Origin of the sequence: Bacteroides sp. MSSM.1001136sp1_RTP21357st2_D2_RTP21359_211015 (genome assembly GCF_040913205.1) — a bacterium.
Classification (GTDB): Bacteria; Bacteroidota; Bacteroidia; order Bacteroidales; family Bacteroidaceae; genus Bacteroides; species Bacteroides ovatus.
Genome location: NZ_JBDFVF010000007.1, coordinates 1 through 177,036 on the forward strand (window position 1 = coordinate 1; position 177,036 = coordinate 177,036).

The following is a 177,036-nucleotide window of genomic DNA, read 5'->3' on the forward strand; positions in this document are numbered from 1 at the left end:
GAATTAAACTACTGAGAGCGAAGATTATTTATTCACAATAGAAGAAGTACCACCAAATTTGACGAAGAACCCAAATCTCTTTCAGAGAGCAACAAGCGGTAGCATTACGAATATTATACATTGGCTGCTTTCTTCTGCCTATTCTTAGGAGCACGCGGCCAGTCTTTATCAGCTCCGGTATCATTTTGCTGTTTCATCCATTTTTGCAGTTCCATCGTCAGTTCTGCCTTCTTCTTACTATATTTCTTCACATCCGCCAAATTATTCATTTCAAACGGATCTTTCTTGATATCATATAATTCGAACTCGGGACGATTCTTATAGCGGTTCATGATTTTATGTGCCTGATCCGTGTCCTGTGCTTTCCACGAGAGATACCATTCTGCCTTTTCAATATGCTTTTCTACGTATGTTTCCTCCGGAGTCAAGTTCCAGATTAGACGATAGCGTCCGTCTGAAATAGAACGGATTGGATATGCCGGACCTTCCGGAACATTGTTGTGAACATGATAAGCATACTTATGGTGTGTCTTTGTTTTCCCTTGAAATACATCTACCAGACTCTTTCCATCTATTACGTCAGGCACCTTTCCGCCTGCAACATCGATAAATGTAGGAAGAAGGTCTTCATATTGCACAATAGCGGAAGTCTCCGTACCGGGTTTAATGACACCCGGCCAGGAAGCCACCATCGCCGACTTGACACCGGCGCTCCAATTGGTCCATTTGGCTCCGGCAAATTGCGTACCCTGCTCGGATATGAAAATGACAAGAGTGTTCTGCAACAGATTCTTTTCTTTCAGAATCTGCATAGCATCCCCCACCTGTTGATCGAGCAGGCCGACTTCCGCCAAATATCTGGCATAGTATTCACGCGTCACTTCCGTGTCGATAAACTGTGGCGGCAACTGAAGTTTCTTCCGGTCGAAGACGGAAGCGTCACCACCTGTCCAGGGAGCATGCGAATTAATAGAAGCCAAGACAAGACAGAAAGGTTGGGAAGCATCACGTTCCATAAACTTCTCGATACCTTTGGTATGATAATCAGTGTTTGGGCTTGTACATCCTTTGGGGAATCCCGGTACATCTTCGAACGGGAAGTTAGCCAAAGGTTTGATATGCCACTTCCCGGCCAATCCAACCCGATAACCCAGATTTCCCAGATAAGTGGGAAGAGATTTTACATCGGCATTGACCGAGCTATGGTTGGCGTAACCGCCATGATGCATCGGATACATACCTGTATAAACACAATGCCGGGTAGGCGTACTCATCGAAACAGAATTATACGCACTGTTGAACTTTATCCCCTGTCGAGCCAATGCATCTATATGGGGAGTCTTGTTGTTGACTGCTCCGAAACAGCCTATATCGTAATAGGAGCAGTCATCGGCTATGATTAATAATATATTAGGCTTCGAAGGAGTTTGGGCAAACCCGTTTCCTATCGCCAATCCGCCTAGGAGGCATAAACTAATCATTGATTTTTCCATCTTGTATTATTTTCAATTCATAGGGTTAACAGATTCAACGTACTACTTTCCATTCTTTAGGAGCTTTGAATCCGTCACGACCTTTACCGTAAGGTACTTCCGGTATACAAGGAGTGATCGTGTCATATTTCAGGGCAACCTCATACAAAGCTTTCACAATTTTCTCGTTTCCTGCGCTGGCATTTTTCTTTTCGTAAGGATCTGTTTTATAATCAACCAGAAAGTCCTGTTTCAAATCCAGTCCCGGTTTCATACCTTTTCTAATCAGTTTATAGTCTTTATTGACTACTGCTCCGTGTCCCAGATAAAAATCGCGGTCGATACAGGTCTTTTTACCGTTTAATACAGGGAGGATGCTGATGCCGTCATATTCACGTTTCGGACGGCTGTGATCTCCTACCAAATCTTTCAATGTGGGAACAAGATCAACAAAACCTGTCACCTGTGAACTCAAGTTCTTATATTGTTTCTCTGCCTTCTTCCAATAAAGAACAGCAGGTGCATGTACGCCTCCATCCCACTCGTCGAATTTATGTCCACGCAAAGGTCCTGATGAAGATCCCGGAACACCGGCAGTGCCGTTATCACTAAAGAAGATAAAGAAAGTGTTGTCCATAATTCCTTTCTTCTTCAAGGCATCTACAATAGCACCGATTCCCCTGTCCATACAAGAAACCATTGCACTGTAAGTCGCTTTTTTCTGTTCTTTCGGTGTCAGGCTGTCGAAATTGTTAGTATAGAGTTTTATATCTTTTTCCTGTGCCTGCAAAGGTGTATGAGGTGCATTATAGGCCACATACAACATAAACGGACCTTCTTTCTCGTATGCATCGATACAGCGGATGGCTTCTTTGGTTATCAATTCGGTAGAATATCCTTTGTCGTGGCAGGTTTCCCAGTCGTTGTGCCAGTCCAGTTCACCTTCACGCGTCAGGTCGAAATAATCTATCGCACCGTTCAGATGACCATAGAAATGCGAAAAGCCCCTATTCATCGGATAATGCACTTTCTTGGTATGCCCCAAATGCCATTTACCAATAATAGCTCTGTTCTTATATCCGTTACGTGCCAGCATATCGGCCATCGTTTCTTCATTCTCATCTAGTCCGTCCTCACGCCAGGGCGGAATAACAGCCGAACGGACACCAAACCGATTCGGGTAACGTCCCGTCATCAGTCCCGCACGGGTAGGCGTACTGATGGGAGAAGTGTAAAAGCGTTCGAGTTCCACTCCTTCGCCTACCAGAGCATCCAAACAGGGAGTCTTGATTTCACTACCATGAAATCCTACATCACCCCAACCCAAATCGTCGGCCAATACAATCACAATATTAGGACGCTCTGTCTGCGCATGAAGAAATGCCGGAAGCAGAGTACATCCACAAAGCAAACCAAAAAATTCTTTTTTCATGATATACGATTTATAAATTACATTCTGTGTTTTATTCGTTTTGACTGTGTGACGGCTTATTTTCTCTTTCCCGGCATGTGTTCGAAGGCACGCATCTCGGTAGGTTGTCCTTCGTCTCCACAATCCTTCATCCAGCGTTTCAACTCTTTATCCAAGCGGCTGATGGTAGAAGCTTGTTTCGCGTCCTCCGCCAGATTCTTCATACAATACGGGTCGTTCTTCACATCATACAATTCGATAGCCGGACGATGCTGATATTTAGTCGTCATCGCTTTTGCATGACTATCCGTTTCCGCCAGTCTTTTCCACTCTTTAAACAAAGGAGATTTTGTTTCAACATTCTGGAAAGTAGCTTCCGGGGTGAGATTGACAATATATCTGTATCGGCCGTCGTATACCGAACGGATGCCATAATAAGGCGATCCGGCATTGATGCCTCTCGTGGTCTGAAGGGAGAAAGAATATTTCTTGTGTGCTTTCTTCTTGCCTGTCAATACCGGTTTGAAACTTTCGCCATCCACTTTCGCCTGCGGCTTTCCTCCTATTATATCGACAAAAGTAGGGACAATATCTACGTATTCTACCAACGCGTCACTTACGCTTCCCGGCTTAACCACTCCCGGCCAACGAACGATACAGGCAGAGTGTACCCCCGCATCATAACAAGTCCATTTGGCAAAAGGCAGGCTGTTGCCTTGTTCGCTCAAATATACGACAACAGATTTATCCGTCATTTTTTCCTTATCTAAAATAGAAAGGACATTGCCGAATTCCTGATCCATATAATTGATCTCTGCCAGATAATGGGTAAACAACTCGCGAGTCTGGGGAATATCTACATACATAGGAGGCAGTGTCAGTTTGTCCGCATTAAATTGAGAGGCATCGCCTTTATTCCAAGGAGTATGCGGTTGATTGGAGGCTACAAACAGACAGAAAGGTTCGCCTTTCGCCTTGCAATCGGAAATAAATTTCTGAATTGCTTCAAAATTCAAGTCCCCACCTTTCAAAGGAGGTACATAAAGGTCGAAAGGAAATGCTGATTTCGGGGCAATATGCGATTTCCCGATCAACGCGACTTTATAACCCAACGGTTGCAGATGATGTACAACGCTCAATGTTCCTTCATTGGCACAAGTGTGATTAGGGTAAGCTCCGCTGCGTACAGGCCATACACCTGTATATAGATTATGGCGGGTAGGCGATGACATCGGAACAGCCTGATAGGCTTGTGTGAAACGTACTCCCTGTGTGGCAAAGTGGTCGATATTCGGAGTCTTCGAATCAACACTGCCATAACAGCCCAGATCATAATGAGAACAGTCGTCAGCTATGAACAACAGAAAGTTCGGTTTTTCCGTTTGCTGGGCAAAAGACAGGCTAGTAGCTCCCAAGGCTACGGATGCACTTACTAGTAATTTATTCATTTTGTGTTCCTCCTTTATTTATTTCTTTGGATGCTTAGGTAATACAAAGTTTGCATTCGCCCATTTCTCCCATTCGGCAACTAACTTGGTAAGCACTTCAGGGTGCTGTTCTGCCAGATTGTTACGTTCGGTACGGTCTTTAACCACATCGTACAATTCCCATTCTTTTCCTTTTTCGTCGCGGATTGCTTTCCAGTTTCCCCAGCGGATCGCTCTATTGTTCTGATGTTCCCAATACATATATTCGTGTATAGAGTCTGCTTTCTTTTGAATAGCAGGGAAAAGACTACTGCCTACCAATGGATATATTTTGTTTCCGCCGTGATAAGTTTCCGGATAGGCGGCTCCTGTTGCTTCCAGGATGGTCGGCATAATGTCCGGCAGATAACCGGGAACACGGCACCATTCACCTTTCTTATTCTTCAGATTGCTTTTCCACGACACGATGAGAGGGGTAGAAATACCTCCTTCATAAGAACGGCATTTGTATTTACGGAACGGAGTATTGGAAACCTGTGCCCATGCTCTTCCGTAAGAAGGGAACACGCTACAAGCCGGATTGTTGATTTCAGACACTTTCCCGCCTCCCAATTCAGCGTATGGCTCGGCACAAGCACCGTTGTCGGACAAGAACATGACAAGCGTGTTATCCAGTTTATGATTCTTCTTCAGGTAGTCCAGCAGTTTTCCTACATTATAATCTACACAATGCACCTGCGCTGCATAAACGGCCATCCGGTAGGCTACTTCATCTTTTTCCTTCTCTGTCAGCTCGTCCCATTTCCGATTTTCCCATTCGGCAAACTCTGTATTCGAGTCGATAATTCCCAACTTAGCCATCCGCTTCCGTCTTGCTTCACGAATTTCATCCCATCCTTTCTCACGATAGATCTTCGTGAATTTTTGAATGTCTTCTTCTTTTGCCTGCAACGGCCAGTGAGGAGCGTTAAATGCCAGATATAGGAAGAAAGGTTTATCATCTTTCTGCTCATCAACAAAGCGAATCGCGTAATCGGTAAATGCATCTGTTGTATAATAAGGTGCTTCCGGCTCCGGAAGTTTTGTATTGTCAAGGGTCAAGCCGCGTCCTCCCGATGGACGGAGATAGCTGCAAGCTCCTGCCAAAATTCCGTAGAAGCGTTCAAATCCCCGTTGTAAGGGCCACTTTTCTTCTCCATGCATTCCCAGATGCCATTTACCTGCCATATAGGTATGGTAGCCGCCTTCTTTCAGAACTTCGGCTATTGTGACACAATTGCGGTTGAGGAATCCTTTGTATCCCGGCACTCCCCAATCATTCGGACTCTTCTGGCCGGGATTTTTAAACGGGTCTTCGGACATCTTGACCGATACCTGCCTGATGTTGATATAGCCCTGTCATTAAACTGGCCCGGGCAGGGCAAGAACGTGAAGTGTTGTAGAATTGTGTGAAACGTACTCCTTTGGATGCCAACGCATCAATATTAGGGGTCAGTATTTCTCCACCGTAGCAGCCAATATCGGAATAACCCATATCATCTACCATAATCAGTACGACATTCGGCTTCTCTTGTGCCGAACAAAACGATGCCATCAGTAAGGGGGCAGTCATTAAGAAATTCTTCTTTACCATAGTATTATCAATTATCTGGAAAACAAAAATAGAGAAGTTTATGGAAAAGGAAGGAAAAATGCTAATCAATAAAGAACAAAATCAGGTATATATGATACCAAACAGGTATACAACGCTTTTGTGAACTTTTATTTTTACTATGAATAGTTTTTTTCCTTTATTGAACAATAAGTTTTCTATTTTCAGGCCAATATGTTCTAACTTTGTACGCTAGTTAAAAAACCTACTAAGATGAAAAACAAACGAATTACTTTTCTTCTTTCTTTTTGCTTACCATTAGCAATAGCATGGGGAGAAATACCTCCTGCTAAAACTGTATTTACACAATACATGAACCAGGCACAAACATTCGCCAACAACTATCCGCGAGAGAAAGCCTATTTGCATTTCGACAACACGAGTTATTATGTTGGAGATACGATCTGGTTCAAGGCTTATGTCACTCTCGCCGAAAAGCAGACTTTCAGTCCGATCAGCCGCCCCCTGTATGTGGAACTGGTGGATCAGACAGGACATATAGCAGATAAACAAATCATCAAACTGACGCAGGGAGAAGGGAACGGACAATTCATTCTTCCCCGTTCCATGTTATCCGGCTATTATGAGGTACGTGCCTATACCCGCTGGATGCTTGCTTTCAACGAACCGCAGTATTTCTCACGTACTTTCCCGATTTATCAACTTGCGAATAGTGATAAGCTGGAACGTAGTATCACAACTTACGAACTTAGTCCGTCGATGGAGAACCGTCCGTCGGAAACTAAGGAGAAGTTGAGTGTGCGCTTTTTTCCCGAAGGAGGGCAATTAGTGGAAGGAGTGACTTCGCAAGTGGCTTTCAAGGCGGAGAGTAAAAATGAGGGGAATATAGAATTGTCGGGAACGCTCTATACCAAAGAAGGAGCAGAAATCACTTCTTTCGAGACTTTGCACGATGGAATGGGGCATTTTGAATATACACCTTCTGCACAACCGGCTGTTGCCAAAGTCGATTTTCAAGGAAAGAAATATGAATTTACCCTTCCACAGGCGTTGCCTAACGGGTATGTGTTGAGTACTGTCAACAATGCCGGTGCCCTTTTGGTGAAAGTATCCTGCAATACCGCTACTCCTCAAGACACATTGGCTGTATTTATCAGTTATCAGGGGCGGCCGTATGTTCATCAATTGATTAGTTGCCGGGCGGACGCTCCACAAGAGTTCATTCTGCCTACCCGCAAACTACCGGCAGGTGTACTGCAAGTCAGCCTCATCAACCGAGCTGGTAATACGTTATGCGAGCGTTTTGTCTTTTCCAATCCACGTGCTCCTCTACAACTATCCGCAGAGGGACTGAAAGAGGTGTATACTCCCTACGCTCCTATTCGTTGTGAGTTACAGGTAAAGAATGCCAAAGGAGAACCGGTATCGGGAGATGTATCAGTCAGCATCCGGGATGCCGTCCGGTCAGATTATCTGGAGTATGACAATAACATCTTCACTGATTTGCTGTTAACATCTGATTTAAAAGGATATATCCATCAGCCCGGTTATTATTTTGTATCGCCGTCTCCCCGGAAGCAAACGGAACTGGATATATTATTAATGGTGCATGGATGGCGTAAATATGACATGAGCCAAGCCATTTCTACTGCTCCTTTCACTCCGTTGCAGTTACCGGAAGCTCAATTAGTGTTGAACGGGCAGGTTAAATCAACGATCCTCAAGAATAAGCTGAAAGATATAGCGCTTAGTGTGATAGTGAAGAAAGATGACCAATTTATCACTGGAGGAACCGTGACCGATGAAAACGGTCGTTTCACCATTCCTGTAGAAGACTTTGAAGGAACCACGGAAGCGGTGATCCAAACCCGGAAAGTCGGTAAAGAACGCAACAAGGATGCATCCATCCTGATCGACCGTAATTTCTCACCTGCTCCCCGAGCCTACGGCTACAAGGAGCTTCATCCTGAATGGAAGGACTTGACCCACTGGCTACAAAAAGCCGAGAATTTTGATTCTCTATACATGGATTCTATCCGGAAAGTAGAAGGACTTTATGTATTGGATGAAGTGGAAATCAAAAGCAAACGCCGGCAAGGAAGTAATATGGCTACTAAAATCAATGAGAAAAGCATTGACGCTTATTACGACGTACGCCGTTCTGTAGATTTATTACGTGACAATGGGAAGATTGTCACAACTATTCCGGAATTAATGGAAAAGTTAAGTCCGCAATTCGATTGGGATCGTAGCAATGACAAGCTTACTTATCGGCAGAAACCAATCTGCTATATCATGGATAACCACATTTTATCCGAGACAGAAACTCAAATGATGTTGACCGAAGTGGATGGACTGGCTTCTATCATCATCAGCAAAGGAACCGGAGGCATTGATGACGACATCATTCAAAACACCAAAATGTCCGAAGTTACGGATAGTACGGGAGTGGATATCAGCAAACTGGATAAATACAGTGTTTTCTACCTGATTCCCCTACCCAGACGCGATGTATTGAACAAAAGTCAGACTGCCGTACTTGGTACCCGGCAAACAGTCATTCAGGGATATACTCATGCACTGGAATATTATTCACCTGCCTACCCGACCAAGGAATTGTATATGGATAAAGTAGACAAAAGACGGACGCTCTACTGGAATCCGTCTGTACGGACAGATGAAAATGGAAAAGCTGTGATTGAATGTTATAATAACCAATATTCCACTCCGGTGATTATTCAGGCGGAAACGATGAGTAAGGATGGACAAATAGGAAGTATGAAGTATTCTACAATCGGGCAAGCGGAGCAATAGTTCTTGTTGTAGATAACCTCATAGCCGATATTATTAATGGGGATGAAGTTATTCCTGATCCGGAATCCTTCATCCCCATTATTCTTTCAATGTTTCTATTCATTCCGTTTTAAATGGAATGACAGTTATTTCTTTTTCTGTCCCGGGTAAGGTTCTACCATGCAACGCTTAGCCCATGCTTCGTATGCTTTTGACATTTCTGCCACCTTCTCCGGATATTTAGCAGCCAGATCATGTTGCTCGCTCCGGTCTTCATTCAAATTGTACAATTCCCATTGAGAGTTATTTTTCGGGCGAACCAGTTTCCAGCCATCATTGGAAAGAAAAGCACGTTCGTTGAAGTGTTCAAAGCCCAGATAGTCGTGTCCCTTGCGATGTCCGGTCTTGAAGATAGGAAGTAAGCTCTTTCCTTCCATTGGAAGAATATCATGTCCTTTATAGGTAGTTGGATATTCAGCATCCGCTAAATCGACACAAGTAGCCATGATGTCCATTACATGCCCTATTTCAGATGTCATGCCACCCACGTTCTTTTTAATTCCTTTCGGCCAATGAGCAATCATCGGAGTACAGATACCTCCTTCATAAGATTTAGCTTTCCAAAAGCGGAATGGAGTATTCGCTACATTAGACCAACGGGCTCCCAATGAAGCGTATGTAGTCTGTGGTCCAGGCAATACCTGTTTATTACGCGGGTAAATGATTTTCTTTCCATCACGAGTCATATCCGGACGGTCGTTCTCTCCACCAGACATGTTCTGGCAGTCTTCGTTACTGCAACCATTATCAGACAAGAAAAGAATCAATGTATTATCAAGCTGTCCGGTCTTTTTCAAAGCCTCGATAATTTGTCCGATACCCTGATCTACACGGTCGATCATTGCAGCGTGAACGGCCATCGCACGGGCATCCCATTCTGCATGTGGATTATCTTCCCATTTGTCATGAAACTGACGTTCGGACAAAAAGTTATCCATTCCCGGGAAAACACCCAACTGCTTTTGACGTTCATAACGGGCATTACGGATAGCTTCCCAACCTACTTTATAAGTATCCTTATATTTCTCAATATCTTCAGGAAGTGCATGCAGCGGCCAATGCGGTGCTGTATAAGCCAAGTACATAAAGAATGGTTTATCATCCTTTGCATATTCTTCTACCTCCTGTACGGCACGATCTGAAAGGGCTTGGGTTATATAATATCCTTTGGGTACTTCCTTTATAGGCACTTCACCTTCTACTAAACTGAACGGATCAAAGTAATCCACCACTCCATAAATCACTCCATAGTGAGAATCAAACCCACGATTGACGGGATAATGACATAAATCAGAGAATGTATCATGGAAGACACGGTGTGCCAACCATTCGCGTTGGTCTTTACGCAGAGGAGTTTCGGCAACATGCCATTTTCCAACCATACTGGTGGTATATCCTGCTTCTTTCAACACCTCGGCAATGGTAACGGCATTGCGTGAGAGTGTTCCGCGATAGCCCGGCAAGTGAGCATCAAAGGTCATTCGTCCGATTCCGGCTTGATGTTGGTAAAGTCCTGTCAATAGGGAAGCACGAGTCGGGCAACTACGGCTTGCATTATAGAAATGATTGAATCGTACTCCTTCTTGTGCCAGTTTGTCCAAATTAGGAGTATGAATCTCGCTACCATAGCATCCCAGATCGGAATAGCCAAGGTCATCTGCAAGAATTACCAAGATATTAGGCCGTTTGTCCGATTTCTTGCCTTTCGCCTCTGCTGCAGAATGGCCTGCAACCATCAAGGCGGTCGGTAATAGTAATAATTTAGAATTCATAAGTTTAATATTAGTTTATAATTTGTTTTTCACTGTATTACTCTTTTCCTTTGTCTTTGTTTTCCGCAAACCATTTACATACTTTTTTGCTCAACTTAGCTACGACTTGCGGATGCGACTGCGCCACATCGTTTTTCTCGAATTTGTCTTTTACAATATCGTACAGCTGCGCATCGCTTCCATCGCTATTTATCAATAGCTTCCAGTTGCCACTGCGTATAGCCAGATGAGGACTTCTGTCGTTTGCATTTCCCGGTTTCTTAAAGAATTGGTTTCTACCGAAATCCCACATCAAATCCGTTTTACGTTTAGCTTTCGATTTGCCCAAAAGAACTTTATCATAATTTTGTCCGTCTCCCTGATAACCTTTCTCTGTTTCAATTCCGGCTATCGCACATAAAGAGGGATATAAATCGACTGCACACAGTACGCTCTCATTATTCACTTGTCCAGCCTTTATTTTCTTGGGGTATTTTATAAGGAACGGCATACGAATTCCACCTTCATAAAGGCTGTTCTTCGTTCCTCTTAAATAAGCAGCACGAGCGGATTGGAAACTGGGCGCCGGTCCATTATCACTAGTGAAAATCACGATTGTATTTTCCGACAATCCCAACTCATCCAATGCTTTGATAAAACGTCCGATCTGTTTGTCCATTTCAGCAAGAACAGGGATGAAGGCTTCTTCCGTATTCCAGCTTTTGTTATCCTTTTGCTTAAATTCCGGTACCCAAGGAGTATGCATATCATCCGGCCAGAGATTCAAAAAGAAAGGCTGGTCTTTATGACGTTTGACAAAGTCGATGCTCTTATTTACAAAGTACTCGGTACGTCTCCAGCGTTTTACGCTGTCTTTGGCCGACCATATCCAGTTCGTAGCAGTGATTGCCGGTTCCGGGTCCGGACTTTCATACGTCGATATATATTCGTCAAAACCATAATTTTTAATAGAAGGTGCATTGTGCACGTCGCGCCCGCCTCCCATGTGCCATTTACCTATGTGTCCGGTGGCATAACCTGCACTTTGGAAAGCACGTGCCATGGAAGGATTCTTGTCACTCAAAAAGTTACGCTGTTCACACTTCTTGTTGCTGGCTTTATTATTTAAAAAGGTATTAATTCCTACTTCAATCGGGAATTTGCCTGTTGTCAATCCGCAACGTGAAGGTGAGCTGACCGGTGCGGATGAATAATACTGATTGAATAACAATCCGTCCTGCGCTATCTTATCAATATTCGGAGTAGGAACAAACTTACCTCCATAACAACCGATATCTCCGATTCCCATATCATCTACATAGATGACGACCACATTGGGTTTTGTCTCTGCCTGCATACTGGCCACGGGTAATAAAGCTCCCAACCAAGGCAAATGTTTTTTGATGTTCATAATTATTCTGATTTAATTAACTATGCTTTTTGTCGGTTTCGTGTGACTGACTTACAGAACAAAAGTAAGTAAGTTTTTTAAGAGAAAGGGAAAAATACAAATCAATAAAGGAAAAAAACAGGTAAACAGAGATGGAAGTAACTAATCAGGATCTATTACAAGTAAATAGGGAAGATATAATTTCCATATCTTCCCTATTTCATTATCTATATTATTACCATTCAATCTGCTGGTCTTCATCCGGAATCTGCGTATTGATATTCCGCAGAAGCGTCATACTTCCTGCTACTCTATACTTGATAGGAATTACTTCTGTACCACTACCTCCATAAGTAAAATCTTGGAAGTCGTATTCAAACATAATTTGAACATAACGACGTTCCAAATAAGGGCGTGTCGCGTCCATAACCGAAGTACTACTATAAGTAGGCGTCCCAATCAGTTCAAACTCCATTTCGTTACTTGGATCATCCTGCTTCATATCCAATGTTCCATCTTCTTTGAAGTGCACATTAATTTTGTATTTCTTACGCATATCCTTATCCATATCCTCATTAATCAAACCGGCATAAAAGAATATGGAATTGTTATCTACCACATATCCTGTACGCTTGTCCGTCGTTCTTGCATTCGTATCAGGCTTACCATTTATATAAGTGTACACTTTCATGGAAGAAGCCGTGTACGAACCGGAATAATTATTAAAAGGTACTACCTTCAACAAAGCTTTTGCATAGTTCTTGCGCGGATGACTTTGATAAGCATAGGATCCATCATCAACAATGGTCAACGGTAAAACCCATTTTTCCAACATATCAATGTCTTGCAAATTGAAATCTATATTTAATAGTTCTACGCACGAACCGGCAGGAATATGTACTGTTTCTGGAAATTCATATTTGTCTTCCTCCATTTCCGTATACCATAATTCCGGACGATAAAGACTAAAACGTTCGATATTCAGTGTTTTCAGCGTATCCTTATCTACTGCTATATGTATATCTCTGTCTTGGCTATTCACTGTAGAGCCACTGACAATGATAGGTAGCTGATAGGTCACTTTTCCATTGTCCTTATACCTAACGTAGATGGTAGTAACACCATCGCTTCCTGAAGCGATAGGCGCTTTGAAAGATACGTATTGTTCATACTGCTCATCTTCCCACTCATTATTACAAGCGGTTCCCAAGACGATGACAGCCAATAAACTTAAATAAATATATATATTCTTCATATCATATTCTTATTAGGAGATTAATCATTGTATGTCCATCCCGGGTTCTGCGTCAACCGTTTATTACGTTTTAACTCATCGTGGCTGATAGGCCAGAAATAGAGTTTACGTGAGAAGGCAGTAGGTAAGTCTGCAATTTCAATCGGAGTATAGAATTGTTCTCTCTGCTCTTCTACATCCGACATATAGAAATTACACCCGTAATTTTTCTTGGATTCTTCCACTTCTGCATCTTTCCATCTACGCAAATCAAAATAACGCTGCCCTTCGGCCATGAGTTCAATCTGACGTTCACGTTTCAGTTTCTTACGGAATACATCCCGGTCCTGGTACTCTGGCATTGTATAATCGGGTACACCCGCACGGCGACGTACTTGTCTGATGCCTTTTTTCATTTCATCAACATCACGTTTGACGGAATAACTGGTAGATCCATCCCACGATGGAATGTCGTACGAAGATCCATCTTCCAGTTCATTCAACGCTTCGGCATAAATCAACAGAATCTCGGCAAAGCGGATGGCAGGCTCTGCTTTCGCTTTGATTTCCTTACGATTCGTATCGTCTGGATGCACATATTTCATGATACCGATCCCGGATCGTAAATAGACACCGGTACCAGAGAAACCGTCAGTATTGATACCGTAATAATAGTTAACTTGTTTCTCAACGTCATTCTTATAATCTGTTGTCTCTGCATTTTTCAGCAAAGCCCATACGCAGCCATTGAACGAAACGGATGCATAAAAACGCGGTTCTCTATCCGCATATTCCTTATATACGCCTTCCTTTATTTGAGGATATGTGCCTGCCTCAACTTCCTTTTTGGTAACAAAACGTGTACCGGAAGGATATTCTTCTTTAAAATGTTCTCTACTGAATTCGTCTCCGTTTGCCATATAATAAGCATCACACATCTTTTGTGTCATACCATAAGCATTATTTCCTCCACCCAAAGTTTTCGGCATTTGAAGTTTCACCATTTCAGCAATACTATTGACCCCTTGATTACGCCCACGGCTGAAAATCAACTCCGGGTTCTGATACATCGCTAACGAACCATTGAAAACTGCCCGGTAGGATTCGTAAGGATCTATATCGCTATAGCCACCTTCGTTCCATGTCTTTGTCGAGAAGTCACCATCCTGATAAGGGGTAATGGTAGCAGGATATCCGGGTTCAGCAATGTTAGTTGCCTTTTTGTGGTAGAGTTCATAACGATGACCGTTGTTCTCACCGGGAAGTTCCATCACATCTCTTGCCGCAGCTGCTGCTCTTGCCCACTTATATTCATTGTATTCCTGGGACATCAGACAATTTCCTTCATAGTCTACCAAATCCGAGAACTTATCCGGATCTCCCGGACGGGGATTATTGATAGGACTCGCTGAATATATCAATGCTCTGGCACGAGCCGCCAATGCTGCTCCCCGTGTGGGACGCGCCACCTGATTAATGGCTCGGGTCAGAGGCAAATCCTTGGCTGCCAGACGCATCTCCGATTCAATATATTCCACACATTCATCATACGAACTACGTTGAATTGCCAAATCATCATAATCGGAAGTATAGTCAAGCCCCTCATCTGGTAATAAAGGTACAGGACCATATTTGCGAAGTAACAACCAATAATAGTAAGCACGAACAAAACGTGCCTGCGCTTTCATATCAGCTCTCTCTTCTTCCGTATACTTCGTATTCATATCAATATTTTGGATGAAGATAGATGCTTGACGAATACCTTTATAACTATCGCCCCACGAATGACGGTAACTCTCATCATAAGTACCGGTCTTGAACGTCTTATACGCATCGAGACTATTACCACCGAAGTAAATGTCATCGGCAAAGTTAGTGATTGTATTAAGCATGTTAGACACTTCCAAATTGTATCCGCCTAAAAAGGAATAGGCATGTGCTAACCATTCTTCCGTAGATTCCTTGTCGGTAAAAACATCCTCCAAAGACCGGCGGTCTTTAAAATATTTATCTGAGTCGAGGTTATCCGAACAAGCAACGGCAATTACACTCAATATAATACCAATATACAGTTTATATATCTTTCTCATTTTTCATGCATTTAATTAGATATTCACAGTTAATCCCAAAGTAAATGTCTTAGCAAGCGGATATTTTTCTCCGTTAGAACTTCCCATTTCCGGGTCCCATTCTTTAAATTTAGCAAACGTCAAGATGTTGGTACCAATGAAAAAGACACGTATCTTGTTAAACCGTATCTTGTTCACAATCGATTTCGGTAATGTATAACCCACTTCCAATGTTTTCAAGCGTAAATAAGAACCATCCCTGAGCCAGTAAGTAGAAGCTCTATAGTTATTATCGTTCCCTCCATAACTAAGCCGGGGATACGAAGCATTAGGATTTTCATTAGCCGGAATACCCAATGTGGCAGCTGTCTCCGCATCGACATAGCGGTCTTTCACCAAATTCGTCAGGACATTTCCCCACTGACTACCATTAAAGGCATATACGGTAGGGCCATTAATGAAGAACGAAGACTTGCCTGCTCCTTGGAAGTGTGCATTGAAGTCGAAGCCTTTCCACTGTGCAGAAATACCAAAACCATAAATCAAGTTAGGCTTCGTTGTTGCACCAATAGCTACCTCATCACTGCCATTAATAATTCCGTCTCCATTGACATCTTTATATTTAATGTCACCCGGTTGCACCTTCCCCCAGTTAGTTTGCTGCGGGCTATTGCGTATATCATCATAATCTTTAAACAATCCCAAAGCAATTAATCCCTTCGCCTGATTAACCCTGTAACCAGCCTCCTTTTGATAGGGATAAACTGCATTTTCTTCGTCTTTCTCCAGAATCTCATTCTTACTGTAAGTAAAGTTACCACGTACAGTCAGATTGACTTTACCTATTTTCTGCTTGTAAGCAAAATTACCGTCAAAACCTTTCGACCGCCCACTTCCCACATTCGCTTTTGGATAAGTATTTACACCCACAATGCCAGGTAGATAATTACGTTCCATATAGATACCATCACGCTGTTCATGGAAATAATCTACAGTAGCCGTAAACTTGTCATTGAATAAGGATAAATCCACACCTGCATCGTGCTTGGTCGCAATTTCCCAAGTGACATTGTTGGAGGCCAGCTGCGTATACTGCATTCCTGTATACACATTGTCCGGAGAACCGTAATCACTCCAAGTCCAGCCATTTCCATCATCCTTGATTGTGTACAAATAGGGAAAACGATATGTTGTATCACCTATTTTAAGCTTATCGCTACCCACTTTGCCATAGGAATAACGTAACTTGAACATATTCATCCATTTCAGATGTTTCTTTATAAACGTTTCTTCTGCTATATTCCAAGCGAGAGAAAACGCAGGGAAAAAGCCGAAACGATGTCCATCAGCAAAATTTTCCGAACCATTATAGCCAAAGTTAAAGTCAGCAAAATAGCGATAGTTCCAGTTGTAACTTACCCGACCGGCCAATCCCATGTGACGTTTGGCAATCCCATTCTTTACATCCGTTCCAATATCAACTGTTGTCCGATAAGCATCCTGACTATATTTCAATGTTCCACTCAAATGATGCGCGTGAAATGCACGGTTATATTGTAAAAATGCTTCCAGGAATTCACGGCGTTCACCAGTAGAGGCACTGGTTTGCTCCATCGGTTTTTCGGCACTTTGTTGGTTGAAGATCACCTTTCCCTCATCATTGCGATCTCTTTGGGCACGCCATGTTTCCGGCATTCTTATCCGGTTTATTTCACTCTGATTATTCGTGTCGAACCCGAAACGTCCTTCAAAACGCAGGCCTTTAGTGATAAAATCCAACTTTTGTTCCAAAGAAATATTGGTCTGAATTTTATTATTCCAGATTTCTTTATAACCACTCTGTGTAGCAAGTACCCAAGGATTATTGCGATTATCTTCTTTCCCGTGTGCAGGAATGTAACCATTAGAATACATCACAGGAATACTGATTGGACTCTGCCCCATCAATGAAGTCCATACGTTAGAGCCCTGCCCCGGTGCATTACGCTTCTTTAATGAACCGGATACGCCTACTTTTACAAGAGTAGTCTTCGTTACATCAATATCCGTATTCAAACGGTAATTCCAACGTTGACTACTAGGATTAGTATTATAATCCTTACGCATGGCATCATCCGTTTTGTACATACCTTCTTCATTCACATAACTAAGCGATACAAAATAACGCGCCGTGCTACCTCCGCCACTCATATTCAGATTAGCACGATAAGTCATAGCTCCATCTTTCAACAGGACATCCATCCAGTCTACATTCGGATATAAATCCGGGTCAAGTCCCAATCGCAGAATTTCCATTTCGTCATTCTGATAAATTCTCTCTTGATTACGAGTTATACATGCTTCATTCATCAGCATGGCATAACTGTAACCATCTGCAAATTCCGGTGTGATGGTACGCGCATTATAAGAAGTCTCCACTTTAGCATTAATCTTAATCTTACCTTCTTTACCATGCTTGGTAGTAATCAACACTACACCATTTGCGCCACGAGAACCATAAATCGCGGTTGTAGAAGCATCCTTCAATACAGTAAAAGACTCAATATCCTCAATATTGATTTCATCTAAATCGCGTTCAAAACCATCAACTAATACTAATGCGGAGCTATTAGCACCAAAAGTGGATATACCTCGAATCCAGAATTCAGAAGTATTCACACCCGGTTGTCCAGAAGTTTGCATGGCAAGGACACCTGATACATTTCCGGCCAATGCATTAGAAAGATTCGCCGTAGGATTTGATTTCAGCACCTCTACATCTACATTCGTCACTGCACCAGTCACAGTCAATTTCTTCTGCGCACCCGTTCCCGTAATTACTACTTCATCAATTTCTCTAGCCTCCGATTCTTTCATTGACACATTGACCAGATTTTGGTGCTTCACCAATATTTCTTGTGTATCAAAACCAATATACGAAAATACCAAACGAGAAAATTCCTCTATGTTTATCTTGTAACGTCCGTTGATATCTGTTATCGCTCCTAAACCAGGTTTGTCTTTCACTGTTACATTGACACCAACCAATGGTTCTTTATTCATATCTGTCACAACTCCCGTTACCTCAATAGTCTTCTCTTGAGCAAAAAGGGAAACAGAGACTAATAACAGACAAATCGTAATAAATTCTTTTATTCTCATGTGTTCTTCTTTTTATTGATTTTCTTGGTCCTGATTGTCATTAGATTCTTCTCCAACTAAATCGTCAGATGCCTGTTCTTTAGCAATCTTCCGGATCTTATAATTTCCCGAATCACCCACATAGAAAGTCTTTGTTACCTCATCGTAAGCCAAAGCTACCGGTTGATTAAAGCGAGCTCTCTCACGTACTTCTCCATTTTGCTTACCCCATTTATAGCTACTTGCAGAGGCAGAACCGCGTCCGGCAAACGTAGAAACCACCCCATCCGGAGTCAATATTCGAATACAATGATTCTCTTTATCTGCGAAATAGAAGTCATACCAATCATCCTTATTAGCAGCCTTATACTCCTCGTTAAATACGAAAACACCTTGACCTGGTTTATTGATGCGTGCATTGATACCTACAAGATCCTTATAATCAGCCTGACCGGATTGTCCGCACACAATATATGGAGTTACCAGTTTTTTAGTCTCCTCATCATAATTGGAACGAAGTATATAATGCGATTCATGCATGATGATATAAACATATTTACCTGTTGGATGAGGAACCATACTAAAGTCAACCGTCTGATTAGGTACACTAAATGCCAAAAAGTCATTCAACCCTGCTCCACCAGGAACTTCCGGATTGTTATTATAGCCGTTTTCTTCAAAATTATATCTGTACACATTGCCTGTTGCACGATGATTGAAGTAAAGTTCTCCCGTTTGTGGAAGCACCATAGACCCGTTACAAGCATTACCACGCGCCAAAGCGACCCAACTAGACTCTTTGAAATCTTGTCCGTCTGTACTGCTTCCACGCTTTAAAATAATATTGTTTCTATTCTTAGCACCACCATTCTGGGGAGCAGCCAATATCATATCACCATCATTAGTCCATGTAATAGTAGTTGCACGGTTGATATTATTTAGTTCCTTAGTATAGATCATTTCCTTTTCCAAATCTAACACTCTCAGATTTCCTTTATTTTGAGACAAATAAAGAATATTAGAATGTTGGGGATCAAAAGAAAACCAAAAAGGATAGTCTATCTTTCCACAATCGTCAAACGGACCAGTGTCTACAATATTTCCCTCTCCCAGTTCATCTACATCACCACATAAGTCTGTTACTACCATTTGTGGTTCGTACTGATATTTTTCAGATGCTATCACAGTTTGTTCACCTATCTTTATTTCTACAGTTCCTTCGAAACAGCTCTCCGGCGTGGAGCAGTAGATACTGGTACCTTTAGAACTAATGACAATGGCTTCTTTACCACCTACCTTAACAGAAATAATAGAACAATCTATTCCAAAGTTGCTACCATAGATTATCATTTTCTTCTTTCCACCTCCCGATTTAGGTGTGAAATCCGTCACTTCTACTGGCAGATTCGGATCATAAGGCGCTGATGTATCGTCTTTGCTATCTTTGCAGCTACTAAAACAGACTGCCAAAATGAATACCAACATCATGCATTGTAGCCCTATGTTCCCATGTTTCATAGTTTTACATTTCATAATACACTAGATTTAAATTATTGATTGTTTTGAACTTTATCCATTAATACCTTCATCCAGTATCCTCCGATCACCGAACGGGCTCTGAAGCCCACCCATTTTCCACTGTCTGTGTGGTGCCAGTCACTGATAGGTACACGAGATACTGTTTCATTGATATATTTATAGACAGGATCAGAGAATTTCTGGAAGGTTTCCTTATCTGATGACATAGCTGCCGTCCACATGATCCAGTCGGATTTTGTGTATTCTTTACGAGAATCCAAAGGGAGTCCATAAGGATTCTGTTTTGTTAGATAATAATTGAGCTCTTTTCCAATTACATTATTAGGAAATAAATTCAGGTTCCACAATTTGTCCCAAACCATATTATACTTCTGGCTCCAGGTATTCTTACGGTCGAAAGCCAAGCGATAGTGGTCGCCCTCATTCGCCATTTCTTCCCATTTCACTGCCATTTTCTTGGCTATATCCGCATATTTGTCTGCTACATCATTCAATCCGAGCATACGAGCCATCTCGCTGTATCCGGCCACTCCCATGATAGCTTTTACAGAAAGATTGGCATTGTGTGCCCAATGTCCGGCGAAGTCATCCGTGCAAAGTTGGTTTTCCGGGTCCTGTCCATACTCTACTAAATAATTGGTCCATGTCGTTAGAATGTCCCAATATTTCTTAGCATAATCTGCATTACCTTCAATTTTCGAAATAGCTGCAGTTAGAATCACCATATTACCACTTTCTTCAATCGGCATGTCACCACCATAAACTTGTCCATTAGCTATTGGATAAGTGCCAAGGTCATGTGCTGCGAAAGGTTTATCCCAGCGACCGCTAGCACTATATTCAAAGATACTAGTCATCATTGCCTTTTGTAAATCAGGATTATAGACCAAAAACAGGGGAGCAGACGGATAGGTCAGGTCGACTGTATTGATACAACCATTACTGTTATTCTCTTTAGAGAACCACATCAGATTGCCTTCTTTGTCTGTAAATAGTTTGTGAGCAGAAATAACTTGACGATAGGCTGCAGAACAGATTTCTGCATATTTTTTACCACCAGCTTTTTCTGCATCGCTATAAATAAGCTCATCAAGTGCACGACAACGCTCCATGATGGATTGATAGTTATCTCTTAGTTTTTCGAAAGCATCAAAAATCGTTACTTTACCATCATGCTTCCAATATCCCATACGTTTCTCATACATATATTCAATGGAATAAATGTCATCATAACCGATCATCAAGAAACCATCTTTACCATCTTTGGTAACAGTTCCAAAATTATGTACATAAGCCATTGCAGGAGTATTTTCTTCCCGACGAGTAATCCATTTGCTTTTACTTGAAGCTAAAGTTCCATTTTTAACAAAAGCTTCCTTCATTCCGCTATAGTCACCCAAACTTATAGATTTTCCTGCTCCATTTACACTACCAAGATATACATATCCCCAGTCAGCACAAATCAAATCACCTTTACGATCACATATCGGCTGGTTGATGGTGCCAGCTTCTACATAACTAATACCATTTTTCGATAATGTACGTGCAATAGTAGGTTGAGTAGTCTCATTCACTGCTAATACCGGAGTCGTTTCTATATAGAATTGTACATCATGCTCTTTTTTATCAAGAGGACGCACACGATAGGAGATGTAGTTAATCGGAGTTGACAACAAATCCAAGTCATCTATCAATTGAGGTGCTGTAAATACGACATCTAATTCGACTGGTCCGCAAGTGAATGTATAGTAACTGGAAGTGGCTAGTACATCTACCGATTTCTGTACAGCCTCATTTTCAAATGTTACTGCATTTTTCTTTTCACGATATAAACCAAAATCCACATAAGATCCTCCTGTCGTGTTATGACAATGTGCTGCAATCACATTTTTACCATTACGAAGCTTCTTCTTGGCTTCGTCTGAAAGTTTTAGATTTACATTATTCTTCCATACGAGATCTGTAGCAACCAGTTTTTCTCCATTTAAATATAATTCGAATACATCGTCATGAGAATAAATAAGAAAAATATTCTCTGTTAAATCCAAATCATTTATTTCAAATGTACGTCGGATATAAATATCTGTATTATCTCCTTTCCATTCTGTGCGAACACGTGGCATATCACGGCTACCGAAAGCTGCTTTACCTTTTTTCCAACTACTATCATCAAACTGGAATTCTTGCCATCCATTTGCTGGTTGACTATTAGTATATGCAGCCTCCCAACGTTCCACATTTGTCATGGGAGCAATAGGTATTAGAGCTACTTGATCTTTACCCAGGAAACGATACACTTTACCATCTACGCGTAAAGCCCCTACTAATGGCTTCTTAGCTGTAGTCCAGTGTTCTGTACTTCCTTCCATTAATTTATCATAAGGAGACCAGATAGAGAAGTGAGGATCTGAAACAACGATAGGTACCGATGGAGTACGTAGCGCTACCTCTTTTACTGGTTTAAATAAGTTGCCGGTTTGAGCATTTGCGAATAAACCGACCGAAAAGGCCATTACTGTTAGTAGTTTCTTCATAAATATTTTCTAATTAATCTACAATTTTAAGGTTACCCATCTACAATCTTGTTTACCTATAAAGAAAAACAAACCCTACGTTTTCTTTTATTTCTCTTTTTACCTTCTTACTATTACCTTTTAAATGCAATCTTACCTTTCTTATCGCTATACCTAAATAATATATTAAAATCAGTACTGTCGAATATTTATAAATGCTAGAGGAAAAGTTTATATAGAATTGTGTGTTTCAGGTAGGACCCAGGATTCATACAAATCCATTTGTTTTTCCATAGCATTTTATTTGTAACGCTACAAAATAATGGAATTAATGCTAAATATTAGGAAAATCTGTGTTCAAGAAAGGACAAAATCTATTCTTTTTTCATGTTTCGAATGTTTTTAAAGTGCAAAATAACTCTCCTACAGTGTGATTTGAGTAGTTTTTTTCCTTTTTGAGCAATATTTATCCACTTTTTTAGATAGTACTATGCTTTTGGAGGTTCTAGCTTTTAACGATGAGATATTGCTCATTTCGGATAGCTTTTGTAACTTTGCAATACGAAAGCAATACAGATTTTACTATCGCAAAATATACTCCATATATTAAACCTAGGTACGTCACTCGAGAAGGGACTACTGTCCTTTATGTTCGATATAACTACAATCGGACTAAGCGTACGCTCATCTCTACTGGATACAGTATTAAACCGGAACACTGGGATTCTAAAAAGAGATGGATTAAGCGCGCTTGTCCAAACTATGATGAAATTGATGCCTGCCTGATTAGAATAACGTCCAAGCTTGGAGAAATTCTTACATATGCTAAGATAAACGGAATAAGTCCAACCGTAGATTTTGTTTTACTTGAATTAAAAAAAAATAGAGAATATGAATTACGTCCTAATCGGGTAGATATATTTGACGCATTAGAAAGATATATTACAGAAAAAGCTCTTGTTGTTTCTGCAGACCAAATAAAAGACTACCGAACACTTCGTAAACATCTGATCGCTTTCAAAGAACATTCATCGCAGCCAATTACTTTTCATAACCTGAATCTTATATTTTACAATGAATTCATGGACTATTTATTTTATAAGGTTATAAAGCCCGATGGGAGTGTTGGCTTGCTCACTAATTCTGCAGGAAAAATTATACGTTTGTTAAAGGGATTTGTTAATTATCAAATAGATAAAGGAGTTATTCCTCCAATTGACTTGAAGCATTTTAAGGTCGTAGAAGAAGAAACTGATGCTATTTATTTAAGTGAAAAGGAACTTTCAACAATACACGAGTTAGACTTGTCAGATGATAAGCAATTGGAAGAGATTAGAGATGTTTTTATTACTGGGTGTTTTACAGGACTGCGATATAGTGATCTCTCAACATTAAGTCCCGAACATATTGACTTAGATAATGAGATTATAAATCTCAAACAGAGAAAAGTGCATAAAGCTGTCATAATCCCTATGATCGATTATGTTCCGGAAATACTCAAGAAGTACAACTATGATTTACCTAAAATTCCTAGATATATATTCAACGAAAGGGTTAAAGAATTAGGGCGAAGAGCAAAACTAAAACAGAAAATCGAAGTTGTTCGCAAAAAAGGGAAAGAACGGGAAAAGAGAGTCTATGAAAAATGGGAGATGATCTCTTCTCATACTTGCCGACGATCGTTTTGCACAAATATGTATTTATCCGGCTTTCCTGCCGGAGAACTTATGCGCATATCCGGGCATAAGAGTCCATCTGCATTCATGAGATATATAAAGGTGGATAATCTACAGGCTGCAAAAAGACTAAAAGAACTTCGAGCTAAACTTGCCAGGTAAAGATTGAAATATTTCATCTTAGTTATTTCAAATTATGTTCTATTTTTCATATATGCAGAAGAATTAAGATTCTATTGAGTTGCTAAATAGAAAAAAGAAAGTCACATTTACATCATATATATTCTTTTTATTGAATATATATAGCATAATTCTTTATGAATATGTACTTTTTCTTACTATCGAAAAGATGTTTTGATATAATGAAACAAGTCGTTGGTTTAAAAGGAACATCTCCTACCTTTAAAAGAAACTACTTATTGGTTTAAAATAAACCACACTATGGACTCCTGAATGGGGTTCTAACATCTACTTTCCTTATTACCTTAAGCTATCACACAATAACATTTCTCTGCAAAATAGTATAAAAAGATAGATAAATCATTCCAGAAAGCTTTATTTACGTCGAATTCATTCAACAAGAGTAATTATTCAATCTATTTGATTTTTAATATCTTAAAATGTTGCTAGTTTTTATGTCATAAAAGAAATTACATGGATAAATGAAAAGAGAGAGAGGAAAAATATTCATTTTTTTCAGATTAGTCCATTTCTCATCTTAGACTACCACTACATTTATCCATTAACTTTTTATTTATTAAAAGTCTGCTCATAAGTTAGAATTTTGTACTTCATTTAATAGCCATAACAACACAAAGACAATATAGACTAAAGATAATTACCTGTATTTCAAATGATTGATAAATGAAAGTTTAGTCTGGACAGGACCCGGAGAATCAACTTTGTACAGATGATTTTGCAGGCCATTGGGCCCACAATGCCAATCTTTCTGTAAAAGCTATCATGGGAGTAGCTGGGTACAGCGAGATGGCTCGTATGCTTGGAATGAGTGATGTAGCCGAAAAATATGCAGCAATAGCTAAGAAAATGGCGGTGAAATGGGAGGAAATGGCAAATGAGGGTGACCACTATCGCTTGGCTTTCGACCGTAAGAATACCTGGAGCCAGAAGTATAATATGGTTTGGGACAAATTGTGGAACCTGAATTTATTTCCTAATAATGTAATTGGAAAAGAGCTCAATTATTATCTAACAAAACAGAATCCTTATGGACTCCCTTTGGATTCTCGTAAAGAATACACAAAATCCGACTGGATCATGTGGACGGCAGCTATGTCATCAGATAAGGAAACCTTCCAGAAATTCTCTGATCCTGTCTATAAATATATCAATGAAACAGTATCACGTGTACCTATCAGTGACTGGCACCATACAGACAGCGGTAAATGGGTAGGATTCAGAGCACGTTCAGTAATCGGAGGATACTGGATGAAAGTATTAATGGATAAAGTTCAGAATAATCAATAATTTAAATCTAGTGTATTATGAAATGTAAAACTATGAGACATGAGATCATTGGATTTCAATGGATGACTCTATTATTACTCTTTACGATTTGCTTCAGTAGCTGTAAAGATGATAAAGATGCGTCTGCGGAACCTTATGATCCCAGCCAACCGGTGACTGTGACGGATTTTGCTCCCAAAGCAGGAGGAGCAAACACTCGAATGATTATTTACGGTAGTAATTTCGGTACTGATTCCTCTATTGTCTTTGTGAAAATAGGCGGGAAAGAAGCAAAAGTAATTAATGCGAAAGGTAATAGTTTGTACTGTATTACCCCGCAACAATGTTACGAAGGAACTATTGAAGTAAAAGTCGGTGAACAGGATGTTATAGTATCATCAAAATATAAATATGTTCCACAAAAGGTCGTATCAACTTTATGTGGATATGTAGATGAGAAGGGTAATGGAGAAATTATAAAGGAAGGTCCTTTTAGCGACTGTGGTAAAATAGATTTTCCTGCATGGTTCGAGTTTGACCCGAAAAATCACGATATCCTGTATTTAACTCAGGATGCAGAAAATAATGGTAATGGTAAGCCGATGCGTATATTGGATTTGAAAAATGAAAGAATATACACTGGAATAACCGGTAGTTCGGAAGGAGCCGACCGCTTGCGTAGCATGTCATGGACTTTAAGTAAAGATACTATGATTATAGCATGCTCAAAAGGAGCTGATAATGCTGCAAGTAATATTATGTTAATCCGTAACCAAGACAATGATATGGTTGATGTTACAGATTTCCAGAATCCTGTAGTAAAACGTCTGACCACAAGTAGAGGGTGTCAGAACTCAATGATACACCCAGAAAATGGTGAATTATACTATAATTTCTTTGGTTCAGGGGCTGTGCTCAGATATGATTTTTACCAATGGGGGGCAAATGATAATAAAGCTCATGCAGAAGAACTGTTTACGATTCAGGATGCCAACTGGGAATTTAACTTTATCGTTCATCCATCTGGTGATTATGTTTATATGATGGTACAGAATCAGCACTATATTCTCCGTTCAAATTATGACAGAGTTAACAAGCGGCTTACAACTCCGTATATCGTTTGTGGACAACCCGGACAAGCGGATTATAAAGATTTGGCAGGAACAAAAGCACGCTTGAATAAACCCGGACAGGGAGTCTTCGTATTTAACAAAGAGTATGAGGATGCGAATAAAGAGGATTGTTATGACTTCTATTTTACGGATCGTAATAATCACTGTATACGTAAATTGACTCCGGATGGAGTAGTCTCTACTTTTGCCGGAAGAGGAAGCACAGGAATGAATGTACATGCTAATGGATATGTGGATGGCCATTTACGTGATGAAGCACGTTTTAATTATCCTTATGCTTTAGCTTATGATGAAGATACAGAAACTTTTTATGTGGGTGATGTGAACAATCATCGTATCCGGAAGATAGCATTAGAAAAGATTCCTGAAGCGACAGAAGAACATCCGGAAGAGAGTCAACCGGAAGAGGGAGAACAATAACCGAATAAAAGAAAAAACACATGAAAATAAAGAATTTTATCACCATTTGTTTGTTACTGGTTTCTGTTGCCACTTTTGCGCAGAAAAAAATTGAAGTAACGGGAGTAGTGACGGATACGAATAAAGAGCCACTGGTCGGTGTCAATGTAACAGTAAAAGATCAGGCTGGCTTAGGAGCAATTACGGATATTAACGGACGTTATAAAATTAGTATTGAAGAGTTTTCAAGACTAGTATTCTCGTACATAGGTTTTGATAAACAGGAAGTATTAGTGAAAAGGCAGCAGGTAGTCAATGTAATTATGAAGGAATCTGAAGCAAGTGAGCTTGATGAAGTCGTTATTACAGGAACCGGTGCACAAAAGAAGTTAACAGTGACTGGAGCGGTGACTACCGTTAATGTAAATGATCTGAAAGCAAATCCGACAGCAAATCTTTCAAATGCTTTGGCTGGTAATGTGGCAGGTGTTCTAGCTATGCAGACATCCGGTCAGCCTGGAAAAAATACTTCGGAATTCTGGATTCGTGGTATTTCTACTTTCGGAGCTGATAACTCGGCTTTAGTGTTAGTAGATGGATTTGAGCGTAGTCTCGATGAAATTAATATTGAGGATGTTGAATCGTTTACTGTTTTAAAGGATGCTTCTACTACAGCAATTTACGGTCCTCGTGGTGCTAATGGTGTAGTATTGATTACAACAAAACATGGTAAAGCTGGTAAAATCAATATCAGTGCTAAAGTGGAAACATCTTATAACACACGGACTATCACACCGGAATTTGTAGATGGGTACACTCATGCTAGAATGATGAATGAAGCACGTATTACTCGTAATCAAGAACCGATCTATCAGAATGACGAATTGGAAATTCTACGTTTAGGACTTGATCCTGATCTTTATCCAAATGTAGATTGGAAAGATGTATTATTGAAAGATGGAGCAATGACTTATCGTGCTAATGTGAATATGAACGGTGGTGGTAGTACAGCACGTTATTTTGTTTCGCTTAGCTATATTAGTGAAGAAGGTATGTATAAGACAGATGAAGCAGTTCGTAAAGATTATAATACCAATCCCGGTAGTCAACGATGGAATTATCGTTTGAATACCGATATTGACATCACAAAAACAACTCTTGTGAAAGTCGGTGTTTCCGGTTCTTTAAAGAAACGTAATGCTCCTGGACAAGGTGGAAATGTATGGGCATCGTTAATAAATCAAAGTCCGATTAGTATTCCAGTAATGTATTCCAATGGTTATGTACCAGCATTTGGAAAAGAAGATGATCGTTCCAATCCATGGGTATTGGCTACACAAACTGGATATTTTGAAATCTGGGAAAATAAGGTTCAGACTAATATTTCTTTAGAACAGAAGCTGGATTTTATTACTAAAGGATTGCGTTTTGAAGGTCGTTTTGGTTTCGACACTAACAACACAAACGAAATTAGCCGTAAAAAAATGCCTCAAACATGGCGCGCAGAACGTTTTCGAAATACTGATGGGGAAATTACTTTTAAAGAACAGCGAACCGAAGAAAAAATGACTCAAAGCTCTATTTCAACAGGTAACCGAACTGAATTTTTAGAAGCAATTTTACACTACAATCGTGCATTCAAAGCGCATCACGTAGGTGGTACTTTAAAATATAGCCAAGATGCTTATCGGACTACAGTAGATATTGGTACAGATATAAAGAACGGCATTGCCAAACGTCATATGGGCTTGGCAGGACGTGCTAGTTATAACTGGAATTATCGTTACTTCATAGATTTTAACTTCGGTTATAACGGATCAGAAAACTTTGCCGATGGACATCGATTCGGATTCTTCCCCGCTTTTTCTCTGGCTTGGAACATTGCAGAAGAGAAATTCATTAAGAAACATCTGGAATGGATGAATATGTTCAAGCTGCGTTACTCTTATGGTAAAGTAGGTAATGATAAATTGGGTGAACGTTTTCCTTATCTATATACAATTGCTAAGTCATATAAAGAAAATGATAAGGACATAACCTTTCCTGGTTGGAATTGGGGTGATTATGGTTATGGCAATTCTTATGATGGTATGGCATATACTCAATTAGCTTCTGAAAACGTTACTTGGGAAATTGCAACAAAGCACGATATAGGTGTAGACCTTTCTTTGTTTAATGATAAGTTTACGGCCACTGTAGACTATTTCCATGAACAACGCGATGGTATTTATATGGAACGTAAATATCTACCTGGTATAGTAGGAATTGTGAGAAGTAATCCTAAAGCAAATGTGGGTAGTGTACGTTCGCAAGGTTTTGATGGCCATTTTGCCTATAAACAGAAAATAAACAGAGTGAACCTCACGGTTCGTGGTAATTTTACTTATAGTAAAAATGAGATATTGGAGAAGGATGAAGAAAATACTGTTTATCCTTACCAGACAGAAGCGGGTTACCGTGTAAACCAAGCTAAAGGTTTGATTGCATTAGGTCTTTTTAAAGATTATGATGATATTCGTAACAGTCCTCAACAGACAGCATGGGGAAAAGTACAACCGGGTGATATTAAATATAAAGATGTTAATGGAGATGGTGTAATCAATGATGGTGACAAAGTAGCTATCGGTGCGACTACCAAACCGAATCTGATTTACGGATTTGGTATCTCTGCACAATGGAAAGGATTTGATTTCAATGTCCATTTTCAAGGAGCAGGAAAGTCTTCATTCTTCATTAATGGTTCTACGGTATTTGCCTTCAAGGATAGTCAGTGGGGAAATGTTTTGGGAAATTTAGTAGCTAATCGTTGGGTTGATGCAGACACAGCAGCTAAACTTGGAATTCCTGCTAATGAAGATCCGAATGCTTCTTATCCACGCCTTAGCTATGGTGGAAATGATAATAATCAACAAAAGTCCACTTTCTGGCTAAAAAATGGTTCATATTTACGTTTGAAGACTTTAGAAGTAGGGTATACATTGCCTAAATCAATTGTAAATAAGATTAAGTTCAATAATATACGTGTATTCTTTATTGGTACCAATTTATTGACATTCGCTAAATTTAAAGAATGGGATCCGGAATTAGGAAGTTCCACAGGGGCGGAATACCCACTGTCTAGGGTAATGACTTTAGGATTGACTGTTAATATCTAATCAATATGTGTGAAATGAAAAAGATATATAAGTTTTGTATAGGTGCCCTGTTAGGGACAATCACCGTTTCGTGTGTAGACCAGCTGGATTCGGATAAAAATTTTAAAGACCGTATGACGCTGGAAGATGTATTTACTAATGAAAAATACTCGGAAGAATGGTTAGCTCATGCTTATTCCTATCTTAAAGGAGAGAATATGGATGTTGGAACCAAAGATAATATACTGTGGTGTTTTGCCGATGATATTTATTTTGGTGACCGTGATATTTATAACACCTTTAAAACAGGGACTTATAGTGAAGGAGACCGACAATCATGGGGAGCCAGTTATAAAGGCATTCGTCAGGCATCCATTTTCATTCAAAATATCGACATGAATATGGAGTTTACAGAAGCTGAAAGAGCTGACCTGAAAGCACAAGCCCGTTTTGTACGCGCTTACTATTATTGGTTATTACTCCGTAAATATGGCCCTGTTCCTTTATTGCCGGAGGAAGGACTCGATTATACAGCCAGCTATGATGATTTGGCTTGTCAACGTAATTCCTATGATGAATGCGTAGAATATATCGAATCAGAAATGCGCTTGGCGGCTAAGGACTTACCTTTGGACAGGGGAGCGAATCATACCTCTCGTCCTACTAGAGGAGCCGCATTAGCAGCACGCGCAAAAGTTCTATTATACGCGGCAAGTCCTATTAATAACCCTCGTCCTGAAGATACCGAAAGATTTACAGATTTGGTAGATCATGACGGAAGATGTTTGTTAGCACAGGAATATAATGAATACAAATGGGCCAAAGCCGCTGCAGCAGCAAGAGACGTTATGGAACTCCCGGGAAGCAATTATGGACACCGTTATGTGTTACACACTGTGAAGAAAAGAGATGAAGCCGCTGCAGGTTATCCGAAGACACTTCCTCCTTATTCTGATAATGATTTTGAAAATGCAGATTGGCCAAATGGATATCGGGATATTGACCCCTTTGAATCCTATCGACAAGTTTTTAATGGAGCCCTGTCTATGTTTGATAATCCTGAACTTATTTTTAGTCGTGGACAAAATCAGGGTGACCGCAATCTTGCAGATATGGTATTACATCAATTGCCTACCAGTGCCAATGGCTGGAATACACATGGTATGACACAAAAGATGTGTGATGCTTACTATATGTATAATGGCTCTGAGTTTAACAGACAGACATTTTTGGACACTTGCCAAGTTGAGAACCGTTTTGTGTCTGAAAAGGAAGGGAAGGCAGGAACATATCCTTATTTAAAGAAAGGAGTATGGAAAGAGTATGCATGGCGTGAACCACGCTTCTATGCTTCAGTTGCTTTTAATGGTTGCGTATGGCCTCTATTGAATAATTCAACGCTTAAAGATCCTAAACCCGTAGAGCAACAGGTATTTTATTATCGTGGTAATGGTAATGGATATACTAACTCCAATTTTTGGCTTCGCACTGGTATTGGAATCATGAAATTTGTTCATCCGGACGATACCTCTGCGGCAAAAGGTAATAAGGACTATGTCAAACTAAAAACGGAACCTGCTATTCGTTTTGCTGAAATCTTATTGATTTACGCTGAAGCTTTGAATGAGTTGGAAGATGGATCTTCATACGACATTCCATCTTGGGACGGCTCTGCCAGTTATTCTGTCAAACGTGACATAAATGAAATGAAAAAAGGTATTCGTCCTGTTCGTTGCCGTGCAGGGGTTCCCGATTATACATTGCCAGAGTATCAAGACCGGAATGTATTCCGTAAGAAATTGAAGCATGAGCGACAGATAGAGCTCATGGGAGAAGGACATCGTTATTTTGATCTCCGCAGATGGAAAGACGCTCCGATTGAAGAGTCAATGGAAATATATGGTTGTGATGCTCTTATGACTGAAGAAAATAGAGCAGCGTTTCATTCACCAATTGTAGTCAATGAACTTCCAACTGCTTTTTCTCGCAAATTATATTTCTGGCCTATCAGTCATGAGGAGTTGAAACGCAATAAGCTGTTGACACAAAATCCGGGTTGGACATACAATGATTAATTTTAAAATGATATAAGTATGAAAATTATATATAATTGTTGGTTTGCATTATGTATGTTGCTCTTGATCACTTCTTGTAATGATGAGTGGAAAGATGAGCAGTATCGGCAATATATTTCTTTTAAAGCACCTATAAAAGATAAAGATAATGGGGTAACTCCAATATATGTGAGATACAACCCTGATGGAAAAGTACGCTATCAGTTACCGGTTATAGTTAGTGGGTCAACTACGAACGAACAAGATATAGATGTCCATGTAGCACTATATGAGGATACCTTGGAAATATTAAATAGAGAACGTTTCAGCGGGCGTACAGATTTATGGTATACGCTATTGGAGGAAGATAAATATGAATTCCCGGAAATAGTTCATATTCCTGCAGGAACATGTGTGGAACAACTAAATATTGATTTTGATTTGAGAGGAATCAATATGACAGATAAATGGGTGTTGCCTCTAACTATCGTTGATGATGCTTCTTATAATTATCAAGGTCATCCACGTAAAAACTATGCAAAAGCATTATTGCGTGTAATTCCTTTTAACGATTATTCCGGTTCATATAGTACAAGTACAATGGAAGTGTATATTCGAAATGCAAATGGAAGTACTGATAATAAACCGATGGTAACCAATAATCGTACAGCATATGTGGTAGATAATAATACTATTTTCTTTTATGCCGGTTTAATGAGCGAAGATTTATCAAGAGATGAACGGGAACTTTATAAAATATATATACGCTTCAATGAAGACAAATCATTGAGTATGTGGGCAGATGACGAAGAAAAGATTGGATTTAAGCTATACGGTACTCCTGCTTACAGCGTAACGGAAACTATGGATGCTACACGACCTTATCTAAAACATCGCTATGTTTCATTTACTATTGAATATGATTTTAAAGATGTAACTTCTCGAAATCAAGAAGTTCTTTATAAAGTTAAAGGAACAATGCTACTGGAACGAAATCTCAATACTCAGATTCCAGACGAAGATCAGCAGATTGAATGGTAAATAATGAAAAATTAAGAACTAGTCTGATAATCTAATTATATTTTATGGATTAGCAGATAAATACCATAAAATAAGAGAATAAGTTAGGCGTGATTCAGTAAACGACTTACGTGATTGAACCACGACAATAATTTAATATTCAATATAAGATAAATAATTAAGTAGCCTGTCATTGTCTAAATCGAGTTCAATGACAGGCTGTTTAAATTGCTTACAGTATGCTGCGGATATGATAATAAAGAATTTGATATAAATAAAAGGCTTTAAGTTAAGAAGAATGAGTATCTCTTATTAATTCATTCTTTAAGATTAAATTTACAAATAACAAAAAAGTAGAAACAGTGACGATAGAACGAGTATTGGGATCCAAGCTAATTGAATTGCTGTAACTGGGGATTTTAGGGATAATCGCGTCATCTTATTTACATAAAGTTACATGTCTTCTAATCCTAAGACTCGTGTTTCAATATCGTATTTTGCCATCTCTTTGTGCCTTAAATGTTCCACTTTTTCCATGAACGTTGAATGAACATAATTATTCTCTGGCATCCGTTTAACTTCTGCTATAAAGGCTTTTTTTCCACTTGATTTAAGAGCTACAATATCAATTTCATAAGAGTTTAATCGTTCTTTGTTTGTAGAACTTTTAGTTTCCCACCAGGAACCAATTTCTTTAAACCCACCTTCTTCTGCTAATTTCTGTTTAAAATAGTTTTCTAACACTCTGCCTGAATAAGTCTGATAATCAGCCTTTGCTAGTTGACGCAGGTCTTCAAAATTCTGTAGTTCAATATATGAACGATTCCGTTCGATGTATTTAAACCAGAAATTTAGAAAATTATCTCCAATAATATATCGTACATTTTTCTTAGTACCTGGTTTCGCAAAAATAGGCCGTTCGCGAGTTATCAAATTATACACATTTTCTAATTTACTTAAATGACCTCCGATAGATATCCCCCCTAGTACTGACTCTATTTCCCCTTGTGTATAATGCCCATTTGCTATTTCTAATAAGATGGAAAAGTAAATGCCATAATTTTTTCCAAATTCAGTAATCAACAAATTACGTCCTTCATCTATAAACAAGGAATTTTCTGAAAAAACGAAGTCATATATCCGATCAACAGAAAGTGCTTGATTGTCACAGAATAACTCTACATATTTAGGGATTCCTCCAGTCAGTGTATACAAAGCTAATAGGTCATCATTACTATATCCGGGCGCAAAATCCTCCATAATTTGTTTTAGCACTTTTGTATTGAAGGACCGAAGACATAAAATATTGTCAGCACGTCCGAATAATGGTTCTCCATGATCCGTGAATATCTTTTGCATCAATGAATATACAGAGCCGCTAATTACAAGATTTATTTTAGTTTCTTGCCGATATTCATCCCAAAGATTTTGCATATCACTAAAAACATCGGGTCTGATATTATAAAACTCCTGAAATTCATCAATAACAATATTAAAAGAACGTGTTTTTCCTATTTCGAAAAGATATTGTATCAAAGTAGTAAAGTTAGATATGCCATCCGGAATAAAAATAGATAATGTCTCGCGTACTATTTTTATAAAATCTGCGACTAATATACTCTCTGCTTTTCTTCCAATGAAAAAATATACAGTAGGTGTTCCCTTCAGAGCTTGTTTTATAAGACTGGTTTTTCCAATACGCCTACGGCCTGTTACCACAATCATTCTGGAATTTTGACCAAATGCAAGCTCTTGTACACGCTTCAATTCTGCAATTTCTTTCTCTCTATTATAAAACTTCATAATCAATAAGTTTTTCTCAACGGCTGTTGAGTCAACCGTCGTTGCAAAAATATGAAATAAATTAAGAACAGCCAATTTTGCAATACTTAATTATTGATGTTTTCGCCATTTTTAGAGTTCATCCGAAAGAAAATAGAATAATGAAAATAAGTGACTTTATTGAGAGAAAAATCACTTTAATTTTACTTGAAAAAGATGTAAAGCACAACACAGTAACAATACGCTAATTTATAATATTCAGATTATCAAATAGATACAGTAATGTTTGTTAGTTTGGACAGGACCCGGAAAACCAACTTTGCACGGATGATTTTGCCGGACATTGGGCACACAATGCCAATCTTTCTGTAAAAGCGATCATGGGAGTGGCCGGATACAGCGAGATGGCTCGGATGCTCGGATTGAATGATGTAGCAGACAAATATGCGGCTATAGCCAAGAAAATGGCGGTGAAATGGGAAGAAATGGCGAATGAGGGAGATCATTACCGTTTGGCTTTTGACCGTAAAGATACCTGGAGTCAAAAATATAACATGGTTTGGGATAAGTTGTGGAACCTGAATTTATTCCCTAATAATGTTATCAGAAAAGAGATTAACTATTATTTGACAAAACAGAATCCTTATGGGCTCCCTCTGGACTCTCGTAAAGAATACACAAAATCCGACTGGATCATGTGGACGGCAGCTATGTCTTCAGATAAGGAAACCTTCCAGAAATTCTCTGATCCTGTCTATAAATATATCAATGAAACAGTATCACGTGTGCCTATCAGTGACTGGCACCACACCGACAGTGGACGATGGGTAGGCTTTAGAGCACGTTCGGTGATCGGAGGATACTGGATGAAGGTGTTAATGGATAAAGTTCAAAATAATCAATAAAATTACTATGACGTTAACTTAAAAATTGTACATATGAAGTTCTTAAAGAAAATGTTGTTGGTTGGGCTACTTCCTGGCTATTTGATATGCCAGGCACAAAATGTCCAAAACAAAGAAGATGTACCCTTGGATTTAGGATATCGTGTACTCCCTATGGGAGATTATAACGGTTCAGCCTACACAATCTCGGGTAAACAGTTACGCAATCTACCTGTTACAAATCTTTCGGCAGTATTAGCCGGACTGGTACCTGGTTATTTTGCCCGACAAGTGCAAGGTGGTGGATTAGTGAATGAACAGAATTCATTCTGGATAAGAGGACAAAGAAGTAATTCGCCCGATGTATTAGTACTGGTTGATGGACAGGAACGGGATTTTGCTGTTTTGTCATCACACGAAGTAGAATCAATTACCGTATTGAAAGATGCTGCAGCAACAGCCTTATATGGAATGCGTGCAGGCAGTGGAGCTATTCTGGTTACAACTCGTAAGGGAGCAAAGGGAAAACCGCAGGTTGAATTGACAGCTCAAATTATAGCTCAACAACCACTTAAAGAATTAAATTCATTAAACGCAGCCGATTATGCAAGACAGCACAACATAGCCCGTCATAATGACAATATGGATCCCCTGTATTCGAACTATGATATAATGAATTATGCTAAGAATGATCCTAATTCCATATTATATCCCAATGTAGATTGGGCTGATAAATATTTAAAGGATATCCGATGGAGCCAACGCTATAATCTTAATATCCAAGGAGGAACAGAAAAAAGTACATATTTCGTGAATGCAATGTATACTCGTAACAATGGCTACTTCAATACAGATGATTCACATGATTATAATACCAATCACTCTGCCGAACGGTTTAATATCCGTTCCAATATCGATTTTGCCGTAACTCGCACTACCCAACTGGATGTAAATCTGTATGGCTGGTATCAAAGTCAGAATGGCCCTGGCAGCGGAGCCGAAAATATCTATAAAAATCTAGTCACATTACCGCAAGGAATCTTCCCAGAATGGTACAATGACCAAGGATATACAGATCAATACGGCAATGTTATCAATGCAGAAGATGGGAAAATTGTAGCAGGAAATGCATTCCGTGAAAATCCATGGGCAATGCTAAATCGCTCCGGCTACTTCCAGGACAAACAATTGTATGGTTCTTTCCGCACAAAACTCTCACAGGATCTTTCCTTCATAACAGAGGGATTAAAAGCTTCTGTTGCTCTATCCATGGATTCACGTACAATTTCTTCTATCAGACGTACAATAACTTTCGCATATTACGAAAAGGATGCGACGAATGAGAATGTTCTCCGCCGGACCCGTGAAGATGACTCAATGATAAACAAGGTAGATAATACCAGTTCTTTCCGCCGGACCGGTATCGTGGCTCAATTAGATTATAACCGTACCTTTGGAAAACATGGAGTTTCGGCTTTAGCTTTCTATGAACAATATGAAAGCAATGATGAAATGGTATTGCCAACCCGATTCCAAAGCGTAAATGGTTGGTTCGGCTATAATTATGATAAAAGATATGGCATCGATGTTATCGGAGCTTATCAGGGATCTCACAAATTTGGTCCGGGACACAAATTCGGTTTCTTCCCTACAATATCTGCCGGATGGACTGTTTCTAACGAATCTTTCTGGAAAGATGCAAAAAAAATAGTGCCCTACCTGAAGCTAAAAGCATCTTATGGACAAGTCGGCAACTCATCCGGCGTAGATGCCTTTTATTACAGGGGACGTATGTGGCCGCAAAACGAAGTCTATATCACAGGGGTAAACATGGGAACAAAGCTTGGAGGATACATTCAGGATATACTTCCAAATCCCGGATTGACTTGGGAGAAAGCTAGAATTCTGAATATCGGAATAGATACCCGACTATTTTCAGACCGGTTATCTGTTACAGCAGAATTTTTTAAAGACAACCGTCATGATATGTATGTAGTAAATAACAAAATCAGTTCTCTTGTCGGCAATGTAAAGGAATTTAAGCAGAATATAGGCAAAATCAATAGCCATGGAGTAGACTTATCTGCCATGTGGAATTCAAATATTGCAGACTGGAGCTATTTCATAGGTGGTACATTCTCTTATTCTACGAATGAACTGATTGCAAACGGTGAAGTAGATCAGCCATACGAATGGTTGAAGAATCAGGGACGGCCTTTAGGAGAAAATCGAGGATACATTGCAAAAGGCTTTTTCAATTCTTGGGAAGAAATAGCAGCCTCTCCTGTACAAACATTCTCTGATGTCCAACCAGGTGATGTACGTTATGAAGATATAAACAAAGACGGACAGATTGATGTAAACGATATGGTACCTATCGGTTACGGAGACATTCCCAGAATCATGTATGGTATTAACTTAGGAGTCGGCTACAAAGGATTTTCGATCACCGCATTATTTCAGGGAGCCGCAAAAGTCTCTCATCAATATTCGGACATTGTGATGAATCCTTTCACAGATAACGGAACCATATTTGAGCATCAACTTGATTACTGGACACCCGAACACCAGAATGCAACATTCCCACGTTTAACAACACTGGACAATGCCAATCTTAATAACAGACAGATAAGTACATTAAATGTGAAAGATGCTGATTTCTTAAGATTAAAAACGCTGGAAGTTGCCTATGACTTTCCTACAAAAATGATACAGAAAATCCATCTTAAGGGATTGAGACTTTTCCTTAGCGGAACGAATCTGATTACCTGGACAAAATATAAATGGGTTGATCCTGAAGCTCCTTCACTGGCAGCTCCTTTGACGAGAAACATGAGTATAGGTTGTTCCTTAAAATTCTGATAGCATGAAAAAATCGATAATTTATTTGACAATAAGCGCAACACTAACATTTTTCGGTTGTGATTATCTGGATGACATGCCCTATGACTGGGCACAACCTGATGATATTTTTACGAATGAACAGAACTATCTGAAACCGATTAATCAGGTGTATGCATATATTCCCGAAGGCTTCAACCACGTAGGAAATGCCTTTTTAGATGCAGCCACCAATGATGGAATAAGTACAATCATAGATTCGGATATTCATAAGTTGTCTCGTGGGTATGTCACTTCTTCAAATCCGATTGAAGAATGTTGGAATAAGTCATACAATGGAATTCAACAGGCCATTTTTGCCCGCAAATATTTGCGTGAGGCTGACTTGGTGTTACAAAATAAGACAGAAGAAGACATCCAGGCATTTAAAGATACCTATTGTGCGGAAACTGAATGTTTACAAGCCTTATTTGAGTTTAACCTGTTAAGACACTACGGAGGCTTTCCTATTGTCGATCGTATTTACGAAGTCGACGATCCTGAACTGCAGACAAAGGCAAGAGACTCTTTCAAAGACTGCGTCAATCACATCGTACAGTTATGTGAGAGTGCTGCCGCTGTATTAAAAGTTGATCCGGAAGGTGGGAATGGTTCTTATGGCCGTATGACTAAAGGAATGGCACTTGCTATTAAAGCCAAAACATTACTCTATGCCGCAAGCCCACTCTACAACAGAACAGATAATAACGATCCACTACTAGGCTATACTGACGGCTCGGATGTGACGGAACGTTGGAAACTTGCAGCCAAAGCTTGTGCAGATGTAATCAATCTAAATGCAGACGGAACAATATCTCCGAATGGAAGTAAAAAATATAGTCTGATAGCTCTTACTGCTGCTAAAACGTACGACAAGATCTTTATCAATGCCAATCCTAATCCGGAATATATCCTATTCTATACGGCTGCTAAGGACAATGCTCTGGAAAACAGACATTATCCCCCTACAATCTCAAAAGATCAGGGAGGAGGTACAGTACCTTCACAGCAATTGATCGATGCATTTACCATGAAAGATGGAAGCGATTATACCCATTCTTCTGACGGTGCAAGCATGTATACTAACAGAGACCCGCGTTTGGCAGCAATTATCGGATATGACGGTTCGGTTTATGGAAAGAATACCATTTATACGCGAATTAGTGATAACACAACCATAGACGGACTCAACCAAGTGAAGAACCGTTCGACCAATACGGGATATTATTTAGCTAAATTTCTGGACAAAACACTGAACTTCGGACAGGCCAATGTGGGTACCGTTTTCCACTTATTCCCGATGATTCGCTTATCTGACATCCTACTTTCCTACGCAGAAGCCATGCATCACGCTTATGGCATGAGTGTGGATCCAGAAGGCTATGGTTTGACAGCAATAGAAGCCGTACAAAAAATACGTACCAGAGCCGGATTCGAAACAAATGATAAATTTCTTAATGGGGTGACAGATAACAACTTTATGGAAAAAGTGAAGCAAGAACGCCGTATCGAACTCTGTTTTGAAGAACATCGTTACTTCGATTTGCGACGTTGGATGGATGGCAATCAACTTAGAGAACCTATTATCGGAATGAAAGTAGAAGAAAATGCTTCCGGGCTTCATTATACACGCATTACAGTAGATGAAGCACGCAATTTTAAAGATTACATGTATTATCATCCTATTCCTCTGAAAGTAATCAAGGAAAGCCCTTCCATCCAACAGAATCCAGGTTGGTAACGGGCATCAAAACTATTTAATAGATAGAAAACATGAAAAAGATAATAATATTATTCATATGCTTAACCTGCTCCATCTGGCATGTCTGTGCCCAAACCAAAGTTAGCGGAATTGTTAAAGATGCCCAAGGAATGGAGATGATTGGCGCTACTATCCTTCAGAAAGGGACTAATAATGGAATAGTGACTGGTTTGGATGGCAAATTTACTCTTACATTGTCCAACAAAGCAGAGCAAACACTTCTTATCTCAATGATCGGCTTTATAGAACAATCTATTGCCATAAAAAAGAATCATCCTTTTATCAATGTCACCTTGGAAGAAGACATTGCACAATTAGATGAAGTTGTTGTGGTGGGATATGGGACACAGAAAAAAGTATCTCTGACCGGTTCAATTTCTAATGTCGGGACCGAAGATTTGAAAAGCATGCCTGTATCAAGTGTCACAAACGCTTTAGGTGGCCGCATCCCGGGACTAGTAACCCGACAAGAGAGCGGACGTCCCGGCGGTGATCAGGCTACGATGTTTGTTCGTGGTCGTGCTTCATTGAACGACTCTAGCCCCTTAGTACTGATTGACGGGGTAGAACGACCTATGGCGCAAATCGACCCTGATGATATTGAAACTATCTCCGTGTTAAAGGATGCTTCTGCAACAGCCGTATACGGTGTACGAGGAGCCAATGGTGTGATATTGGTAACTACCCGGAGAGGTCGTGAAGGAGAAACTCAAATTTCTTTCTCATCTGAATTTGGTGTTACTTCCTTCAATCGCATATCCCAAACCCTAAATGCAGAATCCGTTTCAAGATTCATGCGTGAGGGTGCTATCAATGATGGCTTTGACCCTTCCGATACAGGTAATACTCGCGGCCTTTTCCTGTCAGAATATGACAACTATCTATATCGTACCCAGAAAAGTCCGTTTACACACCCGGACAATGACTTTGTAGATATGTTTACGAAAAATGGTCTCCAACAGAAATACAATGTAAACCTATCGGGCGGAAATAAAACAGTACGTTACTTCGTCTCTGTGGGATACTTCACTCAAACCGGTATGTTTGAGACAGACGTAGACAAAATTAAAGAGCATGAGACAATACAAACTCTTTTAGCAGCCTCGCCCGATGTAGCAAAAGGCTTATACAAAGAAGGTTATAATTCGGAATATAAGTACAGTAGGCTCACCACTCGTTCGAATATCGATATCAACCTAACTGAAGATTTCAAGGTATCCGTGAATCTTGCTTATCGTTTCGGAAGTCAGAACCGCCCCTATGGCTATGATGCTGACGGACAGGAAGCACTGCGCCTGTTCGGCATGTTCTATCGCAATTCTCCTCAAGCATTCCCAATCTTAAACGCGAATGGAACTTATGCCGCCGCCGATGGTATATGGAGACAGAATCCACTCGTGACATTATGCTATTCAGGTTTTTTTCTTGATTTCAATAATAAACTTGAGACAGATTTTGCATTCAAGTATAACCTAAGAAAACTGTTAAAAGGATTAAGTATAGACGGAAAATTCTCTTACGATGCAGGCTGGAGCAATAACCGAAGCATACAGCAGCGTCCCAATATCTATCAATATAATCCTGTAAACGGGACTTATAAACAAGGACTTGAAATGGTGTTGCCAACAAAAGCCACCAATAAAACGGCAGCTACACATCGGAAGTATGCTGAAGCGGCAGTTCGTTATAAGCAATCCTTCTCCGGACATAATATATCTGGATTGGTACTTTATAATATGAGTTACACTTCCACTCCCGGTGGACGCTATTCTTATGTACCTCATATCTATCAGGCTTTAGTAGGACGTGTTAACTATGATTATGAGAATCGCTATCTATTCGAAGTTAACGCAGGCTATAACGGCTCAAACCGTTTCGCGGAAGGACACCGTTATCAGCTCTTTCCTGCAGCATCAGTGGGATGGGTACTGACTAACGAACCTTTCTTTAAAGAAAACCCTATCTTAAGTTTTACTAAACTACGCTTCTCTTATGGTGAAGTTGGTAATGACAAGCTGGGAGGTTTCTCTTACTATTATCGTTCAGGATACGATGAAGGACTAGGCTACACTTTTGGAGAGACACATAATCCTGCGATTAAAGGTCTGATTCAAGGAAAAAGCGCCAATGAAAATATCACATGGGAAGTTGCACGGAAATACAACTTAGGACTTGAGACCAAATGGTTGAAAGACAAAATATCTGCCAGTATCGACTTTTTTAAAGAACGTCGTAGTAATATCCTATGTGAACCGGAAAGATATTCTCAAGCAGCCGGTTCAAACGGATTGGCTCCCATAAACTATGGTGTCGTAACAAATCAGGGATATGATTTGGAAATAGGCTATCAAGATCAAAAAGGAGATTTCGGATATTCCATAAAAGGGATTTATGGATATGCACACAATGAAATTGTAGAGAAAAGTGAATCTGTAAAGCCCTATGCCTATATGTCACAAACGGGAAATCCTATCGGGCAGTTTATCGGCTATATTTCCGACGGTTTCTTTAGCTCTTATGAAGATGTAGCAAGTTCTCCCGTTCAATTCGGACAAGTAAGCCGACCTGGAGATATTAAATATAAAGACTTGAATCATGATGGAGTGATCGATTCTAACGACCAAGCTCCTATCGGCTATAATCCGGTACCCGAAATGACTTTCTCTCTTGCTGCCGGTTTGAACTGGAAAGGAATTGATTTTAGTATATTGCTTCAGGGAGCTGCCCGTTCATCCATCTATCTGCAACAGGATATTGCATGGGATAATTTCTGGGGTAATTATTACGAAGAGCATATCGGAAGATGGACACCGGAAACAGCAGCAACAGCAACGTACCCACGTTTCACTAAGGCAGCCACTGCCGCGCATCCTAATTATTATAAATCTGACTATTGGTTGAAAGATTCCAAATACTTGCGTCTGAAAAACATTCAGTTAGGTTACACTATACCTCGCAAACTATTGAAAAAATTCGGAGTACGTTCACTTAGAGTATATGCGAATGCCTACAATCTCTTTACATGGGATAACGTAAAGAAGGTAGACCCTGAATCATCGAACAATAGTAATGGACAATTCTATCCACAACAAAAAGTAATAAATTTTGGTATCAACCTGAATTTCTAATGTTTGAAATGAATAATTTATGAGAAAACTATTTATATCCTTTGTAACGGCTGTCCTGCTTGCCAGTTGTAGTGCAGATAGCCTGATGAAAGAAACCGAACTGGATCTTACGGATACAGAGAAAGTTTATTCGGACATTACATTGACCCGCAAAGTTGCATACGACTTGTATGCACGTATGCGCATGGGGAGAGACCGCCTTGGCAGTTTTGGTTTTTTGGCAAACATTGGTGGTTCGCCTTGTATGCTTGACAACGCAACAGACGATGGAGCCGGAAATACAACCCGTGCCGGAGGGGCAGTTATTCCCGAACTCGAGAAATTTATCAAAGGGGGAATTGATGCTTCCAAAGGTTTGATTGGCGGTGACCATCCATGGACATTTTACTATAAGGCCATCCGTTCTGCAAACACATTCCTGAACAACGTAGACCGTTCACCATTGGAGGATGCAGAGAAGATTTCCTTGAAAAACCAAGTACGCTTTCTGCGTGCATTGTATCACCACGAACTGTTTCGTTTCTACGGAGCATTAGTAATCGGAGACAAAGAACTCGATCCGTTGCTTTATGACGAAATCAAACGTGAATCGTTAGAAACCACAGTCCGTTGGATTGCTAATGAATTCAAAGAACTTGCAGAGCCGGGAGTATTGCCCGACAAATACGATGCAGCAGATTACGGAAGAGCTACCCGGGGAGCAGCCCTAGGCTATCTGGCACGCACATTACTTTATGCAGCAAGTCCCTTACACAATGCGTCCGGAGTAACTTGGAGAGAAGCGGCTGATGCTGCCTACGATATGATTGAATATGCTGACAATGGAGATTTCTATCGTTTATATGAAGATCCGACCACTCCCGAAAAGAGCTACACACGATTATTCAATACCCGTGCCAATGGTGAGGTAATCATGGGATTTCTCCGTGCACCGGCAAATGACCTTTACGGAATGATGCCTGCCTTTGATCCCTGGAATGTAAATAAAGAGCTACTGACTTGTCCGAACCAATGGCTGGTAGACTGTTATGATATGCTCGACGGTTCACAGGCCATTCTCGGTTACGAATCAAATACGAAAGCCATCATCAACCCAAACTCCGGTTACAATGTAAATTCTCCTTATGCTAACAGGGATCCCCGTTTGGCACAGAGCATTCTATGTGATGGTGCTACCTGGCCTTTGGTCAACGGTAAGCCAGCTACAATAGACCTGTCAAAATCATATAGATGGGGAAGCGGATACTTCCTGACAAAGTTCCTGGATGACCGCATCGATCATCGAAAAAACGGTACCACTTACATGGACTTTCCAATGATGAGATATGCAGAAATCCTGCTCGATTATGCAGAAGCCGAGAATGAGGCTGAAGATACGAATACAGCCAGAGAAAAAGCAATAGCCCAGCTTAACAGGATACGTCGCCGTGCCGGTATCACGACAGACTTACTGGCCGCAGATTATAATCAGGCAACCCTTCGGGAACGCATACGCAAAGAACGCCGTGTAGAACTTTGTTTTGAAGATCATCGATTCTTTGATATAAGAAGATGGCTGATAGCAAAAGATGTAATGAGATTACCGGCTGTCGGAATAAAGAAAATTAACGGTGAATATCAACGGGTAACTTTAGATACACGAAACTATAACGAGCGCATGAACTTGGCTCCAATACCACAGGATGAAGTTAATAACTGCCCGAATATCTACCAGAATCCAGGATACTAATCTAAATAGAATGTTTACTTAAAAAAATAAAGTCATGAAAACAAATAGTATAATTGCATTAATTCTGTCAATCAGTTTATTTGGATTATTCGGTTGTGCAGATAAATATGAAGTTGATTATGAAGCACCTGTCAAAATCGAATTTGCGGGTGTCGATCAGAATAATAGAGTATCATTAACGAAAGGGATTGCTGAATACACGGCAACCATCAAAGTACAGGGAGAAATCATGAGTTTTGAAATTTATCAGGCAGACTCCAAAACCGGAATGCAGGGAAGTCTGATAGAAGAAACTGCCCAGTCATTTGCAGACGGAACGACTAATTACGAAACAACTTACAAGTTTACTTCTTTAAAAGAGAATGCCTGTATTACAGTAGTCGTTCTAGGTACCGACGGCCATACGTACCAACGTAACTTATTGGTAGAGATTACTCCTTCTATTTTATTCTCCGATCCGGATTACGGAAAAGATGGAGAAATAGTAGAGACAGCTTCAGCTTATTATGGTTGTTATTATGCAACATGGCTTCTTGGACGCACCTATATGGCTGCTGATGCCATGAAATATACAAACGAAGTCGATTTCTCACTCGGAGATATTATCTTGCCTTCAGGAAGCGAAGCTGTACCAGCTCTTGTTTCACCTGCTAAAAGAAGTGATTATGGCTTGATGACAATTAATGGTTTACAACACACATTATTTGCTGAAACCTCTTTATCACAATCAGAATTTAATGCAATCTCCCAAGTAGATGCAACTCCGATAGAAAATCTGGCAGATCCAACCTCCGAAGTCTTAGCTATTCAGGCAGATAAAGTTTACCTGTTCAAAACTGCCAATGGAAAGAAAGGATTGATTTGCATACAAAAAATAACAGCAAAAACTGGTACTATCGAAGTCTCACCGGATAATTGGGTAGAAAACACTAAATACTCATGGGTACAATTACTGACTAAAACCGTGGCGAAGTAAAGCTCCCATTCAAGATACTTTCTCCAATGATCGTATCATAGAATAATTAGAAGAATAGAGAAGTTCTCGGTTTCTACGAGCTTCTCTATTCCTGTTTTCCCAATAGAAGAAAGAAGAAATCTATCATTCTACCATTTTTTTTCCTTTATTGATTAGTATTTTTCCTTCCTTCTCTGATATCTTCCCTACTTTTGCGAAAAGTCATCATGAAAAACTGAAGTTAATTAAATCACAATAATTATGAATCTGAAAAAACATTTACCCTGGCTGGGAGCCCTGCTCCCCATTGCTAACACACAAGCAGAAACAAAACCTAATGTAGTAATTATTTATATCGATGATATGGGTATCGGTGACATAGGTTGTTATGGAGGTAAATTCGTTCCTACTCCCAATATTGACAAGTTGGCACAGGACGGACTATTATTCAACCAATATTACTCTTCTGCGCCGGTTAGCTCTCCATCCCGCTGTGGATTAACCACAGGTCTCTTTCCTCTTGAAGTAGGAATCAACACTTTCCTGAACGACAAAGCTGCGAACAAGAGATGCGAACAACGTAATTTCCTGGATGATAAGTTGCCTTCAATGGCGCGTGCTTTCCAAAATGCAGGTTACTCAACAGGACACATCGGAAAATGGCACATGGGAGGCGGACGTGACGTACATAACGCTCCTTCTATTAAAAATTACGGTTTTGACGAATATATATCAACCTACGAAAGTCCGGATCCGGAACCAGCAATCACTGCTACCAAATGGATCTGGTCGGATAAAGACAGCGTGAAACGCTGGAGACGTACCGAATACTTTGTAGATAAAAGTATTGAGTTTGTAAAAAAGCACAAAGACGAACCCTTCTTCCTAAACCTATGGCCGGACGATATGCATACCCCTTGGGTACCGGAATTCAAACAAAAGGAAAGAAAAAGCTGGGAAACACAAGAAGCATTTGCTCCTGTACTAGCGGAGATGGACAAACAACTCGGACGTTTCATCAAAACCCTGGATGAGTTGGGAGTGGGAGAAAATACAATCATTATTTTCACTAGCGACAATGGTCCTGCACCCAGCTTTAAATCTGTACGTTCCGCTTATTTGAGAGGAACTAAAAATAGTCTTTATGAAGGGGGAATCCGCATGCCGTTCATCGTTAGATATCCAAAGAAAATTAAAGCCGGACAAGTAAATAACGAGTCTGTATTATGCGCAGTAGATTTATATCCGACTTTGTGTTCTATAGCCGGAATCAAAACAGAAAAAGGTTACAAAGGCGATGGACAGAACTATTCAAAAGTTCTTCTCGGTAAATCGGAAGCCAAACGCAAGACCGATTTAATGTGGGACTTCGGACGAAACAAACATTTTGGCTTTCCAAGGAACCCTTATGACAGAAGCCCCCATTTAGCTATACGCAGTGGAAAATGGAAATTATTAGTGAACGGTGACGGAAGCGATGCGCAATTATATGATATGGAAAAGGATAAGTTCGAAAAGAATAATATCGCAAATGAGCATCCTGATTTGGTTGCCAAGTTGAGCAAGAAAGTATGTAAATGGTATGAGGAAAACAAAGACAAAGGAAAAGAGTAATACAGTGAAAAACAAATTATAAACCAACATTAAACTTATGAATTCTAATTTTTTACTATTACCAACCGCCTTGATGGTTGCAGGACATTCTGCAGCAGAGGTCAAAGGAAAAAAGTCCGATCAAAGACCCAATATCCTGGTAATTCTTGCAGATGACCTAGGCTATTCCGACCTGGGATGCTACGGTAGTGAAATTCACACACCTAATCTGGACAAACTGGCAAAACAAGGAGTACGTTTCAATCATTTCTATAACACCAGCCGGAGTTGTCCGACGCGTGCTTCCCTGTTGACAGGACTTTATCAACATCAGGCAGGAATCGGACGTATGACCTTCGATGACCACCTGCCGGGTTACCGGGGAACACTCTCACGCAATGCCGTTACTATCGCAGAGGTATTGAAAGAATCAGGATATGCTACCAGCATGGTAGGTAAATGGCACATCGCAGAAACTCCACTACGCAAAGACCAACGCGAATGGCTCGCACATCACGTATACCACGAAACCTATTCTGATCTTTGTCATTATCCGGTGAATCGCGGATTTGATACCCACTATGGTACTATCTACGGAGTAGTAGACTATTTTGACCCATTCAGTCTGGTAGAAGGTGAAGTACCCGTGAAAGAAGTACCCGACGGATATTACATCACACAGGCGCTTTCAGACCGTGCAGTGAAAGAAGTGAAAGAGTATGCCAAAGACGATAAACCATTCTTTATGTACCTGGCTTACACTGCACCACACTGGCCGTTGCATGCACTGCCGGAAGATATTGAAAAATACAAGGATACCTATAAAGTAGGTTGGGAAGCCATTCGTAATGCACGTTACGAACGTCAGAAACAGCTTGGTATATTCCCTAACATGGATAATTTCCTGTCTGATAGACAGTTCAAAGATAAATGGGAAGATAACCCACATGCTGAATGGGATGCTCGTGCCATGGCTGTTCATGCTGCCATGATCGACCGTATGGACCAGGGAATAGGACAAGTTATCGACGCCCTGGAAAAGACAGGACAACTTGAAAATACGCTGATTCTATTTCTTTCCGATAACGGATGCAGTAATGAAGATTGCCAGAACTACTCTCCAGGAGAAAATGACCGTCCTGATATGACACGTAAAGGAGAGAAAATGGTTTACCCTCATAACAAAGAAGTACTGCCTGGACCGGAAACAACTTATGCTTCATTGGGAGCACGCTGGGCAAACGTAGCCAACACACCGTTCCGTTTTTGGAAAGCCAAATCTTATGAAGGAGGTATCTGTACTCCAATGATTGCCCACTGGCCAAAAGGTATCAAGAAGAATGTCGGCAAAACGACTCCCGAAATCGGACATGTGATGGACATCATGGCTACTTGTATCGATATGGCAGGCGCCACTTATCCTACCAAATATAAAGGAAATGACATCATCCCATTGGAGGGTAAAAGCCTGGTTCCTATCTTCAAGACCGGACATCGTGAAGGACATGACTACCTTGGATTTGAGCATTTCAATGAACGTGCATTCCTTTCTAAGGATGGTTGGAAGCTAGTTCGTCCGGGAGAAAACGCTAAATGGGAATTATACAACCTGAATGAGGACCGGAGCGAAATGCATAATCTGGCAGCACAATACCCTGAAAAAGTAGCTGAAATGACAAAGGCTTACGAAGCATGGGCTAAACGTTGCATGGTAGAACCTTACCCGGGACAGAAAAAGAAATAAAGCCTACTCAATTAATTAGAAAGAGTACTCGATTAATTATTTTTATATTTGACTCCTGTCGGAAAATATCCAATGATATTGTACGACAGGAGTTTTTTTATATGCTTTTGTCCCTTCTTTATCAAGCCTCACCTGAAATCGGAGGCTGACCTGTATATTCCTTAGGCAGTACACCATATTGCGCTTTAAAACATTTCGCAAAATAAGAAGAAGAAGTAAATCCTACCTGCGCTGCCACTTCAGAAATCCGGGTACCGCTCACAATCAGTTCAGCAGCTCTATTCATACGAAGTGTCTTCAAATAATCATTAGGAGACATTCCGGACAAAGCCTTTATCTTCCGATAGAAATTAGAACGGCTCATATTCATCTGTTCCGCCAAAGTATCTATCGAGAAGTTCTCATCCGCCAACTGTTCGGCTATTACTCCCTGTATCTTAGCTATAAACTCACAATCCTTTTGAGACATCGCAAAATCCGTTGTCGAAACAGCAACCGTATCTCCTGCCAAGCTCACCATCAATTTATGAAAAGACTGCCTCAACTTCAACAGATTCTCGATCTGCATATGGAGCTGTTTAACAGAGAATGGTTTCTCAACATATACATCCGCTCCACATTCAAGTCCTTCGACTTTAGACTCCAAAGTGGTTTTCGCCGTCAACAAAATAACCGGAATATGTGAATAAGAGATTTCAGACTTCACCTTACTGCAAAGTTCCAGCCCATCCATCTCCGGCATCATAACGTCACTCACTATTACATCCACGTTTTCCTGCGCAAGCACTTCAAGCGCTTCACGACCGTTGGAAGCCCTCAACACACGGAACCACTCTGCCAATGACTCACGAGTCAGATTCAGCAAATCAACATTATCCTCAACCAACAGAACTGTGAACTTCTTTCCTGAATACTCCGAAGAGATCGTTTCAGAAGCATCCGCATGCTCTGGGGATATTTCTACAATATCGCTCATTTTTTCCGTCTCCCACTCTTTGAACGGAAGAGACAGTATAAACGAAGAACCACCTCCAATATTATCTTCCAGACGCAAATCTCCCTGATGAGCTTCTGCCAAAGACTTCGCAAAAGCCAATCCGATGCCAGTGCCTACTGCTGTGGCCACCTTATCGTCAGGCAGTTGATAGAAAGCCTCAAATATCTTTTGTTTCTGTTCATTTGGTATTCCGGGACCATCATCGTTCACTTGTATCTCATATCCCCCATCAGTAACAAGCAGCCTCAAGTCAATATGCGCATGCGCATATTTGATGGCATTTCCCATCAGATTGACAAGAATCTTACTTAATTTGTCCCTATCCACCGTAGACACCAGCTCTTGTTCAGGCACAGTCAGTTGCAAATCAATTCCTTTTAATTCAGCAGGACTTGTAAACTGATTATAAACGTCACTGACAAGCTCTTTAATATCACTCTTTTTCAGATTCAGATGCAGCGTACCACTCTCCATTTTCTGAAAATCAAGCAATTCATTAGTAATCCCCAGCAGATAATTTACATTCTTATCTATCACAGACAAATACTTGAGATCTTTTCCTTCACGTTCTTTCTCCAATAATTTTTCCAAAGGAAGCCGTATCAAACTAAGCGGAGTACGTATTTCATGCACCAAATTGATGAAGAAGCTAATTTTCGACTTGTAAACTTCCTGTTCCTTGGCAATCTGATATTTTTCCATCCGCCGCTTATATTTGCGTTTAACACGGAGATTCCATCGCCAAGCCATCCAACCGATCCATCCCAACAGCATGAGGACATAAACGAAGTAAGCAAAGGTACTACGCCACCAGGGAGGAGTAATCACCACCTTTAAAGTGGTAGTATTCTCATTCCACTGGCGATCATTATTAGAGCCTCTGACTTCGAACAAATACTCACCGGGAGGCAAATTGGTGTAAGAAGCCATATTGTTATCGGTATTCAGAATCCATTCCTTGTCCACTCCCCGAAGTATGTAAGAATACCGGTTCTTCCCCGGATCTTCAAAACTAAGAGCGACAAAACGAATAGAGAAGCTATTGTTTTCGTAAGATAAAGTCACCTTATCAGCCATATAAAGCGGCTTATCCAACTGAAGCAGTTTCTTCACCTCCTGCTCATCGGTTTGATAAGGCAACCGGATATCGGTCACATAAACCGGAGGAATATATTTGTTATCTACAAACTGTTCCGGCTGGAATACATTAAAGCCATTGATCCCACCAAAATACAATTTTCCTTCGGATGATTTCAATGAAGATCGAGCTATAAACTGATTTCCTTGCAAGCCGTCATTAATCGTAAACTGGCGGAAATGATCTTTGGTAACAGGATTAATCTTAAAAATTCCGGCATTGCTGGATACCCAGAAATCACCTCCCTGATCTTGCTCAATCGCATAAATAACCTTGTTAGGTAATAAAGTATTATGCGGGTCAAATTCAATGAATCTTTTCTCCTTAGCATCAAAAGAACACAGTCCTCCCCCATTCGTTCCAAACCACATGGTTCCTTTCACATCTTCAAATAAAGTAATGATCGAATTACTGGTGATCGTAGTTGAGTCTTCCCGTTCGTGCTGATAATTTTTATAATGACCATTTATCGTGTTGTAAGTGAACACGCCACTACTGGAAGTAGCGATCCAGAGATGATTGTACATATCTTCATGCATATCGGTAATAGAGATCATAGAACCAATATTTATGATGGGCATAAAGTTATCTTTAGCGGCATCATAACGACATAAACCCCAGCTCGTTCCTACGTAAATTTCTCCGTTCCTCCCTCTATAAAAGCATAATACGTCGTTACTACAAATCGTATAGGGAATCCCGCGAGAATGAGTATAAACTTTCACAGCTCCGGTACGCAAATTGACAACCCGTATCCCTTTCGCATAAGTACCGATCCATAAATGGTCTCCATCCAACAATAAGGAACGAATGTCATACTTTTGATTATCATGTCCTCCGATTGGATAAGGAGAAAGTTCGCGGGTAGCAGCATGGAAGAAATATAAACCGCTTTGAGTTCCAATCCAGATATTCCCATCTTTATTCTCACAGAAAGGAGCAACAACCTTTCCCGCTCCGGACACTCCGGCCAGATAGGCAGGCGAATAATAATCAAAATGTTTGGTCTGCTTGGACATATAGTTGACTCCCCCCAAATTGGTCAACACCCAGAGAGCTCCTTCTGCATCCCACATCATGCCATTGATAGTCTGATCGCTCAAGCTTCTCGGATCGGCCGGATTATCCGTCCGCTGGAATGTATTTGTATTTTGATTGAACAGATAAAGCCCGTTATCCGTACCTACCAACAGCTCTTTATCCGTATACTTCAGCAAACAATGAACAGCTCCGAAATTAAACGCCGAACCACTGTAATTATCCATAGCATCGGTTCGTTCGTCCAAACGACTCAGCAGATTGTTTCCCGCACCAATCCAAATATCTCCATCGATATTCTGAATACAGTTTACTTTATAACTATCAGAAGCATTTATATCTAATGAAATTTCATACGTCCGGAGAAACTTGCCGTTTTCGTCAAAGCACAAAAGTCCTTCCTGTAAGGAAGATATATAGACCCTCTTCCGATCAGCACTCTGACAGAGGTCCCATACAAAAGATGTCTGAACACTATTTTGAGTCAGCACCTCTGTTTTCGGATCATAAATAAAAAATCCCTGTCCCAAAGTCGCAATCCAGATAAGACCATTTTCCGTCTTAATAATCTTTTTTATCTCACTGCTGATATACACATTATACTGCGTCGTTTTATCAAAGCAAGAGAAACGATCGGTATCCCGGTCATAAATATAAAGTCCGGAGTTTGTTCCAACCCAAATATTCTTGTCCACCTCTATCAAGGCTTCTACGAAATTATTTTCTAATGAAAATTTGTCGTTGAGAACATTCCGGTACACTTTATTGCCCCGCCCGTCATAACGGTTCAATCCGTCACTCGTACCCAGCCAGATAAAACCATAACTATCTTGAAGGGCGCACCACACGGTATTATGAGACAATCCATCTTCTACCTGATATTTCTTGAACGAAAAATAAGGAGACGCGGATAGTGTTCCGGTCCAGAAGATCAGCAAGCATATTAGTATTTTAGTTAACTTCATTCTACGTGTTTTTTATTCAATTATCGGTTCAGCCAAGGTTCAGGATTCAACTTCTCTTTCTCCCTACGCAACTGGAAGTGCAATACCGTCCGTCCATTATCCGTGCCGTCAGAAAAAACCTGACCGATAGATTGCTTCGTCTTCACCGTATCACCGGCTTTGACAGAGGCAGAAGAAAGATTGCAATAAACAGAAATATAATTGCCATGACGAATGAGGACATTAAATAATCCGTTCAATTGGAACACAGCCGCCACCTTCCCATCAAAAATGGCACGCGCCTGTGCACCCGGTTTTCCCTGAATATCAATACCCTTGTTATCCAGTTTCACGTTGCGCAACCCCTCTACGGCATATTGTCCGTAACGGCTGGTGATAATATAAGCACCGGATATAGGCATTGGCAATTTCCCGCGATTCGCGGCAAAGTTACCTGATAATTCCCGATCCGCCTTACTCATGGTATAAGCCTCAAGAGGTTTCGATTTAGCGGCCGTTTCCGTTGCAGCAGATTTTCCCTCCTTGCTTTCCTCTTTCTTACGGGCAGCCGCTTCACGACGAGCTTCTTCCTGCGCACGCTTACGGGCACGCTCTATTTCTTCCGCAATTAATTTATCGATGCGGGCATTCAGCTGATTGGCTTCCCTGCGTTTTTTATTTATCTCATTCTGCAATCCTTTCTGCTTCTTTTGCAGATTAGTCACTAACGTACGTTTCTCTTTTTCCTGCTCTTCCAACTTCACCTTTTCGCTCTCACGTTCTTGCAGCAGGTTCTCTTTGGCGGCTTTCACTTGCTGACGTTCCGCTTTCTTCTTGCGTATCTGCTCCTGTTTCTTTAGGATTTCTTCCCCTTGCAGACGTTGATAAGTGGCATATTCACGAACATATCGCATACGCCGATAAGTCTGCCCCAGATTCTTTGCCGAAAAAATAAACATGAGCTTCTCCTCTATCGACTTATTCTTATACAAGTACTGGACAGAAGCTTCATATTTCTTCTTTTTATCTTTCAAATCCTTCTCCAGCCCGTGCAACTGGCGCTCCAATGAAGCCAACTCACGCTGGATAGCCTCCACATCATTGTTGATAGCCATGATATAGCGTTTCCGCTCTTCAATCTGTCCGGTCAACACAGCCAGACTATTCAACTGGCTTCCCACATCTTTCTTTGTATCCTTCAATATAGATTCCGATTCGGCAATCTGTTTTTGCAGCGCACCGCGTTTACTTTCCAGCTCACGAATCAACTTGTTCGATTGAGCGAAAAGAGGAACTGCCAACCAAAGGCAACTGATTAGAATAACAAAGAAACGTTTCATCATAATAAAGCTACCAGCATTTTTACTAATTCTTCCAAGGGAATCTGGTTGTATTTGGACGTCAGTTCCGTCGGAGTTATCGAAAACTCTTGTGTGGAGAACTCATAAAGTTGGACTTTTGCCTTTTCTAATGAAGGAATTCCTATATCTTTTCCTGTCAGCTCTGTCTTTCCACCAGGAAGAGAGGCATCCATCAATATCTTTTCCAAACGGGAAAACTCCACATTCTTCGACAATACATTTTTCAATTCAGCTTTAGTGGCACGAACAAAGCGTTTATTCATCCTGTCTACCAATAAAACTTCGTCGGGAGTAACTTCTATACGTGCCACTTCTGTACGCAGAATAGGCATCAATAAGGAGATTTGTACCCGCTCATGAGTTTTCATCTTCATGGTTCCCCCTACAGACATGCTTCCCTTCTTGCCGGGAATAGTCAACTGAAGCTTGGAAGCCAGGTAACTGGATGTCGGAGCCTTTGTCGAAGTCTTAGTTTCCGAAGTTGCCAAGTGTTTCGAACTCTTACAGCCGGCCAACACCACTACCACCAACAACAGTAGATAAATGATTCTTTTCATTCCGCAATATATTTCTTCTTCTCTATTTTCTGTTTCAACGTTTTCGACTCGCTACCCATTTCCAGTGCCTTCTTCCAATATTTCAACGCACCTTCCACATCGCCGGTCATAAAATAAATATCTCCGCAATGCTCCACAATCACATCACTCTTCTCGCCGTCGTTCTTCATTGCATTATCAATATAGATACGGGCTTCGGCATAGTTTCCCTTTTCAAAAAGAATCCATGCATAAGTATCGAGATAGGTCGAATTATTAGGTTCGGCTTTCACCGTTTTGTAACTCATCTCCTCCGCCTTGTCCAAGTCACGACGTTCCACAGACAGATAATAAGCATAATTATTTAATGCGCCAATATTGGAAGGATTATATACCAAAGCCGAATCGTAAGCAGCATAAGCCTCCGTCATTTGTTTCTTGGTATGATAAATATCCCCCATGATAGAATAAAAATCTGAAATGACTTCTTTTCTGGTATCGGGAGTTATATGTTCCAATGCTCTATTACAAACACTCAATACACTATCTCCCTGTTCTGCCTGATGATAAGCGATAGCCAGATAATAATAAAGTTCCAACGCATCCGGAGTAGCTTCAATGCCCGGTTCGCAGACCTTGATAATTTGCTTGTAATCTTCCTTTTTCACCGCCGCGCTAACCAGCATCAGACGGGCAGCCTTATTGGTAGGATCCAGATCAACCACCTGCTCCAATACCGGCACAGCCTCCTGTTCCATATTCTTCGACAACAGGTATTGAGAATAAAGCATCGGTATCTGCGGATCATCCATATCCTGCTTCATCATCCGGTCAAATAAGGCAATCACCTGAGTGCTATCTTTAGCGGACGACTGTTCATTTTCCGCAATCACCTGTCTCATGACACTGATTTTAGTATCAGAAGTCACCTTTTTGTTCAATAACAACGTATCCAGTTGCTGTTGATACAATTCTTTCTGCCCGGTCTGTTCATAGTAAGAAGCCATCGAGAAGAGAGCCATCGGATTATCAGGCTCTACAGCCAGTACCTTCTGGTATGCATCATAAGCTTCCTGCTTTTTCCCGTTCTGAAGATATACATCTCCCAGTATCACCTGATAACGCATATCCATCGGATATTCCTGTACCAGACTTTCTATTTCCTGAAATGCCTTCTTATCATCTTTCATCTGAAGATAAATCCGGAATTTCTCCATAGACAGCTGCTCATTCTTACCCAAACGTTTCTCTAAACGATTCAATGTAGAAATGACATCATTATACTTCTCCTGGCGACTGTAAATATCAAGAAGGCTGAACAAAGGGTCCTGTTTCGACGGGAAACGGGTCACCATCTTCTCAAGCAAAGCCGCAGCCTTATCCAATTCATTTTGTTGCTGGTACAAACTGACCAATCCCTGACTATACCAATAGTTATCAGGCGCAAAAGCCACTGCCTGCTCCAAAGCAACCTGACCTTGCGGCACCTGGCGAAGGAACATATAATATTGCGATATTTCATAAAGCGCAGAAGAAGCAGTGGGGTTGATATCCAGACAATGCTGTAGCAATCCAAATGCCGCATCATACTCATTCTTTCCTTTCATCCGCATGGCTTCCAAGAAGAAGTAGTCATATTTACGCTGTTGTTCAGCAGAAAGCAATGTTTCCTTCATTAAAGAAGCTCCATCTGCTTTCGCTGTTGTTTTTGCTGTACGCACAGACCGGATTCCCCCACATGAAGTGAGCATCAATACCGTCACGAACAGCCATCCTATTTTTATCTTCATTCTATTTTCTCCATTAAGCATTCATCATACTCCGGTATGTCCGAAACCACCGGCTCCCCGTTCTGTTTCATCCAGCACCTCCACTTCCTGCCATACAGGCTGTTCGTGCTTTGCTATCACCATCTGCGCGATACGTTCACCGTCTTCAATCACAAACGTTTCAGAGGAGAGATTGACTAAAATGATACAAACTTCCCCACGATAATCCGCATCAATCGTACCCGGAGAATTGAGCACCGTAATTCCTTTCTTGATCGCCAGTCCGCTACGTGGACGAACTTGTGCCTCAAATCCCTTCGGCAAGGCAATATATAGTCCTGTCGGCACCAGACAACGTTGCAACGGTTCCAGTGTGATAGGTTCAGAAAGATTAGCACGGATATCCATTCCTGCGGACAATTCAGTGGCATAAGCCGGAAGCGGATGCTTCGATTTATTGATAACTTGAATATTCATAAATGCATGTTTACTATTTAACGGGCGAAAATACACATTTTGAACTGAAAAATAGTTAAGTTTGCAGTTAAATAATGTACCTGTAGCCAATTTGCGAATGGTAAACACTAAAATTATAGATAAAATGATGAATTGGAACCAATTAATATCAGCGAAACGTTTCGGAATGGAAGAATTCCATGAGGAACGACAGGAAAACCGATCCGAATTCCAACGGGACTATGACCGTCTTATTTTTTCGGCTCCTTTCCGCAGATTACAGAACAAAACGCAAGTATTCCCTCTACCGGGCAGCGTTTTTGTACACAACCGACTTACGCACAGTCTCGAAGTCGCCAGCGTTGGCCGTTCACTCGGGGACGATGTTGCCAAAGCACTTCTGGAACGTCATCCGGAACTTCAGGATTCTTTCCTGCCGGAGATCGGTTCTATCGTTTCGGCTGCTTGCCTGGCACACGATTTGGGTAATCCGCCTTTCGGTCATTCAGGCGAAAAGGCCATTTCCACTTTTTTCTCTGAAGGGAAAGGAGTTCGCCTGAAAGAGAAACAGCCCAACGGAGAGCAACTTTCTCCGATGGAATGGGAAGATTTAATACATTTTGAAGGAAATGCAAATGCCTTCCGAATACTTACACATCAGTTCGAGGGACGTCGCAAAGGCGGATTCGTTCTAACATACACCACTCTGGCTTCTATCGTAAAATACCCCTTTTCATCGAGCCTTGCAGGAACAAAATCCAAGTTTGGCTTTTTCGTCAGCGAAGAAGAAAGCTTCCGCAAAATTGCAACAGAATTAGGACTGATATTGCTCAACGAACATCCTTTAAAGTATGCACGCCACCCGTTAGTTTATTTGGTTGAAGCGGCAGACGACATTTGCTATCAGATGATGGATATTGAGGATGCATATAAACTGAAGATTCTCACCACAGAAGAGACTAAAGAGCTATTAATGGCCTATTTCAGCGAAGAGCGGCAGGAACATCTCCGAAAAACATTCCTGATTGTTAACGATGTCAACGAGCAAATCGCTTACCTGCGCTCTTCCGTCATCGGTTTATTGATCCGGGAGTGTACCCGTGTCTTTTTAGATCATGAACAAGAAATCCTGTCCGGCACGTTCGAAGGATCACTAATCAAGCGCATAGCCGAGCGTCCGGCAGCAGCCTATAAACACAGCGTCGAAGTATCTATCAATAAAATCTACCGTTCACGGGACGTACTGGATGTTGAACTGGCGGGATTCCGCATCATCAGCACCCTGCTCGAATTGATGATAGATGCCGTAACCTCACCCGAAAAGACTTATTCCAAACTCCTGATCGACCGGGTTTCCAGTCAATACAATATAAAAGCGCCCGTACTCTATGAAAGAATACAGGCGGTACTTGACTATATATCGGGAATGACCGACGTCTTTGCTCTTGATCTTTATCGTAAAATTAACGGGAACAGTTTGCCTGCGGTGTAACCACTTTAGGAGTAAACACCTCTTCCCCTTCACAAGAAGACAATCTCAACGCATCCGGATGGCTTTCAATAAACGTCTGGATGTGTCGAATCCGCTTATCTTCGAGAATTTCGTCTACAGCAATCAGAATACCGGTTTCTTCCACATCACCGAATTCATAATTGATAGCTGTTCCGAACATACGCATAGTAGGGCTTAGGCTCATATATGCATTCACCAACGGAGGAATATTATATCCCAGTTTACGAATTTCACAATTCAATATTTTATAGTCTTCCTTGAAGGAATGCTTGCAAAACAAAGCACTCAGCTCGTCTTCGGAAGTCTCAAGTTTCAGAGGCTCGATCGGAGTGACAAGTTTCTCTTTGTCATAAAAATGTTTCTTAAGGAAATGAAGAATCATATCACGGCCACGACGGTGATAGCTTGGATACATGGTCACTTTGCCAAAGAAATATTTCACATTCGGCATAACAACAGTCAACGCTCCCAATCCATCCCACAGATTATCTAAAGCGAACAATCCTTTACTTCCGGCACGGGTAGACTGATATTCAAGCGTAACGAACGAACGTCCCAACTCAATTGTCTGTGGCAAATATTCTTTAATAAAAGCATCGGAGAAATGAAACATATGGGAAGTAGCCAGAATCGGAGCACCTTTTTCATCAAAACGCACGTCCGTACCAAGCAGATACCGGTAACCACCCAGAATTTCTTCCGCTTCCGGATTCCATACGATCAACTGCTTGTAGGGGTGCTCCATCGTGTCGTATTCATCAATATCCATTGACAGACCTGTACCTCCACCAGCAGCACGGAAAGCTATTTCACGCAAACGACCAATCTCTCTCATCACATTAGGAGCATTCTGATGAGTAATAATATAAATCTGATTATTACTCTTATTCGTCATTCGTAAGCGTCTGTCTTCCGTCAATTCTGCCTTTAGCAGTTCTTTGCTTACCGGTTTAATAATCTCTTCCATATTCCTTGTTATAGTTGTTCTATCAGTTACAGTTTATAAACAATATCCTTTACGTATTCAGCCCACTGCGCAGGAGTTTTCGATTTATCAAAAGTCTGCCAGGGTATAGGTTTGCCAAAAGTGACAGTAAAAGTTTTGTGGCGATTCTTAAACATTTCATCCGCAAGATACAACATAGCAATGTTAAACTTAATGCCCAGTGCCTTGCAAACATTTGCCAGATTGTAAAAGAAGTCAGAATTCCTGCCCCCAAAATGCACGGGTATTACATCACGTTTTGCTTGTATGCTCTTTACTACAAATGTCTTTTTCCATTCCAGGTCGCGAATCACTCCATTCTGACGGCGCGAGCACAGTCCGGCAGGAAACATAATCAGCTGATCGTCGGACTGGAATCCGGCTTCCACCATCTTCGGAAAGTCCTTTGCCTGCTTGCCGGTTTTATTAATAGGTATGCAAAGGGGAGCCAACCCGCGTAGATTCATCAATAGATCATTCACCAGGTATTTCACCTTCCCCTCATAGTGCTTTCCTAACACATAACCAAGCGCAACACCATCCTGTCCGCCTAACGGATGATTGGAAACAAAAGTGTACAGACCATCCTTTGGCAAATTCTCAATGCCTTTTACGTCCACTTTCGCATCCAAAAAGCCCATACATGCCCCCAGAAAGTCCACTCCCAGTTTATCCTTCGACTCATTCAGGAATACATTAATTTCATCCTGATGAACAATTTTCTTCAGATAAGAAATCACGAACTTAGGGATGTACTTGTAATGCTTCGGAGCCTTCGTCCGAAGTATCTTATCGACATCGATCAAAAATAAAGAGTCATCAGTCATTCTTTTCAAATAAAAATGATGGCACAAAATTAACGGTTCTTTTTTATTAATCGCAATAATTTGGTAGAAAATGCAGGATTTAAGTTCAGAAGATAAAAAAATACCACCCAAAAACTATCAAAAATGACCTAAAAACTATCCGCGGATAGTTTTCGGGTAAAAAAACGTCAGTTTTTCCCCTACCGGGTTTCAAAAATTCATGTAAACTTGCAACATCGAAAATAACAAACGAATATTCACCTTTAAAAAGCAACACATTATGAAAAGTTTAAGCTTCAGAAAAGACTTAGTAGGAGTACAAGATGAATTACTACGCTTCGCTTATAAACTGACAACTGACCGTGAAGAAGCAAACGATTTGTTGCAGGAGACATCATTAAAAGCATTAGATAATGAAGATAAATATACCCCTGATACAAATTTCAAAGGATGGATGTATACCATCATGCGCAATATATTCATAAACAACTACCGCAAGGTAGTCCGCGACCAGACATTCATCGACCAGACTGATAATCTTTATCATCTGAATTTGCCACAGGATGGAAGTTCTGAAAATACAGAAAGAGCATACGACCTGAAAGAGATGCACCGTGTAGTTAACAAACTCCCCAAAGAATACAGAGTTCCGTTTGCGATGCACGTTTCAGGATTCAAATACCGTGAAATTGCGGAAAAACTGAACCTCCCGTTGGGTACAGTGAAAAGCCGTATTTTCTTCACGCGCCAGAAATTACAGGAAGAGTTGAAAGACTTCCGCTAAACCTTAACTATATAAAACTTAGTGATTTTGAATCACATATTTCTTTAATGCAGATTTTTAGTTTTGATAATGATTAAAAGGCAGAAATACTCCGGTATATTCTGCCTTTTCTTTTATTGCGAAGATTAGTTGTCCGACACCCGGGTGTCAGCACATACAACACCCGGGTCTCAACCTATCTGACACCCGGGTGTCGGGTGCACTGAGACCCGGGTGTCAGATAAACCTCTATTGCATGAAAAAGAATCTCCCCCACCACATTATTTAAATTTTACCTATACAGACATTTTTTCCGTTCTACGCCCACGGGCTCCCCACCAGTAAAGCATTCTCGGAGGCACATCATTTTCAAGCAAATAGACATTTAACATTCTGTTGAAAACTTCTCTGAAAGTTTTTTATGGAAAGTTGTGGGGAATTGTGGGGAATTTCATACTTTTACGGTCGCTTATTATAATAAGGTAATGATACGTTTTTTAGGAAATATTGAAGCCAGGGCGGACGCCAAAGGAAGGGTGTTCATACCCGCCACCTTCAGGAAGCAATTACAAGCCGCTTCCGAAGAGAGGCTTATTATGCGTAAAGACGTATTTCAGGACTGTTTAACCCTGTACCCCGAGAGCGTGTGGAACGAGGAGTTGAACGAGCTACGTAGTAGACTTAACAAATGGAATAGCAAACACCAACTTATTTTCAGGCAATTCGTGAGCGACGTTGAAATAGTGACACCTGATAGCAACGGGCGCATATTAATTCCGAAACGGTATTTACAGATTTGCAGTATCCATGGGGATATTCGCTTTATCGGCATCGATAACAAGATAGAGATCTGGGCGAAAGAACGGGCAGAACAGCCTTTCATGTCACCCGAAGAGTTCGGTGCAGCATTAGAAGAAATTATGAACGATGATAATAGACAAGATGGAGAAAGATGAATTGACATATCACGTACCTGTATTGCTGAAAGAAAGCGTTGACAGTATGAATATCCAACCGGATGGAACGTATGTAGACGTTACATTCGGAGGAGCGGGACATTCGCGCGAGATCCTTTCACGGCTCGGAGAAGGCGGACGTTTGCTAGGATTCGACCAGGACGAGGACGCTGAACGGAACATTGTCAACGATACTCATTTCATCTTCGTGCGCAGTAACTTCCGCTATCTGCACAACTTCCTGCGTTATCACGACATCGAACAGGTAGACGCGATCCTGGCCGACCTCGGCGTATCTTCCCATCATTTCGATGATAGCGAACGTGGCTTCTCCTTCCGTTTTGACGGGGCACTGGATATGCGTATGAACAAGCGTGCCGGTATGACAGCAGCAGATATCGTGAATACTTATGATGAAGAACGTCTTGCAAACATCCTCTACCTGTACGGGGAACTAAAGAATAGCCGCAAACTGGCTTCTGTCATCGTTAAAGCCAGAAGCGGACAGAATATCCGGACCATCGGTGAGTTTTTGGAAATCATCAAACCGCTTTTCGGTCGTGAACGCGAAAAGAAAGAGCTGGCAAAGGTGTTCCAGGCACTACGAATTGAAGTAAACCAAGAGATGGAGGCGTTGAAGGAGATGTTGCTGGCTGCTACGGAGGCATTAAAGCCGGGCGGCAGACTGGTAGTTATCACCTATCATTCGCTGGAAGACCGAATGGTGAAAAACATCATGAAGACAGGCAATGTAGAAGGAAAAGCGGAAACCGACTTCTTCGGCAATCTGCAAACGCCTTTCCGCCTTGTCAACAATAAGGTAATCGTTCCCGACGAGGCAGAAATAGAACGAAACCCGCGGTCGAGAAGCGCCAAATTACGAATTGCAGAAAAGAAATAAAAAGATATGGAAGAAGAAGTAGTAAACAAGAAAGCAGAAGAGGACAAGAAGAAAAAACGCACCTCTCTGAAGAGTATTCTGGGTGGAGACATTCTGGCTACCGATTTTTTCCGCCGTCAAACGAAGTTGCTGGTACTTATCATGGTATTCATCATCTTCTACATTCACAATCGTTATGCCAGTCAACAGCAACAGATCGAAATAGACCGGCTGAAAAAGGAATTGACAGACATTAAATACGATGCACTGACTCGCAGCTCAGAGCTGATGGAAAAGAGCCGCCAGTCACGCATTGAAGATTATATATCGAGTAAGGAAAGCGATTTGCAAACATCAACCAATCCTCCTTACCTTATTAAATAGATGATAGTGGATAGTTGATAAATGATAGTTAAGCGTTTAAAAGACAAATACTGTGGCAGTTAATAAAAAGAACATAATGACCCGTTACTTCTTCGTCATCCTGTTGATGGCGTTGATAGGAGTAGCTATTGTTGTAAAAGCAGGCATCACCATGTTTGCCGAACGACAATACTGGCAGGATGTGGCTGACCGTTTCGTAAAAGAGAATGTGACGGTAAAACCTAATCGTGGAAACATTATTTCTTCTGACGGTAAACTGATGGCCAGCTCTCTGCCCGAGTACAGAATATATATGGACTTTATGTCCGGTGAAAAGGATGAAAAACGCAGGCAGAAAGATCAGGCACGCCGGGATTCCATCCTCAATGCCAATATGGATTCAATCTGTATCGGACTTCACAAGATATTCCCGGACAAGAGTGCGGCTCAATTCAAGGCACACCTCAAGAAAGGACGCCAGGCAAAAAGCCGCAATTATCTGATTTATCCGAAACGTATCTCCTATATACAATATAAAGAGGTAAAGAGACTGCCTGTATTCTGCTTGAACCGGTATAAAGGCGGATTCAAGGAACAAGCTTACAATCAGCGTAAGAAACCGTTCGGTTCACTGGCTGCCCGTACACTGGGAGATGTGTATGCAGACACAGCCAAAGGAGCGAGAAATGGTATCGAACTTGCTTTCGACACCATCCTGAAAGGGCGGGACGGATTGACACACCGTCAGAAGGTGATGAACAAATACCTGAACATTGTCGATGTGCCACCAGTTGATGGTTGCGATCTGATTAGTACTATCGATGTAGGTATGCAGGATATTTGCGAGAAGGCGTTGGTGGATAAGCTGAAAGAGCTGAATGCGAGCGTGGGTGTGGTGGTATTGATGGAGGTAAGTACCGGAGAAGTGAAAGCCATCGTCAACATGATGCAAGGCAAAGACGGTGAGTACTACGAAATGCGCAACAATGCTATTAGTGATATGCTCGAGCCGGGGTCTACTTTCAAAACGGCCTCTATCATGGTAGCTCTTGAAGACGGAAAGATCACGCCGGACTATGTGGTAGATACCGGCAACGGCCAGATGCCGATGTATGGACGTGTCATGAAAGACCATAACTGGCATCGCGGAGGATATGGAAAGCTGACTGTTACGGAAATTCTAGGGGTTTCGTCCAATGTGGGTACCTCTTATATTATAGACCATTTCTACGGCAGCAACCCGCAGAAATTTGTAGACGGGTTGAAACGGATGAGCATCGACCAGCCGTTACACCTGCAGATTGCGGGAGAAGGAAAACCGAATATACGCGGCCCGAAAGAACGTTATTTTGCAAAGACAACATTGCCGTGGATGAGTATCGGCTACGAGACACAGGTTCCACCGATCAATATTCTCACATTCTATAATGGGATAGCCAACAACGGAGTCACCGTGCGTCCGAAGTTTGTCAAAGCTGCCATGAAGGACGGGGAAGTAGTGAAAGAATATCCGACAGAGGTAATCAATCCCAAGATTTGTTCGGATAAGACTTTGGCACAGATCCGTGAGATTCTCCGAAAAGTGGTTGGTGAAGGACTTGCCAAACCTGCGGGAAGCAAGCAGTTCCACGTTTCAGGAAAAACAGGAACGGCGCAGATTTCACAGGGAGCAGCCGGATACAAAACGGGAAGAACAAATTATCTGGTTAGTTTCTGCGGGTATTTCCCGTCAGAAGCACCTAAATATAGCATGATTGTCTCTATCCAGAAACCGGGATTACCGGCTTCGGGAGGTTTAATGGCAGGTAGTGTGTTCAGCAAGATTGCAGAAAGGGTGTATGCCAAAGACTTGCGGTTACCGCTGACCAATGCGATTGATACTAATTCCGTAGTCATTCCGAATGTAAAAGCCGGAGAGATGCGCGAAGCGCAACGAGTATTGGAAGAGCTGCAGATTAACGTACAAGGCAAAATCGCTGATTCGGGCAAAGAGGTTTGGGGAAATACCCATTCTGCCCCACAAGCTGTGGTTCTTGAGAGCCGGAGCAATATGCAGAATTTTGTACCGAGTGTGATAGGTATGGGAGCGAAAGACGCTGTGTACTTGTTGGAAAGCAAAGGATTGAAAGTCAATCTGGTCGGCGTAGGCAAAGTAAAAAGCCAGTCGATAGCCAACGGAACGATTGTTAAGAAGGGACAGACAGTGACGCTTACGCTTAATTAAAAATTAAAGATTAAAAATTGAATAGAGTGATGTTATTAAATGAGTTACTGAAAGCAATCCAACCGGTAGAGGTAGCCGGAGATTCAAACATAGAAATCACCGGTGTCAACATAGACTCCCGTCTAGTGGAAGCCGGACAGCTATTCATGGCAATGCGTGGCACACAAGCCGACGGCCATGCTTATATACCTGCTGCCATCGCAAAAGGAGCAATCGCCATCCTTTGCGAGGATATGCCGGAAGAACCTGTAGCGGGGATCACCTATGTACGAGTAAAAGACAGCGAAGATGCGGTAGGAAAAATTGCCACTACCTTCTACGGAGACCCGACTTCCAAGTTGGAACTGGTCGGCGTTACCGGAACGAACGGAAAAACAACGATCGCTACCTTATTATATAATACATTCCGTTATTTCGGCTATAAGGTGGGATTGATTTCTACCGTTTGCAATTACATCGATGATGAACCGATTCCGACAGAACATACTACTCCTGATCCAATCACGTTGAACTGTTTGTTGGGACGGATGGCAGATGAAGGATGCAAATATGTGTTCATGGAAGTCAGCTCCCACTCGATTGCACAGAAACGTATCAGTGGATTAAAGTTTGCAGGAGGGATCTTTACCAATTTGACCCGCGACCATCTCGACTATCATAAAACAATAGAGAACTATCTGAAAGCGAAGAAGAAATTCTTTGACGATCTGCCGAAAAATGCATTCAGCCTGACCAATCTGGACGATAAAAACGGACTGGTAATGACGCAGAATACACGTTCGAAGGTCTATACTTATTCATTGAGAAGTCTTAGCGACTTTAAAGGACGGGTATTAGAGTCTCATTTCGAAGGGATGCTGCTCGACTTCAACAATCATGAACTGGCAGTTCAGTTTATCGGAAAGTTCAATGCTTCCAATTTGTTGGCGGTATTCGGGGCGGCAGTTCTGTTAGGCAAGAAAGAGGAAGAGGTGCTTGTAGCTCTTAGCACACTTCATCCGGTAGCCGGACGCTTCGATGCGGTCCGCTCACCGCAGGGAATTACGGCGATTGTTGATTATGCACATACCCCGGATGCTCTCATTAATGTACTGAACGCTATTCATGGAGTGCTTGAAGGAAAAGGAAAAGTGATTACCGTGGTAGGCGCCGGCGGTAACCGCGACAAGGGCAAACGCCCCATCATGGCAAAGGAAGCTGCCAAAGCGAGTGACCGCGTCATCATCACTTCCGACAATCCGCGCTTTGAAGAGCCGCAAGACATCATCAATGACATGCTTGCCGGACTGGATGCGGAAGATATGAAGAAAACACTAAGCATTGCCGACCGTAAAGAAGCAATTCGCACGGCTTGCATGCTGGCAGAGAAAGGAGATGTAATTCTCGTTGCCGGAAAAGGACATGAGAATTACCAGGAGATAAAAGGAGTGAAACATCATTTTGATGACAAAGAAGTACTCAAAGAAATTTTTAAATAATGAATAGACTGTGCTAATATGCCGACCGGCTTCGTTATCTATCCGACAGCAACCGGCATAACAACACATCAATAAATTGGCAAATTATTTATGTTATACTATCTATTTGAATGGCTACATAAGCTCAATTTTCCAGGAGCGGGAATGTTCGGATATACTTCATTCCGTGCTTTGATGGCGGTTATCCTCGCATTACTTATTTCAAGTATCTGGGGAGATAAGTTCATCAACCTACTCAAAAGGAAACAAATCACAGAAACGCAGCGTGATGCTAAAACCGACCCGTTTGGCGTCAATAAAGTAGGCGTGCCGAGCATGGGAGGTGTCATCATCATTGTAGCCATCCTGATCCCTTGTTTATTGTTAGGTAAACTGCATAACATATACATGATACTGATGCTGATCACTACCGTATGGTTGGGATCGCTCGGATTCGCAGACGACTATATCAAAATCTTCAAAAGAGACAAAGAGGGTTTGCATGGCAAGTTCAAGATTATCGGTCAGGTCGGTTTAGGTTTAATTGTCGGAATGACCTTGTATTTAAGTCCGGACGTAGTGATCCGTGAGAATATCGAAGTTCATAATCCGGGACGGGAGATGGAAGTGATACACGGAACGAATGATCTGAAATCTACCCAGACAACGATTCCTTTTTTCAAGAGCAACAACCTTGATTATGCCGATCTGGTTTCGTTCATGGGAGAACATGCGCAAACAGCCGGATGGATATTGTTCGTCATTGTCACAATCATTGTGGTTACCGCCGTATCAAACGGCGCCAATCTGAATGACGGTATGGACGGAATGGCAGCCGGGAACTCGGCAATTATCGGTGCAACGTTGGGGGTACTGGCCTATGTATCATCGCATATCGAATTTGCAGGCTACCTGAACATCATGTATATTCCGGGCTCGGAAGAACTTGTAATCTATATCTGCGCCTTTATCGGTGCACTGATAGGTTTCTTATGGTACAACGCCTATCCGGCACAAGTATTTATGGGAGATACAGGCAGTCTTACTATTGGCGGTATTATCGCAGTGTTTGCCATCATCATCCACAAAGAGTTGCTGATACCGATTCTTTGCGGTGTATTCCTGGTAGAAAACCTGTCGGTAATCCTGCAACGGGCTTATTATAAGGCGGGAAAACGAAAAGGTGTGAAACAGCGATTGTTCAAGCGTACACCGATTCACGATCACTTCCGCACTTCGATGAGCCTGATTGAACCGGGATGCACGGTGAAATTCACCAAACCCGACCAACTGTTTCATGAATCAAAGATTACCGTCCGGTTCTGGATTGTAACGATTGTATTGGCAGCAATAACGATTATAACGCTTAAAATAAGATAACCGGCAAGGTGCCGGAGCCAGGTTTCCATACGGGAAACAAGTTTTATAGATAGAGAGTATTAACCCGATTATTAACCTTTAAAGATGTGCACAACTAATAGATAAATCAATCAATTAGAAAATAAGGGCACATTATTGTAGATGAAAAGAATAGCAATTTTAGGAGCTGGCGAAAGCGGCGCAGGTGCAGCCGTACTCGCTAAAGTCAAAGGATTTGAGACGTTTGTTTCGGACATGTCCGCCATCAAGGACAAGTATAAGGAACTTCTCGACAGCCATCAAATTGCCTGGGAAGAAGGACACCATACCGAAGAACTCATTCTGAATGCCGACGAGGTTATCAAAAGCCCCGGTATCCCGAATGACGCCCCGATCATCCTGAAACTGAAAGCTCAAGGCACACCGGTGATCTCCGAGATAGAGTTTGCCGGACGCTATACTGATGCCAAAATGATCTGTATTACAGGTTCTAACGGGAAGACCACAACGACTTCCCTGATCTACCATATTTTCAAAAGCGCAGGTCTGAACGTAGGTTTGGCAGGCAACATCGGCAAAAGCCTTGCTTTGCAGGTAGCCGAAGATTACCACGATTACTATATTATCGAACTTAGCTCTTTCCAGCTGGATAATATGTATAACTTCCGTGCGAACATCGCCGTATTGATGAACATCACTCCGGACCATCTTGATCGCTACGACCATTGTATGCAGAATTACATCGACGCTAAATTCCGCATCACCCAAAACCAAACACCGGACGATGCTTTCATCTTCTGGAACGATGACCCTATCATCAGACAGGAACTGGCAAAACATGGTCTGAAAGCTCACTTGTATCCTTTTGCCGCTGTAAAAGAGGATGGAGCGATTGCATACGTAGAAGATCACGAAGTGAAAATCACCGAACCGATTGCCTTCAACATGGAGCAAGAGGAACTGGCCCTGACAGGACAACACAACCTGTACAACTCTTTAGCCGCCGGTATCTCGGCAAACCTTGCCGGCATCGCCAAAGAAAACATCCGGAAAGCCCTCTCCGATTTCAAGGGAGTGGAACATCGGTTGGAAAAGGTGGCACGTGTGCGCGGAATTGATTTTATTAACGACTCTAAAGCCACGAATGTCAACTCCTGCTGGTATGCCCTGCAAAGCATGACTACCAAAACGGTATTGATTCTCGGTGGTAAAGATAAAGGAAACGACTATACTGAAATTGAAGACCTGGTACGCGAAAAGTGTTCAGCACTGGTATATCTGGGACTTCATAACGAAAAGCTTCACGAATTCTTCGACCGTTTCGGTCTGCCGGTAGCCGATGTGCAAACCGGCATGAAAGATGCCGTAGAAGCAGCATATAAACTGGCAAAGAAAGGTGAAACGGTATTATTAAGTCCTTGCTGCGCTTCTTTCGACCTCTTCAAGAGTTACGAAGACCGTGGCGACCAATTTAAAGAATGTGTCCGTGCCCTTTAATTTCTAATTATTAATTTTTAAATTCTGCAAGATTGGATTTATTAAAGAACATATTCAAAGGTGACAAGGTAATCTGGATTATCTTCCTCTGTCTCTGCCTCATCTCGATCATCGAGGTGTTTTCGGCAGCGTCGACGCTGACTTACAAAAGTGGCGACCATTGGGGGCCGATTACGCAACACTCCATCATCCTGATGGTGGGAGCTGTGGTAGTCGTATTTCTGCATAATGTTCCCTACAAATGGTTCCAAGTATTTCCGGTCTTTCTATATCCGGTATCTCTGGTTCTACTGGCATTTGTCACGCTGATGGGCATTATCACAGGCGACCGTGTCAACGGGGCCGCCCGTTGGATGACCTTTATGGGATTGCAATTCCAGCCATCGGAATTGGCAAAGATGGCGGTAATCATTGCCGTCTCATTCATCCTGTCCAAAAGGCAGGACGAATATGGGGCCAATCCGAATGCCTTTAAATATATCATGATCCTCACCGGACTGGTATTCCTGCTCATCGCACCGGAAAACCTTTCGACAGCAATGCTGCTGTTCGGAGTGGTATGTATGATGATGTTCATCGGACGGGTATCTTCCAAGAAACTGTTCGGGATGTTGGGGATATTGGGGCTTGTAGGCGGTGTTGCCGTAGGCATACTGATGGCTATTCCCGCCAAAACACTGCACAACACTCCGGGACTTCACCGTTTCGAAACGTGGCAGAATCGTGTTTCCGGTTTCTTTGAGAAAGAAGAAGTGCCGGCAGCCAAATTTGATATTGACAAAGACGCACAGATTGCACACGCGCGAATCGCTATTGCTACCAGCCATGTAGTAGGCAAAGGTCCGGGAAACTCGATACAACGCGACTTCCTTAGCCAGGCATTCTCCGATTTTATCTTCGCGATTGTGATTGAAGAAATGGGACTGGTAGGAGGAATATTTGTGGTGTTCCTCTATTTATGGTTGCTGATGCGAGCCGGACGAATCGCCCAAAAGTGCGAGCGAACCTTCCCCGCCTTTCTCGTCATGGGTATTGCGCTGTTGTTGGTATCACAGGCAATACTGAATATGATGGTTGCCGTCGGGTTATTCCCCGTCACCGGACAACCCCTGCCTCTGGTCAGCAAAGGAGGTACAAGTACGTTAATCAACTGCGCTTATATCGGAATGATATTAAGCGTAAGCCGATATACCGCTCATCTGGAAGAACAGAAAGCGCACGATGCACAGATCCAACTGCAAATAGAGGCGGATGCCGCAGCCAATTCGGAAGCACAGGCCGCAGCCGAACCGACAGCGCAGATTCTGAACAGCGACGCCAAATTTGAAGATGAGCATGATAGCAGAAACAATGAACGGTAAATGTTGAGAAAGGACAGAAGAAAACAGAATGATGGAAAAAGAACTTAGAATTATCATCAGCGGTGGAGGAACAGGAGGACATATCTTTCCTGCCGTCTCTATCGCAAACGCTATAATAGAGCTACGCCCCGACGCAGAAATTCTCTTTGTAGGCGCTGAAGGACGTATGGAAATGCAACGGGTTCCCGATGCAGGCTACCGGATTATCGGACTTCCGATAGCCGGATTCGACCGCAAACATTTATGGAAAAATGTATCCGTATTGATTAAACTGATGCGCAGCCAATGGAAAGCGCGCAAAGTAATCAAAAACTTCCGCCCGCAAGTGGCGGTAGGTGTAGGCGGATATGCAAGCGGGCCAACACTAAAGACTGCCGGAATGATGGGAGTCCCCACATTAATCCAGGAGCAAAACTCGTATGCCGGAGTAACTAATAAACTCCTGGCACAGAAAGCTCGTAAGATTTGTGTAGCTTATGACGGAATGGAAAAGTTCTTCCCCGCCGACAAGATCATCATGACGGGTAATCCCGTCCGCCAGAACCTGACAAAGGATATGCCGTCAAAAGAAGAAGCGCTAGGTTCTTTCCACTTACAGCCCGGCAAAAAGACAATCCTGATTGTAGGTGGCAGCTTGGGTGCACGCACCATCAACAACACGCTGACAGCCAGTCTGACAACCATCAAGGAAAACACGGACGTGCAGTTTATCTGGCAAACGGGCAAATACTATTACCCGCAAGTAACAGAAGCCGTAAAAGCGGCAGGAGCACTTCCGAATTTATATGTAACGGATTTCATCAAAGATATGGCAGCCGCTTATGCAGCAGCCGATCTGGTTATCTCCCGTGCGGGAGCAGGTTCCATTTCTGAATTCTGCCTGCTGCACAAACCTGTTATCTTAGTGCCCTCGCCCAACGTGGCAGAAGATCACCAGACGAAGAACGCCTTAGCGTTGGTGAACAAACAGGCAGCTATCTACGTCAAAGACAGTGAAGCGGAAACCACTTTGATGGACGTAGCCCTGTCCACTGTCAACGACGAGCAGAAACTGAAAGAACTAACAGAGAATATCGCCAAACTGGCTTTACCCGATTCAGCGAGAATCATCGCACAAGAGGTCATTAAGCTGGCGGAAGCAAAGAACAGATAAATGGACGATCGGATTACGCAGATTGAAGTAACGGCACAATGCCCGTATCAAACAACGTAATCTGCACTAAAATAAAAAGACAGAAGAAATGAATATAGAAACGATAAAATCAGTCTATTTCGTAGGTGCCGGCGGCATCGGCATGAGCGCACTTGTACGCTACTTCCTTTTCAAAGGAAAGGTAGTGGCAGGATATGACCGTACTCCTACTCCATTGACTGAAACGCTAATCTCCGAAGGCGCACAAATACATTATGAAGAAAACGTCGACCTGATTCCCGAAGCCTGCAAAGACAAGGAAAGTACGTTAGTCATATACACTCCGGCCGTTCCGCAGGAACACGAAGAACTCGTTTATTTCCGCAACAACGGATTCGAAATACAGAAACGCGCCCAAGTATTGGGAACGATTACCCATTCGAGCAAAGGTCTGTGCGTAGCAGGTACTCACGGGAAAACAACCACATCGACGATGACAGCTCATCTGTTCCACCAGTCGCACGTGGAATGTACCGCTTTTCTCGGAGGAATCTCAAAGAACTACGGCACCAACCTGCTACTCTCTCAAGCAAGCCCTTACACTGTGATTGAAGCGGATGAATTCGACCGTTCTTTCCACTGGCTGTCACCCTATATGACCGTAATCACGTCTACCGACCCCGATCATCTGGACATCTACGGAACAGAGCAAGCCTACCTGGAAAGTTTCGAACATTACACCACGCTAATCCAACCGGGTGGCGCACTGATTATCCGTAAAGGCATCTCTCTGCAACCCAAAGTGCAGCCGGACGTTCGTGTCTACACTTACTCACGTGACGAAGGCGACTTCCATGCAGAAAACATCCGTATCGGAAACGGGGAGATATTCATCGACTTTGTTGCTCCGGACACCCGTATCAACGACATCCAACTGGGAATTCCGGTAAGCATCAACATAGAGAACGGCGTAGCCGCCATGGCATTGGCACACCTCAACGGGGTGACCGATGAAGAAATTAAAAGAGGTATGGCAAGTTTCCGAGGAGTAGACCGCCGGTTCGACTTCAAACTCAAGAACGACCGGATTGTCTTTCTAAGTGACTACGCACACCACCCCTCTGAAATCAAACAGAGCGTGTTGTCTATGCGCGAACTTTACAAGGACAAGAAGATCACAGCCATCTTCCAGCCTCATCTCTATACCCGCACCCGCGACTTCTATCAGGATTTTGCCGATAGCCTGTCGCTACTCGACGAAGTGATTCTGGTAGACATCTACCCGGCACGTGAAGCACCAATTCCGGGCGTTACCAGCAAACTGATTTATGATAATCTCCGTCCGGGTATCGAAAAAAGTATGTGCAAAAAGGAAGAGATACTGAACATTCTGAAAGATAAAAACATTGAAGTATTAATTACTTTGGGAGCCGGAGACATCGACAACTATGTCCCCGAAATAAAGGAACTATTAGAAAAAAGATAAATGAATAATCATCCGGCAGCCTGTCCGAAACAGTGCAAGCTTTTTAATTTTTAATCTTTAATTTTTGATTATGATTAAAAGAATCCTTCTATCCATCGTCATGCTGGTGCTTATAGCCTACCTCACCGTAGCTATCACCGCATTCAACCGCAAGCCTGCCGACCAGACCTGCCGTGACATGGAATTGGTTATCAAGGATACCGCATACGCCGGCTTCATCACCAAAGAAGAGCTGAAAGGTATCCTTCAGCAGAAAGGGATCTACCCCATCGGGAAGAAAATGGAACGCATCTCCACCAAGTCACTGGAACGGGAACTAAGCAAACATCCGTTGATTGACGAAGCCGAATGCTACAAAACACCCAGCGGCAAAGTGTGCGTGGAAGTGACACAGCGTATTCCTATCCTCCGGGTCATGAGCGCCAACGGCCAAAACTACTACCTTGACAACAAAGGAACCGTCATGCCACCGGAAGCAAAATGCGTCGCTCACCGGGTAATTGTCACCGGAAACGTAGAAAAGTCGTTTGCAATGAAGGATTTATATAAGTTTGGTGTATTTTTGCATAATAATAAATTCTGGGACGCCCAGATAGAGCAGATCCATGTGTTGCCCGACCAGAACATCGAATTGGTGCCGCGTGTGGGAGACCATCTGGTCTATCTCGGAAAACTGGAGAACTTTGAAGATAAACTGGCACGTTTGAAGGAGTTCTACAAAAAAGGACTCAACCGGGTAGGCTGGAACAAATATTCACGTATCAATCTCGAATTCAGCAACCAGATTATCTGTACAAAACGAGAGTAGTTGATAAGTGATAGATGATAAGTAAACAGTCTCTCTATATAGTAAATTGTAAATAGTAAAATAGTAAATAAAATAACCCTATGGCAACAACAGAATTTATCGCCGCTATTGAACTTGGTTCATCGAAGATAACCGGTGTGGCCGGAAAAAAGAACAGTGACGGAAGCATGCAGGTATTAGCGTATGCCCAGGAAGACTCTTCTACGTTCATTCGTAAAGGAGTGATCTTTAACTTGGACAAGACAGCGCAAAGCCTGACTTCAATCATCAACAGACTGGAAGGTGAGTTGAAAAACTCAATTGCCAAGGTATATGTAGGCATCGGCGGACAATCACTCCGCACCGTCCGCAATGTAGTAAGCCGCGACCTGGAGGAAGAAGCTATCATATCCGAAGAGCTTGTAAGCGCTATCGGTGATGAGAACATTGCCATCCCGGTGGTCGATATGGATATATTGGACGTAGCTCCACAAGAATATAAGGTAGGTAATAACCTGCAAGCCAATCCGGTAGGTCTGGTAGGAAGCCACATCGAAGGACGTTTCCTCAATATCGTTGCCCGTGCTTCCGTACGTAAGAACTTGGAGCACTGTTTCCAACAGGCTAAAATTGATATTGCCGACCAACTGATCGCTCCGTTAGTAACCGCAAATGCCGTACTGACAGAAAGCGAACGCCGTTCGGGTTGTGCACTGATCGACTTCGGAGCAGACACAACTACCATCTCTGTATATAAGAATAACATTCTCCGTTTCCTGACTGTATTGCCTTTGGGAGGCAACAGCATCACGCGTGACATCACCACCCTGCAAATGGAGGAGGAAGAAGCCGAACGCCTGAAAAAAGCCTACGGTGACGCCCTCTATGAAGAGGACCCCGAACAGGAAGAAGCAACCTGCAAACTGGATGATGACAACCGTATCATCAAAGTGGCGGATCTTAACAATATCATCGAAGCCCGTGCCGAGGAAATCGTTGCCAACGTATGGAACCAGATACAACTATCGAGCTACGAGGACAAATTGCTGGCAGGAATCATCTTGACAGGAGGGGCCGCCAACCTGAAGAATCTGGACGAAACCTTGCGCAAACGCAGCAAGATAGAAAAGATACGGATGGCGAAACTCCCACGCAATACGGTTCATGCGCCCAACAACATACTGAAGAAAGACGGTTCGCAGAACACTTTGTTCGGGCTCCTGTTTGAAGGTAACCAGAACTGCTGCCTGACGGAAACTGCTCCGCAAGCTGCTCCTGCACCATCAGTCTCCAAACCGGAGCCGGAAGTGCATAAGACAGTGGATATGTTTGAGGACGATCAGGAACTGAAAGAACAGGCCCGCATCGCCCGTCTCAAGAAAGAAGAAGAAGAGCGGGAAGCCAAGCTAGCCGCCAAAGAAGCGGAAAAACTTCGCAAGCAAAAGGAAAAGGAAGAGAAAGAAAGACGGAAAAGAGAAGCAGGTCCGAGTTGGATTCAACGCAAGATCGATTCGTTGACGAAAGAAATCTTTTCCGACGACGATATGAAGTAACCTTCAGCAGCTTGTTAATCAATATTCATAATTCGTAATTCATAATTCAATCAAGATATGGACGAGATAGTACAATTCGATTTCCCGACAGATTCACCGAAGATCATCAAAGTGATTGGTGTAGGTGGTGGTGGTGGTAACGCTGTAAACCACATGTACCGGGAAGGCATCCATGATGTAACGTTCGTTCTTTGTAACACGGACAACCAGGCATTAGCCGAATCACCTGTCCCGGTGAAACTGCAACTGGGCCGTAGCATCACGCAAGGGCTTGGAGCCGGCAACCGTCCCGAACGGGCACGCGACGCCGCCGAAGAAAGTATAGAAGATATCAGAAACCAGCTGAACGACGGCACCAAGATGGTATTCATCACCGCCGGAATGGGAGGAGGAACCGGAACAGGAGCTGCACCGGTCATCGCCCGCATTGCGAAGGAAATGGATATTCTGACTGTCGGCATCGTCACCATCCCCTTTATCTTCGAAGGAGAAAAGAAAATTATCCAGGCACTGGACGGCGTAGAGCGTATCGCCCAGCATGTTGATGCCTTGCTGGTTATCAACAACGAACGCCTGCGCGAAATATACGCCGACCTTACTTTTATGAACGCCTTCGGCAAAGCCGATGATACTCTTTCCATTGCTGCCAAGAGCATTGCCGAGATTATTACCATGCGGGGTACAGTCAATCTTGACTTTGCCGATGTGAAAACCATCCTGAAAGATGGTGGAGTAGCAATCATGAGTACCGGATTCGGCGAAGGAGAAAATCGTGTGACAAAAGCAATCGACGATGCCCTGCATTCTCCGTTGCTCAACAACAATGATATCTTCAATGCCAAGAAAGTAATGTTGAACGTATCTTTCTGCCCGTCGTCGGAACTGATGATGGAGGAAATGAACGAGATACACGAGTTCATGAGCAAATTCCGCGAAGGGGTGGAAGTGATTTGGGGTGTTGCCATCGACAACTCACTGGAAACAAGAGTAAAAATCACCGTATTGGCAACCGGATTCGGTGTGGAAGACGTTCCCGGAATGGACAGCTTGCATGCTGCACGCAGCCAGGAAGAGGAAGAACGTCAACTGCAACTGGAAGAAGAGAAAGAGAAGAACAAAGAACGTATCCGCAAGGCATACGGCGAAAGCGCCAGCAATATCGGAAGCAAGAGCCTCCGCAAACGCCGCCACATCTATCTTTTCAATACGGAAGATCTGGACAACGACGACATCATCGCCATGGTAGAAGATTCTCCCACTTATATGCGTGATAAGACTACTCTTACCAAAATCCGGACGAAAGCCGCTCTGGAAGAGGAAGTAGCCACGGAAGAAGCTACAGATGACAACGGCGTGATTACGTTCTAAACAAAGAACTAAGAACGAAAATTATAAACTCGCAAAATCAGGCTTCAGATCTAATTTTTAATCTTTAATTTTTAACTATAATAGTATGGATTTATTCGATCAAGTCAGCGAAGACATTAAAACCGCAATGAAGGCGAAAGACAAAGTAGCCCTTGAAACTTTGAGAAATATAAAGAAGTTCTTCCTGGAAGCTAAGACTGCCCCGGGAGCTAACGATATATTGACAGATGATGCTGCTCTGAAGATTATCCAGAAACTTGTGAAACAAGGAAAAGATTCTGCTGAAATCTATATCGGACAGGGTCGTCAGGATTTGGCTGACGTAGAATTAGGCCAGGTAGCCGTTATGGAGAAATACCTGCCGAAACAAATGACTGCCGAAGAACTGGAAGCTGCATTGAAGGAAATTATCGCTGAAACAGGTGCTACAAGCGGTAAAGATATGGGTAAAGTAATGGGAGTTGCCTCCAAGAAGCTAGCAGGTCTTGCAGAAGGACGTGCCATTTCTGCAAAAGTGAAAGAGCTTTTGGGATAACCTCTGCGACTTCCACAGAAGATTTTATTATTTTGATTTTATCTTGCACCCTACACTAACCAGAGTTTATCTATTTGATTAATAGCAGTATAAACCTGTGCAAGATACCGTTGCAGATGCGTGCAAGATGTTTTATCTTACACACATCTGCAACTTTTCTTTAAACATGACGTTCACCTCCTTCACCACTCTGAAACATCGATGAATAAAGGGATTTCGGGTGAAGAGCTGCCTTTCACATAGGTTTCACCCGATTCACTATACCTTTCTGCCGAATTTTGATTAATAGACTGATTCCAATCTATTAGATATAAACTTATTCTCTATTAATGCCAAACTTCCTTTTCACTAATAGAAAAGATTACTTACATTAAAGGTAATCTATAAATGAAGCTTTTGTTTTTATAAACAAAGCTTTCATTTATAAAATCAAAAGCTTCATTTATATAATTACAACTTGCAATTATAGATTACGATTAATGAAAAACAAGTTTAGAATTATAGTAAAGTAATTTAGGTATTAATAGAAAGGAACTTTTCTCACTATAAATAAGAAAGAGTCTATTAATAGCTGGGAAATAATCAAATTAGATCACATGAACTTAATAAAATAAAAGCACATTTGAAATTAATATGATGTATGATATAGACAGTACTAATATTATTTCCCGAACTAAAAGAATCTCCCTATAAAAGAGCATAATATAGAAAATAAAGATTACTTTTACAACGAAACTAAACCACGACAGACAAATGAGAAAGAGTATTGCTATAATTATAACATCTATATTAGTGCTATCAGGATGCAACAAACAACAATCCGTATCTGACAGACTGCTAAATGAAGTAGAAAAAGCCATTGCCATAAATCCTGACAGCGCATCCAACCTACTAAAAAGTATATCATCTCCTGAAAAACTAGACGACAAAGCTTTTGCACGCTGGTGTATGTTATCAGGTAAGATTACAGACGAAATTTTTAATAGTATCCTACCAACTTACCAATTAGAAAGAGCTTATGACTGGTATTCCTCACATGGTAGCCCTGACGAGCAAGTGCAAATTTTGATTTATTTAGGTCGTTCCTATTTTGCTGATGGAGATTATGATAAAGCAATGTCTATTTATACTAATGCGCTGGACATTGCAGGAAAAAACAAGCTCAATAACCTCATTGGATATACCTATGACTATATAGGCGATCTATATCGAGAAAAATTCATGTTCACAGAAGCTATCAAAAAATACGAGACTGCTGCCGAATGCTTTAAAAAAGAAAATAACACCGATAGTTATGCCTGCGCATTAAAAAACATAGGACGTGAATATGCATGTATAGACTCATTATCATGTGCTATAGAAATACTGACTATTGCCGATTCCGTAGCAGCTAATACTAAAGATATAGAAGTTACCGCTTCAATAAATAATGCTTTAGGAAATATCTATGTAATGCGAGAAGAATATGATAAAGCCGAAAAGTACTTTCTTAAAGCATTATCGACGGGAAAAGAAAAAATGCCTGATTATGTAGCACTGATTGACTTATATACCACAACTGATTCTATAGATAAAGCTAAAGAACTATTATCTAAAATTCCACAAGATGACCCCCAATATACGTGTAGCATCAATTATTTATATTATCAAATCCATAATGCAGAGAGAGACTATAAAGAAGCGCTTGCCTACCTGGAAGAATATGTTGACATGGTAGATTCTATCGTATACGCTGACAGCCAATCTAAGATATTAAACATAGAATCTAAATATAATCATTTAAAAATCAGTCAAGAAGTAGATAGATTAAAGATTAAACAACAAAGCTACATTATATTTTCAGTTATCTGCATTTCATGCTTATTATTAATAATGATAGTGTATTTACTATATAGAAAACAAGCAAAAGAAAAAATACACAGACAACAAGATGAATTAAACCGGATAAAAACAGATTTAACCTATGTTTCATTAGAATTGGAAGAGAAAAAAAAGTTATTAGACACATTTAAAGAAAAAGATGACAACTATAATAAAATAGAGAAAGAAATAGCTCTTTTAACTAGCAATTATAAGGAACTACAACATAAGTCTCTAGAAAATTCACCAACATTTAAAGAGTTGGTACGGTTAGCCAAACAAAATAAGCCAAGAAATGATAAGCCATTAATAACAGATAAGCAATGGGAACTCATTGCAGATGAAATAACATATATCTATCCAAATTTATCTAAATACTTATATAGTCTATGTCCCAACTTACCAGAACAAGACTTTTTGTATTGTTGTTTATGTATGTGCGGATTTGATACTAACACAGAAGCAAAGTTGCTAAATATTGCAAGTGATTCAGTAAGAAAGAAACGGTTTAGACTTAGAGAAAAACTGAACATTGCATTGCTGAATGACAATACTACATTATATGAGTACTTGATTGAGAATATGCACTAATACCTTCATTTTAGTAGGAAATAAACTACAGTTTAAGAAGTTGTCCACGCAAAATTGCATAAGCCACTGATTATCAACAGTCTTTTGTCCACGCCGAAAAACATCTTTTGCTTGTGCACCCCTTCATTTCTCTATAACTTTGCAGAAAACAATTAAAAATATGAGAAAGCTAAGTATTGTACTATTATTAATTGGCATTTCATTTATAACGATAGAAGCCAATACTCTATCAGAGCATAGAGCTAAGCGTTTAGTTATCAAAAGATGGCATCAGCACAGAGGAGTACCAGTTCCTATTCCTATAGAAGCTATTCTCTACGAAAATACTATTGAAGTTCGTTTTTTAGAAAACGTAGACAAACAAGTCATCTTCCAAGTAAAAGATCAGCAAGGAAACATCATGTTCCAAGGTGTGATAATCCCCCCTAATGGGCAAGAGACTTATAAAATTAATTTAACAGGCTACAAAACCGGTCATTATGAGCTTCTTTATATAGAAGAAGACATGACTTTAGTTGGAGAGTTTGAAATTGAACACTCAATGCCATAAAAGTAACAAACATACAATCATTACGCAACTTAATAATTAAAAATATGAAAAAACATTTCTATTTTTTATGTGCAATAGCCAGCCTATTCACCATCTATTCGTGTACGAATGATGTTTCAGAAGATTTTATCTCTCAAAAGAAAGTCAAACTAACACAAGATGAAGTCTTTAGCATCTCCTATGATGAAACAAAAGATTTGGAAGAGAAAACTCTTTTCAACATGGTAAGTGCCTTTGCTAATCTGCAAAACGGAACAACGACAAGAAGCAATGCAACTTCCTTTAAGATTGTAAAAGAGAGTTTTATTAATAAAGAGGGAGAATTCAAAAAACAAGAGCAAGCAACAAGAGCCATTAACAATGACGATATCACATCGAAAATTTGCGAAATCGAATTTAGTAATGGCTCTTCTATCGGTCGTGCTATAGTTTCAGCGAATGCAAATTTTCCTGCCCTCATTGCCTTCATTCCTAAATGTAGTAGTGAAAAAATGATGGAGCAAACAGGAGCTAGTAAACTATTACATGCTTCAAAAGCAAGCTATCTCTATAATACAATAAAGATGAAAGAAGCTGTAGACTCTTTACGACTTCCAACACTTGAAAAGATTAGTAAAGAACTGGAAATACCTATAAATGAGGTTTCTTATGAGGCAGTCAAAAACTATATAACTATTACTGATGCAGAACCTACAACCAGATCAACTGCTGTACAAATAGGAGATATAGAAATGCAAATCTATCATGACAAATCTATATTTCCTCTAGTAAAAACAAATTGGGGACAAGAGGATCCTTATAATGGATGGTTCTCTAATATAGATAGAGATGGTTTACGAGACTGGGTAAGAACACAAGATGGAGGAAAGAATTTCACATCAGTTCCTGCTGGATGTGTGAATATTGCTATGGCGCAGATGATGACATATACTCACTGTAATAAAAGGCCTCCAGTTGCATTTCTAATCCCTACAGGAAAGTATGAAGTACAAACAGGTATGACTTTCATTCCCAATTGGGATCAAATGACAAAGACCCCTAAATTAGATGACCCAGGCGCAGGAGGCATAATTGATGCCCAGCGCCTAATTCTAGACCTCTATATCGAAAACAAAACCACATCTAAAAAAGACTGGGATAATGCTGTTATCTCGAGTGAAGTTTCAGAACAGAATATGCTAAAGACAATGAACAAATACTTTAAATACCAAGCTAAGGCAGCTTTTAATGGTGACATGGCGTGGGCAGCATTACGAGACAAGCATTTGGTTCTAATGTTAACTTCTGATCACGCCTTCATCATATCCGGTATACTGGTTACAGAAAAAGCCATTTCGACTCGCGAACTAGTGAAAAGAAACGATGTTTATTGGCACGCTAATTTAGGATGGGCAGATGAATGTACTGGATTCTACCAATTGGACAGCAATGCCAACACATATTTTCAGGCAAATGCCGTTCAAGAATGGGCTCATAAGATGGATTACTTAAATAATATTTATGCTAAATAGACACAATATGCTAAATAACAGATACTTAATATATCTATTCATCATTTCCTTTCTTTTTTCATCATGTACAGATAGCAACATTGCCAATAAGTTTGATAATGAAAAAGCTGAAAATGACCAGATAGTTTTAACTCCAGAAGAGTTCGCTAGCATTGCGTATGACAATCCGCAAGAACTGACTATAGAAGAAATCAGCAATATTGTTGCTAATTTCCAAAATAATATAGAAGTTGGAGATAAAATAGCTACACGAAACTCTGAAACAACAAAAATATCTATAAGAAAGAAGTATTATGTTGCCGAGGAAAACAACATCATTAAAAATATAGCCGATACCCGCTCGACAACATCCAAAGGGCCCACAGTTCCAATATTCGAGGTTGAATTATCCAATAATGAGGGAAATAAAAGTCTAGCTGTCATATGTGGAGACGAGAGAGTGCCGGAAGTTCTTTACTATGTGGACAATTATACTTCGCATTCCGAAATTGCCACGGAAGCACGTTATCTATTGGAACTATCTAAAAAAAATGTCTTTTTAGATATCCAGCAAATAGAATGTATGAGATCTACAAAAAGGGATTCCACTTTACATAAAATAGCCCAACAATTAAACATCCCGCAGAAAAATGTTTCCTATTCTGACTTTAAAGACCGAATTATAACAACGGATGAGATATCAACTAGAAATAATAATCCTGGAAATCAGTCTGGAGGCGTAAGCAGACCTCAATCCAATGTAGTAGGTTTTGTCAATCCTTTATCTAAAGTTTCATGGACTCAGAATGATCCATACAACTACGGCAGGCCTATAATGATGATCTACGACGGATATGGAGGTGAGCGTGAAGGGCATCTTGCTGTAGGATGTGCCAATGTAGCAATCGGAATATTGTTCAGCATAGTGAAACCAGACATGTATTTAGCTAATAGTCAAAAGGTTGACTGGGATTATGCAACATCAGTCGAATTCATCAAATTTACCCAAGGATATCCAGAAGCTAGTTCACCTGAAGATCTGGTAAATATGATTACAGGATTATTTGCACAGATTGCCACAGCAACAGATTCACACCCCTCTTATGAAGAAAAGGACTTATTAGATGTCAATACAGGAAAAACATATAAAAAATCAGTGATTACTCAAACAGAAACTCCTACAATCAATACCATAAATTATTTAAAGAGTATGGTTAATTTCTACGGGAACCAAAATAACAAGTTTAATGGCAATCTAGCAAAACAATCTTTATTTGAAAGAAAACCTGTTTTTCTTTGTGGGCCCGGACATATTGTAGACGACAATGGTAAGATTCTAGGTAATGGGGGAGGACACGCATGGCTAATCGATGGGGTTGTTATTACGAAGCGTCAGCACCAAGCCGGATATGACCATTACTGGTCAGTAAATATGGGATGGGGGAAAAGATCTAGAGTTTACTTTAGAACAAGTAATGACCTGCAGGATTGCGATGTTGTATTTCCAGACGACGATAATAATAATATTGCATATTACACGCAGGAAATGACTATGCTATATAATATAACTAGAAAATAACCGGACTATGAGAATCAGTAGAGTTTTACTAATTGTATTATTACTGGCATCTTCGTATGGTTGCTCTGAAGAGGAACCATACGAAGTTGAAAAGAAATCAGTTTCTATATGGGAAGGAGACACATGGCATGTCATTATAGAAACAGACTTAACAGAGCACAACTATAGGTTAGAATCAGAAAATCAAGAAATTGCGACTGCTATTCTTGACGAAATGAGCGTATGCATCACTACCTACAAAAGTGGAAGCACCATGATACGACTTATCGATACTGACAATAATAAGATAGCATGTGAAATCTCCGTATATGTCAAATACTTCAACAGTCCGGAAATTGTCAATTGGGGAATTCCGCTAAAAGGTAACCCTGATTATCCGGGAGTAATAATAAAAGCAGTGGATCTAAGAATCCCCCCAGAGATAGAAATTGAGTTACGAGAAAAAGAAAAACCATTCATCGGTGCCACTTATACATTCAATCAGGAAACCAAAAAGTTTACAATGAAAACTGATTCGGGAATATTCAGAGAAGGCACATACGAATGGAATATTACCTCTTTAACCCTAATGTATGACGATAAAACAGAAAAATTCGGTTTTAAATTTGCTACAAAAATGTCATACGGATATATTCTACAGAGTGATAAAACAGCAGAATATCAACAGCGGTATCCTGACGCAGGTATCACAGAAGTAAAAGTGAATCATATTTGGAAAGATAATGGAATAATTCTATTAGGAGGGCTTACATTTTGATCGATAAAAAAGGAGATAGATAAATGAAACTATTATTTTTGATATTCTGTATATTTACAATCAGTTGCTCAAACGAAGACAAACTAAATTGTGAATCCATTGAATTAAGTAGCAACTCCATACACATTTTGGCTGGAGAGAAAAGAACTGTGTATATATTGTCTGATTTAGAAAAATTCCAAATGGGGCTTGGATTACAGTCAGAGAATCCCCAAATAGCAACAGTTGAACCACAGAACGATAGTAAGGCAATCCTCATCACAGGAAACAGTGTAGGAAACACTTCCATATATCTGCGTGACTTAAAATATCCTGACAATTATGCAGAGATTAAAGTTATTTCCGACTACCTTTCTGGAAAGTTCATAGAAAAAGGAGATTCATCCAATACTTGGATAAATGGTGATGACCTGCACATTCGAGAAATAATAGAGAGCGAATTAAGAGGAATTGCCAAAAGCAGATCGGGAATACTATACTCTTTTGACAAAGATACTAAAGCTGTGGAAATTGATTATTCTTCATCCGACTATGACAATAATAAAAGAATCGGAACCTACGAATGGGATAAAGACAGCCTTACCTTAAACTTTAACAACAGCATATCTAAACACGGATTTGCCGTAGTGAACGACCATACAATTATCATTGTATTAGACTTTACAGAAAAGTGTAAATCAAAATATCCGAATGCATCTGTAAGAGGTGCAAAAATCCAATGTTTTCTATCAGCAATTGAATAATTAAGTAAACAAAAACATTATGAGAAAAAACATATTTATATGTATCATTTTTACTGTATCAATTTCAGCATGCACAGAGGAACTAGACAAGGAAATTAAGATAGAAGCTAATAGTAGCCTTTATGATTTGTCAGAAAGTGAAGCACTTGCAATTGCCAAAACATTTCACGAATCTGTAACATCCGAACCACAAACTAGAGATAATTATACCGCATTTGATGTAAAAAGCACATACAGACTACACGCTTCTGAAAAAACAAGAGCTTTATCAAGTGAAGAACTCCCCTTGGTTTATGAAATAGAGATAAATAATGGTCTGGAAAATGGAAGAATTATTGTTTCTGGAGATAAAAGATTTCAAGAAGTACTCGCATATATGCCTTCATTCAATGATTCGCTTTATCAAGTCTCCTTAGGGCCGAATATTATGATGCAAATGGCGAAGAATACTTTATTGGATAAAATCCAAAACTATAAAAACGCATTGTCTACACGTTCTTACCCTGTTGACCCTATACCAGGAGAAGTAAGTGTGATGATTGTGCCTTTCTGTAGCACCCAATGGTCACAAAGTGCACCACACAATCGTTTATTACCCAAAGCATGGGTACAATATGCTGAAGGAATCGGAAGTAGACCGGGATCGGCATGGTATGATAACTATTATACAGGAGAAGCGGTTATAAGCATTGCTCAAGCAATGGCTTACCTACAACCATATATAAGCATTAACGGAGTGTATATTAATTGGGAAACATTAATTATGGAGAAAAACGACACAGTACCCGAATGGTGGGAGTTAGCAGGAATTTTATCCAAATACATATATGACACTATTGGAACATATCCAGTATGGGGCAAAGCCTATGATGACAAATGGCCACAATCTTCTATTGTAAATGCCGTTGTTGCCATGGAAACTCCAACAGATAAAATATCTGCAGCCTTGAATTCTTCTCAATGTGGGCTGTTTTGTGATAAAGATCAGAGTTGGAATTTAGATATAGTAAAAAAGTCGTTACTTTCTCTATATCCTGTTTTAGTAGGAGATCGAAATAGACTGGCTTTTCTAGTAGACGGTTATGCAATTAATGAAGATAATTCAACTTACCTCCATTGCAACTTTAGTAAAAATACAAATTTTGATGGATATTTCTTAGTTAATAATGACGGAGGAATTACATTTGAACTTAATGGATTAAAATATAAAGATGTAAATCTTGGGATAATCGCCAACATAAGAAACAAATAGATAAGAAACAAATGTATACAAATACAGATTACCCTTTCATCGTTTATCATGAAATCTATATCCAAGCCCCAGCATCAAATTGTTGGGGTCTTTAAACTTGCTCAACTGATACCCTACATGCAGAAACAAATGGCGTGTAATGTAAGTCTTGAGAGCCAGAATTTGGTAGAACCCTTTCATATCACCACCGCTGTATATCAGATTCCGACCGACACCGACATTGATAGAAAAAACAGGCATCACCAGTTCTGCCCGAAGAGATAACCCCATGGCAAATTGCTTACGGAAAGGAGGACGATGAAACTTCAAATCGCTTGAGTAAAACTCGCCCACTCTATACTCCTTAAGATTGGCACTTTCATCATATTGCGCATCCGCAGAAAGCCCTGCCCGAAAATAGTTGTTGAAATTATACATCGGGGCGAAATTGATGCCCACCACACCGAACGAACCAGGAATCATACTCGACACATCGTCTCCAATCAGTCCTCTTTTGCGGGTGGCTCCGTAGATCACCAAGTCATAGCTGACGTGAGGCTTTATAAAGAGCCGTCTAGGAGTGATGGAACCGGGTGCCTCATCCGCGTCCAAAGTGCGTACGATGCCGATTCTTCCTCCAATAACATTAAGACCGCCATTAGGATAATGCGTGTTTCCATTGGAAAAATGGGTGAGATCTACACCTGCCGCCAGTTTCCAGTACTTGTGAACTTGCCAGTTCAGCAAAAAGCCGAGATTGATGTACGCATTGATCTTGGAGCCAATCAACACGTTTTGCGGATTGGATAGTTCGTCATATTTCCTCCAGCCAAAAGAAGCTCCGAAGTTCCATTCGTAATCGAGCGATAGACGGGGCGACAGTTGCGCGATACGTGACCCCTGAAAAGCGTATACCGACACCGGATTTCCCAATTCAACGGGACTAAAGAAGGTCTGGTAGGAAACGCCAATGCCCTGATAGGTATGAGGAAAGAGCCTGCCGAGATTGGATTCTTTGCTAAATCTGAAAGCGTACTTGAGATGGAAAGAAAGCGATTGGTCGATTTTCTTTTGCTGCATATTGTCTCCTTGCAGAAAACTATGGGTGGAGACGATATAGCCCGGACGAATGTCAAAGCCAAGCTGATGGCGGATCAGGGAATGGCTGACGCTGTCGTTCCGTTGTCCGATGATTGTCTGGGCTTCCAGATTTGCGTTGATTGCCGGATATACCAGAAGGCAAAAGAGGCACAGCAACCGTATGGCGTTCCTATTTCTAATCATTGATATGCTAGTTGTTGAAAGGTATATCCTTGTGTGTTATATAATATTTTACAGGCATTTCGCTATGCAACGTGCCGGTTACGATTCGTTGTTTCTTGGTTTTGGAGTGAGAAACATAGAGGGTATATCTCGTTTCCAACCAATCATACATCATCGATAAGGTGTAGTATCGAGAAGTCCGGGGAGGAATTATGTCTTTGTTCTGTTCCGTACTAGAGCAAGGCAACATTTGTTGCTCAGAAATGAATGGCGCCCGTTTGCCGTTCATCACTAAATATCCGTCTTTCATACTTGGTATTTCCACTGTCAGACCGGCTTCGCCCAGTAGTTGAAAAGCTTCGGGCACATCGCTTTTGAACCTCATAAAATGGTAAAAAGCCTCGAAAGGAAAAAACGTGTATGTAGACGAAACATCTGTTAAGTTATGAAAGGAGACGCCTTCTTTTTTCTCTATCTTGTTTTCCGGATCGTAAGAATATGCATTCAAAGAATAAATGATACTATCCATCACATATCTGTCTCCCGGAGAAATCTCGACGTGTATCTCCTGCCACTCATATTCGTTGCTTGCCGTGAGCAGGAATTGAAAAGGAGCGGAAAGGGCATTCTCGCCCACCGTTATCTTCACTTCTTCGGGATGAACACGTTCGATGGTGAAATCAATCATCTCTCCGGTGCACACAATCTTTCCCAATCCGTTCAGCGATGGACCTTGGTCATTTGTTACCAAGCGATTGTCCGCATCATATACTTTATATTGAACGGGAAGACTAGAAGCTGTATACATTGCTAACCAATCCCAATTGGCAGCTGCAAATTGAATAGTGGCAACATCCCCGTTCCCGTCCAGCGTCAGTTCGGAATCGGAAGGACGGAAGTCGTCGACAAATACGTCTCCGTTACAACCATAAAACTCCCCCAGGATGAGAAGGCAGACCGTCAGGTATAGGAATCTTTTCATATTGTTTTCTCTCTTGTTCATTCTCTTTTGTTCTCTACGGACAAAAGTAACATATATTTTCAGGAACAGCATACAAACCCGCATTAAGAAGTGTTATTATCACCTGATTAATTGCCGCATACAGTGGCTAACAAGATACAAAATTTTATAATAAACTGATTTACTATATTTTATAGAGTGTATAAAAGAGTAGTTTTGCAATTTAGTATCATTTTAGCACCACTATTTAGCCATCATAAATAAATCAAGATATGACGCAAATGTCATTGGACAATTAACTTCTCGGGCTGCATAATCCACATTCGTTTACCCCCGTTCTCAAATCGGTCAACACCTTCCAGAGATAATCAGATGGTTAATTTACAGCTCCAACAAATAGTTATTCGTTGATTTTATATTTGTATTGCGTAATTTTCCTACAATAATCGCGTTTATAGTTTGTCGTATGAGATTTTATTTGTACCTTTGCACCGTACAATAGATAAAATCAACGATTATGATAGCAGAGTTCAGCATTGAGAATTTTTTTTCCATTAAATCGGTTCAGAAAATCAGTTTTGAGCCGTCGGTAGATACTTTTATGTCTGATGAATATTCGTATGAAGTTAAGGACGGTGTAAGATTGCTGAAAGTGGGCATCATCTATGGTGCCAACGCTTCCGGTAAAACGAATATATTAAATGCCATTGAATTTTTCAAGATGCTGGTTTTAAGAATGCCTAAAGACAGGACTGAGAAAACCGGGGTTGTTCCTTTCATGTTGGATGACACTTCAAGAAACGAAAAGACAAAGATGTCAATGGTGTTCTATATCAATCAGTCGAAGTACATTCTTAGTTTTGAATTGGATGCAAAGCATATCTATTCCGAGACATTGATTGTTTATGATTCCATTCGCCCGACCAAGCTGTATAACCGAAGTTATGATGCCGCGACAGATTCCTCGACTATCGACTTTGGCGTAAATCTGAAAATGACAAAGAAAAGCCAGGATGTGATTTCCGGCAACACTATCAATAATTGCAGTGTGCTTGCCGCATTTGGCAAAAGCAACGTGGAACGGACAAGGCTGAATGATGTGTACGATTATTTTGCCAAGCAGGTAAAAGATGTACTGGCTCCCGGTATGTTGCTTTCGGGATATGTCAAATCACGATTGGATAAAGACGAGGCAGGAGATTTGAAGAAATTCATTTTGAACTTCCTGAAAGCATCCGATTTCAATATAGAAGATGTGGTATTACATGAAGAGGAAGAGCTGATTACACCTGAATTGGAACAACTGATTCAGAATGCCCCTATTGATAAAGATGCAAAAGCTGAAATGCTTAGAAAGGGGAAAATTACAAATACGGAACTGACCTTTAAGCATAAGGCAGGCGATAAAGTATATGATTTGTCGGAAGAATACGAGTCCAATGGCACCATGAGGTTCTTGGGAATGGCGGTGATACTGAATTTCTTATTAAAGACCAATCGGTTTGTGCCCATTGATGAAGTGGAGACAAGTATTCATTATGAACTGTTGGCTTATTTCCTGAAAGTCTTTCTGGCAAACAGTAACGGAACATCCCAAATGCTCCTGACCACACACGACATCAATCTTCTCAACGAGGATTTCATTCGCCGTGATACGATATGGTTCACCGACAAAGACGAACTTGGCGAAACTAAAATAGTACGCCTGTCTTCTTTGGGACTGCATAAGAATCTTTCCCCATACAATGCTTACAAGCAGGGAAAATTGGTAAAGTTGCCGTTCTTGGGTAGTCAGTATATCAACTTGAATGACTAATGATATGGGACGGACAGTAACAAAAAGTATCGCCATCATAGGCGAAGGAGAAACGGAATGGTTCTATTTCGACTCTCTGAGGATTGCGTGTCGTTATCCTTTCAAGGTCGCTCCGGATTTTCCGCAGCACAGCGACATCAATCATATACTGAAACTGGTAGAATCTTATTTGAACAAGCAATACGACTTTATCGTATGCCTGTTTGATATGGACAGACTATTTCAGTTTCCATCTGAAATGCAGTTGTATCAGCGGGCAAAGAAAGAGTATAGCAAGAAGAAATATGCCGGAAAGGTAATGTTTGTAGAAACGAATCCGTGCACGGAGTTTTGGTTTCTACTCCATTTCTTGCCTAATGTAGTTTGTCGGCGATATGAGAGTTACGAACAACTGCTTCCCGAATTACAGAAATATATGCCGGGGTATGAAAAGACAAAGCGATATTTCATACGCACCAACCTCTATAAATACCTGACAGAGAATGGTGATTTGGAACGAGCTATATCAAACTCAGAAAAGTTATGCCAACTCTGCAAGGAATCGCCAGAGGATTTGAAGGCATATTCGGAGGTACATAAGGTGATAGAGTTATTAATTAATTTATAAAATATACATTGATAGAAAATATGAGTTTCGACAAAAACAAACATTTAGGAGAAGTGTTAGATACACACAAAATGTGCCACGTGCAGGATTTCGTGAATAAAGTAAAAAAGCGTAGAGAGGAGATTAAGGCCAAAATGCACGACCATTATGGTTGCGACAAGTATTCTTCGTTTGGTTCTGGCAGTTTTGCTAAGCATACTGCCACTAATGTGAAATTCGACCTTGATTTGGTGGAACCGTTCAAGTATAATGCTTTTGGAACATTACAAGAGATGTTTGACAGTGTGCACGATTTCCTTGCAGATGAATACAAGAATACTGGTGTGACCATTCGTAAGCAAAAGGTTTCCATTGGTGTTAGTTTTCCTATTGAAGAGGGGGATGAGAAACCGGTTGAGCTTGATGTTGTACCTGGTAGAGAATTAAATAATAACGACTATTCTGATTCGTATAACCTGAACTTGTGCTTTAATGAAGACCATTGGGGATTCAAAAAAGGATCGAGCCAGAAAACGAATATCCAGAAGCAGATTTCGCATATCGAAGGTAAGTCAAGTGAACGTCAAATTATTCGTCTGCTTAAAATATGGAAAAAGCAAAAAGATAAGAAATATAAGTCTTTCGTTATTGAACTGGCCGTAATTAGAGCCTTAGATGGTTATAATGGTGACATGGGTCTTTGGCCAAGATTAAAATACACGATGGAGTATCTACGTGACCACATCGCGGAAAGTAGTTTCCACCTTTTTGACCCAGGTAACACGAACAACGATGTCGTGGGGACTATGCAGGACTACGATAGACAATCGTTTAAATCTGATATGGAAAGCATGCTCAACAACATAGACAGTAATCCTGATTTATATTTGCCCTACTACTTCAAGGTAAACGAAAAATATTGCGGATATAAAGAGAAAGATACAGGTGCTGCTTATCCTACAAGTACAAAACGGTTCGGATAGTAAAATATGATGACTGTAGATAAAATAAAAGAATTGATAGGTCTCATTCACGGCGTTAGTCTTATTGAAGATTTTATCATTGATGAAGCAGGCTCCTTAAAAGGTCGTATTGCCGTGGTTACAGATCAAGAACATGCTGACTTGGAATGGTATGTAGAGATTAGTCCTACTTATCCGTTCAAAACTATGGGCATGGAACCTATCCATTTTCAAAATAAAAATCTGCTGGATTATCCACACATTATGCAGGGCGGCAATCTTTGCATGCACCCTGCGGAATATGATAATGCAGAGAGTCAGTTTGTAAACGACTTGAAACAGTTGAAGGAATGGGTTGAGGAATACTATGTAAGGGGAGAAAAGGATGCTCACTACGAGCATTTGGTAGTGAATCATCATACGATTCGCGGGCAGTATTATACTTTCTGTTTCGCAGAGACTCAAGAGGATTTTACTGAAGGAGACTACGGAATAGTACACTATACGCCATTACCAACAGGTCGTAAAAAAGACACGCCAGTTATCAACTATGTGGTACAAAAGTTTGTGTCGTGCGTACAGGTAAAGAAGACGGAAATGTTCTGTAGGATTAGTAAGTCCTACCAAGAATTAAGGTCGTTTAAGGGAGTATATTGTCTGCTGAACAACATTCCATCGGTATACAACAAGTTTATTGTTGAGAATTACAATTCTATCAGGGGACTATTCTCGCAGAGTCAGAAAAACTATATCCATAGTTTTGTGGTATCGCATAGAGACAAGTATGATTTCTTCCCGTTGTTTTGTGGATATAGAATTCCCGAAGGTGGCGTTCACTGGCAGGCAATGATTCTCTTCATGGATGATCTGCCGATAGAACCTGTGCGGATGGGCACTGGTAAGAATAGGCTTTGGCTAACTGATTTTAGACAAGGGCAAATCCAATGGGCAGAAACTGTGGATATTTCCTATAAGTATTTCTTTGGGCGTGGAGCTATGCCCAAAGAACTGGCTAATAAGAAAATGCTGATTATGGGTGTCGGGGCTATAGGAAGTATTTTGGCAGAAACTCTAACAAGATGTGGTGCGAAAAACCTGACTCTATATGACATAGACAATAAGGAACCTGGTAATGTTTGCCGGTCTGCATATCCTTTTTATACAGGTATAATTGAGAAAACCTTGGATATAACGAGTTTACTGACGCAGATTTCGCCTCATGTTGAATGTACCAGTTTGAAATCTATTGCTGACTTAGTGATAAAAACATATGCGGCAGGGCATGAGGACAAAAGTGCTCTAGCAGAATTCTTTGACGAGTTTGATGTGATATTTGATTGTACAACGGATAATCAACTGATGCGGGTAATGGATTCTATTGGGACGAAAGCCCAATTGGTTAATCTCTCAATAACCAATCACGCACAAGATTTGATATGTGCCTTTTCTCCTAATGTAACAGAGACTGTTTTGTTGGTTTATGGCTTATTTAAACACGATGTGGAAACCGACATGTACAATCCTACGGGTTGTTGGAATCCAACCTTTAAGGCTTCGTATAATGACATAGAATGCAAAGTGCAAGTCGCCGTGAAACATATTATCAAAATGTTGAGCAAGCAGGAACCATTAAGTGATTTTTATATAACAGAAGACGACTTGAATTTAAAGATAAACAAGTTATGAAGTATTATTTGTCAAGTAATGATTTGTATATAGAGATACCAACCTTAGTATTCAACCAAATAAAGTTGCAGGCTGAGGGCGAATACCCCAATGAGAACGGAGGGATGCTCGCTGGACGATATTCTAAAGATAAACATACAGTGTATATAGAAAAAGTTGTGGTGCCTGTGGAAAAATTGACTGGCAGGACAAAGTTTATGCGCATTACCAAGGGTTTGGAAAATGTATGGGAACAATTAGCCAAGGAGGGGTTGCAATATGTGGGCGAATGGCATAGTCATCCAAATGGTTCCACACAATATAGCAGTACAGATTTGGCGGCTATGATAGATATTGAGAAGGAAGTGGCCATTGAGAATCCGTTACTACTGATAGTCAGTGTTAGAAGTAATGGACTTAGTGCTCATAAGTTTTATTGTTATATGAATAATCAATTGTTGGAATACAATAAAATGATAGATTTAAAGGATTTATTTCATGGCTTGCAGAACCAAATGTTGGCTAGCCTGAATGTAAACAGGGAATTTATTGAACATCCCGGCAGCAAAGGTGATGCTACGGAGCAACATTGGATAGAGTTTCTACGCACATACCTTCCTGACAGGTATAAGGTGGATAAGGCTATTGTGATAGATTCGACGGGCAATGTTAGCGAACAGATGGACGTAGTCATTTATGACGCGATTTACACACCCTTCATATTCAAGCAGGATGGTTTTATGTATATACCGGCAGAAAGCGTGTATGCCGTGTTTGAGGTAAAACAGGATGTGGAAGGACATATAGAATATGCAGCCAAGAAAGTTGAGAGCGTGCGTAAACTGAAAAGAACAAGTATTAGTATGGTCTCCTCAGGAAAAACTACGCCTGCCAGAGCATTGACTAAGATAATAGGTGGTATTTTAACTACAACGAGTTCGTACCGTGGGAATGATACGGTAATAAAGCAGTTAGAAAAACTGAAGGGCTTACAGACTTTGGATTTGGGATGCTTCTGTGATGCTGGTAGTTTTTATATTGATTATAAAGAGACTGTACCTGAATATATAGACCCAATCAAGGATAATCGTAAGTATATAGAAAAAGTGTATGAGAGTCGCGAAGTAAACGAGATTGAGTTTAGCAATAAGAATGTGTCTCTCTTCACATTTTTCCTTCAGCTTGTGAGCTATTTGAAGTCCATTGGTACTGTACCCGCAATAGATATTAATGCATATCTAGAGGCTATTAATGCAAAAATTGATGAAGATATTTAAAAGTAAAGGTACGACAGATTTCGTGAGCTTCCACATAACTATATCTCATTTCAGAACATAGATAGAAAGGGTAGAAGATATGCCTACCAAAAGAAGCCCGTAAATACGGTTTGTTCTTATGTATTGCTACCCAAATGCCTCGTGATATACCATTAGGGACATTAAGTCAAATGGGAACATTTCTGGTTCATAGGTTAATTAATGAGCAAGATAAAAAAGCAGTTGAAAGTGCCGCATCTGCAGCAAATAGAAATATTCTTTCTTTCCTTCCTATTTTGGGAGAAGGTGAAGCTTTAATTGTTGGAGTTGATTTTCCAATGCCCCTTATTGTGAAAATCAATACTCCAACAAAGAAACCAGATTCAAGAACCCCTAAGCTTACAAAACGATAAAACTACAGTCTTAATATTGGCAAAGTGCTTACTATATCTACTGTTTGACAAGAGAGCATAACCACCGACAGAAGCAGGTCGAGGATATAACGGGGTTGTTCGTGTTCTCGCGACCAGTCGTTTGGATCATTTTTGATTTGGGACGCTTTATCAATTGTGATGGCATAGCGTTCCATTATCCACTCGATAGCGGATTTACCATTAACGACATATTCGTATGCTTTGAGCGGAATGTTCTCAATGGTAATATGGTCATTATAGATGATGCGTGCCTTATCAGCAACGAGCTTTCCACTTTCGTCACGAATTTTGGCAAACCTCATTTTATCAACGGCAAAGTATTGGTAGGTTTCGTTCGTCCAGTTGTTTTGCCAAATGTCCATATCGCCATTTACTCTGACAGCACAAGCACGATGGGCAATCATTGGCATTGCAGCGAAAAACAGATAATCTCCATCTTGCCCAACAGCCTGCTCGTTTATGCTTTGTTCATAGTTCAGGTGCAGGTCGGCAAGTTCTTTGCCTGCTTTATAAAAGGACATAAAGTCCTGTACACTATCCACAATGGGGATGCGTGGCAATGACTTCTTCAAATCATCGGCAAATCGTTCACGGTATTGCTTAGAATGAAGCAACCCATACACATAGTAGAATATGTGTTCTTTGGTAATGGCTTTTGAACCTCCGAAACGGCTACGGACTTCTTTCAGAATCCAGTCGGTTATTCCGTCCCGGCGAATATATTTGTCTGTTTCCGCATCATCAAAAAGTGTAGCTTGGGGATTCTTGTTTTCCTCATACCAATATAATGGGTAGAACTGGCAATTAAATTGCAATTGATAATCAGGAATATAATGGGTAACTATAGTTGAAGCATCTTTATTAGAACCTTTTCCATTTACGCATAAGATAATCTTATCTGTATTCAGTGGGAACAAATCCTTACATTGTCCTGGGCTTTCTATCAGGCTTGGAGAATAATATAAGTTTGTCACACAGAATGGCCTATACGAACATTCCATAAGTCTTTCTCTTTCAAACTTTAGTAAAGTTCCACGCGACAAGAAATTTCTTAATGAACGAGTCCAACTTACTTTAGTTGTATCAGTATCTATGAATGATTCAACAGACAACGCCTTTTCTTGTGATTTAATTGTTTGAAATTCGCGGCATTGAGCATTGTAATTATTAATCAAGCAATTAATATTGTCGTCCAATTGCGAATTAGAAAAATTGTTAACCCAAACATCTCGACCTGTGGCTACTGCTGGTCCATTATGATTAAAAATGCCAACACCTTTTTTATCAAACAGTGGTATTAGATTATCAAATACCCCATCACGTTGATTTATCCAATCAGCCTTATCATTAGGCGTAATAATCTGCCATTCCAATTTCTGCGAAGAAATGGAACGGAAATCTTTTACCAGTTTGAGCTTCTGCTCACGAGTGAGGTAATCACCTATGTCATGATAATGGATAACTGCCTTTTGCCCTTTCTTTGCCGGATTTTTGACAAGGAAAGTTATGGCGATAGGAGTACGAGAACCGCTTCCAAAAATTTTTCCACCTTCTTTACGGGATAATTCTCCAGAAGTGCGCTGATTTCCACGCAAATTCAGTACATAAACAGATGTAAATTCTTCCTCTATACATCTGCGCATACCATCTTGACCGATACCATCAAGCCATGCACCATTGCTTATGAATGCTACAATACCTCCTTCATTTTGTGGAATACGGTCAGAAGCCCACCGAAATGCTTTCACATAACTGTCGTAAGTTGATTTACTGAGTCCTGCTAAACTTCTTTTTGTATAAGTTTCACTCAGTCTCTTTTCCATAGCCGGATATACAGTATTTTGTGCATTGTCATTAGCCGATTTCTGACCGATAGAATACGGCGGATTTCCGACAATTACCCTCACGTGTGTAGCCATCTGCTTCTTTACCCGTTTGGAATTGTCTTGAAAGAATTCCGTGAAAAGTTCGTTATGTTTCTTCTCTGCCAATTGGAACGTATCGGTCAGACAGATACCGCTATACGGTAAGTAAGTCTCCCTGTAGGTAATGTCATGGAATACAGATTCGATATTCACATCAGCAATATAATAGGCCAGCAGCACAATTTCATTGCAATGAATTTCATTCCGATATTTGCGCTCCATATCCTCAGGACGGATAAGGCCGGATTGCAACAAACGAGTAATGAAGGTACCTGTACCTGTAAATGGGTCAAGAATATGAACGTTTTGCTCCGTCAGCGAAGTATTGAACTCTGCTTTGAGAATATCATCCACTGAACGGATGATGAAATCCACACATTCCACCGGTGTATAAACAATGCCCAATTTCTCCACTGTAAGCGGAAATGCGCCTTTGAAAAACTTTTCATAAAGGTTCTTTATGATTGTCTGCTTACCCTCCAAATTATCAATACCGCCCACATTTGTCCTTACCGATTGGTAGAACTTCTCCAGTACCTCGGTATCCTTTTCAAAAGCCTGTTCTTGCAATATGTCTATCATGCGTTGCATAGAACGGCTCACGGTGTTGTTATTGACAAACTGGTAATCTGAAAACAGAGCATCAAATACAGGTCGGGTGATGATGTGCTGTGCCAGCATTTCAATGGCTTGGGCGGCATCTACCGATGGATTAAGGTCTCGCTGTAACCCCTTTAAATATTCATTGAAAGCCTTTTTGTGTACACCGGACTGAATAAGTTTGGAAATACGCTCAATAAATTTGTGCGCAATAAGACCAACCTCTTTTGCCCAATTCTCCCAATAAAGACGGTCACCGCACTTTTCTACCAGTTTGGCATACATACCGTCCTGTATCTCCCCGAAACGAAGTTCCAACTGTCGGGCAATTTCTGCATTCTCAATTTGTTGTGCTTCCGCTTCTCCGTCATTTGTACCCAATCCCGGTCGGCCTATGGTAACAGACGGTGTACCTGTCTGAGTGTTTGGTTTCTGCTTGTTGAGGGCTATTTTGTTTACCATCGCATTGAAGCGGTCATCGTGTGAACGGAGCGCATTCAAGATAGCCCACACCACATCGAATGTCTTGTTGTTGTCAAGAGCTTCCTCCGCCGAAATATCAGATGGCACTACAATAGGGATGATGATATATCCATACTTCTTTTCATCGGATTGCCCCTTGTGGAATGTACGTATCACGCGGCCAACCGACTGCACCACATCCACCTGCGAATTACGGGCAGAAAGAAACAATACGGCATCGAGAGACGGCACATCCACACCCTCGGACAGACAACGCACGTTGGTTACAACACGACATTCACGTTCATTGTCTGGCTCTTCCGCCAGCCATTGCAGGATTCCATTACGCTCCTGCGAGTTCATAGAACCATCTATATGCCGTGTCCTTACTGAAACGGTATGCGAAAGGCTTTCTGAATCAAGATTCTCTTCGTATTTCCCAGATATTCTTGGAAGTACCGAAGCTACATATTTTGACGTTCCGGCTTTTGTCTCGTTGCCTATGGCTGAACAGAACGCCACGGCACGGCGCATCATGCGTGGGTCGGCATCCCATGTGCGATGGTCGTCGCCATGTATCATTTTTGACAATCCGTTTATTACCCCAATGAGCTTTGATGTGTCGTCAAAATTCAGTTCGGTGGTAGAATTGGTGATGTCTTGTTTTATGTTGGCAGGTACATCATCTTCGCTAACAGTAAGGACAAGCACCTTGTAATCCGTCAATAAGCCATTTTGAACGGCGTATGAGAAATTCACACGATAAAATTCCTCTCCATAAATGGCTTTATCATCCATCGAGCAGAGAATGCAATCCTTTTCCGATGCCTTTATCTTGGCAGATTCCCCATACAAACGCGGCGTGGCAGTCATATAAAGGCGTTTCCGACCTTGTACATTCTCATTGGAATGTATCTTGATAAAGTTGCTCTCATCCTTTTCGGCTATTTTTACGCCGGTAGTGCGGTGTGCTTCGTCACAGATGATGAAGTCAAACACGCCGTATTCTCCGTTTGTCTTGGATAATATCTCTCGCTGCGCAGCAGAAACGGCATCTATGGATTGGTAGGTGGAGAACACGACTACCAAGCCGTCATGATTCCGATATTTCTTTAATTGGGATGCAATGGATTGTGGATTGGTGGATGCAGGTACGGCAAGGTCAACCACGCTGTCATCCGTATCATCAGATCCCTTGGTGGTCTTGCGTGAGGCTTTGGAATCGGAACAGATGCAGACAGCCTTAATGGGCTTCTTCGCATCTGCCGACCATGCGTTGAGCGACTGCCCCAACAAGGCGATGGACGGAACCATGAACAGCACCAAGCCTTTGTTGCCAAACAACTGTTCCGCAATGAGCAGCGAAGTGTAGGTTTTACCTGTACCGCAAGCCATAATGAGTTTGCCCCTATCGTTGCCATCTGACATATAATGAACGTATGCTTTTGATATGGCATTCAATTGGTGTTCACGAGGCTTCTTGCCCTCCACCAGTGCAGAATTGCCGGTTAGACCGTCCATTATCTTTTGCCAGTCCACAGGAGATGAAACAAGGTCTGCCATACCGATGCGCGTAACAGGTGGTTCCTGGTTTCGGATAGCCTCTTCTGCATTAGCTCCCCAATGGTTTGTGGTTGAAATCCAAATACGATTTGAAAAACGGGCAGTTTGGAATGTTACCTCGTTTGTGAACGTGCGGCTGGAAGTGGCGAGAAATGAATCTACAGCAGGTTTATCTATGATTGTATTCTCAGCATAGCATTTACACTGGATAGCCCAATAGTCACCCAATTCAGTTTTGGCCACAAGGTCGATACCTGTGTCATTACCTCCAAAATCGTTTCGCCCCGGAAAATCTTCCCATAGCCAGACCGATTCAAGCTCATTATAGCGTGGGTCTGTTAATAGCCATGAGCGCATCAGTCGCTCAAACTTTGTACCTTTCTCCCTTTCCGTGAATGATTCGGTACGAAATTTATGTAGTATTTCCTTGAAATTCATCTCTTGATAAGAGATATATTTCAAAGGAACGGGCTCTAATAATCAGTGCTATACTGGCAAAATCTGACGAATTTGCAAAACAAATTCTCACAAATTACCTTTCATATATCATTATAAATGAGGAATGAACACGGTATTTGAAATATTATGCGTACCTTTGCAATATCAACTATAACTCTTATCAAGAGATTCGTCTTTTCGCTCAACACATTTCACCATAAATATCCGGTCAAAAATCTTTCAGGATAAGGCTGTTCGCCTTGTCCACCACGCTTGTGTCAAGCGATGCGAGATAGATGCGCGTGGTCTCTTCCGAATCATGTCCCATGCCCTCGCTGATGACGGAAAGAGGGATGTTCTTGCTCTTGGCAACGCTCGCCCAACAATGCCGGGCAACGTGCATGGTCAGCGGTATGTTCAATCCTGCCAGACCAGCAACTTCCTTCAACGCCACATTGATGCGGCAGATGGCGTTACGGTATTGTGTCCGTTCATCGGAACAGGGGTTTGTAATTATCGGCAAAAGGTAACGGGTAGCCGTGTTCTCGCCGTACTTGGCGATGATGTCTTCCATGCACCTCTCCCATTTGACGGTGAGCTGCTGTCCGGTCTTTCTTCTCCGGTACGTGATTATTCCGTTCTTCAAGTCCGATTTTTTCAGATAGGCCATATCAATGAATGACATTCCACGGGTATAAAAAGAGAAGAGGAACATATCCCTTGCATAATCCAGATGCGGTTTCAGAGTCAAATCAAGTTCCTTAATGTGCTTGATAGACTTCAATGGGATGGCGCGTTTTACCGTCTTCCCGATGCCAGTGTAAACGTGCTTGAAAGGATGCTTCTGTTCCGTCAGTTCCTTTTCCACTGCACGGTTGTAAACGGCACGGAGTATGCGCATATAAAAGGAAACCGTGTTGGGGCAGATGCCCTTGCCTTTGAGCCAGGCCTCGTAAAGCATCATGGTGTTGCCGTCCATCTCGTACAAGAGTATGTCCTGCCCCTCACGGAACTTCATAAAACTGGCCAATGCCGCCGTATAGGTTTCTGATGTGCGGACTTTGCCAAGCTGCTTCAACTGTCCTATGATGCCCTGCATGAAACGAAACAGCGATTGTTCGCCCGTTTGCCCGTTGAACTTCTCGACGATGCTGTCAGCGGAATAAATTCCTCCCTGCCTGTCGCATTGGACGACTATGGCTTTCAACCGTCTGGTGTCCCAGTCAATATGTTCCGCCACTTCACGGAGATACCGTTTCCTGTTTTCGCCGATTTCGGACAGGATTTTCACAGAGGAAGTTCTCTTGTCCCATTCCGTGTCAAATATGCGGTAGTCCGTCTTAACTTGGCGGACTATGCGCCCGTGGATTACCTGATAATATATGCTGCCCTCCCTGCCGCTTGCGGTGGAAGGACGAAATTTCACTTTTATGGATGCCATTCACTTTATTTTTGTCGTTTGGATTGATTATCTTCTTCTCTCACTGTCTTGACCTGCCTGTTGAATATGGCCAGCGTGGAATCCGCACCGACAACATCCACCAGTTTTTCGTATGCTCCGACGGTCACGGCCAGTTCCGGGTGCAACTCGTTAAGCATGATTGTAGTCACATGGTGTTTGTCTGCAACCGTTCTCAACCGCCTGTTTTCTTCCCGGTACTCATGCCATTGTACCCAACTGGCGGCAAACAGGGCAAAGAATACGAGCATACAACCGATACCAGCCCATGCGTAAGGGTTCTTTTGCCAGCCATCGGGAACTTTGCTCCATAACAGCCTTATTGCGTTTATTGCCTTGTCCGGGCGGATTATCTGCCATAGTTCCGATATGGCACTTTGCTTTTGGCGTGACTTTTCCGAAGCCAGTTTGTCATTCTCAATGTGGCTTGTCAGCCTTTCCAATATCTTGTTGAGCTGTTCCTTGATGGTGAGAACACCATGTTTGCGCATATCCTTCTCGTTGGCTTCGGTGTATAACCGCAGACTTGCTACCGCTTCATCACCTATTGATTGCTTGTATTCCTCGATGGCTTCCTTGCTTCCGAAAATGGCATTGACATTTTCCGGTGCATTGCCATTGAAGAACCGTATAACAGGCTCCAGCTTCGCTTCCAGCCTTTTCAATGCCTCGTTCTTGTCCGGGCTATCCTTTGCGTCCAGTTTTTTCTTGATTTCCTCGATGTCCACTGCCAATGCCCCGATAAGGTCGGTTAAGTTCTGCTTGTTGTCCTTCATCTTCTCATCTTTCTTGGTTTATGCCTGTTCTTGTTGTTGTCATTCTCGCTCCAGCCGCTTTCGTTTCCTCCACCTCCGCCGCCGGATGATACCTTTGCTTGGTGCGGCTGTACGCACAGCTCCATGAGTGCTCCGATGGTCACTTGAACGATGTTTGAGCATGATTCAGCAAGACTACAACCGTTGCTGTCCGTTTCCGCTCCGGCTGATGGAGGTTGTTCTATAAAAGTACCTGCCGCATGGCTGTCCTTTGCCATACCTTGCATGGTTGGTGATGTCCGTCCGTCAAATCCGTTGTCCGGCACTCGGGGCTGCCATTCCATGCCCTCGGCAATATGGCTTCCGAACAGCTTGTCTAACTTATAAAAGCTCATGCTCCGGTCTATCCGTGAGCCGCTGAATGAGATTTCATTCTTCGTGAACGACACACCGATTATTTTACCTTCGTTCCTATTGTATTTGAAATTCACCCCGATGCCCTGTTTTGCCAGCCTGTCGCACAAATCCGACCAGCAGCTACAAAAGGGCAGAGCCGCCTTGATAGCGTCATAGATTTGGTATTTCACCTTGTCCTTACCACACAGGCGGTCACGCTTCACGTTCATCTTACCCTTGGAGAAGTGTAGCCCGTATTCCCTCGTGAGAGCCTTGCATATCTTCACGTTGCGCACATTATCGTTGCTGTCGCTGATGGTGTTCCCGTCATTGTCCACCCTGTTGGCCACGATGTGCAGATGCTGGTGTTCCCTGTCGGTATGGCGGCACACGATGTACTGGGTGTTCGTTATGCCCATGCGCCGCATATACTCACGGGCGATTTCGACCATCAGGGCATCCGTCAGCTTGGGTGCGTCCTCGTGTGCGAAGTCCAGCGAGATATGGTACACCGGATTTTTCAGCTTGCGTCCCGGCTTGTCATCCGCCTGCCCCTGCATACTTCTTGCGATGGTGGCGTTGTCATCAAGCCTCACGTCCTTGCAGTCGATGATCCTTGCCTTTTTCGGGTTGTTCACGTAGTTCACCACTCTGGCGAAGCTCGCCCGTTTTTTCAAATCGCCCATCATATCTTCCCGATGATTTTGTTGAACTCGTCCAGCAAGTCCATGATTTTGCCTTTCAAAAGAGAAAAGCCCTGTTGGTGCGCCATCTTCGTCAGTTGGTTCAGGTTGTTGCACCCTCCCTCCAGCATCCTTATCTGCTGCCTGTCCTCCTGTGTCCGTGCCGCCACGACTTTGCCGTGCAGTAACAGTTCGCGCAGGAAGTGCGACGGTTTCTTGCCTGCATCTGTAATCCGTTTCATAACCGCTTTCCATTCGGCAAGCGTGAGCCGTGTGGATATGGTCTTTGTCCGCGCCTTGCCTTTCACCGCCTTGGGGCGGCCTCCCTTGTTCCTGTTCTCCTGATATGTCATATCCGTTTTCTTTTATCCGTTAAACCGTTCTGTTTTTTAGGGCTGTAATCCGGGCTTGCCGTTTCCCGTGTGGCCGGGTCGCCATTGGTGGCGTAGTTTTCGTGGACGAAAACATTAACTTGCCAACCCTAAAAAATATCCCTTCTAAAACGCTGTCGCTTGCCATTCCTGCCGCTTCATTCCTGTGGCTGTTCCTATTCCCGTGAACCGGATAAGGTACTGTCTTCCTCTAAAAATGGTGTGTTGTCGGCGGCATCCACGACTGCATTTTCTGCGGTGCTTTCCACTTCGCTTTCGGTTGTTGCAGCCGTTTCGGTTTCCGCTGTTCCTGTACCTTCTATAATAGGATTGGAACCGATCGGATTCATGGACGGCAAGCTATCCGTTCCCTCTGACGTTTCTTCTGTCGGTTTTTCTTTCTTCTTCCTTGCCGAACTGCGACGCAAGGTCTCTAATTGTTGCCCGTTGAAAAGGAAAATCCGTGCCCCTTCGTATGCCTTGACTGTCTGGCGATATGTCGGATTCTCGATGAGCCGCCCTGCTATCATCCACGACTTCACGCACACCATGTCTATGATGGAAGTCACGGGATTGGAATCAACACGGATTAGCCCGCGTTCCGAGAAATCCTCCAACAGGCGGGACACCGCCTTGCGCCCGATGCCCCATTCCTTGGCCAGTACCAGCATGGAGCCGTCCACCTGTCCGGGATGGACGGCATAGCCCAATCCCCGTTTGGTGTTCATCACTTCCGAAACCGCCATTTTCGACAAGAGGGAAAGAAGATAGGTAAGGTTGCATATCCCGTCCGTGCTCCCGTGCAGGAAGTACCACGCCTCCACGGACATTGCCATCTCCAATTTGTAGCACGGCAAAACAAGCTGTTTCAAATTCTTCATAAGCCTTGACATTTTTTTGTTGTGCGTCTTACAAATTATCCCTTGGCGTTCTTGTCGGCCTTCCTGTTGGTGGCTTTCAGGCTCTTGATGCGGTCTATCTGTTCCTTGGGAAACAGGACACGCCGTCCTATCCGCTGTCCTTTGATGTGTCCCAGCTTCTCATGCCGCCAGATGGTCGCTATGCTTACGCCCCATTTCTCCGCCAGTTGCCGGATGGTGTAATACTCCGATGTGTCCTGTGGCGCCTGTTCCTGCCGGTATTCCTCAAACGCGCACCTCACGCTTGCGCCGATAAGCTGTTGAAGCTCGTCGCGCGATACCAGTACCATTTCTGTCTTATCTGTCATAATTCACTGATTTTAAGTTTATGGCGGCAAAGGTAGGGCAATAATAAAACCTGTGAATTTGTGGTATTCTGTGAAATGGCACCGCATGAAAAAAGCCGTCAAACAACTGGTGCTTAACGGCTTGTGGAAGTCTGTGGGTTGTGGTGAATTGTAGCCACCTGTGGGTTATGTCACTATTTTATCATGGGAAGCAGCTCTTTGAGCTTCGTTATAAAGGTTTTCTCCACGTTGTACTTGGCGAGGCTTTCGGGTGTCAGCCCCATGGAACGGGCTGCGGATACCCTGTAACCTTTCCAGTCCTTGAAGTAGGCCTTGGACAGCAGGATTGCGACACAGCGCATCTTGCCCTTTACGCAACTGCCGTATATCGTGGAATAGTCGGCACGCATGACGGCACGGAGGAAGTCCCGGTCGGAAACGGCATTGCCGTCCAATAGCGGTTTGCCCTTGTCGGGGCCGCTCTGTACGGTGAAAGTGGTAAGGAAACGGTACAGCCTTAAAACAGGAACCTGTGCGGTCGTACTGAACGCGCCGCCTTGCATTGTATCTGTGGCGATAAAACCGGATGACGCTTCTTCCGTACAAGAGGGTATTGTTTTGGATGTTGCCGACTTGGACTCGTTCTCATGCAGCACGTTTCTTTTGACATATCCCATCGTCATGGCGATATGGAACATCTTTATTCCGGCGGACTGCGCTTTCACATCGTCATTTTGGGGCAGCATGGAAAGGTGGACGGCTTCTGCAAAATATTCCGTGCAGAGTTGCGCCAAATCCTTGTCGTTGGCATTGACAATATACTCCTTGACGGCTTGGATTTTAGCCTTGTCCACTTTGGCAAGCATGGCATACATTTCTTTCCCTCTGTTCCCGTCTGAATCCTTTGCACACTTCCGTATGGCGGCACGGATGGTGTCAATGCAGTCGGTGGCTTCGGTGCGTATCATTGGTTTGGGAGAAATATCAGAACCTTCCGGCGATACTTTCTCCTGTTCTTTTTCGGGAAAGAAGTATTGCCTTATGACTTCCATGCTCAGGTAAGCCACACCTGTACGGAAAGCCGCCTTGTTCAAGTCCGCATATTTGGAGCAGATGCCGTGAAGCCTTTTCGTGTCATCGTGCAGCCCGACGAATTTCCGTGCCAGTTCCTTGTCCTCGTGTTCGGTGACATATTCCCTGATGCCGGCCAAAAGAAAAGGCAGGGGTTTCAGGCTGTATCGGATGTTCCGGCAAATATCCTTACAATCCGTTTTGCCACTGCCGGAAGACTTGCCGGCAAGCGATTCCGCAAGTTTCAGGGTATCACTGATTACGTTGGACAGTTTGAAAAGGTCGCTAATAATGTCAAACCTTGATTTCTCCATAAGCACCTCCTTATATTTTGATGATACCCTTGAAATCCTTTAACGCTATGACGGCCTTTTCCTCCGCGTCCAGTTTCAGGTAGCGGCGCAGTTGCGCCTCGCTGCTGTGTCCGGTGATGGCTTGGATGGAAGGCAGAGGGACACCAGCCTTGTACGCGTTGGTGGCGAAACTTCTCCGGGCTGTATGTGAAAGGAGCATGTCGCAGAATCTCCTTCCACGTTTGGGGTTGAGACGCTTCTCGTCAAAGCCGCAGTCGTGTGTCCAGCCGAGCAACAGGCCGATGGTCTTCACCAGCTTGTTCATTTCATTGGGATGAACCGGGGGCAGCTTGCCGTCATACTTGGCAAGTATGGCTCTCACGCGCCTGTCAACGGGGATATAGACTTTCTTTTCCGTCTTCTGCTGGGTGATGAGTATGAACTCCGTGCCGCCTATTTCCGTTATCATGTCCTCGCATATCCTTGAATAGTCGGAAACACGCTGCCCGGTCAGACAGCCCACAATGAAAATGTCCCTTACGTGCTCCAGTGTCTTGATATGGGTGATGCGGCATTTTGAGATTTGCGCTTGCTTCTCATCTTCATCTATATCCAGAGTCTTCCACCTGCTGATGACAGCCTCCTTGGTGGAAAGGTCGAGGTTGAGCATTTCCTGTATCTGTTCCGGCATGAGGTAGATGTTGTCCACCTCCTCCTTTTTCGGCACGAAGTCGGAATGACGGAAATCATCGCATTTGGTCAGCTTGTCCTCGTAGGCCGCCTTTGCCACCGTGCGGACATCGGTCATGTACGAGTTGATGGCGTTGGGCATTAAGCCCCGTTCTTTCCAGTAACCGACAAGGCTATTGCGTGTCTCCATCGTCATGTCATCCAATCCGAGTTTGCGGTGTGTTTCCTTTTGGTAGTTGCGAATCTGTTTTTGGATAATGCGCAGACCTTTTATATAGGCAGGTGATACCTTCACGGTACGGCCTTTCTTGGTGCGCCGTCCGGTCTCCATGTCTTCTATATAAGAGGTGAGGAAATCCTCGAACAGCATCCTGCCCTTGGGCTTGACCTCCACAATCTGCATCATCCCGTTGAGCACATCGTGTTTCACGCTCTCGATGATGTTCTTTGCCTCCTTGGGGTTGAAGTCGTCCGCTTCGAACGCCACCTTTATCCTCGCAAGGACTTGGGCGAACTGCCCGTACTTTATCCCGATGCTCGACATCAGGGCTGACGAGGTGTATTGCAGGCTGCGGTACTTTTCCCATTCAAGCTGCTTGATGGTGAAGCCCGTCACGACCTTCATGTTCGCCTTTCCGGTGCGCACACGGGCATAGATGGAACCGTAGTCCTCTTTTCCTGCCTTGGATGATTTGATGAAGATGAAATCCATACGCGATATATCTTGGTTACTGTGATGCAAAGGTACAAAATATATCCCGAAATATGGTATCAAATAGTACCAATATTTTCTAAAACCGTGAAATTTCGTGAGTATTCAAACCAAATGAAAACATCTACAAATAACTGATATACAAAGATGACCTGTAAAACAGAATTTCACTGAATATATTTAGTGAATAGTGGCGGACGATAAAACACTGCTAAAACAATATATGGCAAGTAAATGGACTCGACACGACAAGGGAACGACAGAATTGAAAAGCACCGCACTCGTGTTTCAAGAATGAAAACTAGCTAGAACAGTTGAATGGAGAAAAGTTACTAATTAATCAAACAGTTCTTTCAATACCTCCAGTGATTTCAATGCCGGGAAGTCAGGCAGATGCAAACGATAATAATCATTCATAATCGTCAGGCAACGAGTACGCTCCGCACGGCTCATACCAAAAAGATGCATGGTCTCATAGTTCATGCGCATCAACTGACGGAGACGGGCGGCCTCTTCAGGATTGATATAAGAAGAATGTAATTGGGGACGAATGGAAGTGAAACAGGCATTCAATAAATCGAAGTAATCGCCGGTATGATAATCTTCCAGGTTCGGGTAAAGCCCCAGAAAACGCGAAAGACGCATCAGAAAAACCAGATGAAAATTGGCAAATCCCTCTCCACACTCGTCCAGCCAAATGATAGAATGTTGCAGATAGGCAAACAACGGACGGTTCTCTGCCTCCTCCCGGATAGCCCTGTAAAGAAACTCCGACAGGAAAAGTGCCATCGAAGACTTATACGGATCATAAGGTATGGAAGAAAATGGATAAAAGGATTTCGCTTCCTTCACACGATAAAGTGTCGCATTAGGCCGATAGTCAGCCTCGAACTCGATAAAAGATAACGGCTGGAAAAGTACGGATTTCACAGCCGCTTTTCGCGAACGAGGCACTGTTACAAGAAAAGAAGCTCTGCCGGACAACTCCGTATACATATCTACAATGATAGAAGTATCATTGTATTTCAACGTATGAAGAACTATTCCTTTCGTTTTCTGCAGCATAACTGAATAACCTCATTTCCAAATCCGAAGCAAAGCTACAAAAAATACAAGGTAATCGGAGAGATTTTAAAGGCATTAACAACAAAAAAGATAACTACTTTTGTTATAGTCCCTGAATAACAAGTAAAGATAAACAAGCTTATGAAACGAAAAAGTAATAAAAACGGATTTACCGGATGCGCCAAAGCATACATCCGGAATTTACAGGAAGAAGGTCGTTATTCGACAGCACATGTGTATAAGAATGCAATTCTGTCATTCACAAGGTTCTGTGGTACTCCCAGCATAACTTTCGGGCAGATCACTCGCGATAGTTTGAGACGATACGGACAGTACCTCCACGAACATGGGTTGAAGCCAAACACAGTTTCGACCTATATGCGTATGTTGCGCAGCATCTATAATCGTGGTGTAGAAGCAGGGGTAGCCCGCTTTATCCCCCGGCTGTTTCGTGACGTATACACTGGCGTAGATGTACGACAGAAAAAGGCGCTCCCGGTCAGCGAACTGCATACACTTCTCTACAAAGCCCCTCAATCCCAACACTTAATCCGTACGCAAGCTATCGCACGGTTGATGTTCCAATTCTGCGGTATGCCGTTCTCTGATTTCGCACATTTAGAGAAATCGGCATTGGAAGACGGAATCCTTAGATACAATCGTATAAAAACAGGCACACCAATAAGTCTTGAAATCCTGGACACCTCCAAGAAAGAGATAAACAAGCTGCGTAACAGCAATCCACCGAGAGAAGATTGCCCAGACTACCTATTTAATATAATGAGAGGAGATAAGAGACGAAAAGAAGAAGGCATATATAAGGAATATCAGTCAGCCCTCCGCCGATTCAACAATCAATTAAAAAGCCTGTCAAGAGAACTAAACCTAAAATCACCTGTCAGTTCATATACCATCCGGCATTCTTGGGCAACAAATGCCAAATACCAGGGAATCCCTATTGAAATGATCAGTGAATCACTAGGACATAAATCTATAAAAACCACACAAACTTATCTGAAAGGTTTTGGTTTGAAGAAAAGAACAGAAGCCAATCAATTGAATTGTTTTTACGTAGAATCTTACAACACAAGTCATCAATAACACATAAACAACTATCTATCAGCAATCTGCCTTATCCATTACTTCTTAGGTAACGGATATAAATACTGCACAAAGATATATAAAAAGAGTATTACATTCCAAATTAATTATACATTATTTTATTCAACTTCTTTCGAAGAATAAAATAAGATATGAGAACACGAATCACTTTTAGTTCATGTTCCAACTATCTATTGCCAATCATCGGACCACTTTTTTCTGTCCGAAAGCTTCCAGAGACATATATCAATAAAAGACCACCGTCTTTTTTACTTTTCCCCCATGTGTTCCTGTCATTAAACAGGAGTTCCGTTACCTAAGAAGTAACAGATACACATAAACAAATAATTATGACACACAAACCCAATATCAGCAAAAATGAAAGGTCTGCTGCCAGCAACAGGTGGAGACATGCAGCAAACATTAAACATGGGCTAGCCATCATTGCCTTTGTTGCATGTATTCTGCCTGCTTCGAACCTTTGCGGACAAAATATAGCCATTAAAAGCAATCTGCTTTACGATCTAACCACTACTCTCAATATGGGAGGAGAAGTGCGATGTGACGATACGCATACCATCAGCCTTTCCCTCAATTACAACCCCTGGAACTTCGGAGGGAACAAAAAGATGAAGCATTTCCTGTTGCAGCCAGAATACCGTAAATGGTTTAATGAAGTATTCACAGGAAGTTTTATCGGCTTTCAGCTACACTATGCTTTGTTCAATTTTGGAGGAATGCTCCCCTGGGGATTCAACAATGGGAAAATGCTGGGTATTGAGAACAGGCAGATTGCTCACAACAGATATCAAGGCAATCTGGCGGGTTTCGGCATTTCCTACGGTTATCAATGGATAATCAGCCCTCAATGGAATCTGGAAGCTGGAATCTCACTCGGATATGCACACCTTAACTATAAACGCTACGGACAGTCTGAAGGTGCAGCCCTATTGGAAAAATCAAGCTGCAACTACTGGGGACCTACACAAGCAGGAATATCAATTATATATTTCATCCGATAAATCAACCTAATAATAACCACATAAAATGAAAACGAAAGCATTCATATTTTTCAGCTTATTGATATGCAATCTACTCCCGGCACAAAACATTAAACTGGATATTACTCCACACTTTCTCGGAGTGCGGGCAGATTCATTACTTCTCTCCATGGATGTATCGGTAGAGATAGAAAATATGGAGTCTAAAAATGCCGTCAGACTAACGCCCGTCTTAACCGGACAGGAAAGAAAAATCTTACTACCTTCCATCTTATTAAACGGCAAACAAAAACAAAAATTATATCTGCGTAACCAGATATTACGAAAAAAAAGCGAGCATAAGGAAGAGAACGCAACCTACCTCGTTGCCGGTATCGACGAAAGTCATTCCCGCACCATCGCTTACCGAACTTCGTTGCCCGCAGAAGATTGGATGAACCACGCAACTCTCCTCCTTCGGAGAACAATCATCCGTCCTGAAGGTGAACAAGCGTTGAAAGATACTTTACTCATTACATCTCAACCTGCTGCACTCCCATCCTCCCAAAAGAATCCGGACGAGGTTACGTCAACAGCAGAAAACACGTCTCCAGCTGATATGACAACCACAAAAATGAAATATAAAGGTTCGTATGTTTCCCCGGCTACGGATGATGTAGATATACGAAACCAGAAAGAGTTGAATTTTAATCTTGAAGAAGCTAAGATTATGGCTGATGTCAATCCACAAATGTTGTCGCTCCGCGAACTCTATACCGTAGCTCTGTCGTATGCAGATAACAAAGCTAAGTTTTACCAAATTATTAACATCAGTGTCAAACTGTATCCTGTACACCCCATCGCCAACCTAAACGCTGCCGCTGCTGCCATCGAACAAGGAGACACTCAATCAATAAGCAAGTTTTTATCGATGGCTCCTCATGACAGTCTTGCTTACAAGAATTGTCGGGGTGTATATGAGCTGATGACTGGAAACACATACGAAGGTATTCGCATGTTAAAGGCTGCTAAGACAGAAGGTTCCGAAGAAGCTTCTTACAATCTGAATGTATTTTTTGAAAATAATAAACGTCCTTAACAAACAGACACAATGAAATATTTCTTATTCTTATTCCTATTCTTATCAGTTGGTTGGCTCCACTGTCGCTCACAGAGAGTAGCAGTCAGCGTGAATGCGCTTCCGGCAATAGATGGGGCTTTCGAAGCCGGAGTCTCCTATGCCATAAGAAATAAAAGTACAGTTGAACTGACCGGCAGTCTGCGACCATGGAAACGGGAAGAGAAATATGTGAACCGCTATTGGCTGATACAGCCAGAATATAAATATTGGACTTGCCAGAAGTTTAACGGCTTTTTCTGGGGTGCTTACCTCAATGGGGCACAATTCAATATCGGAGGGAAAAAACTGCCTTTCGGTATATTCGCCGGGTTGAAAAAATACAGATATGAAGGATGGCTGGCAGGTGGAGGTATCAGTGCCGGATATCACTGGATGCTGGATAATCATTGGAATATAGAAACAAGTCTGGGAGTAGGATACGATTTTATCCGCTACAAGCAGTACAACTGCGTCAAGGAATGCGCCGGATTACGAGACAAAGGTGATTATCATTACATAGGGCCTAGTAAGGCTTCAATAAGTTTAGTTTATCTATTTTAAAATAAAACAGGATGAAAAGTTTATGGAAAGTCTGGTTCTCCAGAAGAAGAAGTATCTACATACGAATAGCACGTCAATGCCATTCTACCCCATGGAGAGTATATTATCTAGGGCATGGAGGCATCAGCAGATCAATAAAGGACATAAAGATATTGAAAGCATTGCAACAGCAAGGAATCATCTCACGAATTTATCCATGGTGAGTTATGATTGCTTTTGTTACAGATAAGAAGTCATTTAGTTATAAAATTATGAAAACAGGAGGAACTTTTATCATTGCAGCCATCTTATTTCTTTCTCTTCAGGCACAGACACCTGTAACAGGAGATGATGGCACTGTTCGAGCCACTTCCTCCAGCCTGCACAAGGCCGGGAAAGAATTACTGGTTTCTATTGAAATAGAAACCACCCGTGACTTCCTGCCCAATGAATCAATGACATTGGTACCTGTTGTCAGTGACAGTTTGGAACACCGGTTGGAATTACCAGCTATCTATATCAACAGCCGAAAACAACACATCATATTTTTGCGCGAAGCCGGCAAGAAGGAAAAAGAAGCCGAAGCATTGCAAAGAAAAAACGGAAGTCGGCAGACAATGCATTATCTGCAATCTGTACCTTTCGAAAGTTGGATGAATCATGCCACTCTCTCACTCGTTGAGAAAAGCTGTGGCTGTGGGATTCCGGGTGAAGAAAATCTCACTTGTATCGCCCGTTTACACCCACAGCCAACCCCTATTCCACAACTCGTATTCTTGACTCCCCAAGTGGAAACCTCGAAAATCAGAGAAGAAAAAGGGTGCGCGTTTATTGATTTTCCTGTCAATGTGACTGCTATATACGAAACGTACAGCAACAATACAGTAGAACTGAATAAAATTATTGAAACAATCAACACCATTAAAAATGACACCAACGTTACCATCACACACATCAGCATTCACGGCTACGCTTCACCCGACGGACCTTACCGACTCAATGAGAAGTTGGCCCGTGAACGTACTCAATCTGTGAAAGAGTATGTAAATCAGCTATATGCATTCGACGGAGCGCATATCCAGACAGACTATACTCCTGAAGATTGGGAAGGATTTGAAGCTCTTCTCTGTGATACGACTTTTCAAGAGAAAGAAGCGATAATAAAAACCATAACAAGCGACATTCACCCCGATAGCAAGGAGAGAAAGCTAAAAAAGCACTTCCCTGCATTCTACGATTTCGTCCTGAAGCATTGGTTTACTCTACTTAGACATTCCGACTACACTATTGAGTATCGTGTACGCCCGTTTACTCTTGCAGAATCCCGGAAAGTCTTTACTACAAACCCTAAAAATTTGAGTCTTGAAGAAATGTTTCGTCTCGCACTTGCCAGTACACCTGGAAGCGAAACTTATAATCAGATTTTCATGACTGCCGCACAACTATTTCCCGATAATCCCACAGCCAACCTGAATGCCGCCTGCATAGCCTTGATGCAAAGAGACGTCCAAACAGCTGCCACTTATTTGGAAAAAGCTCCGAAAGTACCGGAAACAATATTAGCAAAAGGAGTTCTATGCTTTCTTAAAAACAACTATGAAGAAGCAGAGTACTTATTCAGACAAGCTCAAAAAGCAGGACTATCACAAGCGGATAATAATCTGCAATTAGTCCGTGCACTAAAATAAACACTCATTAAAACCAAATGTAAAATGAAAAGATTCAGTAAATTAATGTCACTGCTTTTATTCGCAGCAGTCACACAGTACAGTTGCATCAATGATGCAGATGTTGTCATCGCCGATGATACTCATTCAGAGTCAAATGGCAATCTCGCCTTGTTCTTCGAGATTCCAAACGTTGCTACCAGTCGAAGTGCCGAATCGTCCGGCGTTACCACCGAAGGTTCTAAAGAAGAATATGCGGTAAAGAGTCTCACTGTTTATCTATTTGACTCGACCACAAAAACGCTCAAAGATCAGCAGGAACTGAAGAACATCAACCGGACAGTTACGAGCGGTCAAAATATACAGTACACCGCCGACAAAATCACTGTAAATCCGGGAACTTATAACATCTTTGCCATAGCTAACGGAAAAGCAATCACAGGAAATATCAGCACACAAGAGGCTTTTCTGAATGCTGTTGATGCCGTAACTTACAGTGCAGGAAAAATTCCAAGCGTACCCGAAAACGGTTTCGTTATGACCAATCGTGGAGCTGCCAATCTGAACGTTGAAGTGAAAAAACCTACAGACTCCGATAAAGTGACTAGTGTATCCATCGGTCTTGAACGCGTGGTTGCCAAAGTTGAACTGACTCAAACACAAGAAACTTTCCCACTAACAGACCCATCCGGAAAGACCTACTGTACAATCAAACTGAACAATTTTAGAATGTTGAACTTGGCAACCCAGTTTTATACTTTCCGCCATACAGCAGTACTGAACAGTTTTCAGGAACCAGACTCATATACTGATGAAAACTTCGGTGATATCAACGACAACAATGGTTATGTTATCGATCCTTATTTCTTCAAGAAAACAGTGGAGAACGCCGGGGACTTTACAAACGCCGACGGTTTCTTTGCACAAGCTCTAGTACAGTTGGATATCAACGACGGCAACTGGGCAGGCATGGCTCAAGCTAACAGCTGGTCACATATCTACTGCCTGGAAAACTGTATGTTCCTTGACGCCCAACTGAATGCATACAGCACGGGAGTTATGTTCAAAGCCAACATGGATATTGCCCCCGACCGCGTTTTCAATGAAAATGGCGATGTAGTTAGCAATCAGTCCAACTGGCCGACTAATATGTTCTACTTCAATTATAACTTTTATACCAGCGTAGATGCAATCCGTAAACTAGTCCTTAATAATTTGCCGGACGATGTCACTGACAACTCGACAACAGAAGAGCTAGCTCGATATAGTATCAAACGTTTCAAGAAAACGGAAAACTACTCTTGTTATTACAATTACTGGATCAAACACCTTGATAATAATTCTCCGGAAATGGGTGTTATGGAATTCGGTATCGTACGCAACAATATATACAGATTGTCAGTCAACAAAATTGCAGGACTCGGTAGCGGCGAACCTTTCATCGACCCGGATCAGCCGGATGAATATAAAGCCGAACTAGACATCAATTTCAATGTTTTTCCGTGGGCCGTACGTAATCAAGATGTAGAACTTGAATAAGTATTGGCCACCCGAACTAAATTTATTATAAATGCGTCCATTTTTACTCTATATTATCAGTGCCATCGCCTTGTTCTCATCCTGCAACTGGGTGAACGACGACTTGTCAGACTGCCCTTCCGGGACTTGGCTGAAAATCTCGTATACCTATAATATACTAGATGTGGACGCTGCCTCCACACAAGTAAGCGACATTACCATCCTTGCTTTCGACAAGGATGATAAATATGTGGATCGAGTGGACGTAGACAGCATTACATTACATCAAGGCTACTGTATGGTAAGAGTACCGTTTCCCGAAGGAACTTATCGTTTGCTTATATGGGGAGGGACATCCAACCACATGTACCAGCTCCCTAATCTCAAAGCTGGACAAACGGAACGAAGGTCCCTGAATATATCATTGGCATGCGATAATAAGAATCAGTCGAACAAGAAACTGAATGCACTCTTTTACAGTAGCCTTGAAAATATTACTATTAGTCAAAAATATCAGGTTATTACCGCCAATTTAGTGAAAGATACTAATTATTTCTCATGCATTCTTCAAGATGAAGCAAATGCCCCTCTAAGCCAAGAGGACTTTTCCTTTACTCTGGAATCTGCCAACGGAATAATAGACTACACAAACACACCGGTCGGTACAACTCCAGTCTACTATCTTCCATACCAGAAGGAAGTGGCTGTAATGTCCGAGCAAACTCCGGTCATCCATGCGAGATTAAATACATTACGTATCATGAAAGGAGATCAGACAACCTTATCGATCAAACATATACCAAGCGGCCAGAACATTCTTCGTCTCCCACTCACTCAATATCTGTTGTTATCCAAAATCTACAATGATATAGGTGAAATGAGTGACCAGGAGTATCTCGACCGTCAGGACTCATATACGCTTTTGTTCTTTATCCAGCCATCAGATACCGGAATTCCGCATATATGCCCAAGAATGCAAGTTAACGGATGGATTATACGCCTGAACAACTCCGAACTGGAGTCTTAAAAACGTGTGACGAAATAGTATGTGAACAATATTTAGGTGAGATGTATTTACAAAGGCTACTGCGAAGTACCCTAGTGGGCTCTTTTGCCCTCTGCTCATGTAATGTTTCCCACTACATGTAGCGTCTTAATAGAACGGTTTTTCAAAGAAAATATCGTTTTATTAAAATTGTTTGTTTTGTTTGTGTTTAGTGCATTCTGTCCAAGCGAGGAGAGAATGCACTTTTTTTGTTACAAGAGAAATCACAAAAATAAGCAGCCTTTTTATTCCACTATAATATAATAAGGTATATGGAAGAGAACACCTTCCAGTTTTTTTTCACTGATAAGATTTTTTTATAAAAACTGAAACCGTCTATTTTATTGAATATCAGCATAAAAGAATGGTCACTTTGAAAAAAAACACATATTCAATGAAAAAATTCCTATAAATCATTTGCCAGTTTCAAAAAAGTTCCTACCTTTGCATCCGCAATCGAGAAACAAACACAGATTCGAGAAAGCAAAATGCAGAAATGCAACAAAGGATGGCCCGTTCGTCTATCGGTTAGGACGCAAGATTTTCATTCTTGAAAGGGGGGTTCGATTCCCCCACGGGCTACAAGTTAAAAGAATAAAGAACTAAAAAATAGATTAGTCGAGATGGCAAATCATAAATCATCACTGAAAAGAATCAGACAAGAAGAGACAAGAAGACTTCACAACAGATATTATGGCAAAACCATGAGAAATGCTGTTAGAAAGCTTCGTGCAACTACTGATAAAGCAGAAGCAGTTGCAATGTACCCAGGCATTACAAAGATGTTGGATAAGTTGGCTAAAGTGAACATCATTCACAAAAACAAAGCTAGCAATCTGAAATCTAAGTTGGCTCTTTACATCAACAAGCTCGCTTAATAATAAGAATTTAACAATTCTATATAGCATCCAGGCTGAACTTTTAAGTTCGGCCTTTCTTGTTTATAACCAACTGAATATCAAACTTATCAAGAAAGCGGAGAATCAACCCGCATTCTTTATTTTTCACTGATTATTCTTCGCCAAGTCGACAATTTTCACTATATTTGCTCTGTTATTAAAGTTAGAAAGGCAATTATGAGCGAAGAACAAATCACTCCCAATAACGGGTCTTATTCTGCGGATAGCATCCAGGTATTGGAAGGTCTTGAAGCAGTAAGAAAACGCCCTGCGATGTACATTGGTGACATCAGCGTCAAGGGACTTCACCATTTGGTATACGAAATCGTTGACAACTCTATCGACGAAGCATTGGCCGGTTATTGCGACCACATCGAAGTAACAATCAACGAAGACAATTCAATCACAGTACAGGACAACGGACGCGGTATTCCGGTGGACTATCACGAGAAAGAAAAGAAGTCGGCACTGGAAGTTGCCATGACCGTACTGCATGCCGGAGGTAAATTCGACAAGGGTTCTTACAAGGTATCCGGAGGTTTGCACGGTGTAGGTATGTCTTGCGTAAACGCGCTGTCTACCCACATGACTACGCAAGTATTCCGCGATGGTAAAATCTATCAGCAGGAGTATGAGATCGGTAAACCGCTTTACTCTGTAAAAGAAGTCGGTACAGCCGACATCACTGGAACCCGCCAACAATTCTGGCCGGATAATACCATCTTTACAGAAACGGTATACGATTACAAGATTCTGGCTTCACGTCTGCGCGAATTGGCTTATCTGAACGCTGGTCTCCGCATCACCCTGACGGACCGTCGGGTTGTGAACGAGGACGGAAGCTTCAAGGGTGAGCAGTTTTATTCAGAAGAAGGTTTGAGAGAGTTTGTACGTTTTATCGAGTCTTCACGCGAGCACTTGATTAACGACGTTATCTATCTGAACTCGGAAAAACAGGGAATTCCTATTGAAGTGGCTATCATGTACAATACCGGATTCTCCGAAAACGTTCACTCATACGTTAACAATATCAACACTATCGAAGGTGGTACACACTTGGCAGGTTTCCGCCGTGCGCTGACCCGTACGTTGAAGAAATACGCCGAAGACAGCAAGATGCTGGAAAAGGTGAAGGTTGAAATCTCGGGAGATGACTTCCGTGAAGGTTTGACTGCCGTTATTTCTGTAAAAGTAGCTGAACCACAGTTTGAAGGACAGACTAAAACGAAGTTGGGTAACAACGAAGTGATGGGTGCTGTTGACCAAGCAGTGGGTGAAGTATTGGCATATTATCTGGAAGAACATCCGAAGGAAGCAAAAACGATTGTAGACAAGGTGATTCTCGCGGCTACCGCACGTCACGCAGCAAGAAAAGCCCGTGAAATGGTACAACGCAAATCGCCGATGTCGGGTGGTGGTCTGCCGGGTAAATTAGCCGACTGTTCGGATAAGGATCCTTCAAAATGTGAATTATTCCTTGTCGAGGGAGATTCGGCAGGTGGTACTGCCAAGCAGGGACGTAACCGTATGTTCCAGGCTATCCTCCCATTACGCGGTAAGATTCTGAATGTGGAAAAAGCCATGTATCACAAGGCTTTGGAAAGTGATGAAATCCGCAATATCTACACAGCTCTCGGTGTAACTATCGGAACTGACGAAGACAGCAAGGAAGCCAACATACAGAAGCTGCGCTATCATAAGATTATCATCATGACCGATGCCGACGTCGATGGTTCTCACATCGACACACTGATTATGACATTCTTCTTCCGCTATATGCCACAGATTATCCAGAATGGCTATTTGTACATCGCTACTCCCCCGCTCTACCTCTGCAAAAAAGGTAAAGTAGAAGAGTATTGCTGGACAGATGCACAGCGCCAGAAGTTTATTGACACTTACGGTGGCGGTTCGGAAAATGCAATTCATACACAGCGCTACAAAGGTTTGGGTGAAATGAACGCCCAGCAATTGTGGGAAACAACCATGGACCCCGAAAACCGTATGCTGAAACAAGTAAATATTGACAACGCCGCAGAAGCTGATTATATCTTCTCTATGTTGATGGGTGAAGATGTAGGGCCACGCCGCGAGTTTATTGAAGAGAATGCAACGTATGCAAATATCGATACATAATTAAATAATTACGTTTTATAAACCAACCTCACATCTTACAACGAGGAAACGCCGATGGCGAAGGAACATCCTTCGATCGGCGTTTTTCTTTTCTCCAAAGGGGCTTTCATATTCAAATCGATCAACCGTCCATCTCTTAATAAAACCTAACAGCAGAAACGTTTTCCATACAAAATCACTATCTTGCATAAAAAGCAAAGAAAACATAACTATGAAAATGAAAACTACTGCTCCTAATCCGTTATTTGCAAAGATCAGGTTGTTTCTTATTGTATTGACTTCCTGCGTAATCGCCACTTGTATTTTCTTGATTATTATTCATCCGGAAGTATGGATGATACCGGCATGCGGAATTATTATCGCATTGTGTATTTTACTATATCAGGTATATTGCATACGCAAGAACCGGAAGAGAATTTAAATGTACTGTTGCTTTTTCAGTTCTTCGGCAACAGTGACCAGCTCTTTGTACCATTCTTCACCGAACTTACGGATTAAAGACTCTTTCAAAAACTGATATACGGGAAGATTCTCTTTTTTTCCCAGCAAAACCGCTGCTTTGCATATGTCCCAACGATTATAATTCACCGCTTTATAAGGTCCGTAATCTCCAATCCGGATAGGATAAAGATGGCAGGACACCGGTTTATAGAAGGCAGTCTTTCCCTCTCGATAGGCCTTTTCGATCGCGCAATAGCAGCAACCATTCTCATCATAACAAGTAAACACACAGTCCTTATTATTGACAATAGAAGTCACCAAATCACCTTCCTGATCCGTATATACCACCCCTTGCTTTTCAATCACCGCACGTGCTTCCGAAGCCAGTTCGTCCCAGATAACCGGCAAAACCTCTTCCAGCTCCATCACCTCATCCAGCTCTACCGGAGCACCGGCATCACCTTCAATGCAACAAGCGCCCTTGCAGGCACCCAGATCGCAAAGAAACTTCTCCTGAAATACATCAAGAGACACTACTACATCACCTATTTGTATCATTTTAAACCTTATGTGAGACAAAAAGGGCGGAGTTCTACTCCGCCCTCCCAATTATAGAAATTTAAATTACTTAATCAAAACGTTTCCGTCCATTTCAGCCGGAGCAGCCAGACCCATAATCTTGAGAATAGTCGGAGCAACATCTGCCAGACGACCGTTTTCTACTTTCGCAGTTTTGTTCTCTGTTACATAAACACAAGGAACAGGGTTCAAAGAGTGAGCAGTGTTCGGAGTACCGTCTTCGTTCAAAGCGTGGTCAGCATTACCATGATCGGCAATGATAATTGCTTCGTAATCCTGTGCTTTGGCAGCTTCGATTACATCTTTCACGCAAGCATCTACAGCAATAACAGCTTTCTCGATTGCTTCATAAATACCGGTATGACCTACCATGTCACCATTAGCGAAGTTCACTACGATGAAATCATATTTGTTCTCGTTGATGGCAGCCACCAATTTGTCTTTTACTTCGAAAGCACTCATTTCCGGCTTCAAGTCGTAAGTAGCCACTTTGGGAGAAGGAACAAGGATACGATCTTCTTTATCAAACGGAGTTTCACGTCCACCATTGAAGAAGAATGTTACGTGCGCATACTTTTCTGTTTCAGCGATATGAAGTTGGCTCAAGCCTTTAGAAGCAAGATATTCGCCTAATGTATTAGATACATTATCTTTGTCGAACAGGATATGAACGCCCTTGAAAGAAGCATCGTACGGAGTCATACAGTAATATTGCAGCCCTGGGATGGTGTGCATACCTGCTTCCGGCATATCTTGTTGAGTCAATACAACAGTCAACTCTTTGGCACGGTCATTACGGTAATTGAAGAAGATAACTACATCACCTTCTTTGATTGTTCCGTCGCAGTTGGCATTCACAATCGGTTTGATGAATTCATCTGTAACACCTGCATTATAAGACTCCTGCATAGCCTGAACCATATCGGTAGCTTTCTCACCTATGCCGTTTACAAGCAGGTCATAAGCTTCTTTTACACGTTCCCAACGTTTGTCACGGTCCATAGCGTAATAACGGCCGATGATAGAAGCAATCTTGCCTGCTGATTTCTCACAGTGTGCAGAAAGTTCTTCGATAAAGCCTTTACCACTCTTCGGGTCAGTGTCACGACCATCCATGAAGCAATGGATAAATGTATTGTCGATATTATATTCTTTAGCGATATCGCAAAGTTTGAAGAGATGAACGAGTGAGCTGTGTACGCCACCGTTAGAAGTCAGCCCCATAAAGTGAACACTCTTTCCGTTTTCTTTTGCATAAGAGAAAGCAGAAACGACTTCAGGATTTTTCAGGATGCTATTGTCAGCACATGCACGATTGATTTTTACCAAATCCTGATAAACTACGCGTCCGGCACCGATATTCAAGTGACCTACTTCCGAGTTACCCATCTGCCCGTCGGGCAAACCTACGTTTTCACCGCTTGCCTGAAGTTGAGAGTGAGGATAAGTAGTCATCAGATAATCCCAGTAAGGAGTGGGAGTGTTGAAGATTACGTCATCTTTCTTTTGGTCACCTAATCCCCAACCATCGAGGATCATTAAAAGGGCTTTCTTACTCATAATATTTCAATATTTAAATTATCACTCTGATTTTCGGGCGCAAAGGTACAAAAAAGATGGTTACGTAAACGTTTAATCTATGTTAAGTTACAGGGCAGAAGTGCACCAGGCTATGAATATTTTTCTTACTTTGTAAAATTACTTTCAATATGTTGATCGAAAAACTATTATTATGAAAACAACTTTATTTTGTATCTTACTTTTGTTATCGGGTATAGTATCCGCACAAACAATCGACCATCCTCCTTTCAAAGCCCGATCAGGAAGTATTTCCAACATCACCCGCATAGAGCGCACTCCCGAGAACACAAGAGTATATATTCATGCTATCTTCCGCCCGCACTGGTGGATCATGGAGGATGGAGATACCTATCTGGAAGATGCCGCAACCGGCAAGAAATATCTGTTCAAAAGTGCTGAAGGTATCGAACTCAAAAAAGAAGTCTATATGCCGGATTCAGGAACAATGGATTATGTGCTGGTTTTCGAGCCGTTACCGTCAGAAACACAGACCATTCATTTTCTCAATCCTACTGATCCCGAAGGCAATATTTATGACATATCGCTAGTCCTGCAAAAGAAGAAAGATTCTTCTCCACTAGCCACCATCAAATGCAATTGGTTCAAGACAGACGGTTCCGGTTCATGGGAATATGGAGTTTACGACTCCATCAGCATTCTGAATAACCGGATATACATCAATGAAAATATCCGAAAAAAGGGAAAGCGGATTGAAATGACTTTAAAAGATAGAGAGAGTCAGGAGGAAATGACTTTATCATTCACCCCGCAAAAAGACGGCACGTGTAAGATTCAGCAGAAAGGAGCGGAAGAATTAGTGTACAGCAAGGAGAGAACTCCGATTACACAGGTTGCTGCAGAACCTGATTTTAAGCAATTCTTCCGCCAGGATTCAACTTATCTGCAAGGGTATATAAACGGATACGATCCTCGTTTAGGATTTGACACCGGTCTTATTTATCTGTCAAATGAACTGACCCGTGAAGATTATCCGACCGTCATCCAGATAGCCCCGAACGGTAGTTTTAGCTGTCGATTTATCATTAATCATCCGATAGAATCATCGGTAGTACTAGGACACAACTGGATTCCATTCTATATTGAACCCGGACAAACTCTCACCATGTATATCGACTGGGAAGCTGTAATGGCACGCAGCCGTGCACGCGATCATTACTTCCCTATCAGGAACACAGCATATATGGGTCCATCCGCCTCTCTCTCCTACCTGCTGAAAGACTTTGATAACCTGATAACCTATCGCTATGAGGACTTATCGAAATCACAAAAGACATTAACTCCCGACCAATACAAGGAGCACATGAAGCCTATCATTGCACAATGGAAACAGGTTGCAGACTCTGTAAGCCAAATCTATCAGCCCTCTCTCAAGGCAGTTCATCTGATAAAGAACAAGGTAGATTTGCAAGCCGGAAGTATGCTTTTTGATTTCTTGATGAGCAGAGATTATTACGCAAAGCAAGATAGCACCAATCAGGCGCTGAAAGTAAAGGAAGACGATTCCTATTACAGTTTCTTGAAAAATATGCCACTCAATGATGTAACCGTACTTGCAAACACAAACGCAAGTACATTTATCAACCGTTTCGAATATATGGACCTGTTCCGGAAAGCATATTCCGACCAGTCTTTTTCTCCATCAGACAGCATTGATTATACTTATCCGAAGAAACCTCTATTGACTTTCCTTAAAGAAAAAGGTGTGAAACTAAATAAGGAGCAGGAAGCAATAAGACTTAGACAGGAGAAGTTGGCCGGAACTACTGCCAAAATTATAATGAGGCAGTTAATTGCAGAGAACGAGAAGATGGCATCGCTCTATGAAAAAGAACAAAAACTCATACAAGAATATGTGGCATTATATTCCGAGAAAAAGGAAGAATCCCAGCAGGATAAGGATAAAATCTTTATAAAAATGAACCAGAAATATGATTTCAAGAAAGATTCCATCATTGCACAATTATATCCTACTCCCAACCCTTTGCTCTGGCAAATAGCCAAAGTGCGGAGCCTTAATTTTAATTTAGGAAATATCAAAGACAGCCAAATAGCTCATGAATATGTGGATAGCATCAAACAAATATTCACCGAACCGTTTCTCGCATCAGAAGCTGAACGAGTGCTGGAAAAGACACACCCGAAAGATAGGGCAAGATCTTATCAGTTGCCTGATGGAAAAGCGACTGAAGTATTCCGCAACATCATAAAGAATCATTCAGGTAAGGTTCTGTTTGTCGATTTCTGGGCAACGACTTGTGGCCCTTGTCGTGCAGGAATAGAGGCAACTGCCGATTTACGCAAAAAATATAAAGATCATCCGGAGTTTCAATTCATCTATATCACAAGTCAGAAAGATTCGCCCGAGAAAGACTACAAAAAATATATAGAGAAGAATCTAAAAGGAGAAGCCTGTTATTATGTTTCGGAGGCAGAGTTCAATTATCTGCGTCAACTATTCCAGTTCAATGGTATTCCACACTATGAACTTGTTGAAAAAGATGGCAGCATATCCAAAGAGCGTTTAAGCAGTTACAATATCAGGAAATATCTGGATAATCATTTCGAAGGAAAAGCAGAATAGGATCGGAGCCTCTAAATAAAGGGCACAAATAAAAGAATATCAAAAAAAGCGATACAAAGGGCGGAACCCTCTTCATTTTTCCGTACCTTTGCATCGCTTTTAAATTAAAATCATAGAAATATGGACGATTCAAACCCGCGAACGTGCACAACTAGTATTAATTAAAGCGAACAGAGTCATTGAAACCTGATGCCTCTGCTCGTGTAAAACAAACGAAAGGAGGCAATAAGATGAGAACGTATCTTTATTGTGAAGCCGGCTTTGTGGAAAAAGCTCAATGGCTTCCTAACAGCTGGGTAAATGTAGTATGCCCAAATAATGATGACTTTGAATTTCTAACTCAAACTCTCAACGTACCCGAATCATTTCTTAATGACATAGCCGATACGGACGAACGTCCGCGTACGGATACGGAAGGTAACTGGTTATTGACCATTCTTCGTATCCCTGTGCAGAACAAGCAGAACGGCAGCCTGCCCTTCGACACTGTACCGATTGGAATAATCACCAATAACGAGATTATTGTGTCCGTCTGTTATCACAACACCGATTTGCTACCGGATTTCATAGAGCATACCCGTCGAAAAGGGATTGTTGTACGCAACAAGCTGGATCTGATTTTTCGGATCATCTATTCTTCTGCCGTATGGTTCCTGAAATACCTAAAGCAGATAAACATAGACATCAGCGCCGCAGAAAAGGAACTGGAACGAAGCATCCGCAACGAGGACCTGCTCCGGCTGATGAGACTGCAGAAAACATTGGTCTACTTCAATACTTCCATCCGTGGAAATGAAGTAATGATAGGAAAATTAAGGACTATTTTCCAGGATACGGATTATCTGGACACTGAACTAGTGGAAGATGTGATTATCGAATTGAAACAGGCACTTAACACGGTGAATATTTACAGTGACATTCTCACGGGAACGATGGATGCTTTTGCCTCCATTATCTCCAATAACGTGAATACAATCATGAAACGCATGACAAGTCTGTCCATCGTCCTGATGCTCCCGACATTGATTGCCAGTTTCTATGGTATGAATGTGGATATTCATCTGGAAGAGGTACCCTTTGCTTTCTCTTTGATCGTACTATTTTCCATCGGATTGTCAACTCTTGCGTTTGTGATATTCCGGAAGATAAAATGGTTCTAATACAAAAAACAGCTTACCATCTGTGATCCTTTAGAGGATTCTAAGACGGTAAGCTGTAAATTATACGTTTTTTATTCTATAGAGAATTAATTAAAAGAGAATGTTTAGAGAGAGAAATTAAAATATCTTATCCTTCTTTACTTGCTTTTCTTCCGCCCAACGGAATAGAAACTCCAACGAATCCGTTCACAGAGTTAGAGTTCTTGCCTAAGAACATATAGTCAGTTCCGACAAACAGAGGACCTAATTTCAGACCCAGACCGAAAGATTTACCGGCTGACTGGATAGCTGAGTAACTAAGTGCTACATTGAACCAGCTTTTCGGACGGTAGTTTGCAGAGAATGTTAATTCTGTAAGAGCATCAGGCTGTACAAAACGAGTGGTTGACAATACACCTACTGCTAATTTGTTATTGAAGAATCCATATTCTGCACCTAATACTAGGGTAGAAGCAAGACGAGATTTACGAGATTCTTTAGCATCACCTACTTCAAGCTGCAACATGTCATAGTCAAGTACATCACCATTTGTTACACGGTCCATATATCCTTGAGCATCAGTTTGCAACTGATTTACAGCATTCATAACTGTCTGTGGATCATTGACATTAATCATTCCAGTATAAGTGCTTCCTTTAATATCAATCGGATCTGGGTTAGCAGATGCAATCTTTGTACTTGATTTTGACCAAGAGATAAAGCCTAAGTCAAGAACAGAAGCAGATACAGTCAGATTATCCAATATTTTATAAGAAGCTCCTAAATCGATACCAAAACCGTACCCAGCTATACCCAATTTACCGCTATCGAAATCAAAGTCAGTTACATAATCTTTACCCTCTTCTTCTTGCAATTCCAAGCCTTTGAAAGAACTTTTCAGTTCGGCACCAACAGTCAAGTTTGCATGATAGTTATTAAACTTATCCTTTAATTCTTGTGCTGCCTGTGCTGCCTGTGAAGGGGTCATAGAATTCCAATAGCTCTCACTTGACCACTGATTTATTTGTTGATCACTAGGTAAATTAGCGCTCATTGCAACTCTATTAAGTTTCAACTCCATGTTACCAATACCTAATAAAGCTTTCACTCTAGCACCAACTGTCAAACGGCTATTAATCTGACGTGAAAGTCCTAAACCAATTTCAGTATAAGCGTTAATGTTCAATTGCTGACCACTAATATCATAGTTACTATTTCTCCAGTTTTCTTCAACAGTTTCCATCTCATTCAAGAAGGTAAACATATTCTTTGTCAGGTTAGCACCGATATCTGTACGAAGACCGATATTGAATGACCAGAAGTTTTTTCCTTTATACCATCCTGCAGAAAGAATTTCTGTACTGAAGTTCACATTCAGCTTATTATTATCTTTCAGACGGTTCATGAAATCTGGTTTAGTGTAGAAATCATCGCCATCATCAATAATATCAATGATATCCTGATAGCCTAACGAAGTAGAACCAACCGTTGCATTAACAGCACCGATCACCGGAAGATTGAAGTAACCTTTAGTCGGTGTTAAAGCCGGATTCAGTTGTTGACGATAGTGAGTACCTTCCATGAAATAGGAAGTACGTAAAAACTGTGCATTTGCAGAAAGAGTGCAAACCAACATAATAAAAAATACCCCAATGAGCTTAGAAGACCATAATAGCTTGTTCGTTGCCATGATTTTAAACTTTTTAATTCTTATTATTGTTCGCAAAGATATAGCATTTTAATAACAAATAAAAGCACTAAGCAACACTTTTTTAGCCTAAACGGAACAATTTCACGGTTATCCGTAACAAAATCGTGCTTATTCTGCAAAAAAATGTAGAAAATGTGTGTAAAATGAAACAAAGCGACTTTAGAAGCTCAAAGTCAACTGGCCATCTCCCAACAGATTGAACGTCATGCGATGGTAAGGAGTAGTGCCACGTTCGGCAATGGCGGCACGATGTTTTTTAGTTGGATAACCTTTATTGTGGTCCCAGTCATAATATGGAAATTCTTCGTGAAGACGGTTCATATAATCGTCTCGATATGTTTTAGCTAAAATTGAAGCTGCTGCTATCGAAAGATATTTCCCGTCTCCTTTCACTACTGTAGTATGGGGAACACCGGGGTATTTAGTGAAACGATTACCGTCGATCAGTAAATGTTGGGGACGGGTGGTCAACTGATCCACTGCACGATGCATCGCCAGAAAAGAAGCCCGCAGGATATTTATTTCATCAATTTCTTCCGGTGACACAATGCCAACTGCCCAAGCTATCGCTTCTTTCTCTATTACCTCACGCAATGCATAACGTTGCTTTTCGGTCAGTTGTTTGGAGTCATTCAACAGTTCATTCTTAAAATCCTTCGGAAGAATAACCGCAGCAGCATATACCGCTCCCGCCAAACACCCACGACCGGCCTCATCACATCCAGCCTCAATCAGATTCTCGTTCAAATAAGGTAATAACATATTTATCGCTTCTATTTTGATACAAAGGTAATTCAAATTAAAAAAGGAGACTTGTTTTGTCTCCTTTTTCTTATTTCTCTTCTGCTTTTTTAGAATAAACTCCAAGCAACCGTAAGTCCTGCCATCACAATGGCGACCATGCTCATAAGCTTTATCAAAATATTCAAGCTCGGACCGGAGGTATCTTTAAACGGATCACCTACTGTATCTCCTACTACGGTTGCTTTATGCACTTCACCGCCTTTTCCACCAAAGTTACCTTCTTCTACATATTTCTTTGCGTTATCCCATGCACCTCCGGCGTTAGCCATAAAGATAGCCAACACGAAACCACTGCTCAAGCCACCAATCAGCAGACCGAGTACGCCGGGAACACCAAAGATAAATCCTGTAAGAATCGGAGCAACAATAGCAATCAAGGAAGGAATAACCATCTCACGCTGCGCACCCTTTGTCGATATTTCAACACAACGTTCGTAATCCGGCTCGGCTTCTCCGGTCAGAATACCCTTTATATCACGAAACTGGCGACGCACTTCGTCAACCATGTGTCCTGCCGCACGCCCTACTGCATTCATTGTCAAACCACAAAACAGGAAAGCCATCATTGAACCGAGGAACATGCCCGAAAGTACTTTCGGATTCATCAAGTGTACTTCGTAATAATCCATGAAGTCGATAAAAGTGGCATTTGCTACGCTGATAGAACTTCCATCTGCAAAAGTCAGGTCCACATTACCAAGACGTGTCAGACCGATTCGGATTTCTTCAATATAAGAAGCCAGCAAAGCCAGACCTGTCAGCGCAGCGGAACCGATTGCAAAACCTTTTCCCGTGGCGGCAGTTGTGTTACCCAATGAATCGAGCGCATCAGTACGTTTGCGAACTTCAGCACCCAAGCCGGACATTTCCGCATTACCTCCCGCATTATCCGCAATCGGACCGTAAGCATCCGTTGCCAATGTGATACCTAAGGTAGAAAGCATACCAACAGCTGCAATACCGATACCATACAATCCCATGCCGACATTACCGAAATCACCTGCGGAAGCCAACAGATAGGAAGCAATGATACCAATCACTACCGCAACTACAGGAATAGCTGTAGAAAGCATACCCAAACCGATACCGGAAATAATGACAGTAGCAGGGCCAGTCTTACCGCTTTCACTTAGTTTCTGGGTAGGACGATAAGATTGAGAAGTATAATATTCCGTAGAACGTCCGATGATAATACCTACTACCAGTCCGACTACTACGGCACAAGAAATCCAAGTCCAGTTATCTAGTTGCAAAAGCCACAGGATTAAGAATGTAGCTGCAACAATAAGCACGGAACTAAGGTTTGTGCCGAAAGCCAATGAACCGAGCAAGTCTTTCATGGTCGCATTCTCTTTAGTACGGACAGCGAATATCCCTATAATAGAAAGGATAATACCAACAGCTGCAATCAACATCGGAGCAATAACTGCCTTGAATTGCATCACTGTATCTGCCGAATGGATAAAAGCAGCAGCACCCAGTGCAGCTGTTGCCAGAATCGAGCCACAGTAAGATTCATATAAATCGGCTCCCATACCGGCCACGTCACCTACATTGTCACCTACATTATCGGCAATAGTAGCAGGATTACGAGGGTCATCTTCCGGAATTCCGGCTTCTACTTTACCTACCAAGTCGGCTCCAACATCGGCTGCCTTCGTATAGATACCACCACCTACACGGGCAAAGAGTGCTTGCGTAGAAGCACCCATACCGAAAGTCAGCATGGTAGTAGTAATCACACAGAGTTTATGAGTAGGTGTCAGCGCATCAGCAGGAATCACTGCATTCAACAACAGATACCAGAAAGATATATCGAGCAATCCCAGGCCAACTACAACTAATCCCATCACCGCGCCGCTTCGGAAAGCAATCCTCAACCCTGCATTCAGAGAATTACGGGCGGCATTAGCGGTACGAGCCGACGCATAAGTCGCCGTCTTCATCCCTAAAAATCCGGAAAGCCCGGAGAAAAATCCGCCTGTAAGAAAAGCAACGGGAACCCATGCGTTCTGTACATGAAAGCCATAGGCCATAATTGAAAACAAAATAACCAATCCCAAGAATACCCAGCCTACTATTTTGTATTGCTGTTTCAGATAAGACATAGCTCCTTTGCGCACAGCAGCAGCTATCTTTATCATTTGGGGTGTACCTTCGCTCTCTTTCATCATTTGCTTATGAAAGTAATAAGCAAAGCAGAGGGCTAACACGGAAGCGACTGGAACCAGCCAGAAAAGAATGTTGTCCATAGGATCATTTTTTAAAGGGTTTACGGAGGCTAAAAGTATGGAAATCAAATGAAATAAGCAAGTAAAAAAGAAAGAATTTATAAAGCTGAATTATTCTATCTTTTAATCTCTTTAAACAAAATGGGCACACTGTAGTTATTTACTTCATTCCCTCATTTCTATACGGAAATGAACTAATTTCGAGCTTGTGCAGATTTATTTTTGATACCTAATGGGGTTATGGCTAATGATACATGAATTTATTCGTCTGACAGCTGTTTCTTTTTCGTCTGACAATTGTCAGACGAAAGAACAACAATTGCCAGACGAAAGTTCAACAACTGTCAGACGAATAAATCTATATATGATGAATATTAAATCATCGCATATTACCAATTAAATCTTAGAAGAACTAAGATTAGTTCATTCCAGTACCGAAAGGAGCTAAAACCTGTTCACCACCCCATGATAAAATAACGAATAATAGCCCATAGTTACTAATCCTCTGCCATTCTCTGCTTATTTTGTTGGGCAAACTCTGTAGGAGTAACTCCGAATTGCTTCTGAAATATCTTTGCGAAGTAAGAAGGCGACTGGAAACCTACTCTGTCAGAGATTTCGTTGATGCGCAATTCTCCCTCCTGCAATAGTTCTGCCGCACGTTTTAATCGGATGATACGGATAAAGTCGAGTGAAGAAAGATCGGTCAGCGCCTTAATCTTACGATGCAGGCTGGAGCGGGACATATTCATGGCTGCAGCCAATGCTTCCACATTATAATTGGCGTCGGAAAGATTCTCACGCACTTTGGCTATCAGTTGGGACATCAGTTGTTCATCAGCCCGTGACATCGCACCCCCTTGCGGAGTACAAGCTCCGTAAGTGATCTGATTAATAAACATCTCATGCGTACGATGGGATTCACGCTCACGCGCCAGTTCTGCCAATAATTGCTGCTCACGGATCTTTTGTACTTCCCGGCGGCGATAGGCGCGAAGAGTCAAGACAAAGCTGCCGGACACTACAATGATATAGATAAGGTAAGCCCACACTGTACGCCACCAAGGTGGAAGAATACGCACTGATAAAGTAGCTTCTTCCTGATTCCAGACACCATTATTATTACTGCCCCGCACACGGAACAGGTAGTCTCCCGGCGGGAGCTGGGCATAAGACGCTGTATGCACATCAGATGTATAATTCCAGTCATTATCTATCCCTTCCATTTTGTAGGCATAGCGATTTGCACCCGGTGAGGTATAACTTAAAGCTACAAAATCAAAGCTGACGTTAGAACGGTAAGGCAGTTGCACACCATCCGCCGTGAAAGGAGTTTCACGTCCCTGCACGTACATTCCGGTGATATAGACTGGAGGCACAAAAGTATTCGGATGGACAATTTGTGGATTAAAAGAGACCAATCCATTGATAGTTCCCATCCAAATAGTACCATCAGAGGCAGCCAAGGCCGATTTATAGTTAAACTGGTTATCAGGTAACCCGTCATTTCGGTTGAAAACTTGCAGGCTGTCTGTTTCCGGATAAAGACAAACCAGCCCACGGTCTGTTCCGAACCAGATACGATGTTGCCGGTCTTCCACGACTTTATATGTTACGTTGTCCGGAAGCCCGTCCGCTTTGGTGTATGTCCGGAATCTTCCGGTTTCGGGGTTAAAACGCAACAATCCGCCCCGGTCTGTAGAAAACCAGATAAAGCCTTTACTATCCTCCGAAATACCTGTCACTTCATTTGTTCCGATAGAAGTGCTGTCCCCCGGTATACATTTATAGCTGACCATCTGATCTGTCTGCGGATGATACCGGAATATTCCACTGCCCATCGTTGCCACCCATATATTGCCGGATTTATCTTCGAGAATATCACGCATATAAGCATACCCGAATTGCTCCATTTTCTCAAAAGTCTGTCCTTTGTCGGCCGAACGGAAGATGTTCCAGCCATCACCCAACCAGATTGCTCCCCCACGATCGCGGTAAAGGGCAAACACGGAACCTTCACTGATACCAAGTTGTGCGGGATAGAACGTCTGAACCTGATCTTGAGGAACAATCAGGTCAATGCCCCCTTTAAAGTAACCTGCGCCAACCAAATCATCCGAAGCGAACAGGCTTAATACATTCTGACGGTCAGGCGACTGGGGAATTTTAGTGAAAGTCTGTGTTCCCGGATTCCAGTAGCAAACACCGCCATCCTGTGTACTAACCCACACCACTCCGTCTTTTCCTTCCGCCAATTCACTGATGCGTCGTCCGCTGACTGTACCGGGCGTTCCCGGAAGATAAACCGAAAAATCGAGCGTACGTACAGGCAGATAGCTGGCTCCTCCAAATTGCGTACAGATCCAGGTTCCCCCTTCACGATCACGATAAATCTTATCGACGATAGCATCTCCAAGCCCATACTTCCCTCCGGCATCGGCAGGAATATGTTGCACACTGTTGTGTTTCTCATTAATCACATAAACGCCATTCTGCGTACCCACCCACAGCTCGTCTCCGAAGCAAACAGCGTAGCGGATAATTTTTCGATGTACTTCGGGCGCAGGGAATATACTCACTTCTCCAGTCTTTTTATTGAACCGTTTCAGTTCCTCTTCATGCACTCCGACAATCAGTTCATCGCCATAATCGCACAGAGTAAAGATGAAATCCCCTTTAAGGGCTTCTGTTGCATAGGGCACAAACTTATCCTGCTCCGGACTGTAACGGTAAATTCCCGCTCCATACGTACCCACCCAGACCGTACCTTCTTTATCTACACAGATAGACTGCGGAAAGTCCTTGCTTTTATCCTTACTGGGACAGGGAATATAGCGGAACAGTTTACCCGTCTCCACCTGATAGCGGAAAACTCCCTGATTCGGTGCATTCACCCAGATATTTCCTGAATGATCTGCCAGAATATCTTCAATCCAGTTGTATCTGATTTGCTCTCCGCTCTCTGTGCGGGCATCAAAGAACGAAAACTTCCCGGTAGCAAGCTCCTGAATATAAACACCATCATCCGTACCTACCCATAATTGACGGTGATTATCCTCAAAAAGAGCGGATATGACCTGATTGCCATACTGCAAAGTTTCGTCATAGCAATTATAAAGCTTCATCGACACGCCGTCATAACGATTAAGACCGTTGCGCGTACCCAGCCAGATAAAACCGTAACTATCTTGAATAATGGACTTGACATGACTGTTCGAAAGACCGCTTCCTCCATCTACACGGATAAAGTTATACTGTCCCGTCGCGGCAAAATCCGGAAGGAAAAAACAAATAGAAAGGAGAAAAAGCAGCAATTTCCTTTTCATACACAGATATTAGATAGCGACAAATATAGTTTTTTTTACGCTAAATGCATAGGAAGGATGAAACATTTGTTGCACGGATGGCAATAAATGTCGCACTGCAAAGGGCTATCGCACACTTGAAACATCTCTTGCACATCTTGACAAAAAAGAGTATAGCCACTTGTTTCTCCTCCTCCTATCTTTGCCTTCGTCAAAATGACACAACCGATGTGAACTTCCAAATCTTTAAATGAATACAAGTGATGAAAAAAGTAACCTTTAGTTGCCTTACTCTAGCAACCCTGTTGCAACTGATTCCTTCCAACGGGAATGCAGCGAACATTCAGGTGAACAAGAAAAAGACGAACCGAACCGAAATGAAGCAGGATACGATTCCTGCCAACTCTACTAAAAAAGAATCAGAAGAAGGCGAACGCAATGTGATGCTGAATGCTTCTGACGCCAACAAACCCCGCGAAATTCAAATCGGCCTTCCCAGCGAGGACGTTAATGTCTATGAGAATGGACTTCCTGCCGTATATTCCTCTACCGTTCACAAACTTGCCGCTCATTGGCGTAGCGACAGCAGCCTGGGAGAAGTAGGACTTTTATCTCCTTCCGAATCGGCCATCACGACCGGTAATATTGCTTACTCCGTCAACTCATTCAGCAAACTGGGACAAAAGGATTTCCAAGGTATATTAAACTACCGCACCAATCATTTCGGTATGCAGAACTTCGACTTCAATGTTTCAGGAGCCATCAATGACCAATGGCTTTACACGGCAAGCATTTACCAGAACTTCGACCCGGGAAGTTTCGACCTGGAATTTACGAACTATGCAGACCGCACAGAGATTTATCATGCCGGCCTGACCCGTCTCTTCAACAACGGACGCGGCAAAATATCTTTGCTCTACAAACACTCCCGCAGTGAAAATCCGGCCAGCTATGCCAATGCAGCTCCTTTTATCTATGTCGGCGACGGCTCGGTTAAAGAGATAGACGGTTTCAAACTGGGAACAAATTCTTATGTTCCGCAGAACGGTTCTTTCCCATACATGGACGTAAGAGACGGAAAGATGAAAACATGGAATTTGGGCGATGGTTCTGAAAACCGTGCCAATGAGATTGCATTGATCTCCGATTATCGTTTCAGGAACGATCTGCTATGGAAATTCAATCTGAAATATATGGATGCTCCACGTGCCAACTATGTCGACTTCGGAGGCAGCACCATCAGCGAAGTAACCGCCAACGATGGTTTTACGCTATCAAACGGTGATCCGTATGAGGGACTGGCAGAAGGTCGCCGCACCTGGTTGCACGTAGGCAAAGTGAAAAACTTCCTAATCACTTCCGAGCTAAACAAGACCTTTGGCAACCATGATCTGCGTCTGGGAGTGAACGAATGGTATTACCATCTTGATTATTATTCCTCTTCTCTGCAATGGATGGCCACCGTACAGAACTATCCACAGTTGCTGACTTCCACAACTACAAGTTCCCTGGACCCTACTCTGACCAGTCAGCGCGTACAGACATACGGGTACAACGAACTTAGTCCCGAATATACAAAGGGATATGAGAACAAACTCGCCCTTTACTTTACAGACAACTGGCAAGTAACTCCCCAATTCAATATCTATTATGGCGGACGCCTGGAATATTACCGGATGAGTGCCGATCAAATATCCGCTTCCCGTTTCCCGGGTTTCCGCATCGGCGACTTTACCACTTATAGCAAAGAGGAAGAAACAGGAAATATCATTGCCACACAACGCAGCATTCATCCCGCCAAAGTGGTAAAGGATAAACTGAACTATGCCGCCACGCTCCGCGCCACTTACAACGTAACCGGGCAATTCGGCCTGACTGCCGACGGAACAGTAGCCACCCGCTTCCCACGTATCAACGAATATGCCGGAACAGGTCCTACGGAAGAGCAATACAAACGTGTCACCATACCGTTAATCCGTGGCGGTTTGTTCTACAAGAACAAGTGGATCAACCTCACCTCTATGGTTACCTATATCTCTAAATCTAATAATATTGACCAGCAAAACCTGACGAAACCGGGAACGGAAGAAGGAAAGACCGTATTGCTTATTTATAATATCAAAACACTGGGATGGACCACATCTGCCGAAATCGACCCGTTCAAAGGTTTTCACCTGCACGCTCTGTTCACGTATCAGAAACCTGTTTACAAGAACTATAACGCAAGCGTCACATTCAACGATGGTTCGGAAATGTCTGTCAACGCCAATGGGATGATTGTAAAAGAGATTCCGCAGATTCTTGTCGAACTCGACCCAAGCTATAATATCACGAAGGACTTACGCCTTTGGCTTAGTTTCCGCTATTTCGGCAAGACTTACGCCAATCTCCAGGAAGCCCTCTATTTCAACGGTCGCTGGGAAACTTTCGGGGGGATCAACTGGAATGTAAACAAGCATCTTTCTTTAGGGGCAACAGTCATCAACTTCCTGAATCAGAAGGGGGCCAGCGGAACCATCAACGGTTCGGAACTGATTACCAAAGAAGAAGCTGCCCAGTATGCCGGCAACTATATGAGTGGAAATTATTTACGCCCATTTACCGTAGAATTTAGCGCAAGCATTAAATTCTAGTTCATTCCTGACGAATTATAATTATCTTTGCGGCATTCTATGCCCACAAACTAACTAATACCTAATTAATTATTAAAAAAACCATGAAGAAACTTTTCGTATTACTTATGGCATTGTTTACCCTGGCGCAAGTGGACGCCCAGGAAAAGAACGTTATCCGCATCGCAACGGACAACACAGACTTAATTCTCCAAGTAGCTCCTAACGGACGACTCTATCAGGCTTATCTGGGCGATAAGTTACTGAACGAGAAAGACATCAACAACTTTTCTCCTTACGTAAAAGGAGGAAGTGACGGTAGCGTATCCACCCGAGGATGGGAAGTATATCCGGGCTCCGGCGCCGAAGATTATTTTGAACCGGCTGTAGCTATCACGCACAATGATGGAAACCCAAGTACGATTCTCCGCTATATATCCTCCGAGCAGAAGGCAGTGGCGGGCGGAACGGAAACGATCATTCAACTAAAAGATAATCAGTATCCGGTAGAAGTCACACTACATTACATCGCTTATCCGAAAGAAAACGTCATCAAGACGTGGAGCGAAATCAAACATGCTGAAAAGAAGCCTGTGACCTTATGGCGTTATGCTTCCACCATGCTTTATTTCTCCGGAAACGAATATTACCTGACAGAATTCAGCAGCGATTGGGCAAAAGAAGCACAAATGAGCACACAACCTCTGTTGTTCGGTAAAAAGGTGATCGACACCAAACTGGGAAGCCGTGCTGCCATGCACACCCACCCGTTCTTTGAGCTTGGTTTTGAACAACCGGCACAGGAAGCGCAGGGACGTGCCATGCTAGGTACTATCGGATGGACAGGAAACTTCCAGTTCACTTTCGAAGTGGACAACGTAGGTAACCTCCGTGTAATCCCCGCCATCAATCCTTATGCATCTGATTATGAACTGAAGCCGAATGAAGTGTTTACAACTCCTGAATTCATCTTTACTTTCAGCAACAACGGTACGGGCGAAGCCAGCCGCAACCTTCACGCATGGGCACGCAACTATCAGCTGAAAGACGGACAAGGCGACCGTATGACTTTATTAAACAACTGGGAAAATACTTACTTCAAATTCAATGAGGAACTGCTTGCCGAACTGATGAAGGAAGCTAAACATCTTGGTGTAGATATGTTCCTGCTGGATGACGGCTGGTTTGGCAACAAGCACCCACGCAACAGTGACAATGCCGGACTGGGTGACTGGGAAGTGATGAGATCCAAACTGCCGGGCGGTATTCCTGCCCTTGTACAGTCTGCCAAAGAAGCCGGAGTGAAATTTGGTATCTGGATTGAACCGGAAATGGTTAACCCTAAAAGTGAGTTGTTCGAAAAACATCCCGACTGGGCTATCCAACCGCCTAACCGCGAAACATATTATTACCGTAATCAGCTGGTACTCGATCTTAGCAATCCGAAAGTACAGGACTTTGTATATGGTGTAGTGGATAAGATCCTGACAGAGAATCCGGAAGTGGCTTTCTTTAAATGGGACTGTAACTCTCCAATTACAAATGTTTATTCTCCATATTTAAAAAATAAACAGGGACAGCTTTATATCGACCATGTACGTGGTATATACAATGTATTGAAACGTATCAAAGACAAATATCCAAACGTGCCAATGATGCTCTGCTCCGGCGGTGGCGCCCGTTGCGACTACGAAGCTCTGAAATATTACACAGAATTCTGGTGCAGCGACAACACAGACCCGATAGAACGTCTGTTTATCCAGTGGGGATTCTCACAAATCTTCCCGGCAAAAGCCATGTGTGCACACGTAACCAGCTGGAACAAGAACACAAGCGTGAAGTTCCGTACGGATGTGGCAAGTATGTGCAAACTGGGCTTTGACCTTGGACTGAAGGAACTGAATGCAGACGAACAGACTTACTGCCAGAATGCAGTTGCCAACTGGACGCGTCTGAAAAAAGTGATTCTGGACGGCGATCAATACAGATTGGTTTCTCCCTACGATGGCAATCACATGTCTCTCATGTATGCCTCACCGGATAAGAACAAAGCTGTGCTTTATACCTACGATATCCACCCACGTTTCGGTGAGAAACTGCTCCCGGTAAAACTTCAGGGACTGGATGCGAAGAAAATGTATAAGGTGAAAGAAATCAACCTGATGCCGAATTCCAAATCGAATCTGGCTGCCAATGAGAAAACTTATTCAGGAGATTATCTGATGAAAGTGGGAATCAATGCTTTCACAACAAATCAGGCTTTCAGCCGCGTAATTGAGCTGACTGCTGAATAAAAAGGAAGGAAATAATCGATAAAAAAGGGGGATTCGCTGTTATCAGCGTTTCCCCTTTCTTTTTACATACAATAATATTCAATTCATCTTCAATCGCAACAGCTGTTTCAATGGTTACAACTATTCTATTAGACAGAGGAAGTCTCTAAAAAAGTTGCAGCTACACCGTAACTTTTTACGATATAGCTGCATTAATGTTAAAGAGAGAGAATTTATATAATATAAGCATGGTCTCACGACCCTCCTGATATTCAATGAACATTTTGTTTCTTTACCTATTAGACGCACGAAAGCTCAAATCACTGCACTCGAGGCCCTCTTTTTTTAGTTAAAGAATAAAAAAAGCCGCTACTCCACAGGAATAGCAGCTCATATCTTTAAAACATCTTGCTGACACGTTCAATTCCTGCCACCAAAGTGTCTATTTCCGATTTGGTATTGTACATGGCAAACGAAGCACGTACAGTTCCTTCTATGCCAAGACGTTGCATGAGAGGTTGTGCACAATGATGCCCTGTTCTCACGGCAATACCTAGACGATCCAGCAACGTGCCGAGGTCGAAATGATGGATATCTCCCACCAGGAAAGAAATGACCGCTCCCCGTTCGGCTGCTTCACCAAATATACGTATATGGGGGATTTCTTTCAGACGTTGCAAAGCGTAAGTTGTCAGTTCATGCTCATGGGCGGCTATCTGTTCAATGCCATGTCCGTTCACATAATCAAGGGCTTTTGCCAGTCCGGTAGTTCCGATATAGTCGGGCGTACCGGCTTCAAACTTGAAAGGAAGTTCATTAAAAGTGGTCTTCTCGAAAGAGACATGCTGAATCATCTCTCCTCCTCCCTGATAAGGTGGAAGGCGATCTAACCATTCTTCTTTTCCGTAAAGCACTCCGACACCTGTCGGGCCATATATCTTATGGGCGGAGAATACCAGAAAATCGGCATCCAACTCCTGTACATCCACTTTCATGTGAGGAATAGACTGTGCAGCATCTATCAGGCAAGGCACACCATGCGCATGAGCTGTTGCGATCATCTCCTTCACCGGATTCACTGTACCCAGTACGTTCGATACATGAACTACGCTGACTATTTTCGTACGTTCGGAAAATAGTTTTTCATATTCATCCAGCAGAAGTTCACCTTTATCATTCATCGGGATTACTTTTATGGCAATTCCTTTACGGGCAGCCAACAGTTGCCAGGGAACGATGTTGCTATGATGTTCCATCACGGAAACAATCACTTCATCCCCTTCTTCCATAAACTCGTCGCCGAAGCTGGAAACAAGCAGGTTGATACTTTCTGTTGTTCCGCGTGTAAAGACAACTTCATTCGTGCTATGGGCATTGATAAACTCACGTACCGTTTCACGGGAAGCTTCATGCAGTTCCGTAGCTTGCTGGGAAAGATAATGTACGCCGCGATGCACATTGGCATTGACGGAATAATATTCATCCACCAACGCATCAACCACCAGACGGGGTTTCTGTGTTGTCGCACCGTTGTCGAAATAAACCAAAGGTTTACCGTAAACCGTACGGCTCAATATCGGAAAATCTTCACGTATCTTTTGAATATCCACGTTCATTATTTTTTAGTGGTTACTTACAAATGGCACAACCCTGACATCTATTCAACTCGCCACGGAAACGTTTCTCTACTAATAGATGCAAACGATCTTTCAGCGCTTCCAAACGAATGGTATCGATCACTTCGTTGACAAATGCGAACATCAACAGCAGACGGGCTTCTTTCTCTGCAATACCGCGCGAACGCATGTAGAATAATGCGCCTTCATCCAACTGGCCTACTGTTGCTCCATGCGAACATTTCACATCATCCGCATAAATCTCCAATTGAGGTTGTGTATACATTCTTGCATCACGCGTAGCACAAAGATTCCGGTTAGTCTGTTGGGAATTCGTATGTTGTGCATCGGGACGCACGAGTACCAATCCGGCAAACGCACCTACCGACTGGTCGTCGAGCACATACTTGAACAGCTCATTGCTGGTACAGTTCGGTACGGCATGGTCAATACTTGTATGATTGTCTACGTGCTGGTTTTTATCGGCAATCGCCATACCACAAAGGTTTATTTCGGCTCCTTCTCCTGCCAGCAACACTTCGGTCGTGTTGCGGGTAGTACCATTATGCAAAGTCATTCCGTTGAGCAATACATTGCTGTTGGCCTCTTGCTTTACATACAGGTTACTGATACGAACTGTGCTTGTATGTGTTTCTTCCAGTTCATACATATCGAATACCGCATTCTCACCAGCAAATACTTCAATAACTTGTGTCGCCAGGAAGTTCACATTATCCATTGCATGGTCACAAATCAGCAAACGGGCTTGCGCGCCATCCTCCAGGATAATCAGTACGCGACGGTTCACCATAAAGTTAACATCTGCACGCAGGATATTTACCAACTGGATTGTTTTTTCCACCACCACATTCTTCGGCACATAAAAGACAACGCCATCTTGTGCAAAAGCGGTATTGAAAGCAGTCACACCATCTTTAGAGGTATCTGCCAGTTGACCGTAATATTTCTTCACCAATTCCGGGTGTTGCTCGGCCACTTCTTTCAGGCTACCGAAAATCACACCTTCCGGCAGATTTCCTGTGGGAAGCGCTCTATTATAAAATGTGTCATTTACCACAAAATACAAGGAGGTACTCATATTCGGCACATCACACTTAAACACTTCATACGGATTGACCGGAATAGCCAAACGATTCAAGTTCAAACCGAAATCCGGTTCAAAGTACTTGCTCACATCCGTATATTTGTACTTCTCCATCTTACGGGTCGGAAATCCGAGTCGCTCAAAATCGGCAAATGCTGACGCACGAGGTGCATTCAGCACTTCGGCACTATGCTTACAGATCATCGCTTCCGTCTGTGAGAAAAGTTCTATATATTGTTGTTCAACCATCATCGTTTTATATTTGTCATTCTCCTACTTCTTTCTTGATCCAATCGTATCCTTTTTCTTCCAGTTCCAGAGCAAGTTCCGGTCCGGCAGTTTTTACGATACGACCTTTATAAAGGACATGCACAATATCAGGCTTGATATAATCGAGCAAACGTTGGTAGTGGGTAATAACGATTGTACTTGTTTCAGGAGTTTTCAGCTTGTTCACTCCTTCCGCAACAATACGGAGCGCATCAATATCCAAACCGGAGTCTGTCTCGTCGAGGATGCTCAAACGCGGTTCTAGCATAGCCATCTGGAAAATCTCGTTCCGTTTCTTCTCACCACCGGAAAAGCCTTCATTCACCGAACGGTTAGCCAGTTTATTATCCAACTCCACCACCGCACGTTTCTCACGCATCAGCTTCAGAAACTCACTGGCGGTCAGTGCAGGCAGACCTTTATATTTACGTTGCTCATTCACAGCAGCACGCATAAAGTTCACCATGCTCACACCCGGGATTTCCACCGGATACTGGAAACTAAGGAAGATTCCTTCATGGCTACGATCTTCGGGGCTCAACTCCAACAGATCCTTTCCATAAAAAGTGACCGAACCTTTTGTTACCTCAAAAGCCGGATTACCCACCAATACGGAGGAAAGCGTACTTTTACCGGAACCATTCGGTCCCATAATAGCGTGCACCTCACCGGGATTCACCGTCAGGTTAATACCTTTCAATATCTCTTTGCCATTAATGCTGGCATGCAGGTCTTTTATTTCTAACATGATTATATTTACGATTTTACGATTTACTATTAAAAAGTCAACATCACCCCACGCTTCCTTCCAATGAGATGGTAAGCAGCTTCTGTGCTTCTACCGCAAACTCCATCGGAAGTTTATTCAACACTTCCTTTGCATATCCGTTCACAATAAGTCCGATAGCATCTTCTGTCGGAATACCGCGCTGGTTGCAATAAAATATCTGGTCTTCACTAATCTTGCTTGTCGTAGCTTCATGTTCTACCACTGCCGTCTCATTGTGAATATCCATATACGGGAAGGTATGTGCACCACACTTATCTCCCAGCAACAGAGAGTCACACTGGCTATAATTACGGGCATTATCCGCTTTCTCGGCCACGCGTACCAACCCACGATAGGAGTTCTCACTATGTCCGGCAGAAATGCCTTTACTTACAATCGTACTACGAGTGTTCTTACCCAGATGAATCATCTTCGTTCCGGTATCTGCCTGCTGATAGTTGTTCGTTACAGCTACGGAATAGAATTCAGCGGTCGAGTTATCGCCCGTCAGGATACAGGAAGGATATTTCCAGGTGATTGCCGAACCGGTTTCCACTTGTGTCCAGGATAATTTACTGTCCACTCCTTTACAGTTACCGCGTTTAGTCACAAAGTTGTATACACCGCCCTTGCCTTCTGCATCTCCCGGATACCAGTTCTGAACGGTACTGTATTTTACCTCTGCACGGTCATGCACAATGATCTCAACGATAGCGGCATGCAGCTGATTTTCATCCCGCATCGGAGCCGTACATCCTTCCAGATAAGAAACATACGAATCATCATCCGCTACAATCAGCGTACGCTCAAACTGTCCCGTGTTACGGGCATTGATACGGAAATAAGTGGAAAGCTCCATCGGGCAACGTACTCCTTTCGGAATATACACGAAAGAGCCGTCAGAGAACACTGCGGAATTCAACGCTGCAAAGAAATTGTCCCGATAACCTACTACCGAGCCCATATATTTCTTCACCAGATCCGGATGCTCCCGCACGGCTTCACTGAACGAGCAGAATATAATTCCTTTCTCCATCAGCGTTTCCTTGAAGGTAGTCTTTACGGAAACAGAGTCCATAACGGCATCCACTGCCATTCCACTAAGAGCCATTTGCTCTTCCAAAGGAATTCCCAGTTTATTAAACGTCTTTATCAGTTCAGGATCGACTTCCTCCATGCTCTTCGGTCCTTCTTTCTTCTTTGTCGGATCGGCATAATAAGAAATCGCCTGATAATCAATTTCAGGGATACGGAGATGTGCCCAGGTAGGCATTTCCAGCGTCAGCCAATGGCGATACGCTTTCAGTCGAAACTCCAGCAACCACTCCGGTTCGTCCTTTTTCGATGAAATCAGACGAATGACATCTTCATTAAGTCCACGCTCAATGATGTCCGTATGCACCTCTGTGGTGAAACCGTATTTATATTTCTCCTCCGCAAATTTCCGGACAAACTCATTATCAGTCTTCTTTTCAAGTTCGTCTTTCTGATTGGGTTTCATTTTATTGGGTTCTTGTTGCATCTTTATCTTTATTCTCTAATATATATTGTTGCGTCATATTCTTCGCAGCAGGGAAAAAGATCCCCGCAAACGTTTCCATCGGATAATATAACAAAGATTCTTCCTTTTTTGTTGCACTAATTAACTTATTATCGCTGTCCACAAACTCTATCGCACCAATCACTACACTCGTTAACAACAGAAACTTAAGTGCTCCCAGCCCACTTCCTAACCAGCGATTCAGCCAGTTCAGCGAAATAGCCTGCATTGCTTTTGTCAATAGCGAGGCAATCAATACAAAGATCAATGGTATGGCAATCCAGATCATGATAAAAGCCAACACTTGCGCAACTGTCATTGAATCCGTCACTGTCGGGCAAAGCTTTTCCGCCAAAGAAGCATACAGAGCTTTCGCTGCCAACAGACCGACTATTAACCCCAAAATAGAAGCCAACTGACGAATGAAGCCTTTTACAAAACCTACAATCGCTCCGGCGCCTATTACAATAAGGATAATTATATCAATCGTTGCCACGTTTATTATGTTATAAGCTATAAACCAATAAGTCGTATATAAGCTGATTATAATGAGAAGGTGCCGAATGATAAAAAATAAGGTGGTAAGGTGGTGTTCTGCAAACAGTACCACATTACCACCTCTTTATCAATCATGACCTCTGCTATATTATAACATTATAATACACTTATAACCTTACTATATTTACAGCGTCTGTTTCACTTCTATTTCTTCGAATGTCTCGATCATATCGCCTACCTTCATGTCGTTGCAGTTCACCAGACTGATACCACACTCGAAGTTTGTACCTACTTCCTTCACATCGTCCTTGAAACGTTTCAATGCGTTGATGTTTCCGGTAAAGATTACGATACCATCGCGGATCAAACGAGCCTTGTCGCTGCGTTTCACCTTTCCGGTCTTCACCATTGCTCCGGCTACAAGACCGACTTTCGTAATATTGAATACTTCGCGGATTTCGATGGTTGCAGTAATCTGTTCCTTTACTTCCGGAGCCAACATACCTTCCATAGCAGCCTTTACCTCTTCGATTGCATCGTAGATGACAGAATACTTACGGATGTCAACACCCTCTTGGTCGGCCATCTTACCGGCAGCACCCGAAGGACGTACCTGGAATCCGACAATAATCGCATCCGAAGCAGCAGCCAGAGAAACATCAGATTCAGAAATTGCTCCCACACCCTTATGGATAACATTTACCTGAATTTGTTCCGTAGACAACTTAATCAACGAATCGCTCAACGCTTCCACAGAACCATCCACGTCACCCTTAACGATGATGTTCAATTCCTGGAAGTTACCCAAAGCAATACGACGACCCAATTCATCCAATGTAAGGATCTTCTGCGTACGCAAACCTTGTTCACGAGCCAGCTGCTCACGTTTATTAGTGATCTCACGAGCTTCCTGATCGCTTTCGACTACATGGAATGTGTCACCTGCGGCAGGAGCACCATTCAATCCCAGAATCAATGCCGGTTCGGAAGGTCCTGCTTCCTTGACGCGTTGGTTACGTTCGTTGAACATAGCCTTCACACGTCCGTAGCTGGTTCCCGCCAATACGATGTCTCCTACTTTCAAAGTACCGTTAGATACCAATACAGTAGCTACATATCCGCGTCCCTTATCCAGTGAAGATTCGATGATGGAACCCGTAGCATTACGGTTCGGATTTGCCTTCAGGTCGAGCATTTCCGCTTCGAGCAATACTTTTTCCAGCAAGTCTTCCACACCCATACCTTTCTTGGCAGAGATATCTTGTGACTGATATTTACCACCCCATTCTTCAACAAGGTAATTCATTGCAGCCAGTTCTTCTTTAATCTTATCCGGATTTGCAGTCGGTTTATCTACCTTATTGATTGCAAATACAATAGGTACACCGGCAGCCATCGCGTGATTGATCGCTTCTTTCGTCTGTGGCATCACGTTATCATCGGCAGCCACAATAATGATAGCAATATCCGTTACTTTGGCACCACGTGCACGCATAGCGGTAAACGCTTCGTGACCCGGAGTATCGAGGAATGTAATACGACGACCGTCTTCCAATTGCACGTTATAAGCACCGATATGCTGGGTAATACCTCCGGCCTCACCGGCAATTACATTCGCCTTACGGATATAGTCAAGCAAAGAAGTCTTACCGTGGTCAACGTGTCCCATCACCGTTACAATCGGAGCGCGCGGTTGCAAATCTTCCGGAGCATCTTCTTCTTCAACGATAGCTTGTGCCACTTCCGCACTTACATATTCAGTCTTGAATCCGAATTCTTCAGCCACCAGATTGATGGTTTCAGCATCCAAACGCTGGTTGATGGAAACCATGATACCAATACTCATACAAGTAGCGATAACCTGGTTAACAGAAACATCCATCATCGTTGCCAATTCGTTAGCCGTAACGAACTCGGTCAACTTCAATACCTTGCTGTCTGCCATTTCCTGATCTTCCAGTTCCTGCATACGGTTGGAAGCCATTTCACGTTTCTCTTTACGGTATTTGGACGTTTTATTCTTACCTTTGGTTGTCAGACGTGCAAGGGTTTCTTTTACCTGTTTTGCTACGTCTTCCTCGCTCACTTCCTGTTTGATAACCGGTTTCTTGAAGCGATCTTTATTGTTGTTATTTCTTCTGTTGTTATTTCCCTGTCCGTTGGCCTGGCCACCCTGACCGTTACTATTGCCGCCTTTACCCTGTACATTAGGTCTTGGAGCAGCAAAGTTGGAAGTTGCAACATTGTTAACGTCCACCTTCTCTTTATTGATACGGTTACGTTTCTTCTTGTTAGCAGCCGCTTCCGCACTGTCCTTAGGTCCGCTCTTCGCCAATTTAGAATCATCCTTACGGATTTCCTTGATGATAGCTTCCTTCATCAACTTCTTCTGATCCTGACGGATTTTTTCCTTTTCTTCACGTTCGCGACGTTTCTCTTCCTTCGATTTCTTCTTGGGACGAGTAGACTGATTCAATGCAGCCAAGTCGATCTGACCGATCACATTAATCTTTGCGCCTAATTCCGGTTGACGGATTTTGAAAACACCATCATCCTCCGGAGCCTTTTCCGCTACCGGGGTTACTTCAGCCTGTGCAGTTTCCACCTTTTCTTCTTCTTTATGTTCTTCCGCCTTCACAGGTGCAGCTACTACTACCTTCGGCTCTTCTTTTTTCACTTCTTCTACTACTTTTTCAACTTCTACCGGCTTCGTCTCCACTACAGGTTCCGGCACTACTACGGGTTCAACCACCACTGGAGTAGGCTCTACTACAGAAACAGGAGGTGTCACCACCTCTTCCTCCTTCACCTCGGGTTCTCTCTTCTCGGGCTCCTTTTTCACTTCGGGTTTAACGACAGGCCGTTCCACAACCGGTTCTTCCTGTTTCTGTTCCGGTTCTTTCTCTACCTTTTCAGGTTTACGACCGTTCAATTTATCCAAATCTATTTTTCCGACAGGTTTAAACTTCGGACGTGCATCCTCAGGTACGACTGTCTTAATCACATCTTCCGACTTCGGTTTTTCGGGCTGCTTTTCGAAGCCCTCAATCGATACCGACGCCTTATTACGTTCCTTATTCTGACGTTCCTGTATGAAACGCTCCGATTCAAGTCTAAGGTTCTTATCTGTACTAAACTCCTTTACGAGTATAGCGTATTGCTCCTCGCTAATTTTAGTATTAGGATTAGCCTCAACGGTATGCCCTTTCTTTTGCAGGAACTCAACTACCGTCGCGATTCCTACGTTCAAATCTCTTGTAACTTTGTTTAACCTTATCGTCATATTTTAAAATTAATGAATAAATGGAGCTTGTTTAATTGAAAATTGAGAATTAAGAAATAAAAGTCTGCTGCATTATATTGTATCGCAACTTTTAATCTTTAATTTCATCTTTATTTTCAATTGAAGGATCTTCTTCTTCAAACTCCGATTTCAAAATGCGTATTACCTCGTCCACTGTCTCTTCTTCCAAGTCCGTCTTTTCAATCAACATCTCACGAGGAGCATTCAACACAGCCTTCGCTGTATCGATGCCGATAGCTTTGATAGCGTCGATCACCCATCCGTCGATTTCGTCTCTAAACTCGTCGAGATAGATATCTTCGTCAGCTACATTCTCATCCAACTCACGGAACACGTCGATAGTGTACTCAGTTAACATACTGGCCAGTTTGATATTCAAACCGCCTTTACCGATAGCCAGCGAAACTTCTTCCGGTTTGAGGAATACCTCTGCTTTCTTCTCTTCCTCGTTCAGACGAATAGAAGAAATCTTAGCCGGGCTTAAAGCGCGCTGTATAAACAATGAGATGTTCGATGTATAATTGATTACGTCGATGTTCTCATTGCGAAGTTCACGAACAATGCCATGAATACGACTTCCCTTTACACCTACACAGGCTCCTACAGGGTCGATTCTGTCATCGTAAGATTCCACCGCGATCTTGGCACGTTCGCCGGGGATACGGGCAATCTTCTTGATGGTAATCAAACCATCATTAATTTCGGGTACTTCCATCTCGAACAGGCGTTGCAGGAAAACGGGAGAAGTACGTGACAAGATAATCTTAGGATTATTATTCTTGTTATCCACGCGGGCAACTACTGCACGGGCCGTTTCACCTTTACGATAAAAGTCGCTCGGGATTTGTTCGGTCTTAGGTAACAGCAATTCGTTTCCTTCATCGTCTAAAAGCAACATCTCTTTTTTCCAGATCTGATATACTTCTGCATTGATGATAGTACCTACCTTATCTATATATTTATTATAAATACTGTCTTTTTCGAGTTCCAGAATCTTGGAAGCCAGTGTCTGGCGAAGATTCAGGATCGCACGACGTCCGAACTTGGCAAAGATAACCTCGTCAGTCACCTCTTCACCTTCTTCGTAAGAAGCATCAATTTTCTGTGCTTCGCTCAACGAAATCTGCATATTCGGGTTAGTCAAATCTTCATCGGCCACAACTTCACGGTTACGCCATATCTCGAAGTCACCCTTGTCCGGGTTCACGATTACGTCGTAATTTTCATCGGTGCCAAACATTTTCGCGATTACGCTACGGAACGACTCTTCGAGTACGCTAACCATCGTCGTTCTATCGATATTCTTCAGTTCCTTAAATTCCGAAAATGTATCAATCAAGCTGATTGTTTCTTCTTTTTTGGCCATAACTATTTAAAGCTAATTAAGTATTTAGTATATTTTATTTGCTCATAAGTGAAGGTTTCGTCCTCTTCTACCAATTTCGGGCGCTTTGATCCTTCGGTTTTCACTTTCTTTTGTACGCCTACCGTAAACTTCTCTTCATCGGCATCTTTCAGTATACCGGCCAGCTTCCGTCCGTCTCCGGTCAGCACTTCCACCTCTTGTCCGATGTGGATATAATACTGTTGCAGAACTTTAAAGGGTTGTCCGATCCCAGCCGACCCTACTTCCAGTTCATAATCTTCCTCTTCGCGGTTCAGTTTCGACTCTATGAAGCGACTAAGCTCCACGCAATCTTCAATCCAAACACCTTCTGCATGGTCTATTTCAACCACAATCTTGTCATCCGGGCTCACGGTTACCTCTACTAAAAAGTAGTCTTTTCCTTCCAGCCACTCTTCTACAATCTGACAAACAGTTTTCTTTTCTATCATTTATTAGCTATATAAGAACAAAAAAAGGAGCTTAATTGCCCCTCCACCTTTCATCCGTTTTCGGTTGCAAAGATATAAATAATCTGTTCGACTACAAAACATTAAAGAAAAAAAGTATGAATTAACAGTGCTATATTCGTATCTTTACGCCGTAATTCAAAAAATAACGACTATGGCACATCGTCTCAACACAAATAAACAGTTTATGGTAGGTAACGGAATTCTTGCTTTTGCCGTCATTTTTGTCGTGGTTATTTTTGTCTATATGAGCATGCGGCTACAACGGGAAAAGCAGGAAGAACGTCATTTCATCGAAAGCTATACGATCAGTCTGGTAAAAGGTTTTGCCGGAGATTCTATCTCTTTATTTGTCAACGACAGTCTGATCTCCAACAAAACCATGTCGGAAGAACCTTACACTGTAGAAATAGGACGTTTTGCCGAACAGAGCGCCTTGTTGATTGTAGATAATAACACAGAATTAGTGTCTACGTTTGATCTTAGTGAAAAAGGAGGAACTTATCAGTTCGAAAAAGAATCAGACGGGATTAAACAATTAGCCAAGTAATAAAGGTATTAACTAAGTCTGTGCCACCATATTGGCACAACCATGCCATCGCATTGTCACGACTGTGCCAGCGTGTTGACACAAGTGTGCCAACACGATAGCACTATCCTGGCAATAAAGTATTCTAAATCTCCGTACGATACTTTCTCAATTCCCCCCGCAAAGCCAATGCTTTTCCTTCTGTAAATTGATTGAGCAATACCCAAAATCGTTCGCTATGATTCATCTCGCGAGTATGACATAATTCGTGCAGCAACACGTAGTCTATCAAATGAGAAGGTAACAGAACCAGGTAATAGGACAAATTAATATCCTTTCGAGCCGAGCAACTGCCCCATCTGCCCTGACTGGAGTTTATTTTCACACTCGAATAAGGAAGTCCGCATTGCTTGGACAAGGAAGCCAAACGTGAAGGAAGGATACTTTTCGCATTCCGCCTCAACGATTCTTCAATCACCTTATGCAACCAGCTTTGCAGTTTCTCGTCCGTAAAATCCGCATGAGGCGGACAAACAATTTCCATAACCCCCAACCGGGAATTAGCCAGAAACTGATCCTTTTCACCGGACACCAAGGACAACTTAAAGTGTTCCGCATCAATTTTATAGTCCAAATCAATCAATGGCCGGGCTAATTTTTGACGGGAGGCCAGAAGTTTACCACGCAGATTCTCGATTGCCTGCTTCACTTCTTTCAATGTAGTGCCGGGAGGAACTGAAACATAAACAGCATCACTCTTTGTACGAAACACAAGACTCCTCGCACGTGAATTGACACGCACTATCAGACGTCCTAATTCGTCATCTTCTACGATCTTATCCATTATAATCCTCCTATCAACAGCCACAAAAGTAATAAAAAAGAAGATTCCAATGAAAAACTTCGCGGAAGATGCAACTTTATATCAGTTTCTTCCGTCTAACTGTCATATCAATCATAGAAAAACATAATTATGAAAACAAGTTTATTGCTCGTATTAGTCACCGGATTGTCTCTAGTACTTACTGCCGGCTCTTGCTTGCAGGGAAAACACGTAGTAGGCAGCAAAAACTACATCTCCCAAGAAGTAAAAGCCGATCATTTCAATGAAATCAAACTATTGGGAAGTGCCAATATCAGTTATCACCAAGACACACGCAGTCACGTGGAGATACATGGTTCCGACAACATTATACCACTTGTAGAAACGTATGTAGACGGTAATACATTAATGATAAAATTCAAGAAGAATGTCAGTATATGGAAAGGAAAACTGGAAATAAAAGTTTTTGCTCCGGAACTGAATAAGCTGTCAATCAACGGATCGGGAAATATAAAATTAATCAATGGAATACAAACCTCTAAAGATATCGAGTTCCATATAAATGGTTCGGGGAACATTCAGGGAGAAGGGCTTAATTGCCGAAGAATGGCTGTTTCAATTAACGGATCGGGAGATGTTAGACTGCAACAAATAGAGAGCCAGGAATGTCAGGCAGGAATTTCAGGTTCGGGTAATATTAATCTTAAAGGTAAAGCCATTCAAGCAAAATATGCTATTGCCGGATCGGGAAACATTCAGGCCGCAGATTTAGAAGCAGAGAATACGGATGCAAGTATCAGTGGATCCGGAAACATCAGTTGTTATGCAAGTCAAAAACTGGTTGCCCGCGTGAAAGGAAGTGGCGATATTGCTTATAAAGGCAATCCACAAGAAGTGGATGCTCCACGGAAAAACATACGGCAGATCAAATAAAGACAATTTGAACAAATACAGTCTAAAAGCATAAAAGGGCTACTGCATCACGCGGTAGCCCATTTATTTAGTTAGTTTCATTATAAAAATTTGAGAGAATTGAAAACTTCACAGTTTCGCCTTCGTTGTTGTTTTAATTAAGCACACTAACTATATTATATGTTTAAAGCAAATGAAAATGTCTATTCGTTTATAACTTGCACCTTATGGTTGATCTTCGCCAGGCTATCAGCCAGAACCTGTTCCGCTTTCACATCATTTGAGATAGCGACCGATGGTGCTGTTACTTGTTTACCAATGGTATCCGTTGCCAATACACTTCCGTCATCTCCGGAGAAAGAATGTTGTGCCACATTCCCCAAAGAAAGGATGATTGCAATCACGGCAGCGGCTTTGAATAGAGGAATAAAACGACCGGTCAGTGTCAAGCGTTTCGCTTTTACGACCGTAGGCTCCACCTCTGCCAGAATACGTGTATCAAAGTCTTCGCCCAGTCCTACTTCCTGCTGAACCTGTTGATAAACAAACAGGTTTTTATAGCGAAGCAAATGAGCCGGAACTTCCTCCTTTGCGAAGAAGTCGCGCAATGTTGCTTCCTCCTCAACGGAAGTTTCGCATTGCCAGTATCGCTCCAGGAGCTGTTCTATATCCTTATAATCCATATTCGTCAATTTTTAAATACCTTTGTTTTACTTTTTGTCTGGCTCTGAAGAGGTTCACTTTCACTTGTTCCTCTGTCAGATTCAGCAACCCTGCAATTTTCTTATAGCTTTCACCTTCAATGTCCCTCAGTTGCATGATAAGCCGCTGTTTTTCGGGAAGTTCGTTTACCAGTCTATTAATAATGTTCATTCTTTCATCATGAATCATCTGGTCATACGGACTGTTTGCATCAGGTTCTTCCTCCATCTCGGGGGTGAGTTCCACGTTTTGAGCTTCTTTCTTTTGACTTCTATCTATCGCCAGATTCTTTGCCACTGTCAGGCAATAGGCTTCGACCGATTCAAATTGAGACCACTCATCACGCTTATTCCACACTCTTATCATGGTGTCCTGAACGACATCCTCGGCTTCGGCCCTATCCAGGGTGATTCTGAGAGCCAATCGAAAGAGTTTATCCTTCAACGGCAAAATATCGTTTCGGAAGCTGATTTCTTGCATCTCTATAATAATGACGGGCTAGGATATGAAAAGTTACAGTCGCCCACTACTTTTTTTGAATTATTTTTTTATTCTTGTTCCACCAGAGTTATTAATCGCTGATGCTAAGGTGATTACCACTTCAGATACTCCTGCATTTATTGCTTCAAAAGAATTCTCCAACTTGGGAATCATACCTCCCTGAATAACGCCATCAGCTACATATTGTTCAAATTCGGCACGGGTGATTTGGGGAATCACACTGTCGTCATCATTCTCGTCACGCAGCACGCCTTTCTTCTCAAAACAATATACCAATGTCACATCAAACAAGGCCGACAACGCTTTCGCTGTCTCCCCAGCAATGGTATCTGCATTCGTATTCAGCATATTGCCGTGGCCGTCGTGCGTCAATGGAGCCATCACAGGAACAACGCCTTTATGTATCAAATCCGACAATAAAGTAGCGTCCACCTGTTCCACATCTCCCACAAACCCGTAGTCTACTTCTTTCACCGGACGTTTCACCGAACGGATTACATTCATATCCGCACCGGTCAATCCGAGTGCATTGACTCCGCGTGCTTGCAGACCTGCCACAATATTTTTATTCACCAATCCGCCATACACCATCGTTACGACTTTCAATGTTTCGGCATCGGTAATCCGACGACCATTTACCATCTTGCTTTCAATACCCAGTTGTGCGGCAATCTTTGTTGCCGAACGACCGCCACCATGAACCAACACTTTATGTCCGTCGATAGCGGCAAAGTCATTTAACAACTGACGAAGGGTGGCTTCCTCTTCTACGATTTTGCCACCCACCTTAATAACTGTTAGTTTTTCTCTCATTTCTTGATTTCTAATAAGTTCACCGAATGGAGAATCCGGCTCCGGCCCCCTGCCGGTTATTCCAAATAAGTATATCCGTAAAGCCCCGAACGATAGTTGGAAAGGAATTCTTTTCCTTCTTCCAAAGAAATCTTTCCTTCTTTCACTGATTTCGTCACCCAAGTTTCGAGCGTACGTACCAGTTTCTTCGGATTGTACTGCACATAGTCCAACACCTCCGCTACCGTTTCTCCGTCGATAATCTGTTCGATATTATATCCTTTCTCGTTCACCGAAACATGCACGGCATTCGTATCACCGAACAAATTATGCATATCTCCCAAAATCTCCTGATAAGCTCCCACCAGGAACACAGCCACATAATAAGGTTCTGTTTTCTTCAGTGCATGTACAGGCAGATAATGAGCCACGTTACGGGTAGAGATAAAGTTGGCAATTTTGCCGTCCGAGTCGCAGGTTATATCTTGCAAGGTAGCCGAACGCTCCGGTTTTTCATCCAACCGCTGAATAGGCATGATCGGGAATATCTGGTCAATTGCCCAAGAGTCAGGAAGTGACTGAAACAACGAGAAGTTACAGAAATATTTATCGGCAAGCAGTTTGGACAATCCACGGAATTCATCGGGCGCATGCTTCAAACCGGCTGCAATCTGATTAATCTCACGTGTAATAGACCAATACAGACGCTCGATTTGTGCGCGGGTTTTCAGATCCACGATTCCATGACTGAACAAGTCCAATGCTTCCTCCCTGATCTGCTGCGCATCGTGCCATGCTTCCAACATCTTGTTCTGGTTCAGCGAATCCCAGATTCCATATAACTCCTGCACCAATTCGTGTGCATCCGGAGCAATTTCCTCCTCGTCATCCCATTCGGGCAATGTAGCGGTTTCAAGTACCTCAAAGATAAGAACAGAATGATGTGCCGTCAATGCACGTCCACTCTCCGTTATGATATTCGGGTGTGGGATACCATTTTTATCGCTCACGTCCACCAAAGTAGAAATAGAGTCGTTTACATATTCCTGGATGGAATAATTCACGCTGCCTTCGCTATTGGACGAACGGGTTCCGTCATAATCCACTCCGAGTCCACCGCCAATATCTACAAATTCCACATTGAATCCCATCGAATGCAACTGCACGTAGAACTGTGAAGCCTCACGCAAAGCCGTTTTGATACGACGTATCTTTGTCACCTGACTGCCGATATGGAAATGAATCAATTTCAAACAATCCTTCATCCCTTTGCTCTCCAGGAAGTCGAGCGCTTCGAGAAGTTCACTGGAAGTCAAGCCGAATTTGCTGGCATCACCTCCAGACTCTTCCCACTTTCCGCTACCGGAAGAAGCGAGTTTGATACGTATACCGAGGTTAGGCTGCACATTCAGCTGTTTTGCCATCTTTGCAATCAGCTTCAGTTCGTTCATCTTCTCTACAACGAGGAAGATACGTTTACCCATTTTCTGGGCAAGCAAAGCCAGTTCGATGTAACTTTCGTCTTTATATCCGTTACAGACAATCAATGAGTCAGAATCCGTATTGACCGCAATCACTGCATGGAGTTCCGGTTTGGAACCGGCTTCCAGTCCGAGATTGAACTTCTTTCCGTGGCTGATAATCTCTTCCACCACCGGGCGCATTTGGTTGACCTTAATCGGATAAATTATAAAGTTCTCGGCTTTATAACCATACTCTTCGGCCGCTTGTTTAAAGCAGGAAGACATCTTTTCAATACGGTTGTCCAAAATATCCGGAAAACGTATCAACATGGGAGAAGCCACATCACGCAATTGCAACTCATCGACCAGTTCTTTCAGATCGACAGTCACTCCGTCTCTACGAGGTGTAACAACTACATGACCTTTGTCATTAATACCAAAGTACGAGGTACCCCAACCTGTGATGTTGTAGAGTTCCTCAGAATCTTCAATACGCCACTTTCTCATTTTCTGTTATTCAGTGTTTTTAGTAAATAATTGGACGGCAAAAATACGGATTAATCTACATGTTGGCAATTAATTAGACATTAAATCTTTCAAACGGTCCATATAACCACTATTTCCGTTACGGGCGTCATAGCGACGTGCCAGCTCTTCTGCCTGTTGATAGAAATAATTGCGAAGTTCGTTTACCTGATAAATTCCATCCGGACGATAAAGCGGGAACTCTTCCGGCAAAGACAACGAGACTTCCGGACGGGTTTCATATTTCAGAGCCTCTACCATATCACAGGAGAAACGATAACTCTTCAGCGTATTAGTACGCAAACTCCAACCAATACAGCGTTCAGCATATTCCCAAGCTCTTTCCGGCTTCGTCATCATATTATAGGCAATAAACAATCCCAGATAGAGCAAAAGATATTCATCCTTCTCTCTTCCCACCAATGCTTCTTCGGCACGTGCACACATATCGGCGGCAATCTCCGGTTTACCTGCTTTCTGCGCATAATAAGCAAGCTTCAAATAGGCCCGCAAATTGGCTTCATAACAAGTGATCTGCTTATTAATCAACGGTTGCGCGCGGCTGTAAGCCTCATCAAACTGTCCCGTTTCCAGATAATAATCCAGCATAAAGTTCAATTCACAAGCCTCACACGACTGATCGTCTATCTTCTCATTCAACATTTTATCAATGTATTCTTTCGCCTTGTCATACTGCCGCATCCAGACACATTCCACAGACCAGCGGTGATAATAACTCCGCAAAGAATACCCGTTCCGGAGGATACGGGTTTTATAATCCTCCCCAATTGCCTGTACCTGCTCCATCGGGATCTCCGGAAGATCGAACGTACAAGCCCATATCCACTTATATTTCCACAACAAGTCATCTTCCTTAATCACATCCTTGTGGTTCTCGTAATCATCCAGAATTTTAGAGAACACGGTAATCTCTTCAGCATCCGCCGAAAGAAGATTCAGTTCATAAATAAGATCCAGTCTCAACTCCGTAGCCCATTCCACATCTTCGTTCTCATCGGCGATGCGGATAGCTTCTTTCAATAGATTGGCTTTTTCGCGGGGATGCAGGTTGTTATTCTGTGTCTGCAACAGCAATTTTTGTATTTCAAGTGTGTATCTCATACTCTTTTTTTAATTCAGGAAATTTATAAAATCATTCATTTTCGAAGTCATCAGTTCACTTAGCGAATGGTTGAAAAGCTCCATTTCTTCGCTGTTTACCGGATATTTACCTTGCAGAAGCGATTGTACATACAATATATGCACCACATGCTGAAACAGTTTATTGTCTCCTTGTATTTGCAATAAGGTCTGCACCATTTCATTATCCGCATTGAAAGTGAGTGTCGGCGGAATCTGCTTTGTAGTATTCACAGCTCCCAGTACAGCCGCCAACGGATTATTAGCACTTTTAGCGGCATTCTCCTTTTCCTCCGCCACAAAAATAACCGGAATATCCACCGGAGTAAAATGCTTCAGACGACAGATACAGCCAAACCGCTTCAACAACTCGTTCGCTTTCACCTCAAAAGCCTGAAACTCCTGGTTCGCCTCCACTTCACCAAACTGCTCCAGCAACCGTGAAGGAGATATTTCATCCAAAGTAAGTTCCGGATTCAGGCGGACATACTTTTTCAACAACGTTTCATCAAACGTATAAGCAGCATTCACGACCAGCCAACCCTGTGCTCCGGCTATACGCCGCACTTGCCGGAAATCCTCCAGATTCTTGGTATAACATATCACATTGCTTGCCGAACGAATACTTCCAAAACTACGCAAACCCTTATTGGTTTCAAAAGGAAGATAATCCATAAACAAACGAAGCAATTCATTATCCTCCGAAGCAATCGCCTTGATATGAAAGTGATGAACATCCAGAATCCGATTGAACATGGCACGGTCATTCTGCACCAATCCCCGCAGATAATCCTTGATAGCCACCCCGATCTCTTTCCGGGCATCTTTCAGTTGGTCATTACTCACCAAAGACTCCCGGGAAGCGGTAGACAGCAACCCGTCCGCATTCACCAGACAACGGATAAAGAAAGCCCACGACGGCAACAGATTGCAATCATCCTCACTCAACAGCATACGTTTGAGATAGACCTTATGAGAGTTGCGCACTGAAAATTGTGTACGGAAAGGCAGGACATAAAGCACCCCTTCCACCTTGCCGCTTTCAGTATAGATCCGGAAAGCATCGAGAGCAGACGATTGAAACACTTTCGCTCCATAATCCAGCAACTCCTTACGAGTCGCCTTCGGGTCAAGCCATACAGGCGAAGGCGTATTTACCAACTCCTCTTCCCCCTGATAATGCAGATAGATAGGATACGGCAGCATTTCTCCGTAACCGACCAGTATCTTCTTAAATGTTTCATATTCAAAAAGATGCATCCAATCTCCTTTCGGGTGCAATACTACCTGCGACCCGATGGGCCGTTCTTCGTCTGATAAAGTCAGCTGATACGTCCCATCCACTTTTCCACACCAGCAAACAGGCTGTCCGCCCATTGCAGAACGACTCTCTACGGTGATTTCATTGGTCACCACAAAACAAGATAACAATCCGATACCGAACCTTCCGATAAAATCGTCCGCATCGGGAGTATCCCGCTTTGAGCTCTCCCCGATAACAGTCAGAAAGCGATAAACTTCCTCCTCTTTCAGTCCGATACCATTATCCCGAAATACCACTGTCTTGTCCTCATTCAGAAAGACATCGATGCGACCTTTATAATTCTCGTCAATATTGCGTAGTGCCGTGATGGCATCTACGCAATTCTGCAACAGTTCGCGAACAAAAGTATTCGGGTTACTATAAATGTGCTCTGATAACAGGGCAATCATACCTTTAAGATTGACCTGAAACAGATTATTTCCTTCTTTTTCCATGTTCCTCTTTTACTTCCTCCTCCTTCCGGTGATTTTAAGAGCTTTCTCATTGCCATGCTCTGCGGCCTTTTCGAACCACTCCATTGCAATTTCATCGTTTTCTTCCACGCCATTTCCTGTCAAATAGGCATTTCCAAGTTCAAATTGTGCTTTATCGTTATTTTTCTCGGCAGCTTTCAGCAACCATTGCACTGCAGCTTCCGGATCAGGGTTACAACCTTCGCCATACATCATCATCTTGCCCAGATAATAAATTGCAGCGACATTCTCATTCCCCGCCGCATCCGTGAACCAGCGATAGGCCTCGGCATAATTCTGTTTCACACCTACTCCGTTATAATAGCAAAGTCCGGTACGATACATACTTGTCGTATTTCCATTATCCGCAGCCAGTGTATAATATTTAAAGGCTTCCGTTTCATTCTCTTCCACTCCGATACCCATTTCATAACAGATACCCAGTCCTTCACTATACCATTCATATTCGGCAGCTTTCTTGAAATAAGCAAAAGCCTTTTCCGACTCATTCAGGCTATCATAGTCATACAGATAATACTCACCCACACGCAGCATAGCCATCGGAATCTCATTAGCCACTGCCTTTTCATACCATTCCACTGCCGTTTTATTATCTTCCAGACAGGGACCGCAACCGAAGAAATAATAATCTCCCATCTTAAACTGAGCATAGCCATAATCCTGTTCAGCAGCCTTCATCATATATTCCACTGCCTTCTGTGGATTCTCTTCCACGCCATTACCATTCTCATAAGCCATCCCCAGTTCCGTCAGACAACGGGCTTCATTCTTTTCCGCCCCTTTACTAAACCATTCGAGTGCCCTATCCCAGTTTTCTTCCGTTCCGATACCTTCTCTATAGCAACGTCCCAAAGCAAAGATCGCATCATTATCGTCCGCTTCAGCTGCCTTTGTATACCAGGCAAAGGCCTCTTCCGGTTTCACTTCACCAAGAACACCCTTTTCCATATAAAGACCTACACGGAACATTGCATAAGGATAACCCTGTTCGGCAGCCTTGCTAATCAGTTCAAATGACTTTTCATAATTCTTCTCCACTCCATCGCCATTCTCATATAAGAATGCCAGTTCCACAAGGGCAAAGCAAGCACCCAGTTCGGCCGCTTTTTCATAATATTCCCTTGATTTTACAGGGTCCTTCACACCGCTATATCCATTAGCCAGATAAAGAGCCACACGGCAATACCCATCGGCATTATTCAGTGAAGCCGCTTTTTCATAAAACTCTAAAGCCTTCACATAATCCGGTTCTTCAGACAAGAAGCCACGTTCATACATCCAGCCCAAACGATAAGCTGCACTTCCCGAACCCAACTCAATGGCTTTCTCCAACAACTCTTTCGCGCGATTCATGTCTTCCGGCACCAAATCACCGTTGAAATAAATATTGGCCAGTCCTTCGATACCTTGTATATAATCATCCTCCACGCAACGGTTCAGACACATCAGTCCACGTTCCACGTTCTTATATTCATCATTATACAGGTAGATCAATGCCAGTTCATACGCACTGTAGGGTTCACAATAAAGCATGCCCTTTTCCAGCCATTCAATCGCCTTAGGCATATCCAGCCATTCCTCCTCCTGATAGTTATATCCCAGGAAATTGGCGGCAGACCACACACCGGCATGCCAAGCCTTTTCCCAAAGTTCAAAGCTCAGTTCTTTCGGTTTATTCAGTTCCGGGTAACGGAAATAAAGCGTAGCCAGATTTTTAAGACTATAAAGATTGGGAACTATTTCCAGGGCTTTTTCGTAATAAGCAGCTTCCTCTGCCACGTTACCTTCCGCCCTGTCGAGCGCATCCCCCAACGCTGCATATACATGAGCACGCAAACGTTCTCCTTCAGGCAGTTCGGCAAGCAGTTCATTCCGTATCTGTAATGCCTTTGCTTTATCCCCTGTAAATTCTTCGGCAAAAGCACGATAATGCTTTCCCCATAAAATAGCTTCGGGAGAAGTGAGAGCTGCAAAACGCCGTTCACCCTCTTCTTTATCTTGTTCGCAATAGAATCCCATGTATCGCCAATAGGCAACAGTTGCTTCCGCTTCAGCCCAACCCATATCGGCGGCCTTCTCGTAGCATGGAAACAAATAACTCATGTCCCGCTTTCCATAACGGGCTTCGGAATATTGTGCACCCTTCTGCGCCCATCCCGCACCGCTAAACTCTGCCACACGGTCGCATACCTGCATCACCTTTTCCCACCAGAATTCATATTCTTCCGCGTTGAGTTCTACCTCTACGTTACAGTCAAAAGCACTGAATATCAGTTCAAAAAAATCTTCTGTTAATTTCTCGTCTTCTTTTGTGTCCAAAGCATATTCACATACAGCCAATGCTTCCCACCAGTTTTCCGCACTTAACAATGAAGCCGGTGTATACTGCGGAAACCATACCCTTGCAGGCTGTCCGGATGCTTTAATTTTAGCGGATAACTCCCCAAATTTCTCTTTTAAAGTTTTCATGATATAGAACTTTACCTTAATTTTGTGTTACTAGTCAATAAAAAATCTCATAACGAGTGCAAGGTACAAATATTGACCGAATGCACAAACAAGAGTCTCAAAAAAAACGAAGTTCCAACAAAAAGAGAACATTACAACTACCTGATTTCTGAATACAGTAAAATTCCTCCCAATAATCATTCATTATCAGGCACAAATTACACACATTCCACAGCTTTCCAAATGACGATTACACAAAATATAACGACTGTTACTTCTACAACCCCAAAAGTTGTCGCAAACATTGCACCGATGTTTCAATCTGCCAACGATCTTCCAATTCGTCTGCATTAAAGATATATTGTGCCTGATGATAAAAAGGAGCACGCTTCTCGAGTGCCTGAATAATGAACGCTTTCAGTTCTTCATCCTCTTTACCCTGAAGAATAGGACGTTGTTGTTTAGCCACACGCAAGCGCCTGAACAACACATCCGGATGCACCTCCAGAAAAACAGTCTTTCCGGTCCGGTTCATAAAATCCATATTATCATAAAAACAAGGCGCTCCACCCCCCGTCGAAATTACCACATTCTCAAACTCGGCTACTTCATGGAGCATATTTCTCTCCAGCTCCCTGAATCCTGTTTCGCCTCGTTCAATGAATAATTCTCCAACGGTTTTGTGAAAACGCTCTTCAATATACCAGTCCAGATCGATGAACGGTATATTCATATGCCGGGCAAAAGCCTTACCCAACGTCGTTTTTCCGGCACCCATATAGCCGGTAAGGAAGATACGAACCATAAATGATTAATTTTGCTCACAAAATTAATCATTTAATGAAGAATGAAGAATGAAGAATAAAGAATTTTAGCCATTATGCCATCCAATTCTTCATTATTCATTCTTCATTCCCGATTTATTTAAAGATTCTCACCCGTTCTTCAAGCGGCTGGAATTCTTTTTCACCCGGTTTGCCGACAGGAAGTCCGAACGGCATTTCCGCAATCAGATGCCAATGTTCCGGCAAATCCCATGCACGGCGCACTTCTTCATCAATCAACGGGTTATAGTGTTGCAGCGATGCTCCGAAACCTACATCTTCGAGCATCACCCAGATAGCTAACTGGTGCATGGCAGAAGTCTGCAATGACCATCCCGGGAAATTCTCCTGATAAGACGGGAAAGCCTCCTGAAGTCCTTTCACCACTTTTTGATCCTCAAAGAACAGTACAGTTCCATAACCACAGGCAAAGGAATGATCTATCTTCTCTTCTGTCTTGACAAACGCTTCAGCCGGTACAATCTTCTTTAATGCGTCCTTCACAATCTGCCACAATTTCTTATGCGATTCTCCCAATAGAAGTACCACACGGGTAGATTGCGAATTGAATGCCGACGGCACATGGCGCACGGTCATATTAACGATACATTCGATCTCCTGATCGGATATAGGTGACTGATTAGTAATTGAATAGTAAGTTCGACGTTGTTTCAAAGCTTCACTAAAAGATCTTTCCATCATAGTTTCTTTCTTATTTTATATTCTTAAAACTCTCTTTTTTTTATAACAAGTAGCCCCCCTAACTTGTTCAGTTAGAGAATATATTTGTACCTTCGCAGCGTCAATTCATTGACTATCTAAAATTATCGTCAGAAAAAATGGCTAAACAGAAATTTTATGTAGTATGGGAAGGCGTCACCCCCGGAGTTTATACTTCCTGGACAGACTGCCAGCTTCAAATCAAAGGATATGAAGCTGCCAAATACAAATCATTTGACACGCGCGAAGAAGCGGAACGCGCGTTGACAATGTCTCCCTATGCTTATATCGGCAAGAATGCAAAGGCTAAATCAGGAGGTCCCAAACCTTCTTCGGATACCTTACCCTCTTGTGTGATCGACAATAGCCTGGCTGTCGATGCAGCCTGTAGCGGTAATCCGGGACCGATGGAATATCGCGGCGTACACATTGCCAGCCGTCAGGAGATTTTTCATTTCGGCCCGATGAAAGGCACGAATAATATCGGCGAGTTTCTAGCCATCGTACACGGGTTGGCGTTGTTGAAAAAGAAAGGTTTCGATATGCCCATTTACAGTGACAGCGCGAATGCCATCAGCTGGGTACGACAGAAGAAGTGCAAGACCAAGCTCCCCCGGACCCCGGAAACAGAAGAACTCTTTCTGTTGATTGAACGGGCAGAAAAATGGTTGCAGGGAAACACCTATACCACCCCTATTCTGAAATGGGAAACGAAAGAATGGGGAGAAATTCCGGCCGACTTCGGCAGAAAATAAAAGAACATAAATTTCAATATAAGATAAAGATGAAAACATTGACTTCAAACAAAGCTTTCTGGCTGTTACTAGTCATTTGCGTAGTTACTATCCTGCCTTTCCTCGGTTTATCGGAGTACCACACCAAAGGGGAGCCTCGCGAATCTATTGTCTCCTACTCCATGCTGGATAGCGGAAACTGGATTTTACCCAGAAACAACGGAGGAGAAATGGCTTACAAACCGCCTTTCTTCCACTGGAGTATAGCCGCTGTTTCGGCAGCAGTAAACGGAGGGCAAGTCACAGAAATGACCTCCCGCTTGCCGTCTGCCATCGCCCTGATCGCCATGACCCTCTGCGGCTTTCTGTTCTTTGCCAAAAGAAAAGGAGTGGAACTGGCGTTGTTGGCTGCCTTTATTACCCTGACTAATTTTGAGCTGCACCGGGCCGGAGCAAACTGCCGGGTGGATATGGTATTGACAGCACTCACCGTTGGCGCTCTGTATTGTCTCTACAAATGGTATGAGAAGGGACTCAAAGGTATTCCCTGGCTGGCCATTCTCCTGATGAGCTGCGGCACACTGACGAAAGGACCGGTAGGTACTATCATTCCATGTTTAGTGGTAGGCATCTTCTTATTACTCCGGGGTGTCAACTTCTTCAAAGCCTTCCTGTTACTTTCCGCTTGGGCCATTCTTTCACTCATCCTGCCTTTCTGCTGGTATGTCGCTGCTTACCAACAAGGTGGTGAAGAGTTCCTGGCATTAGTTATGGAAGAAAACTTCGGTCGTATGACTAATACCATGAGTTACAATTCATGCGTGAACCCCTGGCATTATAATTTTGTGACCCTATTTGCCGGATACGTTCCCTGGACACTGTTAGTCGTGCTCTCCCTGTTCAGCCTGACTTACCATAAATTCAGCATCCAACCGGCAGCCTGGTGGAAACGCTTCACCAGATGGATAAAGAATATGGACCCGGTGGATTTATTCTCTTTCACCAGTATCGTTGTAATCTTCGTCTTCTACTGTATTCCGCAGAGCAAACGTAGTGTATATCTGATGCCGATCTATCCTTTCATTGCTTATTTCCTTGCCAAATATCTATTCTATCTGGTCAAGAAGCAATCTAAAGTCATCAAGGTATACGGAAGTATTCTTGCAGTAATCAGCCTGCTACTGTTCACCTGCTTCATCGTATTAAAATGCGGACTCATCCCTGAAACTATTTTCCAGGGTCGTCACGCGCAGGACAATATTAATTTCATGCGTGCAATACAGAATATCAGCGGAGCAGGGGCCTTATTCCTGATTGCCATTCCTACCATTCTCGGTATCTACTGGTGGTTCTATCAACGGAAAAATGCATTGAACAACCGTTTCCTATACGCTCTCGTTGTGCTTACAATGGGATTATACCTTGCATTGGACGGTGCTTATCAGCCGGCAGCATTAAATTCGAAGTCGGTCAAATTCATCGCTACAGAAATAGAAAAGGTTGCGCCGGAAAGCGAAGGAACGATGTACGAATTCATTGAAGAAAGTCTGCATGCAGCAGGTGACCCCGTACATTTTTTCGAACTCAATTTCTATCTGCACAATCGTCTCGACAACTTCTATGAGAAACGTCCTTCGGAAGGTTTCTTGTTAATCGGCACGAATGATGCAGAGAAATATCTTCCCGAATTCGAGAAAGAAGGGTATCAGTTTGAGGAGGTATATGAATCCCCTAAACGAGTACTCCGGCAAATAGCCAAGATATACAAGTTCGTTAAAAACCAACAGCCTGAAAATACTGAAACGACTCCTATTGTTGAGTAAAAGGTATAGAATTAAGCGTTTTTCCATGCTTCACAAGGAACTCCGCCGATTGGAGCATGGAAAAACTATATTCTTTTAAAGGCAAAAAGCTATCATCCATCGGAACAGCATTCAATTTGCCGTTACCGATATCATAAGTAAGTTCCTGCTGAGTCTCGTAATTATAAAGGTAGAGTAACGTGTCATTGCGTCCCACCACCATATTGTCAGCAGTATAGAACATACAGGGACGTTCTTCCTTCAGCAAGTCCACTCCAAAATTATTCTGTAGATAATCAATATTCAACAGCCCTAATATTGTTGGCTGTATATCTACCTGACCGCCAAATGTAGTTTTCTCTTCCGGCTGAATACGGCTGGAGTAAATCATCAGTGGAATATGATTATAAGATTCCGGCAGTTCACATTCGGCGTCTCCCACCAGTTTGCCATGATCCCCTTCCAATACGAATATCGTATTATCAAACCAGGGTTGTTTACGCGCCTCTTCAAAGAACTGACGCAAAGCCCAATCCGCATACTCAACGATCTGCGTCTCCGGTTCACTTGTTTTCGGATGGAAGAAAGGAGGTATCACATACGGCGGATGATTACTGATGGACAGTAAAGTAGCAAAAAACGGTTGTCCGGTGGCAGCCCGCTGATTCAATACCGGAATTGCGTAGTCATACAAGAAATCATCCTGCACTCCAAAGCTATTCACAACCTTATCAGCCGGATAGTTTTCTTGTGAAAACACTTCATCATAGCCGTTCGTCCGGAAGAAAGCGTTCATATTATCATACTGCCCTTCATGCGTCATAAAGAAAAGGTTGTAATAGCCGTTTTCTTTCAGTACGGTAGGCAGTCCCGAATAGCGGGGAATGACAGAGCCTTTCATCAGGTTCCGTTTCATCATAGCCGGAAAAGAATACAAGGTGGCATACAAACCATGGTTCGTATGGATTCCTGCCGAATAGAAATTGCGGAAACTGATAGAACGGGTATACAGGCTATCCAGGAAAGGAGTCAAAGTCTCCGATTGCCCGAAATGCTTCATAAACTTGGCGGACATAGACTCCATCATAATCAAGACGACATTAGGACGGCGTTGTTGCACGCTATCCGCTTTTGCAGCATGCCTGTAAACAGCCAACGGGGAAACATTCGCATCTCCCGGACGGTTGAGCAGAGCTTGCGCCTTGGTGATGGCTTCCTGTTCATCCATCAGATGCAAATATTTATTTTCAGGCCTCATATCATCCATCACACTCGTCAGCAGGTTAAAAGTAGGACTTACTCCCAGTTGATTGAGAAAAGCATCCTGACAGAAATATGCCGCACTTACTTTGATCGGGTTATAGCCTGTACGCCCCCGGATTCCAAAGATGCAGAGTCCGATTAAGCAAGCACCGATCAGAACCGCCCCTCCTCGCTTCCAATAAGGAAACGGAGCGGAAATGGTAAGGCTACGATGATGGAAATAACGTGCCAGATAGATAAGCCAAACTACGAATCCGGCCAGAAAGAGAAGGAATAATCCGATGGACAGATAATAGGCACTTTCCCCCAATATCATTCCGGCGGTAGTTCCCGCATAACCGAACCATTCGAATATGGAAGAGTTGATATGTTTAAAGAAATAGGCAAAATAAGGAATGTCTGACGCACTGATTAAATAAACCAATCCATAAAAGACACTGAAAAAGATCGTAAAGAAACGGAACAACGCTTTCCCATAATAGTTGCAAACTCCACATACCACCGCAACTACCAGAGGCAACAGAAGTATGTAACAGCCTATCACATTGTCAAACCAGACACCATGCACAAAAGCAAGCATCGGAAGTGTCTTATCCGACAAGGCTTCAGAGGTCAACTGATGATAAGATGAGATAAAAAGTACCAGGCGAAACAGTCCTGCGATCAGTAAAGCCGAAACATGTATGGTAAGAATATATACAACAAGATTTAGAAAACGTTTCATAATAGCCTTTTCTTTTTATGAATTAAATGAAAGGGATTGAATAGTGTTATTTCCTCCCTTTATAGATATAAACGAAATGAAGAATCAGGAAATTGATAGGCACCACGATAATCATTACCAGTATCGGTGCAAGCAGTTCACCCGCCCCTATCCAGAGGAAGAGATTCAGTAAGCCGATCTCAAGCAGGTAATTAATCAGATGACTAAAACCAAAGCCGATCGCATTATGCGAGGATGGTCTGGAACGAAAGGTGAAGAAAGTAGTCAGGAAGTAGTTGCAGACAAATCCTACAGCATAACCAGCCGTAAAGGAGATATTGGCATTCGCAACCAACAAGACCAGGCAATATACGCCGTAATGAATGGCTGAAGATATAGTGCCGACAACTCCAAAACGAACAAACTGCCAGAACTTATCCCGCCAATCCGGGTGCTTCTCAAGTATAGCCTTACTTATTCTGATCATCGTACAACACTTCTTCCACATTATAGAGCGGACGACGTTTTACCTCTTTATAAATCTTGCCAATATACAGTCCGACAGCTCCTATGGATAATAAAACAACCCCGCCAACAAACCAGATAGACAACATCAAAGAGGCCCAGCCATGTTCCGCAGTACCCGAAATCAATGCGTAAAGAACATAGATTCCAATCAAAATACTGATAAAAACAAAGATACCTCCCAGATAAACAATTCCGTAAATGGGCTTTACCGAGAAAGAGGTTATCCCGTCCAAAGCCAGACTGAACATCTTTCTCACTGTATATTTGGAAGTTCCGGCTGTCCGTTCCCGAATCACATCATCTACCGTAGTAGAAGGGAAACCCAGCAACGGGATAATACCACGCAGATAGACATTGCGTTCCTGATAATGAGACAACTGTTCCAGCACTCTCCGGCTTAGAAAACGAAAATCCGCATGATTGTAGATAGTCTCCACTCCCATCCGGTGCTGTAATTTATAAAAGGCTGTTGCAGAAAGACGTTTCAACACGGGGTCTGCCTGACGAGATACTTTCACTCCATATACAACATCATATCCTTGCGTATAAGCATCGATCATCTCCTCAATCGCATTCAGATCATCCTGCAAATCGGCATCAATGGTAATAACGGCATCACTCCAGTCTTTAGCGGTCATCATACCGGCCATGATCGCATACTGATGTCCCACGTTCCGTGCCAGATTCATTCCTTTTATATAAGGATTCGTCCCGTGCAATTTCTTAATGATGCTCCATGTACGATCTTTGCTGCCATCATTCACAAAGAGCACAAAGCTGTCGGCACTGATCTTTTCTTTCGCCACCAACTCATCAAACAAGGCTGTCAAACGGGCGGCCGAATCTTCCAACACTTCCTCCTCATTATAGCAGGGGGATACAATAGCCAATTTTATCATTTTTCGTCCGGTTTATTTAGTTCAGCCAGTTTTATCTGTGCAAATTCCGAGTAAGTCATAAAAGCATATCCTTTTTCTTTCAGTTTGCGGATAAGCATATCCAAACGTTCTTCCATTCCTTTACCGGAATGATTGCGGATAATAAAAGGCATCTTAAATTCAGGATGTTCACCCAACGGGTAGAATTCCCACGGGTGGAAATAAGTCACAAAATATCCGTCATGCTTCAATACCCGGTTTACCAGGAGTTGATACAGCCACATCGGCAGATTATGACAAGACAACCAGAATAGCGGGAAGCGAATCCACGGAGTTACAGAAGCCGGGATTTGAAGTAACTTACCCGTCATAAAGCAGGTACGGGGCTCCGACAAATGCATATATCTTCCGGGGATAAATGCGGGATTCAATGAGGAGTTATATACATACCCCATCCGTTCAAGTTCCGTATCTGATACGGGGAACATACGCGGCTGGCGATAACCTTGTATCGTCCTGCCGGTAAGGCGTTCCAGAATTTCTTTTGAACGACTGACATCCGAAGCCTGTGGCTGCCAATGGTCACATCCATGCGCAGCAACTTCATGCCCTTCGTCCATAATGCGCCACATCACTTCCGGCGCATTTTCTGCAAAATTGCTTGTACAAAAGAAAGTAGCTTTCACCCCGTTTTTTTTCAGGCAGTCCAGTATCTTGTTCGTACCATAGACTGACACTTTCATTGCTTCATCCAGCGGAAAGTCTACACCATGCTCGCGAGGTACATCAAATTCTTCTGTATCAAAACTTAATAATATCATTGCAATATCAAGAATTACAACTGCTGCATATCATGCAGACGTTTATAGTAACCGTTTAACTCAATGAGTTCTTCATGCTTACCACGTTCCACAATCTCACCCTCATACAGTACACAGATTTCATCTGCATTCTTAATCGTAGAAAGACGGTGGGCAATAGCAATCGTCGTACGTGTTTTCATCAAACGTTCCAACGCTTCCTGTACAAGACGTTCTGATTCGGTATCCAAAGCAGAAGTAGCCTCATCAAGAATCAGAATCGGAGGATTCTTCAAAATAGCACGCGCAATACTGATACGCTGACGCTGACCACCGGACAATTTTCCGCCACGGTCACCGATATTCATATTATATCCTTCCGGTTTCTCCATAATGAAATCATGCGCATTGGCAATCTTCGCCGCCTCTACTACTTGTTCCATTGTCGCATTCTCCACACCAAAAGCAATGTTATTGAAGAATGTATCATTAAACAGAATAGCCTCCTGGTTTACATTACCAATCAAACTGCGCAAATCTGCAATACGTACATCACGAATACTTGTTCCGTCAATGGTAATATCACCTTCCTGCACATCGTGGTAACGCGGCAACAAATCGACTAATGTAGATTTACCGGATCCCGATTGACCAACCAGTGCGATTGTTTTTCCTTTGGGAACTGTCAGGTTTACATGCTTCAACACCTCTCTTTTACCATCATAGCTGAAAGAGATATCTTTAAATTCGATTCTATCATTCAAACCTTTCAACGGTTTCGGATTCGGAATTTCCTTAATCTTATTCTCTGCCTTCAGGATTTTGTCCACACGTTCCATGGAAGCCAACCCTTTCGGAATGTTGTATCCCGCTTTAGCAAAGTCTTTCAATGGATTGATTACACTATATAAGATAACCATATAGAAGATGAATGTAGGAGCATCGATGGTTGCATTCTTTCCTAAAATCAATGTACCTCCAAACCACAATACAGCTACAATCAGAATCGTTCCTAAGAACTCACTCATCGGATGAGCCATAGCCTGACGTATAGCAACCTTGTTTGTCGCATCCCGGAGCTCGTTGCTACATTTGGTGAAGCGGTTAATCATTTTATCTTCCGCAATAAAAGCCTTGATGATGCGCAAGCCTCCCAGTGTTTCTTCTAATTGTGACATCGTATCACTCCACTTAGCCTGTGCTTCCAGTGATTGACGTTTCAGTTTTCTTCCGACGACTCCCATCAACCAACCCATTCCCGGTAATACAATGATAGTAAAAAGAGTCAACTGCCAACTAACCGTAACCAATGTCACAAAATATATAATAATCAGAATCGGGCTTTTCATCAACATATCCAATGAACTGGTAATGGAATTTTCCACTTCCCCCACATCACCACTCATACGAGCTATAATATCTCCCTTTCTTTCTTCCGAGAAGAAAGACATCGGCAGACGCATTACCTTAGCATACACCATAATACGAATATCACGTACCACTCCTGTACGTAATGGAATCATCACGGCTGAAGAAGCAAAGTAACAACCGGTTTTAAACAATGTCATCACCATCAGGAATAGTCCCAAGAAAATAAGAGCTACAGTGGGACCATTATCCACAATCATCTGAGAGATGTAATAATAGAAGTTATTCTTGGCAACATCTGCTAAATCGCCACTACCCCATTCCATAAAATGGTACACCTTATCTGCTCCTTCTGTTTTAAACAGAATACTCAAGATAGGAATCAAAAAAGTAAATGAGAACACATTGAATACAGCAGACAAAATATTCAGCAAAATAGCCCAGCCGATATACTTCTTATAAGGCGACACAAAACGTCGCATTAGTTGTAGAAATTCCTTCATTATTTACCATTAAAAAAGTTAAGACCGCAAAGATACAATAAAACAGATTAACAGGCAGCAGTTTCTATTAATTATTAACGCGATTTATCGAAAAGCCCTCTTCAATAAATGAAATATGACTTAATAATTCTCTTTCAGCCAAATACCCAAGAAACGATCATATATTTGACAAATACCCATTTCCTGAGTCACAAAATCCTTTTCCAGCAACCCTTTTAGTGCTGCCTGAACTGAACTAGCAGAAGCCAGTTTGTATTTTTTAATAAAAGTGCCGGAAGTGAGAGCTTTAGCCCTTCCTTCTTTAGTGATAGCAATTAGCAGTTCCTTTTGTTTCTCCGGCAAACGAAAAAGAATTTCCGAATAAGTATATCTGAATGAATCAATAATCTGCCGAATAGCCCCTGACACCATTCCCACTTTACAAACTCCGTACTCCGGGGTCATATCATAAAGTGTATTCAATACTTTTTGTATATACCATGTGATTCCTTCAAACTGTTGATAAACTGTGGTAACAGCACTTTCCTCTATTTCTTTGCCTGCACGTTTGAAATGCATACTTGCAAAACGAATATATTCTTCTAAAGGAATACTTTCCAAATGCATCATTGACACACTTTGATAAAAAGGTCTGGAAGGCGTCAAAAACATATTCCCCATCACATGTCGCTGGCTCCCGGCAAAAATGAAACGCGCATTATTACAATGCTGCACATAAGTCCGGAGAGTAGCCTCTACATTTTTCTCCACATATCCAGTAATCTGCTGAAATTCATCAATAGCAATCAAACAAGGCTTATCCGCTTGCTCTAAATACCGGAAGATTTCATCAAGCGTAGTAGCCGGAGCTTGTATATCTCCTAATCCCAGATTCAAAGAAGGCATACCATTCACATCAAAAGAGATACTAGCCTGCAAAGATTTTACACATTCCCAAAAGCCATGCAAAGCTTTCTTCCCCATAGGTTTCAGTACTTCCAAAATCTCCTTACTAAGTGCAAAGACCAAATCACGCAATGAACGGCTATCATATATATCAATAAAAAAGGTATAGTAACCCTGTTTAATTTCAGGAAACTGAAAGCAATGACGGATCAGCCCTGTTTTTCCCATTCGCCGGGTAGAGACAAGAGCCAAATTATTCCCATTCATCACCTCGCGCACCAACTGTTCGCTCTCAAAACGGCGATCGCAAAAATAATCAGCAGAGACATATCCGCTTGTTATAAAAGGATTTCTTATCATAGTCTTCATACATCTCACGTTATTACGCAAAGATAATTATTATAAAATAATAAAAGCCATCTACTATACATTATTTCATCATCATCCTTACTCTACAGGCATCACATGATAATAAACCCCACGTGTTTTCCTAAACGACTTTACTCTCAGCCTCTGCAATATACGTCCGAAATAATTAACTTGTCCGGCAGAGAATTTCATTTTACTTGCCTTTTGTATCCGCTGCAATATATCCGCAGCAAGCAACCATTCTCCCTCTTCTTCCTCTTCCGCTGCCCGGTAATATACCTGAAACAATTGTTCAATCGCCGGCGACTGTTCAAACTCCCGGTTAGCCTCCGTCATAATCGCCTCCTCTTTTTCATCAAACCAATAGCGCTCATTACTCCGCAATGCAGCCATTGCCTGTGCATATAACTGCTCATAATCAATAGGGCGGACCACATCTATCACTCCCGTCACCTCGACACCGATAAAACGGCGACTGCCGGAAGTATCCGTCAACAGATCCTTATGATTACTTGTGCCTATAAAAGAAGCGTACCGGCGGAGTTCCTCCACTGCCGAAGCATTCGGACGTCGCGTATTGACAACAGGCTTTTGCAGAATATGCTTGAGAAAAGACTGCTGACTGATGCCAATCTGATCGAACTCATCCATATTAATCAATAAAAAGCGATTCAAATACAGTTCAGCATCCCGTTTCCGACTGAAATCGATACTGTCCGTATAATATGCCTGTAAACATGGTGGTAAGATCAAGCGGCAAAATGTAGACTTACGATAAGCTTGCGGGCCTATCAATATAGGCGAAGTGCTATTCGCATGATTCTTACCCATCCCACGCCAATGTGCGACCATACTAAGAAACCAACGACGAAACAATTGAGTCCAATAAGGATGGTCACAAGGAACCCGTTTGGCTAAATTGCCAATATAATCCTTACCGTTCCAACGAGGAAGGTCATAAAGAAACTCTTCAATAGGTTGATAAACCGGTACATGATCCGAATTCAGGAAACGCACGACATCTTTATCCCAAAGTTTAAGCCCCTCATATTGTGCATTCATTGTAATGCTTGCCATCAACCGTTTATCCACCGGAAGAAAATAAAAATTAAAGCTATTCCGTTCGCGACATTCCACTTGTGACGTTAGTTGGTTGAAACGGAAATCATAACGCCGTTTCATAAACTCATCCATCTGCATGACAAATAATTGTTCCGGCAACAGGCTGCTCTTACTCGCAAATCCCTCTGAAGTCCGATATACATTCCGTACAGTCCCCCGAACCAATGTATCATCTTTTGGCAAACGATAATGCGCCCGACACCATCGCACCGTATCTTCTTCAGGAATACCGGCGCGAAAACAATACCCGGCCAGATTTATCAACAAAGACTGTTTATCACCTTCTTCCGGTTGATAACCATCCTCCTCATCCAGTGCACGTGCGAAGGCTGCTTCAAAAAGAACAGAAAGCGCATCACATCTTTCATACCCCGGTGCAAGCCGTTGCAATGGTGAAGTTTCCGTTTGCACCCGTTCACGATAAGTGGTTTCGCCCGGCATAGCCACAGGTTGTTTCATATAAATAGGCATCGCTTCGGGATTAAAATACAAATCCGGATCAAAAGTCCAGCGACAATATTGTTCCAATGAAGGTTCTTTCAGTTCGATATCAAAAGGAAGTTGGGGCTGATAGAATTTCACAGCCAACCGATAGGCGTGTGCATGAAAAAGCTCTGCCTGTTCACGGGTTTCCGGTAAAAGGTCATTGGGATAAGTAAAACGGACCCATATCTTCACTGACTTTCCGGAAGAACCGGTGAAAGCTAAATAAGTTTGCGGCAGCTCCCTCACCCGCTCTTTCACTTCATCCGCTTCCATATTCCCGGATAAGTTATTCACCTGAATCATCACAATTCCGTTGTATTCACTCATGGTCGTTATTCCGTCTTTGCGGAAAAAGGCCGCTGCAGGTATCACCTTCTGCACTTTCTGCACATAGTCATTTTTATCACCCGGAAGCATAAAAGGCAGGACTTCTCTCATTTTTGAAACAGACTGTGCTTTGGTTTCCACTTTCATTTGCTCTACGAGCTGTTCGATTCTTAACGTACGCATAGTGTTCACCTTGCCATCGTCTCTTACCAATGTTATTCTCATTGCTTAATTAATTTATTTGTCCTGCATGTGTTTGTAGGGCGATTATTACCACAGACAAATGTACGGTTAATATCCCGTATAAACAAATTTGACACCTCCCAAACGCACGTCCACTAGTAATGATTTGGGTTCTTCGTCAAATTTGGTGGTACTTCTTCTATTGTGAATAAATAATCTTCGCTCTCAGTAGTTTAATTC

Annotated in this window: 122 protein-coding genes, 1 tRNA gene and 3 pseudogenes; 64 read left to right on the plus strand and 62 right to left on the minus strand. The window is 42.2% G+C overall.

The window, feature by feature from the left end:
- Positions 1-113 precede the first annotated feature (113 nt).
- From AB5217_RS06590 to AB5217_RS06605, 4 genes and pseudogenes are all read right to left on the minus strand, one after another.
- A complete protein-coding gene (locus tag AB5217_RS06590) occupies positions 114-1,493 on the minus strand; it encodes a sulfatase (protein ID WP_070782462.1) in 1,380 nt (459 codons plus the stop codon).
- A gap of 34 nt (positions 1,494-1,527) precedes the next feature.
- Entirely contained in the window at positions 1,528-2,904 is a 1,377-nt protein-coding gene (locus AB5217_RS06595) for an arylsulfatase B (RefSeq protein ID WP_070782461.1), read from the minus strand.
- Between the two features lie 56 nt (positions 2,905-2,960).
- Positions 2,961-4,331 (minus strand): sulfatase, encoded by a 1,371-nt coding sequence (locus tag AB5217_RS06600; RefSeq protein ID WP_070782460.1) that lies wholly within the window; start codon positions 4,329-4,331, stop codon positions 2,961-2,963.
- Between the two features lie 18 nt (positions 4,332-4,349).
- A pseudogene (locus AB5217_RS06605) lies at positions 4,350-5,943 on the minus strand (arylsulfatase).
- 231 nt (positions 5,944-6,174) lie between these two features.
- Between AB5217_RS06605 and AB5217_RS06610 the strand changes: the two are divergent.
- Positions 6,175-8,736: a hypothetical protein gene (locus AB5217_RS06610; protein WP_004324422.1), complete on the plus strand. Its 2,562-nt coding sequence runs from the start codon at positions 6,175-6,177 to the stop codon at positions 8,734-8,736.
- A 125-nt stretch (positions 8,737-8,861) separates the two neighbouring features.
- Here the strand turns inward: AB5217_RS06610 and AB5217_RS06615 are convergent, their stop codons facing one another.
- The 7 genes from AB5217_RS06615 to AB5217_RS06645 form a co-directional block, all read right to left on the minus strand.
- The gene (locus AB5217_RS06615) at positions 8,862-10,547 is read right to left on the minus strand and encodes an arylsulfatase (protein WP_004305240.1); all 1,686 of its coding nucleotides are present in this window, start codon (positions 10,545-10,547) and stop codon (positions 8,862-8,864) included.
- A 37-nt stretch (positions 10,548-10,584) separates the two neighbouring features.
- The gene (locus tag AB5217_RS06620) at positions 10,585-11,937 is read right to left on the minus strand and encodes a sulfatase (protein WP_070782581.1); all 1,353 of its coding nucleotides are present in this window, start codon (positions 11,935-11,937) and stop codon (positions 10,585-10,587) included.
- Positions 11,938-12,151: 214 nt separating this feature from the next.
- Positions 12,152-13,171, minus strand: a complete 1,020-nt coding sequence (locus AB5217_RS06625; protein WP_004299514.1) for a DUF4973 domain-containing protein — start codon at positions 13,169-13,171, stop codon at positions 12,152-12,154.
- A 20-nt stretch (positions 13,172-13,191) separates the two neighbouring features.
- Positions 13,192-15,240, minus strand: a complete 2,049-nt coding sequence (locus tag AB5217_RS06630) for a RagB/SusD family nutrient uptake outer membrane protein (protein ID WP_004324420.1) — start codon at positions 15,238-15,240, stop codon at positions 13,192-13,194.
- Positions 15,241-15,255: 15 nt separating this feature from the next.
- Positions 15,256-18,360: a SusC/RagA family TonB-linked outer membrane protein gene (locus AB5217_RS06635; RefSeq protein WP_032845553.1), complete on the minus strand. Its 3,105-nt coding sequence runs from the start codon at positions 18,358-18,360 to the stop codon at positions 15,256-15,258.
- 12 nt (positions 18,361-18,372) lie between these two features.
- A complete protein-coding gene (locus AB5217_RS06640; RefSeq protein WP_004324418.1) occupies positions 18,373-19,872 on the minus strand; it encodes an IPT/TIG domain-containing protein in 1,500 nt (499 codons plus the stop codon).
- Positions 19,873-19,889: 17 nt separating this feature from the next.
- Positions 19,890-22,412, minus strand: a complete 2,523-nt coding sequence (locus AB5217_RS06645) for a glutaminase family protein (RefSeq protein WP_042994021.1) — start codon at positions 22,410-22,412, stop codon at positions 19,890-19,892.
- 533 nt (positions 22,413-22,945) lie between these two features.
- Between AB5217_RS06645 and AB5217_RS06650 the strand changes: the two genes are divergently transcribed.
- The 6 genes and pseudogenes from AB5217_RS06650 to AB5217_RS06675 all read left to right on the plus strand — a co-directional run bounded on the left by AB5217_RS06650 (position 22,946) and on the right by AB5217_RS06675 (position 33,295).
- Entirely contained in the window at positions 22,946-24,229 is a 1,284-nt protein-coding gene (locus tag AB5217_RS06650; protein WP_032844989.1) for a site-specific integrase, read from the plus strand.
- Between the two features lie 717 nt (positions 24,230-24,946).
- Positions 24,947-25,555: pseudogene (locus AB5217_RS06655) on the plus strand (glutaminase domain-containing protein); the annotation flags it as partial.
- Positions 25,556-25,572: 17 nt separating this feature from the next.
- On the plus strand, positions 25,573-27,087 hold the full coding sequence (locus tag AB5217_RS06660) for an IPT/TIG domain-containing protein (RefSeq protein WP_032847313.1): 1,515 nt from the start codon (positions 25,573-25,575) through the stop codon (positions 27,085-27,087).
- Between the two features lie 20 nt (positions 27,088-27,107).
- Positions 27,108-30,221 carry a SusC/RagA family TonB-linked outer membrane protein gene (locus AB5217_RS06665; RefSeq protein ID WP_032847315.1) on the plus strand — a complete coding sequence of 1,038 codons (3,114 nt, stop codon included), beginning with the start codon at positions 27,108-27,110 and terminating at the stop codon, positions 30,219-30,221.
- 14 nt (positions 30,222-30,235) lie between these two features.
- Positions 30,236-32,275, plus strand: a complete 2,040-nt coding sequence (locus AB5217_RS06670; protein WP_004324411.1) for a RagB/SusD family nutrient uptake outer membrane protein — start codon at positions 30,236-30,238, stop codon at positions 32,273-32,275.
- Positions 32,276-32,293: 18 nt separating this feature from the next.
- Positions 32,294-33,295 (plus strand): DUF4973 domain-containing protein, encoded by a 1,002-nt coding sequence (locus AB5217_RS06675; RefSeq protein ID WP_004307644.1) that lies wholly within the window; start codon positions 32,294-32,296, stop codon positions 33,293-33,295.
- A gap of 432 nt (positions 33,296-33,727) precedes the next feature.
- Here the strand turns inward: AB5217_RS06675 and AB5217_RS06680 are convergent, their stop codons facing one another.
- Entirely contained in the window at positions 33,728-35,077 is a 1,350-nt protein-coding gene (locus AB5217_RS06680; protein WP_032847317.1) for an ATP-binding protein, read from the minus strand.
- A 272-nt stretch (positions 35,078-35,349) separates the two neighbouring features.
- On the opposite strand from AB5217_RS06680, the pseudogene AB5217_RS06685 reads away from it, so the two are divergent.
- The 8 genes and pseudogenes from AB5217_RS06685 to AB5217_RS06720 form a co-directional block, all read left to right on the plus strand.
- Positions 35,350-35,961 (plus strand): annotated as a pseudogene (locus AB5217_RS06685) (glutaminase domain-containing protein); the annotation flags it as partial.
- A gap of 33 nt (positions 35,962-35,994) precedes the next feature.
- Positions 35,995-38,802 carry a SusC/RagA family TonB-linked outer membrane protein gene (locus AB5217_RS06690; RefSeq protein WP_211480767.1) on the plus strand — a complete coding sequence of 936 codons (2,808 nt, stop codon included), beginning with the start codon at positions 35,995-35,997 and terminating at the stop codon, positions 38,800-38,802.
- 4 nt (positions 38,803-38,806) lie between these two features.
- Positions 38,807-40,561 carry a RagB/SusD family nutrient uptake outer membrane protein gene (locus AB5217_RS06695; RefSeq protein WP_211480768.1) on the plus strand — a complete coding sequence of 585 codons (1,755 nt, stop codon included), beginning with the start codon at positions 38,807-38,809 and terminating at the stop codon, positions 40,559-40,561.
- A gap of 32 nt (positions 40,562-40,593) precedes the next feature.
- Positions 40,594-43,710 carry a SusC/RagA family TonB-linked outer membrane protein gene (locus AB5217_RS06700; protein ID WP_211480769.1) on the plus strand — a complete coding sequence of 1,039 codons (3,117 nt, stop codon included), beginning with the start codon at positions 40,594-40,596 and terminating at the stop codon, positions 43,708-43,710.
- 19 nt (positions 43,711-43,729) lie between these two features.
- The gene (locus AB5217_RS06705) at positions 43,730-45,439 is read left to right on the plus strand and encodes a RagB/SusD family nutrient uptake outer membrane protein (protein ID WP_211480770.1); all 1,710 of its coding nucleotides are present in this window, start codon (positions 43,730-43,732) and stop codon (positions 45,437-45,439) included.
- 34 nt (positions 45,440-45,473) lie between these two features.
- Positions 45,474-46,415 (plus strand): hypothetical protein, encoded by a 942-nt coding sequence (locus AB5217_RS06710; RefSeq protein WP_211480771.1) that lies wholly within the window; start codon positions 45,474-45,476, stop codon positions 46,413-46,415.
- A gap of 240 nt (positions 46,416-46,655) precedes the next feature.
- On the plus strand, positions 46,656-48,008 hold the full coding sequence (locus tag AB5217_RS06715; RefSeq protein WP_211480772.1) for a sulfatase-like hydrolase/transferase: 1,353 nt from the start codon (positions 46,656-46,658) through the stop codon (positions 48,006-48,008).
- A 37-nt stretch (positions 48,009-48,045) separates the two neighbouring features.
- Complete coding sequence (locus AB5217_RS06720; RefSeq protein WP_211480773.1) at positions 48,046-49,731, plus strand: arylsulfatase; 1,686 nt, start codon at positions 48,046-48,048, stop codon at positions 49,729-49,731.
- A 121-nt stretch (positions 49,732-49,852) separates the two neighbouring features.
- On the opposite strand, the gene AB5217_RS06725 is transcribed toward AB5217_RS06720, so the two are convergent.
- The 5 genes from AB5217_RS06725 to dut are packed head-to-tail and all read right to left on the minus strand — an operon-like array spanning position 49,853 to position 57,991.
- Positions 49,853-53,869 (minus strand): two-component regulator propeller domain-containing protein, encoded by a 4,017-nt coding sequence (locus AB5217_RS06725; protein WP_211480774.1) that lies wholly within the window; start codon positions 53,867-53,869, stop codon positions 49,853-49,855.
- A gap of 20 nt (positions 53,870-53,889) precedes the next feature.
- Positions 53,890-55,191 (minus strand): murein hydrolase activator EnvC family protein, encoded by a 1,302-nt coding sequence (locus AB5217_RS06730; RefSeq protein WP_004298191.1) that lies wholly within the window; start codon positions 55,189-55,191, stop codon positions 53,890-53,892.
- Positions 55,188-55,766, minus strand: a complete 579-nt coding sequence (locus tag AB5217_RS06735) for a DUF4292 domain-containing protein (protein WP_004298193.1) — start codon at positions 55,764-55,766, stop codon at positions 55,188-55,190. Before AB5217_RS06735 ends, AB5217_RS06730 begins: the two co-directional genes overlap by 4 nt.
- Positions 55,763-57,535: a tetratricopeptide repeat protein gene (locus AB5217_RS06740; protein WP_022200118.1), complete on the minus strand. Its 1,773-nt coding sequence runs from the start codon at positions 57,533-57,535 to the stop codon at positions 55,763-55,765. Before AB5217_RS06740 ends, AB5217_RS06735 begins: the two co-directional genes overlap by 4 nt.
- Positions 57,536-57,559: 24 nt before the next feature.
- On the minus strand, positions 57,560-57,991 hold the full coding sequence (gene dut, locus AB5217_RS06745; RefSeq protein ID WP_004324398.1) for a dUTP diphosphatase: 432 nt from the start codon (positions 57,989-57,991) through the stop codon (positions 57,560-57,562).
- 124 nt (positions 57,992-58,115) lie between these two features.
- Between dut and AB5217_RS06750 the strand changes: the two genes are divergently transcribed.
- Positions 58,116-59,462: a deoxyguanosinetriphosphate triphosphohydrolase gene (locus tag AB5217_RS06750; RefSeq protein ID WP_004307333.1), complete on the plus strand. Its 1,347-nt coding sequence runs from the start codon at positions 58,116-58,118 to the stop codon at positions 59,460-59,462.
- Here the strand turns inward: AB5217_RS06750 and AB5217_RS06755 are convergent.
- Both AB5217_RS06755 and AB5217_RS06760 read right to left on the minus strand, forming a co-directional pair.
- The gene (locus AB5217_RS06755; protein ID WP_004324397.1) at positions 59,434-60,450 is read right to left on the minus strand and encodes a GNAT family N-acetyltransferase; all 1,017 of its coding nucleotides are present in this window, start codon (positions 60,448-60,450) and stop codon (positions 59,434-59,436) included. The genes AB5217_RS06750 and AB5217_RS06755 overlap by 29 nt on opposite strands.
- Before the next feature lie 26 nt (positions 60,451-60,476).
- Positions 60,477-61,295, minus strand: coding sequence for a 1-acyl-sn-glycerol-3-phosphate acyltransferase (locus AB5217_RS06760; RefSeq protein ID WP_211480775.1), 819 nt, complete (start codon positions 61,293-61,295; stop codon positions 60,477-60,479).
- Positions 61,296-61,554: 259 nt separating this feature from the next.
- On the opposite strand from AB5217_RS06760, the gene AB5217_RS06765 reads away from it, so the two are divergent.
- The 22 genes from AB5217_RS06765 (at position 61,555) to AB5217_RS06870 (ending at position 87,817) form a co-directional block, all read left to right on the plus strand.
- The gene (locus tag AB5217_RS06765) at positions 61,555-62,058 is read left to right on the plus strand and encodes an RNA polymerase sigma factor (RefSeq protein ID WP_004298201.1); all 504 of its coding nucleotides are present in this window, start codon (positions 61,555-61,557) and stop codon (positions 62,056-62,058) included.
- Positions 62,059-62,522: 464 nt separating this feature from the next.
- Positions 62,523-62,993, plus strand: a complete 471-nt coding sequence (gene mraZ / locus AB5217_RS06770) for a division/cell wall cluster transcriptional repressor MraZ (RefSeq protein WP_004307337.1) — start codon at positions 62,523-62,525, stop codon at positions 62,991-62,993.
- On the plus strand, positions 62,980-63,894 hold the full coding sequence (gene rsmH, locus AB5217_RS06775; RefSeq protein ID WP_138293963.1) for a 16S rRNA (cytosine(1402)-N(4))-methyltransferase RsmH: 915 nt from the start codon (positions 62,980-62,982) through the stop codon (positions 63,892-63,894). Before mraZ ends, rsmH begins: the two co-directional genes overlap by 14 nt.
- Positions 63,895-63,900: 6 nt before the next feature.
- Positions 63,901-64,257, plus strand: coding sequence for an FtsL-like putative cell division protein (locus AB5217_RS06780; protein ID WP_004298204.1), 357 nt, complete (start codon positions 63,901-63,903; stop codon positions 64,255-64,257).
- Between the two features lie 76 nt (positions 64,258-64,333).
- On the plus strand, positions 64,334-66,460 hold the full coding sequence (locus AB5217_RS06785; protein WP_004307341.1) for a penicillin-binding protein: 2,127 nt from the start codon (positions 64,334-64,336) through the stop codon (positions 66,458-66,460).
- A 29-nt stretch (positions 66,461-66,489) separates the two neighbouring features.
- Positions 66,490-67,938 carry a UDP-N-acetylmuramoyl-L-alanyl-D-glutamate--2,6-diaminopimelate ligase gene (locus tag AB5217_RS06790; protein WP_032846547.1) on the plus strand — a complete coding sequence of 483 codons (1,449 nt, stop codon included), beginning with the start codon at positions 66,490-66,492 and terminating at the stop codon, positions 67,936-67,938.
- Positions 67,939-68,028: 90 nt separating this feature from the next.
- Positions 68,029-69,297 carry a phospho-N-acetylmuramoyl-pentapeptide-transferase gene (locus tag AB5217_RS06795; protein ID WP_004298207.1) on the plus strand — a complete coding sequence of 423 codons (1,269 nt, stop codon included), beginning with the start codon at positions 68,029-68,031 and terminating at the stop codon, positions 69,295-69,297.
- Between the two features lie 141 nt (positions 69,298-69,438).
- The gene (murD, locus tag AB5217_RS06800) at positions 69,439-70,773 is read left to right on the plus strand and encodes a UDP-N-acetylmuramoyl-L-alanine--D-glutamate ligase (protein ID WP_008998124.1); all 1,335 of its coding nucleotides are present in this window, start codon (positions 69,439-69,441) and stop codon (positions 70,771-70,773) included.
- Between the two features lie 32 nt (positions 70,774-70,805).
- Positions 70,806-72,134, plus strand: coding sequence for an FtsW/RodA/SpoVE family cell cycle protein (locus tag AB5217_RS06805; protein ID WP_004298209.1), 1,329 nt, complete (start codon positions 70,806-70,808; stop codon positions 72,132-72,134).
- 31 nt (positions 72,135-72,165) lie between these two features.
- Complete coding sequence (gene murG / locus AB5217_RS06810; protein ID WP_004307349.1) at positions 72,166-73,287, plus strand: undecaprenyldiphospho-muramoylpentapeptide beta-N-acetylglucosaminyltransferase; 1,122 nt, start codon at positions 72,166-72,168, stop codon at positions 73,285-73,287.
- A gap of 88 nt (positions 73,288-73,375) precedes the next feature.
- The gene (gene murC, locus AB5217_RS06815) at positions 73,376-74,752 is read left to right on the plus strand and encodes a UDP-N-acetylmuramate--L-alanine ligase (protein WP_004307350.1); all 1,377 of its coding nucleotides are present in this window, start codon (positions 73,376-73,378) and stop codon (positions 74,750-74,752) included.
- Between the two features lie 70 nt (positions 74,753-74,822).
- The gene (locus AB5217_RS06820; protein ID WP_042994032.1) at positions 74,823-75,560 is read left to right on the plus strand and encodes a cell division protein FtsQ/DivIB; all 738 of its coding nucleotides are present in this window, start codon (positions 74,823-74,825) and stop codon (positions 75,558-75,560) included.
- A gap of 80 nt (positions 75,561-75,640) precedes the next feature.
- Positions 75,641-77,092, plus strand: coding sequence for a cell division protein FtsA (gene ftsA, locus AB5217_RS06825; RefSeq protein ID WP_004307356.1), 1,452 nt, complete (start codon positions 75,641-75,643; stop codon positions 77,090-77,092).
- Between the two features lie 57 nt (positions 77,093-77,149).
- A complete protein-coding gene (ftsZ, locus tag AB5217_RS06830) occupies positions 77,150-78,460 on the plus strand; it encodes a cell division protein FtsZ (protein WP_004307359.1) in 1,311 nt (436 codons plus the stop codon).
- An 85-nt stretch (positions 78,461-78,545) separates the two neighbouring features.
- The gene (locus AB5217_RS06835; RefSeq protein WP_004298215.1) at positions 78,546-78,995 is read left to right on the plus strand and encodes a GatB/YqeY domain-containing protein; all 450 of its coding nucleotides are present in this window, start codon (positions 78,546-78,548) and stop codon (positions 78,993-78,995) included.
- Between the two features lie 753 nt (positions 78,996-79,748).
- Positions 79,749-81,446: a tetratricopeptide repeat protein gene (locus tag AB5217_RS06840; protein WP_004298216.1), complete on the plus strand. Its 1,698-nt coding sequence runs from the start codon at positions 79,749-79,751 to the stop codon at positions 81,444-81,446.
- A 160-nt stretch (positions 81,447-81,606) separates the two neighbouring features.
- Positions 81,607-81,996, plus strand: a complete 390-nt coding sequence (locus AB5217_RS06845; protein WP_004298217.1) for a DUF3244 domain-containing protein — start codon at positions 81,607-81,609, stop codon at positions 81,994-81,996.
- A 44-nt stretch (positions 81,997-82,040) separates the two neighbouring features.
- Entirely contained in the window at positions 82,041-83,507 is a 1,467-nt protein-coding gene (locus tag AB5217_RS06850; protein ID WP_004298218.1) for a C10 family peptidase, read from the plus strand.
- A gap of 7 nt (positions 83,508-83,514) precedes the next feature.
- Positions 83,515-85,065 (plus strand): C10 family peptidase, encoded by a 1,551-nt coding sequence (locus AB5217_RS06855; RefSeq protein ID WP_004322468.1) that lies wholly within the window; start codon positions 83,515-83,517, stop codon positions 85,063-85,065.
- Positions 85,066-85,072: 7 nt separating this feature from the next.
- Positions 85,073-85,822: a hypothetical protein gene (locus AB5217_RS06860; protein ID WP_004298220.1), complete on the plus strand. Its 750-nt coding sequence runs from the start codon at positions 85,073-85,075 to the stop codon at positions 85,820-85,822.
- A gap of 23 nt (positions 85,823-85,845) precedes the next feature.
- Positions 85,846-86,565, plus strand: coding sequence for a hypothetical protein (locus AB5217_RS06865; RefSeq protein ID WP_004298221.1), 720 nt, complete (start codon positions 85,846-85,848; stop codon positions 86,563-86,565).
- 19 nt (positions 86,566-86,584) lie between these two features.
- A complete protein-coding gene (locus AB5217_RS06870) occupies positions 86,585-87,817 on the plus strand; it encodes a C10 family peptidase (RefSeq protein WP_004298222.1) in 1,233 nt (410 codons plus the stop codon).
- 36 nt (positions 87,818-87,853) lie between these two features.
- Here the strand turns inward: AB5217_RS06870 and AB5217_RS06875 are convergent, their stop codons facing one another.
- Entirely contained in the window at positions 87,854-89,080 is a 1,227-nt protein-coding gene (locus tag AB5217_RS06875; RefSeq protein ID WP_004322474.1) for an acyloxyacyl hydrolase, read from the minus strand.
- 7 nt (positions 89,081-89,087) lie between these two features.
- Complete coding sequence (locus AB5217_RS06880; protein ID WP_032842883.1) at positions 89,088-90,041, minus strand: hypothetical protein; 954 nt, start codon at positions 90,039-90,041, stop codon at positions 89,088-89,090.
- Positions 90,042-90,537: 496 nt separating this feature from the next.
- Here AB5217_RS06880 and AB5217_RS06885 point away from each other — a divergent pair, with 496 nt between their 5' ends.
- The 6 genes from AB5217_RS06885 (at position 90,538) to AB5217_RS06910 (ending at position 96,718) form a co-directional block, all read left to right on the plus strand.
- A complete protein-coding gene (locus tag AB5217_RS06885; RefSeq protein WP_118049844.1) occupies positions 90,538-91,836 on the plus strand; it encodes an AAA family ATPase in 1,299 nt (432 codons plus the stop codon).
- Between the two features lie 4 nt (positions 91,837-91,840).
- A complete protein-coding gene (locus tag AB5217_RS06890; protein ID WP_118049858.1) occupies positions 91,841-92,443 on the plus strand; it encodes an RloB family protein in 603 nt (200 codons plus the stop codon).
- A gap of 20 nt (positions 92,444-92,463) precedes the next feature.
- Positions 92,464-93,405, plus strand: a complete 942-nt coding sequence (locus AB5217_RS06895) for a hypothetical protein (protein WP_055170320.1) — start codon at positions 92,464-92,466, stop codon at positions 93,403-93,405.
- Positions 93,406-93,414: 9 nt separating this feature from the next.
- Positions 93,415-95,070 (plus strand): ThiF family adenylyltransferase, encoded by a 1,656-nt coding sequence (locus AB5217_RS06900; protein WP_182009271.1) that lies wholly within the window; start codon positions 93,415-93,417, stop codon positions 95,068-95,070.
- On the plus strand, positions 95,067-96,326 hold the full coding sequence (locus tag AB5217_RS06905) for a DUF6602 domain-containing protein (RefSeq protein ID WP_055170324.1): 1,260 nt from the start codon (positions 95,067-95,069) through the stop codon (positions 96,324-96,326). The genes AB5217_RS06900 and AB5217_RS06905 overlap by 4 nt, the downstream gene beginning before the upstream one ends.
- A 134-nt stretch (positions 96,327-96,460) precedes the next feature.
- Positions 96,461-96,718 carry a hypothetical protein gene (locus tag AB5217_RS06910; RefSeq protein ID WP_229031946.1) on the plus strand — a complete coding sequence of 86 codons (258 nt, stop codon included), beginning with the start codon at positions 96,461-96,463 and terminating at the stop codon, positions 96,716-96,718.
- Positions 96,719-96,720: 2 nt separating this feature from the next.
- On the opposite strand, the gene AB5217_RS06915 is transcribed toward AB5217_RS06910, so the two are convergent.
- The 10 genes from AB5217_RS06915 to recO all read right to left on the minus strand — a co-directional run bounded on the left by AB5217_RS06915 (position 96,721) and on the right by recO (position 110,429).
- On the minus strand, positions 96,721-101,727 hold the full coding sequence (locus AB5217_RS06915; RefSeq protein WP_368112674.1) for a DEAD/DEAH box helicase: 5,007 nt from the start codon (positions 101,725-101,727) through the stop codon (positions 96,721-96,723).
- A 229-nt stretch (positions 101,728-101,956) separates the two neighbouring features.
- A complete protein-coding gene (locus AB5217_RS06920) occupies positions 101,957-103,168 on the minus strand; it encodes a site-specific integrase (RefSeq protein ID WP_118049848.1) in 1,212 nt (403 codons plus the stop codon).
- A gap of 5 nt (positions 103,169-103,173) precedes the next feature.
- The gene (locus tag AB5217_RS06925; protein WP_250700237.1) at positions 103,174-103,962 is read right to left on the minus strand and encodes a hypothetical protein; all 789 of its coding nucleotides are present in this window, start codon (positions 103,960-103,962) and stop codon (positions 103,174-103,176) included.
- Complete coding sequence (locus AB5217_RS06930; protein ID WP_270758902.1) at positions 103,959-105,026, minus strand: relaxase/mobilization nuclease domain-containing protein; 1,068 nt, start codon at positions 105,024-105,026, stop codon at positions 103,959-103,961. Before AB5217_RS06930 ends, AB5217_RS06925 begins: the two co-directional genes overlap by 4 nt.
- On the minus strand, positions 105,023-105,373 hold the full coding sequence (locus AB5217_RS06935; protein WP_117699559.1) for a plasmid mobilization protein: 351 nt from the start codon (positions 105,371-105,373) through the stop codon (positions 105,023-105,025). Before AB5217_RS06935 ends, AB5217_RS06930 begins: the two co-directional genes overlap by 4 nt.
- A 194-nt stretch (positions 105,374-105,567) precedes the next feature.
- Positions 105,568-106,272 (minus strand): hypothetical protein, encoded by a 705-nt coding sequence (locus AB5217_RS06940; RefSeq protein ID WP_118049851.1) that lies wholly within the window; start codon positions 106,270-106,272, stop codon positions 105,568-105,570.
- A 35-nt stretch (positions 106,273-106,307) separates the two neighbouring features.
- Positions 106,308-106,553 (minus strand): helix-turn-helix domain-containing protein, encoded by a 246-nt coding sequence (locus tag AB5217_RS06945; RefSeq protein ID WP_223382234.1) that lies wholly within the window; start codon positions 106,551-106,553, stop codon positions 106,308-106,310.
- 239 nt (positions 106,554-106,792) lie between these two features.
- Positions 106,793-107,983: a hypothetical protein gene (locus tag AB5217_RS06950; RefSeq protein ID WP_118049852.1), complete on the minus strand. Its 1,191-nt coding sequence runs from the start codon at positions 107,981-107,983 to the stop codon at positions 106,793-106,795.
- A 10-nt stretch (positions 107,984-107,993) separates the two neighbouring features.
- Positions 107,994-109,364, minus strand: coding sequence for a site-specific integrase (locus tag AB5217_RS06955; protein WP_118049853.1), 1,371 nt, complete (start codon positions 109,362-109,364; stop codon positions 107,994-107,996).
- Between the two features lie 336 nt (positions 109,365-109,700).
- Complete coding sequence (recO, locus tag AB5217_RS06960; RefSeq protein ID WP_004298226.1) at positions 109,701-110,429, minus strand: DNA repair protein RecO; 729 nt, start codon at positions 110,427-110,429, stop codon at positions 109,701-109,703.
- Between the two features lie 141 nt (positions 110,430-110,570).
- Here recO and AB5217_RS06965 point away from each other — a divergent pair, with 141 nt between their 5' ends.
- From AB5217_RS06965 to AB5217_RS07020, 12 genes are all read left to right on the plus strand, one after another.
- On the plus strand, positions 110,571-111,530 hold the full coding sequence (locus tag AB5217_RS06965; RefSeq protein WP_118161315.1) for a tyrosine-type DNA invertase cluster 3b: 960 nt from the start codon (positions 110,571-110,573) through the stop codon (positions 111,528-111,530).
- Between the two features lie 350 nt (positions 111,531-111,880).
- On the plus strand, positions 111,881-112,552 hold the full coding sequence (locus tag AB5217_RS06970) for a DUF3575 domain-containing protein (RefSeq protein WP_004298228.1): 672 nt from the start codon (positions 111,881-111,883) through the stop codon (positions 112,550-112,552).
- A 25-nt stretch (positions 112,553-112,577) separates the two neighbouring features.
- Positions 112,578-113,609: a DUF3868 domain-containing protein gene (locus AB5217_RS06975; RefSeq protein WP_004298229.1), complete on the plus strand. Its 1,032-nt coding sequence runs from the start codon at positions 112,578-112,580 to the stop codon at positions 113,607-113,609.
- Positions 113,610-113,621: 12 nt separating this feature from the next.
- A complete protein-coding gene (locus AB5217_RS06980) occupies positions 113,622-114,191 on the plus strand; it encodes a DUF3575 domain-containing protein (RefSeq protein WP_004298230.1) in 570 nt (189 codons plus the stop codon).
- Between the two features lie 11 nt (positions 114,192-114,202).
- A complete protein-coding gene (locus AB5217_RS06985; RefSeq protein ID WP_074726671.1) occupies positions 114,203-114,394 on the plus strand; it encodes a hypothetical protein in 192 nt (63 codons plus the stop codon).
- Between the two features lie 48 nt (positions 114,395-114,442).
- A complete protein-coding gene (locus AB5217_RS06990; protein ID WP_368112671.1) occupies positions 114,443-115,858 on the plus strand; it encodes a hypothetical protein in 1,416 nt (471 codons plus the stop codon).
- A 24-nt stretch (positions 115,859-115,882) separates the two neighbouring features.
- On the plus strand, positions 115,883-117,376 hold the full coding sequence (locus AB5217_RS06995) for an Mfa1 family fimbria major subunit (RefSeq protein ID WP_004307388.1): 1,494 nt from the start codon (positions 115,883-115,885) through the stop codon (positions 117,374-117,376).
- A gap of 31 nt (positions 117,377-117,407) precedes the next feature.
- On the plus strand, positions 117,408-118,382 hold the full coding sequence (locus AB5217_RS07000) for a FimB/Mfa2 family fimbrial subunit (protein WP_004298233.1): 975 nt from the start codon (positions 117,408-117,410) through the stop codon (positions 118,380-118,382).
- Between the two features lie 528 nt (positions 118,383-118,910).
- A tRNA-Glu gene (locus AB5217_RS07005) sits at positions 118,911-118,982 on the plus strand.
- Positions 118,983-119,023: 41 nt separating this feature from the next.
- Positions 119,024-119,278, plus strand: coding sequence for a 30S ribosomal protein S20 (rpsT, locus tag AB5217_RS07010; RefSeq protein WP_004298235.1), 255 nt, complete (start codon positions 119,024-119,026; stop codon positions 119,276-119,278).
- Between the two features lie 198 nt (positions 119,279-119,476).
- Positions 119,477-121,435: a DNA topoisomerase (ATP-hydrolyzing) subunit B gene (gyrB, locus tag AB5217_RS07015; RefSeq protein WP_004298236.1), complete on the plus strand. Its 1,959-nt coding sequence runs from the start codon at positions 119,477-119,479 to the stop codon at positions 121,433-121,435.
- 211 nt (positions 121,436-121,646) lie between these two features.
- The gene (locus AB5217_RS07020) at positions 121,647-121,856 is read left to right on the plus strand and encodes a hypothetical protein (protein ID WP_004298238.1); all 210 of its coding nucleotides are present in this window, start codon (positions 121,647-121,649) and stop codon (positions 121,854-121,856) included.
- On the opposite strand, the gene AB5217_RS07025 is transcribed toward AB5217_RS07020, so the two are convergent.
- Together AB5217_RS07025 and gpmI are read right to left on the minus strand one after the other, a co-directional pair.
- Positions 121,853-122,434 carry a DUF3109 family protein gene (locus tag AB5217_RS07025; RefSeq protein ID WP_032842878.1) on the minus strand — a complete coding sequence of 194 codons (582 nt, stop codon included), beginning with the start codon at positions 122,432-122,434 and terminating at the stop codon, positions 121,853-121,855. The genes AB5217_RS07020 and AB5217_RS07025 overlap by 4 nt on opposite strands.
- A 66-nt stretch (positions 122,435-122,500) precedes the next feature.
- The gene (gene gpmI, locus AB5217_RS07030) at positions 122,501-124,015 is read right to left on the minus strand and encodes a 2,3-bisphosphoglycerate-independent phosphoglycerate mutase (RefSeq protein ID WP_032842877.1); all 1,515 of its coding nucleotides are present in this window, start codon (positions 124,013-124,015) and stop codon (positions 122,501-122,503) included.
- A 172-nt stretch (positions 124,016-124,187) separates the two neighbouring features.
- Between gpmI and AB5217_RS07035 the strand changes: the two genes are divergently transcribed.
- Positions 124,188-126,638 carry a TlpA family protein disulfide reductase gene (locus AB5217_RS07035; RefSeq protein WP_032854562.1) on the plus strand — a complete coding sequence of 817 codons (2,451 nt, stop codon included), beginning with the start codon at positions 124,188-124,190 and terminating at the stop codon, positions 126,636-126,638.
- A gap of 230 nt (positions 126,639-126,868) precedes the next feature.
- Positions 126,869-127,798, plus strand: coding sequence for a magnesium transporter CorA family protein (locus AB5217_RS07040; protein ID WP_008776058.1), 930 nt, complete (start codon positions 126,869-126,871; stop codon positions 127,796-127,798).
- 127 nt (positions 127,799-127,925) lie between these two features.
- Here AB5217_RS07040 and AB5217_RS07045 read toward each other — a convergent pair whose 3' ends face one another.
- The 4 genes from AB5217_RS07045 to AB5217_RS07060 all read right to left on the minus strand — a co-directional run bounded on the left by AB5217_RS07045 (position 127,926) and on the right by AB5217_RS07060 (position 135,849).
- Complete coding sequence (locus AB5217_RS07045) at positions 127,926-129,467, minus strand: DUF5723 family protein (protein ID WP_004324373.1); 1,542 nt, start codon at positions 129,465-129,467, stop codon at positions 127,926-127,928.
- 180 nt (positions 129,468-129,647) lie between these two features.
- Positions 129,648-130,250: a ribonuclease HII gene (locus AB5217_RS07050; protein WP_004298244.1), complete on the minus strand. Its 603-nt coding sequence runs from the start codon at positions 130,248-130,250 to the stop codon at positions 129,648-129,650.
- Between the two features lie 89 nt (positions 130,251-130,339).
- Positions 130,340-132,544, minus strand: a complete 2,205-nt coding sequence (locus AB5217_RS07055) for a sodium-translocating pyrophosphatase (protein WP_118161317.1) — start codon at positions 132,542-132,544, stop codon at positions 130,340-130,342.
- A gap of 476 nt (positions 132,545-133,020) precedes the next feature.
- Entirely contained in the window at positions 133,021-135,849 is a 2,829-nt protein-coding gene (locus AB5217_RS07060) for a two-component regulator propeller domain-containing protein (protein WP_032842874.1), read from the minus strand.
- Positions 135,850-136,091: 242 nt separating this feature from the next.
- Here AB5217_RS07060 and AB5217_RS07065 point away from each other — a divergent pair, with 242 nt between their 5' ends.
- Positions 136,092-138,461, plus strand: coding sequence for a TonB-dependent receptor (locus AB5217_RS07065; RefSeq protein WP_032842873.1), 2,370 nt, complete (start codon positions 136,092-136,094; stop codon positions 138,459-138,461).
- A gap of 83 nt (positions 138,462-138,544) precedes the next feature.
- Positions 138,545-140,734 (plus strand): alpha-galactosidase, encoded by a 2,190-nt coding sequence (locus AB5217_RS07070; protein WP_368112670.1) that lies wholly within the window; start codon positions 138,545-138,547, stop codon positions 140,732-140,734.
- A 377-nt stretch (positions 140,735-141,111) separates the two neighbouring features.
- Here AB5217_RS07070 and AB5217_RS07075 read toward each other — a convergent pair whose 3' ends face one another.
- From AB5217_RS07075 to rimP, 8 genes are all read right to left on the minus strand, one after another.
- Entirely contained in the window at positions 141,112-142,323 is a 1,212-nt protein-coding gene (locus tag AB5217_RS07075) for an aminotransferase class V-fold PLP-dependent enzyme (RefSeq protein ID WP_008776065.1), read from the minus strand.
- 19 nt (positions 142,324-142,342) lie between these two features.
- Complete coding sequence (gene sufD / locus AB5217_RS07080; protein ID WP_004298250.1) at positions 142,343-143,686, minus strand: Fe-S cluster assembly protein SufD; 1,344 nt, start codon at positions 143,684-143,686, stop codon at positions 142,343-142,345.
- Between the two features lie 13 nt (positions 143,687-143,699).
- Positions 143,700-144,452 carry a Fe-S cluster assembly ATPase SufC gene (sufC, locus tag AB5217_RS07085; RefSeq protein ID WP_004298251.1) on the minus strand — a complete coding sequence of 251 codons (753 nt, stop codon included), beginning with the start codon at positions 144,450-144,452 and terminating at the stop codon, positions 143,700-143,702.
- A gap of 43 nt (positions 144,453-144,495) precedes the next feature.
- A complete protein-coding gene (gene sufB, locus AB5217_RS07090) occupies positions 144,496-145,974 on the minus strand; it encodes a Fe-S cluster assembly protein SufB (protein ID WP_004307399.1) in 1,479 nt (492 codons plus the stop codon).
- Position 145,975: 1 nt separating this feature from the next.
- A complete protein-coding gene (locus AB5217_RS07095; protein WP_032842872.1) occupies positions 145,976-146,509 on the minus strand; it encodes a CvpA family protein in 534 nt (177 codons plus the stop codon).
- Between the two features lie 186 nt (positions 146,510-146,695).
- Entirely contained in the window at positions 146,696-149,794 is a 3,099-nt protein-coding gene (gene infB / locus AB5217_RS07100) for a translation initiation factor IF-2 (protein ID WP_008776069.1), read from the minus strand.
- 91 nt (positions 149,795-149,885) lie between these two features.
- Positions 149,886-151,181, minus strand: coding sequence for a transcription termination factor NusA (nusA, locus tag AB5217_RS07105; RefSeq protein ID WP_004298255.1), 1,296 nt, complete (start codon positions 151,179-151,181; stop codon positions 149,886-149,888).
- Positions 151,182-151,183: 2 nt separating this feature from the next.
- A complete protein-coding gene (rimP, locus tag AB5217_RS07110; protein WP_004298256.1) occupies positions 151,184-151,651 on the minus strand; it encodes a ribosome assembly cofactor RimP in 468 nt (155 codons plus the stop codon).
- A 172-nt stretch (positions 151,652-151,823) separates the two neighbouring features.
- Here rimP and AB5217_RS07115 point away from each other — a divergent pair, with 172 nt between their 5' ends.
- Complete coding sequence (locus AB5217_RS07115) at positions 151,824-152,219, plus strand: hypothetical protein (RefSeq protein ID WP_004298257.1); 396 nt, start codon at positions 151,824-151,826, stop codon at positions 152,217-152,219.
- A 124-nt stretch (positions 152,220-152,343) separates the two neighbouring features.
- Here AB5217_RS07115 and AB5217_RS07120 read toward each other — a convergent pair whose 3' ends face one another.
- Positions 152,344-153,042, minus strand: a complete 699-nt coding sequence (locus tag AB5217_RS07120) for a SprT family zinc-dependent metalloprotease (protein WP_004298258.1) — start codon at positions 153,040-153,042, stop codon at positions 152,344-152,346.
- A gap of 129 nt (positions 153,043-153,171) precedes the next feature.
- On the opposite strand from AB5217_RS07120, the gene AB5217_RS07125 reads away from it, so the two are divergent.
- Positions 153,172-153,954 carry a head GIN domain-containing protein gene (locus AB5217_RS07125; RefSeq protein ID WP_004298259.1) on the plus strand — a complete coding sequence of 261 codons (783 nt, stop codon included), beginning with the start codon at positions 153,172-153,174 and terminating at the stop codon, positions 153,952-153,954.
- Positions 153,955-154,136: 182 nt separating this feature from the next.
- On the opposite strand, the gene AB5217_RS07130 is transcribed toward AB5217_RS07125, so the two are convergent.
- From AB5217_RS07130 to AB5217_RS07170, 9 genes are all read right to left on the minus strand, one after another.
- On the minus strand, positions 154,137-154,616 hold the full coding sequence (locus tag AB5217_RS07130) for a hypothetical protein (protein WP_004309452.1): 480 nt from the start codon (positions 154,614-154,616) through the stop codon (positions 154,137-154,139).
- Positions 154,606-155,115, minus strand: coding sequence for an RNA polymerase sigma factor (locus tag AB5217_RS07135; protein WP_004309451.1), 510 nt, complete (start codon positions 155,113-155,115; stop codon positions 154,606-154,608). The genes AB5217_RS07130 and AB5217_RS07135 overlap by 11 nt, the downstream gene beginning before the upstream one ends.
- 60 nt (positions 155,116-155,175) lie before the next feature.
- Positions 155,176-155,949: an acetylglutamate kinase gene (gene argB / locus AB5217_RS07140; RefSeq protein WP_004322481.1), complete on the minus strand. Its 774-nt coding sequence runs from the start codon at positions 155,947-155,949 to the stop codon at positions 155,176-155,178.
- A 56-nt stretch (positions 155,950-156,005) separates the two neighbouring features.
- Entirely contained in the window at positions 156,006-157,898 is a 1,893-nt protein-coding gene (gene speA, locus AB5217_RS07145; RefSeq protein ID WP_368112669.1) for a biosynthetic arginine decarboxylase, read from the minus strand.
- A 69-nt stretch (positions 157,899-157,967) separates the two neighbouring features.
- Positions 157,968-159,038: a hypothetical protein gene (locus tag AB5217_RS07150; protein ID WP_004307405.1), complete on the minus strand. Its 1,071-nt coding sequence runs from the start codon at positions 159,036-159,038 to the stop codon at positions 157,968-157,970.
- A gap of 9 nt (positions 159,039-159,047) precedes the next feature.
- Entirely contained in the window at positions 159,048-160,814 is a 1,767-nt protein-coding gene (locus AB5217_RS07155) for an HSP90 family protein (RefSeq protein WP_004309447.1), read from the minus strand.
- Between the two features lie 9 nt (positions 160,815-160,823).
- Positions 160,824-163,322 (minus strand): tetratricopeptide repeat protein, encoded by a 2,499-nt coding sequence (locus AB5217_RS07160; RefSeq protein ID WP_032842871.1) that lies wholly within the window; start codon positions 163,320-163,322, stop codon positions 160,824-160,826.
- Positions 163,323-163,578: 256 nt separating this feature from the next.
- Positions 163,579-164,106, minus strand: a complete 528-nt coding sequence (locus AB5217_RS07165) for a shikimate kinase (protein WP_032842870.1) — start codon at positions 164,104-164,106, stop codon at positions 163,579-163,581.
- Between the two features lie 115 nt (positions 164,107-164,221).
- The gene (locus AB5217_RS07170) at positions 164,222-164,824 is read right to left on the minus strand and encodes a nitroreductase family protein (RefSeq protein ID WP_032842880.1); all 603 of its coding nucleotides are present in this window, start codon (positions 164,822-164,824) and stop codon (positions 164,222-164,224) included.
- Positions 164,825-164,964: 140 nt separating this feature from the next.
- Here AB5217_RS07170 and AB5217_RS07175 point away from each other — a divergent pair, with 140 nt between their 5' ends.
- Positions 164,965-165,600 (plus strand): viroplasmin family protein, encoded by a 636-nt coding sequence (locus AB5217_RS07175; RefSeq protein ID WP_004324363.1) that lies wholly within the window; start codon positions 164,965-164,967, stop codon positions 165,598-165,600.
- A 29-nt stretch (positions 165,601-165,629) separates the two neighbouring features.
- On the plus strand, positions 165,630-167,402 hold the full coding sequence (locus tag AB5217_RS07180) for an ArnT family glycosyltransferase (protein ID WP_032842869.1): 1,773 nt from the start codon (positions 165,630-165,632) through the stop codon (positions 167,400-167,402).
- On the opposite strand, the gene AB5217_RS07185 is transcribed toward AB5217_RS07180, so the two are convergent.
- The 7 genes from AB5217_RS07185 to AB5217_RS07215 all read right to left on the minus strand — a co-directional run bounded on the left by AB5217_RS07185 (position 167,389) and on the right by AB5217_RS07215 (position 176,838).
- The gene (locus AB5217_RS07185) at positions 167,389-169,368 is read right to left on the minus strand and encodes an LTA synthase family protein (RefSeq protein ID WP_032842868.1); all 1,980 of its coding nucleotides are present in this window, start codon (positions 169,366-169,368) and stop codon (positions 167,389-167,391) included. The genes AB5217_RS07180 and AB5217_RS07185 overlap by 14 nt on opposite strands.
- A gap of 46 nt (positions 169,369-169,414) precedes the next feature.
- Positions 169,415-169,834 carry a GtrA family protein gene (locus tag AB5217_RS07190; protein WP_032842867.1) on the minus strand — a complete coding sequence of 140 codons (420 nt, stop codon included), beginning with the start codon at positions 169,832-169,834 and terminating at the stop codon, positions 169,415-169,417.
- Positions 169,818-170,774 carry a glycosyltransferase family 2 protein gene (locus AB5217_RS07195; RefSeq protein WP_004309442.1) on the minus strand — a complete coding sequence of 319 codons (957 nt, stop codon included), beginning with the start codon at positions 170,772-170,774 and terminating at the stop codon, positions 169,818-169,820. The genes AB5217_RS07190 and AB5217_RS07195 overlap by 17 nt, the downstream gene beginning before the upstream one ends.
- Entirely contained in the window at positions 170,771-171,574 is an 804-nt protein-coding gene (locus tag AB5217_RS07200; protein WP_032842866.1) for a polysaccharide deacetylase family protein, read from the minus strand. The genes AB5217_RS07195 and AB5217_RS07200 overlap by 4 nt, the downstream gene beginning before the upstream one ends.
- Before the next feature lie 14 nt (positions 171,575-171,588).
- Positions 171,589-173,424: an ABC transporter ATP-binding protein gene (locus tag AB5217_RS07205; RefSeq protein ID WP_004298275.1), complete on the minus strand. Its 1,836-nt coding sequence runs from the start codon at positions 173,422-173,424 to the stop codon at positions 171,589-171,591.
- A 120-nt stretch (positions 173,425-173,544) separates the two neighbouring features.
- The gene (locus AB5217_RS07210; protein ID WP_004298276.1) at positions 173,545-174,678 is read right to left on the minus strand and encodes an AAA family ATPase; all 1,134 of its coding nucleotides are present in this window, start codon (positions 174,676-174,678) and stop codon (positions 173,545-173,547) included.
- 78 nt (positions 174,679-174,756) lie between these two features.
- On the minus strand, positions 174,757-176,838 hold the full coding sequence (locus AB5217_RS07215) for a BT4734/BF3469 family protein (RefSeq protein WP_004309440.1): 2,082 nt from the start codon (positions 176,836-176,838) through the stop codon (positions 174,757-174,759).
- Between the last annotated feature and the right edge of the window lie 198 nt (positions 176,839-177,036).

Bases quoted from the DNA above. Each gene is read 5' to 3' on its own strand.
- AB5217_RS06590 (WP_070782462.1), bottom strand. From the start codon at position 1,493: ATGGAAAAATCAATGATTAGTTTATGCCTCCTAGGCGGATTGGCGATA.
- AB5217_RS06595 (WP_070782461.1), bottom strand. From the start codon at position 2,904: ATGAAAAAAGAATTTTTTGGTTTGCTTTGTGGATGTACTCTGCTTCCG.
- AB5217_RS06600 (WP_070782460.1), bottom strand. From the start codon at position 4,331: ATGAATAAATTACTAGTAAGTGCATCCGTAGCCTTGGGAGCTACTAGC.
- AB5217_RS06610 (WP_004324422.1), top strand. From the start codon at position 6,175: ATGAAAAACAAACGAATTACTTTTCTTCTTTCTTTTTGCTTACCATTA.
- AB5217_RS06615 (WP_004305240.1), bottom strand. From the start codon at position 10,547: ATGAATTCTAAATTATTACTATTACCGACCGCCTTGATGGTTGCAGGC.
- AB5217_RS06620 (WP_070782581.1), bottom strand. From the start codon at position 11,937: ATGAACATCAAAAAACATTTGCCTTGGTTGGGAGCTTTATTACCCGTG.
- AB5217_RS06625 (WP_004299514.1), bottom strand. From the start codon at position 13,171: ATGAAGAATATATATATTTATTTAAGTTTATTGGCTGTCATCGTCTTG.
- AB5217_RS06630 (WP_004324420.1), bottom strand. From the start codon at position 15,240: ATGAGAAAGATATATAAACTGTATATTGGTATTATATTGAGTGTAATT.
- AB5217_RS06635 (WP_032845553.1), bottom strand. From the start codon at position 18,360: ATGAGAATAAAAGAATTTATTACGATTTGTCTGTTATTAGTCTCTGTT.
- AB5217_RS06640 (WP_004324418.1), bottom strand. From the start codon at position 19,872: ATGAAATGTAAAACTATGAAACATGGGAACATAGGGCTACAATGCATG.
- AB5217_RS06645 (WP_042994021.1), bottom strand. From the start codon at position 22,412: ATGAAGAAACTACTAACAGTAATGGCCTTTTCGGTCGGTTTATTCGCA.
- AB5217_RS06660 (WP_032847313.1), top strand. From the start codon at position 25,573: ATGAAATGTAAAACTATGAGACATGAGATCATTGGATTTCAATGGATG.
- AB5217_RS06665 (WP_032847315.1), top strand. From the start codon at position 27,108: ATGAAAATAAAGAATTTTATCACCATTTGTTTGTTACTGGTTTCTGTT.
- AB5217_RS06670 (WP_004324411.1), top strand. From the start codon at position 30,236: ATGAAAAAGATATATAAGTTTTGTATAGGTGCCCTGTTAGGGACAATC.
- AB5217_RS06675 (WP_004307644.1), top strand. From the start codon at position 32,294: ATGAAAATTATATATAATTGTTGGTTTGCATTATGTATGTTGCTCTTG.
- AB5217_RS06680 (WP_032847317.1), bottom strand. From the start codon at position 35,077: ATGAAGTTTTATAATAGAGAGAAAGAAATTGCAGAATTGAAGCGTGTA.
- AB5217_RS06690 (WP_211480767.1), top strand. From the start codon at position 35,995: ATGAAGTTCTTAAAGAAAATGTTGTTGGTTGGGCTACTTCCTGGCTAT.
- AB5217_RS06695 (WP_211480768.1), top strand. From the start codon at position 38,807: ATGAAAAAATCGATAATTTATTTGACAATAAGCGCAACACTAACATTT.
- AB5217_RS06700 (WP_211480769.1), top strand. From the start codon at position 40,594: ATGAAAAAGATAATAATATTATTCATATGCTTAACCTGCTCCATCTGG.
- AB5217_RS06705 (WP_211480770.1), top strand. From the start codon at position 43,730: ATGAGAAAACTATTTATATCCTTTGTAACGGCTGTCCTGCTTGCCAGT.
- AB5217_RS06710 (WP_211480771.1), top strand. From the start codon at position 45,474: ATGAAAACAAATAGTATAATTGCATTAATTCTGTCAATCAGTTTATTT.
- AB5217_RS06715 (WP_211480772.1), top strand. From the start codon at position 46,656: ATGAATCTGAAAAAACATTTACCCTGGCTGGGAGCCCTGCTCCCCATT.
- AB5217_RS06720 (WP_211480773.1), top strand. From the start codon at position 48,046: ATGAATTCTAATTTTTTACTATTACCAACCGCCTTGATGGTTGCAGGA.
- AB5217_RS06725 (WP_211480774.1), bottom strand. From the start codon at position 53,869: ATGAAGTTAACTAAAATACTAATATGCTTGCTGATCTTCTGGACCGGA.
- AB5217_RS06730 (WP_004298191.1), bottom strand. From the start codon at position 55,191: ATGATGAAACGTTTCTTTGTTATTCTAATCAGTTGCCTTTGGTTGGCA.
- AB5217_RS06735 (WP_004298193.1), bottom strand. From the start codon at position 55,766: ATGAAAAGAATCATTTATCTACTGTTGTTGGTGGTAGTGGTGTTGGCC.
- AB5217_RS06740 (WP_022200118.1), bottom strand. From the start codon at position 57,535: ATGAAGATAAAAATAGGATGGCTGTTCGTGACGGTATTGATGCTCACT.
- dut (WP_004324398.1), bottom strand. From the start codon at position 57,991: ATGAATATTCAAGTTATCAATAAATCGAAGCATCCGCTTCCGGCTTAT.
- AB5217_RS06750 (WP_004307333.1), top strand. From the start codon at position 58,116: ATGATGAATTGGAACCAATTAATATCAGCGAAACGTTTCGGAATGGAA.
- AB5217_RS06755 (WP_004324397.1), bottom strand. From the start codon at position 60,450: ATGGAAGAGATTATTAAACCGGTAAGCAAAGAACTGCTAAAGGCAGAA.
- AB5217_RS06760 (WP_211480775.1), bottom strand. From the start codon at position 61,295: ATGACTGATGACTCTTTATTTTTGATCGATGTCGATAAGATACTTCGG.
- AB5217_RS06765 (WP_004298201.1), top strand. From the start codon at position 61,555: ATGAAAAGTTTAAGCTTCAGAAAAGACTTAGTAGGAGTACAAGATGAA.
- mraZ (WP_004307337.1), top strand. From the start codon at position 62,523: ATGATACGTTTTTTAGGAAATATTGAAGCCAGGGCGGACGCCAAAGGA.
- rsmH (WP_138293963.1), top strand. From the start codon at position 62,980: ATGGAGAAAGATGAATTGACATATCACGTACCTGTATTGCTGAAAGAA.
- AB5217_RS06780 (WP_004298204.1), top strand. From the start codon at position 63,901: ATGGAAGAAGAAGTAGTAAACAAGAAAGCAGAAGAGGACAAGAAGAAA.
- AB5217_RS06785 (WP_004307341.1), top strand. From the start codon at position 64,334: ATGACCCGTTACTTCTTCGTCATCCTGTTGATGGCGTTGATAGGAGTA.
- AB5217_RS06790 (WP_032846547.1), top strand. From the start codon at position 66,490: ATGTTATTAAATGAGTTACTGAAAGCAATCCAACCGGTAGAGGTAGCC.
- AB5217_RS06795 (WP_004298207.1), top strand. From the start codon at position 68,029: ATGTTATACTATCTATTTGAATGGCTACATAAGCTCAATTTTCCAGGA.
- murD (WP_008998124.1), top strand. From the start codon at position 69,439: ATGAAAAGAATAGCAATTTTAGGAGCTGGCGAAAGCGGCGCAGGTGCA.
- murG (WP_004307349.1), top strand. From the start codon at position 72,166: ATGGAAAAAGAACTTAGAATTATCATCAGCGGTGGAGGAACAGGAGGA.
- murC (WP_004307350.1), top strand. From the start codon at position 73,376: ATGAATATAGAAACGATAAAATCAGTCTATTTCGTAGGTGCCGGCGGC.
- AB5217_RS06820 (WP_042994032.1), top strand. From the start codon at position 74,823: ATGATTAAAAGAATCCTTCTATCCATCGTCATGCTGGTGCTTATAGCC.
- ftsA (WP_004307356.1), top strand. From the start codon at position 75,641: ATGGCAACAACAGAATTTATCGCCGCTATTGAACTTGGTTCATCGAAG.
- ftsZ (WP_004307359.1), top strand. From the start codon at position 77,150: ATGGACGAGATAGTACAATTCGATTTCCCGACAGATTCACCGAAGATC.
- AB5217_RS06835 (WP_004298215.1), top strand. From the start codon at position 78,546: ATGGATTTATTCGATCAAGTCAGCGAAGACATTAAAACCGCAATGAAG.
- AB5217_RS06840 (WP_004298216.1), top strand. From the start codon at position 79,749: ATGAGAAAGAGTATTGCTATAATTATAACATCTATATTAGTGCTATCA.
- AB5217_RS06845 (WP_004298217.1), top strand. From the start codon at position 81,607: ATGAGAAAGCTAAGTATTGTACTATTATTAATTGGCATTTCATTTATA.
- AB5217_RS06850 (WP_004298218.1), top strand. From the start codon at position 82,041: ATGAAAAAACATTTCTATTTTTTATGTGCAATAGCCAGCCTATTCACC.
- AB5217_RS06855 (WP_004322468.1), top strand. From the start codon at position 83,515: ATGCTAAATAACAGATACTTAATATATCTATTCATCATTTCCTTTCTT.
- AB5217_RS06860 (WP_004298220.1), top strand. From the start codon at position 85,073: ATGAGAATCAGTAGAGTTTTACTAATTGTATTATTACTGGCATCTTCG.
- AB5217_RS06865 (WP_004298221.1), top strand. From the start codon at position 85,846: ATGAAACTATTATTTTTGATATTCTGTATATTTACAATCAGTTGCTCA.
- AB5217_RS06870 (WP_004298222.1), top strand. From the start codon at position 86,585: ATGAGAAAAAACATATTTATATGTATCATTTTTACTGTATCAATTTCA.
- AB5217_RS06875 (WP_004322474.1), bottom strand. From the start codon at position 89,080: ATGATTAGAAATAGGAACGCCATACGGTTGCTGTGCCTCTTTTGCCTT.
- AB5217_RS06880 (WP_032842883.1), bottom strand. From the start codon at position 90,041: ATGAAAAGATTCCTATACCTGACGGTCTGCCTTCTCATCCTGGGGGAG.
- AB5217_RS06885 (WP_118049844.1), top strand. From the start codon at position 90,538: ATGATAGCAGAGTTCAGCATTGAGAATTTTTTTTCCATTAAATCGGTT.
- AB5217_RS06890 (WP_118049858.1), top strand. From the start codon at position 91,841: ATGGGACGGACAGTAACAAAAAGTATCGCCATCATAGGCGAAGGAGAA.
- AB5217_RS06895 (WP_055170320.1), top strand. From the start codon at position 92,464: ATGAGTTTCGACAAAAACAAACATTTAGGAGAAGTGTTAGATACACAC.
- AB5217_RS06900 (WP_182009271.1), top strand. From the start codon at position 93,415: ATGACTGTAGATAAAATAAAAGAATTGATAGGTCTCATTCACGGCGTT.
- AB5217_RS06905 (WP_055170324.1), top strand. From the start codon at position 95,067: ATGAAGTATTATTTGTCAAGTAATGATTTGTATATAGAGATACCAACC.
- AB5217_RS06910 (WP_229031946.1), top strand. From the start codon at position 96,461: ATGCCTCGTGATATACCATTAGGGACATTAAGTCAAATGGGAACATTT.
- AB5217_RS06915 (WP_368112674.1), bottom strand. From the start codon at position 101,727: ATGAATTTCAAGGAAATACTACATAAATTTCGTACCGAATCATTCACG.
- AB5217_RS06920 (WP_118049848.1), bottom strand. From the start codon at position 103,168: ATGGCATCCATAAAAGTGAAATTTCGTCCTTCCACCGCAAGCGGCAGG.
- AB5217_RS06925 (WP_250700237.1), bottom strand. From the start codon at position 103,962: ATGAAGGACAACAAGCAGAACTTAACCGACCTTATCGGGGCATTGGCA.
- AB5217_RS06930 (WP_270758902.1), bottom strand. From the start codon at position 105,026: ATGATGGGCGATTTGAAAAAACGGGCGAGCTTCGCCAGAGTGGTGAAC.
- AB5217_RS06935 (WP_117699559.1), bottom strand. From the start codon at position 105,373: ATGACATATCAGGAGAACAGGAACAAGGGAGGCCGCCCCAAGGCGGTG.
- AB5217_RS06940 (WP_118049851.1), bottom strand. From the start codon at position 106,272: ATGAAGAATTTGAAACAGCTTGTTTTGCCGTGCTACAAATTGGAGATG.
- AB5217_RS06950 (WP_118049852.1), bottom strand. From the start codon at position 107,983: ATGGAGAAATCAAGGTTTGACATTATTAGCGACCTTTTCAAACTGTCC.
- AB5217_RS06955 (WP_118049853.1), bottom strand. From the start codon at position 109,364: ATGGATTTCATCTTCATCAAATCATCCAAGGCAGGAAAAGAGGACTAC.
- recO (WP_004298226.1), bottom strand. From the start codon at position 110,429: ATGCTGCAGAAAACGAAAGGAATAGTTCTTCATACGTTGAAATACAAT.
- AB5217_RS06965 (WP_118161315.1), top strand. From the start codon at position 110,571: ATGAAACGAAAAAGTAATAAAAACGGATTTACCGGATGCGCCAAAGCA.
- AB5217_RS06970 (WP_004298228.1), top strand. From the start codon at position 111,881: ATGACACACAAACCCAATATCAGCAAAAATGAAAGGTCTGCTGCCAGC.
- AB5217_RS06975 (WP_004298229.1), top strand. From the start codon at position 112,578: ATGAAAACGAAAGCATTCATATTTTTCAGCTTATTGATATGCAATCTA.
- AB5217_RS06980 (WP_004298230.1), top strand. From the start codon at position 113,622: ATGAAATATTTCTTATTCTTATTCCTATTCTTATCAGTTGGTTGGCTC.
- AB5217_RS06985 (WP_074726671.1), top strand. From the start codon at position 114,203: ATGAAAAGTTTATGGAAAGTCTGGTTCTCCAGAAGAAGAAGTATCTAC.
- AB5217_RS06990 (WP_368112671.1), top strand. From the start codon at position 114,443: ATGAAAACAGGAGGAACTTTTATCATTGCAGCCATCTTATTTCTTTCT.
- AB5217_RS06995 (WP_004307388.1), top strand. From the start codon at position 115,883: ATGAAAAGATTCAGTAAATTAATGTCACTGCTTTTATTCGCAGCAGTC.
- AB5217_RS07000 (WP_004298233.1), top strand. From the start codon at position 117,408: ATGCGTCCATTTTTACTCTATATTATCAGTGCCATCGCCTTGTTCTCA.
- rpsT (WP_004298235.1), top strand. From the start codon at position 119,024: ATGGCAAATCATAAATCATCACTGAAAAGAATCAGACAAGAAGAGACA.
- gyrB (WP_004298236.1), top strand. From the start codon at position 119,477: ATGAGCGAAGAACAAATCACTCCCAATAACGGGTCTTATTCTGCGGAT.
- AB5217_RS07020 (WP_004298238.1), top strand. From the start codon at position 121,647: ATGAAAATGAAAACTACTGCTCCTAATCCGTTATTTGCAAAGATCAGG.
- AB5217_RS07025 (WP_032842878.1), bottom strand. From the start codon at position 122,434: ATGATACAAATAGGTGATGTAGTAGTGTCTCTTGATGTATTTCAGGAG.
- gpmI (WP_032842877.1), bottom strand. From the start codon at position 124,015: ATGAGTAAGAAAGCCCTTTTAATGATCCTCGATGGTTGGGGATTAGGT.
- AB5217_RS07035 (WP_032854562.1), top strand. From the start codon at position 124,188: ATGAAAACAACTTTATTTTGTATCTTACTTTTGTTATCGGGTATAGTA.
- AB5217_RS07040 (WP_008776058.1), top strand. From the start codon at position 126,869: ATGAGAACGTATCTTTATTGTGAAGCCGGCTTTGTGGAAAAAGCTCAA.
- AB5217_RS07045 (WP_004324373.1), bottom strand. From the start codon at position 129,467: ATGGCAACGAACAAGCTATTATGGTCTTCTAAGCTCATTGGGGTATTT.
- AB5217_RS07050 (WP_004298244.1), bottom strand. From the start codon at position 130,250: ATGTTATTACCTTATTTGAACGAGAATCTGATTGAGGCTGGATGTGAT.
- AB5217_RS07055 (WP_118161317.1), bottom strand. From the start codon at position 132,544: ATGGACAACATTCTTTTCTGGCTGGTTCCAGTCGCTTCCGTGTTAGCC.
- AB5217_RS07060 (WP_032842874.1), bottom strand. From the start codon at position 135,849: ATGAAAAGGAAATTGCTGCTTTTTCTCCTTTCTATTTGTTTTTTCCTT.
- AB5217_RS07065 (WP_032842873.1), top strand. From the start codon at position 136,092: ATGAAAAAAGTAACCTTTAGTTGCCTTACTCTAGCAACCCTGTTGCAA.
- AB5217_RS07070 (WP_368112670.1), top strand. From the start codon at position 138,545: ATGAAGAAACTTTTCGTATTACTTATGGCATTGTTTACCCTGGCGCAA.
- sufD (WP_004298250.1), bottom strand. From the start codon at position 143,686: ATGATGGTTGAACAACAATATATAGAACTTTTCTCACAGACGGAAGCG.
- sufC (WP_004298251.1), bottom strand. From the start codon at position 144,452: ATGTTAGAAATAAAAGACCTGCATGCCAGCATTAATGGCAAAGAGATA.
- sufB (WP_004307399.1), bottom strand. From the start codon at position 145,974: ATGAAACCCAATCAGAAAGACGAACTTGAAAAGAAGACTGATAATGAG.
- infB (WP_008776069.1), bottom strand. From the start codon at position 149,794: ATGACGATAAGGTTAAACAAAGTTACAAGAGATTTGAACGTAGGAATC.
- nusA (WP_004298255.1), bottom strand. From the start codon at position 151,181: ATGGCCAAAAAAGAAGAAACAATCAGCTTGATTGATACATTTTCGGAA.
- rimP (WP_004298256.1), bottom strand. From the start codon at position 151,651: ATGATAGAAAAGAAAACTGTTTGTCAGATTGTAGAAGAGTGGCTGGAA.
- AB5217_RS07115 (WP_004298257.1), top strand. From the start codon at position 151,824: ATGGCACATCGTCTCAACACAAATAAACAGTTTATGGTAGGTAACGGA.
- AB5217_RS07120 (WP_004298258.1), bottom strand. From the start codon at position 153,042: ATGGATAAGATCGTAGAAGATGACGAATTAGGACGTCTGATAGTGCGT.
- AB5217_RS07125 (WP_004298259.1), top strand. From the start codon at position 153,172: ATGAAAACAAGTTTATTGCTCGTATTAGTCACCGGATTGTCTCTAGTA.
- AB5217_RS07130 (WP_004309452.1), bottom strand. From the start codon at position 154,616: ATGGATTATAAGGATATAGAACAGCTCCTGGAGCGATACTGGCAATGC.
- AB5217_RS07135 (WP_004309451.1), bottom strand. From the start codon at position 155,115: ATGCAAGAAATCAGCTTCCGAAACGATATTTTGCCGTTGAAGGATAAA.
- argB (WP_004322481.1), bottom strand. From the start codon at position 155,949: ATGAGAGAAAAACTAACAGTTATTAAGGTGGGTGGCAAAATCGTAGAA.
- speA (WP_368112669.1), bottom strand. From the start codon at position 157,898: ATGAGAAAGTGGCGTATTGAAGATTCTGAGGAACTCTACAACATCACA.
- AB5217_RS07150 (WP_004307405.1), bottom strand. From the start codon at position 159,038: ATGAGATACACACTTGAAATACAAAAATTGCTGTTGCAGACACAGAAT.
- AB5217_RS07155 (WP_004309447.1), bottom strand. From the start codon at position 160,814: ATGGAAAAAGAAGGAAATAATCTGTTTCAGGTCAATCTTAAAGGTATG.
- AB5217_RS07160 (WP_032842871.1), bottom strand. From the start codon at position 163,322: ATGAAAACTTTAAAAGAGAAATTTGGGGAGTTATCCGCTAAAATTAAA.
- AB5217_RS07165 (WP_032842870.1), bottom strand. From the start codon at position 164,106: ATGGTTCGTATCTTCCTTACCGGCTATATGGGTGCCGGAAAAACGACG.
- AB5217_RS07170 (WP_032842880.1), bottom strand. From the start codon at position 164,824: ATGGAAAGATCTTTTAGTGAAGCTTTGAAACAACGTCGAACTTACTAT.
- AB5217_RS07175 (WP_004324363.1), top strand. From the start codon at position 164,965: ATGGCTAAACAGAAATTTTATGTAGTATGGGAAGGCGTCACCCCCGGA.
- AB5217_RS07180 (WP_032842869.1), top strand. From the start codon at position 165,630: ATGAAAACATTGACTTCAAACAAAGCTTTCTGGCTGTTACTAGTCATT.
- AB5217_RS07185 (WP_032842868.1), bottom strand. From the start codon at position 169,368: ATGAAACGTTTTCTAAATCTTGTTGTATATATTCTTACCATACATGTT.
- AB5217_RS07190 (WP_032842867.1), bottom strand. From the start codon at position 169,834: ATGATCAGAATAAGTAAGGCTATACTTGAGAAGCACCCGGATTGGCGG.
- AB5217_RS07195 (WP_004309442.1), bottom strand. From the start codon at position 170,774: ATGATAAAATTGGCTATTGTATCCCCCTGCTATAATGAGGAGGAAGTG.
- AB5217_RS07200 (WP_032842866.1), bottom strand. From the start codon at position 171,574: ATGATATTATTAAGTTTTGATACAGAAGAATTTGATGTACCTCGCGAG.
- AB5217_RS07205 (WP_004298275.1), bottom strand. From the start codon at position 173,424: ATGAAGGAATTTCTACAACTAATGCGACGTTTTGTGTCGCCTTATAAG.
- AB5217_RS07210 (WP_004298276.1), bottom strand. From the start codon at position 174,678: ATGAAGACTATGATAAGAAATCCTTTTATAACAAGCGGATATGTCTCT.
- AB5217_RS07215 (WP_004309440.1), bottom strand. From the start codon at position 176,838: ATGAGAATAACATTGGTAAGAGACGATGGCAAGGTGAACACTATGCGT.